Origin of the sequence: Chloracidobacterium sp., assembly GCA_016711345.1 — a bacterium.
In the GTDB taxonomy this organism is placed as follows: domain Bacteria; phylum Acidobacteriota; class Blastocatellia; order Pyrinomonadales; family Pyrinomonadaceae; genus OLB17.
The window spans coordinates 1,384,114-1,614,799 of sequence record JADJTD010000001.1 but is presented as its reverse complement, the minus strand read 5'-3'; the positions used below and the strand labels follow the sequence as shown (position 1 = coordinate 1,614,799).

186 protein-coding genes and 3 tRNA genes (2 of these 189 running past the window's edge) are annotated in these 230,686 nt (G+C 49.1%); 93 read left to right on the top strand and 96 right to left on the bottom strand.

Annotated features, from left to right (window positions below; all coding sequences use genetic code 11):
* The 4 genes in view from IPL32_06575 to IPL32_06560 are tightly spaced (at most 42 nt apart) and all read left to right on the top strand, a layout consistent with a single transcriptional unit that may run on beyond the window.
* On the top strand, positions 1 to 1,167 hold the 3' portion of the coding sequence (locus IPL32_06575; GenBank protein MBK8465479.1) for a glycosyltransferase family 4 protein. The gene continues 84 nt to the left of window position 1, outside the view; 1,167 of the gene's 1,251 nt are visible here — the last part of the coding sequence; the start codon falls outside the window, past its left edge; its stop codon occupies positions 1,165 to 1,167.
* Positions 1,168 to 1,209: 42 nt separating this feature from the next.
* The gene (locus IPL32_06570) at positions 1,210 to 3,015 is read left to right on the top strand and encodes a hypothetical protein (GenBank protein ID MBK8465478.1); all 1,806 of its coding nucleotides are present in this window, start codon (positions 1,210 to 1,212) and stop codon (positions 3,013 to 3,015) included.
* A 7-nt stretch (positions 3,016 to 3,022) separates the two neighbouring features.
* Positions 3,023 to 4,312, top strand: a complete 1,290-nt coding sequence (locus IPL32_06565) for a hypothetical protein (protein MBK8465477.1) — start codon at positions 3,023 to 3,025, stop codon at positions 4,310 to 4,312.
* 4 nt (positions 4,313 to 4,316) lie between these two features.
* The gene (locus IPL32_06560) at positions 4,317 to 5,744 is read left to right on the top strand and encodes an O-antigen ligase family protein (GenBank protein ID MBK8465476.1); all 1,428 of its coding nucleotides are present in this window, start codon (positions 4,317 to 4,319) and stop codon (positions 5,742 to 5,744) included.
* Here the strand turns inward: IPL32_06560 and IPL32_06555 are convergent.
* Positions 5,725 to 8,370 carry a hypothetical protein gene (locus IPL32_06555; GenBank protein ID MBK8465475.1) on the bottom strand — a complete coding sequence of 882 codons (2,646 nt, stop codon included), beginning with the start codon at positions 8,368 to 8,370 and terminating at the stop codon, positions 5,725 to 5,727. The two genes, IPL32_06560 and IPL32_06555, sit on opposite strands and share 20 nt — an antisense overlap.
* A gap of 71 nt (positions 8,371 to 8,441) precedes the next feature.
* Between IPL32_06555 and IPL32_06550 the strand changes: the two genes are divergently transcribed.
* The 3 genes from IPL32_06550 to IPL32_06540 all read left to right on the top strand — a co-directional run bounded on the left by IPL32_06550 (position 8,442) and on the right by IPL32_06540 (position 10,627).
* Entirely contained in the window at positions 8,442 to 8,960 is a 519-nt protein-coding gene (locus IPL32_06550; GenBank protein ID MBK8465474.1) for a hypothetical protein, read from the top strand.
* Positions 8,961 to 9,031: 71 nt separating this feature from the next.
* A complete protein-coding gene (locus IPL32_06545) occupies positions 9,032 to 9,763 on the top strand; it encodes a hypothetical protein (GenBank protein ID MBK8465473.1) in 732 nt (243 codons plus the stop codon).
* Positions 9,764 to 9,850: 87 nt separating this feature from the next.
* Positions 9,851 to 10,627 carry an energy transducer TonB gene (locus IPL32_06540; GenBank protein ID MBK8465472.1) on the top strand — a complete coding sequence of 259 codons (777 nt, stop codon included), beginning with the start codon at positions 9,851 to 9,853 and terminating at the stop codon, positions 10,625 to 10,627.
* A gap of 12 nt (positions 10,628 to 10,639) precedes the next feature.
* Here IPL32_06540 and IPL32_06535 read toward each other — a convergent pair whose 3' ends face one another.
* The 4 genes from IPL32_06535 to IPL32_06520 all read right to left on the bottom strand — a co-directional run bounded on the left by IPL32_06535 (position 10,640) and on the right by IPL32_06520 (position 13,722).
* A complete protein-coding gene (locus IPL32_06535; protein MBK8465471.1) occupies positions 10,640 to 12,454 on the bottom strand; it encodes a hypothetical protein in 1,815 nt (604 codons plus the stop codon).
* Between the two features lie 122 nt (positions 12,455 to 12,576).
* The gene (locus IPL32_06530) at positions 12,577 to 12,969 is read right to left on the bottom strand and encodes a hypothetical protein (protein MBK8465470.1); all 393 of its coding nucleotides are present in this window, start codon (positions 12,967 to 12,969) and stop codon (positions 12,577 to 12,579) included.
* A 134-nt stretch (positions 12,970 to 13,103) separates the two neighbouring features.
* Positions 13,104 to 13,517, bottom strand: a complete 414-nt coding sequence (locus IPL32_06525) for a PIN domain-containing protein (protein MBK8465469.1) — start codon at positions 13,515 to 13,517, stop codon at positions 13,104 to 13,106.
* Positions 13,507 to 13,722: a hypothetical protein gene (locus IPL32_06520; GenBank protein MBK8465468.1), complete on the bottom strand. Its 216-nt coding sequence runs from the start codon at positions 13,720 to 13,722 to the stop codon at positions 13,507 to 13,509. The genes IPL32_06525 and IPL32_06520 overlap by 11 nt, the downstream gene beginning before the upstream one ends.
* 211 nt (positions 13,723 to 13,933) lie before the next feature.
* Here IPL32_06520 and IPL32_06515 point away from each other — a divergent pair, with 211 nt between their 5' ends.
* On the top strand, positions 13,934 to 14,092 hold the full coding sequence (locus IPL32_06515) for a helix-turn-helix transcriptional regulator (protein ID MBK8465467.1): 159 nt from the start codon (positions 13,934 to 13,936) through the stop codon (positions 14,090 to 14,092).
* A 32-nt stretch (positions 14,093 to 14,124) separates the two neighbouring features.
* The gene (locus IPL32_06510) at positions 14,125 to 16,113 is read left to right on the top strand and encodes a DUF2075 domain-containing protein (GenBank protein ID MBK8465466.1); all 1,989 of its coding nucleotides are present in this window, start codon (positions 14,125 to 14,127) and stop codon (positions 16,111 to 16,113) included.
* Positions 16,114 to 16,142: 29 nt separating this feature from the next.
* Here IPL32_06510 and IPL32_06505 read toward each other — a convergent pair whose 3' ends face one another.
* On the bottom strand, positions 16,143 to 16,415 hold the full coding sequence (locus IPL32_06505) for a hypothetical protein (protein ID MBK8465465.1): 273 nt from the start codon (positions 16,413 to 16,415) through the stop codon (positions 16,143 to 16,145).
* Positions 16,416 to 16,595: 180 nt separating this feature from the next.
* Here IPL32_06505 and IPL32_06500 point away from each other — a divergent pair, with 180 nt between their 5' ends.
* Both IPL32_06500 and IPL32_06495 read left to right on the top strand, forming a co-directional pair.
* Positions 16,596 to 16,838 (top strand): hypothetical protein, encoded by a 243-nt coding sequence (locus tag IPL32_06500; GenBank protein ID MBK8465464.1) that lies wholly within the window; start codon positions 16,596 to 16,598, stop codon positions 16,836 to 16,838.
* A gap of 528 nt (positions 16,839 to 17,366) precedes the next feature.
* Complete coding sequence (locus tag IPL32_06495) at positions 17,367 to 21,068, top strand: peptidase (protein ID MBK8465463.1); 3,702 nt, start codon at positions 17,367 to 17,369, stop codon at positions 21,066 to 21,068.
* Between the two features lie 318 nt (positions 21,069 to 21,386).
* Here IPL32_06495 and IPL32_06490 read toward each other — a convergent pair whose 3' ends face one another.
* From IPL32_06490 to IPL32_06460, 7 genes are all read right to left on the bottom strand, one after another.
* Positions 21,387 to 25,235: a TonB-dependent receptor gene (locus tag IPL32_06490; protein ID MBK8465462.1), complete on the bottom strand. Its 3,849-nt coding sequence runs from the start codon at positions 25,233 to 25,235 to the stop codon at positions 21,387 to 21,389.
* 179 nt (positions 25,236 to 25,414) lie between these two features.
* The gene (locus tag IPL32_06485) at positions 25,415 to 26,131 is read right to left on the bottom strand and encodes an NADAR family protein (protein MBK8465461.1); all 717 of its coding nucleotides are present in this window, start codon (positions 26,129 to 26,131) and stop codon (positions 25,415 to 25,417) included.
* Positions 26,124 to 26,441, bottom strand: coding sequence for a helix-turn-helix domain-containing protein (locus IPL32_06480; GenBank protein ID MBK8465460.1), 318 nt, complete (start codon positions 26,439 to 26,441; stop codon positions 26,124 to 26,126). Before IPL32_06480 ends, IPL32_06485 begins: the two co-directional genes overlap by 8 nt.
* A gap of 1 nt (position 26,442) precedes the next feature.
* A complete protein-coding gene (locus IPL32_06475) occupies positions 26,443 to 26,907 on the bottom strand; it encodes a hypothetical protein (protein ID MBK8465459.1) in 465 nt (154 codons plus the stop codon).
* A complete protein-coding gene (locus IPL32_06470; protein ID MBK8465458.1) occupies positions 26,855 to 27,091 on the bottom strand; it encodes a hypothetical protein in 237 nt (78 codons plus the stop codon). The genes IPL32_06475 and IPL32_06470 overlap by 53 nt, the downstream gene beginning before the upstream one ends.
* Before the next feature lie 28 nt (positions 27,092 to 27,119).
* On the bottom strand, positions 27,120 to 27,923 hold the full coding sequence (locus IPL32_06465; GenBank protein MBK8465457.1) for a CbbQ/NirQ/NorQ/GpvN family protein: 804 nt from the start codon (positions 27,921 to 27,923) through the stop codon (positions 27,120 to 27,122).
* Positions 27,924 to 27,995: 72 nt separating this feature from the next.
* Positions 27,996 to 29,408 (bottom strand): DUF839 domain-containing protein, encoded by a 1,413-nt coding sequence (locus IPL32_06460; protein ID MBK8465456.1) that lies wholly within the window; start codon positions 29,406 to 29,408, stop codon positions 27,996 to 27,998.
* Between the two features lie 89 nt (positions 29,409 to 29,497).
* Here IPL32_06460 and IPL32_06455 point away from each other — a divergent pair, with 89 nt between their 5' ends.
* Entirely contained in the window at positions 29,498 to 29,965 is a 468-nt protein-coding gene (locus IPL32_06455; protein ID MBK8465455.1) for a GNAT family N-acetyltransferase, read from the top strand.
* Positions 29,966 to 29,968: 3 nt separating this feature from the next.
* Here IPL32_06455 and IPL32_06450 read toward each other — a convergent pair whose 3' ends face one another.
* The 11 genes from IPL32_06450 to IPL32_06400 form a co-directional block, all read right to left on the bottom strand.
* Entirely contained in the window at positions 29,969 to 30,760 is a 792-nt protein-coding gene (locus IPL32_06450; protein ID MBK8465454.1) for a hypothetical protein, read from the bottom strand.
* Between the two features lie 124 nt (positions 30,761 to 30,884).
* Positions 30,885 to 32,672: a M20/M25/M40 family metallo-hydrolase gene (locus tag IPL32_06445; protein ID MBK8465453.1), complete on the bottom strand. Its 1,788-nt coding sequence runs from the start codon at positions 32,670 to 32,672 to the stop codon at positions 30,885 to 30,887.
* Positions 32,673 to 32,818: 146 nt separating this feature from the next.
* Complete coding sequence (locus IPL32_06440) at positions 32,819 to 33,478, bottom strand: outer membrane beta-barrel protein (protein MBK8465452.1); 660 nt, start codon at positions 33,476 to 33,478, stop codon at positions 32,819 to 32,821.
* Positions 33,479 to 33,625: 147 nt separating this feature from the next.
* Complete coding sequence (locus IPL32_06435; GenBank protein ID MBK8465451.1) at positions 33,626 to 34,207, bottom strand: methyltransferase domain-containing protein; 582 nt, start codon at positions 34,205 to 34,207, stop codon at positions 33,626 to 33,628.
* A gap of 91 nt (positions 34,208 to 34,298) precedes the next feature.
* Positions 34,299 to 36,848 (bottom strand): type I DNA topoisomerase, encoded by a 2,550-nt coding sequence (gene topA, locus IPL32_06430; GenBank protein MBK8465450.1) that lies wholly within the window; start codon positions 36,846 to 36,848, stop codon positions 34,299 to 34,301.
* A 222-nt stretch (positions 36,849 to 37,070) separates the two neighbouring features.
* The gene (dprA, locus tag IPL32_06425) at positions 37,071 to 38,069 is read right to left on the bottom strand and encodes a DNA-protecting protein DprA (protein ID MBK8465449.1); all 999 of its coding nucleotides are present in this window, start codon (positions 38,067 to 38,069) and stop codon (positions 37,071 to 37,073) included.
* Positions 38,070 to 38,194: 125 nt separating this feature from the next.
* Positions 38,195 to 38,584 (bottom strand): four helix bundle protein, encoded by a 390-nt coding sequence (locus IPL32_06420; GenBank protein MBK8465448.1) that lies wholly within the window; start codon positions 38,582 to 38,584, stop codon positions 38,195 to 38,197.
* A 50-nt stretch (positions 38,585 to 38,634) separates the two neighbouring features.
* Positions 38,635 to 38,732 (bottom strand) — tRNA-Sec (locus IPL32_06415).
* A 49-nt stretch (positions 38,733 to 38,781) separates the two neighbouring features.
* Positions 38,782 to 39,324 (bottom strand): hypothetical protein, encoded by a 543-nt coding sequence (locus tag IPL32_06410; protein ID MBK8465447.1) that lies wholly within the window; start codon positions 39,322 to 39,324, stop codon positions 38,782 to 38,784.
* On the bottom strand, positions 39,321 to 40,454 hold the full coding sequence (locus IPL32_06405) for a M20 family metallopeptidase (GenBank protein ID MBK8465446.1): 1,134 nt from the start codon (positions 40,452 to 40,454) through the stop codon (positions 39,321 to 39,323). Before IPL32_06405 ends, IPL32_06410 begins: the two co-directional genes overlap by 4 nt.
* A 5-nt stretch (positions 40,455 to 40,459) precedes the next feature.
* Positions 40,460 to 41,458 (bottom strand): S1/P1 nuclease, encoded by a 999-nt coding sequence (locus IPL32_06400; protein ID MBK8465445.1) that lies wholly within the window; start codon positions 41,456 to 41,458, stop codon positions 40,460 to 40,462.
* Between the two features lie 491 nt (positions 41,459 to 41,949).
* Between IPL32_06400 and IPL32_06395 the strand changes: the two genes are divergently transcribed.
* The 3 genes from IPL32_06395 to IPL32_06385 are packed head-to-tail and all read left to right on the top strand — an operon-like array spanning position 41,950 to position 44,405.
* Complete coding sequence (locus tag IPL32_06395; GenBank protein MBK8465444.1) at positions 41,950 to 42,501, top strand: SRPBCC family protein; 552 nt, start codon at positions 41,950 to 41,952, stop codon at positions 42,499 to 42,501.
* 20 nt (positions 42,502 to 42,521) lie between these two features.
* Positions 42,522 to 42,890, top strand: a complete 369-nt coding sequence (locus IPL32_06390) for a DoxX family protein (protein MBK8465443.1) — start codon at positions 42,522 to 42,524, stop codon at positions 42,888 to 42,890.
* Positions 42,891 to 42,941: 51 nt separating this feature from the next.
* Positions 42,942 to 44,405 (top strand): MATE family efflux transporter, encoded by a 1,464-nt coding sequence (locus tag IPL32_06385; protein ID MBK8465442.1) that lies wholly within the window; start codon positions 42,942 to 42,944, stop codon positions 44,403 to 44,405.
* Between the two features lie 145 nt (positions 44,406 to 44,550).
* Here IPL32_06385 and IPL32_06380 read toward each other — a convergent pair whose 3' ends face one another.
* Together IPL32_06380 and IPL32_06375 are read right to left on the bottom strand one after the other, a co-directional pair.
* Positions 44,551 to 44,979, bottom strand: a complete 429-nt coding sequence (locus tag IPL32_06380; GenBank protein ID MBK8465441.1) for a hypothetical protein — start codon at positions 44,977 to 44,979, stop codon at positions 44,551 to 44,553.
* 352 nt (positions 44,980 to 45,331) lie between these two features.
* On the bottom strand, positions 45,332 to 47,245 hold the full coding sequence (locus IPL32_06375) for a tetratricopeptide repeat protein (protein MBK8465440.1): 1,914 nt from the start codon (positions 47,243 to 47,245) through the stop codon (positions 45,332 to 45,334).
* A 287-nt stretch (positions 47,246 to 47,532) separates the two neighbouring features.
* On the opposite strand from IPL32_06375, the gene IPL32_06370 reads away from it, so the two are divergent.
* Entirely contained in the window at positions 47,533 to 49,476 is a 1,944-nt protein-coding gene (locus IPL32_06370) for a hypothetical protein (GenBank protein MBK8465439.1), read from the top strand.
* An 82-nt stretch (positions 49,477 to 49,558) separates the two neighbouring features.
* On the opposite strand, the gene IPL32_06365 is transcribed toward IPL32_06370, so the two are convergent.
* A complete protein-coding gene (locus tag IPL32_06365; protein MBK8465438.1) occupies positions 49,559 to 49,960 on the bottom strand; it encodes a hypothetical protein in 402 nt (133 codons plus the stop codon).
* 598 nt (positions 49,961 to 50,558) lie between these two features.
* Here IPL32_06365 and IPL32_06360 point away from each other — a divergent pair.
* From IPL32_06360 to IPL32_06335, 6 genes are all read left to right on the top strand, one after another.
* Positions 50,559 to 53,825 carry a TonB-dependent receptor gene (locus IPL32_06360; protein MBK8465437.1) on the top strand — a complete coding sequence of 1,089 codons (3,267 nt, stop codon included), beginning with the start codon at positions 50,559 to 50,561 and terminating at the stop codon, positions 53,823 to 53,825.
* A gap of 84 nt (positions 53,826 to 53,909) precedes the next feature.
* Entirely contained in the window at positions 53,910 to 55,043 is a 1,134-nt protein-coding gene (locus IPL32_06355; protein MBK8465436.1) for a glycosyltransferase family 4 protein, read from the top strand.
* Between the two features lie 73 nt (positions 55,044 to 55,116).
* A complete protein-coding gene (locus tag IPL32_06350) occupies positions 55,117 to 56,382 on the top strand; it encodes a peptidase M14 (GenBank protein ID MBK8465435.1) in 1,266 nt (421 codons plus the stop codon).
* A 3-nt stretch (positions 56,383 to 56,385) separates the two neighbouring features.
* The gene (gene recN, locus IPL32_06345; GenBank protein ID MBK8465434.1) at positions 56,386 to 58,071 is read left to right on the top strand and encodes a DNA repair protein RecN; all 1,686 of its coding nucleotides are present in this window, start codon (positions 56,386 to 56,388) and stop codon (positions 58,069 to 58,071) included.
* An 11-nt stretch (positions 58,072 to 58,082) separates the two neighbouring features.
* A complete protein-coding gene (locus tag IPL32_06340) occupies positions 58,083 to 59,108 on the top strand; it encodes an asparaginase (GenBank protein MBK8465433.1) in 1,026 nt (341 codons plus the stop codon).
* The gene (locus IPL32_06335; protein ID MBK8465432.1) at positions 59,105 to 59,653 is read left to right on the top strand and encodes a hypothetical protein; all 549 of its coding nucleotides are present in this window, start codon (positions 59,105 to 59,107) and stop codon (positions 59,651 to 59,653) included. The genes IPL32_06340 and IPL32_06335 overlap by 4 nt, the downstream gene beginning before the upstream one ends.
* Positions 59,654 to 59,676: 23 nt before the next feature.
* Here the strand turns inward: IPL32_06335 and IPL32_06330 are convergent, their stop codons facing one another.
* On the bottom strand, positions 59,677 to 63,417 hold the full coding sequence (locus IPL32_06330) for an FAD-dependent oxidoreductase (GenBank protein MBK8465431.1): 3,741 nt from the start codon (positions 63,415 to 63,417) through the stop codon (positions 59,677 to 59,679).
* A gap of 223 nt (positions 63,418 to 63,640) precedes the next feature.
* Here IPL32_06330 and IPL32_06325 point away from each other — a divergent pair, with 223 nt between their 5' ends.
* Positions 63,641 to 66,154 (top strand): polysaccharide biosynthesis tyrosine autokinase, encoded by a 2,514-nt coding sequence (locus IPL32_06325; GenBank protein ID MBK8465430.1) that lies wholly within the window; start codon positions 63,641 to 63,643, stop codon positions 66,152 to 66,154.
* A gap of 49 nt (positions 66,155 to 66,203) precedes the next feature.
* Here IPL32_06325 and rfbB read toward each other — a convergent pair whose 3' ends face one another.
* From rfbB to IPL32_06310, 3 genes are all read right to left on the bottom strand, one after another.
* A complete protein-coding gene (gene rfbB / locus IPL32_06320; GenBank protein ID MBK8465429.1) occupies positions 66,204 to 67,229 on the bottom strand; it encodes a dTDP-glucose 4,6-dehydratase in 1,026 nt (341 codons plus the stop codon).
* A 111-nt stretch (positions 67,230 to 67,340) separates the two neighbouring features.
* The gene (locus tag IPL32_06315) at positions 67,341 to 67,964 is read right to left on the bottom strand and encodes a PH domain-containing protein (GenBank protein MBK8465428.1); all 624 of its coding nucleotides are present in this window, start codon (positions 67,962 to 67,964) and stop codon (positions 67,341 to 67,343) included.
* A 603-nt stretch (positions 67,965 to 68,567) separates the two neighbouring features.
* Positions 68,568 to 69,449, bottom strand: coding sequence for a lytic transglycosylase domain-containing protein (locus tag IPL32_06310; GenBank protein ID MBK8465427.1), 882 nt, complete (start codon positions 69,447 to 69,449; stop codon positions 68,568 to 68,570).
* A 229-nt stretch (positions 69,450 to 69,678) separates the two neighbouring features.
* Here IPL32_06310 and IPL32_06305 point away from each other — a divergent pair, with 229 nt between their 5' ends.
* Entirely contained in the window at positions 69,679 to 70,905 is a 1,227-nt protein-coding gene (locus IPL32_06305; protein ID MBK8465426.1) for a magnesium transporter, read from the top strand.
* A 2-nt stretch (positions 70,906 to 70,907) separates the two neighbouring features.
* Here the strand turns inward: IPL32_06305 and IPL32_06300 are convergent, their stop codons facing one another.
* A complete protein-coding gene (locus IPL32_06300) occupies positions 70,908 to 71,360 on the bottom strand; it encodes a DUF1569 domain-containing protein (GenBank protein MBK8465425.1) in 453 nt (150 codons plus the stop codon).
* A 234-nt stretch (positions 71,361 to 71,594) separates the two neighbouring features.
* Between IPL32_06300 and IPL32_06295 the strand changes: the two genes are divergently transcribed.
* The 5 genes from IPL32_06295 (at position 71,595) to hemW (ending at position 77,293) form a co-directional block, all read left to right on the top strand.
* Positions 71,595 to 72,173, top strand: coding sequence for a redoxin domain-containing protein (locus IPL32_06295; GenBank protein ID MBK8465424.1), 579 nt, complete (start codon positions 71,595 to 71,597; stop codon positions 72,171 to 72,173).
* Positions 72,166 to 73,104, top strand: coding sequence for a TlpA family protein disulfide reductase (locus IPL32_06290; GenBank protein MBK8465423.1), 939 nt, complete (start codon positions 72,166 to 72,168; stop codon positions 73,102 to 73,104). Before IPL32_06295 ends, IPL32_06290 begins: the two co-directional genes overlap by 8 nt.
* Positions 73,105 to 73,200: 96 nt before the next feature.
* Positions 73,201 to 73,701 (top strand): DinB family protein, encoded by a 501-nt coding sequence (locus IPL32_06285; GenBank protein MBK8465422.1) that lies wholly within the window; start codon positions 73,201 to 73,203, stop codon positions 73,699 to 73,701.
* 110 nt (positions 73,702 to 73,811) lie between these two features.
* A complete protein-coding gene (purL, locus tag IPL32_06280) occupies positions 73,812 to 76,094 on the top strand; it encodes a phosphoribosylformylglycinamidine synthase subunit PurL (GenBank protein MBK8465421.1) in 2,283 nt (760 codons plus the stop codon).
* A gap of 89 nt (positions 76,095 to 76,183) precedes the next feature.
* A complete protein-coding gene (gene hemW, locus IPL32_06275; GenBank protein MBK8465420.1) occupies positions 76,184 to 77,293 on the top strand; it encodes a radical SAM family heme chaperone HemW in 1,110 nt (369 codons plus the stop codon).
* A gap of 16 nt (positions 77,294 to 77,309) precedes the next feature.
* Here hemW and IPL32_06270 read toward each other — a convergent pair whose 3' ends face one another.
* Positions 77,310 to 78,113: a tryptophan 2,3-dioxygenase gene (locus tag IPL32_06270; GenBank protein ID MBK8465419.1), complete on the bottom strand. Its 804-nt coding sequence runs from the start codon at positions 78,111 to 78,113 to the stop codon at positions 77,310 to 77,312.
* A 341-nt stretch (positions 78,114 to 78,454) separates the two neighbouring features.
* On the opposite strand from IPL32_06270, the gene IPL32_06265 reads away from it, so the two are divergent.
* The 3 genes from IPL32_06265 (at position 78,455) to IPL32_06255 (ending at position 80,889) form a co-directional block, all read left to right on the top strand.
* A complete protein-coding gene (locus tag IPL32_06265) occupies positions 78,455 to 78,664 on the top strand; it encodes a cold shock domain-containing protein (GenBank protein ID MBK8465418.1) in 210 nt (69 codons plus the stop codon).
* 207 nt (positions 78,665 to 78,871) lie between these two features.
* Entirely contained in the window at positions 78,872 to 79,930 is a 1,059-nt protein-coding gene (locus IPL32_06260; GenBank protein ID MBK8465417.1) for a hypothetical protein, read from the top strand.
* A 20-nt stretch (positions 79,931 to 79,950) separates the two neighbouring features.
* The gene (locus tag IPL32_06255) at positions 79,951 to 80,889 is read left to right on the top strand and encodes a hypothetical protein (protein MBK8465416.1); all 939 of its coding nucleotides are present in this window, start codon (positions 79,951 to 79,953) and stop codon (positions 80,887 to 80,889) included.
* A 34-nt stretch (positions 80,890 to 80,923) separates the two neighbouring features.
* On the opposite strand, the gene IPL32_06250 is transcribed toward IPL32_06255, so the two are convergent.
* Together IPL32_06250 and IPL32_06245 are read right to left on the bottom strand one after the other, a co-directional pair.
* Positions 80,924 to 81,595, bottom strand: coding sequence for a YceI family protein (locus IPL32_06250; protein MBK8465415.1), 672 nt, complete (start codon positions 81,593 to 81,595; stop codon positions 80,924 to 80,926).
* Between the two features lie 28 nt (positions 81,596 to 81,623).
* Entirely contained in the window at positions 81,624 to 82,016 is a 393-nt protein-coding gene (locus IPL32_06245; protein MBK8465414.1) for a hypothetical protein, read from the bottom strand.
* Positions 82,017 to 82,070: 54 nt separating this feature from the next.
* Between IPL32_06245 and IPL32_06240 the strand changes: the two genes are divergently transcribed.
* Together IPL32_06240 and IPL32_06235 are read left to right on the top strand one after the other, a co-directional pair.
* Positions 82,071 to 82,583 carry a DinB family protein gene (locus tag IPL32_06240; GenBank protein ID MBK8465413.1) on the top strand — a complete coding sequence of 171 codons (513 nt, stop codon included), beginning with the start codon at positions 82,071 to 82,073 and terminating at the stop codon, positions 82,581 to 82,583.
* Complete coding sequence (locus IPL32_06235; protein ID MBK8465412.1) at positions 82,583 to 83,740, top strand: NAD(P)/FAD-dependent oxidoreductase; 1,158 nt, start codon at positions 82,583 to 82,585, stop codon at positions 83,738 to 83,740. The genes IPL32_06240 and IPL32_06235 overlap by 1 nt, the downstream gene beginning before the upstream one ends.
* A 185-nt stretch (positions 83,741 to 83,925) precedes the next feature.
* On the opposite strand, the gene IPL32_06230 is transcribed toward IPL32_06235, so the two are convergent.
* Together IPL32_06230 and bshB1 are read right to left on the bottom strand one after the other, a co-directional pair.
* Positions 83,926 to 84,741 (bottom strand): hypothetical protein, encoded by an 816-nt coding sequence (locus IPL32_06230; GenBank protein ID MBK8465411.1) that lies wholly within the window; start codon positions 84,739 to 84,741, stop codon positions 83,926 to 83,928.
* Between the two features lie 3 nt (positions 84,742 to 84,744).
* Positions 84,745 to 85,479 (bottom strand): bacillithiol biosynthesis deacetylase BshB1, encoded by a 735-nt coding sequence (gene bshB1, locus IPL32_06225; protein MBK8465410.1) that lies wholly within the window; start codon positions 85,477 to 85,479, stop codon positions 84,745 to 84,747.
* A 37-nt stretch (positions 85,480 to 85,516) separates the two neighbouring features.
* Here bshB1 and IPL32_06220 point away from each other — a divergent pair, with 37 nt between their 5' ends.
* Positions 85,517 to 86,281 (top strand): ribonuclease Z, encoded by a 765-nt coding sequence (locus IPL32_06220; protein ID MBK8465409.1) that lies wholly within the window; start codon positions 85,517 to 85,519, stop codon positions 86,279 to 86,281.
* An 884-nt stretch (positions 86,282 to 87,165) separates the two neighbouring features.
* Here IPL32_06220 and IPL32_06215 read toward each other — a convergent pair.
* Positions 87,166 to 87,597, bottom strand: a complete 432-nt coding sequence (locus tag IPL32_06215; protein MBK8465408.1) for a hypothetical protein — start codon at positions 87,595 to 87,597, stop codon at positions 87,166 to 87,168.
* Positions 87,598 to 87,660: 63 nt separating this feature from the next.
* Here IPL32_06215 and IPL32_06210 point away from each other — a divergent pair, with 63 nt between their 5' ends.
* The gene (locus tag IPL32_06210; protein ID MBK8465407.1) at positions 87,661 to 88,161 is read left to right on the top strand and encodes a PepSY domain-containing protein; all 501 of its coding nucleotides are present in this window, start codon (positions 87,661 to 87,663) and stop codon (positions 88,159 to 88,161) included.
* Positions 88,162 to 88,306: 145 nt separating this feature from the next.
* On the top strand, positions 88,307 to 89,011 hold the full coding sequence (locus IPL32_06205) for a redoxin domain-containing protein (GenBank protein ID MBK8465406.1): 705 nt from the start codon (positions 88,307 to 88,309) through the stop codon (positions 89,009 to 89,011).
* Positions 89,012 to 89,020: 9 nt separating this feature from the next.
* Here IPL32_06205 and IPL32_06200 read toward each other — a convergent pair whose 3' ends face one another.
* Positions 89,021 to 89,545 carry a hypothetical protein gene (locus IPL32_06200; GenBank protein MBK8465405.1) on the bottom strand — a complete coding sequence of 175 codons (525 nt, stop codon included), beginning with the start codon at positions 89,543 to 89,545 and terminating at the stop codon, positions 89,021 to 89,023.
* Positions 89,546 to 89,596: 51 nt separating this feature from the next.
* Here IPL32_06200 and lipB point away from each other — a divergent pair, with 51 nt between their 5' ends.
* Complete coding sequence (lipB, locus tag IPL32_06195; protein ID MBK8465404.1) at positions 89,597 to 90,319, top strand: lipoyl(octanoyl) transferase LipB; 723 nt, start codon at positions 89,597 to 89,599, stop codon at positions 90,317 to 90,319.
* Positions 90,320 to 90,360: 41 nt separating this feature from the next.
* Positions 90,361 to 91,098, top strand: coding sequence for an esterase family protein (locus IPL32_06190; GenBank protein MBK8465403.1), 738 nt, complete (start codon positions 90,361 to 90,363; stop codon positions 91,096 to 91,098).
* Positions 91,099 to 91,143: 45 nt separating this feature from the next.
* Here IPL32_06190 and IPL32_06185 read toward each other — a convergent pair whose 3' ends face one another.
* From IPL32_06185 to IPL32_06160, 6 genes are all read right to left on the bottom strand, one after another.
* Positions 91,144 to 93,699, bottom strand: a complete 2,556-nt coding sequence (locus IPL32_06185) for a PBP1A family penicillin-binding protein (protein MBK8465402.1) — start codon at positions 93,697 to 93,699, stop codon at positions 91,144 to 91,146.
* Positions 93,700 to 93,710: 11 nt separating this feature from the next.
* Positions 93,711 to 94,829: a rod shape-determining protein RodA gene (locus tag IPL32_06180; GenBank protein ID MBK8465401.1), complete on the bottom strand. Its 1,119-nt coding sequence runs from the start codon at positions 94,827 to 94,829 to the stop codon at positions 93,711 to 93,713.
* A gap of 2 nt (positions 94,830 to 94,831) precedes the next feature.
* On the bottom strand, positions 94,832 to 96,715 hold the full coding sequence (gene mrdA / locus IPL32_06175; protein ID MBK8465400.1) for a penicillin-binding protein 2: 1,884 nt from the start codon (positions 96,713 to 96,715) through the stop codon (positions 94,832 to 94,834).
* Positions 96,716 to 96,743: 28 nt separating this feature from the next.
* Complete coding sequence (mreD, locus tag IPL32_06170) at positions 96,744 to 97,289, bottom strand: rod shape-determining protein MreD (GenBank protein ID MBK8465399.1); 546 nt, start codon at positions 97,287 to 97,289, stop codon at positions 96,744 to 96,746.
* 29 nt (positions 97,290 to 97,318) lie between these two features.
* A complete protein-coding gene (gene mreC, locus IPL32_06165) occupies positions 97,319 to 98,212 on the bottom strand; it encodes a rod shape-determining protein MreC (GenBank protein MBK8465398.1) in 894 nt (297 codons plus the stop codon).
* Positions 98,213 to 98,299: 87 nt separating this feature from the next.
* The gene (locus IPL32_06160) at positions 98,300 to 99,346 is read right to left on the bottom strand and encodes a rod shape-determining protein (protein MBK8465397.1); all 1,047 of its coding nucleotides are present in this window, start codon (positions 99,344 to 99,346) and stop codon (positions 98,300 to 98,302) included.
* Positions 99,347 to 99,764: 418 nt separating this feature from the next.
* On the opposite strand from IPL32_06160, the gene IPL32_06155 reads away from it, so the two are divergent.
* Positions 99,765 to 99,840: transfer RNA gene (locus tag IPL32_06155), tRNA-Thr, on the top strand.
* A gap of 45 nt (positions 99,841 to 99,885) precedes the next feature.
* On the opposite strand, the gene IPL32_06150 is transcribed toward IPL32_06155, so the two are convergent.
* From IPL32_06150 to allB, 8 genes are all read right to left on the bottom strand, one after another.
* A complete protein-coding gene (locus tag IPL32_06150; GenBank protein ID MBK8465396.1) occupies positions 99,886 to 101,838 on the bottom strand; it encodes a glycogen debranching enzyme family protein in 1,953 nt (650 codons plus the stop codon).
* A gap of 116 nt (positions 101,839 to 101,954) precedes the next feature.
* Complete coding sequence (locus IPL32_06145) at positions 101,955 to 102,134, bottom strand: hypothetical protein (protein MBK8465395.1); 180 nt, start codon at positions 102,132 to 102,134, stop codon at positions 101,955 to 101,957.
* Positions 102,135 to 102,229: 95 nt separating this feature from the next.
* On the bottom strand, positions 102,230 to 103,567 hold the full coding sequence (locus IPL32_06140; GenBank protein ID MBK8465394.1) for a phosphoenolpyruvate kinase: 1,338 nt from the start codon (positions 103,565 to 103,567) through the stop codon (positions 102,230 to 102,232).
* Between the two features lie 9 nt (positions 103,568 to 103,576).
* The gene (pucL, locus tag IPL32_06135; GenBank protein ID MBK8465393.1) at positions 103,577 to 104,422 is read right to left on the bottom strand and encodes a urate oxidase; all 846 of its coding nucleotides are present in this window, start codon (positions 104,420 to 104,422) and stop codon (positions 103,577 to 103,579) included.
* 3 nt (positions 104,423 to 104,425) lie between these two features.
* A complete protein-coding gene (uraH, locus tag IPL32_06130; protein MBK8465392.1) occupies positions 104,426 to 104,770 on the bottom strand; it encodes a hydroxyisourate hydrolase in 345 nt (114 codons plus the stop codon).
* Positions 104,767 to 105,279: a 2-oxo-4-hydroxy-4-carboxy-5-ureidoimidazoline decarboxylase gene (gene uraD / locus IPL32_06125; GenBank protein MBK8465391.1), complete on the bottom strand. Its 513-nt coding sequence runs from the start codon at positions 105,277 to 105,279 to the stop codon at positions 104,767 to 104,769. The genes uraH and uraD overlap by 4 nt, the downstream gene beginning before the upstream one ends.
* 100 nt (positions 105,280 to 105,379) lie before the next feature.
* Positions 105,380 to 106,372, bottom strand: a complete 993-nt coding sequence (gene alc / locus IPL32_06120; GenBank protein ID MBK8465390.1) for an allantoicase — start codon at positions 106,370 to 106,372, stop codon at positions 105,380 to 105,382.
* A 5-nt stretch (positions 106,373 to 106,377) separates the two neighbouring features.
* The gene (gene allB / locus IPL32_06115) at positions 106,378 to 107,727 is read right to left on the bottom strand and encodes an allantoinase AllB (GenBank protein ID MBK8465389.1); all 1,350 of its coding nucleotides are present in this window, start codon (positions 107,725 to 107,727) and stop codon (positions 106,378 to 106,380) included.
* Positions 107,728 to 107,872: 145 nt separating this feature from the next.
* Between allB and IPL32_06110 the strand changes: the two genes are divergently transcribed.
* The 6 genes from IPL32_06110 to IPL32_06085 all read left to right on the top strand — a co-directional run bounded on the left by IPL32_06110 (position 107,873) and on the right by IPL32_06085 (position 114,249).
* Positions 107,873 to 108,691 (top strand): succinate dehydrogenase, encoded by an 819-nt coding sequence (locus IPL32_06110; protein MBK8465388.1) that lies wholly within the window; start codon positions 107,873 to 107,875, stop codon positions 108,689 to 108,691.
* A gap of 100 nt (positions 108,692 to 108,791) precedes the next feature.
* Positions 108,792 to 110,603, top strand: coding sequence for a fumarate reductase/succinate dehydrogenase flavoprotein subunit (locus IPL32_06105; protein ID MBK8465387.1), 1,812 nt, complete (start codon positions 108,792 to 108,794; stop codon positions 110,601 to 110,603).
* Positions 110,604 to 110,727: 124 nt separating this feature from the next.
* Positions 110,728 to 111,471: a succinate dehydrogenase/fumarate reductase iron-sulfur subunit gene (locus IPL32_06100; protein MBK8465386.1), complete on the top strand. Its 744-nt coding sequence runs from the start codon at positions 110,728 to 110,730 to the stop codon at positions 111,469 to 111,471.
* 52 nt (positions 111,472 to 111,523) lie between these two features.
* Positions 111,524 to 112,003: a hypothetical protein gene (locus IPL32_06095; protein ID MBK8465385.1), complete on the top strand. Its 480-nt coding sequence runs from the start codon at positions 111,524 to 111,526 to the stop codon at positions 112,001 to 112,003.
* Positions 112,004 to 112,242: 239 nt separating this feature from the next.
* A complete protein-coding gene (locus IPL32_06090; GenBank protein ID MBK8465384.1) occupies positions 112,243 to 113,010 on the top strand; it encodes a YegP family protein in 768 nt (255 codons plus the stop codon).
* 60 nt (positions 113,011 to 113,070) lie between these two features.
* On the top strand, positions 113,071 to 114,249 hold the full coding sequence (locus IPL32_06085; GenBank protein MBK8465383.1) for a DUF1343 domain-containing protein: 1,179 nt from the start codon (positions 113,071 to 113,073) through the stop codon (positions 114,247 to 114,249).
* 15 nt (positions 114,250 to 114,264) lie between these two features.
* Here the strand turns inward: IPL32_06085 and IPL32_06080 are convergent, their stop codons facing one another.
* The 7 genes from IPL32_06080 to IPL32_06050 all read right to left on the bottom strand — a co-directional run bounded on the left by IPL32_06080 (position 114,265) and on the right by IPL32_06050 (position 122,725).
* On the bottom strand, positions 114,265 to 115,875 hold the full coding sequence (locus tag IPL32_06080) for an amidase (GenBank protein MBK8465382.1): 1,611 nt from the start codon (positions 115,873 to 115,875) through the stop codon (positions 114,265 to 114,267).
* 64 nt (positions 115,876 to 115,939) lie between these two features.
* On the bottom strand, positions 115,940 to 116,218 hold the full coding sequence (locus IPL32_06075) for a MoaD/ThiS family protein (GenBank protein MBK8465381.1): 279 nt from the start codon (positions 116,216 to 116,218) through the stop codon (positions 115,940 to 115,942).
* Complete coding sequence (locus IPL32_06070; GenBank protein MBK8465380.1) at positions 116,218 to 117,288, bottom strand: exo-alpha-sialidase; 1,071 nt, start codon at positions 117,286 to 117,288, stop codon at positions 116,218 to 116,220. The genes IPL32_06075 and IPL32_06070 overlap by 1 nt, the downstream gene beginning before the upstream one ends.
* Positions 117,278 to 118,615, bottom strand: a complete 1,338-nt coding sequence (locus IPL32_06065; protein MBK8465379.1) for a dienelactone hydrolase family protein — start codon at positions 118,613 to 118,615, stop codon at positions 117,278 to 117,280. Before IPL32_06065 ends, IPL32_06070 begins: the two co-directional genes overlap by 11 nt.
* Before the next feature lie 40 nt (positions 118,616 to 118,655).
* Positions 118,656 to 120,158, bottom strand: a complete 1,503-nt coding sequence (locus tag IPL32_06060) for a DUF853 family protein (GenBank protein ID MBK8465378.1) — start codon at positions 120,156 to 120,158, stop codon at positions 118,656 to 118,658.
* Between the two features lie 108 nt (positions 120,159 to 120,266).
* Complete coding sequence (locus IPL32_06055; protein ID MBK8465377.1) at positions 120,267 to 120,875, bottom strand: YdeI/OmpD-associated family protein; 609 nt, start codon at positions 120,873 to 120,875, stop codon at positions 120,267 to 120,269.
* Positions 120,876 to 120,919: 44 nt separating this feature from the next.
* Positions 120,920 to 122,725, bottom strand: a complete 1,806-nt coding sequence (locus tag IPL32_06050; GenBank protein ID MBK8465376.1) for a hypothetical protein — start codon at positions 122,723 to 122,725, stop codon at positions 120,920 to 120,922.
* A gap of 279 nt (positions 122,726 to 123,004) precedes the next feature.
* Here IPL32_06050 and IPL32_06045 point away from each other — a divergent pair, with 279 nt between their 5' ends.
* The gene (locus tag IPL32_06045; protein ID MBK8465375.1) at positions 123,005 to 125,125 is read left to right on the top strand and encodes a sodium-translocating pyrophosphatase; all 2,121 of its coding nucleotides are present in this window, start codon (positions 123,005 to 123,007) and stop codon (positions 125,123 to 125,125) included.
* A gap of 48 nt (positions 125,126 to 125,173) precedes the next feature.
* On the opposite strand, the gene IPL32_06040 is transcribed toward IPL32_06045, so the two are convergent.
* From IPL32_06040 to lepB, 4 genes are all read right to left on the bottom strand, one after another.
* Complete coding sequence (locus IPL32_06040; protein ID MBK8465374.1) at positions 125,174 to 125,896, bottom strand: DUF4261 domain-containing protein; 723 nt, start codon at positions 125,894 to 125,896, stop codon at positions 125,174 to 125,176.
* A gap of 146 nt (positions 125,897 to 126,042) precedes the next feature.
* Complete coding sequence (locus tag IPL32_06035) at positions 126,043 to 127,158, bottom strand: beta-lactamase family protein (GenBank protein ID MBK8465373.1); 1,116 nt, start codon at positions 127,156 to 127,158, stop codon at positions 126,043 to 126,045.
* 176 nt (positions 127,159 to 127,334) lie between these two features.
* Positions 127,335 to 128,456 (bottom strand): glutamine-hydrolyzing carbamoyl-phosphate synthase small subunit, encoded by a 1,122-nt coding sequence (carA, locus tag IPL32_06030; GenBank protein MBK8465372.1) that lies wholly within the window; start codon positions 128,454 to 128,456, stop codon positions 127,335 to 127,337.
* A gap of 146 nt (positions 128,457 to 128,602) precedes the next feature.
* Positions 128,603 to 129,313, bottom strand: coding sequence for a signal peptidase I (lepB, locus tag IPL32_06025; GenBank protein ID MBK8465371.1), 711 nt, complete (start codon positions 129,311 to 129,313; stop codon positions 128,603 to 128,605).
* Between the two features lie 102 nt (positions 129,314 to 129,415).
* Here lepB and IPL32_06020 point away from each other — a divergent pair, with 102 nt between their 5' ends.
* Positions 129,416 to 130,543 carry an aminotransferase class V-fold PLP-dependent enzyme gene (locus IPL32_06020; protein ID MBK8465370.1) on the top strand — a complete coding sequence of 376 codons (1,128 nt, stop codon included), beginning with the start codon at positions 129,416 to 129,418 and terminating at the stop codon, positions 130,541 to 130,543.
* Here IPL32_06020 and IPL32_06015 read toward each other — a convergent pair.
* Positions 130,540 to 131,292, bottom strand: a complete 753-nt coding sequence (locus IPL32_06015) for a hypothetical protein (GenBank protein MBK8465369.1) — start codon at positions 131,290 to 131,292, stop codon at positions 130,540 to 130,542. The two genes, IPL32_06020 and IPL32_06015, sit on opposite strands and share 4 nt — an antisense overlap.
* 426 nt (positions 131,293 to 131,718) lie before the next feature.
* Between IPL32_06015 and IPL32_06010 the strand changes: the two genes are divergently transcribed.
* Both IPL32_06010 and IPL32_06005 read left to right on the top strand, forming a co-directional pair.
* Positions 131,719 to 132,261, top strand: a complete 543-nt coding sequence (locus IPL32_06010) for an RNA polymerase sigma factor (GenBank protein ID MBK8465368.1) — start codon at positions 131,719 to 131,721, stop codon at positions 132,259 to 132,261.
* A 115-nt stretch (positions 132,262 to 132,376) separates the two neighbouring features.
* Positions 132,377 to 133,360: a winged helix-turn-helix transcriptional regulator gene (locus IPL32_06005; GenBank protein MBK8465367.1), complete on the top strand. Its 984-nt coding sequence runs from the start codon at positions 132,377 to 132,379 to the stop codon at positions 133,358 to 133,360.
* A gap of 221 nt (positions 133,361 to 133,581) precedes the next feature.
* Here IPL32_06005 and IPL32_06000 read toward each other — a convergent pair whose 3' ends face one another.
* A complete protein-coding gene (locus IPL32_06000) occupies positions 133,582 to 133,863 on the bottom strand; it encodes a hypothetical protein (protein MBK8465366.1) in 282 nt (93 codons plus the stop codon).
* A gap of 389 nt (positions 133,864 to 134,252) precedes the next feature.
* Here IPL32_06000 and IPL32_05995 point away from each other — a divergent pair, with 389 nt between their 5' ends.
* The 3 genes from IPL32_05995 (at position 134,253) to IPL32_05985 (ending at position 137,042) form a co-directional block, all read left to right on the top strand.
* Positions 134,253 to 135,683 (top strand): hypothetical protein, encoded by a 1,431-nt coding sequence (locus tag IPL32_05995; GenBank protein MBK8465365.1) that lies wholly within the window; start codon positions 134,253 to 134,255, stop codon positions 135,681 to 135,683.
* Positions 135,632 to 136,168: a phage terminase large subunit gene (terL, locus tag IPL32_05990; protein MBK8465364.1), complete on the top strand. Its 537-nt coding sequence runs from the start codon at positions 135,632 to 135,634 to the stop codon at positions 136,166 to 136,168. The genes IPL32_05995 and terL overlap by 52 nt, the downstream gene beginning before the upstream one ends.
* Positions 136,169 to 136,364: 196 nt before the next feature.
* Entirely contained in the window at positions 136,365 to 137,042 is a 678-nt protein-coding gene (locus IPL32_05985; protein ID MBK8465363.1) for a hypothetical protein, read from the top strand.
* A gap of 139 nt (positions 137,043 to 137,181) precedes the next feature.
* On the opposite strand, the gene IPL32_05980 is transcribed toward IPL32_05985, so the two are convergent.
* Positions 137,182 to 138,381 carry a saccharopine dehydrogenase NADP-binding domain-containing protein gene (locus tag IPL32_05980; GenBank protein MBK8465362.1) on the bottom strand — a complete coding sequence of 400 codons (1,200 nt, stop codon included), beginning with the start codon at positions 138,379 to 138,381 and terminating at the stop codon, positions 137,182 to 137,184.
* An 11-nt stretch (positions 138,382 to 138,392) separates the two neighbouring features.
* A complete protein-coding gene (locus IPL32_05975; GenBank protein MBK8465361.1) occupies positions 138,393 to 138,770 on the bottom strand; it encodes a PilZ domain-containing protein in 378 nt (125 codons plus the stop codon).
* 328 nt (positions 138,771 to 139,098) lie between these two features.
* Here IPL32_05975 and IPL32_05970 point away from each other — a divergent pair, with 328 nt between their 5' ends.
* Complete coding sequence (locus IPL32_05970) at positions 139,099 to 139,602, top strand: 3D domain-containing protein (protein MBK8465360.1); 504 nt, start codon at positions 139,099 to 139,101, stop codon at positions 139,600 to 139,602.
* 76 nt (positions 139,603 to 139,678) lie between these two features.
* On the opposite strand, the gene IPL32_05965 is transcribed toward IPL32_05970, so the two are convergent.
* The 7 genes from IPL32_05965 to IPL32_05935 form a co-directional block, all read right to left on the bottom strand.
* Positions 139,679 to 140,521, bottom strand: a complete 843-nt coding sequence (locus IPL32_05965; GenBank protein ID MBK8465359.1) for an alpha/beta hydrolase — start codon at positions 140,519 to 140,521, stop codon at positions 139,679 to 139,681.
* 37 nt (positions 140,522 to 140,558) lie between these two features.
* The gene (locus tag IPL32_05960; protein ID MBK8465358.1) at positions 140,559 to 141,092 is read right to left on the bottom strand and encodes a hypothetical protein; all 534 of its coding nucleotides are present in this window, start codon (positions 141,090 to 141,092) and stop codon (positions 140,559 to 140,561) included.
* The gene (locus IPL32_05955; GenBank protein MBK8465357.1) at positions 141,089 to 142,588 is read right to left on the bottom strand and encodes a low temperature requirement protein A; all 1,500 of its coding nucleotides are present in this window, start codon (positions 142,586 to 142,588) and stop codon (positions 141,089 to 141,091) included. Before IPL32_05955 ends, IPL32_05960 begins: the two co-directional genes overlap by 4 nt.
* Before the next feature lie 15 nt (positions 142,589 to 142,603).
* Entirely contained in the window at positions 142,604 to 143,452 is an 849-nt protein-coding gene (locus IPL32_05950) for an alpha/beta hydrolase (GenBank protein ID MBK8465356.1), read from the bottom strand.
* A gap of 249 nt (positions 143,453 to 143,701) precedes the next feature.
* Positions 143,702 to 148,951 carry a hypothetical protein gene (locus tag IPL32_05945; protein MBK8465355.1) on the bottom strand — a complete coding sequence of 1,750 codons (5,250 nt, stop codon included), beginning with the start codon at positions 148,949 to 148,951 and terminating at the stop codon, positions 143,702 to 143,704.
* A 237-nt stretch (positions 148,952 to 149,188) separates the two neighbouring features.
* Positions 149,189 to 151,027 (bottom strand): ABC transporter ATP-binding protein, encoded by a 1,839-nt coding sequence (locus IPL32_05940; protein ID MBK8465354.1) that lies wholly within the window; start codon positions 151,025 to 151,027, stop codon positions 149,189 to 149,191.
* 91 nt (positions 151,028 to 151,118) lie between these two features.
* Complete coding sequence (locus IPL32_05935) at positions 151,119 to 151,544, bottom strand: PaaI family thioesterase (GenBank protein MBK8465353.1); 426 nt, start codon at positions 151,542 to 151,544, stop codon at positions 151,119 to 151,121.
* 102 nt (positions 151,545 to 151,646) lie between these two features.
* Here IPL32_05935 and IPL32_05930 point away from each other — a divergent pair, with 102 nt between their 5' ends.
* Together IPL32_05930 and IPL32_05925 are read left to right on the top strand one after the other, a co-directional pair.
* Entirely contained in the window at positions 151,647 to 152,411 is a 765-nt protein-coding gene (locus IPL32_05930) for an SGNH/GDSL hydrolase family protein (GenBank protein MBK8465352.1), read from the top strand.
* Positions 152,405 to 153,895, top strand: a complete 1,491-nt coding sequence (locus IPL32_05925) for a hypothetical protein (GenBank protein ID MBK8465351.1) — start codon at positions 152,405 to 152,407, stop codon at positions 153,893 to 153,895. The genes IPL32_05930 and IPL32_05925 overlap by 7 nt, the downstream gene beginning before the upstream one ends.
* On the opposite strand, the gene IPL32_05920 is transcribed toward IPL32_05925, so the two are convergent.
* The 3 genes from IPL32_05920 to IPL32_05910 form a co-directional block, all read right to left on the bottom strand.
* Entirely contained in the window at positions 153,862 to 154,572 is a 711-nt protein-coding gene (locus tag IPL32_05920) for a response regulator transcription factor (protein ID MBK8465350.1), read from the bottom strand. The genes IPL32_05925 and IPL32_05920 overlap by 34 nt on opposite strands.
* The gene (locus IPL32_05915; GenBank protein ID MBK8465349.1) at positions 154,569 to 155,453 is read right to left on the bottom strand and encodes a HAMP domain-containing histidine kinase; all 885 of its coding nucleotides are present in this window, start codon (positions 155,451 to 155,453) and stop codon (positions 154,569 to 154,571) included. Before IPL32_05915 ends, IPL32_05920 begins: the two co-directional genes overlap by 4 nt.
* 84 nt (positions 155,454 to 155,537) lie before the next feature.
* Entirely contained in the window at positions 155,538 to 156,410 is an 873-nt protein-coding gene (locus IPL32_05910; protein MBK8465348.1) for a fatty acid desaturase, read from the bottom strand.
* A gap of 178 nt (positions 156,411 to 156,588) precedes the next feature.
* On the opposite strand from IPL32_05910, the gene IPL32_05905 reads away from it, so the two are divergent.
* The gene (locus IPL32_05905; GenBank protein MBK8465347.1) at positions 156,589 to 157,500 is read left to right on the top strand and encodes a lysophospholipid acyltransferase family protein; all 912 of its coding nucleotides are present in this window, start codon (positions 156,589 to 156,591) and stop codon (positions 157,498 to 157,500) included.
* 148 nt (positions 157,501 to 157,648) lie between these two features.
* Here IPL32_05905 and IPL32_05900 read toward each other — a convergent pair whose 3' ends face one another.
* Both IPL32_05900 and pta read right to left on the bottom strand, forming a co-directional pair.
* Complete coding sequence (locus IPL32_05900; protein ID MBK8465346.1) at positions 157,649 to 158,917, bottom strand: Nramp family divalent metal transporter; 1,269 nt, start codon at positions 158,915 to 158,917, stop codon at positions 157,649 to 157,651.
* Positions 158,918 to 158,938: 21 nt separating this feature from the next.
* Positions 158,939 to 159,943 carry a phosphate acetyltransferase gene (pta, locus tag IPL32_05895; protein ID MBK8465345.1) on the bottom strand — a complete coding sequence of 335 codons (1,005 nt, stop codon included), beginning with the start codon at positions 159,941 to 159,943 and terminating at the stop codon, positions 158,939 to 158,941.
* Between the two features lie 97 nt (positions 159,944 to 160,040).
* Between pta and IPL32_05890 the strand changes: the two genes are divergently transcribed.
* From IPL32_05890 to IPL32_05835, 12 genes are all read left to right on the top strand, one after another.
* On the top strand, positions 160,041 to 160,559 hold the full coding sequence (locus IPL32_05890; protein ID MBK8465344.1) for a DUF1232 domain-containing protein: 519 nt from the start codon (positions 160,041 to 160,043) through the stop codon (positions 160,557 to 160,559).
* A 180-nt stretch (positions 160,560 to 160,739) separates the two neighbouring features.
* A complete protein-coding gene (locus tag IPL32_05885; GenBank protein ID MBK8465343.1) occupies positions 160,740 to 163,133 on the top strand; it encodes an ATP-dependent Clp protease ATP-binding subunit in 2,394 nt (797 codons plus the stop codon).
* A gap of 110 nt (positions 163,134 to 163,243) precedes the next feature.
* Entirely contained in the window at positions 163,244 to 163,957 is a 714-nt protein-coding gene (locus IPL32_05880) for a superoxide dismutase (GenBank protein ID MBK8465342.1), read from the top strand.
* 314 nt (positions 163,958 to 164,271) lie between these two features.
* Positions 164,272 to 167,358, top strand: a complete 3,087-nt coding sequence (gene bamA, locus IPL32_05875; protein MBK8465341.1) for an outer membrane protein assembly factor BamA — start codon at positions 164,272 to 164,274, stop codon at positions 167,356 to 167,358.
* Positions 167,359 to 167,500: 142 nt separating this feature from the next.
* Entirely contained in the window at positions 167,501 to 168,088 is a 588-nt protein-coding gene (locus tag IPL32_05870) for an OmpH family outer membrane protein (GenBank protein ID MBK8465340.1), read from the top strand.
* 94 nt (positions 168,089 to 168,182) lie between these two features.
* Entirely contained in the window at positions 168,183 to 168,629 is a 447-nt protein-coding gene (gene fabZ / locus IPL32_05865; protein MBK8465339.1) for a 3-hydroxyacyl-ACP dehydratase FabZ, read from the top strand.
* A gap of 10 nt (positions 168,630 to 168,639) precedes the next feature.
* A complete protein-coding gene (locus IPL32_05860) occupies positions 168,640 to 168,891 on the top strand; it encodes a hypothetical protein (protein MBK8465338.1) in 252 nt (83 codons plus the stop codon).
* A gap of 30 nt (positions 168,892 to 168,921) precedes the next feature.
* The gene (gene lpxA / locus IPL32_05855; protein MBK8465337.1) at positions 168,922 to 169,701 is read left to right on the top strand and encodes an acyl-ACP--UDP-N-acetylglucosamine O-acyltransferase; all 780 of its coding nucleotides are present in this window, start codon (positions 168,922 to 168,924) and stop codon (positions 169,699 to 169,701) included.
* Complete coding sequence (locus tag IPL32_05850; protein MBK8465336.1) at positions 169,702 to 169,920, top strand: hypothetical protein; 219 nt, start codon at positions 169,702 to 169,704, stop codon at positions 169,918 to 169,920. It abuts the gene before it with no gap.
* A gap of 39 nt (positions 169,921 to 169,959) precedes the next feature.
* Positions 169,960 to 173,055, top strand: a complete 3,096-nt coding sequence (locus IPL32_05845; GenBank protein MBK8465335.1) for a VWA domain-containing protein — start codon at positions 169,960 to 169,962, stop codon at positions 173,053 to 173,055.
* 563 nt (positions 173,056 to 173,618) lie between these two features.
* On the top strand, positions 173,619 to 175,535 hold the full coding sequence (locus IPL32_05840) for an ABC-F family ATP-binding cassette domain-containing protein (GenBank protein ID MBK8465334.1): 1,917 nt from the start codon (positions 173,619 to 173,621) through the stop codon (positions 175,533 to 175,535).
* Positions 175,536 to 176,060: 525 nt separating this feature from the next.
* Positions 176,061 to 178,664 (top strand): CHAT domain-containing protein, encoded by a 2,604-nt coding sequence (locus IPL32_05835; GenBank protein ID MBK8465333.1) that lies wholly within the window; start codon positions 176,061 to 176,063, stop codon positions 178,662 to 178,664.
* 1 nt (position 178,665) lies between these two features.
* On the opposite strand, the gene IPL32_05830 is transcribed toward IPL32_05835, so the two are convergent.
* From IPL32_05830 to IPL32_05820, 3 genes are all read right to left on the bottom strand, one after another.
* Positions 178,666 to 179,631, bottom strand: a complete 966-nt coding sequence (locus IPL32_05830) for a hypothetical protein (protein MBK8465332.1) — start codon at positions 179,629 to 179,631, stop codon at positions 178,666 to 178,668.
* A 103-nt stretch (positions 179,632 to 179,734) separates the two neighbouring features.
* Positions 179,735 to 180,370, bottom strand: coding sequence for a sigma-70 family RNA polymerase sigma factor (locus tag IPL32_05825; protein ID MBK8465331.1), 636 nt, complete (start codon positions 180,368 to 180,370; stop codon positions 179,735 to 179,737).
* Positions 180,371 to 180,429: 59 nt separating this feature from the next.
* Positions 180,430 to 183,465: a CHAT domain-containing protein gene (locus tag IPL32_05820; GenBank protein MBK8465330.1), complete on the bottom strand. Its 3,036-nt coding sequence runs from the start codon at positions 183,463 to 183,465 to the stop codon at positions 180,430 to 180,432.
* A gap of 207 nt (positions 183,466 to 183,672) precedes the next feature.
* Here IPL32_05820 and IPL32_05815 point away from each other — a divergent pair, with 207 nt between their 5' ends.
* From IPL32_05815 to IPL32_05795, 5 genes are all read left to right on the top strand, one after another.
* Entirely contained in the window at positions 183,673 to 184,620 is a 948-nt protein-coding gene (locus tag IPL32_05815) for a cellulase family glycosylhydrolase (GenBank protein ID MBK8465329.1), read from the top strand.
* Positions 184,621 to 184,679: 59 nt separating this feature from the next.
* Entirely contained in the window at positions 184,680 to 186,128 is a 1,449-nt protein-coding gene (locus tag IPL32_05810; protein ID MBK8465328.1) for a hypothetical protein, read from the top strand.
* A gap of 41 nt (positions 186,129 to 186,169) precedes the next feature.
* A complete protein-coding gene (locus IPL32_05805) occupies positions 186,170 to 188,197 on the top strand; it encodes a VCBS repeat-containing protein (protein ID MBK8465327.1) in 2,028 nt (675 codons plus the stop codon).
* Between the two features lie 174 nt (positions 188,198 to 188,371).
* A complete protein-coding gene (locus IPL32_05800; protein ID MBK8465326.1) occupies positions 188,372 to 190,843 on the top strand; it encodes a fibronectin type III domain-containing protein in 2,472 nt (823 codons plus the stop codon).
* Between the two features lie 520 nt (positions 190,844 to 191,363).
* The gene (locus tag IPL32_05795; protein MBK8465325.1) at positions 191,364 to 194,594 is read left to right on the top strand and encodes a hypothetical protein; all 3,231 of its coding nucleotides are present in this window, start codon (positions 191,364 to 191,366) and stop codon (positions 194,592 to 194,594) included.
* Positions 194,595 to 194,674: 80 nt separating this feature from the next.
* On the opposite strand, the gene IPL32_05790 is transcribed toward IPL32_05795, so the two are convergent.
* The 3 genes from IPL32_05790 to IPL32_05780 are packed head-to-tail and all read right to left on the bottom strand — an operon-like array spanning position 194,675 to position 200,714.
* Positions 194,675 to 198,058 carry a DEAD/DEAH box helicase family protein gene (locus tag IPL32_05790; GenBank protein ID MBK8465324.1) on the bottom strand — a complete coding sequence of 1,128 codons (3,384 nt, stop codon included), beginning with the start codon at positions 198,056 to 198,058 and terminating at the stop codon, positions 194,675 to 194,677.
* The gene (locus tag IPL32_05785) at positions 198,034 to 199,245 is read right to left on the bottom strand and encodes a restriction endonuclease subunit S (protein MBK8465323.1); all 1,212 of its coding nucleotides are present in this window, start codon (positions 199,243 to 199,245) and stop codon (positions 198,034 to 198,036) included. The genes IPL32_05790 and IPL32_05785 overlap by 25 nt, the downstream gene beginning before the upstream one ends.
* On the bottom strand, positions 199,242 to 200,714 hold the full coding sequence (locus tag IPL32_05780; GenBank protein MBK8465322.1) for an SAM-dependent DNA methyltransferase: 1,473 nt from the start codon (positions 200,712 to 200,714) through the stop codon (positions 199,242 to 199,244). The genes IPL32_05785 and IPL32_05780 overlap by 4 nt, the downstream gene beginning before the upstream one ends.
* 146 nt (positions 200,715 to 200,860) lie before the next feature.
* On the opposite strand from IPL32_05780, the gene IPL32_05775 reads away from it, so the two are divergent.
* From IPL32_05775 to IPL32_05755, 5 genes are all read left to right on the top strand, one after another.
* A complete protein-coding gene (locus IPL32_05775) occupies positions 200,861 to 201,889 on the top strand; it encodes a hypothetical protein (GenBank protein ID MBK8465321.1) in 1,029 nt (342 codons plus the stop codon).
* A gap of 169 nt (positions 201,890 to 202,058) precedes the next feature.
* Entirely contained in the window at positions 202,059 to 202,256 is a 198-nt protein-coding gene (locus IPL32_05770; protein ID MBK8465320.1) for a helix-turn-helix domain-containing protein, read from the top strand.
* Positions 202,246 to 204,417, top strand: coding sequence for an AAA family ATPase (locus IPL32_05765; GenBank protein MBK8465319.1), 2,172 nt, complete (start codon positions 202,246 to 202,248; stop codon positions 204,415 to 204,417). Before IPL32_05770 ends, IPL32_05765 begins: the two co-directional genes overlap by 11 nt.
* Before the next feature lie 42 nt (positions 204,418 to 204,459).
* Positions 204,460 to 204,846 (top strand): hypothetical protein, encoded by a 387-nt coding sequence (locus IPL32_05760; GenBank protein MBK8465318.1) that lies wholly within the window; start codon positions 204,460 to 204,462, stop codon positions 204,844 to 204,846.
* Positions 204,839 to 205,225 (top strand): hypothetical protein, encoded by a 387-nt coding sequence (locus IPL32_05755; GenBank protein MBK8465317.1) that lies wholly within the window; start codon positions 204,839 to 204,841, stop codon positions 205,223 to 205,225. Before IPL32_05760 ends, IPL32_05755 begins: the two co-directional genes overlap by 8 nt.
* 71 nt (positions 205,226 to 205,296) lie before the next feature.
* On the opposite strand, the gene IPL32_05750 is transcribed toward IPL32_05755, so the two are convergent.
* Positions 205,297 to 205,488, bottom strand: coding sequence for a helix-turn-helix domain-containing protein (locus IPL32_05750; GenBank protein MBK8465316.1), 192 nt, complete (start codon positions 205,486 to 205,488; stop codon positions 205,297 to 205,299).
* A 273-nt stretch (positions 205,489 to 205,761) separates the two neighbouring features.
* On the opposite strand from IPL32_05750, the gene IPL32_05745 reads away from it, so the two are divergent.
* Positions 205,762 to 206,805 (top strand): site-specific integrase, encoded by a 1,044-nt coding sequence (locus IPL32_05745; GenBank protein MBK8465315.1) that lies wholly within the window; start codon positions 205,762 to 205,764, stop codon positions 206,803 to 206,805.
* A 100-nt stretch (positions 206,806 to 206,905) separates the two neighbouring features.
* Here the strand turns inward: IPL32_05745 and IPL32_05740 are convergent.
* Positions 206,906 to 206,982 (bottom strand) — tRNA-Met (locus IPL32_05740).
* Between the two features lie 332 nt (positions 206,983 to 207,314).
* On the opposite strand from IPL32_05740, the gene IPL32_05735 reads away from it, so the two are divergent.
* The 6 genes from IPL32_05735 (at position 207,315) to IPL32_05710 (ending at position 217,101) form a co-directional block, all read left to right on the top strand.
* Entirely contained in the window at positions 207,315 to 208,253 is a 939-nt protein-coding gene (locus tag IPL32_05735; protein ID MBK8465314.1) for a tetratricopeptide repeat protein, read from the top strand.
* A 180-nt stretch (positions 208,254 to 208,433) separates the two neighbouring features.
* The gene (locus IPL32_05730; GenBank protein ID MBK8465313.1) at positions 208,434 to 211,607 is read left to right on the top strand and encodes a hypothetical protein; all 3,174 of its coding nucleotides are present in this window, start codon (positions 208,434 to 208,436) and stop codon (positions 211,605 to 211,607) included.
* Between the two features lie 255 nt (positions 211,608 to 211,862).
* Positions 211,863 to 213,716 carry a type IV-A pilus assembly ATPase PilB gene (gene pilB, locus IPL32_05725; protein MBK8465312.1) on the top strand — a complete coding sequence of 618 codons (1,854 nt, stop codon included), beginning with the start codon at positions 211,863 to 211,865 and terminating at the stop codon, positions 213,714 to 213,716.
* A gap of 11 nt (positions 213,717 to 213,727) precedes the next feature.
* Entirely contained in the window at positions 213,728 to 214,564 is an 837-nt protein-coding gene (locus IPL32_05720; GenBank protein MBK8465311.1) for a hypothetical protein, read from the top strand.
* A gap of 35 nt (positions 214,565 to 214,599) precedes the next feature.
* A complete protein-coding gene (locus IPL32_05715; protein MBK8465310.1) occupies positions 214,600 to 215,814 on the top strand; it encodes a type IV pilus twitching motility protein PilT in 1,215 nt (404 codons plus the stop codon).
* 54 nt (positions 215,815 to 215,868) lie between these two features.
* The gene (locus IPL32_05710; GenBank protein ID MBK8465309.1) at positions 215,869 to 217,101 is read left to right on the top strand and encodes a type II secretion system F family protein; all 1,233 of its coding nucleotides are present in this window, start codon (positions 215,869 to 215,871) and stop codon (positions 217,099 to 217,101) included.
* Positions 217,102 to 217,613: 512 nt separating this feature from the next.
* Here IPL32_05710 and IPL32_05705 read toward each other — a convergent pair.
* The 3 genes from IPL32_05705 to IPL32_05695 form a co-directional block, all read right to left on the bottom strand.
* Positions 217,614 to 218,021, bottom strand: a complete 408-nt coding sequence (locus tag IPL32_05705) for a hypothetical protein (GenBank protein MBK8465308.1) — start codon at positions 218,019 to 218,021, stop codon at positions 217,614 to 217,616.
* Positions 218,021 to 218,245: an AbrB/MazE/SpoVT family DNA-binding domain-containing protein gene (locus IPL32_05700; GenBank protein MBK8465307.1), complete on the bottom strand. Its 225-nt coding sequence runs from the start codon at positions 218,243 to 218,245 to the stop codon at positions 218,021 to 218,023. Before IPL32_05700 ends, IPL32_05705 begins: the two co-directional genes overlap by 1 nt.
* 285 nt (positions 218,246 to 218,530) lie before the next feature.
* Positions 218,531 to 222,739: a VCBS repeat-containing protein gene (locus IPL32_05695; GenBank protein MBK8465306.1), complete on the bottom strand. Its 4,209-nt coding sequence runs from the start codon at positions 222,737 to 222,739 to the stop codon at positions 218,531 to 218,533.
* A 346-nt stretch (positions 222,740 to 223,085) separates the two neighbouring features.
* Between IPL32_05695 and IPL32_05690 the strand changes: the two genes are divergently transcribed.
* Complete coding sequence (locus IPL32_05690) at positions 223,086 to 223,487, top strand: hypothetical protein (GenBank protein ID MBK8465305.1); 402 nt, start codon at positions 223,086 to 223,088, stop codon at positions 223,485 to 223,487.
* Between the two features lie 49 nt (positions 223,488 to 223,536).
* On the opposite strand, the gene IPL32_05685 is transcribed toward IPL32_05690, so the two are convergent.
* The 3 genes from IPL32_05685 to IPL32_05675 all read right to left on the bottom strand — a co-directional run bounded on the left by IPL32_05685 (position 223,537) and on the right by IPL32_05675 (position 225,612).
* Positions 223,537 to 224,139, bottom strand: coding sequence for a riboflavin synthase (locus IPL32_05685; GenBank protein MBK8465304.1), 603 nt, complete (start codon positions 224,137 to 224,139; stop codon positions 223,537 to 223,539).
* Positions 224,140 to 224,198: 59 nt separating this feature from the next.
* A complete protein-coding gene (locus IPL32_05680; GenBank protein MBK8465303.1) occupies positions 224,199 to 224,501 on the bottom strand; it encodes a TM2 domain-containing protein in 303 nt (100 codons plus the stop codon).
* Between the two features lie 130 nt (positions 224,502 to 224,631).
* Positions 224,632 to 225,612 (bottom strand): transporter, encoded by a 981-nt coding sequence (locus tag IPL32_05675; protein ID MBK8465302.1) that lies wholly within the window; start codon positions 225,610 to 225,612, stop codon positions 224,632 to 224,634.
* 125 nt (positions 225,613 to 225,737) lie between these two features.
* Between IPL32_05675 and IPL32_05670 the strand changes: the two genes are divergently transcribed.
* Positions 225,738 to 226,268 (top strand): hypothetical protein, encoded by a 531-nt coding sequence (locus tag IPL32_05670; GenBank protein ID MBK8465301.1) that lies wholly within the window; start codon positions 225,738 to 225,740, stop codon positions 226,266 to 226,268.
* Between the two features lie 3 nt (positions 226,269 to 226,271).
* On the opposite strand, the gene IPL32_05665 is transcribed toward IPL32_05670, so the two are convergent.
* The gene (locus IPL32_05665; GenBank protein ID MBK8465300.1) at positions 226,272 to 227,093 is read right to left on the bottom strand and encodes a zinc metallopeptidase; all 822 of its coding nucleotides are present in this window, start codon (positions 227,091 to 227,093) and stop codon (positions 226,272 to 226,274) included.
* A gap of 153 nt (positions 227,094 to 227,246) precedes the next feature.
* Here IPL32_05665 and IPL32_05660 point away from each other — a divergent pair, with 153 nt between their 5' ends.
* Complete coding sequence (locus IPL32_05660; protein MBK8465299.1) at positions 227,247 to 227,522, top strand: integration host factor subunit beta; 276 nt, start codon at positions 227,247 to 227,249, stop codon at positions 227,520 to 227,522.
* Between the two features lie 97 nt (positions 227,523 to 227,619).
* A complete protein-coding gene (locus IPL32_05655) occupies positions 227,620 to 228,648 on the top strand; it encodes a site-2 protease family protein (GenBank protein ID MBK8465298.1) in 1,029 nt (342 codons plus the stop codon).
* Here the strand turns inward: IPL32_05655 and IPL32_05650 are convergent.
* Positions 228,641 to 229,621, bottom strand: coding sequence for a hypothetical protein (locus IPL32_05650; protein ID MBK8465297.1), 981 nt, complete (start codon positions 229,619 to 229,621; stop codon positions 228,641 to 228,643). The two genes, IPL32_05655 and IPL32_05650, sit on opposite strands and share 8 nt — an antisense overlap.
* Positions 229,622 to 229,736: 115 nt before the next feature.
* Here IPL32_05650 and IPL32_05645 point away from each other — a divergent pair, with 115 nt between their 5' ends.
* The 3 genes in view from IPL32_05645 to IPL32_05635 are tightly spaced (at most 11 nt apart) and all read left to right on the top strand, a layout consistent with a single transcriptional unit that may run on beyond the window.
* On the top strand, positions 229,737 to 229,937 hold the full coding sequence (locus IPL32_05645) for a DNA gyrase inhibitor YacG (GenBank protein ID MBK8465296.1): 201 nt from the start codon (positions 229,737 to 229,739) through the stop codon (positions 229,935 to 229,937).
* Entirely contained in the window at positions 229,934 to 230,158 is a 225-nt protein-coding gene (locus IPL32_05640; GenBank protein ID MBK8465295.1) for a hypothetical protein, read from the top strand. Before IPL32_05645 ends, IPL32_05640 begins: the two co-directional genes overlap by 4 nt.
* A gap of 11 nt (positions 230,159 to 230,169) precedes the next feature.
* Positions 230,170 to 230,686: the beginning of an MFS transporter gene (locus IPL32_05635; protein MBK8465294.1), read on the top strand. The gene runs 710 nt beyond the window's last position; only the first 517 of its 1,227 coding nucleotides appear in the window; the start codon lies at positions 230,170 to 230,172; its stop codon lies beyond the right edge, outside the window.

The window sequence follows — 230,686 nt, the reverse complement described above, 5'->3', positions numbered from 1 at the left end:
GTCGGCGGGGCGCAAGAAAATACTCTTCTCTCCGTCGTCGGTCTCGACGCGATGCCTGAATATGAAGTAACACTTCTGAGCGGAATCGACAAAGGGCGTGAAGGCGAATTGCTTACACAAGCTCGCGAGACGACGCATCTGATCGTTCTTCCTGAAATGGGCCGCAGCATAAATCCGTTCTTCGATCTTGTTACATTCTGGAAACTGTTCAAACTAATAAAGGCTGGCCGCTACCACATCGTACACACGCATGCGTCAAAGGCGGGAGTTCTTGGCCGCCTTGCTGCATGGCTTGCCGGAACGCCGATAATTGTCCACACGCTGCACAGTCTTGTCTTTCATGATTACCAACCATGGATCGTCAATCGTACATGGTGGCTGGCGAAAAAAATATGCGCGCCTGTCACTGATTTCTTTATTAGCGTTTCGGATGTGATCTCGGAAAAGGCAATTGCCGCTGGTATCGCAAAGCCCGAAAAGTTTCGCACCATATATAGCGGGATGGAGTTGGACTGGTTTCTAAATGCGAAGTTCGATGAGGACAATGTGAAAAGGGAATTCGGAATACCGCTTGATGCTCCTGTTGTCGGCAAGATTGCCAGACTCTTTCCGCTCAAGGGTCACGATCAATTGATGGATGCAGCGCCAGAGATCGTAAAACGCATTCCAAATGTGAGATTTTTCCTAATAGGTGACGGTATTTTACTAGAACATTTACAGGAAAGAGCAAAAAAATACGGCATTCTCGACAACTTTGCTTTTGCAGGCCTGATCGATCGAACGCGGATCCCAGAAATGATCTCAGCGATGGATGTCGTTGTTCACACCAGCTTGCGCGAAGGCTTAGCCCGCGTTCTGCCGCAGGCGCTCGCAATGGGCAAGCCGTGTGTTTCGTTTGATATTGACGGAGCAAGAGAGGTAGTCATAAATGATAAGACAGGCTATCTTGTCGAAGCCTTTGATTCCGTTGGACTTGCTGAGGGAATCGGGCGGCTTCTTGAAAACCCGGAAATGAGGAAGCAATTTGGCGAGAATGGCAGACGCCATGTCGATCCGAATTTCCGTGCGGAAAAAATGGTCGCTGACATTGCCGAGGTTTATCAGATGCTGCTAACACAACACTCTGACCGGATAGCCACGTTTAACCGAAAAACTCGCGTTACATAAACATATCGATCGAATTTCTGCGATAATTGACCTGCATTCATTATGCCTGGTTTGACCTCAAACCCAATATTCGTTGGCGCAGCAGCAGCGATCGTCTCGATCCTCTGCACGCTTGGCGTGCGCTCTTTTGCAGTTCGGTACAACTTTGTCGCAAAGCCAAAGAGCGACCGTTGGCACAAGCGTCCGACCGCAATGTTTGGCGGGGTCGCGATATTTATCGCGACTGCGGTTGTTTACTTTTCGCTTGTTCAGCTTTCCGGAAAGTCACTTGTTGTTTTCAGCGCCGGCGCGTTTCTTTTCATCGTGGGACTGTTGGACGACATTCTAAACATACGGCCATATCAGAAATTGATTGGCCAGTTAATCGGTGCAGGTGCTTTGGTGCTGTCGGGCCTCAAATTGCCGCTGACTGGTTTTGAGATCATTGACATTTGGATCACTGTTTTCTGGGTCATCGGTATCACAAACGCCATTAATCTCCTCGACAATATGGATGGGCTCGCTGCCGGAATTTCGGCCATTGCAGCGTTTTCACTGGCAATGAATTTTGCGGCGAACGGACTCACCAACGAGCTGCTTATGACGAGCGCATTGATAGGTGCGTTGATCGGCTTTCTTGTCTTCAACTTCAACCCGGCGTCGATCTTTATGGGCGACTGCGGCTCGATGTTTATCGGGTTTTTGCTTTCGGGAGTCGTTTTACTTAATCAGGTCGGCGGCCGTTCACGTGGGATCGTGGCGATACTTGCTGTTCCTGTTTTGATTCTGTTTGTTCCGATCTTTGATACTACATTTGTGACTGTATTGAGAAAGCTCTGGGGCCGCAAAGCATCTCAGGGCGGTCGCGATCACACGTCTCATCGGCTCGTGGCCCTAGGTTTATCTGAGCGAACAGCGGTTTTAATGCTCTACGGTTTTGCGGTTGTCGCAGGGGTGCTGGCGCTGCTGGTTGGACAGATAGGGCCGACAAAAAGCTTTGGGTTGATCGGCCTGTTTATTGTGGTTCTGGTTATCATGGGCGTTTATTTGTCCAAAGTAAAAGTCTATGAGGGCGAGGACGAACAGCAAGCGGTGGAGGGAAGTGCCGTCTTTGCATTTCTCGTAAATGTCTCACACAAACGCCGCATCTTCGAAGTTTTTCTTGATGCTTTTTTGATCACACTCGCCTATTATTCAGCTTTCACGTTATTTCTGGGGACGTTTGAGGGTTCTACCGCCTGGCAGCTTTTTCTAAAAACATTGCCGCTTTTGATAGTCATCAAACTTGGCTCATTTCTTGCGGTCGGCGTGTATCGAGGACTGTGGCGATACACGAGCATAGGCGATATGATAACGATCGCAAAGGGCGTCTTCCTCGGCTCGTTGTTGAGCATTTTCGCAGTTCTGCTCGTATATCGTTTCGACGGATTTTCGAGAACTGTGTTCTTTCTCGACGGAGTTTTGCTGTTGCTTGCCGTTGTCGGGAGCCGAATGGCGTTTCGCATCATACGCCAAATGCTGCCCCTCCCGGTTTCGAGTGACGGTCGTAAAGTGCTGATCTACGGTGCAGGCGACGGAGGTGAAATGGTCCTTCGCGAATTGAATAACAATCCCGAATGGAACCTTAGATGCGTCGGTTTTATCGACGACGATCCGTTGAAAACAAATAAGGTCATTCATGGCCTAAAAGTGTTTGACGGCAACGGACAGATAGCAGAAGTTTGCCGGGAAAAAGATGTTGCTGAGATATTGATCTCAGCTCGCAATTTGCGGGCGGAACAGCTGAAGAAGATTCGCGAGGTTTGCCGCGACAATAATATCATTCTCAAACGTGCACAAATGAAGATCGAACCGGTCGATTTCGTTTAATAAGAGCTTGTCACTAAAGATCATCAAATTTGAACCTCGCCTTGGCCGTATCGTGTTGATAGCGGCAGCTCTATTGTGTGTTATTACCGCGTGGTTCTTTATCAAATGGAATTTTGCCAATGCTGTCTCGTCGCGTCTCGACACAAAACGAGCAGAGTTCAAACCGGTCGCCGATTGGCTGACACAAATGGCCCCGAGCGATCCGCAAACACATCTTACTGCTGCGCGCATCTATCAAAAAACCTTCGATCCTGGCGATCTGACTAGATCACTAAGCGAATATGAGTCGGCGGCCGCACTCTCGCCATACAACTATTTAGCGTGGATTGACCTCGGCAAGGCGCGCAGTCTCAATGGTGATACAGAAGGTGCACAGGCTGCATATGCGCGAGCTCTGCAGCTTGCCCCAAATTATGCGCCGGTCCAATGGGCTTGCGGCAATTCGCTGATCCGACAAGGAAAGAATGAGGAAGGATTTGCTCTAATAGCGAAAGCCGCCGCGGCAAATTCTGACTACGCCCAACCGGCTGTGACGACCGCGTTGCAGATCTTTGATAACGATCTAGGACAGGTTCAGCGAAGTCTGGGAGACAACGATGTTACCAATGCGGCACTAGCCGGCGCATTGGCAAATCAGTTGCAATTTGAAGCCGCTTTCACAGCATGGTCAAAGCTCTCCGAAGGTGACAGAGGTACAAAGTTCAAAAAGCTTGGTGACGATCTCATTGAAAAATTTGCGGCAGCTCGAAAATTTAGTTTAGCAGCCGGCGTGGCATCGGGAATGCGAACAAACGAAGGCGAAAAACCGACGGTAGGACAAGTATCAAACGGCGGATTTGAGGCCGGAGTGAAGATCAGGAACGCTGCATTGTTCGAGTGGCAGATAGCTGAGGGAGCACAACCACAGATAGCTCTGAGCGAAACCGAAACACATGGCGGCAAGTACAGTTTGTGGTTGATCTTCAACAGCTTTGAAACGGCTGCTTTTCGCTCGGTTTCACAGACGGTTGCGGTCGTTCCCGGTGCGGAATATGAATTTGAGGCCTTTTACAGATCGGATCTTAAGACCACGGCGAGCATAAAATGGGAGATCGTGAACGCACTGACGAATGCTCCTATTGCCGCTACGCTAGCTGCGGTGCCTGCACCGGATTGGATGCCGCTTCGTGTCAGATTCATGATGCCGGCTGACAGTGACGGCGTGATAGTCCGTCTTGTTCGAGAGGGCTGTAATGGGCCGTCATGCCCGACGAACGGGAGCATGGCGTTTGACGATATTTCACTGCGGCGTTTATGAAGACATGAACGATTCACACGAGAACAAAAGATCTATCTATGCCGAGAATGTGATCATTGGCAACAAGTCGTCGCGCGTCAGCTCGGCGATTTTTGTACTGCTTTGCATCGTTCCGATCTTTTCGACGATCCTCTTTGGTGCTGTCGATAAGGTGACGTGGGTTTTCATCACCATGTTTGGAGCTGTAATCGTTCTGCTATGGCTTGCAGAAGCGTGGAAAGGTAAAGGCTTTCTGCTCGCTCCGAGCGCAATGCAAATACCAATGATTGGTCTGCTGTTAATAGGGATCATTCAGCTTTTGCCGCTTGGCAGCGTTTCGGTTGAACTCGGCATTCCTGCATCGCGCGCGCTTTCACTCGACCCTTACGCCACTCGATTTTTCCTGCTTCATCTCGTCATTTATATCGTCTTTTTTGCGTCCTGTCTTACCTTCATTAATAACGAAAGCCGGTTAAAAAAGACGTTTCTGATGGTGATAATTTTTGGCGCAGCGATGGCATTTTTCGGCATCCTACAACGCCTCGCTAATCCTGACGGCATATACGGTCTTCGTGCAACGCCTCAAGCGATACCGTTTGGACCGTTCGTCAATCAGCATCATTTCGCTTCGTTCATGGAAATGACCGCCGGGCTTACCATCGGCCTGCTTTTCGGAAAGAGAACAGCGAAGGGCAAAAAAATACTGCTCGCGATCGCATTAGTCGTAATGTTATCCGCCATCGTATTGACAAGTTCGCGCGGCGGCGTGCTCGGCATTATTTCTGTTACGGCATTTGCTGTCTTGATAAATTTCTTTTCCGGTCGATGGTCAAAGGACAAACGTTCCACTTCGGAAGGAAGCTCCATTCAACAGAAAGTTGCCGTCGCTGCGGTTGCCATTGCTTTGATCTTTGTAGTATTTGGGCTTGTATTATTTCTCGGCGGCAACGATTCATTAGTTCGCGGGCTGGGCGTTACCAATATTCAGGACGGTGTTTCAAATGGCCGAAGCCACTTTTGGGCGATAGCAGTTCGCATCTTTTTCGAACATCCTATACTCGGCGCCGGCCTCGAAGCATTTGGAATGGCGTTTACAAAACACGATACATGGAGCGGCCAATTTCGCGTCGAACAGGCACATAACGAGTACCTGCAAATGCTGGCTGACGCAGGCATTGCCGGCTTTCTATGCGTTGCAACGTTTATCTACTTTCTGTTTAGACAAGGCCTTAAAACGATCTCAAATGCTCACGGCATGCGTCGAGATGTTGCGATCGGAGCGTTGGCAGGTTGTTTTGGAATCTTGATCCACAGTTTCTTTGATTTTCCGATGCGAACGCCGTCAAACGCTTTTTTCTTTTTGCTTCTCTGCGCTCTCGCCACGGTCTCTATTAAAACAAACCATTCTGAAACTTCCAGACGCCGCCGTTCCACTACTGCACTTTCACAGTGATCTCTTTTTTGCCGCACGGCATCTCGAAAGTGATCTTGTAATCACCGGTCTTTGAGCTAATAGAACGCACCACAAACAGAGCCTGCGTCGTCAAACCTTCGATCACCTCACGCTTGATGCTTAGATCTTCTGGATCATTAGATACGGCCTTTAATTCTACAAGCTCCTCATTTCCTTCGCCTTTAACGATCACTGCCGAAATACCTTCGTTGTTTTTGATAGGTACATTTTCTTTGTCAACGGTAAGCGTACATGGCTTGATCTCGGGCGTCGGAACCAATGCCACTGTTGGCGTTTGTTCGGCAGTCGCTTCAACTTTAGGGACGGTTTTAGAGTTTTCAGCCGCAGGGATCGTGATAACCACCGGAGGAAAAAGTTCCTTCGGTTTCGCAGTCGGCGTCGTTGTCGGTTTAGCAGCTTCGGTCGGAGCCATCTTAGGAGTTTCCAATGGCGTCTGCTGAACTACGCTCTCTGGCATCGCCTCGGTTGTGGCTGTCGATGTCAGCGACGATACCGTTGTGTTCTCTACCGTGGGCGAAGCAAAAGCAACTGCCTCTGTAGTTGGCGTCGTCGCGGCCATTACAGGAATAACCAGCGAAGCCACCGGCGTTGGTTCCGGCTTTTGTGCCACCGTTTCAGTCTTGGCAGGCAGCGAAGGATTGGGGCCAATGATCTCCTCCAATCCAAGCGTGCTTCCTTTCACGCGTTTATAGACTGCTTCGATCGTGCTGTAACGAATAATGTCAGGAGATGAGCTTTTATAACTCTTTATGTATGCCTCGAGTGCTTCCGCATCGTTTCCGCTGGCGGCAAGTGCGGTTCCCAAACGCCATGTGCTTGAACGCCACCATGCGCTGTTTGCAGGCAAAACACCGACCGCACGTTTCAAAGACAAGACTGCCTTAGCGTTGTCGTCCAACTGAAATGAGGCCCAACCGGCGATCTCCTCAATACGTCCTCGCAAAACTGAAGAGAGCGTCGACCGCGGTACACTTGGAACATTGATATACCGCCCGCTAGCCGCTGCGATCGCGCGATCTTCATAAAGTTCGGCTGCCATCACTGCGATAGACGGATCGGCGACATCCAAACCGGCGTCTAGGTTTGACGGTGCAGATCTCGTAATTTCAATTACTTTTGACAGTGCAATTTTTTTCTCCAAAAGCGCAGACGCCGCAAATATTTGCCTGTGCAATTTCATTTTGTCGTCGCCGCGAATGAGATCATCAGCGGCTGCTGCTGCAACATCAGCCTTAGGCTCTGGTGACTTTAGTTCTTGTTCAAATTCGAGCAATGCCTTTAGCTGATCGGCGTTGTCGGCATTGTCCGCAGCCGTCGGCGTAAAAAGGCTCGCCTTTCGTTCAGCCGCTAATAACTCCGTAAAGTTCTTTGCCTCGGAACGAGTGCGGCCGCCTAGATCAACGTGTATAGAGCCGTCTTTGATCGAGAAACTTTTTGATAGTTCCTCAGCCGCTTCACGATATAATCCGGCGGCAAGCCTCGCCGAAGCGATCTCATACTCCAAAGTAGGGAAGTTGCCGTATTTTCGTGCCGTAAGCAATAGCCGTTCGGCGGCAACTGGTTTGTTTTGGCTCAATAGCCCGCGAGCCATCGCAATGTGCGACCAGATAAAACGCGGATCAGTATCAAGCGCTTTTTGTGCCAATTCGATCGTGCGTGCTCCCTCATTTTGGGCCGCATACCAATACGCCGCACCGGCAAGCAGCATGACATTGTTCGGATTGGCTTCAAGCGATCTTGCCAATTCGACTTCCGCGTCAGCGCGTTTTCCGGCATCAAATAATGCGAGGATCAACCCCGTCCGAGCAGGAACATTTGCATCCTCTTTAGCCAGGATCTCACGGTAAAGCGAGACGGCGTCGTCCGCCAGTCCGAGCGAGCGTTTCATTTCGGCAAGGCCGCGTCGTGCCGACAGCGATTCCGGATCGAGTTCGAAAGCCTTTGCGTACGCGGCGGACGATTCCTCAAGCTTGAATTCAATGCGATTGGCGAGTCCGAGTGTCTGATACGCGGCAGATGAATTTGCATCTATCTTGATGATATTTTCAACGACACGTTTCGCTTCGGTGCCGTTCTCGATGCTGAGATAAAAGCCTGCGATGCTTAGCAATTGAACTGCGTTCGTTTCAGCCTTGCTTTCCAACAGCTTGGCGATCTCTAGTCCTTCGTTACGCAGGCCGCGAAAATATAGATTGGCCGGAAATTTGGAAAGCGCATCGGTAAACAACTGATCGGGAATAGGTGTTGGAGCGTCCTTTACAGCCGAGCGAATAAACTTCATTGCGGCTTCCGCATCGCCTCCGGCCAACTTCTCGTTCCCGAGGCCGGCTTCAGCTGTAGAGATCATCACAAACCCCTGTGCATTGTGTGTCGACTTGGGAAAAGCCGTAACGAATTTTCTCAGTACCCTGATGCGTTCACTAGCGTCGGTGACGGCGATGGCCTTGTCCCATTCCGCACTTTCGGTTAGCTTCTTTGCCGGAGTCGCCGAAGGTTTTGGCTTAACCGTCGTTGGTTTGAGAGTTGCAGGTTTGGGTTTAGTGGATTGGGAAAAAGCCGCTGTAAAAAGTAGGCTCAGCAAAAAAATGGCCGTCAAAAATCTCATAAAATATGTCGCCCGCTTCAAAATCTTAACACGAAATTGCCTTTTAACGAGATGCACCTTATCCTCGCCTTATGACTGAACTCGATCAGGTCTGGTCACAAATGCTTGGCGATGCTGCGGCAAAAGCGTTTGCTTCCGGCCAACGTGACATTGCCGATTATCTGCGGCTAAAGGCTGCAAATGACGCGGTTCGCAGTGCCGGTGTCGGCTGGTTGACCGATACCGTCGTCGAGATCGCGGGGCAAGAGCTTCGAGAACACAAAACGTTAGCCATCGAGCGCGAAGAGCCGCATGATTTTGCTCACGGCAATTCGAATATGATCGGTACGCTCCTCACGATTCGCTACGGAGTGAGATGTTTGACCGTCGAAGCGGGTTGGACGCGAACGCCCCGCGACGGCATTATGCTCAACGGAGCCTTGGCATACGCACGTTTCACGCATTTCGGCATGCCAAAGATGAGTGCCGAGCTGCGCCTCGTCCACGGCGAAACGTTGCCTAATTGGATAGACAACGGCGAGGCGGTTACCGACACTCACGCCCTAAAACGCCATCTCGACATTCTTCTCGACAAAAGGCCCATAGAGTGAGCAGACTTGGCGAACGGCCATCTATGAGATAATATGAAAGATTAGCTATTCTAAAAGGGGATTCAACAAAGGTGATCGCAGAACTTGATAAATTGATAGAACTTCAGAAGACGGATACTAATCTTCGAAGGTTAAAACAGTTGCTTGAGACAGCAGAAACGCGGCGTGCAGAGATTGAACAGGAGTTTGAACAGCACGCCTTTTCTATACGCGAAATTCAAACCCGCCGCGACGATCTCAATACAAAGCGGGCCGATCTCGAAAAGCAAATAGCCGAAAACAAGACCTATTTCGAACGTGCGGAACGCAACCTCAAACACGCGCAAAACTCAAAAGAGTACGAGACCGCAATGCGTGAGACCGATGCGCTTCAAAAACAGATCACGGCTTTTGAGACAACGGTCGTCGAGATAATGGAAACTCTCGAAGGCGTTGAAAAAGAACTCGAGGAACGTGCCGATGAGATCAACACGCTCGACAGCAAACGGGCTGCAGCCTTAAAAGAATTTGACAAGACAATTGCGGTAGATAAGGCTGAATTCGATAAGGAAACCGGCCATCGCAAGACGGCTTTCGACACGCTTCCTGCTCGTCTTGCCTCGGTTTACGACCGCCTCGCCCAACGCAGCCGCGACGGCATCGCCGTTGCCGAAGTTGTCAACGGTGCCTGCAGCGCGTGCTTTATACACCTTCGTCCGCAGGTCCAGGTGAACGTGAAAAAAGGCGACGAGATCATCGTCTGCGAAAACTGCTCACGAATAATGTACATGCCCAAACGCGGCGCCGAAGCCAGCGCGTCCTAGTCAGAACCGGGAGCGATAGCGACTGGGTTCTTGGATCCGCGGCGACACGGAATTTTTTGGCATACTTAAAAAGCTTGAGATGAAGCCATGAGATTGATCATACTCGCCAGCATCGCTGCACTCTCGGTCATAAATCTTTTCGCCCAAGAAAAGAGCATAACAGTCGAGCCTTATTTCCTCGGCGAGGCTCAGCCGACCAAGATCAAGTTACCATTGCCTGAGTACCCGAAAGATGCAAAAAAAGCAGGACTCGGCGGTCGCGTCTCTGTAATCGTAACAGTTGATGAAAATGGGCACGTGACGACTGGTGGCGCTGACGGCCCTTATCCAGTGTGCCAATCAGTCACCACACCAAGTGTTCTCGCTCTCAGGCTCGCTGCAACAAACGCCGCAAAAAAGGCTGAATTTAAACCGGCGTTGGTGAATGAAAAACCTGTCAGCGTCAATGGACGAATCAACTATCTCTTCACTACTCCGCCTACTAAACAGTCGAAAGAGGATTCTATGAAAGTTGCTTTTGCGGGCAGTGCTGAGCCAACTGAAAAGTTAACCGAAGGGCAGAATGGGGATCCATCCTTATCACCAAAAACCGTGGGGGGCGGTGTTCTAAACGGTAAGGCAATGTCTCTCGCCAAACCGCCCTACCCAGCTGCTGCAAAAGCTATTCGTGCAGGCGGCGCCGTATCTGTTCAAGTGGTGATACTTGAAGATGGGAGCATGTATTCTGCCGAAGCTTTTTCAGGCCATCCATTGCTTCGACGGTCGTCCGAGATTGCGGCTTGTAGCTCAAAATTTACGCCAACTCTTCTTTCAGGGCAACCAGTCAAAGTATCAGGAATAATTGTCTATAACTATGTTCCCTGATTGCTGACTACTTTACTTCGCCCACTCGTCCGCAATGTGAACATCAACCTTTACAGGCACTCGTGAAAGATATTGCTCCCCCGCGCGAAGCATAGCTGATTCTAGTTTCTTAGCGGTTTGTTCAGCATCTGCCGCATCGCATTCAACTACAATTTCATCGTGAACAATATTGACGAGCTTTGCCGAAGTCTCGCGGATGTCATCATGCAGCAGGCGTAAGGCGCGTTTTAGGATGTCTGCCGAAGTGCCTTGTATCGGCATATTTTTGGCGTAACGCTGCACGGCGCCGATCGAGCCGCGGTCGTTTTCGTCAAAGGTCATACGAGCCAGCCGCCCTGATCTTGTCCGGGCCGAACGCTCGGTCAGCACGTTCTTTGACTGATCGCGGAGCCATTTATCCATCATCGGATATGTCGCAAAATATCGCCGCAAGGTTTCTTCGGCCTGAGTTTGCGTTAAGCCGGTCATCATCGCAAACCGCGACGCACCCAGCCCGTAAACCACGCCAAAATTCAAACGCTTGGCAAACGATCGCTGATCTGGCGTAACATCTTCTGCCTTGATACCAAAGACCTGAGCCGCCGTCGCCGAGTGAAAATCCTGCCCGCTCGCAAAAGCCTCAATAAAATTTTTGTCTTCAGAAATGTCCGCCAAGATCCGCAGTTCGATCTGCGAATAGTCTGCGATCACAAGCATTCGTCCATCCGGCGCGCGAAAGCACCGTCGATATTCCGCTTCGTGCGGTATCTGCTGCAGGTTCGGGCTCGAACACGAAAATCGTCCGGTCGGAGCGCCTATCTGTCGAAAGTCTGCGTGAATTCGTCCCGTCGCAGGCTCGATAAATTCGAGTATGTTCTCACCAAAACTCGATGATGCCTTAGCGACGGTTCGGTATTCGAGCAGCTTTGCGACCGGCGGATATTTTTCCGCAAGCGGCTGCAGTTCCCAAGCCCGCGTCGTGTTCGGCATCGGAATCCCAAGCCCGACAAGTGCATCCGTTACCTGCGCCTGCGAATCAAGATTGATCTCAGCCCGCCCAAACAGCGAAGCCTGCGCGACGCCCGCCGACAACATATCTTGCAGCTCATCGGCAAACTTCGCCTGCGCCTTTTGCACAATGCCAAGCTGCTCGCGCCAGCGTTCCTGATCGAGATAAAAGCCGTTCAACTCCATCTTGGCGATCGGCATCACGCATTCGTTTTCAAGTTTTAGAACCTCTGCGAGGCCGTCGAGAGCAATTCGCTCGTCCAGCTTCTCACGCACCTCAGGCATGATCGCCGCGTCGCGTGCGGCATATTCGATCTGCGAATGCGTCAGTTCGTCTGCCGCCCAATTGCTGACCTGCTCGGTCTTATCGAGCGTTCGCCCAAGAAAAAATTGAACAACATCAGCGAGTCCATGCCGCCGCTCGCCTTCGCCCGCCTTGATCAAAACGCTCGCCAGATAAGTGTCGTAAATCGCCCCGACCTCAATACCCAAATGATGCCGCACCCACTTCGTATCAAACTTCGCATTATGCGCGATCTTGACCTGCTTCGTCGACGCAAGCAGCTCACGCAGCGGCGCCAGATCGGGATTTGCTCTAAGCCTTTTTATGGTTTCCGGCAATTGTCCATCGTTCGCCGCCCACCTTCCGCTACCAAAGTTCCTGAGGTCGATAACCTTCGTCTTCGTCCCGTCCGAAAGCTGCACCAGCCGCAGCTCGCCCTTATAAGGATCAAGCTCCGTCGTCTCGACATCAAAGCCGATGTACTTAGCTTCCTTCAGCTCGTCAACGGCCTTCTTAAGCGACTCAGCATCGCTTATTAATTGAAAATATATCTCCATCTGCCTCTATTATGCCGTGTTCGAACCGTGTGCGCGAAATCCAGTTGCGGAAGCCCGCACGTAGTAAGGGCATTTTTTTCGATTATCACGGACGCCCTTACTAAGTGCGGGCTTCTGCAATATCACTCCTTCTTCTTCCCGACCACGCGCATATTTTGTAGCGGCAGAACAAGCACGCCTTCCTCGTCGATCTCGGCCTTATTAAAAGCCATCGTCGCCGGCACAGTTATGCCGTGGGCCTTGCAAAAGCGGCTCGCGCGCAATATCCGATGCCGATGCTTCTCATTCTTCGGCGCCTGCAGCGGATACGCATTCTTCGCGACCGTGCTCGCTGGCGCAAGGCCGATAAACTTATGCTCCGGCTCATACAAAAGCACCGCCTGCCCCGGCCGCCCAAACCGCTCAAACGCCGCCGCCCCGATCACGATCTCACCCTTCGGATTCAACGTCACATGCAGCTCCGACGAAACATCCTTAGGCCCCACCTGAAACTCTTCCCATCGTTTTACTATCATATTGTCACCTCTTAAGCTAATTTTAAGGCCATAGTATATTACACAATGTATCGTGTATGCAACTGCCTGAAGCTACTCAAGAGGAGTTAGCACCTTGCTTTTATCAAAATCAGAATTATGCCTTTGGAACGAGTTTAATAGATCGAAGAAATATTTGGATATGCACGGTAGATCGGTTTGGTTGGTTTTTCGGCGGAAACAAGTTCCGCTCCCAATTGACCGGCCGCGCAGATGTGAAGGGCGTCCAATGCACCGAGTCCATACTGCGAAGCCAGCGCCAGAGCCGGAGAGATCAAAGCCGTGTCGTCAGCCCAATGCTCCACGCCCGCAAAATATGTTTCATAAAATTTAACTTCGCGTTTTCTGCCAAAAAATTTCGCTATCGGCAAAACTTCCAATCGCAAAAATTCACTGGCGACGAACTCTCGGTCAGGATCGTTAAAAACCTGCAAAGCCCGCATTCGGCGGGCAAAAGTCTGAGCACTCGGCCTGGTCGCGGCATAGATAAGAACCGAGGCATCTGGAAACGTCAAGATCTTATTCGCCATTTTTTACGTAGCCGCCGCGCCGTTTTTCCAGTTCTTTCTCGATTGCGGCTTCATCAAACAACGGTTCATCGGAGTTCTCGATTTCCTTTGCTATTTTCATTAGTCGTCTGCCAAGCGACGACATTTCCTTCTCGGTCAAGAACGGCTTGATCTGCGTTTGTTTAATGCGAAAAGCATCTTTTTGATCCTTGTTCGATTGCGGCATTTCTTAAATTCCCCTTTTTTTTAGTTTGCCTATACCTGATTATAACCTAAAGAATTCAGGGTTCGAAGTAGTTTTTCCGTTTCTTCCTTTGAAATATCTTCCGATTCATCGGTCTTTCGAGGTCACCTTCCGGCTCCTCCGCATTTCGCACTCGAATTGCTACTCATTGTATGTTGATCGCTGCATACAATACGTATAGTTTTGATCTCACATGACGGATCAACTCCTCATCAAGGAATTCGGCAAAAGGATCAGACAACTTCGAACCGAGCGTAAACTCTCACAAGAAGAACTCTCATTCCAAACCGGCTTCCACCGCACCTACATCGGCATGGTCGAACGCGGTTTAAATTTCACTTTTAGTAGGTAGTATGAGAACCTATCCGACAAAACTGTCACAAGATGAAGCGATTTTACTACTCAAATTCGTTTGCCGAATTCTTCCGTCAGTCAACGGATGAGATTCTCGGCATCATGGCTAGAAATAGCGACTTCGATGACGTCCAAGAGCAGAAGCAGTCTTGGATATATCAAATTGAATGCCTCCGAAATGTCTTGGAAGGTTTCGTAGGAAATCTGTATTTCGAGTATTCGATACCGAGAATGGGAAGTAGAGTTGATGCCATTCTCATCATTAAACACGTCGTTTTTGTACTTGAGTTCAAGGTAGGCGCTATCAAATTTGACGAGGTTTCTAAAGAGCAGGTCTGGGATTATGGCTTAGACCTAAAGAACTTTCATAAAACAAGTCATGAGGCGATTGTTGCCCCGATACTAATTGCAACGGAGGCAACTTCCGGTATCTTGTTAGATGAATGGAAACTTGATTCTGACAAGCTGATTTCGCCTCCGATTTGCACCAACATACTTAATCTACGTAATGCAATCGAAAAGGTCCTTCAATTGGAAGGACAAGAATCGATAAAGCCTGACGAGTGGGCCGACGGCCAGTATTCACCAACTCCAACAATAATTGAAGCAGCTACGTCCTTATATAGGGAACATTCCGTTGAAAACATTGCAAGAACTGACGCGTCCGCGCGCAATCTTCGCGATACAGGAAAAGCTATTTCTGAGATTATTGCTAAAGCCGAAAAAGATGGGGAAAAGATAATTTGTTTCGTAACAGGGGTTCCGGGGGCAGGGAAAACACTTGTCGGTCTGGATGTTGCAACCCGACAAATGCGTAAAGTTAGGCACGAGGTAAATGAGCCCAGTGTTTTTTTATCGGGTAATCAACCGTTGGTTTCAGTTCTAACGGAGGTGCTTGCGCAAGACAATGTCCAACGGGCCAAACAAAAGGGACAGGTTAGAAAAATCGGCAAGGCACGTGGGGAGATCAAAGCGTTTATTCAAAATGTTCATCATTATCGAGACGAATATCTTCGGGACACGGAAAAGGCTCCAGCAGACCATGTAGCAATTTTTGATGAAGCTCAACGCGCATGGAACCTAGCCCAGACAGCAAATTTCATGAAGCGTCGAAAACGCATTGACAACTTTAATCAATCTGAACCTGAATTCTTAATTTCTTGTTTAGACCGTCACAGGGACTGGGCAGTTATTGTCTGCTTAGTAGGTGGAGGTCAGGAGATAAATAGCGGAGAGGCCGGCATTAGTGAATGGATAGAATCACTTAATCGAAAATTTTCAAAATGGAAAATGTACTTATCAGAGCGGTTATATGATTCGGAATATGCCGCCGGACATGTAATCGATTTAATAAAAGACAAAGAGCACGTCCATTTTGATAACCGCTTGCATTTATCGGTTTCAATGCGTTCATTTCGAGCCGAAAAAGTATCGGACTTTGTAAAAGCAATTCTTGATTTAGAAACGGAAACAGCGACCGAAATATTCACGTCAATCAGAAAAAAATATCCACTTGTGCTTACTCGCGATTTACATAAAGCGAAGGAATGGCTCCGAGAAATGGCTCGCGGAACCGAGAGATATGGTCTTCTCGCGTCTTCAAGTGCCGAGCGACTCAAGGCAACGGGTGTCAACGTAAAGTCTCCTATGAATCCAGTCCATTGGTTTCTCAAAGGTAAGGATGACGTGCGATCTTCATACTTCTTGGAGGATCCGGCAACAGAATTTCAGGTTCAGGGCTTGGAGGTAGACTGGGCTTGTGTGAACTGGGATGCAGACTTTAGGTTTAAAACAGATGATTGGGGAATGTTCTGTTTTCGTGGGCACAAGTGGGACCGAGTGAAGAAATCAGAGAGGCGACAGTTTCTTAAAAACGCTTACAGAGTTCTTTTGACTCGTGCTCGTCAGGGAATGGTTATTTGTGTGCCTAATGGAAACCCGGACGATAAAACACGATTGCCTGCATTCTACAATGCGACTTATGACTATCTAAGGAAAATTGGAATTCCGGAGATCTAATTTAGCACCAGATGAGTCCCCGGATGGTATCATTCTAGCCACAGTTCAAGCGGCTCCCATTTTGTCCAGACGAACGCGAAGTCCTTGTCTTCAAGGACATCTTCATCAGTGAGGCCGTCCCAATCGCTATCATCGCCGTAGCCTTGAGAGCGGATGTCGAGCAGGTTCGGGCCATCGCCTGCGTAACCATCGAGAAATAGCATTGCCACTTCTCCGCGAGTCAGCGGAATTCCGCCGCCCGCTCCGGTTGCAGGTCGAGCAAGAATCGTTTTGACGACGTCGGTGTAGTTGCGAACTTTCATCTTTGGACTATTTGCCTCCGATTAGAACGTTACTCATCGGAGGCAAATAGTCCAAATTCGAATATTATCGGTTCTCGGGCTTTGAGTTCTTTGCACGGTTGGCGCTCATTACTCGCGAGACGGCTTCGCTCTTTGGTGTGGGTGATCTTTTGTCGCGGATGTAACTCATAGGCTTAGCCGATGAACTATTATAACCAACCTACGGACACTGAGTCGCTGACATTGGAAGAGGCACGCGGTGGCTTTTCTGTGGCCGGCGGTGGATGTCGAGGCGGCAGGTTTGCGGGCGAGGCGGCGAATATGGCGGAGCTAGCTGGTGGTCGACTAGTGGAAATCGCAAAAATCGACGTTTTTAAAGCTGAAATTGTCTTGAATATGAAATTTTCCCGATGGCTTTTTGGGGGGTCAGCGATGGCTTTTTGAGGGTCTGCGATGGCTTTTTGGGGTACAGAAACGGCGCATTTTCGGCCGTTTATAGGTAAGTCGTTGCAGATCATATATTTAGCTTGGAATTACGGCAGTTTTGACGTGAGTTGATGCTTCTTGTCGTCGATTCACACCGTCGTCGATGACATCCGGCATTATTGTCTTTATTTACATCAGTTCACACGTCCACTCTCACGATTCTGCCATCCGATCTCAAACCGGACATCTTAATTTGTTATTAACACGGGCCGCAATTTTGCTTTGACAAAAATTCGAAGTGGTTTATAATGATTGGACTTTATTAGCTTTTTATTAGCGTCCGATTAATAAGGGATGATGAGTCTCGGCCTCCTTTAAGCCACGTTTTTGGTTTTACCGCCTTTTCGAAGTTTTTCCTGAGGTTTCATCAAAATAACTTAGTAAAACAGCCCGTTTTTGGCATGGTTGCCGGTCGTGCTGTATTTTTGACTAGGTTTTGCGGACTAATATTAGTTGGACATAAAAGCAGCTTTTAAATATATGATTATGAAGACAACATGCAAATTTTTATTGGCGATCCTTATGATCGCCGGCGTATCTTTTAAGGTATCGGCACAGCAGCTCGTTTGGACCGCGAACGATGAGGACACGATAAATATCGTTAAAGACAAGGCGGTTGCCAGAGCGTCTTTTCCTGTCGATTTCAAATTGTTCAATTTAAACATTGAGCCTTTAAGACAGCAGTTGTTTTCTGTGATCGATGGCAGATCGCAGCAGTCTGCGATCATTTCCTTGCCCAATGCCGACGGCCAGATCGAAATGTTCGAGGTTTTTGAGGCGTCGAATTTCGAAGCTGACCTTCAGGCAAAGTTTCCCGAGATTCGGGCCTTTTCCGGCCGCGGCATTACTGATGAATATGCAACGTTGAAACTCAGCATTTCGCCGCAGGGAATCCAGACGATGGTCTTTAGGACTGAAAAGGAAAACGAGTATATCGAACCTTTTTCGCAAGACCGCACGGTTTACGCCGTGTTCCGCTCTAATCGAAATAAAGGCGATTCACCGTGGTTATGCTCCACCGAGGACAGAAAGTTAGCCGCAAGCCTCGATCAGCAGGTTCAGAACTCATTCGTACCGGAAAGCTCCACTGGCGAAGTAAAAACCATGCGTCTGGCGCAGTCCTGCAATGGTGAATACGCAAACTTCTTTGGAGCCACCAGCTCTGCACAGGTTGCTTTAGTTCTAGCCGCATTTAATGCGACGCTCACGCGTTCAAACGGAGTCTATGAAAAAGACCTCGGGCTGCACCTCAACCTTATAGCCAACACGACGGCCGTCATTTACTACAATCCGTCAACCGATCCATATACGACGCTTTCAAACTGGAATTCGCAGTTGCAATCAACCTTGACCGCAAACATCGGCGAAGCAAACTATGACATCGGCCATATGTTCGGCGCTTCGGGTGGCGGCGGAAACGCGGGCTGCATCGGCTGTGTTTGTACGAACGGCTCAAAAGGAAGCGGCATCACTTCGCCTGCTGACGGAATACCGCAGGGTGACAACTTTGATATCGATTATGTAGTTCACGAAGTCGGGCATCAATTGGGTGCGAATCATACATTTTCACACTCTCTCGAGGGCTCCGGCGTAAATAAGGAAGTTGGTTCGGGTATTACTATCATGGGTTATGCGGGCATCACGACACGTGACGTTGCACCACACTCCATTGATATTTTTCATCAGGCATCGATAGCACAGATACAGGCCAATTTGGCAACAAAAACCTGTCCGGTGACGACAACGATGACGGTAAATGGCCCGCCTACCGTTTCTGCGGGCAGTGATTACACGATCCCGATCTCGACGGCATTTGCTCTCACAGGCACGGCAACCGATCCGCAAGGCGACCCGATTACCTATAACTGGGAGCAAAACGACAACTCAACTGTCTCGGGAGCAAACAGCATTGCTTCTCCGACCAAAACCGGCGGCCCGAATTGGCTGTCCTTTGCCTCTTCGACATCGCCAACCAGATATATGCCGCGCCTTTCGACGGTTCAGGCAGGGTTATTTGTAACTCCTGTGCTGACTGGCGGTGATCCGGGAACGAACATCGAGGCATTGAGCTCGGTCAACAGGACATTGAATTTTCGTCTGACGGTCAGGGATAATCGCCCGTATGTTCCTGCTTCAACTATTGGCCAAACCCAATTTGACGATATGGTTGTGACTGTCAATAACACGGGCGGTGCGTTTAGTGTTACGTCGCCTAATACGGCTGTTTCATACGCAGGAAATTCGACCCAAACAGTTACGTGGAATGCGGGCAGCACGGCAAGCGCTCCCTTCAACAGCCCTAATGTCAAAATTTCTCTCTCGACCGACGGCGGCAACACTTTCCCGACGGTTCTTTTGGCAAGCACCGCAAACGACGGAAGTCAGAGTGTTACGATTCCAAACACACCCACAACGACGGCTCGGATCAAGGTAGAAGCGATCGGCAACATCTTTTACGATATGTCCAACGCAAACTTTACGATCACAAGTTCAGGCCCGACGCCGACCTTTACACCGACGAATACACCGACGGCAACTAATACGGCTACCAACACGCCTACGCCGACGAACACGGGTACGTTCACACCGACTGCGACATCAACCGGCACGTTTACGCCGACGAATACGCCGACACCAACCAACACGGCGACCAATACACCGACATTTACGCCGACGTTCACGCCATCGAATACATCAACGCCGACGTCGACAGCTACTTTCACGCCCACATTTACCCCGTCCAATACCGCGACGGCCACATTTACGCCGACAAACACGGCTACAAATACGGCAACGCCAACACCGACAGGTTCGCCGATCGGCGTAACGCTTCCCGCCATCACTTCGCCCCCGGGAGCAGAGATAACGGTACCGATAACGGTGGGCGATACTACGGGTTCGGAGATAATATCGTATGACCTGCAGGTTACTTTCGATCCGGCGGTCTTACAGCCGTCAGGTGCCTTATATGACACTGCAGGGACCTTGAGCAGCGCGATGTCGATCACGCCGAACGCCAACTATGCCGGACATCTTATAATTTCAGCGTTTCAGGGAGTGCCTTTGACAGGTTCGGGAACTCTGATCAATCTCAAATTCACTGCCGTCGGCTCGTCAGGGCAGTCAACAGAGTTGAATTTTGAGGATTACACCGATCCGGCCAGCATTTTTCACACCGGATTCCAGTTCAACGAAGGTATTCCGGCATGCGCGACAACCAATGGCAGCGTTACGGTCCTCGGCGTAGCGATCTCAGGAACTGTCACTTATGGCAATGCGATAGGAGCGCCCACCCCGCGTTACGTTTCAAATGTAACGATCTCCGGTGCAGGCTCGACCAATGTTTCGACGACAACTGCCGCTCCTGGTGTAAATGCAGGCCAATACGCTCTCAGCGGTTTTGGGGCAGGCGCTTACACCGTCACGCCGACCAAAGTAGGCGGAGTGAATAACATCACATCATTCGACGCCGGAAGGATCTCACAGCATGTATCGGGAACCAGCTTTTTGACAGGTAATCAATTGCTCGTGGCCGATGTCAGTAACAACGGCAGCGTTTCTTCATTCGATGCGGCCCAGATCGCAAGTTATGTAGTAACCGGCCTAAACGGAGGACTTACGGGAACTTGGAAATTCCTGCCTGCCAGCAGATCATACGGCACGGTCGGCAGCAGCATCGCAGGCGAAGATTACTCAGCATTGCTAATGGGCGAGGTCTCGGGCAACTGGACAAACACAGGTGCACGGCCTGCCGCAAGGACAGAAATTGACAGCCCTGCCGTCTGTGCCGGCCGTATAACTGCGATGCCGAACAGCGAGGTCCTTGTACCGGTCAGCGTCGAGGGCGTGGTGAATAAAGGCATCATCGCGTATGAGTTTGATCTGAGATATGATCCGACGGTGATACAGCCGATGAACAATCCGGTTGATGTCATCGGAACCGTCAGCCGCGGGCTTACAGCGGTAACGAAGACGGACGAACCAGGGCTGCTTAGAGTAGCAGTTTACGGCCCGATGGCGATAGACAGCAACGGCCTGCTCCTGAACCTCAGGTTTACGGTCGTCGGAACAGCCGGTTCAGCGTCGCCGCTTTCGTGGGAGAGCTTTATGTTTAACGAGGGCGATTCTGCAACGCTGACTGCCAACGGCCTGATCGAAATACGCGATCCTGCCAACATGATGCAATAGGTGCTAAACCTAACAAACTAAACAGAAAAAGGCTCGTTATGAGTCTTTTTTTGTGGCTCAAAAGTTGGTTTTTTACAGAAAATGCCACCTTTCGACCCCAAAAAGCCATCGGAGACCCCCAAAAAAGCCATATTTGAACCCCAAAAAGCCACCAAAAATCTCCACTTTTTCCAAACGAATGTCCAATCCCGGCGGCCTTGGCGGAATGGTCGGAATGGTCGGCACGCGCATCGCCTTATGCTTTGACCGAAATGCATGACAGGAAAAGAAAAAGGCTCAAAACGAGCCTTTTTCTTTTCCAATTGTTTGTCTGCGAAACTAAAACCGAAACTTAGCTCGGAACTGTCCAACTCGAGGTCCGCCGACGGTATTTGTTACCACGCCAAAATCTACTGAGTCCTGCAGATCGCTGTTCGGGTTGGCATAGTTTACCGTGTTAAAAACATTGAAGATATCGAAGCCAAGCTCAAAGCTCATTCGTTCGTTTATTCGGGTGTTCTTTACAAAACTAAGGTCGAAACGCTTTTGCACCGAGCCACGAAACGTATTGCGTCCGAGGTTGCCGAAGCCGCCCTGTGGGGAACTAAAGCAGCTTCGGTTGATCACCGTCAAATTGCCGGGGCTTGCGCTTGAAACCGCATCCGCAGCGGAGCAGGTAAGGTTTGGACGGCCAAAACCGAGGCGATAAATGCCGCCCGAACCGCGAGCGAGGTCGTTAAGCTGGCTTACGTTGCCGATCTCAGGCTCGGACGCGAAAACCGTGAACGGCGAACCCGATTGCGCCTGAACAAATCCCGAAACTGACCAGCCTTTTATAAAGCGGTTGTCAGAATCGCCCGTCGGTATCTCCCACGCAAAGTTCGTGCTAAAACGATGTGTGCGGTCAAAATCGGAAAGGGCACGGTTGCCTTCGAGATTTCTTGAATCGCCCTGAGCAATGAATCCGCTATTTGGAACGTCAGGTTTGCCGCTGCCTGCCGTGCTGCCCGGATCGCTCGACATAATATCGATCGACTTGGAAAAAGTGTACGCGACATTGAACTGCAGGCCCTTCGAAAGACGCTTGGTAAGACTGAACTGTCCGCCGTGATAATCCGAGTTTCCTTTCGACTGCAACAGCAGAGCTTCAGGAACGTTGAATCCAAGGATCGGAACGCGTGCTTCGAAGTTGATGTATGTTCCGTTTGCGGACGAAAGATTCAGATCGGTCGGATTGCCCGTTACGGTATTCAGGAATCCGAATGCTCGTCCCGTTCCTCGTTCCCGTGCTGTCGATCCAGCATTGAGAGCACCGTTAGGCGAACCAGCGGCAACGTATGCCTGATTGAATCGTTCATAGATATGATCCGGCGTATTGGGGTCGTTCAGGTCAAAGCCTTGATTCAACGCCTTCGCTATAAGCAGATTTTTGCCTTTTGTTCCGACATAGCGTGCTTCGAACATTAGATTTTTAGCAAGCTCATATTGAACACCAAAATTCCATTGATGGATGTAAGGTGTCTTTAGGTCACGGTCAACTGCGCGAAACTCAAATGTTTCGGCGATGTTGCCGCGTGTGCAGCCTACTCCCGTCGATGGAACACAAGAGGCTCCCTGAGGATTGCCACGCGAATCGACAAACACCGGCGTGTTGTCGCGAATTTGATAGGCTCCGTTCGCCCCGGAAGCTCTGACGATGCGGAAAGGCAGCCACTCGTTTAACGGTATGTTCGTGGGAACACCTGAAAAAGCGGTTGGGATCGAGACGTTGCCGCTTGGTACTGTGATCTCGACCTCTCGCAGGAACGGATAGTTTGAGAATACTGTATTGATAAACGCCGCTGACGGACGGTCGTAGAATATTCCCCAGCCGCCGCGAACTACCATTTTGTCGTTGACCGAATAAGCGAAGCCAAGCCGCGGTGCAAAGTTGTTCATGTCCTGGCCGTTCAGCGTGTGTTTATTAGAGGACCTTTGTGTCGTCGCGATCGCAGAATCAACGATGGAGATGCCAGTGTCGCGCACGTTATTGGGCACGATAAATCCAGCAGTCGGGTTGTCGCATAGGGCATTTGTACCACCCGTTTTATCAAAGCATGATAGAAAAGGTGCAAGATCAAAGTTTCCGATACGGCCATCTTTTTCCTCAGGCCACATAAACAGCTCATAGCGGAGGCCAAGATTTAAGCTCAGTTTCCGGCTGACCTTCCAACTGTCCGCAATATAGAATCCGTAGTCCCTAAACTGAAAACTCTTTTCCGTAATACCGTATTGCGTATCGGCTTCGGTTGCATTACCCGTAAGCAATTGTGTGAATGAATCAAATTTTTCAAACTCGGTGGCCTGCTCTTCAGGCAAGCTCGTTTGGTATTGGTGCCGTTTGTACTCGCCTCCAAATTTGATGTTGTGATTGCCTGTGATCCAGTTAACATTGTTGCCGATGCTGTAAGTCACTTGCTTTCGCTTGTTAAACGAATCGTTTGGACCGCCAAACGAGAAGTTGGCAAGATTGTTACGGCCGATGTAATGTCCTAAGCGCGTGGTTGAAATACTGTTATCGAATGTGGATGCTGGATTGTTTACGCCGACAAATTCGTTCGTAAAATCACCGGTCGAAAAATCTTCGGTGAGCGAACGTGTGTTGTCTAGCGAGAAATATCCAAAGCGAACCTCGTTGATCAAGTTCGGCGAGAATATATGTGTATCGCCTATAGATAAGGTTCGGTTGCGATCATCACGTCTAAGCGTCGTCGGCGAAGCAAGGCTGTTCGGGTCGGGAAATGAATCGAGCCCCGGAAAGTTGGCCCAGAAAAGTGTTCCGCTCAGAGTATTTTTTGCACTAAGTTGCGTATCGACGCGCCCGGTAAACTGGTGCTGTGTAAACAGCGAAGGTTCAACACTGATCACCTCAGCCAGCTGGTTGTTTCTTTGCAGCGTCCGCGTTGTTATCCCCGGAAAACTGCCGAATTGATAGCTGCCCGTTCCAGTCTGATCTACGATGCCGAGTGATCGGAAATTTGTGATGCTAGGCAAGTAGAAGCCGCCGGTAACAGGGTTTTGCAGGTTGAAAATGCGGAAAGCATGATCGCTGATGTCAGTCGGAAGCAGGCAGGTCGTGCCAACCGTGCAGCCGCTAAACTGATTGAATGCCGCAGCGATAGCCGCTTTTGAACGGTCATTTCCCAGCACGCTAAGTGCCATAGGAAGCACTGTTCGTGTCCTTGCCGTAGGAACCAAACCGGTATTTGCATCGGTGTACTGATATCCCGCAAAGAAGAAGGCTTTGTCCTTAACGATAGGGCCGCCGAGTGTAAATCCGGTTTCGACGCGGTCAGCTCTCGGCTTTTCGTTTCCGCTTTCTTTCAGGAAAAACTCGTTCGAGTTAAATTTGTTGTTTTGGAGATAATAATATGCCGAGCCGCTGAATTGGTTGCCGCCGGCCTTTGTTACAAGCTGGAAATTGCCGCCGCCGCTGCGGCCCGTCGATGCGTCGTAAAGCGATGTCTGCAGCTTTACCTCCTGCAGCGTTTCGGGTGCAGGCGAGATGTTATCGGCGAGCGAACCTTCGTTACTGGTAATGTTGGTCGCGTCCACGCCGTTGAAAGACAAACTTGTCGAAGTCGTGCGAGTTCCGTTTACGGATGGCGAAATATTACCGTTGCCGTTCACACCAACCGGCGAAAGTTCTGACGAAACGCCCGATTCCGACCCGAGCAATCCCGTAAAGCTTCGCGTCGAGGTCGGCAGCTTGGTCAACTGTTCACCCGTGATCTGACGCGATACTGCGGCCGATTCCGTTTGAACGAGCGGCTGATCGGCTGAAACATCAACATACACATCCGAAACGCCTATATCGAGATTCACATCAATCGATCTGGTAACAGATGCCTCGACATCGACACTCGCGTTGACCGCCTTTTTGAATCCGTCTTTTTCGTACGAAACGGAATATGTGCCGCTTGGTAAATTTGTCACCGTCCATCTGCCTTCGTCGTTCGTCACGGCGTTGCGTGTGAGGTTCGTGCCGCTGTTTTTTACAATAACGGAAGCTCCCTGTACAACAGCTCCGTTCGGATCTTTGACAACGCCGGTCAAGCCGCCCGCCACCTGCGCGTGTGAATCAATAAATAAACAAAATAAAAGTAGAAGAATAGCTGAGATCGTCTTTGCGAAATCGTGAATTTTCATCGTGACTCCTTTTTTGAAAACCTATAAAGACCGAAAGGACGTAGTGTCTAATGCAGCTATCGCCTGTTTCCAGTCTGTTTTTAGGAAAAATATATTTAAATTCTTGGCTTGCAAGAATCAGAATGAAGCCGCGATGTTAACGATTGATGAATTGGATGTTAAATGAGTGTTAATTCTGGCTAGAAGATTGAATAAGTATCCGATTGTGGCCGCAATTCGTTGCGCAACTGCATCCATATATCGCAGTAATACCATTCAGGCGGCGGAGCGGGTTCCCCGTAATGATCCGGTCTTAATCTCAAGTCTCCAGTGGCAAGAAGGATGCTTTTTACTTCGGGGTTTTGGTTGAGCTTGGCTCGCATTGCGGCGACGATAAGGGCGTAATGAGTGCCAGGCGTTGCCGAACGATAAGGAAATCTTCCTTTCCCGTCAATGTCGAATGTATCAATGCCATTCACGCTATAAGTACACCAGTCAATGCCGAGTTTTTTCATGTTCTCCTCGGCGAGCGTTCCGGCTTGCTTGGCTTCGAAGCCTGTCATCTGTGAGACCTGTTCGCGAGCGTATTTCCACTCCACACCTTCTTTAAGCCGCGGATCGATCGGACAATCAGGACACGGTTCAGTTTCGGGATAAAGCATCATCTGCCAAAAGCCCTCGACGCTAGCGTACCGCTTGCCGTCCAGCTCAAACGGCGTCGCCGCAAAGTTCGACAAGATGCCAAGCTCATTCCGTTTCGACAAAATAACCTCACCCCGCTTCGCCTCCTGCGGTAGTATTTCCCAGTCGGGCTTGTTTGGATCATTGACCGGCTCGAACCAGGCTTTGGGATAGGGTGGTTTACTACAAGAAATCAGCAAGGAGAACAAAACGGCAATGATTACAATCTTACTCATGTTCATCACCTAACTGCGCAAGCATCTCGCCCAGCTTTTCCAGCTTATCTGCCGGGATGTCGCGGAGGGCGAGGTGATTGTTTGATTTTTTTAGCGAGCGGAGGGCGTGGCCTTCGGGGATGACGGTTTTGTTGTCCTCGCGCCATTCGAAAAGGTCGTTTGGCGTGCAGTTGAGAGCCGTGCAGAGCGTTTCGATCTGAAAGGGCTTGATGCTGCCGATCTGATAATTGAGCCACGAATGCACGGTCTGCGGCACAAAAGATTCTGCACCGACACCTATAAGGCCGCTCGACTCTGCGTATACGTCCATATTACTTGCCGCTCTCACGTTCTTTTTGTGCCTGTCGAAGGTGTTCGAGATCTGCAAGATCGTGCGGCCGTCCGGTTCGCTCTTTGTTTTCCATCAGATCGGGCGCTGAAATGAATTCGACCGCTAGATCGCCAATCTGCCCGGTTTTGCGGCGATTCCAGCATTCGGCGAAATCCATTTCTTCGAGTTGAGTGATTATATCTATCCTGCTCGGAGGTAGGCCGATCTGGTAAAACGTGCCGGGAGAAGTTAGGTCATCTTTCGCCAACTCTCTGAGCGGCGCACCAAAACTGCGTAAGGCGGCAAGAACGCGGTCAGCGTTCTCTGCTGTTCGTTCGATCCAAACGTCCAGGTCTTTTGTATATCGAGGTTCGACATGCTCAGCAAAAGCATAGCCTCCGACAACGAGGTATCTAACATTTTCTTCGCTGAACGCTCTCAACAGATCTTTGAAGTCTGAGTTCATGCGGTTCTTTTCCCTTCATCTCCCAATAATCGACGACCATCTCCCAAACGGCATTCGCTCGCTCTTCCGAACTCAGCCCTTGCCAGAACTGTATATCAAATTCGCGATCAGGTCGCTCACCGAACTTTGAAAGCCGTGTTGTTATCGTTCGCCCGTCTTTGAAAATAGATGTAGTCTCTTGCATAACAACACTATTTTATCACTATTTAAGGTTAAATTATCGTTGTCACGATCTCGCGGATGCTGCGTTGGAGTTCGCGGTCGTCGGTTATTGGGTAGCAGATCGCGGTTTCGGCGGCGGCGATGGGGGAGATGCCTTGGGCGATCATTTGGGCGGCGTAGATGAGGAGGCGTGTCGAGACGCCTTCTTCGAGGCCGTGGCCGCGGAGGTTGCGGACCTTTTGGCCGATCTTGACGAGGTCGGTGGCGGTAGATTCGTCGATGCCGCCTTCTTTGGCGACGATCTCGGTCTCGGCGGCAGCGTCGGGGTAATCGAATTCCATCGCGACGAAACGCTGCCGCGTTGATTGTTTCAGGTCTTTGAGGATCGATTGGTAGCCCGGATTGTAAGAAACGACGAGCATGAATTCGTCAGGAGCCTCGATCACCGTGCCGCGTTTTTCTATTGGCAAACGCCGGCGGTCATCAGTTAGTGGATGAATGATAACGACCGTGTCTTTGCGGGCCTCGACGACCTCGTCGAGATAGCAGATCGCACCGTGGCGAACGGCGGTCGTCAGCGGGCCGTCGTGCCAGACTGTCTCTTCGCCCTCGAGCAGAAAGCGGCCGACCAGATCGGTCGACGAGAGGTCCTCGTGACAGGCGACGGTTATGAGCGGGCGGTTGAGCCGGTGCGCCATGTATTCGACAAAGCGCGTCTTGCCGCAACCGGTCGGGCCTTTGAGCATCGCGGGCAGTTTAGCTTTGTAGGCTGCTTCAAAAAGCTCGACTTCGTTTTTGAGCGGCAAATAATAAGGCTCGCTCGCTACTTTGTATTTCTCGACGGCTAGTTCCATTAGAATATATTCTCAACGCAAAGACGCAGAGACGCAAAGTTGCAAAGAATATTAAACCGCACCAAGGGAATATTATTTTAGGCTGAACTTTGAGAAATCGCCCCAGATCGCAAACGTAGCACCGACTTGTTGAATGTTGACGAAAAGAGTCTTGCCGTCCGGCGAGAATGTCGCACCGGCAAATTCACCTAGCGGCACGGTGGAAATATTCTGGGCAAAATCGGCGATGCGGCCGTCAGGAGTCAGGATGCGAACCATATTCTCAGGCGTGCCGCCGACACCGACGTAGCCGCTGTCTTCGCAAATAAAAAGCAATTTCGTTTTTGGCAGCAAACAGATATTATCGGGCATATCGAGGAGCGAACGGTCGGTTGATTCGAACAACAGTGTTAGACGGCCTGCGTCTTTTCCGGTCGGCGAATACATCCATATCTGGCCGCCTTTCGAATCGCCGCCATCCGTTGCCGAAAAGTAAATGCGGCCGTGTTTATCGGCACAGCAGCCTTCAAGCCGCGTAAAAGTCGCAGCACCTTTTGCAATGCCTTGTTTATAAACGGCAATTGTATCTTCGTCAGCTTCCGGCGGATCCGGTTGGTCGATAGTTACCCACGTTGCATCGAGCATTGCGTTTTGCTTTTGTCCGGTTCGCGTGTCGTATGCAGGTTTATCTTTTATTGCGAGCATTTGCAGAACGCCGCCCTCAGCAAGCCGCTTTTTCCGTTTCGGCAAAAAGCGGTAAAATCCACAGGTCTTATAGTCTTCGGTCATGTAAACGACGCCCGAGCGAGGATCAACGGCGACTGCCTCATGCTCGAATCTTCCCATCGCCTTTAGCGGGATCGCAGGAGCATTGGTATTCGCTGCGGCGAATACTTCGAAGCAATATCCGTGTGGCTTTAAGAAACCGCCATAATTTGTTCCTCTGCTATTTACTCTGATCGTCGGTCCGAGCGTAGTTTCTTCACACGAGATCCAGCTTCCCCAAGGAGTAGCTCCGCCTGAGCAGTTGATCAGCGTTCCGGAAAGACTTACAAAATCGCGGACGATCGTCCTGGTTTTCGGGTCAATTATTAAAGTTGTCGTGCCGCCGCCGGCGGTTTCGTCATAGTGATTTCCAGTGCCAATTGCCGAACCCGGACGAGGTTTTTGCCCGCCGTACACTTCGTGATTTCGAACAATTCGAAGCTCGCGGCCGATCTTGAACGTTGCCATTCCATCATGCAATGTCGGTGTCGGCCTGCCGTCGGCCAGCAACAAGCCTTGTTGACCGATCACGTTGTATTCAAAGCCCCTTGGCAACTTTAGAAAAGTTTCGCCCGTGTTACTAGCGGCCGTTGGAAATAGCTCGCCGTATCCGACAGCTTTTTGTTTTGATATTGCTGCTTCTTGAGCGAACAACATATCGCGGCGACCGAAACTTGTACAAGCTAGAGCGAGTCCTGCGGTACCGTATGCGAGATTGGAAATGAAAGACCGTCTGTCCATGCAATAACAATTCTATTACTTATTATGTTCGTGATGATAATCGCCGGATGTTAACATCGTGATAATTCTTGCACACTTCTTATATTTCTATGCTTAACATCATTCAGGCATCAACGAACGAACATATCGGCGAGGCCCGAATACTCTTTCGCGAATACGAAGCGTGGCTTGGCCTTGATCTTTGTTTTCAAGGTTTTGAAGCTGAGTTGGCACAATTACCCGGCAAATACGCATTGCCCGATGGAAGGCTGTTGTTGGCCTTTCAAGACGAAAAGCTAGCCGGCTGTATCGCTCTGCGAAAGTTGGAAGAAGGCATCTGTGAGATGAAACGGCTGTTTGTTCGTGATGAGTTTCGCGGGTACAAGATCGGTGTCGAACTTATCGAATGGCTCATCGCCGACGCTCGCGAGATCGGCTACGAGAAAATGCGGCTTGATACGTATCCCACAAAGATGGGAAAAGCCGTGAAACTTTATGAGTCTCACGGCTTTCAGGCCATCGAACCTTATTACGAAAATCCGCACGACGGCGTACTTTTTATGGAGATGACGCTCTAAAATTTACATTCCGGTTCCGAAATTGCCATAGGCACTCGGCGGAGGCGGCGCCATGTTAAAATTATTTTGTAAATTCGCCGGAAAGACCTGTCTGTAAGCAATGGCGTTTGCAACATACATTATCGGAACTGAAATAAGAAATACACCGATAAAGCACATCAGTACGCCGAGCAACCCGATCAGCACTTGAAAGATCAAGAGTAGGATCAGCCCGCCGATGTTGTTCATCGCTGCCTGGGCGCTAAGCTTTATGGCATCTATTGGTCCAAGATCATGTTCCATGGCAAGCGGTATTGCGAAAAAGAAAACGGCCCACCAGACCAACGTGAATATCATAAACACAAACGCCACAATAACCACGACAAAAACTAGGCCTCCCGCAATTGCCAGATCGGGATCAGATGCCTGAAAAAAATCATAATCACCGTGCGTAGAACCTATTCCGCCGAGTCCAAGTTCGCCTAACCTTAATCCGAACTGGAGAAACTGACCGATTATTCCGGGAATAGCCTGGATTAGCCCGACAACCATAAGCGGAACGAATTTTTCAAAGCCCTTGAACATCATTCCAAAATCAACCGGTTCCTGACGCATGTCGCGCAAGGCGATGTAAAATACGCCTCCTAAGATCGGGCCGATGAGAAAGATGTTTAGACAGGGAATACAACCAGTAAGAATTATCGCTACGACAGTCATGCCAAGATATAGGCCGTAATTTTGCTTGACCTGTTCCCATGCATTGCTAACACAGGCGCCAGCGTCGATGGCCCCGGATTGAAATTGAATATTTGTCATATGCGTGTTTGCGAGATTTTCAAAACGATATTAACCGATTACACAATTTTTGCAAACGAAAACCGCTCGATCCACAGACGAGGTTTGTAGATCGAGCGTTAGAAAAAACGGGAAGCAGGTGCAATTATCTCATCGGCTTTCGCGGCATTTTTTCGTCCATCATAGCCGTCTGGTAAACAAATGCAGCGACAATGATCGACATCTGTTTCATATCGTCAGCCTGAATACGGTCAAAGACGTCCATGTTTGAGTGGTGCGTACGGGTATCGTATTCGATGGTGTCCTGGATAAATTGAAAACCCGGCAATCCAACGGCGTCAAACGCCAGATGATCAGTTCCGCCAGTGTTTGCGATAGTAAGCGTGTTAGCGGCCATACTTGTGTCTTTTGCCGGGTCGAAATCGGCCTTCCACCATTTGGGGTCTTTGAAATGATTGAGCCAGGTTTTGAATACAGGCCTTACATTATTATTGCCCTGCATATAGACGCCGCGGATCTTGCCGGTGCCATTGTCGATGTTGAAGTATGCCGAGAGTTTGTCGTACTCAGGCAGTTTCGTCAGCGATTGTTGAGCAGCGTTCTGTCCACCGCCTCCTCCGCCGCCAAAGAGTGGTGCGTTTGGATCGCCACGATAGGCAAAGTGCTTTCTGACATACGCGCGAGAGCCAAGCAAGCCCTGTTCTTCGCCCGACCACAGCGCGATTCGAATAGTACGGCGCGGCTTTAATCCAAGTGTTTTAAGAATACGTACTGCTTCCATCATCACCGCGCAGCCGGCACCGTTGTCGGTCGCACCGGTTGCAGACTGCCATGAATCGAGATGGCCGCCAAGCATAACGATCTCGTCCTTGAGATCCGTGCCCGGAATCTCGGCGATCGTGTTATATGCCATCGGATCCTGATCTTGATACTCGACGGCGAGATCGACCGTCATAGTCACTTTTTCACCGGCATCGATCATTCGTGCAATGCGATTAAAATGTTCCACTGCTGCGCTGATCTGAATCGGGATATTGGTTCCTTTGTCATACAATCTTGCTGGCGAACCCGACGGCGTTCCATCAGTTGAAGGAAGCGGCTGAACGGCGGTCGCTTGCTGGACAAAGATCGTTCCGCCATCACCTCGGCCAGCATCAATGAGAATCGCGGCACCTTCATTAGCCAGAAATCTCATTCGAGTGTTACTAAATTGCATCTGTTGAGCAAAGTTGTTCTGTCCGGCGGGCTGCGGACGGGGAATCAAAGCCGGATCTTGAGCGTCAGCCAAGTCGAGAAGTTCCTTATCAGTTGAACGTTTTGCCTCAGGGGTAAAATGAGCTTTTGTTTCGCGGATCTGGCCGATAAGGACGATCTTTCCTTTTAACTTACCGCGATATTGCTCAAGATCCTCTTCTTTTGTGGCCGTAAACCTTACAACTTCAGCAGTATAAGCAGTGTTCGCCGGTGCTGTCTGAGGAGACAACTTTTGCCCTTTTTTAACACTTACGGTAGGAGCAGCTATCAATGTGTCCGTTCCGGGTGACCATGCTTTTGGATAAGCGATCAGTGGAAAAGCTGTCGGCCCATCGACCATCGCGTAAAACTTCTTTAGTGTCCAGCCTCGCCCAAACGGTCCCCACGGCTCGAGTTGAGCATTCTCAAGCCCCCATTTCGAAAGTGTGTCGCGTGTCCATTCATTCGCACGCTTTAACCCCGGTGAGCCTGTAAGCCGCGGGCCGATAACATCCGTCATATAGCTCAGCGTCTGCATAACCTGCGAACGATTGATGCCTTCGTCCTTGATCTTGTCGATATCTTCTTTTGGGGCGGAGTAAATACCGGCCACTTTGGCTGTCTCGCTTGCGGTCTGAGCAGCTATAGGGCTCAGGAGCAGGAATATCATTAGTATGACGGTCAGTTTTTGTTTGTACATAACTATAAAACCTCAGGATCTATTTTGTTTTCCAAAAATCAGTTATAGCACAACAGGGAACGAAAACCCGTTTTCATTCAAGTAGACAAAAATAAAAAAGGCCGGAGTGGATCCGGCCGAAAGTAAAAATATTGGCTGTTTTCTGCCTAGTGGATGACGATGCCTACGCCTATACGGAAATTGTTCTGTGTTCGGCCAGCAAGAGTAAAGTCATCAAAGTCCTGTTCGCGGAAAAAGATCGGGTTATAGTCAAATTGGATGATTCTTATATCAACTCTTTTGCTGACTTTCACGTCGATGCCGGCGCCAAAGACCATAGCAAAATTGTTGGTACTGGCGGAATCATCAAAGGTGGTGCTGCCGCCTTCGGGTATAATGTATGAACCACTCGCCGTTATTTTTTGGTTGGCAACGCCCGCAAGAACATGGGCAAATGGTTTGACGCGCTTGCCATCCACTTTATTGTCTTTGAACTGAAGTCCACCTAGGAACTGGTTGGTCCTGAACTTAATGGACGCAGTGTCAGTGCCGTCAGTGAACGATCGTGACTTGCTGTGGGTTGAAAAATCAGCCTTCAGCCCGACATAGCGATGAACATTGCCGGTCAATGAAGCATTGAAACCATGAGAATTGAAATTTGAATCGACATCCAAGTCTTCAAGGTCCTCATCCAATCCGGTGTCAGTTCGCAGATACGAATATCCGCCATAAAACTCAAACTTGTTCCGGTCGCTTTGGGCAGCGACTGACATAGCCGAAAAAACTAGTAAAACCGCTACCGTTACGAACTGTAACATTCGATTCATAGGAAATCTCCTTAGTGTATTATCTGGAAATAAGTGTTTAGATTCGACGGACATGAAGATCCGCGAGCTGTCAAGAAGCTCTTGAGTAGTGACAGCCAAACCAGACTATTACAGCACTTCGGACTTGTCAATACTTTTTTTCGCTGCTTAAACTGTTGACCAGGTCAATGTAAACGCGGGCGGAACATTTTTGAGAACAAGCGGGCTGCGTCGAGACTTTCCGTATCGGTTTTGCAAAATTTCGCGAAGCTTGATGGCGGGCGGAAGAAAATAGCCGTGTGCGTATTGAAAGAGCCGAAGCTCACAGCCTTCGTCCATAAATTTCTCGATCTCGGTCAGAACATTTTCGCTGATCTCTTTGGGAAGGACGGCAAAAGGCAAGCAGCAGACAACATAACGAACTTTGCCAAGTCCCGATTGTTTGTGGATCGAATACGCATCAGCAGCGCTACCGCATACAATATTCATATCCGGGAAATTTTGATTGAGCGTCGTGACAAGGTCGCTGTCCAACTCAATTCCCAAGTACGAATCTTTACTTGGAACCACGTCACGCAGAAATCTGGTAATTGCTCCGGTTCCGACACCCAATTCGAGTACGATGTTGTGATCGTCAGGTTGAATGCCATTCAGCATTTCATGGGCAAGATCCGGTGAACTAGGCGCGATCGCTCCCACCTTGAGAGGGTTTTTTAAGAAAGCTTGTAGAAATTGGAGATTCTCTTTCATGCGAAAGGCCGTTATTTGCGCTTACGTTACATCTTTGTTATCGACTGCCATTTTATAATCCCTTTCCTCGTTTTGGCAATAACGCACGTTTTCATTTTCCTTTCTTCTTCAAAGGTGTCTTCTTAGCAGTTCTCGTCTTCTTTGTAAACGCATCCGGAAGTTCTGCCTCGATCAGTTTTTTTACCTGTTCCAGCGTTAGAGCTGCTGCCTCGTCCGCCGTGGAGCGGCTGCCGTCGGCTTTTTTCGGAAGATAAATGATCTTTTTGCCGAATTTGATGATAGGGCCCCAACGAGCGTTCTCCACCGATATTTTTTCATCTTCCCAGCGTTGTATATAACGGTTTGCTTCTTTGCTGACCTTTGCTTCGATGAGTTCGTTCATCTCGGCTTGTGACAGACTGTCAAAGTCGTATCGGCGCGGCACATTGATGTACAGACCGTCCCATTTTATAAAAGGCCCGAAACGTCCCGTACCTTTTGTTATCGGTTTACTGTCATGCTCACCTACGGGCGCATCCGCGATCTGTTTAGCTTTTATAAATTCGATCGCTTTTTCCGTGTCCACCGTCGCGAGGTCGGTGCCGCGGGGTATAGAGACAAACTCATCACCCCATTTTACATAAGGCCCGAAGCGGCCAACGCCTGCTAGTAGGTCTTTGCCTTCGTATGTGCCGAGCGTGCCCTGCAATTTCGACAGGGCAAGCGCCTCCTCAAATGTAATGGTTTCAATGCTCTGACCCGGTTGAAGGTTTAGAAATCGAGGCTTTTCCTCATCACCGATACTGCCGATCTGGATAACCGGGCCGAAACGAGCGATGCGAGCGACTATTGGTTTTTCGGTTTCCGGATCAATACCAAGCAACCTTTCGCCTTTTGCACGCTCTGCATTTTCGAGGGTGTTATCGACGTCTTTCTTAAAGGGCCCGTAAAACTCCTCGAGCATGTCGTTCCACTGTAGTTTGCCGGCGGCAACCTCATCGAACTCTTCCTCGATCTTGGCTGTAAAACCATAATCCATAATGTCGTCGAAATGCTGTTTCAAAAAATCCGTCACGACGAGTCCTAGGTCCGTAGGGAAAAGTTTTGCTTTTTCTGCACCGGTAATTTCAAATTCTGTCCGTTTACTGATGGAGTTATCCTTTAATGACACTATCCTGTAAGCCCTTTGCTTACCTTCTTTATCTCTTTTTTCTACGTAACCTCTTTTCTGGATCGTAGAGATCGTTGGTGCATATGTGGACGGGCGGCCGATGCCGAGCTCTTCTAATTTTTTTACGAGTGAAGCTTCGGTGTATCTCGGTTGGGCACGGCTGAACCTTTCGGTTGCTCTCAGTTCAGACAACGGTAATGACTGCCCGACCGTCATTGGCGGCAACAGGCCTTCAGATGATTCTTCAGCGTCATCTTCATCTTTATCTTCTTGATAAACCTTCAGAAATCCGTCGAATTTCAAGACTTCTCCCGAAGCCGTTAATTCTTCCTTGTTCGTGGAGATCTCTATTTTGACCGTAGTTTTCTCTAACTCAGCATCGGCCATTTGCGAGGCCATAGTTCGCTTCCAGATCAGTTCGTACAACCGTTGCCATTCCGGGTCGTTAACGGTAGTCGTGTTTGTGTAGGTAGGGCGAATGGCTTCGTGAGCTTCCTGTGCGGATTCGTTCTTATTTTTGAACTTACGGAACTGTTGATATCTATCGCCGTAGAGGTTACTAACCGTTTGTGTAATATCGGCAAGTGCCGTATCGCTCAAGCTGACGCTGTCGGTACGCATATACGTAATATGCCCGTTCTCATATAGCTTCTGTGCGATCTGCATCGTTCGAGCAACGCCGTAGCCGAGTTTTCTTGATGCTTCCTGTTGAAGGGTTGATGTCGTGAACGGCGCGGCAGGGGTTCGTTTACCGGGTTTTACCCTGATATCGGTTACTTTATAATCGGCTCCGGTACATCCCTTCAAGAATGTTTCGGCATCATCAGCACTGGTCTGTTTTCTACCTTCGGCTTTAAATGTTACTTGCTTTCCGGTTATATCATCGGCAAAAAATAGCCCTTCGATCTTGAAATGACTTTCTTGTTCAAAGGCGTTGATCTCGCGTTCCCGGTCGGCGATAAGGCGTACTGCGACACTCTGCACTCGGCCCGCGCTCAAATTTTTACCGCTCGTACTGATCTTGCGCCATAGCACAGGGCTTAATTCAAACCCGACAATGCGATCCAGCACGCGACGTGCCTGTTGAGCCATCACGAGGTTCATGTTCACCGTACGAGGATTTTTTACAGCAGCTTCTATCGCAGGTTTGGTGATCTCATGAAACACGATCCGTTTGGTCGTTACGGGATCAAGGCCCAGCACCTCGCACAAATGCCAGCTGATGGCTTCTCCCTCACGGTCCTCGTCAGTTGCGAGCCATACTTCGTCCGACTTTTTTGCCAAAGACCTGAGTTCACTCACGACCTTCTTCTTGTCGTCAGAAACGATGTAACGGGGTTCAAAGTCATTTTCAATGTCAATACCCATGCCGGCCTTTTCCAGATCGCGGATGTGGCCAAAGCAACTATTTACCTGAAAGTCCTTTCCGAGGATCTTTTCAATGGTCTTTGCTTTAGCAGGGCTCTCAACTATTAATAGGTTCTTCGACATATAGTGAAAAAAATACGTCAGCCACATAATTCGTGCTGACGATTAAGACAAGTAACACCTCGCTCGCGACCTTGTCAATGAGAGGTCTGAGGATAGCCGAAATTTATCTTTTGTCAAAATCGGTCGATGATCAGTTGATCTTGTCTCTTCTTTTTGCAGTCCCTGCGACCCTGCGGGACATAATTTCCCGCAAAGCCGAAGAGACTCAGAGTAGAAAAAAAGCTAGATTCGCCGAGCATAGTTCTTGCCGGGCAAAACGCGGATACGATCGCGTATATCGAGGCCGACAAGAGCGTTGTTTAGATCGCCGAATGAGAGACCGCACATTTCGAGCAACACATCGATATGCGTTGGTTCGTCGGGCGTTAATATCTGCCATATCTTGCGTTCGTTTTCGCTCATATCGGCCGGAATAAGTTCGGGCTGGCGCGTCGCGATTTCAGCAGCAGCTTTCTCTATTTTTGGCGGCAGGATCGCAGCGGAGATCTCGCTTGGAAGCTCGGCGACGACGTCCTGCCATTGCTGGACGAGCTTGGCGCCGCTCTTAATAAGGTAATTCGTGCCAAAAGAGTTTCCGGATGTGATATTTCCCGGAACAGCCATTACTTCGCGGTTCTGTTCCATCGCAAGCCTGGCGGTTATGAGAGAGCCGCTTCTCTCCGACGCCTCGACGATCAAAACTCCTAAGCTTAGCCCGCTTATGATGCGATTGCGATATGGAAAGTTTTCTTTTATCGGCGGCGTGCCGAGCGGGAACTGCGAAACCAGACAGCCACCCGATGAAAGTATTTCTCTGACCATACCGTTATTTTCTTTCGGATAAACACTATCGATTCCAGTTCCCATAACGGCGATGGTTTTGCCCGACCCGCGCATTGCTCCGCGATGAGCAGCCGTGTCGATGCCGCGAGCCAAGCCGGAAACTATCGTAATGCCGCGCGAAGCCAAATCACGCGACAACATCTCTGACGCATTCTCACCATAAGTCGAGCACTTTCGCGAACCGATCACACCAACGCACGGCTGCTCAAAACAAGCTTGCCAATCGCCTTTTACATAAAGCACCGGCGGCGGATCATCGATTTCTCTTAATAAAGTCGGGTAGCTGCCATCATCAAGGATCAGAACGTCACCGCCAAGCTCTTTGACGCGATTAAGTTCTTTTTCAGCCTTTTCAAAAAATTCACGCTTGATGATGCTCTCGATCGTTTCAGGTTTCATCCGCAGCGATTCCAATTCCGTCCGCCGCGCATGAAAAATAGCATCCGCCGAACCAAACCTTTCTAAAAGTTTAGTCGCGGCTCTTGGACCAACGCCCGGTGTCATATTCAACGCTATCCAATCAATCATATCGATTTGTGATTTGGGAATTGTGATTTCGGAATTCTTTTAGATTTCGATGTTTTTATTGCAGAGACAATTATCGACACGATCTCGTCAAACTCAGACAAAAGATTCACCACCAAGTTTGCTTTTATCTGACCAGATTCAACCAACAATTCTAACCAATAGATTGATTCGTCCGCTTCTTCTTCAACGATTGCCAATTTATTGATAAAGTCAGCGGTCGATTTTGCTCGACAGGCTGCCCGATAATTTGCTCCGACTGATGTCGCACTTCGAAGTAGTTGTTTGCCGAGAATATCGGTCGTCCTGTTCTTAGGCAGACTTTCAACCAGTTTGATCACTCGAAGAGCCAACTGCTTTGTTCTGTTTAACAACTCTGATTTAGTCATAAACACCAAACTTCATTCCGCAATCCCAAATCACAATTCCCAAATCAAAATGGCGGAGGCGTGTGGGAGTCGAACCCACTTGAGTACGCTCTCGCGCCCTCACAACGGTTTTGAAGACCGCGCCCATCACCGGACAAGTTGCGCCTCCGATAGCTTAATAATAGATGAGAAAACCTAAGCGAAAAACGTAAACAAAACTACTCGGTTTTCAATCTAACGAGAATATGATAAAGCCACGCAACAAATATTGAAATGAGGCCACCTAAATACGCCGAATTGTGCATATATCCTGCACAAAGAAAACCTCTCAAGTCAACAACATTGGATGGTATGAACCAATTTTGGTAGTCGGCAATATGGATTGCTGAAGTTTGAATAAATCCGTAACCTAACCCGCAGAGTCCAAACACAAGAGTGAAAACAACCGCAATGCCCGTCGCCTGTAGGGAAATCAATAGCATTCGGTGGCTTCCTTTCTGAATAAAACCCAACAGGCCGATCAACATCCCAATCGGAAAACCCATCCACCAAGAAGCAAAGAAACCCACCATTGATGCGCGAACACGCTCAGGAAAATCCGAGTCGAGAAGTCCAAACTGTTCAAATTTGAATTTTGTAAAGTACTCAGGAGATACGGTGTAGCTGATTTGATTATGAATCGCCCCATACATACCAGCGACCACCATGCCAAAAATTACTAGAAGAAAAAGTACTATTAGTTTTTCTGTAAAACCCCTCATTGGCTAAGTAAGCATGAAACCAGAGTCGCTCTCTTTGCAACATCGCTCACCAAAATATGCTCATTTAAAGTATGAGCCCCGTCACCGGTAATTCCCAAACCATCTAATACCGGCACACCCAAAGCTCCAACAAAATTACCGTCCGACGCGCCGCCGACTTGTGTTTCCCCTAGATCGTAACCAAAGCTTGACGCTAACGAGCGCGCCTTTTCATAAAGATCGACAACCGCGTCGGTGCGTTCCATTGGCGGACGATTGATGCCGCCTGACAATTTGAGCGAGACGCGCCCGTCGAAGGCTTTCAAAGCCTTAAAAGCCGCGTCCACTCGCTCGGCCTCTGCCATTTTACTGAATCGAACATCGATCTCGCATTCTGCGTGTTCGGGGATGACGTTTGTTGTCGTGCCGCCGCTAATTGTCGTGACGTTGACCGTCGTTCCTTCGTCAGGATGAGCTAGTTTATTTATGTGCTCGATCTGTCGTGATATTTCGAGGATCGCGTTCGCGCCTTTTTCAGGTTCGAGACCTGCGTGTGCTGGGATGCCTTGAGCGTGAAGCTTGAAAATGCCTGTTCCTTTTCGTCCGGTTTTTACTTTACCGGCAGCCGATGGTTCAAAGACCAGGCAATGATCAGCGTTGGCTGCCTCACGTTCGACGAAGGTTCGGCCAGAATGGCTGCCTACCTCTTCATCACAAGATAAAAGTATCGTAATAGGACGCGGCGGTTTGATCTCGTTCACCCCAAAAAATCGCAACGCTTCGAGCATCAGTACGACGCCCGATTTCATATCAAAAATGCCGCAGCCGTAGAACCTGTCACCTTCGATCCGCGTCGGATTTTTGAGATTTGTGCCGATAGGATGAACGGTATCGGTATGACCGAGCAACAAGGTGTGTTTTTCATCACCCGGAAATGCGCTGATAACCAAATGGTCGCCATCCTCAACCGATATCCGTTCTATCGAAACGTCGACACCTGTTGAGTGCGCCTGTTTCTCCACCCAATCTGCGACGAGGCGGCTTTGTTCAGCGTTTTGTGAAGGTGACTCTATATCGACGATCTCGCGGATCAGATCAAGTATCGCGTCCTGCCGCAGCTGAAAATATTTGAGAATTTTGACCGCGTTCATTAGGTTTAATTTTGTTGTTTAGCCGGAGTCGATGCTGCATTCGGCGAGGCTGTCTGTGGTCCAAAAATGTCATTAAGAAGACTGCCAAGCCGATATCCGCCCAGAGCCAAACGTTCTTGTGCGATCTCAAACGCTTTCTTTGTATATTTGTCAGATGGCTTTTCACCAAATTTGACGTCTTTGTAAGCTTCGGTGGTCGCAATATTAAGGCTTTCTTGCTCCCAGATATTAAATTTCTCGGGATTCAGTCTTTCCTTCATCTTGCCGTAAGGATGAAGCTTCATAATGCTCTCTGCTATCGGTTCGTAATAGGCTCCCTCGCACATATCTTTATTAGGCAAATACCGATCAATTGCTCCATCCCAAAAGCTATGAAGATTATCCTGATCGGCCCTTTTCGTGCCCTTTGGCGTAAGGAAAAAAGCGTTGCCGCCGCGATCGCCTTTCGGATCGTATTCCGTAACTCGTGCAGATACGTGAAGCGGTTGATGGATGTCGCCGACAAGATGTTCGAGCCATGCGATGGCGATCGCTTTTTCGGAGTCATTTGCCGAACTGCGAAGGAGCTGGGTAAACTCGCCCAGCTTTTTAATTATCTGGCCAACTGGAGCCATTCCTTCGACCATTTGCGCCTTTCCGTCCTTCCAAGTCCAGAATTGGTTGATGTAATGCCAATCGCTTTGATCCTTAGCGTACTTATCAAATCGGGCCCGAAGCTTTTTGTCCTTGATCATGTCAGACCATGTAGCGATGATCACAAAAAAGTCACGTTCACGTGATTCGCGCGGACGCGAGCCGTATTCAATGTTGAACGCTCCGATCTGCGAATCTTCCGGAGCGTTGCGCAAGATTTTAATGACCTTGTCACGCACTTCGGGAGTCATTTGCTGCCACGCTATGTAAGCAGTTATTTTATGGCCTGTCTCGTCCCAAGCAAGGGCTGGAAACACGGAAGAAAGCAGGATCGCACTTAAGAAAACTGTACGCAGGACTATATTAGACATTTAGTTACTCCTTGATCTTTTGGATGATTCTAACGGATTAGGGGAATAAGCGAAAGCAGATCTTTGAGTTGAAAAATAAAGCAAACTTTTTTGATTGGCCATTCATCCTAAAGATGCGAAACCAAAAAACTGAGATTTAAAATAGTTTTGCAACAAATTTGACACTCGAACGTGATATTTGATACAAGAGAAGTTTTTCGCTCGAAGAAAAAATTGGAACTTTGAGTATGACAACAGCGTATAGGTTGTTTGATATGGAAATTTTTTAACACATTGGGGATCCTAATCTTATCCCCCCAATCGGTAGCCGTTCGACCGGAACTGAACGATTCATAAATACCCTTCAATTATACCTACCCAATTGAACCTACCGAGTGCGGCTTTACAAAAAAGGCCGCACTCTTTCTCTTTTAAATGTAGCCAATTTCATTCGGCATATTTTGGCGCGATGGGAAAAATCAGTTAAAGTTCTCTAAATCAGGAGAATCTTTATGGCAAAGAAAGTAATTCTTGGGGCCTTGGCGTTAATGGTGTTCGTCATAGTTGTTTTGAGTGTTGTTGTCGCGATGCAGCCTGCTGAGTTTAAGGTTACGCGTTCGCTCGACATCAATGCACCGACAGAAAGAATTTTCGAGCAGGTCAATGATTTCCGCAAGTGGGATGCGTGGTCGCCGTGGGCGAGACTCGATCCGAATATGAAAACCACATATTCAGGCCCTGACTCCGGTGTCGGAGCGTCGTATGCGTGGACCGGCAATGACGAGGTCGGCGACGGGAGAATGACGATCAAGAACACACATCCACCCAAATATCTCGCCATCGATCTAGAATTTATCAAGCCGTTTGAGGCCAAAAATCTGACCCAATTTGATTTCAAAGCAATGGGCGAGAAAACAAATGTTACCTGGACGATGGTCGGCAAAAAGGACTTTATGATGAAAGCCTTTTGCCTGGTAATGGATATGGACAAGGCGGTCGGCTCTGATTTTGAAAAAGGGCTTGCCCAATTGAAAACGGTGGCCGAAACTGCTCCGCCGCAGTAATTTAAGTTTGGAGAGTTGTCATGAACATATTTCTTTGGATCGTCCAAATATTACTTGGCCTGTTGTTTCTGTTTGCCGGGGTATCAAAATTTCTGATGCCCGCCGAGGAAATGGCGAAAAGTATGCCTGCATACCTTTCTATCGGCTTTATTTACTTCATTGGCGTTTGCGAAATACTCGGCGGCATCGGGCTTATCGTTCCGTGGGCGACGGGCATCATGCCAAAGCTCACTCCTCTCGCCGCCGTAGGCCTCGTGATCATTATGATCGGAGCAACAGTGATAACGGCCATGGGACCGATGGCTGCGACAGCCGCCATTCCGGCTATTTTTGCCATTCTCTGCGCAGTTGTCGCTTACGGCCGCAGACAACCTTCGACTGTAAGGTAAAATCCGTTTCCGGCGGAACCCCGCATTCCACGGCTCGTATATAATCGCCACATGACGGAAGAAACTGAACTAGCCGAATTGGAAGCGGCGGCCTCTGCCGAAGCTCAACCCGCCGAGCCAAAAAAGCGACATTACGACCGTTCTATCGTAGAAGGCCCGCTAACGAGTGCCGTTTGGAAGATCGCGTGGCCTGCTGTGCTGACGAACCTTGTGAGCGGCATTCAAGGTTGGGTCGATCAGATCATGGTCGGCAATCTGATCGGGTATCAAGCAAATGCTGCTATTGGTGTTGGTTTTCAGATATTCCTTGTCGTTATTGTATTTGTTTCCTCCGTTTTTATTGGAATGAGCGTCCTGGTTGCACGATTTGCCGGAGCCAACCAACGCGAAAAAGTTGACCGCACTGTCTATCAAGGCTTCCTGACGGCAATTTTTATGGCACTCGGCATTCTGGCTCCGATCGGGTATTTTGCTGCGCCATATTTACTTCGGATAGTAACAAGCGACCCCGATGTTTTGGCTGAAGCATTGCCCTTTCTGAGGATAATGTTCACTTGCAGCGTCGGTATGCTCATATATTTTATGATGAGCGGCTGTCTGAGATCGGCGGGAGACGCAAGAACTCCGATGGTGCTGGGCATCGTAATGACGGTGCTCAATCTTTTATTCAACATAATCCTCATCGGCGGCGTCGGGCCGATACCGGCTTTTGGAACGGCTGGTTCGGCGATGGGAACGTGCATTGCGTCGGGCCTGGTGGGCATATACTCGCTTTATAAGCTCTACAGCGGTACATGGGTCGTCTCATTCCCAAAAACAGGCTACGCACCTGATTTCAAGGTCATACGGCAGCTTTTTAAGTTTGGTTTGCCAGCGGGTATTCAAGGCATCGCGATGAATGTGGGCGGTGTCATAATGGCAGCATTTATGGGTGGTCTTGCCCAAGGCAAAGCAACACAGGCCGTTTACGCAGTGTGTTACAGCCAGCTTTTTCTGCTTGTGACTTGGTCGTCGAATGCCCTTATGGGAGCTTCTGCATCGGTTACGGGGCAAAATTTAGGGGCCGGAAAGCCTGAACGTTCGGTTTCCGCCGTTCGCACAGCAGCAGGCTTCGGTTTAGCAGGAGCGGTTATCGTCGGGCTGTTTTTCTTTTTTGTACCGCGACAATTGCTGGCAATTTTTGGAATGACCGATCCTGTGGTCGTTGAGATCGGTGTGGAATTGCTTCGTGTTTTGAGCGTTTCAGGCCTGTTTATCTCGATGGCGCTTGCTTATACGGGCGGTTTGCAGGGAACCGGCGACACGAAAAGCCCGCTTTACATCTCAATAATCTCGCAGGTACTCTTGCCGGTCGGGATCTGCTTTTTTATTCAACAAACAGGCAATCTCGAACCGATACATATCTGGATCGCTATTCTCGTAGGCCATTTTACGCGATTTTTGCTGAGCTTTTTACGATTTAATCAGCAGCGATGGCGTGCCATCAAGGTCGATATCGAGACCACTGCAGCCTAAAAGAATGTGGCCCCTGTCGAGCCGTATTGGATGTCAGAGATACGGCTTTTCAGGGACCACTTGAGCCGTCAAACTTCGGCGACTCGGGAGGTCTGATGACATCGCCCCTAGCCGGGTTTGCTTTTAAATTCAGTAAATAAAGGAGTTATGTATGCCAGCGTACATAAGGCGACTTTTGATGGTACAGCCCCTGATCGCGTGCGCGACAAGGGAAATAAAGCCGACAATGCCGAATGTCATTGACGAGGGTGTGAATTGAAGACGAGAAGTCATCACCACGCTTCAAAAAGCCATGATTCCCAGCTAAATGTATGATCTGCAATGGTTTATCGTCAAAGCGGCCAGAAAGCGCCATCTTGTTACCCCAAAAAGCCATCGGAGACCCCCTAAAAAGCCATCGGAGACACCCAAAAAGCCATCGGAAAAATTTCATTTTTAAGACAATTTGAGCTTTAAAAACGTCGTTTTTTGCATTTTCCCCTAGCCGTCCACCAGCCGGCTCCGCTGCCTCCGCCGCCTCGCCCGCAAAACAGCCGTCTCGACAACCACCGCCGGCCACCGCCGACCACCGCATGTGTTTGCTGCAATTCGGACTTTTAGGGAAAAAGATGTTTGAGCAAGCGTTTAGGAACCTGATACGCGAATTTTGCAGTCGCGTGACGCAAACCGAAAAAAGCTCTAGGCGTCTTGCCGAAATGATGGCGGAAAAGGCAAGGATACCACGGTTTTGAGCTGCTGATGGCATTGCACGCGATGGCCCATCTCAAGCTTGATCTGCTGCTGATCGAACGTTCGAAGAATTTACCACAGAGCACACAGAGCACACAGAGAGCACGGAGAATTTAAAAAACCTCTGTGCCCTCTGTGAACTCTGTGGTGAATAAAACGAGCAGTCGGCAATGTCTATCTCAACGACACGCAGTGAACTAGTTCCGTAGATCGCGGAATTTGGGGTCTAGTTGGGTTGCGATTTGGAAGTGTTTTTCGGCTATTGAGGTCATGCCGACGTTTTGGAGGCGGAGGGCGACCATCCAGTGGAAAAATGGGTCTTTGGGAGTGTGTTGCTCCGCTTGCTTTTCGTAGGCGGCTTTCGCATCGGCATCGCCAACGATCTCGGCGGCACCGGCGAGCATATAATTTGCGAGAACGATACCTTTGTTGCTTTCGACGGCATCCGTCCACGTCTTAACGGCTTCCTGCCGTTTGCCAAGCTGCCAAAGGGATACGCCGCGTTCCTCTAGGGCTGTGACGAGTTCAGGAGCTGTTGCAATTGCCTCGTCGAGGTTTGTGAGAGCGTCGTTGTAACGGCCAAGGCGGTTTAATATCGCTCCGCGATAATAGAGGCTCAGGGCCTTTGGACGGCCTTCCTGATGCTTTGCTGCGAGGGCAAGCAGCTTGATGCCCTGATCGGTGTTGCCTGAGAGGTATTCGAGCCACGCGAGCTTTGGCAGCAGCGTGTCATTTACCAAAAAGCCGTTGTCAAACGCCTTGTAAAAATAGCGTTTTCCGTATGCGATGTTCTTTTCGTCGTCGGCACTGAGCCACTGTTTTGGATTTGCCTGCGCGAGAGCAAGCTCGTCGGGGATATTAACGCTTTCATAGCCGCGAGTTCCTTCGCGTTCGTGGTAGCGAATCCAACCGCTGTGGGCATTAATGCCGATCCAAAGTGTCGAGAAGCCTAAAAATGCCCATCCTGCAAGCTTGATCGTTCCGGCCGATCTTAGGCTAGAACGATAAAATGTAAGGTCCTTGGACGTGAAGATCTTTAACGAGCGCACGGCGAGATAGGTTGTAACTGCTGCAATTCCGAGCGCCATCAGCATCGGTACGATCTGATACACATTCCATATGGCAAAGTAACTAGCGGCAAAGACAATAGCGGCAAATATCTCTTCGGGCCAAGTTAGCTGGTGGTTTTTCTTTGTCGAAGAGCCACCCTCGCTACCGCTCGGGTTTCTGCCGCCGGCGACCGCAGGTTGTCCGACGCCCAGATATAGGGCGTCGTTCGGGCAAACGCTGATGCAGTCCATGTGCTTCATACAGCCCGGATCGATTACCATTCCGTACTTTTTCACCTCTGCCGCCACGTTGACGTTCGAAGTGCAGGCGGCAGTGCAATGGCCGCATTCGTTGCAGTTGTCATTGACGCGAATCCTGACGGGAGCGACCTTGTCAGCCAATACAAAAATACCGCCGTAGGGACAGCCGTAGGTGCAGAAACCTTTTGATCCCAGGAAATACACGGTCATAAATCCGCAGATGAAAAGAAAAGGAACCGCGATCCAAAACGGGGGAAAAGTCGCCCAAAACTCGGTGGTAATGAGATGGTTCGTGAATTCCGGAATAAGCGGCTGGTTCTTAGGGCCGTAAAGAAATTTAGCCGCCGTTGGCCAGGCAAACATATACAGCGCCGCGATCAGCGGAACAAAAACCAATAACCGCGAACGAAAAGGCCTCGGTTTAAGCCCAAATTTATTCAGCAGCCAAGCGCAAAAATCCTGCAACGCAACGATATGACAGCCCCATCCGCAGACAAAACGGCCGAAAATAAGCGTAGCCAATATGGCGAGGGTAAAGAAGATAAATCCGGCATTAACGTATCCGTTTTGCAGCGTAAATGCCGCTTCGGAAGGCTCAATCGGAGAGATCGTCGTGCCCATGATGCTCCATTGAATGTAATGGACGATCATCAGCAGCGTGAGAACACTAAGCGAAACCGCACGCCAAATGCGGGTCTTCGAGTGTTTCATTCCGCCATTTGGAGAGCCTGTATTTGGCAGAACGGGCAGCTCGATTGACCTTTTAGCCGGTATTTCCTTGCTTTCGCAACCACTTCTCATAACTTAATGTCAGATTTCACTAATTTTGATTAAACCACACAAAATATGATTTTTTCCAATAATTGAGCGATTTCGAAGTATTTCGAGCGGAACGCAAATGGAATTAATAGTTTCTATAAATTAAGGTGTGTGAATGGCCGCTAGGCACGAGAATCTTTGGTTGACTTTATTTAGAATTCGGGCTACATTATTTTGTAACCTCCGACATAAAATTTGGTATTTTGATAGTTGTCATTTTAGCGGTGCTTTTGCCGCTTATTAAATCTACATCAGGAGTTAAAAGGAAGATGAATAAGAAATTGCAGGACGGCCGGTTTCGAATCGTTTCGTCGTTGTTGGCATTTTGTTTATTGATCGGTGTTGTATTCAGCGTTTCTTTACGCGCTTCTTCATTCGATCTTTTTGGGGCCGACACGGCCCGGAACGCAGATAGCGGAACACTCGAAAAGATGATCGTGGGTAACGGAAACGTCACGATGGAACTGGATCTGAATCGTCTGAACGGAACTGGAGACTCGGCTCGAATGGCCACTCTAAGTTTCGAAGCGGTTCAGGACACCTTCTTTGCGATCCTTGTTTTGAACGGTGAATTGCGCGGCCCGATCCCAAGTTCAATGGAGATCAACCCGCGAGGCAACGCAAACATTCCCGCTTCATTGAGAGCTTCATATCGCCAGCTCGTCATCGAGTACTTGGCATGGGGCGGAGACTATGAAATGGCCGTTCGCGATAAGAAGACAGGATTCACCTACTTCAATATCGAAGGGCAGGAGTGGAATTTCGATGCAAACCAGCGTGTTCTCGGCATTGAAAATGCGAGACTGCTGATCTCGCCGGAATTCGCGGCTCAGCTTGGCCGTCAGGCAGATGCCGGTGCAGTTGTCGGAACCCTCTCGGCCAATACGTCGATGAGAACGGTCGAAACAGTTTTGATGAATGACGGTGAGGCAACACAAACCAGCCTTCCGCCGATGAATCGTCCGGATGCCGGATCTGTTCCGGGACCGGATGTCGTCGTTGGCGACCTTTCAGGCTTGGCTCAGTTTGGAAGTAGTTCCAATGGACAGGTTGGACTTGCCGTTGGAACGGATTCCTGCAACTTCGGTACGATTCCTCTTAACTGGTTTGCTAATCCGTCCAATGACCACCCAGTCATTCCGCAGAATATTTACCGTATGAGCGGTGGTGCTTCAAACAACGAACGTTTCGAGCAGATCGGTCAGGGCAGCGTAAAACATGCATTTACGGCCTTGCAGCAGAATTTGTGCAACCTCGGTTGTAACTCAACCGGTGGCACTACGCTTGGTTCGGGTTGTTCGGATCCTTACAGCGCAAGCCTAAACTCTGGTCCGAGTCTCGGATCGAAAGCATGGATCAATCCGTTTACCGGTGCATATCCTCGAAATGATAGTATTACTCCAAATAACGATCATAGCGGCCACAGCCATACCGGCCCTTCGCATAGGATTCTCGTGAACATTTCGGACCTGAACACAACGCTGAATCCGGGAGCTACATATTTTGCTGAAGCACAGTATGTCACCCCGCATGAATATGTCTGGTGCCAGAACAATCCGGGCCAGTGCAATATGAACAACAACGCTTCATATCGTCAGTACAATGTTTCGGGTACCACTAGCTTTAGCTTCTCAGCGGCCGGATCAACTGTACGTATGCAGCCTGCAATTCAGGCATGGCCTGGAGCGACGCATGTTACGGTTGAGCCGGAACGCGGAATAGATGGTTTCGCCCGAGTCTCCTATAAGGTTACGCAAACGGCACCGAACGTATGGCATTACGAATATGCTATCTACAACCAGAACCTCGATCGCGGTATACAATCCTTCAGGGTTCCTATCGGTACCGGCGTTAACATTACTAATGTTGGCTTCTACGCTCCGCCTCAGCACCCGGGATGGTCAGGTGATGGTACGGCCGGAAGTGCGGGCTTTGCGTCAACTCCATGGACGACTACTCAGACTCCAGGAAAGATCGAATGGGCCACGCAAACAGCACTCGTAAATGCAAACGCAAATGCGATCCGCTGGGGCACGATGTACAATTTCCGTTTTGATGCCGATAAACCGCCTGCAACTATGTATGGAACGGTGGGCTTTTTCAAGACAGGAGCTCCGGGTAACGTGCTTATACAGGGACCGCGATCGTCAACGCCTTCGCCGTGTGCACGCGTGATCTCGACCAGCTCGAATCCTTGTGCGTCAGCTAACTAAGGCCTAAGAGCAATTTGGAAATAAAAGAGCGGGAAACCTATGTAGGTTTCCCGCTCTTTCTATTGTTACAAAGGAAGCTTTATTAATTAGCCCATTCTTCCTCGTAGTTAAGTTGCCAATGCCTCGTCACCCACTTCTGCGCAGCAGTTAAAGCCGTTGATTTCCATTTCTTCATGTTTTCCAAAACGGAAAGAGCGGCCATCGGTTTACTTGGGTCGCGTTCGACCCGGATGACCTGAGTTGTCACTTCAATTATCGATTTACCCTCTTCCATTATTTTTAATCGGACTTGGGAACCGACGGGCGGTAAGGTCTCGAGATTTACCAGAGCGCTGGTTTCCCCAACATTCTCCGTTAAACCTTCCACACGTACTCGCTGACCCGTTTCTGCGTCAACCCAACTTGCCTGAACCGGCATGCTCGCTGTAATGCGATGCTGCAATGGCGATTTGTATGTTGCTGTAGAATATCCTATGTCTGCCATTATTTCCCCCTTATTCTTAGTATAAATGCACCTTTTCACGATCTCTAAACTTTCCTGACAAAAATGCTTGAACAATTTAGATCAGTTTTACAAAAAAGTCAAGTATTCAAATTTTCCTCTGCAAAAATCAGTTCTGAATTAGTAAAAACATTCGCCTTTATCGGAAAAGTCACTAACTTAAACGCCGTTTGATCAATAAAGGTTGCATTCAAAGCCCATGTTTAAGTTGTCGGTCCCAGTTCAAATATTACAGAGTTCACATAAATGTAATGCGACAAGGATAATCTGAAATATGAAGCCAAATTGCGGAACTCAATTTGCCTAATTATCTTTACAAGCAGCGTCCGGTATTTTGTTCCGAGGGCAATATAGTGATTCGAATTGAGCTGCATTTTGGAACGACCAGTAAATAAAGCGGTTTCACAGCGACAAACCGTTGTGACGAGGCTTGCGTTTTGGGAAAAGAAAGAATATCTTGTTACCGTAAAAATCCAAAAAGTAAAATAAAAATCCAAAAACTAAAAGATTAAGCACTAAATAAAGGTGCAATGAGAGCAGGAATGCTAAAAATTCAACCATAATTATGAGGTCAAAAAGAATGACTAAGAATATTTTTGCTAGGTTTCTATCGATAATGCTGGTCTCGATCCTGGCGTGCGTCGGCGGTGCTTTTGCACAGTCAGGCGGCACGGGGAGCATCAGCGTAACGGTCACCGATTCAACGGGGGCCATTGTCAAAGGTGCAGCACTTACGCTAACCAATAAAGCAACAAATCAATCGCAATCGGCGACTACCGGCGATGACGGGCTGCATACGTTTGTCTTATTGCGGCCGGGTTCATATACGCTCAAGACCACGGCATCGTCATTCGGCGACAGCACTCTCGAGATCGAGGTGCAGGTTGGACGAACGACTGACGCCAACGTTTCGCTCGCCGTCGGCAATGTTTCTGCTGTGGTTCAGGTCACTGCTGAAGGCATACAGACCACCACCAGCAATTTTGACGCCGTTCAGGACAGCGACGCGATCCAAAATCTTCCGATCAATGGACGCCGTTTCCAGGATCTCGTCGCCGGAACACCGAGTGCGCTGGTTTCGGATACGACCCGTGGACAGATCTCGCTTGCCGGACAGCGCGGCATTAACTCAAATGTGAACGTGGATGGTGTTGATTTTAACCAACCGTTCTTCGGCGGAATCCGCGGCGGCGAACGGTCGAATTCCGCATTTACGCTTCCCCAGGAATCGATCCAAGAGTTTCAGGTCGTGGCCTCAGGTTACTCAGCAGAATATGGCCGCAGCTCAGGCGGTATCGTAAATGCGGTTACTAAGTCTGGCGGAAACGACTTTAGAGGATCGGCATTTCTTCTTTGGAGGCCTGAAGACTTAGCTCTGGGCAACGAATTTACTGATGCACTAAGGGAGCAGAAACTCAATGCACTCAATATCCCATTGATCATTGCTCCTACCCAAACGCAGTTCGGCGGTTCGGTCGGCGGTCCGATCGTAAAGGAAAAATTGTTCTTTTTTACGGCTTACGAACAGCAGGAACTTTCAGTACGCCGAGCAGTCGCTCAGACAACGCTTGTTAATTTTGTACCTACCGTAGCTCAGACGGAACCATTCAACACATATAAAGCAGAGCAAACCGGTTACGATCAAACAAATGACGCAAGAGCTTTTCTGGGAAAGGTCGATTGGGACATCAATGGTGCAAATCGTTTTAACGTCCGCTACAACTACAGCAAAAACGAAGCCTTGAACGGTGTTTCGACCGGTGATACATCCCTCGATCCCACAACAAACCGTTCACTGGGAACCAATGGTATCGAGAACGATAAGAACAATGTCATCGTCGCACAGCTTATAAGCAGCTTTTCTTCAAGACTGATAAATGAAGCTCGCTTCCAATGGGCAAAAGAAGAACGTCCGCGTCTTGCAAACGTCCAGCAGGTTAGTGTTGTATCAAACATCGGTGAACTGGGTACCCGCACGTTCCTGCCTACGGTCCAAGATGATAAGCGTTATCAGATAATGGACAGTATGACATTTACGACCGGAAGTCATACGCTCAAGTTCGGCGGTGAGTATAGCAAGATCAAGGTTACTCAGGCTTTTGGATTCAATCAGTTTGGCAATTACACATTCTCCGGCCTTAGCGGAACGGGAGACATATTGAATGCTCTTTCCGCTACTCCAGGAACGACAGCCGGCAAGCTTGGCCGCTTTGACGTTTCACAAGCAAGGTTCAATCAGCAGATCGGAAACCTACAGGCAGCATTTGATGTTCAGGAACTGTCATTTTTCGGTCAGGACTCTTGGAAAGCGACTCAGCGGCTGACGATCAATTTCGGCCTGCGATATGAGAAGCAGTTTAATCCGAGTGCTGAAGCAAACAATACTCCGGTGATCGACGCAATTAAAGCGGCTTCCTTTCCGTTGCTGGGAGGGCGCTCGGTTGACCCGACTCAAATTCCGGACAGCAAGCATCAATGGGGACCGAGGTTGGGCTTTGCCTACGATCTCACCGGTGACGGCAAAACGGTGATCCGTGCATATAGCGGAATTTACTACGCAAGGACGCCGGCCATTGTTCTGGCTGCGCCTTACAACAATTTCCGCAATCCTGCCGGTGATCTCTCAGTCCAACTTGGACCGGGTGCATTCAACTCATCCACCTTTAGTCAGGCGAACTTCGATGCCGCAAACCCGCAGTATGTCGCGATCGTTGGTTCCGGCCAGGCTCCGAATACTGTTTACCGTCAGATGGCAATTCTGGGAATCAACCTGAATACGCTGTCGTTGAGTAATCTTCCATCGCTTTCGCCCACACAATTGCAAACGATCGCGGATCGCATACAGGCTGCCCGTACAGGCCCTGCATCTGCACTTGGGTTCTTTCAGAACACGAATGTCATTGGTATTTCCCCGGATTTCCAAAATCCGGTCTCTTACCAGTTAGGAACCGGTTTTGAGCGCGAACTCTGGAGCGACTTTATTTTTGGAATGGACTTTGCGTGGGTCAAGACGGTACATCTGCAAAGGAATGTAGACATCAACCTTCCGGCACCATCGAGTTTCGATCTTGTCGGTCGCCCTATTTATAATCGTGCTAATCGTCCGGTATCAACTTTAGGAACGATCCAGCTTCGTGACTCGACGGCAAACTCCCTTTACCGTGCGGTTACCTGGCGAGCACGCATCAATAAAAAATGGGGTCAGATCAATGCATTCTATACCTGGTCGAAGAATGAGTCGGATGACGATAACGAGCGTGACTCTGGCGGCGTCCTTTATGACGATCCGTTCAGCAGAAGAGGCGAGTATTATGCCTCGAGATTAGATCGCACGCATGTTTTCACCGCGACCCCGTCATTCTATCTGCCAGGAGGCTTTACCGTTTCGAGTGGTATTCGCCTGCGTTCTGGAAGTCCGCTAAATGCGGTTATTGGAGCGTCATCGGACCTTAACGGAGATAATAACGGAAGCAACGAGCGACCGTACTTTGCTCCGGGAGTTGAGATGCCAAGAAACTACCTTCGCAACCGTTCGATCTATGAGGTCGATCTTCGTGCTCAGAAGTCTATCGGACTTGGTGAAACGACGAAGCTGATCTTCTCAGGCGAGATTTTCAATGTATTTGCTCTGTCAAATCTGCAGCTTGCACAGTCCACGTCATCGGGTTCACCTACGCTTTACTGTGCTGTGGCGAACAACCGCTGCGGTCTGGACGGAGCTACTAATGTGAATTTCCTTCAGACTCGTGACCAAAGGCCAGGAGCAAATTTTGGCAAAGTTAACCTATTGAACACTCCGGGCAGCCAGCCTTTCCAGGTGCAGATCGGAGCACGTTTAACTTTCTAGTTTTCGCTTTTGGCGAAAATCTCAGGCACGCTTCTCAAAGGAGCGTGCCTTTTTTTGTCTGCGTGTTCGTTATACACTTTCCAAGTGCGGATACTATACGTTTCATCAGCAAAGACCTTTGGCGGCGGCGAGCGGCATCTTGTCGATCTCAGCCGTGAGATGGCCTCGCGCGGCCACGAAATATTTGTTGCCCTGCGTCCGACCAATCAATGGCAAAGCCGACTAGACTTTCTCCCGCCGGAAAACTTTTTGCATGTGTCGATCCGAAACTCGTTCGGTATGTTCAGCGCTAAGCGGATCGCACGATTTATTGAGAAGAACAAGATCGAGATTCTTCATGCCCATGTCGCCCGCGATTATCTGGCGGCCAGTATTGCCTGCCGAGTTGTGGGCAACGCAAAGCTTGTGTTGACGCGGCATGTGATGTTTCCGTTAAAGCCGTTTCACAGATTTGCGCTGAGGAATGTCGATGCGGCGATAGGTGTTTCTTCGGCAGTGAAGGTTCAGCTCGAAAGGGTCTTTCCCGCTGAGAAAGTGATGCTGATCCCAAACGGCATAAATGCCGTAAAAAAAAACGCTGAAGAAAAAAAAATTCAGGCAGAAGAGTTTCGCAGGTTTCATTCGATCCCTGCTGAGTCGCCGCTGGTCGTGACGATTGGCGAGCTATTGGTGTTAAAAGGACAGCGCGATTTTATTTTGGCGGCTAACGAAATAGTAAAACGGCATCCCGAATGCCGGTTCGTTATTGCGGGTAAGGACAATTCCATCGATCAAAAATTCCGGCGTGAACTCAAACGCCTCGTTAAGGTCTTGGGCCACGAAGACAGATTTATATGGCTCGATTGGCTGGATGACATTTCGCCGCTGTTAAATGCTGCTGATATTTTTGTTTCGCCCTCTCATTCGGAAAGCTTTGGCCTCGCCATTCTTGACGCGATGGCCGCCGGAATACCGGTCGTTGCAACAGCAACCGACGGTGCAAAAGAACTCCTAAGAGAAACTGATGCACTGACGCCGGTCAAAGATCCGCTTGCTCTGGCTAACAAGATAAGCGAGTTTTTGGATGATGCAGATATTCGTAGTTCTTTAGGGGCTCACTTATATAAGCTGGCGATCGAAAATTACGGCCTCGCCGCGATGGCCGATGCGACGGAGGCGGTCTATAAAAAGGTCTGCCCCGCAAAGGCTGTAACAGCCGACATGAACGCCTTGCCGTAACCCTCTGAAACGGTTTATCTTATTGTCTATGCGGCTTTTTTGTCTTATCTTCCTGATAGGTTTCGTTTATTTGATGAACGCCAAATCGCAAACACCTGAACAGTTCGCCGCCGACTGGGAAAAAGACCATGTCTCCAAGCTTTTCCCGTCGGACGTTCGTCACTCTGACCTGAAAAAATACCTTGAACAATTGAAAAAACTCGGCCTCGCCGTAAACGAGGTTGGCCGCAGCAATGCAAATCGCGAGATCTACCAAGTCGAATGGGGCACAGGGCCGCTGAAGGTTTTTATGTGGTCGCAAATGCATGGCGACGAACCAACGGCAACATCCGCACTTATTGATATGTTCGCGTTCCTTCAAAAAAATCGCGGCAGGGAACACATAAAGAAGATCGGCGAAATGATGACGCTCCGCGCCGTTCCAATGCTAAATCCGGACGGAGCAGATGCGTTTCAGAGACGAAATATGCAGGGCATTGACATCAATCGTGATGCGCTCGATCTAAAAACTCCGGAAGCAAGACTTTTGAAACAGCTTCGGGACGATTGGATGCCCGCCATTGGTTTCAATCTGCATAATCAAGGACGGCTAACGACTGTCGGACGTTCGACCAATCAGGCAGCGATCTCGTTTCTCGTCGTATATGGCGACGCGGCAAAGACGACGAATTTCGGTCAAGAGCGAAACCAGCGCCTTGCATCTGCGATGGTCGCCGAATTGCGAAAATTTATTCCGGGACACATCGCCCGTTATAGTGACGAATGGACACCGAACGCTTTCGGCGACAATTTTTCGGCGTGGGGAACTCCGACGATCTTGATAGAAACCGGCGGCCTTTATGGCAAGGACGAACTGCATCTCGTTAAGATGAACTTCGTAGCTTTTATGACCGCACTCGCTGCTTTAGCGACCGGGAGCGAGAGCAGACAGGATCCCTCGATCTATTCGTCGCTGCCCGACAATACATCCGGCAGTCTGTACGATTTTATTTTCCGTCGGGCAAATATTGTCGACCGCAGCAGCGAGCAGATCACGCCATTTACAGATATTGCCGTAAATACCGAACGCCGACGAGCCAGCTTTGCCGCACCAAATTTTATACGAATTATAGGTAAGCTCTCGACGTTGCGCGGTTTAGAAGAATACGATGCGAGTGGTTTCAATGTGGTTCAAAGATTGGGTAATTTAAAAGTTGGCGAACTCGGTGAGTTTTTCTTCTATCGGAAAGATCGTGTCGTTGATTGGACAGTTGCCGATCTTGAAAAACAATTTCCGCCGGACGCCATCTTCTCAGGTGGCAAATGGATAAAAGGCGAAATTGCCGTTTCAAAAAGATAACCCATGTTAACGCTGCTCAAGATCAAGAACATTGCCCTGATAGACGAGCTTGCCATCGAATTTGGCGGCGGGCTAAATCTCTTGACGGGCGAAACCGGTTCAGGAAAATCCATAATAGTTGACAGCCTCGGTGCACTCGCCGGTGAACGTCTGTCGAGCGATCTCATTAAAGAAGGCAGCGCCTCGGCTGCTATCGAAGGGTTGTTTTTCGTCAACGTGGGCGATGCCTTATGGTCAATTTTAGAAGACAGCGGCATCGAAGTAGAGAGATCATCTGAAGCTGAACTGATCGTCCGACGCGAACTTTCATTAACCGGAAAGAATCGCATTTTTATTAACGGCCAGCTTGTCACGCAAACTCTACTCAAGAAGGTAGGCATTTTCCTCGCCGATATTCACGGTCAAGGCGAGCAGGCGTCAGTCTATGATGTCGAGACGCATATCGACATGCTTGATGAATTTGCTGCGGCCAGCGAGTTAAAAGCGAAAGTCGAAAAGGCGTTTCGCGGAATGGCTGCGGTTCGATCTGAGCTGTCCACATTAGAAAAAGATTCTGCTGAGAAACTGCAGCTTATCGATATTCTGAGTTTTCAGGTAAACGAGATAGGCTCCGCAAATTTGCAGGCTGGCGAAGACATCGAACTCGAAGAAGAAAAGCTTCGACTGAACAATGTTGAAAAACTAACGACGCTCAGCGGCGAGGCATTTTCTTTACTTTATGACAATGCCGAATCGACTGCCGCAACACTCGAAAAGGCAGAGCGAAAGATCAAAGAGCTCGCTGAATTCGAATCAAAACTCGGAGAATATTCTGACGGCATTTCGTCGGCCCGTGCGGTCGTCGATGACCTTGCTGCTTTTGTCCGCGACTTTCGTGATCGACTAGAATTTTCGCCGGAACGATTGGATGAAATTGAAAACCGCCTTGCCGAAATAACTCGGCTAAAGCGAAAATACGGTGAGTCGATCGATGCGGTACTCGATCATTTGCGCGTCAGCCACGAGCGGCTGCAAAATATCGAGACTGCGGAATTTCGTGAAGAAGAATTGAAAAAGAAACTGTCAGAATTGCGATCTGAATATCTGAGGTTTGCGGGTAAACTGCATGACGCGAGAGTAAAAGCCGCTAAGCGTTTTGAAAAGCAAGTTGAGGAAAATCTAAATGCCGTCGCGCTCGAAAAGGCGCGTTTTGAAGTTCAGATCAAGGCTTTCGAAGCAGACGATACTGCGTTTTCAGCAAATGGTTTTGACTGCGTCGAGTTCTATTTTTCGGCAAATCCCGGCGAATCTCCTAAGCCTCTTGCAAAGGTTGCATCAGGCGGCGAGGCGTCACGTGTGATGCTGATCCTCAAGACAACAGCGAAAAGTGACATGCATCAGAAGACAGCTGTTTTTGACGAGATCGATGTTGGTATTGGAGGACGAGTTGCGGAAGCTGTTGGCCGAAAACTTAAGGACCTCGCCGCAACTCAACAAGTATTGTGCGTAACGCACCAGCCGCAGATAGCGTCTCTGGCGGATCGGCATTTTATTGTCGAAAAGGAAGTTGTCAGCGGCAGAACACTCGTAAAAACGCGCGAACTAAATTCCGCAGAACAGATCGAGGAGATCGCGCGAATGCTGGCAGGCGAACAGGTCACTGATGCGGCTCGCGACAACGCCCGTGCAATGCTAGCCGCGTCTAGTTAAACTGAGAATTTATGAATGCTCAAGTCTTAGCAAACGTCATTCGCGGTGAAACGGTCGAGTCCGTTTACTGTGGTCATCTCTCGATCGTTGACGGTGAAGGGAATACTGTAGCGTCGCTCGGCGAACCATCGACGGTGACATATTTTCGGTCGTCGGCAAAAGCATTTCAGGCGATACCGTTTCTTACGAGCGGAGCGGCCGAGGCGTTTGGTTTTACTGAAGATGAAGTTGCTCTCGCTGTAGCTTCGCATTCTGGCGAGCCAATGCATGTCGAGATCGCAGCTCGAATGCTCGCAAAGGCAGGTTTTTTAGAATCAGATCTGCAGTGCGGAGTACATCTGCCTTTTAGTGAAGCCGAATCACATCGAATGCTCGCTGACGGAGAACGTCCGACACAGCTTCACAACAATTGCTCCGGCAAACACGCTGCAATGCTAGCGTTTGCAAAACACATCGGTGCCGACACGACGACATATCTTTCGCCGGACAGTCGAATTCAAAAACGAATCTTAAGATGCGTCGCCGATTTTGCAGAAATGCCCGAGCAAGCCATTGCCGTCGGCATTGACGGATGTTGTGCTCCGATTTTTGCTTTGCCTGTTGCGGCGATGGCAAAGTGCTTTATCAATCTTATTGCTCCGGCAAAATTTCCCGACGTGACACAAAAAGCCTGCCGCCGAATTGTCGATTCAATGATGACCTTTCCCGAACTCATCGGCGGCTCGACACGCCTCGACACAATGCTGATGAACGCCGCACCCGCAAGGATAATCTCAAAGGTCGGCGCCGACGGCGTCTGGCTTTGCGGCGTCCTACCCTGCGAAAAATGGCCCACCGGACTTGGCATCGCGTTAAAGGTTGCCGACGGCGATGATTATCGCGCACGACCCGTTGTTGCGATCGAGATATTGCGCCAACTCGATGTTTTATCGAAGAACGACCTTGCAGACATGTCGCCGATGTCAGTAAAGAATCGGCGTGGTGGTGTGGTAGGATACGTGAAAACTACCTTTGAGCTAAGGAGTGAGGAAATATGAAAGCCTTAATGTCGCCGTTAGTTCTGGTTCTCTTTGCATTTGTTGTATCAGGAAATGCACAGAAAAAACCACTTAAAAATGACTATGTGAAAGTGGCAGTTCAAGATGGCAGCGCCACTTCAGAGCTTTTGACGATGCCGATGGCAATGAGCCCCAATCTATCGGACGCTGAGATCGGAATAATGTACTTTGGTCCGCAAAGAGATAGTGACATTTCGGTGCTTCTTATTCTTAAAGGAACGAAAAATCGTTATTCGAAGGGAGCCTCATTCGGAGCCAGGTTTTTTGCTGACGACATACCCTTAAAGACTAATAAGCTCCGAATAGTTTCAAAAGTGGATAAGAATAAGAATGACGAAACTCTACATCTTTATCTCACCACGGAAGAATTAGCATGGCTGGCTACGGGTGACTCGGCCAAAATTGAACTCTATGACTCAGAGTTGGAAACAAAATATGACACCGTTACCTTCACCAAAAATGGCTTTAATGAGTTTAAGAGGTTTGCGAAAAGTGTCTTATTGATAAAAAGTCATTTGGATTAAGATTTGAAGCGCTTTGATCCGGACTACGAGGTTCCAAATTGAACCTTGAATTCTTCGTTCCCAAATGCTCTGTCCAGCCACAAATTTGTCAGCTTCTCCTGAACGCTATTCGCCTTAAGCCGCTCGTTTAGATTTTTGAAATCGACAAAATCAAGATGCTGGTCCTGGTTGAAGCATGAGAAGACGAAAAATTCCTCGCCGGTGTGGGGGTTGACGTGTCTTTGCAAACACTGGGCGCAGACTTCTTTCATCATGCATTGCATTGGGCTGTTGATCGAGCCGATGGCGACGTGATTTTCGTTGAGGAAAGGTTTTAGTGTTGTGTGACGAGCTTCGCGAACGCCGTTCATCATTCGGTCTGAGCCGATGGCGATAATACGGTCAACGTTTTTGAGATCTACGCGTTGCTCGCCTAGACGCCCTTCAGCGTAGGCGATCATCGCCTGAACGATATTGCCGCGAAAGTGAGCGTCCTGCGGACGTTGGGGCAAGATCTCATCACCAAAATCTGTTGCCCAGATAACTTCGTCGGTAGCGTTCTCAATTTCCTCGCGTTTGAAAAGATCGGAGCCGTTTTTGTAGCCTGCAAAGTAAACGACCTTGTTGTTATTCTCCTTTAACGCTCGAGCTATAGAGAACAAAACTGCGTTGCCGAGTCCGCCGCCGGCGAGCATGACCGTTTCATTTTCAGTGATCTCGGTTGGCGTTCCGGTCGGGCCCATTACGAGAACTTCCTCACCTTCTTTTAGCAAAGAGCAAAGTCGCGACGACGTTCCCATTTCGAGAACTATCATCGACAGCAGCCCTTTTTCTTCATCGACCCAAGCACCTGTCAGGGCGAGCCCTTCCATCATCAATCGCGTGCCGTCGATCATCGGAGCTGAAGTTTCAAAGTTTTGCAATCGATAAAATTGTCCGGGCTCAAACTTTCGCGCCTGCAGCGGAGCCTTTACGATCACATCGACGATCGTCGGCGTTAGGCGGTCAACTTTTACGACATAAGCGCGAAGTTGCTCATCGAGCGTTGCCTCGAGCTTGTCAAAAATGGAATCGCGTTCTGACTGCGGCAGTGTTCCGCGGGTTGCTAATTCTTCTGCAAATAGGTCGACAACTTTTGCATAACCGTCTTTCGCCGAGGCCATTGCTTTTACGACGTTTCCGGCGTATTTCGGATGATTGTCGCCGTAATAAGAAATGAATTTGCCTTCGTTTTCGTAAGAAGTGAAAAATCCGGTCTCGCCCTTTGCAGCTTCGACAGCGTGAAGTTTTCCATCGCCGTTTCGTTCTACCTTGAACGGCTGGAAAAACTGACGCCACTCGTCCATTACAAATGTGCCCGGCTTTTCCTTTTCATAGATGACGTTTGGCGAAGTGCCCGCTGCAACGCAAACTGTGTGTGCGGGAAACTCATGCATGTCGCCGGTGTTTTCAAATTTACCGGTTTCTGCGACGTAATCGAGTCGCTCGAAAATCAATGCTTTGACGGCGTTGTATTCGTCGGGCACGGCTTCGGTAGGACTCATGCATTCGATGAAGTCGATGCCTTCTTCGAGAGCTTTTTGCACCTCTTCATGATTCAAACGATACGCCGGTGAATCCTGCAAACGTTTTCGATAGATCAGCGATACTCCGCCCCAGCCTCTAACCAGCGGGATAAAGTTAGGCTCTTCGCCAGCCGATGCGGCGCGGCTACGTTCGGCTCTGATCTCTCGCCCGTGTTCAAGAAATTCCTGCAAGACGCGGATCTCTTCTTCGTCAAAATGCTCGACGATCTTTTCCTCGCCAAATTCCGCAACGACCTGCTCGTATTTCGCGAGCGTCTTCTCGACCTGCACCGGATAATAGGCAAAAAGTTCAGTCGCAGTGTCGATGCCGGTCAAGCCTCCGCCGATGACAACGGCAGGCAAGCGAACCTGCAAATTCGACAGCGTATCCTTCTTGAATGCACCGGTTAGCTGCAACGCCATTAGAAAATCAGAGGCCTGGCGAATGCCTCGGATGAGGTTGTTCTTCATCGGCACAATTGTCGGTCGTCCGGCACCGGTCGCGATCGCGATGTGATCAAAACCAAAATCCCATGCGTCCTCGATCGTAACGGTTCCGCCAAATCTGATGCCGCCGTAACCGCGAAAACGCTTACGCCGTGTCAACATCAACTGCACCATCGTCAGAAAATTCTTGTCCCATCGAACGGTAATGCCGTATTCTGAAACTCCGCCGAAGCCTGACAGAATACGTTCGTCGAGTTCTTCGGTGATCTCGTTAATATCCTTGATAGGTTTTGGGCAGTCGCGGCCCAGCTTGCCTGTCCAATCCGACGGTAGCGGCTCGATCTTCAAACCATCGATGCCGACGACACCAAAGCCTTCGTTCAACAAATAGTGTGCGAGCGTATAACCGGCGGGCCCGAGGCCGACGACCATCACGTTTTTGCCGTTGTAGGGCAATGTGTAAGGCCGCTTTGCGTTGAGCGGATTCCAGCGCGTGAGCAGACTATAAATTTCAAAGCCGTAGGGCAGTTTGAGTACGTCCGTCAGCGAAGCAGTTTCAGCAAGCGGAATATTCACCGGCTCTTGCTTCTGGAAAATGCAGCCCTTCATGCAGTCGTTGCAAATGCGGTGACCTGTGCCGGCGCACATCGGATTGTCGATCGTCACCAACGCCAGCGACCCGATCGCGTCACCCTGCTTTTTGAGCATGTGCATTTCCGAGATCTTTTCATCCAGCGGACAACCTTCAAGCTTGATGCCTAGCGGATTGCGTTTTGCTGTGCCGTCAGGTTCGTGGAGACCGGTCGAACACGAATCTTTTTCACGCTCATGGCAGATCAGGCAATAATCGATCTCAAACAGAGCGTCGCGCATCGTGCCGCGATCATCGGTTAACTTAAAACCGTCGCGCCTACGCAGTTCTTCATCCGCTCCACGCTTTATGTTGTGCAGTTCCGGTTCGGGATGGATCAGATGAACGAGATTTTGATAATCGAGAGGGTGCGGCGTTTTAAAGCTGTACCATTTTTTCGATTTGTTAAAGAAAGCGACGGCTGACCAAGCTTCGACGATCCGCAGCGCTGCTCGGATAGCCAGCAGATCGCCAGTCGATTCCTCCTCGACAATATACTTCTTAAACAGCTTTCCGAAGACTGAATCCTTTAGTTTTTCGTATGCCGAATTGATTCGTTGGGCGGTTGACGAAGCGTTGTCGAGATCGTGCGAAACCTCTTCACCGTCGCTCGCCGTCCCTGTAAGGGCCTCCTCAGCCTCGACGAGCCTCTGCGTCATTGTCGCGATCGATAATTCTTCGTCGAAGATTAACGTTTCGTCAAAAGCCGCATTTCGAAGCTCGGTGAGAGCGCGCCAAAGCTCCGCTTCGTTCATTTCTGCGACCTGATCGGCCTTATATTTCTTGATCGCACGCCGCTGGACAAAGAATTTGAATTTCCAGACAGGATTTTGAACCAGAACATCTCGCTCAAGCTCAGACCTCTCGCGGTTGATCTTGAACAGTCGAGCGATAAATTCTGAGAGGTAGGGAGCTGAGTCGGTCAATATCTTTGACTCGACCTTGCGCTCATAGCCGACTCCACGCGAGGCGATGTATTTTGTTAGTGCCGAATGCAGCACTGCGTCGTCTTTCTCAATACCGGCGTAAAACCGCTCAGCCAATTCCTTGAGTTTTACTGCGTCAAATAGATCCGAGAATTGAAAGCCCTCTACACCAAGTTCAAAGTCGTTTTGCCCGCCGTTTTCGTCAAATTTCGTCATACCAGCCTCTATTGCCCGATATATTAAGCATAGGGCAAACATTCAATATACCACTGCGTGACTACCTCTATCAAAGACGGCTTGGCTGCAACAAATGGGCGCAACTCTCGTGAGAACGTGGTAGAATCGAGGTTACAAAGACTATTTTGGTGAAAAACGCGGCTGAATATGGTATAAAGCAAGTTCGCGTCGAGTGGCCAGTTAGGACTTAGATTTTGGCAGTATGGAAAACGACCAGCGGTTGACACCGCTACCGATAACAAAAGATCTTCAGCCGGTAAACATTGAGTATCCCGGTAATTATTCGTCTTCTTACGACAATGCTCTCGACAGCAGGCGCTCGATCAGACAGTATTTCAATATCGTTTACAAACGGCTGCCGATCATTTTGGCGATCACGATATTGACGACCGCGGCGGCAGCGTTTTATTCGTTTCGCCAGCCGTCTATCTATGAGGCTCAAGCCTCGATGATCATTGAGCCGCGCAAGGTGCCGCAGACTCAAAAAGACGCGATCAACATCAATTTCGGCGATAATCAGCAATATTACAATACTCAGCTTGAGCTACTTAAGAATCCCGATCTGATGAGGCGAGTCGTCATTTCGCTCGGCCTGCATCGCGATCCCAATCTTTTTGGCGAACAGAATCGCGGTATTTTGGCTAGTGTTCGCTCATTGTTCTCAGGCGGCCAAAAAACCGAAAGCACTGATAATTCATTACCAATAGTTAGCGATACTTCGCCGGATACTGCCAAAAACGGTCAGATCCAGCTTACACCGGAAGAAAATACGCGTGCCGAATTTTACGCGGCTGTCCTTGTAAGCGGTTTAAGGGTTGTGCCTTTAGACAGGACAAATATTGTAAACATCAGCCTCCAAAGCACTAATCCGTCTGTTGCTGCTAAAGCAGCCGACCGCGTTGCAGAACTCTTTATCAAAGAAGACGCCGACCGCGAAACATCAGGTGCGCAAAAGGCATACGAAGATCTCGGAGCGTCGATCGAAGAACTGAAAGGCACGATCGCCCAACAAGAAAACGACATGATCGCCGAGATGAAATCCGGTAATCTGCCCCTCGTCGAAGGCGGCAACGCCCTCAGGGCAGACAATCTTAAGATTCTGCAGGCTCAGCGGAATGATGCTCAACTCGAAGTCGATAGGCTTCAGGCTATGTATAACGCTGCTGTCCAAGCCGGTGAAAATGGCGATATTCTCTCGATCGTAGGCGACAACCAGGCTATAATCGCTGCCCGCAAGCTAAATGATTCGCGAAAGATCGATCTTGAAAAACGCATCGAGGACCTCGACAGGCGCATCGACGAAAGGCAGCAAAAACGCGAAGAGCTGTTGGTAAAATACACCACGGAACATAAAAGCGTAAAGCAGATCGATGCCGAGATCGTGACGCTCAACAGCCAGAGAGAACGTGTTGGCCGCGAGGGATTACAAAAAATCACGATCGAAGGTTCGAATTTTGAAAAGAATGCCGTGCGAGAGGTTCTTGCAAGTCTGCGGTCGCAGTTGGCAGCATCGCAGCAGCGGCTATCCGGAGCCATAGCGAAATTTGATCAACAAGCCGCAAAAGCTAATATCGAGGGCCAGGTTGAAACCAAACTCACAACTCTTCGCGATGGCCTGAAAAATAACCGCGACCTTTTGAACACTTACACGCAGCGTCAAAAGGAACAGGAATTAGCGTTGTCGAGCGGTCGGCCGGACAATATTACCGTCCAAAATAAAGCGATGACACCTGGCTCGCCGATCGGGCCGCAGCGTGGACGAAATATTCTTGTAGCACTTCTTTTGTCATTTGCGGCAGGCATCGGCCTCGCGTTTTTGCTTGATTATCTTGACGACTCTGTGCGAACGTCTGACGACATCAGCCGTCATCTCGGACTGCCGACACTCGCTCTTATTCCGCATTACCTCAATACTGAAAAACGAAAGCTGCTCACGGCCGTAAATGGAAATGGAGCCGCGGCACCATCTGCTCTCATAACGATGGACGACCGCCATTCGCCGATGGCCGAGGCATATCGCCATTTGCGAACTTCGCTTCTGTTCTCGTCCGCCGGCAAACCGCCGCAAACGATCCTTGTCACATCGTCGCAACCGTCCGAAGGCAAAACAACAACTGCGATCAATACCGCGATCACACTTGCGCAGTCCGATGCAGATGTTGTGATCATCGACTGCGATCTTCGCCGTCCGCGTCTGCACAGTCATTTTGGATTTGAGAATACAAAGGGCCTGACGAATTATCTTTCGGGCGATAAAGACACCGAAAATCTCATCCGCACTTATGCAGATCTGCCGCGTCTGAAGATCATCACGAGCGGCCCGATTCCGCCAAACCCGGCTGAGCTGCTCAGTTCGAATGAGATGCGCAATTTGCTGGAATTCTTGAGCGGCAAATTCAAGCACGTCATCATCGATTCGCCGCCTGCGATCTCGTTCACTGACGCGTCGATACTCTCGACGCTTGTCGATGGCGTTATCCTCGTGGCGATGGCGAATAAGAGTTCGATCCATCTGATGCGCCAGTTCAAACAACGCGTCAGCGCTATCGGAGCCCGCATCTACGGCGTTGTCCTAAACGGCATCAAGGCAGGCTCGATGGAATACGATTACTACGGATCGGGTTATTACAAATACTACTCACAAAGCGACGATGACGAATCAACGCCGTATTTAGAAGACCAGGAAAGAGCGAACGCCGAAGCGGCAGGAAAGTAAGAAACTGAATACTCATAACTAAAAACTATTAGTTATCAGTTATCAGTTATTAGTTTCCAGTCAGTCTTGCTCCATACATCTCGCGGTAATATTCACGATACTCACCGCTGCGAACGTGATCGACCCAATCCTGATTTGATCTGTACCAATCGATAGTTTGAGCCAAGCCGGTTTCCCAGGTGGTCGCGGGTTTCCAGCCAAGTTCGTTCTCAGTTTTGGTTGCATCGATCGCGTAACGGCGGTCGTGTCCAAGACGGTCGGTGACAAATTTGATCAGGCTGTGCGGCTTACCCAAAGCATCAAGGATCGCTGTAACGACATCAATATTCTCACGTTCATTACGAGCACCAATGTTGTAAGCCTCGCCCGAAACGCCTTTCTCATATGCGAGCCAGATCGCGGCGCAATGGTCCTCGACAAATATCCAATCACGCACATTTCGCCCGTCACCGTAAACGGGAAGCGGTTCGTCTGCCATCGCGTTGGCGATCATCAGCGGGATCAGTTTTTCCGGAAATTGACGCGGCCCGTAATTGTTTCCGCAGCGCGTGATGACGGCATCGACGCCAAAAGTTTCGCGAGCCGCTCTGACCATCAACTCCGCCGAAGCCTTCGACGCGGCATAAGGTGAATTTGGTGCAAGCGCGGTGTCCTCCGTAAAAAGCTCATCCGAACCGTCCGTCAAACTTCCCATCACTTCATCGGTCGAAACCTGCACAAAACGCCGAACACTTTTTTCACGCGCAGCGTCGAGCAAAACCTGTGTGCCAATGATGTTCGTGCGCAAGAATTCGCCTGCCGAAGTGATACTCCGATCAACGTGCGACTCTGCAGCAAAATTAAATATCGCGTCACACCCATCAGGCAGCGCCGATAGAACAACCTCCGCGTCGCAAATATCGCCCTTAACAAACTCGTGACGACTCTCATCCAAACCGTTCAGGTTCTCAAGATTTCCCGCATAGGTCAGCGCGTCAAAATTCACGATGCGCACATCGTCAGTTCGCTCCAAAACCTGACGCACAAACGCCGACCCAATAAAACCCGCACCACCCGTTACAAATATCGTCTTCATAAAATTATTAACCACAAAGACACAAAGTTCACGAAGGAAAAAATAACTTCAACAATTATATCTGCCTTAAATTCTTTGTGTTCTTCGTGTCTTTGTGGTGAATCTTACCGCTTATCTCTCCAACCGCCGCATCTGTTCGAGCAACTCGTCGGCATAACGTTTTGGCGTGTCGATGTTTTTGAGCATGGTCTTGCCGCCGTCGTCGCTGGCGTTGTCGATGACGAGATCGCCTATTCCCAACAGCCTCTGCCAAGGCGTCGCCGAAACGGTCACATCCTGTACCCTTCGAAGCGGCACATTACGCGTATTACGAGAAATAAAGCCCGAATCGATCTCTAATTTCGTTTCCGTCAGCGTATAACGCAAAAATTTTTGTTTGAGATGATAAAAGCCCGGCACCAAAAATAGCAGCAGCCCCAAGATAACCGCAACCCATATTGGCACATAGCTCGAAAGAAGCGCACTGACAATACCAACCAACAAAATTGCAGCAACAGCGGCACCAATATAGCCCGCCTTCACAAACTTCATCGTCGGAGCGATCGCAAAGACCTCTCTTTCAATCGCACTCGAATTTTGGACATTGGACATCGGACTTTGGACCCGGCTTTGAGGTACATCAGCCATTGCACTTCGCGCAGCCACACGCGTCTCCATCTCCGCCATCGCCACGCCGCATTTCCTGCAAAACACCGCCGTCTCCGAATTGTCCGCTCCGCATTTTTCGCAATACATCAAGCAAAATGATAACTCACTAATGCCACGCGGTCGATAGGTGAGGCAAAGCCTCACCGCTCTGCAAATAAAATCTAGATTCCTAATTGCCATGCGGAAAGGCTGTGCCTTTCCGATAGCCTTTAAAAAACCTAGGCTATGCCTCCGCCAATCGCCATTGACAGAGGCAAACCTGTGGCGTGTTGAGACAAAAAATGGTAAACGATGGTCGCTAAATCGGCTGGTTTGCGGGAGAGGCGGCGAATATGGCGGAGCTAGCCGGTGGTCGACTAGTGGAAATCCCCAAAAACGATGTTTTTAAAGCTGAAATTGTCGTAAATATGAAATTTTTCCGATGGCTTTTTGGGTGTCTCCGATGGCTTTTTGGGGTGCGCCGATGGCTTTTTGAGCCTTAACCAACGCTGCAAGTGGCGTAAACGACTGAATTTTAAGTAGTTATATATGTTTTCCAGTAAAAACAGGCCAAAAATTCCGCCGCAACCTCCTGATCCGCCTGTCCCGACGCTCCCTGCGTCAAAAGCCAATAAAATGCTGACTAAAACGAAAAAAAGCGGCCAACGCCTGTTGGCCGCAAGTCTTTTCGACTAGTTGGAGAAGCTTTAGTTATTGATTAACGAGTCGCATCCGGCCGTCGGCTAGGCGGATGGCTAGTGCGTTTGGCTCGTAGATGCTGAGCGGGCGAGCGTCTTTTTGTTCGAGTTTTGCGGCGGTTGGGGCGTTTACTCTTCGCACTGTTCGGGCATAGCTGCCGTCAGATATCGAGCCGTAGCGAGCCGAGATCCGGCGTACGTATTCGCGGGTTTCGTTGTATGGCGGTATCTGGCGGCCGTATTTCATCACGGCACCTTCACCGGCGTTATATCCTGCTAATGCAAGGTTTACGTCCTGGCCGAACATATCCAGCAGCATTCGCATGTATTTGACGCCGCCTTCGATATTCTGTCGCGGGTCGTAGATATTGGTCACGCCCAAACGTCTCGCGGTCGCCGGCATGAGCTGCATCAGGCCGCTCGCACCCTTATAAGATAAGGCTTTGAGCTTAAATGACGATTCCTGGTGCATCTGAGCGTAGATCAGCAGAGGATCAATGCCGTAACGGCGGCTCGAATCGACAATAAACGAATCGATCATTGCATCACCGGTCGTAAACCCTTTCATTTGAGTGTTTGAGCCGAGCGAGAGCTTGTTGTAGCTGCTGTACTGCGGCTGCATCATTTCTCGGTCCGCAAGGCCCTCAGTGACGCTCATACGCGTCGGAACGACAGGGCGGACTTGTGCCGTCTTTTGCACGAGACTCTTGCTGTTAGCGGCTTTTGAGCCTAATTTTGCCTTTGTTTTGGCGAAAACAGGAATGGATTCCGTCCGGCGAACCTGAACGCCGTTTGCGATCGCAAAATTGTCCAAAACACGTGGACCAGTCTGTGAAAAGGCGGGAACTACTGCAATTAAAGAGATAAATAGGGCTTTGGTGAGTGATGATTTCATTGTGTGGTGTAGTCGGAAGGGGTTTTGACAAATCGAAAACCGTGCACGGCTTTCGCTTGGTCTATTAGTATAGAAATGCGCAACGGGAATAGGTTTCCACAAAATATAAATATTTTAAACAACATTTATTTTACATATATTTACTCGTGTTTATCGTGTTCTCAGTAAATTTCGGTGATAGAATCTATTTTTATTCCGGTTAACGACCATGCTGTACGTGTCACAAATCTTGAATCGCCCTGTTTTTGACGCCCGCAACGAAAAGATCGCGGTCATCAAAGACGTTCTCGTCAGATACGGTGAAGAAGAGCATCCGCCCGTGATCGGCCTTGTAGCTCGCTATCGGCGGCGTAATTTCTTTATGCCGAGCCGCGATTTTACCAACCTCGGCCTACACGGAGCCAAAATGACCTCCGCGATCCTTGACCTGACGCCGTTCATCCGCCGCGAAGGTGAGGTTTTGTTGGGCAAAGATGTGCTCGACAATCAGCTCATCGACGTCGACGGTAAACGCGTCGTCCGCGTTAATGATGTCCAACTCATCGAAGCCGGCGGCATTTGGCGCGTTTCAGGAGCCGATGTGAGCCTGCAAGGCTTCGTCCGCCGCCTTATGCCAAAAGGCTTCTACGGCAGCGACCGTCCGGTCGAAGTTATAGACTGGGCAGACGTAGGCTATCTTGCCACAGACACAGCAACAGTAACAGTGCAGCTAAAGTCCTCAAAAGACAAGCTTTCCCGTCTTCATCCAGTCGAGATCGCCCAACTCGCCGAGTCACTCTCACCTATCCATCGTACCGAGGTAGTAGAAAGCCTCGATGACGAAATTGCGGCCGACACATTAGAAGAAATGTCTACCGAAACTCAGGCCCAAATTTTGGAGGATTTAAATGAGGAACGTGCTGCCGACATTCTAGAGGAAATGTCACCCGACGATGCAGCGGACGTTCTCGATCAGCTTCCTGATCAAAAGTCCGAGCAGCTTTTTGCCTTGATGGAAGATGAGGAAAAGGCCCATGTGGCCGAGTTGATGGCGTTTGACAATGACACGGCGGGCGGCTTGATGACGACCGAGTTCGTCGTATTTCCTAGAGACTTGACTGTTGGCGAGACGATACGTTCGCTTCGCGAAATGGCCGAGACGCCGAACATGATCTATTACCTTTACGTTGTTGAGGAAAAAGATTCTTGGAAGATTTGCGGTCTTATCTCATTGCGTTCATTGATCTTATCCGACCCGACAAAAAAACTCGAAGAAGTAATGCGATCCGAATTCCGTTTTGTCCATCCATCGGAATCGGCAGACGCGGTCGCCCAGACCATCTCCGAATATAACCTTCTCGCCTTACCTGTCATTGATGATGACGGAGACATTGCGGGTATCGTTACCGTCGATGACGCGATGGAAATACTCCTTCCAAAAAATTTGCAGCGTCGTCTTCCGCGTCTTTTCGGATAACGTTAAACCCCAAATTGTTTTAGATGATGGTCTATGTGCTTGTAAGCGATCACAGCCCATTCTTTTGCGTTCATCTTTCCAAAAAATGGATGGTATTTGCAATCGTGATCGACCGGCAAATCGCCTAATCTGTTGATAAGGTCGATGACCAGGCCTTTATCCACATCGAATTCCAGTGGTTTTCGTCCGCTCTCCTGCTGATTCATTTCGGGCGAGGTTTTTACCTCTTTTGGCATCGGCAGAACATACAATATTAGCGGTTTAATGAAGGTTCTTGAAAAAAAGGTACTCTTATCCGAAAGGCTCGCTGAGAAAGGCAGATCGCCTGCCTGAACCAGATGGGACACCATTTGGTTGACGTTCATCTTGCCCCAAGCCGCCTTTTCCTCGCCCGTAAGCTTGTTTAGCCGTTCTATCAGCTTTGTTCTTTCAGTTTGATTTCTAATTGTTGGCATAAAATTATTCGCTGTAGTTTATTCGACAAATTCAATCTAGCGGATGCGGACGAACATTTTCACCGTTAACGAAATGATTCTAGTCCTTGGCGGCTATTTTTGCATCAAAATGGTTACTGATTCTCGGTTCTAACATATCTATTATTGTGACGTTGCTTGTACAGTCTTGAAAACTTGTTTGATATTTCTGCGTATTGATAGACTGAAAGGCAAATACTTCCTTGGAGGGAACTTATGAAAAAAGCAGCATTCTTATTTAGTATATTTTTTGCATTTGCCGTGGCTGCAAGTGCACAAGGTTTAGCCATCGGCGCTGCGATGGAAAACTTTTCTTTGGCAGACACGAGCGGCAAAATGCAGACCCTGAACGAAATGAAGGGCACAAAGGGCGCCGTTATCATCTTTGTTTCTGCAAAATGCCCGGTTGTCTATATGTATAACGAGCGGATGAATCAGATCGCTTCCGATTATAAAGCGAAGGGCATCAATGTCATTGGCATAAATTCGAACGTCACGGAAAACGGCGAACAGATCAAGGCACACGCGTCTTTGACCTTTAATTTCCCGGTATTGATCGATAAGAACAGCCTCCTTGCTGACAAACTTGGAGCTACGCGAACGCCGGAAGTTTACTTTGTCGATGCCAAAAATACACTTCTTTATCACGGAGCGATCGACAACGACCGAACCGGCAACAAAATAACCGACAAGTACCTGAGAACGGCCTTTGACTCGTCTCTGGCCGGAAAGAAGATCGAAAAGACATCAACCGCTGCCTTTGGATGCACGATCAAGCGGGCGGGCGATGAATAATTTAATGATCTTTAGGGGGCGTCTGAGTTCAGCGTTTGTTGCGGCGCTAGTCATTTCTCTATGTGGGATTTGCGCTGCACAAACTGCGCCCAAAGGCAGTAATACGAAAAGCACAAAAGCAGCGGTCTCATCATTTCCGAAGGTAAAGCAGATAGATGTCGAGGGCCTTAAACGACTACTCAAGCCGAACGGCAAGCCGCTGTTGATCAATTTTTGGGCGACCTGGTGTGACCCTTGCCGCGAAGAATTTCCCGATCTGGTCAAGATCGATAGTGAGTTTAGCGGGAAGATAGATCTTCTTACCGTATCTCTTGACGATCTTGCTGAGATAAACGGTGATGTTCCCCGTTTTCTAAAAGAAATGAACTCGAAGATACCGGCGTATCTCCTTTACACGCCGGACGAAAGCGCGGCCATTACTATGGTCTCTAAAGATTGGTCAGGAAATCTGCCTCTGACTATCCTTTTCGCTGCCGACGGAAGCATCGCTTATCAGCGCATGGGACGACTCAAGCATGCTGCCGCAACTGCTGAGATCGAAAAATTATTGGCAGTGCGCAAGCAAGATGCAAGTGTTTACGTCGTGATGGATTTTGTGAAGATCAAAGACGGCCGTCGCGACGAAACCATCTTTTACTACGAGAACAACTGGAAACTCTATCGCGACGAAGCCCTGAAACGCGGTGTTATTCACTCGTACGAGCTCATAGATGCAAAATCAGAAACTAAAACCGAATTTGATCTGATATTGATAACGCGTTACAGCGGCGAGGAACAGTTTAAGAATAGTGAAAAGAATTTTGAGCTGATACTAAAGATTCTCAGGCCGAACGGCCCAATACTCAAGAGTGATTTAAAGCCTGACGAATTTCGGCAAAATGTCTTTTTGTATAACGGAAAAACTGCATTTGCGTCGGTAAGATATGAGTAACAATTTTACGTCCTCATTTGTCCATTATGCAGGAATCTGATAGTCTTATGAGTGCAACATTATTGCGCATACAATATCACATTAAGGAGAAATCTGATGTTTAGAAAGATCGAAGATTTTCAAAAAGCGTGGGCATATGAGGTTGAGATGACCACTAAGGCCCTAACTAACCTGACTGATGCTTCGCTGTCACAGAAAGTTACGGAAGACGGGCGGACACTCGGTTTTATAGGCTGGCATTTGGCGATAACCACCGGAGAAATGCTTGGCCTTGTCGGCCTCACCGTTGACGCTCCGGCGGTTGACAGCGATTGCCCAGGCAGCGCAGCAGAGATCGTCGCAGCCTATGAACGCGGAGGAAAATCCGCTGGCGAAGAGGTCGGCAAGCACTGGACGGACGAAACTTTGCTGATCGAAGACGAGATGTACGGCGAAACCTGGTCGCGCGGTATGACCTTGTTTTACCTGATCGCTCATCAGGCCCATCATCGCGGCCAGATGACCGTGCTGATGCGTCAGGCGGGCATTCCGGTTCCTGGGGTTTACGGCCCTTCGAAAGAAGAATGGGCCGCGTTGGGAGCCCCGGCAATGCCGTAAATAATTAAATTCATGAACTATTTACAGAGAGTTTATGCGTGCCGGTTTGATAAAAATACTCGGAACGCATAAACTCATTTGTTTATTTTAAGAGTCATTTTTTTTGTCAGATGATCGCCACCCAAACCACCGCCATTACCTCCGAAGTCGTCGAACAGCACAACCTTACTCCCGGCGAGTACGACCGTATAGTTGAAGTCCTCGGGCGTGAGCCAAATATCACTGAACTCGGCGTATTCAGCGTAATGTGGTCGGAGCATTGTTCTTATAAATCTTCACGAGTTCATTTGAAACGATTGCCAATAACTGGACCGCGTGTCATCGTGCCGCCCGGCGAGAATGCAGGTGTCATAGACATTGGCGATGACTGGTGCGTTGCCTTTAAGGTTGAATCGCACAATCATCCTAGTTTTATCGAGCCTTTTCAGGGCGCCGCGACAGGTGTCGGCGGCATCTTGCGAGATGTTTTTACAATGGGAGCGCGTCCGGTCGCGGCGATGAATAGCTTGCGTTTTGGGCCGCTTGACGATCCAAAGCACGGCAATCGTAATAGATCTATTCTAAAAGGCTGCGTTGCGGGCATAGGCCACTACGGCAACTGCTTTGGCGTGCCGACCATCGGCGGCGAAGTTGTATTTGACGAATCTTACAGCCTCAATCCGCTGGTCAATGCCTTCGCTCTCGGCCTAGTCAGAAAAGATCAGATCTTTTTTGGCAAAGCAACCGGAGTTGGCAATCCGGTTCTTTATGCAGGCGCAAAAACAGGCCGCGATGGCATTCACGGAGCGACAATGGCTTCGGCTGAGTTTGACGATCAGGCGCTCGAAAAACGTCCGACTGTTCAGGTCGGCGATCCGTTCCTCGAAAAACTTCTGCTTGAAGCATGTCTCGAAGCAATGCGCAGCGGAGCTATCGAAGGCATTCAGGATATGGGCGCAGCAGGCCTGACATCATCGTCTGTCGAAATGGCAGCTCGTGCCGGAACCGGACTTGAGATCGATCTGACGCTTGTTCCGCAACGCGAAACGGGAATGACTGCCTATGAAATGCTGCTGTCGGAATCTCAGGAGCGCATGCTGATCGTTGCCCGTAAAGGCCGCGAAAAAGAGGTCGTCGAGATCTTTAACAAATGGGATCTCGATGCAGTGGTTATAGGCAAGGTAGTCGAGGGCGACCGCCTTAAGATCATCCATAACGGCATCGTCGAAGCTGATCTGCCTGTCCAAGCCTTAACTGATGAGGCGCCGAAGTATGAGCGCCCAATGGCAGAAACGAGTTCAAAGTTCAAAGTTCCAATTTCAAAGTTTGAAGAAAAACGCAGTTCTAACTTTGAACTTGGAACTTTGAACCTTGAACAAGTGCTGAAAGCACTTTTGGCTTCTCCAAATATATGCTCTAAGCGTTGGGTTTACGAGCAATACGACACGATGGTTCGGACAAATACGGTGTTGATGCCGGGTTCAGATGCTGCTGTTATTCGTATCAAGGAAACTCGACGGGCAATAGCGATGTGTCTGGACGGCAATGGTAAATTTGTTGCCATCGATGCCCATAACGGAGCAAAACTCGCCGTTGCCGAAGCCGCCCGAAATGTCGTTTGCGTTGGAGCAAAGCCCATTGCCGTCACAAACTGTCTTAACTTCGCTTCGCCCGAACGCCCGGAAGTAATGCGAAGCTTTTCCGACGTGATCGACGGTATGGCTGAGGCCTGTAAAGTGTTTGAAACGCCGGTCGTGTCGGGCAACGTATCGTTTTACAACGAAACCGACGGCAGCGGAATTTTGCCGACACCGACGATCGGCATGGTTGGCTTGATCGAAGATTCGCGAAAGATAATCATGCCTGGCTTTAAGCGTGAGGGCGACATCATCGCCGTTCTTGGTGAAACGCGAGACGATCTTGCCGCAAGCGAATACGCTCAAACAGTTCTTGGTCTTTCCACTAAACAGATCATCGAAAACGGGATAGCTCCGATCATTGACCTCGCACAGGAAAAACTCATTCAGGAAACGCTGCTAAAGCTAAACGACCAATGTTCGATCTCTTCAGCACACGATTGTTCCGACGGCGGCCTTGCCGTTGCGATAGTTGAATGTTGTTTCTCGTCGCTCGGCCGCAAAGCGATTGGTGCAGAGATAAATATTGAAAGTAAAGACTCGTCTAATGATTCGTTACTCTTTGGCGAAACACCGTCGCGTATAATCATAAGCTTTGCTCCGGAAAAACTTGAAAATATAAAAAACGCTATCGGGGAATGTCCATTTGAGGTTATAGGGCGAGTTGGCGGTGACAAATTAAGCGTTTCGGTAAACAGTGAGACGTTAGTTGCATCAATGCTCGGCGATCTGGAAACCGTTTGGAGCAATTCGTTACAAAGCCGTTTAGAGAACTAGATCTTACAAAAATATCTGCCTCAAACTTTACCATCCGCTCCTAAATTCGGCCTTGTTTAATATCATCTGAACCGCAGCAAATAGTTTTAATGGCCGCTGGCATCTATCTTCACATCCCATTTTGTAAGTCGCGATGCTCATACTGCGATTTTGCGACCGACGTTTATCGCAGCAATGATGCTGTCGAGCGGTACGTTACTGCATTGTGCGCAGAGATCAAAAGCTTTGCCTCCAACATCGACACTATCTATTTCGGCGGCGGCACGCCTTCGCTGCTTTCCGCGAAACAGGTTGAAAAGATAATTGAGACCATAGATTCCAAATTTGATCTTTCAAATGTCAAAGAGATCACGATGGAGATGAATCCCGCGACCGTAACGCCGGAAACTCTGCGTGATTATCGAGCACTCGGCGTCAATCGTGCCAGCTTCGGCGTGCAGACGTTTGATGATCGTGCTTTAAAACTGCTTGCTCGCGGACATGATGCAAATGATGCGCGGGCAACATTCAAAATGCTGCGTGATGCCGGTTTTGAAAACATCAGCTTTGATCTGATCGCAGGTTTGCCGGGACAGCCGCTTGAAGATTGGGAAAATAACCTCAATGAAGCGTTATCGATGTCTCCTGAGCATCTTTCGTTATACATACTCGAAATTCACCAGAGTACACCGCTCGCAGAACAGCTTCGCAGCGGACGCCAGCCGCAGCCCGACGATCAACTCGCCGCCGAGATGTACGAATTGATGCTCGATAAACTCGCCGGTGCCGGCTATGAGCAATACGAGATCTCAAACTTCTCACGGACGGGTTTCGAGTCCAAACACAACACAAAATACTGGACGCTCGATCCTGTCTTTGGCTTTGGCGTGTCGGCACATTCTTTAGATGGGAAGCAACGATATGCGAACGAACGCGACACAGCAAAATATGTCGAAATGATAGAGAATAACTGCTCTGCTGAGGTAATGCGGGAAACGATCGATCTCGCTTCCGAATTTGTTTTTCTTGGATTGCGTATGGAATCGGGCATCGAGTTGCCGAGTTTTGCCGCACGTTTCGGTTTTGATTTGATAAACAAATTCGAAGCGGAGATCGAGAGATTGATTGACGCCGAGCTTGTCGAAACGACAGAGAGTAGTTTGCGACTTACACGAAAAGGAAAACTGTTTTCAAATGAGGTTTTCTCGGTTTTTGTTTAGCATCAAAAAGGCGCAATCACGCAGCCGCAGGTGGTTCTGACAGTTTCAGGTGCGTTCGGGCTTCCCATATCTCTGGGAAGAATTTTTTCATCAGCGTGGTCATAAGATAGCCGACGCCTTCTGATCCGCCGGTGCCGGGCTTCATTCCTAACATTCGCTCGACCATAAGGACGTGATGATAACGCCAGAGTGATATCTGAGCGTCGTGCTCGGTGAGTAGATCTTGCATTACAAAAAGATCGCCGTGTTTCTCGGGATGTGCAAGTATCTCGACGATCGCCTCGACCTTTTCGTCATGATCTCCGACCGCAAAACCATTGCGTTCTAACAATGCCCAAAACGCATCGCCGAGACTCGGCGCTGCATAGCGTTCACTCAAACGCTTGTATGCAAATTCGTCTTTGCTAAAACTCTCCAGTATCTTTTCGTTCTTTTGTCCTGAAACAAATTCGATCTCGCGAAACTGCATCGACTGAAATCCGCTTGCCGGATTAAGCTTGTCGCGAAATTCGAGAAAGCCGATCTGCGCCATTGTTTCAAGGACGTGTATTTGGGAGACGAGCACCTTTTCGATCGTTACAATGGCGCGCAGGCTGTGATTAACGCGAAAAGTGCGGCCTTCGTCCAGCCATTTTAACGCGGCGTCGAGTTCGTGAAGGATCTGCTTGAACCAAAGCTCGTACGTTTGGTGAATGACTATAAAGAGCAGTTCATCATGGCTTTGCGGTTCTGAAAGCGGCTGCTGGAGATCTATAAGCTCCGCGACCTTGAGATATTTATTGTATGAAAGTGGTGCGTCTTTGCCGTATTCGTATGTCATCGTTTAGCAGAAAATAGACCTAAAAACTATGCTCAATGTTCTGTTATATGGCCGTTTATGTCAATTTTCACCACATAAAGGATCGAAAATTGAGAAATATCTTGACAGAACGTTAAATTTTGGTTAAATTTGCGTTCGACTACACAAACACAAGCGAATTAAATTCCGGCGATCTTGCAGTTTAAGGTTGTAACTTTATTTGCAGATAGTGGGTCCGACACAATTTTTTCCGCAGCCCAGATGCGCCTAGTGCATTGCCGGTTGTGGTTTTATGTTTTGCTGCAAATTCTCTCAACAGATACGCAGCAAGATCTTTGAAGTAAGCAGGAGGAACTAGAGTTATGGCAAAGGCTATAGGAAAGGTCAAATGGTTTAACAACGCAAAAGGTTACGGGTTTATCGAGCAGCCCGGCGAACAGGATATTTTCGTCCATTACAGCGCTATCAGCGGCGACGGCTTTAAGACGCTTATTCAGGGTCAAGACGTCGAATTTGAGGTGAGCGATGGGCCAAAAGGGCCTCAGGCCGAAAACGTAATGATGGTTGCGTGAGCAAGGGGTTAAATTATCTGACCGGTTATCTCCGGCAGAGACATTAAAAGAGAGGCTGTTGGATGCTTGATCCAACAGCCTCTTTTATGACGCATCGTGATCAAATGCGTCGCATGCGGTCATAATGCCGCGGTGTTGCACATACATACAAAGAAAGGCTGAATTGGTAAACCAACGTATAATGCTCACAGGGCATCAGTAAAAGAGATGAAAAAGTTTGTATTTGCATTTATTATTTTGTGTTTCGTGCAGGTAGCATTCGCTCAGGAAAAGCCTCTTACACAGGCTGAGTACGTCAAGATGCTCTATTCGCTTCAAAAAGATCCGGGCGGGAAGTCGGGCATTATCGAGGCGTTGAGAAAGCGTGGAATCAATTTTGTAGTCACTGACGGCCTGCGCGGCCTGACACGTTCAAAAGGAGCGAATGACGAAGAGCTGAAACGTGCGCTTGAGGAAGCAGACCGCCGCCGTCAAGATCCGGTTGGCACAAAACTGCCTTCGGCAGCCGAGGTCAGCGGGATTCTTGATAAAACTCGTGCAAATACTCAAAATGCGGTAGAAGAAATGCCTGATTTCGTCGTCAAACAGGTTATAACGAGGTCAGAGGCATTTGCCGGAACGGGAAATTGGCGGGCGTACGACAATTTGGTGATCGGCGTGAGTTACAGCTCGGAAAAAGGCGAGCAGTATCGAGTTCTTGCAAAGAACGGCGTTACAGTCACTGATTCCGTGACCGCAAACAGCTACAGTGGCCTCGATGGAGCAACGTCAGGAGGCGAATTTGTTGAGGACCTGCAAAAGATCTTTAAGTCAGAAAGCAAGACGAAATTTAACCTTTTAACGACCGACGTCATTCGCGGAAGGCGAACGGTTGTGTATGAGTACGAGATCGCGATCGAGAATAACAAAGGCGGCGGCGTTGGGCTGAAACCCTCAGCCGGCTATTCGCCGGCCGGTGAGAAAGGCAAGATGTGGATAGACCGCGACTCGTTTCGCGTTCTGCGGATCGAATATGTGCTTACCGACATTGAACCTTCGTTTGCGGTAAAGGCAGTTTCAAAAACAATAGATTACGACATGATCGAGATCGCCGGTGAAAAATACCTTATGCCGACGATCTCAGATTTCCGCGGCACTGTCGAAAGCTCGGGAAAAAGATTTGAAAGCCGAAACTTGATCAGGTTTAAGAACTATCAGAAGTACGGAACAGATGTGAAGATTCTGGATGACGACATTAAGCCAGAAACAGAGCTAAAGAATCCTTGAAAAGAGCGGGCAGAAGCTTGATGCGAAAAATTGGTTCACTATTTACCGTCGCGGCGTTATGTCTTATTCTTTTTTCTTATGCGTTTGCGCAAAATGCGGCGCCGAAGGAAGAAAATAAACACGAGGCCGATTTGATAGAACTCATTAAGCTCGATAAAACCATAAAGCTCGATATTCGGTATGCGACTGCCAATAATTTTGTTGGTCGCACGGTCTATCCCGAAGCACGTGCATTCTTACAGCGTCCTGCGGCAGAAGGAGTTGTTCGCGTCCATAAACAACTAAAGAAACAAGGGCTCGGGCTCGTTATCTATGACGGTTACAGGCCTTGGGCGATCACAAAATTGTTTTGGGATGTTGTGACTCTCGACCAGCGTAAATATGTCGCAGACCCCGCAACCGGCTCTAAACATAATCGCGGTTGTGCCGTAGATCTTGGCATTTACGATCTGAAAACTGGTAATGCGATCCCGATGCCGTCGGGCTTTGACGAATTTACCGAGCGGGCTTCGCCCGATTACAAAGGCGGTACAGTAGAGGAACGCGCCAACCGCGACATACTGCGTCGATTGATGGAAGCGGAAAATTTTACAGTCAACCCAAGCGAATGGTGGCATTTTGATTATAACGATTGGGGCTTGTACGCGATTTACGACATTCCATTTACTTCCATCCGGAATCTCAACGATTTGGAAGGATTGGTCGTTAGGAGAGTTGAGTTTGCAGGAAATATATATTTAAGAGACAGATATTTGCGCAAGCGTGTGTTTCTCAAAGCGGGTGATATCTTCGACCCTGAGAATATAAGAAAATCTATTGAGAGTATGAACAAGCTCGGGGAACTTGAAATGATGACGGATCAGGACATCTCTTGGTACATTGATCGAGCTAATGGAGACGTTGATTTCATCTTTTACTTTCGAGAAAAGAGCATAAAAAAGCAAAGATCGAACTTATGAAATTCGACCTTTGCAGTATGTGTTTTATGCGTATCTAGTTGGTCTTCGGTTCGTCTTTCTTTTTACCAGCCTCGATCTGGAGAACGACTTTAATGTTGTCCGAAAGTGCCTGAACGCCGTTTGGCAAGTTGCTGCCGTAATTGACTCCGTAGTCACGGCGATTGATAGTGGTTTCAGCCACGATACCCATTTTGGGTCCAGATTTGTCGCTGCCGGCCAGCCATCCTGCGATCTCGAATGGGAATGTTATCGATTTCGTTACGCCTTTCATCGTAAAATCGCCGGTCAAAAGAAGGCCCTTGCCTTTCTTTTCGACCTTTGTGCTTTTGAACGTAATGTCGGCAAATTTTTCGACTTCGAAAAAGTCCTTTGAGCGCAGATGATTGTCGCGTGGTGCCACACCGGTATCAACGCTGGTTGCTTTTGCGTTGAACTCGACAGTCGATCTTGTAACGTCTTTTGCTTCATAGTTTACGGTTCCGGTGAAATCGCGGAAAAATCCCGGAATCTCAACCAGGCCCATGTGTTTTACCTTAAATCCGATGGCGCTGTGGGCCTTATCGAAAGAATAAGCGCCGGATTCGCCTGTCGCAGGGCCGCCGGCGAAGCGTTCAGTGAAAGTTTGATTCAACGCACTTGTTCCGTTTTGTGACAAAACAATAAACGCGATAAATGCGATTCCAAGTAGTAAAGAAGCTCGTTTCATAATGATTGATTCCTCCAGAATATTAACGCTATTTGATGCTCAGAGTAATTGAAAAGCTTGCAGTCCGCGGGGACTTGACCCGTTTTTTGCGGATAAAGAGATTGTAATCGCCGGTTTCCGGGATCACGAATGTGTAGGTCGGCGAACTGTCGAAATCACCTTCGGAAAAATTCTCTTCGCTGAATACCTTAAAATCAAAAAGACTTGTTTTCGTATTTTTTATCGTAACCGTTTGGCCTTTACTCGCACCAAACACATATTCCATTTGCTGATCATTAGACAAGGATCGAGTGAGAACAGCACTGGTCCTGCCTTTAGCAAATTCAATACGAAGCGGCTCGGCCTTGCCGCCGTTCTGGGCAAATGATAGGTCAGCCTCTAACGCAAAGAAAATGAGTAGAAAAAACAAAAAAAATCTCATAACAGTATCCGTCACAAAAGAGGTTTTTCAATTACTTTGATACTATACCGCATTATGAACAGACCAGAAACAAACGAATTCGACCCGTATTATAACAACTACATTTCGCTCATTGAAGGCAATGATGTGCTGCAGATTTTGGATGCCCAGCCAAGCGAGCTCCGAGAGATATTTGCCGGCATGCCGGAGGAAAAAGGGACGTTTGCTTACGCTGAAGGCAAATGGACGATCAAGGAATTGCTTAGTCATCTGATCGACGGTGAGCGGATGTTTGCCTATCGCACACTGCGTGTTTCGCGTGGGGACAAGACGCCTATCGAGGGCTTTGAGCAAGACGGCTATATCGAAAATTCAAACGCAAATAATCGCTCATTCGCCGAACTGCTTGAGGAATTCGACCTGCAGCGGCGGTCTAATATGCTCTTGTTCAACAACCTTTCAGATGAAGACTCAAAACGCATGGGCACCGCCAACGAAAAAGAAATTTCAACCCGTGCCCTCATTTACACCATGGCCGGGCACATCAGGCATCACATCCAGATCCTTAACGAGCGCTACCTAGCCTAATGAAATATGACGCCATTATAATCGGCGGCGGTGCTGCCGGGCTGTTCTGTGCGATAGAGGCGGGGAAGCGAGGCCGCAAAGTTGTTGTCTTAGAGCATAACGCCGAGGTGGGACGGAAGATCTTGATCTCCGGCGGCGGGCGATGTAACTTCACAAATATAAACGTCGAGAGCGAGAATTTTATCTCGCAGAACCCGCATTTCTGTAAATCTGCGTTGTCGAGATACACGCCGCAAGATTTTATTGATCTGGTCCGAAAACATAAGATCGCCTATTACGAGAAAAAGCTCGGGCAATTGTTTTGCAGCGAGAGTTCGCGGCAGATAGTCGATATGCTTCTGCGCGAATGCCGCAATGCTCGCGTTGAGATCAAGACCGGATGCTCGATTACAAATGTCACGAAAAGCGAGAGTTTTGTTGCGGAAACAAGTCAGGGAATATTTGAGGCAACAAATCTGATCGTTGCCTGCGGCGGGCTTTCTTTCACAAAGATCGGCGCCAGTGGCCTGGGCTTTAGTATCGCCCGGCAATTTGGCCTGAAGGTAGTCGAAACCAGGCCGTCTCTGGTCGCTCTCGTTCTAAAAGGTGAAAATTACAAACAACTGTCAGGCCTTTCCATAGATACGGTTGTTTCTACGGGTAAACACAGTTTTCGTGAAAATATTCTCTTTACGCATCGCGGGCTTTCAGGCCCCGCGATCCTGCAAATATCGAATTACTGGAAACCCGATGAGCCTGTTTCATTTCACCTCACACCTGAAACCGATGTGATGAAACAGCTAATGGAAAACAGACAAAGCCGGCAAAATTTGGGAAATTTGCTTGGCAGGTTTTTGCCGCAACGCTTTGCGGATGAGTTTGCAAGCCGTGAATTTGAAAACAAACCTTTATATCAGTTGAACGAAAGAGAGATAGAATCTATTGGAGAAAAGCTAAGCAATTGGCAATTAAATTTTCGCGAAACCGAAGGTTATGACCGTGCGGAGGTGACTCTCGGCGGCGTTTCTACAGATGAACTCTCATCACAAACGATGGAATCGAAAAAGGTTTCAGGCCTGTATTTTATCGGAGAGGTCGTAGATGTAACCGGATGGCTCGGCGGGTACAATTTCCAGTGGGCGTGGGCATCGGGATTTGCCGCAGGCAATGCGATCTAAAAATAAAGCGGGGGAGCCGTCTCCCACACCGTCTCCCCCTATTTTCGCAACCGCATACAGGGCGTATGCTGCTACGAAAAGTGATTCATAAAACCTCATTTCCCAGTTAAGGTCGGATGGAAACTATGAATATAAAATTACACAAACTGAGAAGCGTGTCAAGAAAACATCGAGGGCAATTTTTGCTATCTGAAGGTTGAAATGTCCATGCCATACTTGTCCCTGACGTGCTCTTCGGCAGCCTTATTGACGATTTTGAGGTTTTCGAGACGGCGCGTAGATTTGCTTATCTGGACGGCAGTGCGAGCCGCCATTTGTTTTATCATGTCACGGCCTTCGGCAGCCTCAGCCTGCATCTTTTCCCGCAGAGTATATAACTCTGACTGCTGTGCAGTAAACTTCTCTTCTACAAGTTCGTTGAGCCGTTTTTTGACTTGCGATATCTGGCGTATCGACCGGACGAGCTCGTCGCCTATGGAGTCGCCTTTGACGAGATCTGGGCTGTTGCGAAAATCCTCAACTAGCTTATTCAGTTTTGTTTGATCGCCAGCAGAGTATGCTTCGTTAAGCTGTGCCATCAGGCCGTGGCGTTTTTCCTTTTCAGTAGGATCAAGAGCGAGGTCTGGATGAATGGTGCGAGCAAGGTTATGGTATGCCTTTTTGGCCGCTGCGGTAGGCTGCCATTTTTCTGAGGCATGTGCGGCAGCATCTTCAACTCGTTTGGCCGACTCCTCAGCGCGCCGACGAAGTTCCTCGACTTTTTTCTTGACCTCCTCATCGTCAGGTACGAGTTTGAATTCTTCCTCAGCTATCTGGGCCTCGATATCATCGAGATTGGAATATAAACGCCCTACCTCCATCGTGTATTGAGCCTCAAACTGCTCAAGCTCCGCTCGAAGGTCCGCCATTTCTTCCTCGCGGTCGGCAAGACGATCCTTTAGGCGTTCAAGTACGGCTCGTTTCTTATTGAGTTCAATTTCTTCGGGTGCAAGAGAATTCATAGATCACGAGTAGAGATTCATCGGCCGCGTGAGTAAGGCGATCGGGTCATCGATGTTCAAGACCTCGCGGACGTAGAAAGGCTCGCCTGCCGCGACTCCGATAAGCGAACCAAAATAACGTGAGCGGCCTTCCAGTTCATCGAGATAATTTTTGGCAGTTAGACGAGTTTCCGGTTCGGTCGAGTTTGGGTCATGAAATTGGGATTTGTGGGCCCGAATCGCTGCCATTTTATCGTCGAGAAAATCTGAGATATCAACAACAAACGACGGCTCAACCCGCTGTGAAAAGATGTTGTGAGCTACTATCGGCACGGCGAATCTGTCATCGCCGGTTTCTTCGTCGTAACGCCGCATGCTGACCAATCGAGCCGATTCGCGGACCAACTGAGCGATGTGATCGTGGTCGGGGTGTGAATCGCCGATCTGATGCGTTAGGATCACTTTTGGCTTCAGACGCCGTAATGCTCGCACCATTTTTGTTCGTTCGACGTCGGTTACAAACATATGGCCATCAGGAAGGCCTAAGTTTTCGCGAAGGTCGATCTTTAAGATCTTAGCGGCATCGTCTGCTTCGATCGCGCGGCCTTGAACAGTGCCGCGCGTACCCATTTCACCGGCAGTTACGTCGAGAGCACCTGTCCGATAGCCGAGATGCTTCATCTTTAGCAGTGTGCCGCCGACGGTCAACTCTGCGTCGTCTGGATGGGCGAATATCGCTAGAATATCAACCTGGCTCATCCGTTTAATTTACCACAAGGTTTGATAGTATTCAGTTATGAAGTTGGTAGTTCTAGGTTCCGGATCAACTGTGCCTCATGCAAAACGTGCGAGTTCCGGCTATTGGCTGGAGGCTAGCGGAGGCACATTATTGCTCGATTGTTCGGCGTCTATAGGTTCACGAATGGCGGCGAACAGCCTCGATTGGCCAAATCTTGATGCCATCTGGATATCGCATTTTCACCTCGATCATTGTGGAGGTTTGGCTCCATTGCTTGCGGGAACAAAGCACTCAGCCGAGATGAAACAGCGAACGAAACCTATAAAGATCTTTGGCCCTACGGGATTGAAAGGCCTGATCGATCGCTCTAGTGCTGTAAATAACTATCGCCTGCTCGAACAGCCGTTCCCGGTCGAGGTGATCGAGATCGAGGAACAGGAATCGTTTGAAATACTGTCGGGAGTTGAGGCAGTTGCGCTGAAAACGCCGCACACTGATGAGAGCCATGCGATCCACATTCGAGACGCGGAAACGACGCTGGTTTATTCGGCTGATACGGGTTTTAGTGAGGTAATTGCTGCATTTGCGAATCGTGTCGATATGTTCATTTTAGAATGTACATTTGTCCGCGATAAGCCAATAAAAAAGCACCTCGAACTCGCCGAGGCGATGTTTCTGATACGAAAGGCGCAGCCCAAACGAGCGATGCTGACGCATTTTTATCCAGAATGGGACGAAATTGATTTCGAAACAGAGATCGCGAAATTTGATCCGCCTTGCGAGGTGATCGAAGCAAAGGACGGCTTGCGGATAAGCATTTAGACCACTACGCCAATGAAAATAAAGCCGACAATGCTGGATGTCATAGACGACGGTGTGAATTGAAGACGAGAAACATCACCACGCGTCAAAAATCCCTGATTCCAAGCTAAATGTATGATTTGCAATGGTTTAACGTCAAAGCAGAAAAAAGGCGCCATCTTGCGACCCCAAAAAGCCATCGCTGACCCCCTAAAAAGCCATCGGAGACACCCCAAAAAGCCATCGGGAAAATTTTATATTTAAGACAATTTGAGCTTTAAAAACGTCGTTTTTTGCATTTTCCACTAGTCGTCCACTAGTCAGCTCCGCTGCCTCCGCCACCTCGCCCGCAAAACAGCCACCTCGACAACCACCGCCAGCCACCGTCGCTCAATTGCCAAAGTTTTCGTTCGACGATCCGGCGGCGTAGCCGCGAATCTTAAAAATACGTCTCCAGAAAGGCATAGCCTTTCCGCTTGGCGACTGGGCGAAGCCCGAAAGATTCGGCCCTAATAAGAACAGGCGGCTTTAGCCGTCTTTCCCGAAGGGCAGATAGCCACGCTCGTTTACGGCGTGGTGAAGATCGCCCGAATTGATCGGAAGGGCGTTTTAACGTCCCTGCTCGGATGGGCTTAAGCCGCCGGAATCAAAGGACATTAAAACGCCGTGATGTTAATTTTCACAAACTTGACCACGCCCTAAAGGAGCGTGGCTATGTGCCGCGAAGACGCGGTACGGCGGCGGAGCCGCAGATCCTAAATTACATCTCGCCGGAAAGGCATAGCCTTTCCGCTTGGCGATTGGTTCAATGAAGTGAGTGTTAAGCCCTTGCTGACGAGCGGGCTTCTGCAATTGGCTTCGAAACGTTGAGTGTTAAGCCCTTGCTGACGCGCGGGCTTCTGCAATTAGGTTGTTTTTACGTTTTGTTTTGCCATGGCCATTAGGTCGGCGGGGAGCCATTTTTCGAGGACCTTTTCTTCGGCTTCGCCGATGCCTTTGGTGCGGTTACGCCATTCTTTTGATGGATCATCTTCGCGGCCGGATTGTTTTGGGTAATTTTCGACCTGTTCGAGGCTGATGATGATGCCGTGGGCGATGTCGCTCCAGTCTTCGTTCTGGATGCCACGCAGCACAACGGGCAGGCCGGCCGTCCAGTCTTCTTCGGGTGTGATATTGTCGTATTCTGGAATGGTCAGTTTGTCGGTGGATGGAAAACCTTTGCCGCTGAATTCGCTAACGATCTGGCTGGTAACGTCCTTGTATGAGGCATTTGGATTTGCCTTTCGCATCTCCAGAGCACGACGGAAAATATCTGATACTGTAGGATTTTCGCTCATAATTTGAACTCAGAATACCACAAACATGCGGCTAATGTCCTAGCCTATTGAAGGCAATAGAATATGAAAAGATTTATTTATCAGCTCCATGTATTGCTCGGGGTTATGGTTTCGATCCCTGTTCTTGCGTGGTCGTTGAGTGGGCTCTTGTATGCTTTGCCCAATATGGTCGAGGGCGGAACTGTAGAGAAGATCGACTCGGTTCGCGTCAAAGTGTCGCCCGCCGAAGCTATCGCGAGTGCAAACCTGCTGGCTGGCAAACAGTTGCCGACGACCGCATTGACCTTGTTAATGAAAGACGGCCGTCCGCAGTATCAGTCTATCGGCGGATTAGGCGCAGATTCGATCTTTATCGATGCTGAAACGGGTGCGGCGCAAATGTCTGCGCCGCCGTCGTTCAAGACCCGTTTTTTTCGTGAGGCTCATTTCTATTTCTTTGCAGGCGAATGGCAGGTAACTCTGCTAATAATTTTTTCGGCTTTGACGGCACTTTCGGCGATGACAGGCATTTATCTGAACATTGTTTACTGGTCACGCAGATTTTGGCGAGCGGAAGAAAATTAACCACAGAGACACAGAGGGCACTGAGAATGGACAAAATAGAATTTCTCTATGTCCTCTGTGTTCTCTGTGGCTAATATACTGCCAACTTTTTTCTTGATAATCGGCATCTGAAAAGATAGTCTTCATTACACGAGGGTTTTAATATATGAAATCGTTTTTTGCACCGTTTTTTGCACTGGGCATCATACTTTTTATGTTTCTTTTTGCATTTGGGCAGAATGAGCAGTCTCCGATCGTTGAAAAGGTGATCGACTATAAGGACTGGACATACAAAGATATCCGAACAGACAAAGAGGTCAATCTGCGTGATTTCACAAAAGACAAAAAGCTGACCATCGTTGTATATTTTGCTCCGTGGTGCGGGAATTGGAATTATGACGCGCCTATCCTTGAAAGACTGTATGCAAAATATAAGGACAAAGGGCTGGGGCTAATTGCGGTCGGAGAATACGGGCCAATTGTGTCGATGAGGTCAGTTTTTGATCGGTTCAAGCTCACATTTCCAGGAGTTTACGAATCGGAAAACCGCGACAAAAGGCAATATACGCTGCACTACGCTTACCGGCAGTCGACGGGCGATACGCGCGGTTGGGGTTCGCCTTGGTACATCTTGCTACCGCCGTCAGTGATAGAGAAAAAAGGAGATACGCTTACCAAAAAGACCTTTGTCATCAACGGTGAAATGATCGCGGACGAGGGCGAGCAATTTATACGCAAGCATCTAGGATTGCCGGCGGTTGAACAAAAAACTGCGTCACTGAGTGCAGACAAAACCGAGACGGCTAAGATCGAGGTTTGTGAAGATAAGAAACCTGCCGAACTTGTACTTTCTAAAGAGAGAAAAGAGTAGCGGTTGATTTTAACGCGGCATGACCGCGAGAGTGTCTGACAGCTTCTTTGCCGTTTGTCTCAGAGGATCTTTTGAACCTACGAACTTGCCAGCGATGGCAAGGTCTTCAGATTCGGCCATAAGGTCTGAGATGCCCTCAATGCTCGGCAGATACTTCTTTAAGGTTGTTTTGGTTCGAAATTCTGTTTCGAGATCGGCTAATCCCTCTTTGAAATTACGGATCGCGGTTACCACTTTCTGCTTGCTTGCCTCGTTCTGGTCAAGCGTTGCTTTTGAAAGGCGCTTCGTCTTTGCCGACGCGTCAAGCGTCTCAATGTCCTGTGCGACAGGCCCCAGAACATCGATAAATCTGTTCATGTTATCGAGCTGATTCGATACCTTTTCGCGGGCGGTTCTGACATCTAATGGCGGAATGGTTTTCGCCGCCGTAGGTTTCTTAGCGGTATTTTTCTTAGTTGACTTTTTCTGTGCATCGACGCCGGTGACAAATAACGCTAAAACGATCAGGGGTAGGATAAATCTAAGTTTTTTCATTAATATTTTGTCCTGTGCTAGGCTAAGTATTACAATTTTATCATAAACGCGATGCATCATCGGTATTTAGAGGTTCGCAGGATCGGGCGCGTTGGCTACGCAAAGGCGCTGGAACTTCAAAAGGAGCTTGAGGGCGAAGTTATTGCCCGGCGAGAGAGCGATTATCTATTGCTGCTCGAACATCCGCATACCTTTACGCTTGGACGCAGATCGAAAAATGACGGCGTGCTTGCTACAGCCGAGATGCTGCGAAATCTAGGCGTCGAGGTTTTTGAAACAAACCGCGGCGGACGCGTGACCTATCACGGCATCGGCCAGATCGTGGGCTATCCGATAATTAGCCTCTCGCCCGATCGCGAAGATGTACATAAATATGTCCGCGATCTTGAAGAAGTGCTTATTCGTACAATGGCTGATTTTGAGATCAACGCCTTTCGGATCGAAGGCTTGACGGGCGTTCACACAGTCGAAGGTAAGATAGCAGCTATCGGCGTTCACATAAAACGCTGGGTCACAACACACGGTTTTGCATTGAACGTCAACACCGATCTCAGCTACTACAATTGGATCATCGCCTGCGAAGGCGAACCTGTGACCTCGATGGACCGCCTGCTTGGCCGCGAAGTTGATATGGTCGAGGTTGAAAATCGGCTAGAAGAGAATTTTTACGACGTGTTCGAATACGGTAAATTGCCACTAGCTTTAACTAGTGGTTTTGGTACTAAACAAGACAAGGCTTTAGCCCAACATTTGGCTAAAGCCGAATTTCCTTAAATACTCACCTCCACCTAAAGGTGGAGGCAATTGAATAACTTATGAGACGTGATACAACATCGTGGTACAGCCACAATTTGGGAATGGATATGCCGTTGGTGGCATATGGACATGCGGGTTATCCGCTGTTGATGTTTCCGACGGCGGCGGCGGATTATTTGGAATACGAGCGGTTTTATCTGGTCGATTCGATAAAAGAATTTATCGAGGCGGGATTGATAAGAGCTTACTCGATCAACTCGGTCAATAAATACAGCCTCTTGAACAAAGAGTCTCATCCGGGCTGGAAAGTTGAGATGTTGTCGCGTTACGACAATTACGTTATGGACGAGGTCTTGCCGTTGATCCGCAGCGAGTGCGGCGCGGATGCAAAACCTCTCACGACGGGAGCATCGTTGGGCGCGTTACTGGCCGCCAATACTTACTTTAAGCACTCAGACAATTTTCGCGGCACGATCGCTATGAGCGGTAGCTACGATATTTACAATTATCTGGAAAGCTATTACGACGATAATGTCTATTTCAACAACCCGATGATGTATCTCAAGAATCTAAATGACGATTACCATCTGCCACGTCTTAGACAGTCAGATTCAATAGTGATCGTTACGGGCCAAGGCTCATACGAGGCCCCGGACCGCAGTAGGGAATTCTCAGGACTCCTTCACTCCAAAGGCATTCCGCATAAACTCGACGTTTGGGGCAACGACGTCAACCACGACTGGGTCTGGTGGCGGAGAATGCTGCCGTATTATCTTGGCGAGTTCACTAAGGGATGAAGGATGAAGGATTGAATTTTTCATCCTTCATCCCTCATCCTTTCACTAGCCGTCTCCTTTTTTACCTTTTCGCTTAGAGCCGTCTTGCTTTTCAGGCGGCGGTTCATTTTTTGGTGTGTTCTGAACGACCGGCGGTTTTATCACGATCGGTTTGTCTGGAGCGGGTTCGACCGGCTTTGTTGTCGCCGGTTTATCTCCATCTGAAGAATCGCCGGGTAGCGGTGCGTTAGGATCTATCTTCGCCCCGGGTGTCACGACAATGCCGGTCTTAGGTGCATTGGCATCAGCCTCCTGCAAGGTTTCGAGTTCCTCGCGCCTACGTAATTCGGCCTCGCGTTTGATGTCCGCGGGCATTGGCGGCGCCTCGGGGAATTTCTCGATCGGCTTGCCTTTCATGAAAGGGATCATAAAAGCATTGAAATACGGCAGTGCACCGTGGCCGCCGGTCATGCTATTGCCAAGATTTTCCTTGCGAAGCGGATTGCCCATCCAAACACCGGTCGTATACGTCGGCGTGTAGCCGATGAACCACACATCGGTATGATCATTGACGGTCCCGGTCTTACCGCCGATCGGGTTGCCGCCTGCGCTAGCTCCTGCTGCGGTTCCGCCGCCGCTGCATACTGCCCGCATTAACTCAACCATAGTTAATGCAGTGTATTCACTAGTTACTTTCGAACTGGCACCATCGTATTCTTCCAACAGGCTGCCGTCACGGTTATATACTTTGCGGATCAAGTGGGGCGTCATTCGAATACCCTTGTTTGGAAATGACGAGTAGGCCGCCGTCATTTCCAGCAGCGAAGCCTCGCTTGCTCCGAGTGCTGACGGAAGGCTCGGAGCCATGGGGTTAGTGATGCCAAAACGCCTTACCATTTGAGCCCCCGCCTGAATCCCAACCTGCTCAAGCAAGTGTACCGCCGCAATGTTGTAAGACTTTGCGAGAGCGATCTTCATAGGCGTATTGCCATGGCTGAGACTTCCATCATAATTGTGCGGCTGCCAACCGCCGCGTTTGATCGGAGCTCCGCTGACAACAGATTCAGGTGTCATTCCGGATTCGACCGCTGCGGTATAGATGAACGGTTTATATGCCGAACCGGTCTGCCGAAGGCCCTGAGTAGCGTTATTAAATTTGTTTGTGTGGAAGTCGTACCCGCCGACCATAGTGACGATCTCGCCCGTCTTAGCGTCTATGGTTACAATAGAAGCCTGAACATCTGGAACCTGCGAAAGTTCTACTTCCAGTGTTTGGTTATCTGTATCTACGCTCTTTACCAGAAATTCAGCCAGATAACCGGGCTTAAGTTCGTCTTTTGGCCGCTTATCGCTTCGACCCATATTGCCTGCGCGAACTACGGCCTTAAATCTTCCAAACCGAACTCCGACCTCATCCGCAGCCACATTGACCTTCATTACGAGACCCTTGATGTACTCGCCCTCATGATAATCGTCGCCATACCAGTCAGCATGTTTGAAAGTTTCGAGCGTCTTGGTTATCTCTTTTTCGTCAGTCACCGGCTGGTCGTTGTCGTCAACAAGAAGATTTTGATAATCCGAACGCCATTTTCGTCCTTTATCAAACGCACGCAGACGTTCGCGTATCACGCGGGTAGCGATCTTTTGACCTTCTACATTAATGCTTGTATAAACCTTCAAGCCGCCTTGAGCGACACGCGTGGTGTATTTTTCTTCGAGATACCTGCGGATCTCCTCGACCGGATAATCCCAAGCGGTCGATTTTGGCTGAGATTGGTAATACGCCGTGTCGGCGAGTTGGATCTGGGTCGCCTTTGCTGTCTCGGCCTGGGCTTCGGTAACGTAAGCGTATTTCGCCATCTGATCCAAAACCAGATTGCGTCGCATTTTAGCCTTATCCAGATTTCGAGTTGGCGAATACTCAGACGGAGATTTTGGAATAGCCGCCAATAATGCAGCTTCTTCCAGATTGAGTTCCTTTAACGGTTTTCCAAAATACGTTCTTGACCCTGCCTCAAAACCGTATGCTCCGGCTCCGAGAAAAACATAGTTCATATACATTTCAAGGATCTGGTCTTTTGTATAAAGGCGCTCGATCTGCAATGCGACGGCCCACTCGTTTACTTTTCTCGTGTAAGTTTTGTCTTTGTAAAGAAAGAGATTTTTTGCAAGTTGTTGGGTGATCGTTGAGGCACCTTGCCCCTGAAGATCGCCGGTTGTAAGGTTCTTGAAAACGGCACCGATGATCCTATAAGGATCAATGCCTATGTGATCACGAAAACGATAATCTTCGACCGCCATCAGAGCGTCTTTTACAACGTCTGGCACATCCTGGATCTTGATCGGAATACGCTTTTCGATCGCAAATTCGGCCAGCACTGTTTCGCCGTCATCTGCATAGATCGTTGTAACCTGCGGCGGGCGATAAGTAGCAAGAGCGGAAACCTCGACGGAATATCGGGAATTATTTAAGTAATAGGACGCAAGAACACCGGTCAGAGAACCTGCGGACAAGGCCAATACGAGAGCCGTTGTCAGTAACATCAGGGTGGAAAAGCCGCCTTTTTTATTTCCGTTGGAAACAGCCTCGGCTGTTTTTAATTTCTTTACTTCTACTGCCACCTAATTATCTCCTAGTTGACGAACCGTCGCAGTTTTACGCTTATTACAAATCCGATCGCGACAAATGTCGATAAAATTGCTGAGAGCCCGGCGCTCATCAACGGTAGCGGAACCCCGATCACAGGCAGAACGCCCAGAGCCATCCCGACATTCATAAAGATCTGAAAGACCATTCCGCATACAATTGCCATTATAACAAGCATACCCGCGCGGTCAGAAGCCTCGCGAGCACCCGCGATCATCCGCGACAAAAGCAGTGCGTAAGCCAGAAGAAGCGAAACGCACCCGATAAAGCCTGTGTTTTCAGCAGTTACTGCAAAAATAAAATCTGTATGCGGCTCGGGCAGAAACTTTAGCACGCTTTGCGAGGTTTCGGTTTCGCCTTTTATTCCGGTAAGACCGCCTTTGCCAACCGTGATAGTGGATTGGATCGTGTGATAACCATATCCACGCGGATCGACACTGTCGGGATCAGTGATCGCCAGAATTCGTTCCTGTTGATATCGCTTTATGGCGCCGCTTTTAACACCAAAATGCCATGCGGCCGGAATAAAGATCGCAGCCGCGACAACTGCAAGAACAACATAACGAACCTTTATTCCTGACAGAAAAAACATTGCCGCAAGGATCGGAAAATATGTTATCGCTTGGCCAGCGTCCGGTTCGAGTATGATGAGGCTGACCGGGCCTGCAAAAATAGCTCCGCCGATCAGCATCTCGCGAAGGCTGAGGGACTTTGCTTTCCTGGCGCCGAAGTACTTTGCCAGCATCAGGACAGTCGGGATCTTTACAAATTCAGACGGTTGGAATTGTCCGACAACGGGTAGCTTGAGCCAGGCTTTTTGACCGTTGACCTGTACGCCGAGAGGCGTTAGAACGAGAAATAGCATCACCAACCCAGCAATATAAAATACAGGAGCGGCATCGATTATCCGTCGGTAATCATTGAACGCAACGACCAGAAAGGCGACCAACGCGATCCCTATCCCAAGGATCTGCTTTGACCAATAGCTCTCAGTTGGCAAGGCGTTGTGGATCTGCCAGACGCCAAACGCGGAGATAGTTAACGCCAACAAAGCGGTAGGCCAATCAAAATCCCGGAGATCTCGTTTTTCGATGATCGCAACCATGTTTATTTAGCCACACGCTCCTCAGATGCACGTGGATGTTTTTGAAGATATGCCTGATAGACCCCTCGTGCCGCGGGGCCTGCGTTTGATGCACCGAATCCTGAGTTTTCAATCAGCGCTATGACTGAGATCTCTGGCTTGTAAGCCGGAGCAAAGCTCACAAACCACGAGTGGTCTTTGTTTGCTCCGACGTCTTTACCGACCTCGGCAACCTGAGCCGTGCCGGTCTTTCCGGCGATCTCCAGATCAGCCATTTTTATCGACCCGGCAGTTCCGCCGCCGTTTACCACGCCCCACATTCCCTTAATGACCAAGTCCCATTGATCCGGAGCGAGTTCGATGAGTTTGGGTTCAGGGTGCTGATAGGCAAATCCTGCACGGGCTGGTATGTAATTAATATCGCCTTCTTGTCCCACGGCGCTGACCGGCTTAAATTGCTTTAGAAAATGTGGAATAAACTCTTTACCTCGCATTCCGACGCTTGCGACTGCTCGCAACATTGATATGGGTGTAACAACGACCGTATCCTGTCCGATCGAGGCATACACTGTTCGAATATCGCTCCATTTGCCTTCGTTCTTTAGTATGTAAGGCATCCACGATTTTGGTGTTTGCGGTACTTTTTCATTAGGTAGATCTATGCCCGAACGTCGATCAAAACCAAACGTTTCGATCATTTTTATGAGGCCTTCGACACCCATTTTCAAGCCAAGGCGGTAATAATATCCATCACACGATTTGGTGATTGCGTAAGGCAAAGCCGGCGAACCGTGGCTTCCCATACATCGGGTAAATTTGCTGCCGACCTTGATGCCGCCGCCGCAGGCAAGGTTTGAATGAACGACTGTGATAGCTCCCTGTTGGAGAGCGGCAGCGGATTCGGGAATCTTCCAGGTCGAGCCCGGCGGATAGCGTCCTTGTATCGCGCGGTTGTAAAGCGGCCGTTTCTCGTCCTGCCAATAGGCTGCGATCTGCCTTCGGCCGTCGGGTGAAGAGCTTCCGCGAACAAAGATGTTCGGGTCGAATGACGGTGCTGACGCCATCGCGAGCATCTCGCCGTTATTCGGATCCATCGCGATAACTGTTCCGCGCTTCGTTACTGAAGTTGCGAGTTGGTGTTCTGCTTCAAGCTGCAGATCAAGGTCGATCGTGGTCACAAGATCCTGACCAGATTGCGGCGCTACGACCTCAAGCTCGGTCTGAACACGTCCACGGCTATCAACCAGTACTTTTCGGTAGCCCGGTTTTCCACGAAGAAATTCATCGTAGTATTGTTCGAGTCCGCCTTTGCCAATGATATCGCCGGGACGAAAACCCCTAGACTTAAATGTCTCTTCCTCAAGCTGCTTAGGGCTGATCTCGCCAACATAACCTAGTACATGTGCGAGTGTTGTGCCTAGCGGATAAAATCGCTGCGGTTGTAGTTCGACACGAAGCTCAGGAAACTCCAGCGAATGCGACTCGACCCATGCAATGTCCTGCATGGCGACATTTTCCTTAAGAACCATCGTCTCGAAATCATTCTGCTTTTTTATCAGATTCAGACGTTCGACGACGAATTGGCGGTCAAGATTAAGGCCGTGGGAATAATCGTCAACGCGATCAATGACGTTGATGGATTTGAGCGGTTCGTTCGAGAGAACCACATTATAAGTGGGGCGGGAATCAACCAACAGTTTGCCGTTGCGGTCGAATATAGCCCCACGCGGAGCAGGAATTGGAATAAGGCGAACTCGCTGGTTTTCTGCCCGCTCGCTGAAATACTCGCCTCTAACTATCTGGAGATAATAGAGCCGTGCACCAAGTACAGCCAACAGAACAAAAGCGATGACCTGTATCGCACCGACCCGCATTCCCAAATTTTGTATCTGATCGCCGATCTTCATTGCGATAATAAACGAACAAAATGACTTGCTACTTATTCAAACGAATAGGATTTCGCCGCCGCGTCTGGCGTCGCGGCGTAAACATGTCTCGTTTTTTGATCCTAACCTTGTCTGTCGCAAAGTTCTGCATGAACAAGTAAACGAGAGTTCCGATCGTCGTTGTTCCAATGAGCAAATATGCTCCGCTGACTACCACGTCTCCCGATGGCGTCTGCCCCAACAAACGATGCAGACCGTAGTAAACGAGATAATTTAACCCACACGCTCCAGCTAAGACGGGAATCCTTAGAATTAGGTTGTCCATGTAGACTCGTCTAGCGACCTCCGAAACGATGTAAGCAACAAGAGTTTTTGCGAAGCCATTTGCACCCAGAAGTCCTCCGCTCAATGCGTCCGTCACGATGCCTGCGATTGTGCCAAAAAGGAGAGCTTTAATTGAGTTTCTTTGCAGCGCGGCGTAAACGACAATTATCAGTGGAAAATCAATAAAGGCGAGCGGTTCCCATACGTTGCGCAGTGTCACCTGCAATATGATCGCGATGATAAAGGAAATTGTTAGCTTTAAGCCTTCCATGGATACGTCTAAGGTTCCCCGATCGTAAACTACTTGCTCTTCACCGCATTTGGCAATTTTTGTTCAAATTCTGTTCGAGCCGGCGGCTCGTAAAGTAGTATGCCGACTTCCTGCATCGAACTAAGTTTTGCCGCAGGCCTGATCAGTATTTGATGCGGAGTCGTCGCCGAGCCTTGAACGACACTCACAATATCGCCTACTTTCAAACCGGACGGAAAGATGCCATCCTGGCCTGTTGTAAAAACTGACTGGCCCGCCTTAACATCGATGTTTCCCGGAACATACTTCATTTCAAGCAGGTCTTTTTTGCTTGTCCCGTTAACCACGCCGAGTGCGTTTGATTCTCCGATTTGGCCTATGACTGCGCCTAGTCCCGATTTGTCGCGAGTGATCAGGTCAACTTGCGAGGTCAAAGGACTCACTGCGGTCACACGTCCGACGAGGCCGCCGTCTGTCACTACCGGCATATTGACAGCGACACCGTCTAGGCTGCCGCGATTGACGATTGACGAATCAAACCAAACGGACGGGTCACGACCGATTATCTGGGCGGTCAGAACTTTGTATTTACTTTGCTCTTTTAACTGAAGAAAGGCTTTCAAACGGCTATTTTCCGAAGCCAGTTCTTCTTTTTGTTTCAACTCTACTTCGAGTTCCTGTACGCGCTGTTTGAGAATATCGTTTTCACTTGCGGCAGAGCGTAGGTTTGAGATCGAACTGAAGTAGTTTGAGATCAACGAGCTGATGGTTGTGACCGGGGACTGAACAAAATCGGTGGCAGTTTGAACCCAAACACGAAGTACCCGCTGACCCGAATTGATCTCACGTGCGTGAAGTGCCATCAGGACAAAATTCACCAATAGAAGGACGATCATCAGCCACGGCGTCAACCGCCAAACATCTTTTTGACTGCGTTCTACCATCCGTTCAATGGATGAGGGGTGAGGGATGAGGGATGAAGCCAAGCATCATGACCAATTCATCCTTCATCTTTCATCCTTCATCCTTTGTTAGTTTCCTGTCATTAGAGAATTATCCCACTTAACACGTTTGAGAAGTTCGAAATCTGAGAGCATTTTGCCTGTGCCGAGCACGACTGAGGAGAGAGGGTCGTCTGCGATCACAACCGGCAGGCCGGTCTCGATCATCAATCGTTTGTCGAGATTTTTGAGCAGAGCGCCGCCGCCAGTGAGAACGATTCCGCGTTCCACAATATCGGCAGAGAGTTCCGGCGGAGTGCGTTCGAGGGCGACACGTACAGCATTGATAATGGTGGAAACCGAGTCGGAGAGGGCCTCGCGGATCTCTTCGTCCGTCATTGTGATCGTCTTCGGTATGCCTTCGATCAAATTACGGCCTCTAACGTCCATTGAGAGAGGTTCTTCAAGCGGAAAGGCACTGCCGAGAGCGATCTTAATGGCTTCTGACGTGCGTTCGCCGATAAGCAGGTTGTACTTGCGTTTGATGTATTGCGTGATCGCTTCGTCCATCTCATTACCGGCCACGCGAACCGCGCGCGAGTAAACGATGCCCGAAAGAGAAATAACGGCAATGTCAGTGGTGCCGCCGCCGATGTCAACGACCATGTTGCCGTGCGGTTCCGTGATGGGCAAACCGGCGCCGATCGCAGCGGCCATAGCTTCTTCGACAAGATAAACCTCAGACGCCTTTGCCCGATATGCCGAATCTTCCACGGCGCGGCGTTCTACCTGCGTGATCTCCGACGGAATGCCGATGACGACGCGCGGACGAACCCATGATTTTCCGTTATGAGCTTTACGGATAAAATGCTGAAGCATCTTTTCCGTAACTTCAAAATTCGCGATCACGCCATCTTTCATCGGACGGATGGCAACTATATTGCCCGGCGTACGGCCAAGCATCTCTTTTGCGTCGCGGCCAACGGCTTCAACCTGATTTGTAACTTTGTTAATAGCGACTATCGATGGTTCTGAAACGACGATGCCTCGGCCCTTTGCATAAACGAGCGTATTGGCAGTTCCGAGATCGATCGCCAGATCGCTTGAAAATAAACTGAATAGAGACTTAAATGCCATGTTTTGAACAACTTCCGTTAATTAAGAGACTGGTTTAGAGATCGTGTTTATTGTGTGCGGCTGGCATACTGACGGACGCCTGAAACGGGACACCGTAACCAAAATGTCTAACCTAATAGCATACACCTTACTCTCAGCATTTTTCTAATGAAATAAATAGTTTTTTTCTACATTAATAATGGGAAAATTGATGTTTGCGAGGTTCGATGGAAAATATGAGCATCTGGTCGCACGCACAAATTTGATCTATCCGAATTTTGGGGTTGGGGGCCGCGTGATAAATCTATTTCGTTTCCTGGTTTTGACTTGACATCCGATGAACCGGAAACGTATATTCTGAATTTCGGCTTGTCGGGAAGTAACAAGCATCGGAACTCTCCCCGCCGTCCCCGACAGTGCCCAAATTTCGTCTTAATCAGCCGCCCTAGCTCAGTTGGTAGAGCGTTCGATTCGTAATCGAAAGGTCGTCGGTTCGACTCCGATGGGCGGCTCCATTATATTCCCGTTCATAGCTCAATTTTCCTAAGAAAACCGTCAAATTATTCCTTATTTCCAATACGAAGGAGTTCGGCAACGCTCCAGGCTTGAGCGGCAGCACCGCGTGGATAGTGGGGTTGTTGGGCGTCGAAGATCTCTGAGATCTGGCCGAGCATTGTATCGGAAATGTGTTGTTTAAATCCGGAGAGCATCTGTGTGATCTGTATTTGTGCCTTCGCATCCTGTGAATGCGTCTTTCGATATGCTTCAATAAACGGGCCGATCAGCCAGGCCCAAACTGTTCCCTGATGATATGCGCCGTCGCGCTGCCTCGGCAAGCCTTTGTAGATAGCAACAAATCGCGGATCATTTGGGGTGAGAGAACGTAGGCCAACTTCGGTAAGAAGTTCGGCTTGAACTTTTTTAACAACGGCCCGAGCACGTTCTTCATCAAGCATGGTGTGTTGCAAACTGACGGCAAAGATCTGATTTGGCCTGACGGATGCATCCTTATTGGCGCCGTCGACAACGTCGTATAGACAGTTTTCTTCGTCATTCCAAAATTGGCCGTTAAAACTCGCCTTTGCCGCCGCCGCCATTTCACGATAGCGATTTTCGTTTTTGTCGCCGAATCGTTTTGCAAGATCGGCGACGAAACACAATGTGTTGAACCAAAGGGCTTGTATCTCGACCGGCTTACCTGTTCGCGGAGTGACAACCCAATCGCCTATCTTTGCGTCCATCCAGGTTAGCTGGCTGCTCGGCCCGCCAGCATACAGCAATCCATCGGTATCGACTCGTATGTTGTAACGTGTGCCGCGCATGTGCCAGTCGATAATGTCGATCAGTTTTGCGTAAAGCTGGTCACGAACAAATTTATAATCTTCAGTTTTTTCTGCGTATGCCCTAATCGCTTCAAAAAACCACAAGGTTGCATCGACAGTATTGTACTCGGGTGTTTCACCTTCGTCCGGAAAACGGTTGGGAATCATCCCCTCGGAAATGTGCTTGGCAAACTCGGCGAGGATGCTCTTTGCGATCTCAGGCCTGCCTGTTGCGAGTGTCAGGCCGGGCAAAGCGATCATCGTGTCGCGTCCCCAATCTGAGAACCAATGATAACCGGCGATGATCGTATGTCCTTCGCCACGTTTGACGATGAACTGATCGGCAGCGAGGACGAGTTGCGTGGAAAAGTCGTCGTTAAGCCCCGATCTATGAACCAATCTAGCTCGACGTTCTATCTCCGTTGCTTCAAGTGAGTCTGCGTGAGAGATCTCTTGTAATTCCGTTGAAGCAATGACTGTGGCCGGCTCGCTTAGGTCAAACGAAAATACACATGATTGAAAAAGGTCTTCAGTAAAGTCGAATCCACGTTCCTGCTCGATAGTGTATTCAAAATTGCGGTACCAGTCGTTGGAACGCTCCAGCGAGACCGCATTATGGGTTAGGTAGAGCGTTGTATCTTCGATCGAAGATTTAAAAGACACATAGCCATCGCCGCTGTCGATATGCAAACTAAAGGCTTCATCTTCGCGCCGTAAATGGTGATGGTCACGAAATGCGAATAGCGGTCGCAACTCGAGCATGACTTGTCGTTTGTCATATCGTTTTCGCTTTTTGACTGTCCACGAGGCAATAGTCGTATTACTCCCGTGAGACATAAAGATTTTTTTCTCGATCTCGATGCCGTCAACTTTAAAAGTCCAGATCGGAAATGGTTCAAGACGAAAGCCGGTAAAAAGACGATAGCCTTGAGGGTGAACCATTCCAGGATATTGATTTGTTGAGAGGTCAAACCGATTACCGTCAATGACGAGCGTTTCTTCAAATTTGGAGAGCAGAACCATCCGTCCAAGCGGAGGCTTCGTCGCCGCCACAAGCAGGCCATGATAACGCCGCGTATGTGCTCCAGAAACAGTGCCGGATGCGTAGCCCCCGATGCCGTTCGTTTCGATCCACTCGCGGGACGTCGAGGTTTCAAGATCGTTCAAAACCTTCTTGCTCAGATTGATCATTTACTTTCGATTTTAGGCAGAAACAGTGGGAATTACTTAGTGTACACAGCAATTAAATTTGGTAATTGAAGAAATATTGTCGTCAATGATAAGGAGTGATAGAAAATCAGGCGATCTTAAGATATTTCGGTAAGTTTTTCGACGCTGTCGCCCGCACTTCCATCGAAAGGTTTAGGGTCTTGCCTGACGTCTTCTGAGGAGAGACTCTCGTTGAGAAAGTCGATTAAATCAAGTTTTTCCACTGGCGTGAGTTTGTCGCATCTTTGTTTGATAATGTCCAACTCGATCGTAGCCATAGCATCACCTCGTTTTATGAATTATATCATTGAAAATGATTAGCAAAATAAAAGGAGAATATCCACCCACAGTTAAAATTGTATTCCGATCTATTTTAAGCTTGTCGATTTTTAAGAATTTTGACGAACGACCCGGATCGAAGTTCATCCAAGGTGATGCTTGTGAGATCGAGAGCTTCTTGTTCAGTAACGGCTCCGCAGTTGATCGCTCGCAGAAAATAATTTAATAAACCTTGACCCGTCGCGGCGTCGTCAAAAACATCACCGACAAGAGTTGCTTGTGCCGCTTTTTCGACAAAGTTTCGTAGGCGTTCTGAAGCGGCGTCGAGGCCTTCGAGGAAGAAAGTGAATACGGCAGCATATCGCGTCGGCAATTGTCCGGGATGAAGATCCCAGCCTTGGTAAAAGGCATTCGCCAACGAGTGTCGGCATTGATCGTAATGCAGCTTCCAAGCGCGATGTACGACCGCACGATTTTCGTCGATCTGTTCCGCAGTGAGATTATCACCGCGATGCGGTGCGACGGGCATGATGTTTGTCGCTCCGTCGGAAAGCCACACGCCAGTTCCTCCAAACGACACTTGCATCATGCTCCGCGCAAAATCGCAGGCCGGATGAAGCATTCCCTGATACGCCGCGGTTATCGAGCAGCTTGCCGTGTAATCGTATACGCCGAAATGTGCCGCGGTGCAGCGTCCACGAGCGGCCTCGAGCATTCGGGGCATACCAATTTCACCGTCCGACGCGATGATGGATTGCGTGGTCTCGATCATCATTTCCATCTTCAGACTACCAGCGGTAAGGCCGAGTTTTGGTTCGATCTCATCAAAAATATCGGCGAGCACGGCTACCTGTTCGGGTGTTACGATCTTTGGCAATGTGACGACAAAGTTATTTGGCAATTTACCGCCTGAGGTAGCGACGAGCGTCGTCAGAAAAAGATCGAGCGTGCGGATGCTGCGTGACATTAACTCCTCTGAAAAAGTTTTGATACGGATGCCGATAAATGGCGAAAGTGTGCCTGCGGCCATTCCTTTTGCGACTTCCTCTGCGGCGGAAATGGTATGGCCGTCTTCTTCGGCATCAGGCCGCGTACCGTAACCGTCTTCAAAATCGATGCGGAAATCTTCGACCGCTTCGCGGGCAAGTTTTTCACCGACACGGGCAAAGATCGTTTCCGCCAATTTCGGCGGCAGATCGAGAGCGTGGGAAAAGGTCGCGGCGTCCGGCGCAAAGGCCTCAAACGAACGCACGGCAAGCTGGCCGAGTTTTGCAGTAGTGTCCGATTTAAACAAATGAGCACCGCCGTAAACCGTATGCACCGGTTGGCGACGGCCCGATTCGCCGGGATAACGCTTGGCAAACTCCGTCATCGGCGTGCGAAGCCGCGCGGTGATCTTTTCGAATGATTCGGCGGTAAGGGATGTGTTCATAATGGCTAATTACCTTGTGAGACGTGCCTCGATCAGGCCGTGCGGCTCGTCGGTCGGGACAAAAATTCGATTGTCGTTCGCCTGTCCAAACTTTGTCATATCGATTGGCAGACAATGTATATTGGGCAATGAAAATGCGATCTCTTCGACCTCCGAAAACTCGTCAAGGATAGTTTCGCCGATAGCATAGAGCGTGTGCTGGACGGAAAGACTGTTGTGTTCGGCAAAGACTTTTAGGATAGTCTGCCTGATCGCCTGAAACGTCTCATCGATCGCATCGCCCGGTTTTGCATACCGCCAAGTTGCTTTTATAGCAGTCGAAAATATACGGTCTGTCGTCTCTGGTAAAGTCGTATAAGGATCTTTTATAAAGCCAACAAAACCGGAGTCTGTTGTTTTTAAAACAATCAGATCCTCAACGCCGGACTCGACAGTTTCGCCGTCGCGTGATGCCGTGATCTTCGCCGTGCGTTTTTCGCCGCTGCCTTTTACGAATGAATGGTTATGCTCATTGGTATTAAATTTCATCCGCCTCCATGCGGTTTCAAATATGTCGATAATGACCCGTGAGATCTGCGGATTATTCACAAGAAAATGCGCCGTGAGCCGCTTACCAAAGGACTCGATCTCTTCGATTTCCTGCGTCTGTCCAGCGAGTGCATACACAGTGTTTTTCATCGTGTCGGTTGGCAGACAAAGGCTGTTGTCACCGACTCTGTGAATGGTGTCGAAATCTCCCTCGAGAGCTATGTTGACGGTAAGGTTTTGCAGTTCGTGGCGATCGCCGGAACGCGCGACCTTCATTAGCCGCACACGCGACTTACCGTAATTGTCCTGAAGGATCTTAACGGACATATACTAACTTCCGCGGTAAGTTGAATAGCCGAACGGGCTTAACAATAGCGGCACATGGTAGTTCTGAACAGGATCTTTCACCACAAATCCAATCGTGATTAGCGGAAAAAAACACTCAATGCTTCGCATAATAAAATAGGCACCCGTGTCGAAGATCAAACGATAATGACCAGGCAAGAATGCTTCGGTTGGAGACAATAGATCCTTCAACCGCCCGTCAATATCGGTTATGCCTTCGGCAATGGCTTGCCAACCGGATGAGTGAGTTTTACGTTCCAGCACTACCGGAATTCCGGCACCAGGAAGCCCAGTAGTTGTATCAAGTATGTGTGTTGTTATGGCACTCATTTTTCAAAAAGCTTGTTAAGTCTTATTTCGGTAATCTTTCGCTGCTCTTCGGCCGCGATATGTAGTTCGGTTGCGGCGGAATTGCCAAGACGGGCTTTGCATATTGCAAGCATCTCGTCAGCGGATTTGCCTGTCGCACAGACAATAAATATAAACCCGAATTTATCGAGATACAAGCGGTTAGCCTCAGCAAGTTCGTTTCTAACGCTTTCGTCCGCCTCATCCATTCCGGATTGTTCACCTGATGACCATTCTGCAGACTTTGCCTGCTGTGTAGCAGCCGCTTTTTTTGATCCTATCTTTGGGTGAGATGCGAAGGCCTCAAGGTGCTCAATAGTCGAAAGTGAAAACCAGATTTCGTCCGCACTTTTGAACAAGTTTTCAAGCATCGCAAAAGGCCGCGCGGCCGACATTCGCCGAGCCCATTCGCTCGACCCGCAACAATCGCGAAAGACCGACTCGGCTTCGTCAGTAGGCAATTCGTTTAACCAATTAAGATTTTTGTAGATATGGAACTGTTGCAAATTGCGATCTCACTATCTTTGCGGTCTTTGCGTCTTTGCGGGAAATTTCCTTCCGCTAAGTCGCAAAGACCGCAAAGGAAAACAATTAATCAATGCGGCCATAGAGCCGCAAACGGCTAACCCCGCCGTCGGGGAAAATATTAAACCGCACATGAGTAGTGCTGCCAAGATCGGTTAACTCGTCCACTAATGTGTGTCGTGTATGTGCCTGTAATTTCGACATCGGTAAAAGCTCTCGCCACTCGATCGCGTTCAGATCATTGCCATCTGAAACGCCACCTTCAAGAGAACAGCTTTCGGGATAGTTGCCTTTAAAGTGCGATGTGTCTATCTCAACTCGCGTGATCGTGCCTTTTGTGCCGAGTTTGACTATGCACCAATCGTGGCCCGGGCCGCGTCGCCGCTGTGATTCCCAACCGTCGCTCATATCCTGTGCGAGCCCAGGCATAATGAGATTATGCCGGTGGCCAAAAAACATATCGCTTGCCAGCGGCACATCGCCGCCATTTTCGGCTGCGGCGAGATCGACCTCGCTGTTTCGGTTTTTTAGAGCATCCCAGTCGGGCACTACATTGCCGTGGACACGCAATCTTGCAACACCGCCATCGGGGAAGATCTTGAATCGCAAATATGTAACACGGCCCGCATGATCGATTTCAAATTTATTCTGCGAATCGCCCTTGAGCGGCGAGAGCGGCAATATCTCGTTCCACTGCGTTTCCGCGCCTAGCAATTGCGCAATATCAGGCCGGCCGTCAACCGTACAGGCCTCAAGCGAGCAATGCGACGGATAATTGCCGCGAAAAAATGCCGTGTCAACCACAACACCTTTTATCTCGCCGGGCATACCCAAACGGATCACGCACCAGTCAGACGTCTCATCGAGCCGGGGCGAACGCCGCCGCCGCGTTTCCCATCCATCCATCCATTTGCCGAGATTGGTATATACACCTTCTTTCCAAACTGCTGCCGCCGGCTTCAGGAGATTTTCCTTTTGTGCAAAAAAATCGTCATTTGCATAAAGCACGGCTCCGCCAAGCTTTTCGGATGCGAGATCGATCAATTCTGTAAAATCCATATCTATTAAGTAAGAAGTTTACCAAACTTCTGCTCGGTGAACTGAGCATCTTCAAACACTTTGTTGCCGCCGACATAAGACGTTTCTATCTTGCCGATTAATTCCATCCCAGAATACGGCGTCAGTTTGTGCCGGTGCTCTATGATCTCTGGCACAACCTTGAACTCAGCTTCGGGGTTCCAAATAACTATGTCGGCGTCGTAACCGGCGGCGAGTTTACCCTTTCGTTGGTCCAATCCGGCAAGTTTTGCCGGTTGTGCAGACATCAGTCGTGTAAGATCGGCCAGGCCAAATCCGCGTGCCTTGAGGTTTGTCCACATTACCGGTAAACCAAATTGTAAAGCCGCGATGCCGCCCCAGGCGTCCATAAAATCTCCTGATTCCTGTAATTTCAACGCCGGCGTGCACGGGCTGTGATCGGAGACGACCATATCTATCGTGCCGTCGGCCACGGCTTCCCAAAGTTTCTCACGATTTTCGAGTTCACGCACAGGCGGGCAGCATTTGAAATGCGTCGCTCTGTCGGCGATCTCTTCGGCCGCAAATGTCAGGTAATGCGGGCAAGTTTCGACCGTCAGCGGCAAGCCTTCGGCACGTGCAGCACGCAGCATCGGCAAAGCGTCGGACGACGAGTGATGGACAATATGAATTCGGCATCCGGTCTCGCGGCAGAGGCGGATCATCAATGCTATCGCTTCATTTTCCGCTTCACGTGGACGCGAACGGAGAAAAGTGTCGTATTGTCGCGGATCAAGTCCAGCGAGGGAAGCGGCAGCCGCATCTATCGGCCCGGCAACCTCGGCGTGGATGAGCAATACCGAATCTAAACGAGCCAGTTCAGGCATTGCAATTCGCAGGTCGTTCTCAACGACGTGCGGGAATTCGTCAACGCCCGAATGGATCAAAAAGCACTTAAATCCGCGAACGCCGCGCTCGATCAGCGGTGCAAGTTCCGATGTGTTGCCCGGAACAACGCCGCCCCAAAAGGCAACGTCAACTGTGCATTTTCCTTCGGCCGCCGCGAGCTTTTCCTCAAAACCGGCTAACGTCGTGGTCGGCGGGATACTATTGAGGGGCATATCGACAATTGTTGTCACCCCGCCTGCGGCAGCTGCGCGAGTTGCTGTCTCGTAGCCCTCCCATTCGGTGCGGCCCGGCTCATTAACATGAACGTGGGCATCGACATTCCCGGGCATCACCACCGAATTACCTGCATCTGTGAGAGGAGTTCCGGCTGGTACATCGTCCCACTCGCCTATGCGCGCGATCTTGCCGTCTGCGATATGCACCGTCGCCGGTCCTATAATAAGCGGCGTTACGACGCGGCGGCTTCTGATAATTTGATCCATAGTTATCGCGGATACCCACGCAGATTATAGTTGCGTTAACGTTAGTCCACAAGATGCATTCGCCGAGGTTTTGACTTGGCTGGCGATTTCGCGTAAAACATTATCTGTTTCATTAAATAAATTACTTTTTTTTGGCGGCAAAACTCCGATTATGGCCTCAAATCTTGTTTCTATTCAGCGACGCGGTTTTGGACAGACGATGCGAAAGGACAATTGGTGGGTTGCGCCGCTGCTCACATTTCTTGGCCTCGGAGCGTTTGTTGGCTATTCAACGTGGGCGGCGTTTCAAGGAGATCATTACTGGGTGAACGGGACAGGCTATCTATCTCCGTTCTATTCACCGGTTTTGTTTGACGGAGTTGGACAGGTTTCGGGACACGCTTTGCTTGGTGCTAAGCCGGATTGGATACCGTCGTGGCTGCCGTTTTCGCCGGCACTATTAATATTGTGGGCGCCGGGCGGATTCCGATTTACTTGCTATTACTATCGAGGAGCCTATTACAAAGCAATGTGGGCCGATCCGATCGCCTGTGCCGTCGGCGAACCTCGCAAAGGCTATCGCGGCGAGAATTGGTTCCCTCTGATCATTCAAAACATACACCGGTACTTTCTGTACCTCGCGATCGTTTTTATTTTCTTTCTTGCATACGATGCCTGGAGCGCGATGTGGTTTCAGGCCTCTGACGGCACATGGAAATTCGGCATCGGTATCGGCACGATCGTTTTAACTGCGAATGTCATTTGCCTTGGGCTCTATACATTTAGCTGTCACTCGCTGCGGCATCTGATCGGCGGTGCGTGGAACATTTTGTCGAATAAACCAAAACAGAAAAAAGCCTATGACTGCGTAAGCAAACTAAACACACGGCACATGCTGTTCGCGTGGATAAGTTTGTTTGTCGTTGGATTCAGCGATATCTATGTGCGCCTCGTTTCGATGGGTGTTTGGACTGACTTTAGATTTTTTTAAGAAGGATTCACCACGGAGGCACAGAGGACACAGAGTGACTTTAAGTGGTGAATGCAAATTTTTCTCTGTGTTCTCTGTGTCTCTGTGGTGAGTAGATTTAATGACTGATTACACAACATACGAACACGACGTTCTCGTCATCGGTGCCGGTGGGGCGGGGCTTCGCGCAGCTATTGAAGCTTCGGCAGCAGGGGTTTCTGTTGGGCTTGTTTGCAAATCGCTGCTTGGCAAAGCTCATACCGTTATGGCCGAGGGCGGAATGGCAGCGGCGATGGGACATAACGACGATCGTGACAACTGGAAAGTTCATTTTTCCGACACGATGCGGGGCGGACAGTATATCAACAACTGGCGGATGGCAGAGCTGCACGCCAAAGAGGCACCGGATCGTGTTCGCGAGCTTGAGGGATGGGGAGCGGTGTTCGACCGAACGAAGGATGGCCGCATCAACCAGCGAAACTTTGGCGGTCATCGCTATCCGCGTCTCGCACACGTCGGCGACCGCACAGGATTAGAACTCATCCGCACGCTGCAGGATCACGGAATCCATCAGGGCATCGAGGTCTATATGGAAGTCACGGTTCTTTCTTTGCTGAAAGACGGTGACCGCGTTGTTGGTTGTCTGGCGTACGAACGTGAGCATGGCCGCTTTCGCATCTTTAAAGCAAAGGCTGTCGTTCTAGCGACCGGCGGCATTGGTCGAGCTTACAAGATCACTAGCAACAGTTGGGAAGGCACGGGCGACGGACACGCGCTTGCATATGACGCAGGAGCGGAACTGATCGACATGGAATTTATTCAATTCCATCCGACGGGAATGGTCTGGCCGCCGAGCGTTCGCGGCATTCTTGTTACCGAAGGCGTTCGCGGCGAAGGCGGTGTTCTGAAAAACAGCGAAGGCCGCCGGTTTATGTTCGACGACATTCCTGACAACTATAAAGATCAGACCGCGAGCGACCCCGAGGAAGGGTGGCGATATACGCAGGGCGACAAATCGGCAAATCGTCCACCTGAGCTTTTGACTCGCGATCACGTTGCCCGTTGCATCAATCGTGAAGTAAAAGCCGGTCGCGGTTCGCCGCACGGAGGTGTCTTTCTCGACATCGCATGGATCAAAGAAAAATTGCCGGACGCTGCCGAACATATTAAGAAGAAGCTTCCGTCGATGTATCACCAGTTCAAGCAGCTTGCCAATCTCGACATCACGACGACGCCGATGGAAGTCGGCCCGACGACGCATTATGTAATGGGCGGCATTCGCGTTAATGCAGATACGCAGGAATCAACAGTGCCGGGATTGTTTGCCGCGGGCGAATGTGCTGCGGGCATCAATGGTGCAAATCGTTTAGGAGGCAACTCGCTTTCAGATCTGATCGTTTTTGGAAAACGTGCGGGCGAATATGCGGCGATCTTTGCAAAAGAAAATGGCCACGGCACGATCAATAAAAAGGATCTCGACCGCGTAACCAAAACCGCCCTCGAACCCTTCGGACGCGAAGGCGGCGAAAATCCATACACGATCCAGCAAGACCTGCAGGAAATGATGCAGGCAAATGTCGGCATCGTTCGAACGCATGACGAGATCATCGAGGCACTGAACGGGCTCGATATTTTGCGCAATCGATCGGCACGAACATTTGTTCCCGGCAACATCGATTTCAATCCGGGTTGGCACACGGCTCTCGATCTGCATAATCTTTTGATCGTAAGCGAAGCGATAGCCCGTGCTGCCCTCGAACGACAGGAAAGCCGAGGCGGACACTTTCGTGACGATTTTCCTGCGAAGGATCCTGAGTTTGCAAAATTCAACTATTCGGTCAAAAAGGACACCGATGGAGCGATGATAATCAACAAAATTCCAATTCAGGAAATGCCTGATTACCTAAAACAAGTGATCGAGGAGATGGGATAGATGATTTTTCAACGCAAAGACGCAAAGAAGCAAAGACGCGAAGGGAAGAAATTTAACTTTGCTGCATTCTATTTGCTGTGTTCGTTGCGTCTTAGCGACTTTGCGACCTTGCGTTAAATATCTTATGCAAAAAGCGACATTTAGTATTAGACGCGGCGGACGCGAGACTGCGGAAATGGTTGACTATCAGACCGAGGTTACGGAAGGAATGGTCGTGCTTGATGCGGTGCATCAGATACAGGCGGAGTCGGCGCCTGATCTGGCTTGCCGTTGGAATTGCAAAGCGGGCAAGTGCGGTTCGTGTTCGGCAGAGATCAATGGTATGCCGAAACTGATGTGCATGACGCGGCTCGATACAATTCCTCTTGACCAACCTGTGACCATCGAGCCGATGCGCGCATTTCCTCCGGTGAAAGATCTCATCGCTGATGTGTCGTGGAATTACGAAGTAAAAAAACGCATCAAAAAATTCACTCCGCGAAAGCCCGATGCGGAAGATGGAACGTGGAGAATGTTGCAGGAAGACATCGACCGCGTGCAGGAATTTCGTAAGTGCATCGAGTGCTTTTTGTGTCAGGATGTCTGTCATGTGCTTCGCGATCACGAAAAACATCAAGAATTTATCGGACCGAGATTTTTAGTTTATACCGCCGCTCTCGAAATGCATCCGCTCGATACAGAAGATCGAACGGAAGATCTGAAGGATCTTTTCGGCATCGGATATTGCAACATTACAAAATGCTGCACAAAGGTTTGTCCGGAAAATATTACTATCACGGATAATGCTATTATTCCTCTAAAGGAGCGCGTTGTTGACGAGCATTACGATCCGGTGATGAAGTTAGTTAAGCTGTTTAGAAAGAAGTAAAGGTTACGTTTGAGGCGTGAATCTTCGCGGCTGAAGCCGCAACTCTTAGCTTATGTTTGAACTAAAACCACTACACTTCGAAGCCATTCCCGCCGCCCTTGAAAAGGCTAATCGCTATCGCCTTTTGAATGAGCCCGGAGCCGCAGAAAGCATCTATCTCGACATCCTAAAGATCGACCCTGAAAACCAGGAAGCCCTTATAAACATTGTACTTGCGATGAGCGACAGGTTTGGAAAGGACTATGCGATCGGCGATGCTCGAATCACTGAATACCTGACGCGCATCAGGGGCGATTACGAACGCACATACTACACAGGCATCATGTATGAGCGTCGCGGAAAAGCTGTGCTTGCAAAAGAAGGTGTCGGTGCTTACGAACTTTTTCGACAGGCGATGGATTGTTTTGAAACAGCCGAAGCGATGCGACCTGTTGGCAACGATGATGCGATCCTTAGATGGAACGGATGTGCGCGCATTATCACTCGAAATAATTTAAGTGCACGTGATATGGGAAATGATTTTTTAGAATAATTATTTTTTATTTCCGACAAAATAAAAATTTCTTCACAAGATTTTTTTAAAATAACTTACCCGCCTCAATTTTCAAATTCACGTCTAAAAAAATATTTTTTCATAATATGAAAAAATACTTGCGCCATTTGTCTTCGTGTGTGATATTTTATTCGTTGTTAGTTACTTCCTCGAAATTCCATTTTTAAATTTAGTTTTAGTTAGTTAAGAAAATCAGTTTAGTTTGTAAGGAGAAAATAATGGCAGGAAAATTTGAGATCAAGTCGGGCAAGACTGGAAAGTTTCGCTTCAACTTGAAAGCAAGTAACGGGCAGATCATCTTGTCGAGCGAAGCGTACGATACGCGGAGCGCGGCAACAAAGGGAATCACGTCCGTTAAGAAAAACGCGCTGAACGATAAACGTTTTGAGCGTAAGACCGCCAAAGACGGATCTTCTTACTTTGTCCTAAAGGCAGCCAACGGCGAACCGATAGGAAAGAGTGAGATGTATAAAACTACCAAGGCAATGGAGAATGGCATTGCTTCGGTAGGCAAGAACGCACCGGATGCGCCTGTGGTAGACGGTGATATTAAACCAATGGCTAAATCAGCATCAGTATCAACAGGAGGATCTATATCAAAAATGGCAACTAAAGCAAAAAAACCGGCTGCAAAAAAGGCAGTCGCTAAAAAACCGGCAGCAAAAAAGGCTGCGGCTAAAAAGAAACCGGCAATGAAAAGGGCTGCGGCCAAAAAGCCTGCAGCTAAAAAAGCAGTCGCAAAGAAGCCAGTAGCTAAGAAAGCAGCCGCGAAACCGGCAGCAAAGAAAGCTGTGGCTAAGAAGCCGGCCGCTAAGAAACCGGCAGCAAAGAAACCTGCGGCTAAGCCTGCAGCGAAAAAGACTGTGGCTAAGAAACCGGCAGCAAAGAAAGCTCCGGCAAAGAAAGTAGTTGCAAAAAAACCAGCCGCAAAGAAACCAGCCGCAAAGAAGCCGGCCGCTAAGAAGCCAGCTGCAAAAAAGAAATAGACTTAAAAATCTATTAACTAGAAATAGCCCGGACGTAAAGTTCGGGCTATTATTTTAAATATGCAAAAAAGAGTTCGACTTGGTATTGAGCGCATTTTGGATGACCGCCTCGATGCGGTCCGTGGACAGAAAATTGGTTTGGTTTGTAATCAAGCATCTGTGCTGCCCGAAAGTTTTGCTCACGCGGCAGATGTTTTTGCCGCTTGCGATGAGTTTAAATTGACGACACTCTTTGGCCCGCAGCACGGCATTCGCGGCGACGTTCAATACAACATGATCGAAACGCCGCACGTTCGCGACGAGCGAACGGGCATTATGGTTTACTCTCTCTACAGCGAAGTGCGCGAACCAACCGAAGAAATGCTGAGCGACGTTGAGACGATCGTTGTCGATCTGCAGGATGTCGGCTGCCGCATCTACACATTTATTTACACGATGGCGAACTGTATGCGCGCCGCTGCAAAATTTGGCAAACGCGTCGTCGTTTGTGATAGGCCAAATCCGATCAACGGGATCGCGGTCGAAGGCAACATTACCGAGCATGAATTTAAATCGTTCGTCGGACAATTTGAATTGCCGACGCGGCATGGTATGACGATAGGTGAGCTTGCGAAGATGTTCAACGAGCATTTTGGCATTGGCTGCAATCTTGAGGTCATTGAGATGGACGGATGGACGCGCGAAATGTGGGGCGACGAAACCGGTTTGCCGTGGATACTTCCGTCGCCGAATATTCCGACCGTCGATACATGCATCGTCTTTCCTGCGACCGTTCACATCGAAGGAACCGAACTAAGCGAAGGCCGCGGAACGACTCTGCCGTTTCATCTTAACGGCGCCCCGTTCATCGACAGCTACGCGTGGGCCGCTGAATTGAGTAAATTCGGATTTGAAGGAGTTGCGTTCCGTCCGGCATATTTCCGCCCAACGTTTTGCGAATTCGCCGGCGAAACCTGCGGCGGTGTGCAGATACACGTCACTGACAGAAATGCGTTCACACCCGTAATCGTTGGTATCGCAATGGTCAAAACCATTTACGAAATGTATTCCGACAATTTCAAATGGCGGCAAAATGACTACGAATATGAATTCGACAAAAATCCGTTTGATGTCGTCTGCGGCACGGATAACATTAGAAAGAAGATCGAAACCGGCTTGGTTTTACAAGAGATCGAAGCGAGCTGGGAGAAAGGCTTGGTCGGGTTCGCCGATGCAAGAGGACCTTTTCTGCTCTATTGAACGCCTCTCTCGGCTCTATCTCGGTTGAGGCCTCACAAATCCGTCATGCAGCGGTTCGATGAGTTTTGCGAAAGCAATAAGTTGCTTTTCAGAGTACATTGGCCCAACAACCTGAACTCCTACCGGCAAACCCTCACGGTTGAGCCCAAGCGGTATCGTTAATGCGGGATGGCCCGTTGCATTGAAGACCACCGGATATAAGAAATTGTCCCAGTAATCTACGTCGGTCCCATCAACCGATATGGGATTGTGTTCTGGGTTATGTTTAATCGCAGCAGTTGTCGAGACCGGCAGTATCAGGAAATCGTATTTAATGAAGAAAGATTCCATCTGATCTCTTAGAGCATCATGACGTTTTAGAATATCGTCGTACTTTGCCGGGTCGATGTCGGACATTCGGTCATAGACCTCTGACAAATCTATGCGATGATTATCGGCACTTTTGAAATCGCGGATGACGAGCTGGCGAAATAACCAAGGCACTTTTTCAAACATCGTATAGATCGCCAGCATTCGATGCATCGCTACCATCTTGTCGTAATCGGCCGGCTGGTCATTGGTTACGGAAACCGTCTTAGAACTAAGCGTATCCGTGAAACTCTTCAGCTTGTCCTTGATATCTTCGCTGACGAGGACCTTATCATTGCCAAATTTCCATTCGTCGAGATAGGCGATCTTATAGTCCTTCAGATCGGCCTTGGGCTCGAGCATCATGGCTTTTTGCTCAGGCCATTTGTTCATCATCGCGTTCCACGCAATATCAATATCGTCCACGGTGCGAGCGATCGGGCCGGCTACCATCATTCGGCGATACTTCGCGTTGCCTGGTTCACCCGGAAACGACCCATGGCCGGGCATGCTGCCGTCGGTCGTTTTGAGCCCGTAGAGGCCACAGAAAGCAGCCGGAATGCGGATACTTCCGCCAAAATCACCGCCCACAGTTATGGGAGAAGATCCTGTAGCCACCGATGCCGCACCACCGCCGGTGCTGCCGGCCGGTGTTCGCTCAAGGTCGTAGGGGTTGTTAGCGGTCGGATATATCTCGCCAAATGTTTGCACATCAAAGAGCATCCTAGGAACATTAGTCGTACCCAAGATGATGGCGCCCTCGCCGAGCATTGCATCAACCACGCCAGCGTTTTTCGACGCAACAAAGCCTTGAAACATCTCGGCATTGACCGTATGCGGCTTGCCTTTGATGGCAAATTCTTCCTTAATACTTACTGGGACGCCGTGAAGTAATCCAAGTTGCTCTCCGAGCGCAACCTTTTCATCTGCTTTCCTTGCCGCGTCAAGGGCTTCTTGTTCGAACAACCACACAAACGCATTTGTCTGGTAGTTCTTGTTCTTGATGTAGTTGATGTGTTCCTGGACGATCTCGAGCGACGTCGCCTGTTTGTTCTTGATCATTGCCGCAAGCTCAGTTGCAGACTTGTAGATAAACTTACCGGCCACCGGAAGGTCAGTTTCCGGCTTATTGAATAGCTCCGATTGAAGAGGAGGTTTTTCTCCGATCGGCTTTGGGATCAAACTACACACATAAATGCCGATGCCGACGCCAATGAGGATAAGAACACCTAGAACTAACCCCGCCCACTGTAAGATCTTCTTTACTGTTTTTGACATTCTCCTATTCCTCCTTTTCACGCGAACACAACAGAAATAATTCCCGCAAGAGAAAAAGCGTTTTCTATCCTCCGCTCACCGCATTAAAGATATGTAAATCGTTTGTTTTGATCGAGGTTTGCAAACCTTTCAGTCGCTTTATGTCTTCGCTGCCAACAAAAATATTTACATGCTGACGAATTTCGCCTTGCTCGTTGAGAACGCGGTCACGGAGAGCGATGTGCTGTTTCCAAAGTGAATCGAGCGCGTCACCGACAGTTGTAAATTCGCCAGGCAGGTTTACCTCCACCTTTCCGTCAGAGAACGGTTTCAGATGGCCGCTGAGATGGACGGTGACGGACATTAGATCGTATAGGCCTTGACGCAGCAGATCTCGGGCAGTGAGCCTTCGATCATCTTCCATGAATCGCCGTCGTTTGACGAGGCGAAAAGTTTGCCGTTTTTTGTGCCGAAGAAAATGTTGTCGCCGACGGATGTGACCGCGTCGCGCAGGATCACTTCGTAGGCATTCTTTTGCGGCAGCCCTTTCGTCAATGGTTGCCACGAATTTCCCTCGTCACGAGTGCGATAAACGCGGAGCTTGCCGTCACAAGTAAAACGCTCGGCGTCCTTTTGCAGAGGCACAATAAACGCCGATCCTGCTTCGCTCACCGTCAGACCAAAGCCAAAGTTTGACGGCAAACCTGTTTCGATTTCTTCCCACGTTGTTGCTCCGTCGCGACTGCGGTAAACGCCGTGGTGATTCTGCAAAAAGAACGTTTTCTTTTTCCGCGGATGACGAGCGATCTTGTGGACGCACTGGCCGAATTCGGGATACTTGTCCGGCATAAAGTATGCACTAACTCCGGTGTTGGTCGATTTCCACGACTTGCCGCCGTCAGCCGATTGATAAACGCCGCCGGTTGAGACCGCGATCTTGATGTCATTTGGATTTTTTGGATCTGTGACGATCGTGTGCAAACAAAGGCCGCCAAATCCGGGATTCCATTTCTTGCGATGAGGATGATTCCAGAGGCCTTTGTTCAACGCCCAAGTTTTGCCTGCATCATGCGATTCAAACAACGCACCAGGCGCCGCTCCGACATAAAGCGTGTCGTTGTTCGAACCCGGCGCGATCTGCCAGATATTTTCGAGAGATTTCTTTGTGTTGGCGGGCATTTTGATACGGCGTTTTGCAGGTTGGTCCCACGTTTTGCCCATATCAGTGCTTTTGCACAATTCCGCGCCGAAATGCCAGCTTGCCGGTGCCGCCCACATTTCATTTCGGCCGTTACGCTGATCCAAAAAGGCGGCATAAACGGCGAGACCAGGGAAATGTGGCCCATCCAATTTCCATTGACCATTAACGCTGCGGCACAAAATGAACAGCCCTTTCGCCGTTCCGACCAAGAGCACTATACTCTTACTTGTCATAACATTTTGATCCTCTATTCCTTAGTAATATCTGCGACGCAGTTTGCCTCTTCACACAGTTCTCATCCGAATATCTCTTTGCTGTTTCAGGAGTTACTTGCTGCAGTGTCACGTTTACAAAACTCCTAGTAAGTCCGTCCGAAACCTTTCGCGTCGATATCAACAGCATAGTGTTCAACTGAGGGCTGTATCGCAACCGGCGCGGAACGAATGTAATTGTTTTTGACTGATTGGGTTGGAGCAAGATCGTTTGCTCCGGATTGATGTCTAAGTCCCAAACCCGCTGTTGGTCAACGAGGATAAGATAGCTTTCGGGTACACTTCCGCGATTCGTAATGCTGATGGAAAATGCAGTCTCAGCGCCGTTCAAGACGGCAACGGTCTGCGACGTCGGAGACATTTCAATTCCTGAATTCGACTGAGAACTGACCAAGCTGTTTTGCAATTCGGAACCCCAAACCTGCTTCCAGTTTATTTCAGTTCGCACCAGATACAGATTAAAAAACGCCGTAAGTAAACGTCGCGACTCTCTGAGCTGATGCTCTCGAGGTATAGTTCCTGAATCACAGCCGAACCCATTCGCATCCTGAAATCCGCAATGCCAGCCGCCTTGAATTATCGGCAATATCTTCGCGGTACCTGCAGCGTTATACATCAACTGCCCGTTTGAAGAAACCGGGACGATCGTATCGGCACCGCCCGAGATAAGCATCAAAGGGGCAGCAATGGCGGGCATTGCAGCAGTTGCTGAAGGGTTAGTTTCGGCTGCTGCGAGATTCGCAAGAGCCTTGATCCTCGTGTCTTGCGATGCTGCCAATATGCTCGCTCCGCCACCCATAGAGTGACCACTCGCACCAAACCTATTAATTGCGACCTGATTGAATAGGGCAGATGTGGAACTAGAGTTTTCCAGCGTCAAATAGTCTAGACAAGTTCGCAGATCATTAGCGAAATTCTGATGGCTTGGAAAAAGTCCGCTTTCCGAATTTGAAGCAATTACAAAATAACCGTGAGTCGCTAAATGTTCAAGCGTGGATTGATAAGTAGAAACAGCTTGGAAAAAGCCGTGTCCAAAAGTTATAGCCGGATATGGAGCTCCACTGCCGTCGTATGTCGTATTCTGGCCCGAGGTTGTTGCCGGATAATATAGCCGCGCCGTAAACGTGGTCGCATTTGAGCGGGTGACGGTTACACTGCGATACCCAGCCTTGTGCCTTCCGGGTTGAGATAGACTGTCACCTTGGGCAGACACTAAAACCGAAGAACAGAACACCAGACAGAGAATCAGGCTCGCACGAAAGATCTCTTTATAACTAAACGTGTTCATTCTCTTGCAAAGGTAATCCAGCCAACTGAAATTAGATGAATCAAAACCAACTCTTCTTACCACCCAGCAAACCGCCCAGAACTCCGCGTACGAGTTTTGTCCCGACGGAACGAGCAACACTTGTCGTTGCCGCACGAACGGCGCTCTTACCGATCGATTCCCACATCGAGTCTGGAGCTTTAGCGGCGGCTTTCTCGGCTTTGGCTTCGACGGCAGCTTGTTTGGCTGCGGCTTCTTGTTCAGCGGCAGCTTGCTGCTCCGCGACCTTTGCCTCGTGTTTTACTTTTAGCATCTCGAATGCAGATTCGCGGTCGATGCCGTTCTCATAAATACCGGCGACGAGTGAATTTGCTAAAAGCTGTTGTCGCTGCTCCGCCGTGATCGGGCCAATGTGGCCGACTGGCGGCACGACAAATGCACGGTCAACGATGGTGGGCACACCTTTTTCGTCGAGTGTCGAGATCAGTACTTCACCAACGCCGAGTTCCGTTATGACTTTTTCGGTATCAAGCTTGGGATTGACGCGGAACGATGTAGCAGCGGCCTTGACGCCCTTTTGTTCCTGCGGCGTGTAGGCTCGCAGAGCATGCTGAACGCGATTGCCAAGCTGTGCAAGCACTTTTTCAGGAATATCCGCCGGATTTTGCGTGACGAAATAAACACCGACACCTTTTGAGCGAATCAGACGCACGACTTGTTCGACCTTTTCGACCAATGACTGGGGAGCATCGTTAAATAGTAAATGTGCTTCATCAAAGAAGAACACGAGCTTTGGTTTCTCAAGGTCGCCGGCCTCGGGCAGTTCTTCAAACAATTCCGAAAGCAGCCAAAGTAAAAAGGTCGAATACAGTTTCGGTGCCTGAACGAGTTGATCGGCAGCAAGCAGATTGAGCACACCTTTACCACCTGATGTTTGCATAAAATCATCAAGCTTTACTGCCGGTTCGCCAAAGAAAAGATCGCCGCCCTGCTCGTCTATCTGCAAAAGCCCGCGTTGTATGGCACCGACAGACGCCGACGAAACGTTGCCGTATTGCAAGGTCAATTGATCGGCAATTTCGCCGACATGCTGCATCAGCGATTGCAGGTCCTTGAGGTCGATCAGCATCATGCCGTTGTCGTCGGCGTATTTGAACGCAATGGCGAGTACGCCTTCCTGCGTTTCATTTAGCTGCAAAAGCCGTGCGATGAGAAGCGGCCCCATCTCGCTGACGGTCGCACGCAGCGGATGTCCCTGTTTGCCAAACACATCCCAAACAGTTGCCGGAAACTGCTCGAACGTCGGCGTGATCCCCAGTTGTTCGTTTCGGGCGTCGATCTTCGCGTTGCCGCCACCGATCTGTGTCACGCCTGTCAGGTCGCCCTTGATGTCGGCCATAAAGACCGGCACACCACGCTGGCTAAAGCCCTCGGCAAGACGTTGTAAGGTCACAGTCTTGCCCGTTCCGGTCGCACCTGTGATAACGCCGTGACGGTTAGACATCTGCGGCAACAGATGGAATTCACTAGCGTCTTTTTTTGCTACGAGTATTGGTTCTGTCATATTTTTTTTTTGGAACGCAGGCTGTCCGCCTGCGAATATTTTAGAGTTTCTATTAGTCAAACATTCTGAAAAGCCAAACACACAGGCTAGCAGGCGTGCGTTCCGGCACTAGCATTTTTCATATTTCCAATTTCGACGCTTGCCTTCGCTCAGCCATTCGATAGTGGTCGCAAGCCGCTTATCACGCGTCGCGTCGGTTTTTGCCTCGGTTATCCATTCGATATATTCCTTCTTACAACTGTAAGGAAAATTATCAAAGGTTTCCGCAGCAAGAGCATTTGTCTTAAGTGCCGCTTTTAGAATTGCCGGTACTACGAGGTCTTTACGCTCGCCCGCAGGTTTCGATTTAGCGACCTTTATCCCGGCGTCATTCAGCTTCATCGCGTCGTGGATGAGCTTTTTGAAAGTTCTGTCATTTGGAAGATCTTTGAGCGACTTAATTCGCCCAAAGCTGCCCATTGCGGTCTTTTCCTCTGGAAAGGCGGACTCATCCAGAAGCGATTGCTTCCAAAAGTTAAATGCGCAATGTTCCTTAAATGCCGCCATCGAACACATCATTTCGCCCTTATAATCAAAATGCGGAAAGCTCCATTTCTTCGTTTCGACGACATCTGGACAAGCGGCGTGAACGAGCTTCCTAATATGATTCAGAATGGGCTTGGCAAAATCCTTTGACTTTTCGATGTATGCATCGACAAATGGATCGGTCGTCGGCATAAAAGCTCCTTACAATCAATGTATACATAGCATTATATACGATTTTAATCACAGCGCCATTGGCCGTTTATACGCTTGGCGAAAGCGCCATCGCTGCCTGCGACACCTTGCGTACAAATGCCGGAACTGCTTTTACGGCAATCTTTACAGTAAAGAAACGCTCCGTCCTCGGCCTTGGGGCGTGTGCCGCTGCCGGTCGCCCATGCCTGTATATCTTTGAACGTAATATTCGGATCGAACTGCAGGAGTCCATCGCCGATGCGGACGTTGTAGCCAAAGAAATTAGGCCTGCCTTCGATGCGGTCCGGACCTGTGTCCTCACCGACACTGCCGGTCTCGAACATTCTGCGGCCTCCGACGATGCCCGGATTTGCTAATTTACGTCCGCTTTCGTCAACACATCGTCCTTTGAGCACCATTGAGTCGTAACAATATCGATCGCCGACCGATGTGATACTGACCGACGGTTCGGCGTCGATCGTCTTTGCGCCGTAGAAATTTCCCGACGAGATAAAATTAAGCCTGCCGTTGAGATCGATCTTGTCGTCAAAAACGCTTCCGGCCACGTTCAGCATCATCGACGAGATCGCGCCCAGCGGATTTGTATAGATGCTTCGCTGGCTGCGTTCTGCTTCGGACGAGATGACGCTTACCGACACGGCGGTGTCGATATTCAAAAACGTACCGCCGATCTGCGGGCCATAGTTATAACCTCCTCCAAAAGATTGTTCGATCAATATGACGCCGCCTTTTTTAATACGTATGCCGTCGCCAGGTGCATTTGACGCAACGAAGCCAAAGAATGAGTTGCTTATTTTCCATTCAGTATTGTAAGAGTCGATCCAAATGCCTGTTTTATTGTTCAGGAATATTCCGTGATCGACCGCGACGTAATCAAACTGCCAAGCGTCGCAATACTGTGTGAGCGAATCGCAGTTAGCGTCATTTGCATTGTGAAGATAAAATCCCTTGTCGAGATTTTGAAATGTGACGTTCTCGACCTTGATGCCGTAGCTTGAATTTGGTGCTTCGGGTTTTAGCGCCCATTTGCCCATGGCTTCGATGCCGTAATTACCGGTCGAATCGCGGCTCGCCTCGCCGGCGAGTGCGGAATTACCGAGCAGCTCGATCTGGCGAACGACGATCTGGTTTGTGCAGCCGCCGATGCGAAAGATCGTCTGGTTACTGTTGCGAAGCTTTATGCGCGAAGCACTTTTCTTTATCGGATGATTAGCTGTTGGAACGGAAAAGTTAGAACTTGCTCCCTCGATAACGATTCCCGACGGCAGCGTGATGGCTTCGTACTTTGGATCTCGCCGGTTGCCGTCGAGAGTGCCGACAACATAATCGCCATCTGGAAAACGAAGAGTGCCGCCTTGCCGAGCTGCGATAAAGGCAATTGCGTTGCGGATAGTACTTGTCCAATCGAGCGGGTCGGTAAACGAGTATTGCCCGTTGTTTCGTGTTACCGGACGAAAGTCCTTCACATTATAAAACCCGATGTCACCGGTCACCGGATACCACAAGTACACGGCGCCGTTGCGAAACTTTACATCATAAAACGCCTCAGGCCCATTAAAGCACCATTCACCGTTTCCGTTCGGAACCACATTATTGCCGTTCCTGACGCTGCTGCCATCGCATGCCGTTACAGTAGCTGTTGTTTGCTGGTTTGTTCCCGCTAGAAATACCTCGATCGCATTTCCGTTATTCACCGAGGGCAGATACGACACCGGACACGCTCCGCCGCTGTTTGCTTCGACGACGACTGAATATCCTTCAAATTTGTTCTGTCCGTAAACCCCACCTATCAACATTACGAGAAGGAAAAATAGAGGCAGTAATCTCATTTTAACTATCATATGTATGGACCATCTCTCACGAAAACTTTAGTTTTATCTATAATCTATCATCTGCTATCTGTAATCTATTCCGGAATCGATAATAGACACGTCGGTTGCTTTTTAGTGTTATGAAGCTATTTGCCCTCCGTTTTTGGTAAATTGGCATAAGTGTCTTATAATCATTAGTTTTTGACGGCCATACAGGCCCTTAGAACAGCAATGCATTTTTTTATAGGAATGATGGTAGGTGCGACCGCTGCGGCGGAACCTACTCTGAAACAAGATATGAACAGTTACTTGATCTATTTGGCGCCTGCTTTAGGTGTGTTGGGATTGGTGGTGATGGCATTCAAATCGGCCTGGGTCAGCAAGCAGGATGCCGGTGATGCGAAAATGCAGGAACTTGCCGGCTATATAGCCGACGGAGCGATGGCGTTTCTCAAAGCGGAATGGAAAGTCTTAAGTATTTTCGCCGTTTTTACTGCCGCACTATTGGCATATTCGGGAACGATCCACGAGGTAAACGGCAAGCAGATCCATTCGAGTTGGGTGATCAGTATCGCCTTCATCGTGGGAGCTGTGTTTTCGGCAACTGCCGGATATATCGGCATGAAGGTCGCGACGAAGGCGAATGTTCGCACGACACAAGCGGCCCGAACCAGTTTGAAACAGGCTCTGAAAGTCTCATTCACCGGCGGAACGGTGATGGGCCTTGGCGTTGCCGGACTTGCGGTTTTAGGTTTAGGCGGCCTGTTCATTATTTTTCTTTATATGTTTGCCGGCCTCGGTGCCAATCAGATCTCAACTTCGATCGAGGTGCTGACCGGTTTCTCTTTGGGAGCAGAATCCATCGCGTTGTTTTCGCGTGTTGGCGGCGGAATTTATACAAAAGCTGCTGACGTTGGAGCTGACCTCGTTGGAAAAGTAGAAGCGGGAATTCCGGAAGATGACGTTCGTAATCCGGCAACCATTGCCGATAACGTCGGAGACAACGTTGGCGATGTCGCTGGAATGGGCGCCGATCTTTTTGGTTCATATGTAGCTACGATCCTCGCCACAATGGTGCTCGGACAAGAGATCAAGGTGACGGATGCCTTTGGCGGTATGTCGCCGATTCTGTTGCCGATGGTGATTTGCGGGCTTGGTATAGTTTTCTCAATCGTTGGATTTTGGTTCGTTAAGATCAAAGACGACAAGTCGAGTGTGCAGAACGCCTTAAATACAGGGAACTGGACCTCGATGCTGTTGACGGTGATCGCATCGTTCTTTGCCGTAATGTGGATACTGCCCGATGGCCAGATCACGCTTCGCTCGGTGACATTCACTAAATGGGACGTGTTTTTTGCGATCATTGTCGGAACGGTTGTCGGAGCGATAATGAGTATCGTTACCGAATACTACACGGCGATGGGCAAAAAGCCTGTGCTGTCGATAGTTCAGCAATCGTCAACCGGCCACGCGACAAACATCATCGGCGGTTTGTCTGTCGGCATGAAATCGACAGTTATACCTATCTTGACACTTGCTGCGGGTATTATGTTCTCGTACCACTTTGCCGGATTGTACGGCGTGGCTATCGCCGCCGCCGGAATGATGGCGACGACTGCGATGCAGTTGGCAATCGACGCATTCGGGCCTATTGCAGATAACGCCGGCGGCATCGCAGAGATGAGCCAGCTTCCACCCGAAGTTCGCGAGCGTACTGATAATCTCGATGCGGTCGGCAACACGACGGCGGCAACCGGAAAAGGTTTTGCTATCGCCTCGGCAGCACTTACAGCATTGGCGTTGTTTGCGGCGTTTGTCGGGATCGCCGACATTAATGCCATCGATATCTACAAGGCGAACGTCTTGGCTGGTCTTTTCGTAGGCGGAATGATCCCGTTCATTTTCTCGGCGTTGTGTATTCAAGCTGTCGGCAAAGCCGCAATGGATATGGTTGAGGAAGTTCGCCGCCAGTTCCGCGAAATTCCGGGCATTATGGAATATAAGGCAAAACCGGAATACGACAAATGCGTTGCGATCTCGACAAAAGCTTCCTTGCGCGAAATGCTCATGCCGGGAGCGATCGCTCTGATCACGCCCGTGATAGTCGGCTTCACATTCGGCCCTGAAGTCCTAGGCGGGTTGCTCGCAGGTGTAACCGTCTCAGGCGTGCTGATGGGAATCTTCCAGTCGAACGCTGGCGGCGCGTGGGACAATGCCAAAAAATCCTTCGAAAAAGGCGTCCTCATCAACGGAGAAATGGTCTTTAAAGGCTCCGAAGCCCACAAAGCATCAGTCACAGGCGACACCGTAGGCGACCCCTTCAAAGACACATCAGGCCCGTCGATGAACATCCTCATCAAGCTGATGTCGATCGTTTCGCTCGTGATCGCACCTTATATTGCCGGGATCGGTCGTTAAGATACAACGACGAAATCAACGGCATTGTAAGTATTGTGCTACGAACGGTTAGACGCGCTGTAACTCCCACAGACCGTTTGGGTTATAAAACAAATCACCTTCGGAATGTCGCTTGTCCTTCGACAACTCTAACCGAAAATGCGGACTGTCCGCCGTCAAGCTAAATGTATGCCCGGCTTTCAAAATTGGTTTGTCGACAAGTTGCCAGAAACTAAATTTGTTCAATAGGTCTGCGGCTTCCGGCGCGTCAAAGCTGTTTGAAATTTGCACGTCCGCCAAACCGAAGTTGTGCATTCCACACGAATAATAAAAATCTTCATCGACGACAAGCACGACGGTGGCGCAATAAGTACCGAAAAGGTTGTCAGAATTGAGCAACTCAAACCATCGTTTCCATTCGTGCGCGACGCCGGAAGTTTCAAGCTTGACGGCAATGCCGCCGCATTTGGAAAGAACTTCGGTAAATTTCAAAAGCCGTGCTTTCTGCTCAAGAATACCAAAAGGAAAATGCAAATAAACGACGCTTTGATGTTGCGAGATTTGGTCTAAAGTTGCGTCCGACAATTTGCCTTGCCCACCGTAAGCAAAGCCTTCCGCAATTTGTTCGTCAGCATCGTAGAATTCTAACTCAGCGTGGTCGTTACCTTTCGGGTGAGCGAGAATCATTCCGGCAAACATAAAGTCGCCGCTTGTTGAAACAATAACAGACTCAATCAATTTTGTGCGGCTTTCCCAAGTTCCGGGAATACAAACAATAATTTCGTTTTCCATACGAATCGCTGAGATTTTACCACGAAGCGTCTAACGGCTGAGATGACGTAGGGCGAAACCGCCACCACGCAACTTAAGGGAAACAAAACAACGCGATAAGAAGTCACTGTTTCGCCCTCACGTTCATTGAATCGTTCGGCTCTTCGTTATTTACCCGAATCGGCAATAAAAATACTCTCCAAAACTCGAGCATATTCTTTTCGGAAAGGCGAAATCCGCGAATTAGTTGCGACGATGTAAACTACCTTCTCTTCAATATAGCGACGAAAATCCGCATAAAAGAACCCGTTGCCGCCATCATGCCAAATCAATGTCGTACCGCGTGGCGTTTTCTCATTTACCCAACCGTAACCGTAAAACGAAACGGCTTCGGGCTGTTCGGCAATATGCGGCGCGAAGTATTTTTCCTTTGCCTCTTTCGAGAGAATTTTTTCGCCTTCGAGCGCAAGATGCCACTTGTATAAATCGCCGACCGTCGAAAGAATTCCGCCGTTAGCGCGTAAATTCCAGTATGGTCCATCCTTGTCCCATAAATGGTCAAGCGGCGTTCCCCAACGATTGCCGTCTTGTTGATAACCGACCGCCAATCTGTCGCGTTTCCATTTAGGCATCACGTAGCCGGTTTTGGTCATTCCGGCTGGTTTGAATAAATTATCGCGCAAAAAGCGTTCGTAAGATCCTTTCGTGATGATTTCGATAATGGCTCCGAGAAGGCTGTAGTCGACATTTGAATAGTCGTGTTTCGCGCCCGGAACATATTGCAGTTTTGAGGCTAAGGCTTTTTTGATGACTTCATCACGCGTCAATTTTTCGTAATCGCCGCCGACAGCGTGAACGAATCCGGCGGAATGCGTCAGCAGTTGATGAAGCGTAATATCGGCTTTATCCAGCGGCACATCTTTGAAATATTTCGTGATTTTGTCGCTCGCCCGAAGTTTTCCCTGCATCTCCAATTTGAGGATCGCCGCGCCGGTGAACTGCTTGGTAATCGAGCCCACGGTAAAAACGGTTTCGGCGGTATAAGGCGTTTTGTTTTCCCTATTTGCCAAACCATAACCTTTCTCAACCACGATTTGCCCGTCTTCGGCCACAAACAACACGCCGGAAAAACCTTTTTGAGTAAGTTGCTGCATCAGCCCGTCAAGTTTTACGCCAAGATTGCTTTGGACAATACCGGTTGATTTATTTTGCTGTGCTACGCCGACGCTATAAATAGAAAACAACAAACATACCGAGAAAGCTAACTTCTTCAAATTTTTCATATTCATTCAGGATAGATCCCTTTTATATGGTCAATAACTAGACGCTGCAGCCATCAATTTGGTGACAGAACTTTCATCGCGCTGAAAAAGAATGTACGGCCTTCGTGTATTAGATCAGGTTTGCGCAGGTTGCAAAATTCGGCATCTCATTCAGCGGACTTAGGTCGCGTATCAGATTAGTTCTTCATCATTTCTATAAAACGCTCAAATAAATACTCTGAATCATGCGGGCCGGGAGCGGATTCAGGATGGTATTGAACCGAGAAAACAGGCAGCGTCTTATGGCGAAGTCCGGCGACGGTTTGGTCGTTCAGATTGATATGCGTTACCACTACATCTGAAGGTAGGCTGTCGGCGTCAACGGCAAAGCCGTGATTGTGCGAGGTGATCTCGATCTTGCCTGTCGTGAGGTCTTTGATCGGTTGATTGCCGCCGCGATGGCCGAATTTTAGTTTGTAGGTTTTTGCACCGAATGCCTCGCCGAGAAGTTGGTGTCCGAGACAGATGCCGAACATCGGCGTTTTGCTTGCAGCAAGTTTCTTTATTTCTTCAATTACCGAGGTCATTGACGACGGATCGCCGGGACCGTTTGATAAGAAAATGCCATCCGGTTTTAAGGCCATTGCATCGTCTGCTGATGTATCTGACGGAACAACCGTAACGCGACAGCCGAATTTTGCGAACTCACGCAAGCTGTTCGTTTTGACGCCAAAATCGAACGCGACGATGTGATAATCTTCGATTTTAGATTTTAGATTTTGGATTTTGGATTCTTTGTGGCTACCTGTAGAAGAGTAGTGATAGCTCTTATCGGTAGTTACTTCGCTCGCGAGTTCGCGGTTTGCCATTTCGGGTGACGCTAAAACTCTTTCAAACAGTACTTTCGAATCGAGTTCAATGGTTGAAATGCCGCAACGCATTGCACCTTTGTCGCGAATGTGACGAACCAACGCCCTCGTGTCTATATGCTCGAGCCCGATAATGTTGTTGTCTTTCAGATAATCCTGCAAACTCGCGGTCGAACGAAAATTCGAAGCGATACGGTTGGCTTCGCGGACGACAAAGCCCTCGACCCATGGACGCCGCGATTCAATATCTTCTTGGTTTGTTCCGTAATTGCCGATCAGCGGATACGTCATACAGACGACCTGTCCGGCATAGCTTGGGTCTGTCAAGATTTCCTGATAGCCGGACATTGACGTATTGAAAACCATTTCGCCAAATGATTCTCCATCAGCGCCAAAAGACGCACCCTTAAAAGTGCGTCCATCTTCGAGAACAAGAATTGCTTGTGTCATTACTAGGAGATTTTAACGCAAAGACGCCAAGGTGCAAAGACGCAAAGATAATGCACCTATTGGAAACCAATAAAGTCGAAACAAATAGTTAGATTTTTTGGATACTCTTCGCGACTTTGCGTTTTTGCGACTTTGCGTTGAAAATTTTATCTATCCTCGTGCGCGCGTAGATCGTTTTTATCTGCGGGCTTAACAGGGATGGACTTGTCATATTCGCCATGTTCCAGAAAGCCGACGCTGGACGGTTTCCAATAGCGAAAGAAAGCCTTACCGTAAATATATTTTTCCGGCACGAGCCCCCAATATCGGGAATCTGAAGAGTTGTCGCGATTATCGCCCATTACAAAATAATGGTGATCGTCCACTTTCTTCGCCGGCCAGCTTGGCAGCGATTGGTTGTGTTCGACGTCAAGATAATCTTCCTCAAGCTGTTTGCCGTCAACAAAAACCTTGCCGCTTCGCACCTCGACCATTTCGCCCGGCAATCCGATAACGCGTTTCACATAACTTTTATCAGGATCGTTTGGATACCAAAAAACGACAATGTCGCCGCGTTCGATATGTCCCCAACTGACGCTTTGTATCTTGTAATAAACCAGCTTGTTCACCAAAAGCCGCTCGCCGTCATGAAGCTGCGGCAGCATCGAAGTGCCTTCTACAACTACCGGCTGAACAAAAAAGACGCCGAACAAAATAAAAACTACGATGATAAGAAAAATGTCGCGACACAGTTTAAATGCCTCGGACCATAAGCCTTGACGCGATTCGCGTCTTAGTTTTGTGACTTGAATGTCGCGGTCATCGCTGGCTGAGACGAATCCAAGATCCGATTGGTTTTTATTTTGAAAATCGAACATAATCAAGGCATTTAGACGTGTTCACGCCGACTCCGGTTGGCCAGAGCGCCAAACAGTTTAATAATCAGCTTTGGCCGCGTCTTTGTCAAAAGAAATTTTTTTATGAATGAAGCCATCCGTTCGCTTTTTCCGGCCCTCGAAAACCTTACATATTTGAACAGCGCGGCCGTTTCGCCTATACCGACGATGGCCATCGAAGCCATAAATGTTCAGTTGAACGATGTTGCCACACATGGCTCGGCGCATTATACGGACTGGATCGATACAAAAAGCAGAGCACGAGCATTGATCGCCGAAATGCTGTGCGTCCGGCCCGAGCAGATCGCCTTCATGCGTAATACTTCGGACGGATTTGCGTCTATCGCGAACGGTTTGAACTGGACAAATGGCGACAACATCGTGAGCTTTGCAAATGAGTTTCCGTCAAATTTCTATCCGTGGCGGCGTATTCGCGATGAATTCGGCGTTGAGCTGCGGCTGTGTCCTGAACGTGACGGACGCATCGATCTCGACGAGTTTATTTCGCTAATTGATGCAAACACAAAGGTTGTCGCGATCAGTTCCGTCCAGTATGCATCAGGTTACAGGGCCGATCTCGAACGCATGGGCCGAGCGGCGCGTGCCGTTGATGCACTTTTTTGTGTCGATATTATCCAAGGATTTGGAGCGTTGCCATACGATCTTCCGGCACAGTTTGTCGATGTTGCGTGCGGAGCCGGCCATAAGTGGCTGTGTGCGCCGGAAGGCTGCGGGATCATCTATCTTTCTGATCGGGCACATGAAAGAGTAAAACCAACATTCATCGGCTGGATCAGCGTCGAAACGCCATGGGATTTTGTGGATCGCGAACAGCCGTTCAAACCAAATGCTCTCGCATGGGAAAGCGGAACCGGAACATCATCGCTTTTTTACGGCCTTGAACAGAGCTTAAAACTCCTTCACGAAACCGGTGCAAAAAAGATCGACGATCATTTGATGGCTCTGACCGATCATCTCTGCGACGGGTTGGTTGGAAAAGATTATGAGATCGTCAGTTCGAGAGCGACGGGCGAGAAGTCGCAAATTGTTTGTATAAAACACCGCGGCGGCATGACCTCAAATCAAATCGCGGCTCACCTTGAAAGCGAAAAGATAATAGTCAGTCCGCGCGGCGACCGAGTGCGTATCGCACCGCATTTTTATAACAACATTGATGATATAGAAAGGCTGTTAGAAGTGCTGCCTGCTTAATCTTTTAACAAACGGTCGGGTACAATGTCCGTCGTAAGTCCGTCCAGATTCAGCCGCGTGATGCCGCCGGCATCGCTAAAGGTCGGCGTGCTGGCTCGTTTGTATTCACGAATTGAGAAGAAAGCGTAACCTGAAACTATCCCAAAAAGAATAGCGAAACCAATTCCCATCACAATAATGAGAACGGTCGAGACAAAAAGGTCGGCGGTCTGAAGCACAAACGCCCGTTCTGGGCTGATAATGTAGGGATTTGCGCCGAGCCACTGGACCAATTTTTCGTATTTTATCTCGTCTAACAAGGCATTTGCCGCCGCCTGATCTGCGGCATCAAAGACAAACACGTTATAGTTGCCGATCCTCCGATAAACGGTGCCGTCGCGGCCTAGTTTGGCCGTAATTTTGGCATCGGCTTCGACCGAAGCTTGAGGTGTCGCATATTCCACGATAAGCAGTTTACCTGCGTCGTATTGTGCCGTCACAGCCTCTGTTCCGCCCGGAAACTCTATTATGTCGAGTATAGATCGTTCACCCAGCACCGCCTTTAGTTCGCTCGCACTGGCGGCAATCGTCGCTCGATCCCGCACACTTTCCCATTGAGGCAAATGCTTGATCAACACAGGCGTGCCGTCATCTGCCACGTCCTGACTTGTGTACGGTAGCGAACCAACGGCTTGGCCCATTGCAGATAGACTACAGATAACCGTCAGAAGTAAGGCGGCAATAGGCAATTTTAGAAATCTCGTGAACATCGTGAATAAAACACCGTCAAAAACGCATACTAAAGATGTTTTGTGCAGTAAATCTTAACATTCTTTCCGGCGCAAAGCCTTATACTCTAAGGTTTTTGAATATACCAAAACGTGTATTATTTGACGCACTCGATGCACTGTAAAGTATAAACATCCGTATTTGGATGAGCGTCGAATACAAATATATGCCCGAAAAAACTGAACATAAGGCACTTTTAAGCGTGGAATGCATACATTGACCGAAAAGAGAGCAGTTTGGCACGGCAATTGAAATGTACAGACGAGGAGGGTAATGAAATGACAACCGAAACACTTAGTTTTCCTGTTTTTCATAGCGACCAAGGGGTCAAAGTTGATGAGGTGAGCTTTCTAAAAGCAACCCCCATCGAGGACGTAACAACCGCAAAGGACATCGCGTTGACCAAAATGGCAACCGGCGGCGACATGGCGGCCTTTGAGGAGATCTACAAGCGTCATCACAGACGCGTTTACTCGATCTGCCTGCGAATGCTGCAAAATACGTCCGAGGCAGAAGACCTCACACAAGACGTCTTTATACAGCTCTATCGTAAGATCGGCAGCTTTCGTGGCGAATCGGCCTTTACGACTTGGCTTCATCGAATGACGGTCAATCAGGTCCTGATGCATTTCCGCAAACGCACGGTCAAATATGAAAAAACGACCGAAGAAGGCGAAACGCCCGTGCAGATCGTATCGGGAACATCAAATCCTGAAAAGATGCGCATCGTCGATAAGATCGCTCTCGAAAACGCCATTGAGCAGTTGCCAAATGGTTACAAGAACGTCTTCGTCCTGCACGATGTCGAAGGCTTCGAACACGAAGAAGTAGCCCGAATACTAGGCTGCAGCGTCGGCACATCAAAATCGCAGCTACATAAGGCTCGCCTTAAACTGCAAAAGCTTCTGAGAAAGAAAGCAAACCCGCGTCTCATCGGACTCAACGCATAATATTTTCGAAATAATAAATATCAATAGGCTGTCTGAATTCTCAGACAGCTTTTTTCATTGTTATCGTCGTTCTTGTTTATGTGTATGATTTATAGTTTATGATAAACTATAAACTATGAAAACGGACACCAGATCCAAAATAATTTCCTACCTTATAGAACATCACAAAGCCTCTCCGAAGCAGCTTGTGGATTTTCTAAAAATTACACCTCAAGCTATTCACAGACAATTGTTAAGACTCACTGAAGATGGGCAAATTGAGAAAAGAGGCGCTGGTCCAAAGGTTATTTATCTTCTGAAAACTGTCAGAGCTCGAAAAAGCAACGTCTCTCTTCCGGTTGAATATAGTTCGGTCATAGAAAAAAGTTTTACTTTTTTTCTGCCTGCGGGTGAAAGAGAAGATGGAGTAGAAGGATTTATTTCATTTTTGGAAAGCACGGGTCAGGATAAAAATGTCCTTGATCGCGCAAAAGAATTTTGCGAAATTCAGGAAACGGCCGAAAAATTTCGAGACGCATACGGGCTGATTGATGGTACGCAGAAAATCATCAATACGTTTGAGGAAACCTGTATTGAAAAAGTTTATTATTCCGATTTTTATAGTCTTCCTAAATACGGCAAGAGCAGACTGGGCCAACTGCTGCTTCACGGCAAAAGCGGACAAGAAAAAAGCATGATTGCTGAGATCTTCGACATTACCAAAGGTGACGTACTTAATATAATCAAAAGGCACGATATTGATGCAGTTGTTTTTATTCCGCATTCGATACCGCGAAAAATTCCCTTTCTGAAGGAATATCAAAAATTACTAAAATTGCCGTTGCCTGAGGTAAAGCTAATTAAAGCTTACGCGGGCAAAGTTCCCATCGCGCAAAAATCACTGAGCAAACTCTCAGAACGAATAACAAACGCCAGAGAAACCATCTTTGTCGGAGACAATGATATTCCTTACAAGAGAGTCTTGCTGATCGATGACGCTTTAGGAAGCGGAGCCACTATGAATGAAACCGCTCGAAAACTCCTCAGCCAAGACGTAGAGGTCATCGGTTATGTGATCGTAGGTTCCTATAAAGGGTTTGAGGTGATCAAAGAGGTATAAAGAATTGTTCGCGGTGTCTGACACCATCTTCATCTTCTTCCAATAGGCTGTCTGAGTTTTTCAGACAGCCTTTTTTACTTGCGGGCAGAAACGCGACTGTAAAGGAGCGTGCGTCCAACCGAGAACTCTCGTCCCCAAGTGCACGCTCATTAACACTCGCGTTTCCGCCCGTATCGAAAAAGGAATTGTCGTCAAAACTGGCGTTGATAGAACTTAGTCAATTAGCGCTGATCGTAGTCTACTTCTCTGATCGTCCGTACGCCGTTAATCTCCACCGCGACTAAAGCAGTATCTTTAATCGGAAGGTACCAAGAATGGCGCACGTCGGTTCCGTCTTTCCCGAACTCTTTTCCAATCTGAGTCGCGACATCTAGTGCGCCCATGCCATAACCTTGATTCCGACCAAACTCGTACTTCGACTCCTGCTCCAATTTAAGCAAAGGATGGAATGCGCAGGACGAGATCAATACTCCGAGAAATAAACCCCAATAAAAACGCTTCATTGCATGATGCCTCCGATGTTCAATTAGACCTTTGACGTGGTGCCAACGTCGTTGATAATACACCAATTTCGGTATTATCAAACACGTTTTTTTGCAGAAGTCCGCACGGAGTAAGGGCGTTCTTTAGCGGCGACGGACGCCCTTACTTCGTGCGGGCTTCTGCAACAGGTTAGCGGTGTTAAACAATGTAACTCTGCCTGGAAAGTTAAGCCATATCGTGTAAATCACGCCATATCGTGAAAATTGAGCTTTTTCGTGTAAATCACACCATATCGAGAAAGTTAAGCCGTTTCGAGAAAGTTAAGCCATATCGTGGAAATTGGTATATCAATTTTCAAAAAACCGCGCTAGCGTGAAGATCGAACGGAAGTATCCGTTCGGTTATCACTATGAACAACAGAGAAGAATTTATTCAAAAGCTACATGATTGCCGTGATCTGTATTTGAAACACGACGGGCAGAATCACGAACTTATCGAGAAGGAAATGCGCGAGATGGGGTATCGGGACTTTCACAGAAGAAGTCTCTACCGTCGCTTCGAACGAGGCACATGCACGCCCGGATGGATCGAGACCTACGGATTTGAATGGCTGCTGAAGCAACAAAGAGAACAGCAAAAGGCTGCGGCGAAAAAAGCCAAGGCTGCCGCTTCGGCAGACGGGGTTGTTCTCTCCAACGAGCCGCAGGCAGAGAGCTACGTCCAGACTACCGCCTTACCCGTCGTTAATAAGGAGGCGAGTTCTTTGCCGGACTTCGAAGAGTTCAAGGATTGGCTAAAACGAACGTGGCCGAAGATGACCTGGGAATGGAAGCATCAGGTCTATATTTACAAGCACCTCAAACGCATTACGGACGGCGACAGCAAACGGCTGATGATATTCATGCCGCCGCGACACGGAAAATCGGAACTCGTCACGGTCCGTTACCCTGCCTACATGCTCAAGAAAGACCCGAAAATGAAGATCATCATCGGCAGCTACAACCAAGGCCTCGCAAACCGCTTCTCGCGAATGATACGAAACGCACTCTTGGAAGATCGAGCCGTGTCAGAACCACCAGCGGCAGCTGGTGGTTTAACAAGCGATCCCACTCAAGTTCGTAAGCGATTACCGGCCAATGCTTCGACACGCTGTAGTTTCTCGCCGAATGCGCAGCTTCAACCACCCGCTGCCGCAGGCGGTTCTGACTGGTTCGTCCACACGCGTGCAAAAAACTCCGAAGCCGAATGGGAAACGAGCGAAGGCGGCGGTGTCCGTGCGGTCGGAAGAGGTGCAGGCGTGACGGGTTACGGTGCTCAGCTTATCATCATTGACGATCCTGTGAAGTCCAGAGCCGAAGCCGAAAGTGAGACCTTTCGTGAAAATGTTTGGAACTGGTTCAACGACGACATCTACACACGCCTCGCTCCCGACGGCAAGATCATCCTCATCCAAACCCGCTGGCACGAAGACGACCTCGCCGGACGTTTACTAAGAGAAGCCGCCGAAGAAGGCGGCGAGCAATGGGACGTCATCTCGCTCCCTGCGGTCGCTGAAGTGCGGAATTCGGAATGCGGAATGCGGAATGAAGAAAAAACGGCTCCCTTTCAGAAATTCCGCATTCCGCATTCCACACTCCGCATTCGACAGATGCGCTGGGACGCGCTCCCGGCGAGGCTCTCTGCCCAAAGTGGTTTGATGAAGAAGCTCTCGACCGTCTTCAACGCAAACTCGGCACTTATTCGTTTGCCGCACTCTATCAGCAAAGGCCGACACCGGCCGAAGGCGGTTTGTTTAAACGTGCATGGTTTCGCAAAGTCGATGCGGCTCCGCCAAACCTGAAATGGAAACGAGGCTATGATCTCGGAATTTCAAAGAATGCGACGGCGGATTACACAGCGAGCCTTAAAGTCGCGTATGACAGTGCAGGCAATATGTACATCGACGGCGGTTTTCGACGCCGTATCGAATATCCCGAACAACGTCGTTACATTCTGGGACGCATTCAGGCCGAAAGCAACACCGAACACGGCATCGAGCTTTCGGCAAACGGAAATGCAGTGATCCAGGACCTAAGAACCGACCCCGCAACTCGGGGACGCGCTCTGAGAGGCATAAAAGTAAATGGCGACAAAGTAACGCAGGCACTCCCGTGGATCGCCCTCGCCGAAGAAGGCAAGGTCTTCCTCGTTCGCGGACCTTGGAACACAGAATTCATCGACGAAGCCGCCGCCTTCCCCTCAGGGACGCACGACGACCAAATCGACGCCACCTCCATCGCCGTCCGCATGCACCGCGAACCCAGCTACGGGTTTTACATATTTTGATCACAAAAAAGTCGTTGATAATACTGAAATTGGTGTATTATCAACGACGTAACTAAAGGAGGTTCTAGTGTACAGAACATATTTGTTAACACTCTTGCTGTTCTTGCTTTTTACTTTCAATGCGGAAAGTTCGTCGGCCTGTACGTATTCAAGTTCCCCTGTTGACTATTACTACGCAAGCTCGGATGTGATCGTAGTGGGAAAAATTGAAACTGTGAAACTTTCAAAACAGGACCACCAAACCGTAACCGTAAATATCGAAAAAACATTCAAAGGCTACGAGTTGAAGCAAATGGTCTTGAATCAACCGCAGTTAGAAGGGTGCGGCGTTTGGGATTTTTCGGATGATGTCGGAAAAACAATGCTCTTATATGTAGGTCTTCACAGAAAAACAAAACGATATGTCGCCCTTTCTTATAGAGGCGGACCAGTTGAAAGAATGAGCGAGGAGTTGTATTGGTTAAATGGTCTTCCGATGTCGCTTAAGCGCACAAGGATTGCCGGGACTATTGAGCTCTATACAGAAAGTGTTGCGAATTATGTAAAGTATCCTTTCGAGTTCATCAAGAATATTGCTGGAATAAAAGTAAAGGTTTTTAGCGATAAAAACTCCTACGAACTCGTTACGGATAAAAACGGAGTTTACGAAATTTGGGATATTCCTGTCGGGAAGTATAAAGTCGAGGCTGTTCTGCCACCTGATCTTATACCTCACTTAGAGATGGAAAAAGGCCCGATAGATGGGTCTCACCGTAGAAGTTTATACGATTCGCTGGGATTTCTTAAGGAGAATACCAAATACTCTGTTTTATTTGATATTCAACCAAATAGATGCGCCGGCATTGATTTCATAGTGAATCAAAAAACTAAATGAAGTGCCGAACTATTTTAACCGCTCGTCTTTTTCGATGCGGCCGTCGCGGATGGTGATGACGCGGTGGGCGGGTTCGACGATGAACACTTGCGATTGCAATTTGAGCCTAGGCTTTTGCAACCCTTTAGATCTTTGACAACTAGCTGATAGAAATATGTATTTTTCGGCGCTCTAACTCGGCGACGAATTTGTCTGGGTCGATGGCTTTTTCCTGTGGGGTTGCTCCTCGCGACAGGACTTCGCCGCGTGCCATCATTTGGGCGATGATCGAGGCAGGGAAAGCCGTGGTTCGCATCATGGCGCTCATGCCGGTTGATTCGTCTTGTTTATCGACAATGTCGTAGCGGAGGCGTTGAGTGATGTTTGTGTCGTGTGTTTCGCCCTTACTAACGTGCGGGCTTTTGCATCCTTTGCCGACGAAGTCTAGCCGGACGAGGACATAATCGGGGCCGTCGGCGGGCAGATGTTGTTGGAGCAGTTCGCCAAAGACCTTGCGTGGAGTAACGCTGAACCCAGTCGCTACGGCTCCCGGTTCTGACAAGGCGATCTCTTCGCTGGAGCAAAGTCCGAGGTCGATCATCGTTTTGAATTTTTCGCAATGCCCGGCGTAGCGGATCGTTTTGTAATCAAGCTCTTTGATCTTTCCTAGAAAGCTGTCAGGCAGCGTCGATGTTCCGCCTGACGTTTGAAACGCTTCTAGCGGAGGGAAGTTTTCAAACGACAGATCTTCGATCTCGGTCATTGAATCGACAGTCGTGATCTTGCCGTCGCGGATAACGCGGGCGACCTCGATGTATTCGTTTATTAGGCCTTCGACACTGAAAACGAGTTGATAGTTTAATGGCGGTTCTGGATTTTGCGGCAAGCCGCCGACGCGAATGTGGATTTCCTCGATCTCGTCAAATGTCGCCGCTCCGTGCATCGCCAATATCGAGACCATGCCCGGAGCAAGGCCGCAATCGGGAATGATATTGATGCCAGCGGCCTTTGCTTCGGTGTCGAGTGCGAGCTGTTCGTCAACGATGTAGTTATTGCCGCCGAGATCGCAGAAATTGGCGCCGGTTTCGATCGCGGCTTTGGAAAGCGAGACGTTGTACCAGTAATTGACGCACGAGATCACGGAATCGTGTCCGCGCATTAGGTCAAGAACATCGGAATAGTTACCTGCGTCGATCTGTCGGGCAATAACGCGCTCTGTGCCGACCGCTGCGGCGACTGCTTCTGCCTTTTTCAGGTCAAAATCGGCAACTGTGACGGTTTCGACGTCGGGCGAATTGTGAATAAGATCAAAAACGGCGCCGTGTCCCATACGTCCGGCGCCGAGAACGAGAATTTTCATAGTTTAGAAGTTTACCATTCGTCGAACTCTTCCGGTTCCTGAGCGGCGATGGTCGCTCGGGCCGATTCCCAGACCTTTTTCTTCCAAAGGCGAATTGAGTCGGTCAACTGGAGAGCAGCCTGCGGATGTGAGGCATTTCGTTCAAGTCTAATGACCTCAGCAGTTACGGACACTTCGTCTTTTGGATTTTCGGTTACGGTGAGGCTGACCTTGCCGCCGACCTTTGGCAGGAAGCGCGGTAAATAGACAAGGGCTCCTTGCGGGCCGACGTTGTCGGTAAGGCCTTCTTCCTCGACAAACTTGCCGGTTTCGTCTTTCCAACGGACACGGATCGGAAATGAGATAACATACCGCTCACCGTGTCGTCTGTCTTGTATGGAATTTTTCATTGAGATCTGCCCCGAAAAAATCACATCGGGTCGTATGAATATACACAAAAACACTTATGAAAGTCCATAAAAAAATAAAAAAATCGCAGCCTTAAGTCCCTTAAAAACCAGCAATTGCATATAAAATAAGGGCTTGCGGGTTTTGGACGGGTGGACAGATATGCCCAAAAGCGCTATTATCATAATATGTTCCGGCCATTGCGGTACGGAAACAGGTAGAAATAAGTCTGCCGAAACAGTCTTCGTTTTATACGTGTAGTGGCTGATGACCCAAATCTCAGACACTATTTTTGCGTTTAAACGGGGTACGAATAATCGGAGAAGAATAATGAAAAATCTCGTTAGAGGAGCCGCGATCCTGTCACTGTTGAGCCTTTGCGTAATGTTTATTTACGCTCAGACCCAGACAGAATCCACTCTCGTTATAGCGAATGATTCGCAACCTACAATTGAAAATAATATTGATACTACTTTAAGTAATACTCAGACAAATATTGATACAAAAGATAAGAAAAAGCTGGTTAAAACGACTGCATCTGTCCGATCGACAGCCGCAGGTGCCAGCCGCGGAGCATTTTCCGCAACGGCATATTGCTTATCAGGAAAGACCGCAATGGGACACAGTGTCCGACGCGGCCTGATCGCAGCCGATCCGAGAGTTTTGAAGCTCGGTTCGACAGTTTACGTTGATGCCGGGCCTTGGAGCGGAACATATCTTGTTTCCGATACAGGCGGTGCTATCAAAGGCAAAAAGATCGACATCTGGGTCCCGGGCTGCTCGGAAGCACGGAAATTCGGACGCCGAAACGTGCAGATCTTTTCAATTCAGTAAATATAAAACTCGATAATAAAAAAAATAAAAAACGCCTCGGGAAACCGGGGCGTTTTTTTTCCATTGTTCCTCCATTTTAAACAGTCAGTGCTTTGGAGGAAGAAAAGAATTCAAGCAGGTCTGCGTTTATGATCTCATGATGCGTTGAGCACATCCCGTGTGGCAGGCCGGGATAGATCTTGAGCGTGGCGTTCGGTACAAGCTGGGCTGAAAGCCGCGCCGAATCGTCAATCGGAACAACCTGATCGTCGTCACCGTGCATGATTAGCGTCGGCACGTCGAACTTTTTGAGGTCCTCGGTAAAGTCGGTTTCGGAAAAAGCCTTGATGCAGTCGTAGGTCGCTTTGACGCCGGCCATCATTCCTTGTCGCCACCATTTATTGATCAAACCTTGTGATACTTTTGCTCCCGGACGATTGAAACCGTAGAAAGGGCCGCTGGGAACGTCGATGAAAAACTGTGCTCGGTCGGCTATATGAGCTTCTCGAAGGCCGTCGAAAACTTCGATCGGCAAGCCGCCGGGATTTGCCTCAGTCTTGAGCATTAACGGCGGAACGGCGCCGATAAGCACCGCCTTTGCCACGCGCGAAGTGCCGTGACGGCCGATGTAGCGAGCGACCTCGCCGCCTCCGGTCGAATGGCCAACGTGAATCGCGTCCTTAAGATCTAGCGCCGCAGTCAAGTCAGCGAGATCATCTGCGTAGGTATCCATTTCGTTGCCTTCCCAAGTCTGGGTCGAACGCCCGTGCCCACGGCGGTCGTGCGCAATGCACCTGAAACCGCGCGACGCAAAATAAAATATCTGATCGTCCCAATCGTCAGAACTCAACGGCCAGCCGTGACTGAAAACTATCGGTTGTCCGCTGCCTTGATCTTTGTAAAATATATCTATTCCATCTCTTGTTTTTATAGTAGCCATCTTAACCTCCTTAATTTTAGCTGCGTTTTGTGCGGCCTCACCATTTCAAAACCGGCACAGGCCGCAAAGGGTGCCTGCATATCCATCCGGCGGCTAGCCGGACAAGGTATTTGTGAAAGCCTGCGTTTGGAAAACGAGCTTTTACTTCGCTGATGTAAGATCGCGGAATACCGTTCGTTACGATGCCGAGCGAGAAATCAGCGAGGTCGCCGCGTCGAAATATCTCGGTTAGACGATCTCCCTCGAAATGCCGCAGTTTGTGATGTTCGCCGATCATTCGCTCGATCTGCGGAGCCAGTGAACTATCTCCGCTTTGGTTTAGATACTCAATCGCAAGTGCTTTCGACGGCGGAATGTAATCAAATGTTCCAGCCGTCCAGATGCCAAGATCGTGAAAACATCCGGCGATCACGATCATCTGTTTTTCGTCATCGCTCAATTCGGTCTGAGCGAAACAAAAATTGACCATACGATAAACGTGATTGCGATACGCCGCAAGTTCACCGCCAAGACTGCCGGAAAACTTCGACAGAATTTCGTCTAGCAAGGGGATGTCATTTTCTATCGTCACGGTTTACCCCACGCTTCGACCTCGACTCCGCCAGGACCCGGAACGAATCTTTCGTCGATATAGCACCATGCCCACTCTTCACCCTTTTCAAGAGAAGCAACTATTGGATGCCCTTCTGTATGGAAGTGTTTAGTTGCGTGTTTATGGATCGAGGTATCGCAACATCCGACATGTCCGCAGGCCAGGCACAATCGCAAATGCACCCATTTGTAATTATTTTTTCTGCATTCCTCACAACCGTTGTCGCTTCTAGGGGTAGATATGAGAATCTCAGACGCATGTTCACACGGCATAAGGTGCGGAGCTTCACTTTCCTCAATTTCAGACTCTTCTGAGAGGCGGTCTTCTATAAGTATATTCAAAAGCAGCACCACAAAAAGCCCTGCGACAAGAGCGACTGCCGGTAGAAAATTGCCAAAGTAGAGCAGCAGAAGTGTAACCGCGATCGCGACGGCTCTGACCTTAACAAGACTGCAAATTCCGGTGATCAGTCGTATGATCGTTATCATTGCCAAAAAGCAGACGGTTCCTCCGGTCAACAGAACGATCGTGGAAAGGTGCAGGTGATCGCTGGAAGTTTCCTTTATGGCATGCTCGACGCCGATGCCCATTATCACGATGCTGGCAACGATGAAAAAGTGTGCGTAAAGATAAGCAAAGCGCCGAATAATAGAATTTGACCTGACGGCATTATCCTCAACAAAATCAAAATTGATCCACCAAACAGATACAGCCATCGCAAACCCGAGGGACGCCGTGATTATTGTCGCCGCATTCCATTCGACAGCTCCGACTCCGTTTGCTGTAGCGATCACTGCTTCGCCAAGAACGATGATAGTGAATAGCCCAAGGCGTTCGGGAATATGTGAGCGGTCAATGGGTATTAGGCGTGTTGCCCTGATGTTAAAAAAAGGAATCCCAAGTTCGAGGAGCAGTGAAACGCCCCACATCACATAACGAACCGGCGGCTCAAAAAGCAGCGATGTCAAAAGAATTAAGATCGACGCTGCAATACCGAAAACAAACTGCAGGCAATACGGTCGAGCCAGCGGAACATAGTACGCCGCCCTTGCGTAGTGGATGACAAGGATCAAAAGAACCAGTACATAACAGGCGATAAACGCACCGTCGCCGTCCGGTGTGAACGCTCCATCCAGCGTTTGCGAAAGCCCGATGAAGGCGAGCATTCCGGCAAACATTAATATGCGGTAAGTTGGTTCTTCGGTTTCAAAACGGTCGGCGTAAAACGTGTACCCGATCCACGCATACCAGATGGGAAAGAACAAAGCTGCGAATTTCAGAAACCCGATCCAGTCGGTGTGACCTGTCAAAATATGGGCGGTCTTTGCAACCGCGAGCACAAAAACAAGGTCAAAAAACAACTCGAGCCAACTGGCATGACGTTCGCCTTCAGTTGGCTCAAGAGTGCGCAGTCGCGGCCTGTTTTTCGCCCGACGCGATTCAGGTGCCGTTTCTTTCTCTTCTGCTAAGATCATCGTGTGGCCGATATTTTATGCAGCGGAAGCGGAGCTTTCCGCCGGTATCCGCTCATCAAGCCAATCCTGAATATTCGTCATCACGATCTCCTTGTCCGTATCGGCCAAAAGGTCGTGGTAGTGGCCTTCGTAGAGTTTTAGCGTTTTGTCCGTCGAGCCTGCATTATCGTAAAAATACTGGCTTCCTGCCGGACGCGTTGCCTTGTCCTCGGTTCCGTGAATGATAAAGACCGGAACTTTAAAACTCGGCATGTTTTCTTTTAGTCTATCCGCCGCTAGCAGCATAACGCGTGCGGTTTCAGCCGGTTGAGATTCCTTGTGGATCAGCGGATCGTTGTTCATTCGCTCAACATGGGCAGCGTCGCGTGAGAAATCTGCGTTATTGAGTGAAAAGACGTGAACGTGCGGCAACAATTTTCCTATGCCTTCAAGCGCGAGTTGAACAAGATGCGGCAGCCCGACATCGAACGCAAAACTGTGGCAGATCAATCCGGCGATCTCGTCCTGATGCTCAAAAACATACGAGGTCCCGATGACACCGCCCGCGCTGTGGCCGAGAACAAATATCGGAAGGCCGGGATTTTCGTCTCTGGCAATGTTAACGAGCTTATCGACGTCGCCAAGATAATCGGAAAACTCCTCGACATAAAACCGCTCGCCTTCGGAATTGCCGCGTCCTCTGAGATCGAGCGCGTATGCCGCAAGGCCGTTAGCCACGAACTGCTCAGCGGGCCAAGTCATATAACCGCTATGAGCATTAAATCCGTGTATAAGGATCATTACCGCACGCGGTTGCCCTTCAGGCTGCCATGAGCGCATAGATATATTAAGGCCGCCGACGCCTTCGAAAGTTGATTCGTTCATAGTTCCTCCTAAATTGAAAAGATGTAAAATTATGGAATGTTTATTGACACTTTGCAAGAACCTTTGCGGCAAATTTTAATACAGTTGTAACGATCCAACCGTTCGCTGTGTAAATTCGAATTCCTTTTCGAGGCACCGGAGTTTCTTCAGATGAATGCCTCTCTGCAACTATTGCGAGAAAAAAAGAGACTGCCTTTTCAGACAGCCTCTTTAATGTCACAGGCGCAAACGGCTCAAAGGCACAGCTTCTTAGAAGAGTTCGACCTGGCCGTCGAGCGTGGTTACACGCGGTTCGCCTTCGTTGAAGATGATGCGTTCCCAAGTTAATGGTGACATCGAGCCGGGTTTTCCTACCGCTGTGAATCTAAGATTCAGGAGTACACCATTCTCATCGATCGGCATCGGGCCGTACACCACTACTCTCAACAGGCCGGGCTCGAACGCATTTACGATGACTGAAAGGCCGCGGCTGACAGTTCCCGTCGAATCTACAGCTTCGGCCAAAGGCTGAATCACTGATGGATCATACCTGAGATCGAATTCATAAGCGATAACACCCTTATTGGCTATGCCGTTGACGGTCACGGGCACAATTACCTCTTTGCCCAAAGGCGCCGACAGATTTGGCAGCTCGACAGCGCCACTTCTTTCGGGGCCGCCTTCATTTAGAGGCCTTGCACCGGTGTTTATCCAGTTGCCCGTCACCTCGCCGATCAGTAAGCCGACGTAGTCGTCACCCGATATATTGGATGAGAGCGATGGGTATAATCTGCTTGTTGGATAGGCTCCAACCGGGAATGGCGGTCCCGGCGGCACGAAAAATCTCCATTTTCCGGCAAGGCCTAACGGTTCCCCAAGCCCTGTAACGTAACGGCCAACCAATGCAGCATCATTTGACGTAATGTTGCCATTGCCGCTCGCATCAGCAACGACTTTTTGAATATCAGTGGTAAATAGATTTATACCGGTTACATGCTGCGTGATCCTGGCTGCGTCCAGTGAAGTTACAAATCCATTCTGGCCACCCACTTTAGATGGTGTAACCGTGTAAGGCCCGGAACTGAAAACGGTCAGAGCATACGCTCCGTTGGGGAAATCCGTAACCGTAGAAGCCGGAGGTGCACCCGCACCGTTGATCTGCACGTTTGACACAAACCTTGTTCCCGAATTCGAATTACCATATGTCACCACACCGGAGATCACATACGCGATCGTCGGCGTCGGTGTCGGCGTATTCGTATTTGTCGCGGTAGCCGTTGCCGAAGGTGTAAACGTACTCGTCGCAGTTGGCGTTGGCGTGAAGGTATTCGTAGCCGTAGCCGTCGGAGTAAATGTATTCGTCGCGGTTGCTGTCGGTGTGAATGTTACCGTCGCGGTTGCTGTCGGAGTAAACGTCTCAGTTGCCGTAGCTGTCGGCGTAAACGTTTCCGTAGCTGTCGCCGTCGGCGTAAACGTTTCCGTAGCTGTCGCCGTTGGTGTAAACGTTTCCGTTGCGGTTGCAGTCGGCGTAAATGTTTCCGTAGCTGTTGCCGTTGGTGTAAATGTCTCCGTAGCTGTCGCCGTTGGTGTAAACGTCTCAGTAGCAGTAGCTGTCGGCGTAAACGTTTCCGTAGCTGTCGCCGTTGGTGTAAACGTTTCCGTTGCGGTTGCAGTCGGCGTAAATGTTTCCGTGGCTGTTGCCGTCGGGGTGAATGTCTCAGTAGCTGTTGCTGTTGGTGTAAACGTCTCAGTTGCAGTAGCTGTCGGCGTAAATGTCTCAGTTGCAGTTGCCGTCGGAGTAAACGTCTCCGTTGCAGTAGCAGTCGGTGTAAACGTTTCCGTCGCGGTTGCTGTTGGAGTGAACGTCTCAGTTGCCGTAGCCGTTGGAGTAAACGTTTCCGTAGCCGTAGCCGTCGGAGTAAACGTTTCAGTTGCAGTAGCTGTCGGCGTGAATGTCTCCGTCGCGGTTGCGGTCGGAGTAAATGTTTCCGTCGCGGTTGCTGTCGGCGTGAACGTTTCAGTAGCTGTCGCCGTTGGAGTAAATGTCTCCGTAGCTGTTGCTGTTGGTGTAAACGTCTCAGTAGCTGTTGCTGTTGGAGTAAATGTCTCCGTAGCTGTTGCTGTTGGTGTAAACGTCTCAGTTGCCGTAGCCGTTGGAGTAAACGTTTCCGTAGCCGTTGCCGTCGGAGTGAACGTTTCCGTCGCAGTAGCTGTCGGAGTAAATGTCTCAGTTGCCGTCGCCGTTGGAGTAAATGTCTCTGTAGCTGTCGCCGTTGGTGTAAATGTTTCCGTTGCGGTTGCGGTCGGCGTGAATGTTTCCGTCGCAGTTGCTGTCGGAGTGAATGTCTCAGTTGCCGTCGCCGTTGGAGTAAATGTCTCCGTAGCTGTTGCTGTTGGTGTAAACGTCTCAGTTGCCGTAGCCGTTGGGGTAAACGTTTCCGTAGCTGTCGCCGTTGGAGTGAACGTTTCCGTAGCCGTTGCCGTCGGAGTGAACGTTTCCGTCGCAGTAGCTGTCGGAGTGAATGTTTCAGTAGCCGTTGGCGTCGGAGTAAAAGTCTCCGTTGCGGTAGGGGTAAATGTATTCGTTGCTGTTGCCGTTGGAGTAAACGTATTAGTCGCAGTCGGCGTTGGGGTAAACGTGTTCGTTGCCGTTGCCGTTGGAGTAAACGTATTAGTCGCAGTCGGCGTTGGGGTAAACGTATTCGTTGCCGTTGGAGTAAACGTATTAGTCGCAGTCGGCGTTGGGGTAAATGTATTCGTTGCTGTAGCTGTCGCCGTTGCCGTATTCGTCGGTGTATTTGTCGGCGTGTTTGAAGGCGTCGGCGTAAAAGTCGCTGTTGCAGTAGGCGTCGGAGCCGAGCGGAAACCTGCTTCGAATGTATGGTCGTTTGCCCCAGGATTACCGGTTGTAAGGCTGATCACAGGAAATGTTCCACTTGGAGAGCCTGCGGGATTTGTTACGTTCGATGCGTCTGAGTCGGATGCATCGTCGTTGCCAAGCTGCGACGTTTGGTTCGCGGTTGTTAATATCAGGCCAGACAGAGCGCCGGAAGAATAGTCTGACGACTTATCTAAACGAATTTGATACGACGTGTTGTAAAGTATCCCGCCGTTGACTTGCCCAATATTATCGTTCGTGTTGGAATCTGCAACAGTGCTTGAAACGAAATAATATTCGCCGTTGGTATCCGTTACAGCTGTTCCGACGAGTGTTGAGCCTTGATACAAACGAACTGTGACCTTGTCAATTCCGCTTTCATTCGGATCCTGCACACCATTATTGTTAAGGTCGCGCCAGACTCGGTTGCCGAGTTCGATCGGTGCAGGGTCTGAGAGAATAACAAGGCTGCCGCCGGTGCCGCCTGCCTTTCCAAATATATTGCCGTCGTCGCCCAGTCCGTTAAAAAGTCTATATCCTTTAGTATAATTTCCGGTCGAATTGCTCAACCACCGTAAACCGCCGTCGTGAATGACATTAGCAATGTTCCCGATGGGGTTGATGCTTGAAATTATTACGTCCGGTGCTCCGGGAAGCTGCTCGACACCGCCGTTGCCGATGTCATCGTGGTTGCTGCCTTTTCCTGAGATAGTAACCGACGGCGATACGAAACTTTCTGCCAGATCATAAGAATCACCGTAATAGAATTCACCGCCGCCAGGCCCTTCCATAACATTCTGCGGGGCAGAGCCGCTTGAACTACAGCGGCCGTTGCTTTCGAGCGTCCACGAATTTGGTGTGCCGCAAGCACGGATCACATCGCCCGCTGCTCTTGGCTGGTACTTATCGGTGCTGGCATCGCTAGGGTTTGATTGAGTACCGTTACCGACCTGATCGCTAAGCCTATCGCGGAATCCAAGGATCATGTTGCCGTTATCAAAGGCGATGTCGGTCAGCATCGGCTGTGAGTAGACGACCCGTAATCCCAAGATCGCATTTCGATAAGTGCTCGACCAAGGGCGCCATGCACCCATAGCACCGGTTGTATGTGTGGTAAGGCCTCGTCGATAGTTAAGAGCCATTTGAAATACAGGCGATGCGCTGAAAGCAAGTGTTGTTGGATTTACCGTATAAACATAGGCACGAAGCCCGCGAGCATCGCCGCGATTATAGATACCGTTGCCGTCGGTGTCGGTATAGGTTTCCGGTGCCGTGTATGAACCGTTTCCGTCCAGATCGAAGTATGATTCGCCGCTGTTACGAGTGCCGTTCTGATTTGTATCGATAAAGTAGTCGCCTGCGTCCCAAACACCGTTGCTGTTGGAATCTGTAAAAGAATCAACGTTCGAGGTCGAAGCCGCATTGCAGATCATACCGGCATAAAGCTGGCCGCGATAAACCGTCAACGCAAATGGCCTGGCATCAGCCGCCGCACAAGTTCCCGACGGAAGAGGTAGGCTTGTCGGAGCTGCCTGGCTCGCAATCTGAACGCCCGTTGTTGCGTTCAACGAATAAAGAGTGCGGTTTGTGAGATTGAACGCATAGAGAGTCGATTCATCCTCCGACAGAGCAACGCCTCCAACTCCGGTTGTGCCAACGCCATTCCAGCCAGTATTCCCGTTGTCGCGAGTGTAGTTTGCCGTGTCGTGAGCATTTGTCGCGGTTCCGGGCACCGTGAAGAAGCCTGTAACGGAACCGGAGCCGGTGCGGCTGATCCGATAGATCGCATTTGGACCCTGCGGACCGTAGCCGGCGTGACGCTTGAAGTATGCAGCGGCGTAAATAGTGCGCGTCTTTCGCGCATAGGCCATGCCAAATGTGGCACCGACTTGGTTAGCGGGAACGTCCAACGGATTAACCGTAGGCATATCAAAAAGCGATTCCGTCGCACCGGTTGTGGCGTCTGAGCTTCCGGCCGAATATGGAAAACTAAGCATTTCTGACTGGCCGTTGTTTGGCCCGGTGATCGCGTCGCCGGATTCATACATTGCCGCTAAAACCTGCGGGTTGTTTTGTGAGTAATCGGCCGGATAGTTGACCGCAAGATTGACGTTTGTTGCAGGTGACGAAACAAACTGCACTGTCGAACCAGAGTTCGTCGCAGAGCCGCCGCTTACCGAATCTGCGCTACGGACAGATGCCAGATAACCCGCCGGTAAATTTGTAAATTCAACTCTGTACGGACCGGAGCCAACGTCATTTGTTGTTATTGTGTAATTACCGCTCGCATCAGTTATTACTACTCCTCCGGTCGTCACATTTGTTCCCGATGCGTTGTAGGAACGCACCTCGACATTAGCAACACCACGGTCTATAGCTAAACCGATTGTTCCAAATCCGTCATTGGCGACTGTAGACGTAGTGTCAAACGTCCCGTTTCCGTTAAAGTCCTGAAACACCTTGCCGGAAATATTGCCGGCGAATACAAAACTGCCGCTGGAATTCTCTGTTTCATAACTTGCATAGAAGTCCTTTGAATAGGAGATCGCGAGCGGCATGGATGCGGCGAAGACAATAATAAAACCGATAAACAGGGAATTTCGAAGAATATTCGAACGAGATAGACGCTGTCGGCTGCCCATAACTAACGGTCCTCCGGCCTGAATCAATCAGGTGTGTATCAAAATCATGCAATAGCCCTTGCTTTTACTAGCAACGGAAGCTTTTACAGACAGGGTTTTTAACTTGGTGAAATGACTATAGACATAGTTACCCTAAATGTCAATATGTAAAAACAGCACGATTAAATCTCCCGGAAAACAAAAAAGAGGCAAAAGAGCCCTTTTTTCATCTTTTCGTTAGGTAGTTAGCTGCGGGATCTATTCTGTAGCGTCAAGTTCTTCTTCAAGAAGTTGACGTTCGTACAGGTCGGCGTATTCGCCGTCTAGGGCGAGGAGTTCGTCGTGGGTGCCGCGTTCGATTATGCGGCCTTCGGAGAGGACGCAGATGAGGTCGGCGTCGCGGATCGTGGACACGCGGTGCGAGACGATGAGCGTTGTGCGGTTTTCGCGCACGTCGCGGAGGTTGTGGAGGATCGTTTCTTCGGTGTAGGTATCGACCGCGCTTAGTGAATCGTCAAGGATAAGAATGCGCGGGTCGCGCATGACTGCTCGGGCAATTGCGGTTCGCTGCTTTTGGCCGCCGGAGAGCGTGATGCCGCGTTCGCCGACGAGCTGTTCGTAGCCGCCGGGGAAACCGTCGACGTCATCGGCGAGACCGGCGATGCGGGCCGCATCTTCGATGTTTAATTGAGAAATGAGAATTGAGAATTGAGAATTAGAATCCGATCCTCCATTTTCAATTTTCCATTTTCCATTATCAATTCCAAACGCGATGTTATTTGCCAGCGTGTCGCTGAACAGGAAAGTTTCCTGCGGGACGAAGCCTATAGCTTTTCTTAGCTGAGCGATCGGGTATTCACACAGTGGCAGATCGTCAACCAGAACATTGCCGTCGGGAGCGTCGAGCAGGCGAGGGATGAGGCTCACCAGCGTCGATTTGCCGCTGCCGGTTTTGCCTACGAGGGCGACGGTTTTGCCTTGTTCGATCACTAGATTGATGTCTTGCAGAACTGGCTTAGCGATCTTGTCAGTACCACCCACTACCGCAGGTGGTTCCGACTTCTCGTAAGAAAAGTTCAAGTTGCGAAATTCTATCTTGCCTTTTATCGGCGACTGTTCGCGTGTTTCGTTGGCGTCTTTGATCGCCGGTTCGGCGTCGAGAATGGCGTTGAATCGTTTGAGCGAAGCGGTGCCGCGTTGGTAGAGATTGACGACGTAGCCGAGAGCGATGAGGTACCAGATCATTCGCTGAAGATATAGAATGAACGCCGTAAAATCGCCGGCAGTTATCTCACCGCGAACTGCCATCGGAACGCCGACTGCGACGATAATTACAAAGCCGAGGCCGATGAAAAAGAACAACAGCGGTCGCATCGCGGCGGCGTATTTTACGAGTCGCAGATTTTGCGCGGCGTATTCGCGATTGAGAACTTGGAACTGCTCGATCTCGGCGTCTTCTTGCGCGTAGGCTCGGATGACGCGGACGCCGGTGAGATTTTCCTGTGTTCTAGCACTGATGTCGGAGAAAAATTCCTGGATCTTTTCGAAGCGGCGGTGAATTTGTTCGCCGAGAAACTTAACGGTCAGCGTGACGAGCGGCATCGGGATGAGCAGCAGCAGCGTAAGCGTGACCGAAATGTTGAGCATTATCGGCAGCGAAATGCACAACGCAAAAATGGCTTGAAAGCTGTAAAGGATCATCGGCCCGACGATCTGACGGATCGCGGCGAGATCGTTCGTCGCACGCGCCATAAGGTCGCCGACGCGTGTGTTTTGAAAATATTCGAGCGGCTGATCGACCAGCGAAGCGTAAAAATCACGCCGCATATCAAACTCAATATGCCGCGAAGTGTTTATCAGCAAACGCCGCTGCAGAAACAAAAATATGCCGCTCGCCAAATTGATCGCGAGTATGACGATCGGATAATAGATCACCTTTTCGCGCGTGATGCCTTTGCCAAGATCGTCGATTGCCTGACCCACCATGTACGGAACGAAAAGCCCAAACGACATCGACACCAAAATACACAAGATCCCGAGCAGAATCGTGCCCTTGTAGGGTTTGAAGTAGCGTGCGAATTTCTTGAGCTGTTCCATTGAAATAGTTTTGCGAGTTCCGGAGTTCGCAGAGTTCCAAAGTTTTCAAAGCTACTTCTTTACTCTGGAACTTTTCAACTCGGCAAACTCGCTAAACTCGTGTGTATGTCGAAAGTCCTGTCGCGAGCAATTTACCTTTCTCATTTACCACGTCTGCCGAGACGGTAAAGATCCGTTTGCCTGCGCGGACGATCTTAGCGGTGCAAATAAATGTGCCTGTTATGTGCGACCGCAGATAGTGAACTGTCAGATCGATGGTCGCGGTTGCTTCGTCGATCGGCAGCCGTGTCCGCACTGCAAACGCCATTGCTGTGTCGATCAGCGTTGCCGTCACGCCGCCGTGAAGGACGCCGCTGGGCTGCCGCAGGTCATCGCGCATCTCGATGCTGATTACGGCTTCGTCGGGGTGCAGAGCGACGAGCTTCATACCGATCAGTTTTGCGAACGGCAGGCTGTGCAGTGCGTTCTCGGCGAAGGCATATTGCTCGGGCGTGATTTGGGCTATTTGTTCAGTCATTTTTTAACGGAAATAACGTTATGCAAGAACGAATAATGAGTAAAAATCGACGCGGAGTTGACAAAAACATTCGAGTCTTTAAATTCTAACATAACGATTTAGATGGACAACAACGGCAATAATTTGCGTGCCTGGCAATGGCGTTTCAAACTTGGCGGCGCAGCGATAATGCCGATCTCACCGTTTTTGCTTATACAAGGCCAGATCGTTCGTTGGAAGGTCGGAGTTTTGCCGGATGCTGCGGGTGATAGATCCGGAAAATATGGCGAAGGTAATGACGCGGCAAAGCTATTTGTGATCGGCGAATCAACGGTTGCCGGACTCGGCGCTCGTACACACGAACTTGCACTCGCCGGGCAATTTGCCAAGCAATTGAGCCAGCATCTCGGCCGCAGCGTTGAATGGAAAGTGCTCGGTAAAAACGGCGTTACGGCCCGGCGAACCATCGACGAATTGCTTCCGCAAATGCCGGATGAACGATTCGACTACATTCTTGTCGGCCTCGGCGGCAACGATGTGATGAAGTTATCAAGCCCAGTCAAATGGCGGTGCGATATGATCGAATTGCTCGGCCTGCTGCGCACCAGGAATCCGGAGACGGTCATTTTTATTACGAATTGTCCGATGATAGTTCTTTCACCGATAATGCCGTTTCCGATCAAGACGATATTATGGAAACTGTCGCGAATGCATAACGACAATATCCGTGAATTTACGCGTGATATGGAGCGCGTTTTCTACTATCCGCAGCCGGTCGATGTGCGGGTCGAGGGATTTTTTGCCGACGGCATTCATCCTTCGGAGCAAGGGTATTCTGATTGGGCGGCGGCGATGATGAAATACTTTGCAGCTAACTATAAATGGTAAATGCAGACGAGTTACGCGAGATAGTTGCCAGCCATCACGAATGGCTGCTGGTTCGCGATCTCGGTAAAACCTTTCCCTTGGAAAAACACGAGATCGAGATCGCTGAGGACGGCGAGAAAACACATTTTGGCTTTCTCGACGACAAAGGTTTTCACTCGTGGCGGCTGAATGGTTTCGCCCACGAAGGCGGCGAGATCACTATCGATGTTGCCGGAGCTTTTGCGAAGAAACAAGAGATAATGCGGCTTATCCCACGTGTCACAGCGGCGGACCTTGCAGCCGAGGTTGAATTCGCACGGCTTGAGAAAGCGAATGAGATCGCTGCTTTCATTACCGATAATTATCCCGGCATAAAACTTGGCCGCGTCGCTCTCAACACAGAAAACGGACGACTCGCGCAGATCAATTTTGATATGGCTGAAAAGATACCGATGGCCGCAATCGCTGACGTGACATCCACGCTTACAGTCGAAACTGTCTTTACGGCGGCAATACTTTGGGTCGAAAAGCTAGGACTGAGAAAGAAAAAGCCTGTTCTCGATATCTGGATCATTTGCGAAAAGCGGCAAGCGAAAAACGCGCAAAAACTGCACGCTTTGTTAACTAACCGTTGGAAAGAAAGGATCACGGTCGTCGAGATAAATCGCAAACCGGATCGACCGCGTCTCATCCAAATGCCCAAAAGGAAAATTCGTGAGCTTTGGCGTGAGAAGGCGAAAAAACTCGCGCTTCCCAAACGCCCTGAGCCGAGCATAACCGCGCAAAAAATCATCGAGCTTTCGCCGGACAGAATTGATGTTGTTTATTCAAAGCAGGGCGAGACGCTTCGGTTTATGGGCTTACCGTTTGCCCGTGTGCGGACGATGCTTGGAGCGGAAAAGGCTTGGTTTGGTGTTGGCCGCGAACGGCGGATATTGTCGGACGAAAGCTGGAATGAGTTAGAAGAATTGGTCGAACTCCTTGAGATCAATCGAGCGGCTGAGTCTCCGAATAAGCGCCACGAATACTATCGAACCGCTCCCGAGGCATGGCTCGAATCCATTCTACGCCGCAATATCAAACTGCTCGACGATAATCTGATCCTATCGCCCATCTACAATCAGTTTCGTTCGTCCAACGACAAGATCGACTTGCTTGCTCTTCGCAAAGACGGACGTCTGGTCATAATTGAGCTAAAGACTCAGCCTGACAGGGAAGTGATCTTTCAGGCCGCCGATTATTGGCGAAAGGTCGAGCTTCAGCGTCGGCGTGGATTATTGGACGCCGCAAATCTATTCGACGGCCGCGAAATTCTCGACAAACCGGCTCTCATTTATCTTGCGGCTCCAGCCTGGAGTTTTCATCGTGATTTTGAGTTTTTTGCAATGACAGTTTCGTCCGAAATAGAACTTTGGCGATTCGAATTGCATGAAAATTGGCGAGCCGCGGTAAAGGTGTTGGCGAGAATGGACTACGCTGATCCGTTCGCTTTTACAAACCGATAGCCGACGCCGCGAACGGTCTGTAGAATCTTTGGATTATTGGGCTCGTCTTCGAGATGCTTGCGAAGGCGAACAATGAAGTTATCGATCGCACGCGTGTCGGTGTCTTCCTGCAGTTGCCAGACTTCTTCGAGAATGGCCTTTCGCGAGACGGCGCGGCCTTCGTTTTCGATGAGGTATTGCAGCAACTTTGTTTCCATCAGCGTGAGGTGGACGATCTCTTCGCCATTTCTTAGTTCGAGGTTTTCAAAGTCAATATGGCGGCCATTTATCTCCGCTCCGGCGAGTGCATTGGGCGTTTTTGATTCGTTACGGATCCATTGCCGCCGCCGCAAAAGGCCGTTGAGCCGAGCAAGAAAAATTTCGAGATCGAACGGCTTTGCAAGATAATCGTCAGTCCCCGCTTCAAAGCCCAAAAGCACATCTTCCGGACGGCCGCGTGCCGTGAGCATCAGGATCGGCGTGTAGTCCTCACGTTCTCGCATCTGTTTTGCTACGTCGAATCCATTGACTTTGGGCAGCATCACGTCGAGCACGACTGCGTCAAAGGCCCCTTCGTTCAATCTTGTAAGTGCGACATCGCCGTCTGCCGCGATCTCGGCTTCGTAGCCTTCGGCCTCAAGATTAAATCGCAGGCCGTCGGCCAGATGCTGTTCGTCTTCGACAATTAGAATTTTCATGCTCGCGGCAATTGTATAAAAAATGTCGTCCCTTTTCCCTCACCTTTGCTCTCGGCTTTTACGCGTCCACCGTGTTTTTCGACTATCGAGCGGACAATCGCGAGTCCGAGGCCGGTGCCTTTTGCGGCAGTATCTGCTGCGTTCGGGACGCGGTAAAATCTTTTGAAAACGCGCTTTAGATTACCGCGACTGATGCCAATTCCATTATCCTTAATATAAATTTCAGCAGTTTTTGCACCCGAAGATTTTAACCTAACAGAGATCTTTGGTTGTCCGTCGGAATATTTGATCGCGTTGTCGAGCAGGTTAGTAATTGCGGTCCGCAATTCGTCGCGATCGCCGAGCACCTTTATGCTCTCAGAGGTAACGGGAAATCTGATCGTCGATTCGTCGAGATGCCGCTGTTCGCGAACAGTTCTTATGGTATCGCTTATCAGATCGCTCAGGTCGATCTCGACAAGATTCATCAGCCGCTGTTTTTCGCGCGTGCGGCTTGCCTGCAAGACCTGCTCCACCGTGTCAAGCAGTCGCTGGTTGTCAGAGAGCATGATGTCGTAGAATTCGTTACGTTTGTCTTTATCGAGGTCGCGCGCCTTTAGTGTTTCGAGATACAGCTTGATCGATGCGATGGGGGTTTTTAGTTCGTGGGTGACGGCATTCATAAAAGCGTCGTGCTGTTCGTTGCGTTGGATCTCGCGAAACAAAAAGATAGTGTTGAGGATCAGCCCCGTAATTATCAAGATAAAAAAGACAACGCCAAAAACGAGCAAGGCTACTTCGCGGACACTCAATATGATCCAACCAACGTTGAGAGCGACCGCCAGCACCGAGAGGCTGATGCCAAATATCAGGAAGAAGACTGCTGTTTTACGCCGACGCATTGATTCAATGGTAAATGCAAAATGGTGAATGGCAAATGTCGATCAGACATTCACCACTCACCATTCACCTTTATACATCAAAACCTAAGCCGCTATTCTGAGTTCTTTGGGAGTTTCTGACTCAGTCTCAAGATCGTAAGCATAAACATTACTGATCAGGCCAAGTTTTTCCATGATCTGTAATTGATACCAGTTAATGTCGAATTCTTTCCAGTTCAGGCCGTGTTTTGCGCTGCGGGGAAATGCGTGGTGGTTATTGTGCCAGCCTTCGCCAAATGTGACGGCGGCGACCAATGCATTGTTTCGCGAATCGTCACGGATCTCAAAACGTCTGTAGCCCCACAGATGCGTTGCTGAATTTACAAGCCAGGTAAAATGCCAGCTAACCGTCACACGCGCTACGATTGCCCAAAGGACCATGGTCCAACCGCCGATCGCGAATAAAACTCCGGCAAGTATCAAAGTTGTGACGTAATAATATTCGTCCAAGAACCGCAGATATGGGTCCTTCATCAGGTCGGGCGAATATCGCTGTCTTGTCGCCTCCGACTGATTCTGAGCAGTACCCTTAAATATCCAGCCCATATGCGACCACCAAAAACCTTTTTCACGCGGGCTGTGCGGATCTTTCTCCTGATCGGTAAATGCGTGATGCAGACGATGGGTTGTAACCCATGTGATTGGGCCGGACTGCAGTCCGAGCGTGCCGCACGTTGCGAGAAAACGCATCATCCATTTCGATGTTGTAAATCCGCGGTGCGTTAAAAGCCTGTGATAAGCGATGCCGACGCCCCAACTCGCGGCGACCCACCAGCATAAAAACGCGGCCAGCAAATTTTGCCAGCTAAAAGTGAACAGCGCTGCAACAGCCGCTAAATGAAATGCCGATACGAAAATTATCGTGTTCCAATTTAGTTTCTCTGCTCGTGAGGGTGAGAATTCGATGATATTTTGCATGTTATGTTAAACCTTAGTGATGGCTTAATGAGATAGGACACTTGATCGTCCGCATTTAACAGTAACAGGTTTGAACGGCAGTAATTGTAAGAGTTTTGTAAGAGTTAAACGAACATTGAATTACGCCGGTTTTGCCCCTAAAGTAACAGTTGGTCACCGCATGGCAAAGAAGAGTTCAATGCAAATATGGGTAGAATACGCTGTTGCTCGCAGCGTGCTCGGATTTCTGCGCATTTTGCCAAACGACGCTGCGAATCGGGTTGGTATATCGGCCGGGCGGCTCACATTTCATTTATTAAGAAAATTAAGAAATACCGGTCTGCGAAACCTCGAACTTGCGTTTCCTGAAAAGCACGAGGCCGAACGACAAAAGATCCTAAAAGCGGCTTTTCAAAATCTCGGACGTGTGATGGCGACGGTCAGCAAATTTGGCGAACTGACTGCTGAAAATATAACCGACATGATCGAGTACGATCTCGATCCTGAATTTGCCGCACAGTACGAAAAAACAAAAACCGAAGGCCGTGGCCGCATAATACTTGGCGGCCATTTAGGTAATTGGGAATTACAGGCCTTCTCGTATCCTGTATTTTTCGAGCCCCTCAGCTTTCTGGCGAGACGAATGGACAATCCACGTATTGAGGAAATGATCCTCGCCATCCGAACACGGCTTGGGAACAAGCAGATCGACAAGACGAATTCAGCAGCAGTGATCTTACGCAGCCTGCGCGGCGGCGGCACGATCGGTATTTTGGCGGATGTAAACTCACATCCGAAAGAGGGAGTCTTCGTTCCATTTTTCGGCATTCCGGCTTGTACGGCAAGCGGCATCGCAATGCTCGCCCTGCGAACAAATGCCGTGATCGTGCCCGCGTTCGCGATCTGGAGCGAGGAAAAAGGCAAATACTTTATCGTCCACGACAAGATCATTGAACCGGTAAACACTGGTGATCGAAGACACGACATCGTAGAAACAACAGCTCTTTGCGTAGCCGCCACCGAACGAGTTATCAGAGCTTATCCCGAGCAATGGATCTGGATTCATCGACGCTGGAAAACAAGGCCGCCGGGTGAGAGCGAATTATACTGATACGCCGACGATACAGATCGTGCCAGCAGCAAAGTAGGCATGGTGCGAATCGTGACCGAAGCCGAACATGCTATTGACCAGGAGCTAACAGCATTTCCCATTTCGCAATAAGTTTATCCGTGCTTTCTCGCCTGGGATTGAACCGCAGTTAACCGCCCCACGTCAGGAACATGCCGACAGCCGCCGCAAACATAAGAGCGGCGGCAAGCCAGCCGACGATGTTTGTGAATGTACCATTCGTCCGCGGTCCCATTACTTGTTTGTTGTTGGCGACGAGCATGACAACAACGAGCAATGGCGGAGCCACGAGGCCGTTTATTACTGCTGTCCAGAAAAGAGCGCTGATCGGGTTAATACCTGCAAAGTCGATAAGGACGCCAACCAGCGTCGATATGGCAATGACCGCATAGAATCTTTTTGCGTGGCGTGGTTTTTCGTCGAGCCCGGCAGGCCAGTCAAATGTTTCTGCTACCGCATAAGCTGCCGACCCCGTCAGCACTGGAATGGCAAGCAGTCCTGCACCGATCAGTCCTATAGCAAAAAGAACGGTTGCGAGATTTCCGGCAAGCGGTTTTAGAGCCTCTGCTGCCTCGGTCGCAGACTGGATATTTGTTTGTCCTGACGCGTGCAGAGTCGCTCCGGCCGCAAGTATCACGAAGTAAAAAACTACGTTGCAAAAAAGCATTCCGATTATCGTATCGATCTTTTCCTTTTTGATCTCTTTGTTGGTCGCACCCTCTCGCTCCGGCAATGTTGTTCGGCCCTCGCTTTTTTCTACCTCGACTTCTTCTCCTGCTTCCCAAAAGAAAAGGTACGGCGAGATGGTTGTGCCTAGTATTGCAACTACGGTCGTGATGTATTCTGCGGTAAATGAGATCTGTGGAATGACTGTCGCTCTCGCCACGGCAAACCAGTCAGGCTTTGCAAGAAACGCTGCAATAACGTATGCAAATAGCGACAGCGACAGCCATTTGAATATCTTGAGTATCAAACTATAGGATCCCCAGATCTGTAAGACTACGATCGCCAAGGCTATCGGTAATACCATCACCGAGATCGGTATGGGGATGAACATATTGATTGCCGCTGAGATCGCTGCGATGTCCGCGCCTGCATTAATTGTGTTAGCAATAACAAGGCCCGCTACAGCAGGATATAGCAGCCAGCGCGAATAGTGCGTTTTCAACACTCCCGCAAGCCCGCGGCCGCTGCACATCCCGATCTTTGCGCAGATGTGCTGCACAACGATCATCAACGGAAGCGTCACAACCGCCGTCCACAGCGTCGCATACCCAAGCGCGGCTCCGGCTTGCGTATATGTTCCAATACCTGAAGGATCATCATCTGACGCACCCGTGATCAAACCCGGGCCAAGACGGTCGAGAAAGCGTTTGATCGGATTATTTTTGCGGTCCATTTTAAAAACGGAATGAGAGCACTAGGTTAGCTTTCGTGCTTGCGATTGTACTGCAGTGATCGCGACCGCGTCGACGATGTCTTCGGCTTTGCAGCCGCGGGAGAGGTCGTTGCAGGGGCGGTCTAGGCCTTGGAGGATGGGGCCGATGGCGGTGCCGCCGGTCAAGCGTTCGGTTAGTTTGTAGGCGATGTTGCCGGCGTTGAGATCTGGGAAGATCAGGACGTTTGCTCGGCCTGCTACCTGAGAGCCGGGAGCTTTTGAATCACCGACAGATTGTACGAGAGCAGCGTCTGCCTGGAGTTCGCCATCGATGGCGAGTTCGGGCATACGGGCACGGACGGTCTTTGTTGCTTCGACAACTTTTTCAATTAGCTTGTGTTTTGCGCTGCCTTTTGTTGAGAACGAGAGCATCGCAACACGCGGCTCTGCCTGCAAAAGAGCGCGGCACGAATCGGCTGACGCAATAGCGATCTCGGCAAGTTCACCGACATCCGGGTCGATCACGACTCCGCAATCGGCGTAGATCATTGCTCCTTTTTCGCCAAAACTCTTATCTGGCACGACCATCAGGAAAAAACTCGAAACGGTTTTCATACCTTGCCGCACGCCGATGCATCGCAGAGCCGCAGCGACCGTGTGAGCTGTTGTATTCGTTGCACCGGCGACAGAGCCGTCAGCCTTCCCCTCACGGACCATTAGGTTGCCAAAATACAGAGGATCCTTTACTGTTTGCTCGGCTTCTTCGAGAGTGACACCTTTAGCGTGCCGCATCTGATGATAAAGCGTCGCGAGTTTGCCAAAATCTTGCGACTTTCGATGGTCGAGAATCTCGACGCCGTTAAGATTCGCTCCGGCTTCGGAAGCAAGCGACCTGATCTTTTCCTCATTGCCCAAAAGCGTGATCTTCGCTATGTGTTCGTTAGCGCAAATAGCCGCTGCAACGACGGTGCGAACGTCTTCGCCCTCGGGCAAAATAATGCGTTGTATATCGGCGGCGGCTCGCTCGCGGATCTTTTGCAGGATCATCTTTAGCTGTCATTGAATTTACCATACAACCGATCTACACCAAACTTGCACAAACCACAGGTTGTTTTTAGACTGAAAGAACAGGTGAAATAAAAACATGAGCAAACAAAACAAGTTAAAACGGCAAGAGAAGAATGAGCTAAAAGGCCGCATGCGCAGTTTTTTGATGTTTTTGCCGAATATGGTGATGCTTTTGGGACGTTTGCTCAAAGATGCGCGTGTGCCGACCGCCGAAAAAGCTCTGTTTGTCGCCGCGATCGCCTATGTTATTTCACCGCTCGATTTTATTCCGGACGTTTTTCCCTTTATCGGCCAGGTTGACGATCTTTATGTGGTTGCTTTGGTCCTTTTGCGACTGGTCAATCGCAGTGATGAATCTGTTGTTCGTGAGCATTGGTCGGGCGGCGGCGATATTGTTGGATTAGCCGATTCGATAGCGAATATTGCTCCAAAATTCCTTCCGCGCAGAGTTGCGCGGGTAATTACTTCTCGAGTTGAATTGGCTCCGGCAGGCAAGATCCTCCGCAGTATTACTAATAAAGACGAAGCCATCGTTCGCGAGTTAACGATGGACGAAAACGTGAAGATCGATGCCCATTCAAAGATGGCAAATTAGCCGGTGAAAATTTTTTCGGGTTTTTGCGCTAAATAATTGAATTTATTGTGGATTTCCCTCGCTTTTGCAACTGTATTCTTCCGAAGCTCGTAAGATCTGATACTTTGAAATAGTTCTTGTTGTCCGCTCACTTTTCGTTATAATGTTGTCCGTTAACGAAAGTGCTGCGAATAGAATCCTATGTTTGAACGCTACACGGAGCGGTCCCGTCGGGTTATCTTTTTTGCCCGATACGAAGCTCTCCAATACGGTTCCCAGGTGATTGCGCCCGAGCATGTTTTGCTCGGCCTTATGCGTGAGGACAAGACGCTCTCGGCTCGCTTTTTTCCGTTCAGACACCCGCTTACAGTTGACAGTATCCGACGCGATCTGGAAGAAAGGATCGTTGTCCGCGACAGGATTCCGCAATCATCAGAGCTTCATCTCTCAAACTCGACCAAGCAGATCCTTTTCTATGCAAACGACGAAAGCCGTCAGTTAAAGAACCGTCACATCGGCCCGGAGCATCTCCTTTTGGGCATTATCCGTGAGGAGAAGAGCATTGCGGCTGAGATACTTTTTGGTTACGGCCTTCGTCAGAATGATATTCGCGACGAGATGTCGCGACAGAGCTGCATACCCGGCGTGCTTGCGGCAACCAAGGAAAATTCAAAAACTCCGGGTTTACAGGAATTCACTCGCGATCTTACTGTTGATGCAGCCGAAGGCCGCCTCGATCCGCTTGTCGGACGTGCGGATGAGATGGTACGCATCATCGAGATCTTGTGCCGTCGAACAAAAAACAATCCTGTACTAATAGGTGAATCGGGCGTTGGCAAAACTGCGATCGTCGAGGGTTTGGCACAGCGGATAGTTGACAAGGACGTCCCGACATTTCTTGAGAACAAACGCGTATTGTCGCTCGATCTTTCGCTAGTCGTTGCAGGCACAAAATATCGCGGCCAGTTTGAGGAGCGCCTCAAAAAAATAATGGCCGAGTTGAAAGAGAGCAGTGAGAATATCGTTTTCATCGATGAACTGCATACGCTTGTCGGGGCAGGCTCAGCCGAAGGAACGCTTGACGCCGCCAATATCTTAAAACCCGCGCTTTCTCGAGGTGATATTCAATGTATAGGTGCGACAACGCCTAGTGAATATCGAAAGACCATCGAAAAGGACCGAGCCCTCGAACGCCGTTTTCAGGCCGTAAAGATCGAGCCGCCGACCGAGGCTGAAGCACTGGTGATCATACGGGGAGTTGTAGAGCGATATGAGGCGTTTCACCAGCTTCGCTATACCAAAGAAGCTCTTTCGGCAGCCGTTACACAGTCGAACCGTTACATTGCCGACCGTTTTTTACCCGATAAAGCCATTGATGTTCTCGACGAAGCCGGTGCCCGTGCAAAATTGCGGTATCAACACGAAAATCGCGGCGAGCCGTCGTGGAAGGAAACCGTCGAAAACTGGAAACGAGCCGCTGCTAACGAAGATCAGTTGATCTCTTACGAGCTGCGTTCGCTGGAAGAAACATTTTTTGCGGTCGAGGTTACGAAGGACGACGTTGACGACGTGATCGCACGCTGGACCGGCGTTCCGGTTTCGTCAGTCAAACAGCAGGAAGCTGAAAAATTATTGACGATCGAATTAGCCCTGCATGAGCGCATCGTTTCTCAGCGTCCTGCGATCTCAGCACTTGCTCGAGCGATACGCCGTTCGCGGGCCGGCCTCAAAAATCCAAACCGTCCAGTTGGTTCATTTCTCTTTCTCGGGCCGACTGGCGTCGGCAAAACTGAGGTTGCAAGATCTATCGCGGAATATCTATTCGGCTCGGAGCGTTCGCTCATTCGCTTTGATATGAGCGAATTTATGGAGAAACACTCGGTCTCGAAATTTATCGGCTCGCCTCCCGGATATGTCGGCCACGAAGAAGGAGGTCAGCTTACCGAAAAACTCCGACGCTCGCCATATGCGGTCGTTTTGTTTGACGAGGTTGAAAAGGCACACCCTGATCTTTTCAATGTTCTGCTGCAAGTTTTTGAGGATGGTGTGCTTACTGATGCGCTCGGACAGACGGTCGATTGTAAACACGCGATCTTTATAATGACCTCAAATCTCGGTGCGCGCGTCATTCAAAAACGCGCCTCGCTCGGTTTTCAGTCAAACTCCGATACGGGCCGCGAACGGGTGGAAGAAGAAGTTATGTCTCAGGTCAAGCAGACCTTTGCTCCGGAATTTATCAACCGCCTCGACGAAATTATTATCTTTGACGAACTTACAGAAGACGACCTTCTGCACATCATTGACCTACAGGTCGCCAAGCTGAACAAGATCGTCGAAAACCGTGAGCTAAAGATCGTCCTCACAGATTCTGCCCGCAAATGGCTTATTGACAAAACCTGCTCCGACCGCAAATACGGCGCAAGGCCGCTTAAACGAGCTCTCCAAAAATACGTCGAAGACGAACTCTCAGAAGGCCTAATCCAAGGCCAGATCAACGACGCCAGCACAATCGAGATATCAGCAGTAGACGACAAACTCGCCTTCCACGAGGTCGGCACCAAAAAGAAAGAGAAGGAACTTATCCAAAAAGCATAGCCCCTCGCCCAAATGTGTGTTTCCACAGGTTTCCATCGCTTGAGATGAAACGAAACAACGCGTTGATGCATTTCTAACTCTAATACTTAGTCGTTATAATCGAGGCTATTATGAAGAATATTTCACGCAGGGAAGCGATTTCGGGTGTTTTGGCGGTTGGCGCTGGTGTTCTGACGCTTAGTAATTCTGTTGAGGCTCAGACTCAGGAGGCTTTGCCGATGGCCTTTGCAGGCAAGCATACTCCTAAGCCTTTGCCGTTTGACGCGGCCAAGGTTAGCGGCATTTCCGAAAAACTGATCCGTTCGCATCACGAAAACAACTACACCGGGGCGGTTAAAGCTCTAAATTTGGTCGAACAGCGGCTTGTTACACTTGCAAAAGAGAAGGATTTGCCGGCTTACATCTACGGCGATCTGAAGAGACAGGAGCTTATACGCACAGGCTCGATCGTGCTGCATGAAAACTACTTTGCAAATCTTGGCGGCAATGGAAAAGCCGACGGAAAGGCGAAAAAGCTGATCGAAAAGTGGTTTGGCAGCTACGAAGCGTGGGAATCGGAATTCAAACGCACCGGAAATGCTCTATCTGGCGGTTCCGGCTGGACGGTGCTTGGGTACAATCAGCACACTAAAGAAGTTCACAATTACATTTCGCTCGACCATACGACAAATCCACCATTCACCATTCCGCTGCTCGTGCTTGATATGTATGAGCACGCATATCAGATGGATTACGGTGCAGCTGCGGGAAAATACGTCGATGCCTTTATGGCAAATGTTAACTGGGAAGAGGTGAATCGGCGTGTTGACGGCCTGCCGAAATGATCTTGCACGAGTCCGCACGTCAGTAATGGCGCTTGGTCCCATATGAGAGGTTCGCACTCGTTTGCCTGCGGGCTTGAGCAACATAATACCCATCCGCTTTTTTAATTTCCGTTCCTTACACTGTATAATTTGAAGATTGATCGACAGCCCAAAGAGGCAACGTTTGAGAGGCCGCGCGAATCTTAAAGGCAAGTAAAATCAACCATTCGAATGCATTTGGTGATTTGGCTTTTTTTCATGTCCGTTAAGTCCGTCGGGCAACGCGACCACGATCGATAGTTAATTTGCGCTCAGCAGGAAATTTGGCATTGTTTATGTTTATCTCACGATCACTCGGATTTGTTGTCCTTGTTTCGGCGATCTTGGCTTTTCCGGCTATGGCCAAGGCCAACAATTACCGTTCCGTTCGACGGGTAGTCGCGGCCGTATCGTCACAGCAGGTTGTCGAAAGTGTTGATATTCAGGGCAATCGCCGTCTTCGTGACGAAGACCTGCTTTACTACATAAAAACCCGTGCCGGCGATGTTTATGATCCCGCCGCTTTGGAACGTGACCTTAAGGAACTGCTCTCGCTCAATTTTTTCGATAAGACTGCGACTCGCGTGCTGACCGAAGATGGGATTCAGGGCGGCGTCAATGTGATCTTTGAGGTCCGTGAACTGCCGATCATCCGAGATCTGCAATTCAAAGGGACAAAAGCTCTTACCGAATCGGACATCCTCAAGGAATTTCGTGAAAAACGTGTCGGTATTTCGAAGGAAGCAGTTTACGATCCGGTTAAAACTCGAGCCGCCATACGCACGCTGCGTGAAATGCTCGCAGCGAAAGGCTATCCGAATGCAAAGGTCACGGTTAAAGATGAGGATATCTCTGCGACATCCGTTGCTGTAATTTTCGATATAGATCAGGGCAACCGTTCGCGCATCGTTCAGATAGATTTTGAAGGAAACCAGCATTTTAAGGATGGCGAACTTCGAAACGCTCTCGTACTAGTAAAAGAGACCGGCCTGATCTCGCGGATCAAGGGCATGGACATTCTCGACCTGAGAAAGCTGCAATACGATCTGCAAAAGAATGTCCGTTCGTATATGTTTTCGAAAGGTTATTTCCAGGCACGTATCGGCGAGCCGGAAGTCGAAGGCTTAGGTTTCAAACGGACCGGTCCGCCGCTGATCGGCAGCTTTCCTTTGCCGCTTATTACCTCGAAGGACGATACCTTAAAAATAAAAGTGCCTGTGACGGAAGGAAAGATTTTTCGTGTAGGTGAGCTAAAGGTCGAGGGGAATTCGATCTTCTCGGAGCAGCAGATACTTTCCTATGTCGGTTTGAAAAAAGGCGAGATTGCCAACGGCAAGCGTTTGCAGGATGCTGTCTACGAGGATCTTAAAAAGGTTTACGGTTCGCAGGGATTCGTTCAGTACAATGCCGAATTTGAGCCGACCTTTAAGGACAGTCCGACAAACGCTAATGAGGGCATTGCTGACATAACGATCACCATCGACGAGGGCAAACAGTTCACGCTTCGACGCTTGGAGTTCAGCGGAAACACCTTTACGCGAGATAAGGTGCTGCGCCGTGAGTTCCTGCTGAACGAGGGCGATATTTACAATCAGAATTATCTTGAGATATCGATAGCGCGCCTTAATCAAACACAATATTTTGACCCGCTCGATAAGGATCAGGATGTAGAGTTTCGCACAGACGAAGAAAAAGGCGACGTCGATCTAGTAGTAAAAGTTAAAGAAAAGGGCCGACAGCAGATATCATTCAACGGCGGGGTCTCGGGTGTGGGCGGCAGTTTTTTTGGTCTCGAATATTCGACAAATAATCTCGCCGGCCGAGGTGAAACATTGTCTTTCAATGCGGGCGCTGGAAACCGCCAACAGAGCTTGGCGTTTAGCTATCAAGAGCCTTATTTTCGCGATCGTCCGATTTCGGTTGGTTTCTCGATATTTGCCAGCCGGTATAAATTTTTTGGCGAAGGCACATATTTAACTCAAAATCAGGATGTGTTGAACGCTATATATGATCCGTCCGGGACTGTAACCACTGACGAGGCCAACCTGTTTACGCAAAACACGTGGGGCGGCACCGTATTCGCGACAGCACCACTTTCGGAAATTTACTTTAAGAAGCGCAAATTTACGCAGTTTTCGCGAATCGGCCTTACATACCTGCTTTCAACTACAAGTATTGAAGACCCGGAAGTAAATTCCTTGGGTGACCCGTCGGCCGCAATCCCGGTCATATATGCGCAGCCGGGTATCATTACCAGCCAAATCACAGGGTCCTTTGTTTACGATACGCGTCAACCGGGCAGAAACGGCATCGATACCGTCGGCGGCAAGCAACTTTCGATCTCGCTGGGTTTTGCGGGAATCGGAGGCGATGTGCGTACATACCAGCCAAACATCCAATATTCCCAATTCATTCCCGTCAGGAATAAAAAATCCAAAGACCCACAAGTATTTGCATTTCGAATTCAAGCCGGAACGATAGGATCGTGGTCAATAACCGACAAGGTCAGAAATGCGAATTCGATCGCATATATTGGTGGCGTACCCGCCTATACTCGATATTTTCTCGGCAGCGAAAATGATATTCGCGGGTACGAAGGGCGTTCGATCAGTCCGGTTGTACCATTTAATACCTACGTTACCAGCCGAAATGTCGTCGTCGCAACAAATGCTTCAGGAACACCGAACACGGACACTGGCCTCGATCCCAGAACTCAAAATGAAATCGCCACAATTGGCCAGGTAACTGGCTATGACGGTGCTAATCCCGCGTTATACTCGCGAAATTTCAGATTTATCGGCGGTGATACCCAAATACTTGGTAATTTTGAATATCGAATACCGATCTTTGGGCCAGTCACCATGGCGCTTTATACTGATATTGGAACGGTCTTCAACTTGCGAAAAACAGGTACTCAGGTCATTAACAGTGAATTTTTAGAGGACGATAAGTTCCTCGGACCTGGACGATTAACTGCTTTGGGCCTTATAAACACACCTGTACTGGAAAGCAGTTTCGGCAGCATTTTGTATTATCGCGGACGCGTGATGACAAAAACCGATTTCATCAATGAATTTTGCCGCGGCAACCGGTTTGGCTGTCCTACGAGTTTGTCACCGCAGGTGCAGGAGTTGTATTTACGGGGCGAGGTTCAGCAAAATTCACTTTTGCTAGTTGATGACGCAAAGTTTGGCGAATTTACGAACTTCAAATCGAGCGTCGGAGCCGAATTGCGGGTACAGGTTCCTATTGTAAACGTGCCATTTCGGCTCTATTATTATTACAACCCGAATTCAAAGGTTGGATTTACCGAGGAATTGCCCGGAATATATTTACCTGGCCAACGTTCCGGATTTAGATTCACAATCGGACGGACGTTCTGATGATTGACTTTGGATTGTCTTTTATTTAACATTGCTATTCTTTTTGGAAAGAACAAGCAACAATTTTGACAAAAGTAGTTTCAAACAGTTGTACTGAAAATTTTCAGTATAGGATAGTAGGTTTTAAGGAGTTTTCGAAATAATGAAGAGAATTGGGTTTTTCGTGGCGAGTTTTGTTTTTTTGTTTGTAATGGCCTCGGTTTCTTTTGCTCAGGCTGTTCCGGCTACCAAGATCGGTTGGATCGTTACCTCAGATTTTGGGGATGAAAAGGCGGGCATTACAAAATATCTGAACGCAACAAGGGCGGTTGAAACCGAAATGAGGCCGCGCGCAGTAGAACTGCAAACATTACAGACAAAGATCAATACGATCGCCGATGATCTTACAAAAATGACGACAAACTCTGCGGTTCCGGTAGACCCCAAGGCGGCTGCGGCCAAGCAGGAAGAAGGCCAGCGGCTTCGACGGGAATACGAGTTCAAGCAGAAAGAAGCTCAAGCTGCATACGAAAAACGTCGTGCTGAGGTCATCGGGCCGATAACCAATAATATTCTTCAGGCTTTGCAAGAGTATGCAAAATTGAAGGGATATGCAGTCGTTCTCGATGTGACAGCTATGGGAGCGGAAAATCAGCCAAGTCCGGTCCTCGTTTTTGATCCTACTGCTGATATCACTAAGGATTTCATTACTTATTACAACGCTCGTCCGGCTACTACGGCTACTAAATAGTCTATAAGCGATTTTCATTGCGAAACATTCCATCAGCCGGTGAATTGTGATTTACCGGCTTTTGGTTTATATAATGTCTATTCGCTCAGGTGTTATGACTATACTAGACTCGATCCAGATACAAGAGATTTTGCCGCACAGGCATCCGTTTTTGCTCGTCGATAAGATCGTCGAGCTGGAACCGCGTGTAAGGATAGTTGGTATCAAACAAGTCACGATCAACGAGCCTTTCTTTGCCGGCCATTTTCCCGGTGTTCCGGTTATGCCCGGCGTTTTGCAGATAGAAGCATTGGCACAGGTCGGAGCGATTCTCGCACTTCGCGAATTCGAAGACCGCGACAGTAAAATTCCATTTTTCACCGGTATCGAAAACGCAAGGTTTCGCCGCCCTGTTGTACCGGGAGATACGCTGATGCTCGAGGTCATTGCACTTCGCATCGGCTCAAAAGTCCAAAAAATGCGAGGCATTGCCACCGTAGATGGAAAGGTAACAGCCGAGGCAGAAATATTGAGCATCATTGCCGATCGAAACGACAGATAGGAGTAAATTAATGGACCCAAGTAACATTACAATGACGCAATGGATTTTGATTGGAGGGGGCCTGGGATTACTGACCGGGCTCGTTCCGCTCATCCTTGGTTTTGTTAAAAAGAACCTGAAGGTTGGCCTTCTTGGATTTTTCGGCTCGATCATCGGCGGCGCTGTTCTCGGACTTTTGCTTGCGATCCCGGTCGCGGGAATTTTCACTTGGCTGATATTAAGAAGCTCGGTCAAGAGTGCTGAAACAGAAAACGCAGCATAATTCAATCGATCCTAAACTCCTGAGTATTTAATGGGTTCATTTATACACGAAACTTCGATTGTCAGTCCGAATGCGAAGATCGGCGATGAATGCCGGATAGGGCCGTTCTGCTCTATTGGTGACGACGTAACGCTTGGCGACCGCGTTCGTCTCGATTCGCACGTAGTAGTTGATGGCATAACTTCGATCGGCGACGACACACGAGTGTTTCCGTTTGTTTCGATCGGCCTTGCGCCGCAAGACCTGAAATATGGCGGCGAACCAACGCGTACCGAGATCGGCAAAGGCAATCAGATCCGCGAATTTGTAACGATACATCGCGGAACGGAAGGCGGCGGCGGCCTGACAAGGATTGGCGATGACAATCTGCTGATGGCACAGGCTCACGTTGCTCACGATTGCAAACTCGGCAGCGAGATCATAATGGCAAATGCGGCGACGCTAGCCGGCCACGTCGAGATCGCGGACAAGGCGAGCGTCGGAGCATATTCCGGCGTTCATCAATTTTGTCGCGTTGGCTACGAAGCCTTCATCGGCGGCTATTCCGTCGTGGTCAAAGACGCACTGCCATTTGCGATCATTCAAGGCAACCACGCCAAATGCTACGGCCTTAATCGCCTGGGAGTAAAACGTCGCGGCTATTCGAAAGAAATAATCGAAAGACTAAACCACGCCTTTTACTTGTTGCTCTCATCCAAACTGAACACGACACAAGCGGTCGAAAAAATCCGCGAAGAAATAGCTGATTGCAAAGAAGTCGATCTGCTCACTGCCTTTATTGAAAGCTCAAAACGAGGAGTCGTAAAATAGATGGAATCAGAAGAGCACGTTCTCGAAGGATTTGGCAAACGCATCCAGCGCTGCTATGGGTGTTTTATCGCATATCATCTCAAAGATATGTACCTCGGCGAGGATGTCACATTCTTTTGCGAACACTGTAAGGACGAGACAATGTTCCATTTTGACGATTTCACAAAACTGCTCGACATCAGCAAGCTTAACGAGGTCACCGGCGAGCATCATCATTGATCTTTTCCACCTTTCACCTTTTTCCTTTAAAATCGATTTGTGGCCGAAAATAATAAAGCGAGCAAGCCGTCTTTAACCGGTCTGGCACGCCGTCTAGGAAAGTTACCGGCAGATAAAAAGCGCGCTGCTTTGGAAATAAGCGCGGCTCTGGCAGGCGTGTCTTTGCGCGTCAGCCGTGAGTTTGTTGCGGCTGTTCCGAAAGCTGCAAAGATATTATCTGCCGACGATCTGCGAAATTGGGGCGAATTTGGCCGGCGTCTAGCGATGGGCAACGCAGACACAGGCTCAAAGTTTTTTGCCGATGGTGTCACTAGCATAAAGCGTGTGCCTGATGCCTCTCGTGCTGCGGTATTTCAGATCTGTATGCGGCAACTTGTATTGTCGAGTTCGATCGCTCTCGATACGTTTCGGCTTGTTCCCAGTATTGCCACTCAGATCCAAGATGAAACCCTTCTGGCTGACGTACTGAATCTCGCAGTAGAGATCGCTCAGCGTTCGGCAAAGCACAGCGCGGAATTTCTCGAACACACGCCTGCGGTTGCGGCCGCACTTGGCCGCTTTGACGACGAAAAGTCAGCGGTTTCCGATTCGGTGCTTTCGCTTGCTTTACAATTTGCCAATCGAACCGGCGGCATGACTGCTGAACTGTGGGCAGATCTGCCCGCATCGCTTACAAAATTGACCGCTCAAAACGCTATCTTGTTAATGCTTCGTGCAGGCGAATTTCTCGAATTTGGCGGTAGCGTCACGCTTCATTTTGTGTCGTCCGGCAGCGATGTATTGACCGCAACCGAAGCGGCGTTTGAAGACTGGTGCAAGCTGGCCCGCATAATAGCCAGCCACGGCAACGCCGTTCTGATATCATTTCTGCGGGCAACGCCTAAATTTTTTGGTTCTTTCAGCAAAAAGAAAAAAGCAACACCCGACGACATTCGCCGCGTGCTGCAATTGACCGCAAAGATCGCTGATAACGATGCAGAAAGCGCACTTGCTGCTTTTAAGTCGAGCGCAGGGGCATTGAAAACAGTTTCTATCGAGCAGTTTGAAGAATGGGTCGAAACCGGCATTAACGAACGCGAGGCCGATTCGGCAAAGGCACGACGCAGTTACTTTGCGCTAGAGACACGAGCGTCTAACGAACGCCTTCAGGAAACGCGGCTTGGCTTGCCGTTGGAAAAAATACAATCCGTTTTGCGGATGTATGTCGAGGCACTGACCGGCAAAGAGATCGAGATCGCACCGCTCACGGCAATGCCGCAGGAATCGCGGATCGGCGATGGGAAAACGATCTATCTTCCTGCGTCGGTCGCCGAATTTGACGACGACGAGATGGATTTTCGTCTCTACAAAGTGCTGGCCGCGCACGGTGCCGGGCAGATTGAATTCGGCACTTTCGAACGCGACACCAAAGACCTCAAGGCGGCGTTTGCAGAGCTCTCCGAATTCTATTCGGCTACCGCAGATGAGCTTGATGCGTTCTCGCTCGGCGGATATATCGAGGATGTACAGAAAGGCGAAAAGGCATTGAGCGATGAACAAATTCAGGTTGAGATCAAAAAACGCCGCAAGAGATTTCCTAAAAATTCCGATCACAAAGTCGTTCTCACCGCATTTCCCGAACCGCGTCTTGCTCGAAAGATATTCGGTACGATGGAAAATGCGCGTATCGATGCACGTCTCAGACAGACCTATCGCGGACTTGTAAAAGATCTCGATCTGATGCAGTCATTCTTGAGATCAAATCGCCCTTATATCTTTGATCTGCCGATGCATCAGGTGCCGTTTGAGTTGTTGTTTCAGATCACACTCTGCGGCGGTGCGACGGATGATGCGCGGCAATTCTATGGCACGGTTGTGTCGGAGATCGAAACAGTGATCGAATCGTATCTGACGCTGCAAGGTGCGACCGTTGCCGATTCGCTGATGGCGACGAGCCGCGTGTATAACCTGTTTCAGAATATTTCGCCGGAACAGACACTGGAAACTGAATCGGAAAACACCGAGGAAAAGAGCGATTTTGTTTACGACGACAAAAATGCCGCTGAGGCCGTGACCGAGGAGCAGATCAAACGCGAACAGCAAAAAGAAACTCAGGACATTCGCGATCTCTTCAATGCCTGGAACAGCCTCGACGACGAAGGCGAACCTGACGACCTGCAGGGCTCCGAGGCATGGTCGCAGAACGAGATGCCCGAACAGGCGCTCGAAGCCGACGATGTCGCGTTCGCCTACGACGAATGGGACCGCGAGTTGAACGATTACCGTGTCGGCTGGAGCCGTGTGATCGAGAAAAAGGTAAAGCAGGGCGACCGCAACTTTGTCGAATTGGCGCGTTCGCGGTATCGCGGCGTGATCTCATCGATCAGGCATCAGTTCCAGTTGATGAAACCCGAAAATCTGACCCGCATCAATCGCGAAATCGACGGCGAGGATTACGACCTAAACGCGCTCGTCGATTTTGTCATCGATCGTCGTGCCGACGGCCGTCAATCGGAAAATATTTACACAAAACGATTGCGAAAACAGCGGGACGTTGCGGTTTCGATATTGCTCGATCAATCGTCATCGACCGCCCGCACGATCACGCGAAATCCGCTTCAGCCTTACACACATCCGGGTCGGCGGATAATCGAGATCGAAAAAGAAGGCCTCGTGCTGATGAGCGAAGCTCTTGAGGCCGTCGGCGATGTATATTCAATCAACGGCTTTACGAGCGAAGGCCGACGCAACGTGAAATTTTATGTCGTAAAGGATTTTGAAGAGAAATATTCCGACGAGATCGAAAAGCGGATCGGCGGAATAACGTTTCAAAACAATACGCGTCTCGGAGCCGCGATCCGTCATGCGTCTGCCAAATTGCTAAAACAAGAGGCTCGCACAAAACTGCTGATAATCCTGACCGACGGCCGGCCGTACGATCACGATTACGGCGACGCACGCTATGCCCGCGAAGACGTTCGCGAGGCACTGACCGAATCTAAAACGTCCGGTGTCACGCCATTTTGCATCACCATCGACCGCGAATCGGAAGCAGAATTGAAGGATCTTTACGGTGACGTCGGCTACACTATCATCGACGACGTGCTCAGTTTACCCGAACGAATGCCGAATATTTATCGGCGGTTAACAAGTTGAAATGGATGGATGTCTGAGATAATTTTTGCTCTGAGAAAACCTTGTGTCCAAAAGAATGTCATATTGGGTCTATTACAATATTTTTAGATTTGAATCCTTAATTAAGTCTATTTTCTTTTATCCAGCATATGTATTTTTTCATAGACCGCTTATTACTGACATTTCGGATATGCGGGACCAAGATGATATTTTTCGAGAAAAACTATCAATCGAATTAAAACAAGGGAAGGGAACTACAGCCCCGAGAATCGTCACGGTAACAGCGATGTTTCTTTTTGCTACTCCTTGGAACCTTTTCTGTGGATTATTTCATGTTAATAATCTAACAATTTGGATTACCGGTTGGGTTATCACGTCTACAGTGGCTTTACTTGTTGTCTTAAAGGCTGATTGTCCTAGTAAGTACCTTAAAGATTTCAAGAAACGAGAACTTAATGCGAAAAAAAATCACCAGGGCAGCTCTAGGTGCCTTTCTAATATTGATAGGAATCTGGCTGGTGTTTTTTCTTAGCTCTATCTACTTTCTTAACAATTCAAGAATTTGATTCTCCTTAACAACAAGAATGAATATCGTCTCGCTCGAAAATATCTCAAAGAATTACGGGTTTGGAACTCTTTTTGAGAATGTGACCATCGGCCTCGAAGACACTGACAAGATCGGAATAATCGGTGCGAACGGCTCCGGAAAAACAACGCTCTTACGGATCATTGCGGGACAGGAAGTGTCCGACACCGGCCGCGTAACTCGCGCGAAAGGCAAAACGCTTGCGTACCTTTCACAAAATCCAGCATATGACGAAAACCTGACCGTGCTTGAGACGATCTTTGCATCGAGCAAAGGCGTGATGCAGACGATCCGTGATTATGAGGCCGCGTGTCATGATGTTGCCGGCGGAATTCACGACGCCGCTTTGCTCGAACGTATGTCCGAACTCCAGCATGAGCTTGAGATAAATGGTGGTTGGGAGATCGAGGCCAATGCCCGTGCGGTGCTTACAAAACTTGATATTACAGACACCTCGGCAAAAATGGGCGAGCTTTCCGGCGGTCAGCGAAAGCGCGTCGCTCTTGCCCACGAACTCATTTTCAAGCCAGACATCCTGATTCTTGACGAACCGACCAACCACCTCGACGCCGACACGATCGAATGGCTCGAATCGTATCTCGCACGCTACACCGGAATGCTGCTGCTGGTGACGCACGACCGGTATTTTCTCGACCGCGTGACGGACCGCATCTTTGAGGTCGATCGCGGTACGGTGCAGAATTTTAGCGGCAATTATGCCTATTATCTCGAAAGAAAGGCCGAGCAGGACGAACTTCGAGCGGTCGAGGGCCACAAGCGGGATCAATTAATTAGAAAGGAACTCGCCTGGCTCCGACGCGGTGCAAAGGCGCGGACGCGAAAATCCAAACATCGAGTTGAGGCGGCCTATTCGCTGATGGCGACGCCAAAAGAAGCGGTAAAGGGCGAGGTCGATATTGCTATCGGCTCAAAACGGCTTGGTTCAAAGATCATCGAGATCAACAGTGTGTCCAAATCATACGGCACAAACACACTCATTAGTGATCTCACCTATCTGCTAAAACGCGACGACCGCATCGGCATCATTGGTGCAAACGGATCGGGCAAAACGACGCTGCTCGAAATGATAACCGGCCGCGTTGCTCCGGACAGCGGCGAGATCGAAACGGGAACGACCGTGCATACCGGCTATTACGATCAGGAAAGCCGTGCCCTGAATGACGATGAGCGCGTAATCGATTACATACGCAACGTCGCGGAATACGTGACGACCAACGAAGGCGTTCAGATAACAGCGGGCAAGATGCTTGAGCGATTTCTCTTTACGCCCGCCGCTCAATACGCTGTCATCGGCAACCTCTCCGGCGGAGAACGGCGGCGTCTGTATCTGCTGCGGATCTTGATGAGTTCGCCAAATGTCCTGCTGCTCGACGAACCGACAAACGACCTCGACATTCCGACCTTGATCGCCCTCGAAGAATACCTCGACGATTTCGCCGGTGCTCTCATCGTCGTCAGCCATGATCGCTACTTCCTCGACCGCACGGTCGAGAACGTCTTCCGCATCGAACCTGGCGGCAAAGTGCGAGAATATCCCGGCGACTATTCAGCCTATCTGGAAGCCCGTGAAAGGGAAGGTGCCGAAGGGAAAACGGAGGATATTCCCAAAACAAAAGTCGTTGCGTCACCATCGATAGCTGCTGATAAGCGAAAGCCAAAAAAACTAAGTTTCAAAGAAACCCGCGAACTTGAGGCATTAGAAATTAGTATTGCAGCAGCTGAAGCAAGATTTCCCGAGATCGAAAAGGCGCTTACACTCGCCGCAAGCGACGCCGGAAAGGTTCACGAACTTTTTACCGAACAGCAAAAATTGAACGAAGAACTTGAGATCGATATGATACGCTGGGCCGAACTCGCGGAGAGAGCTGAAGAGTTGAGCAATACAGCCGTCTAAAAAGAAAACGGCCAAGTGGCCGTTTTCTCTTTTCATAAAAAATGGTGGCTGGAGAGGGACTTGAACACTCGACCTCGGGGTTATGAATCTTGTTGTGGCGTTTCGGCTTGCTTGGATAAGTTCACAACTCTTTTGCCTGGTTGTACTTAGTATTTGTGTCAGTTTGTCCTAGTTTGTTCAGACGAGAGGTGTTTTGAACATTTGGCACACCTTTCGCACACAGTTCGGGCACTGATTAAAACACTCCAGAGGCGTCTTTTTTAAGTTTATTTAGATTATAGTGAAAAACATACCCTACCTAAAACGGTTTCAGTTTGGAAGGATGGATATGTCCGTTCATTGGCTGTCTAGCGGTCTTCGGTCGGGCCAGCTCAGCAATTCCAAGACAAACTTCTCGAGGAATTGCCGCCACTTCATTCTGGACCCTTCTTCTGCTATCCTGCCTACAATAATCAATTTTTATAAGTAGAAATTCAAGTTATGGTTACTTTCAGGTTATCCGGTGTTAGGTATTCTGTGAATGATATGACAGTCAGAAAAAAGGTTACCGTCGCGGCTATCTTGAGTTTTTACTTTTTTTTACTTTGCACGCTGGCGGTTAAGGCTCAATCTCCTCCATCAACAGAACAGAAACTCATTTTAGCCGAAAAGACATTTAATGAAGCAAATGTTATTTATCAGCAAGGTACACCGGAATCCCTGAGGTTGGCACTGGAAAAGTTTGAGAGTGCAGTCAAACTTTTTAGGGATCTTGAGGATAAGAAAAATGAAGCTAAAGCGCTATTGACCATCGGCGAAATTTATATCGATTTAGGTGAGCGAGCAAAGGCGTTGGATTATCTCGGTCAGACACTGGCCGTAGTGAAGCAAGATAATGACACACAGACAGAAGCTCCCCTTTTAAACAGTATTGGCGAGGTTTATGATGGGCTTGGCGAATATAACAAAGCAATTGAAAATTACGAGAAAGCCTTAGTAGTAACAAGACAAATCGTTAACGAAGACCTTGAAGCCATCATACTAAGCAATATCGGTTTAGTTTATATATATTTAGGTGAAAGACAGAAAGCTCTCGATACCCTTCATCAATCCCTGGAAATCAAGCGCAAGATCGGTAATAGAGGCGGGCAAGCCGTCACGCTTGGCACAATTGGCGGGGTTTATTATACGTCCGGCGAGAATCAGGAAGCATTAAAATATTTCACCCAATCCTTAGTGCTTATTCGTCAAGCGGGAAATAAGACGCCAGAAAAAAAACAAGAAGCGCGCAGTCTAAAAAATATTGGTGCGATCTATATAAGACTAGGAGAATATTCAAAGGCATTCGAATATCTAACACAGTCTTTATTGCTCAGAAGACAAATCAATGACAAAGATGGCGAAGCCACGACCTTGCGCAACCTAATGAATACTTGTGTGGGCCTAAAACTTCCGCGCTATGCTGCTTATTTCGGAAAGCAGTCCGTCAATGTTTATCAACAACTCCGCGCAAATATTCAAAGCCTTGACAAGGAAACTCAACGCTCTTACCTTAATTCGGTGGAAGATTCCTATCGGTCTCTCGCTGAAAATCTGATTGCCGAAAACCGGCTTGCAGAAGCCGAGCAAACGATCAATTCATTCAAGGATCAGCAGTTTTTTGATCTAGATTCAGTGTCTTCAAAAAAGCCTGTACGACTGACTCTCACGCCTCGTGAAGCTGACTACGCTGCTCGATACGAAATAGAGAGTAAAGCCGTAACCGAAATTGATACCCAACTCGAAAGCCTCAAGAATGAGATCGGAGAACGGCAGCCAAATACAGAAGAATCTGCACAAATCAAAACACTCGAAAATGATCTAAAAAATGCAAAGGAAACATGGCTGAAGAGTATCAATAACGGCCTAGTCGAATTTGCGACTCCCCCTGACGACAAAGATAGAGTTCCGGTTATTGCTGATCTTGTGGAAATGCAAGCTGCGCTGACCGAGCTCTCGCAGCAAACAGGACAAAAAACGGTTGCTGTTTATCAGTTTGTTGGAACGGAAAAATATAGATCATTGCTGATCACACCTGATTCGATCGATGGTATTTCATACCCAGTAAAAGGGATGGACCTGAATCAGAAAGCCTTGCAATTGTGGAGGTTGCTGCAAACGCCAGACTATGATCCACAGCCAATTGCGGCCGAACTCTACAAAATGGTATTCGAGCCTCTGGCCGCTAAATTACCTAAGGACACGAAAACGATTCTTTGGTCGATGGACGGCAATCTCCGTTATGTGCCGATGGCGACTTTGCACGACGGCAAGGGCTATCTTGTTGAACGCTTTAATAATGCCATTTTCACCCGCGCTGATAAAGAACGATTGACCCGATCCGTTTCAGGCAGTTGGACCGGGACAGGATTGGGCAGCAGCAAGGAGCACAAAGTTGAAATTCTCGGTAAGAAGTTTACTTTTGAACCGCTTTTTGGTGTCAAAAATGAAATGACACGAATTTTCGGAAGGAATAATCCGAATGGAATTTTTCCAGGCGAGGTTTTGCTGGATGCTGAGTTTACCAAAGCCGCCATGCTTTCATCTTTGAGAAAACATCGGCCGCTGGTGCATATCGCCTCGCATTTCAAATTTGAGGCAGGAGACGATTCTCGTTCATTTTTGATACTAGGTGATGGTTCGACGTTCACTCTGGATGAAATGAAAAACGAAAAAGGGTTGTTTGGCGGTGTCGAACTCCTCACTTTGTCGGCGTGCCAAACTGCCGCACAACGTCCAGACGCTACAGGAAAAGAGGTTGACGGCTTTGCTGAATTGGCACAAAGATTGGGCGCTGGATCAATAATGGCTTCGTTGTGGGAATTGTCGGATGATTCGACAGCTGAACTAATGACAAGGTTTTATCGGACCTACAATAACGAAAAAACAAGTAAAACTGAAGCACTTAGAAAAGCCCAACTATCGTTGCTCAAAGGGTATTATAAAGATAATCCCACTACACGGCGTCGAAAAGCTTTTGGTGAAGTGATTGACGTTTCTAACATTAAGATAGAAATAGCAAAATTACACGCCCATAAACCCGGGAAAAATGCTCCGTTTGACCATCCGTTTTACTGGGCGCCATTCATTATCATTGGGAATTTCAAGTAGCTCACGGTTTCAAAATTCTGAATGTCCGTTCCCAGAGTTGGTCATTTTGAGAACTTGATGTTTCGCCGAAAATGACCAGCTTGTATTCACCGGGGACTAAGCCTCGCTTTGGCACGGTAACCGACACCTTCCCTCCGGTTTTTATTTTTGAGAGATCTTGAAGACGCTGCTGACCGAAAACGAGTCCGCTGTCGGCCGACACAATTTTCACGCTGTATTTGTTATATGAGTCTAGTATATTCGGCTTTTGAAAAACGATTCGCAAATTCCTGACACCCTTGGGAATAGACTTTTCCGGCATCACGCCTTGGCTGCGTAGGACAGGTCCCAAGACCAAAGCAACATAGCTATCCTGTTTTCTGTCTTGATTTCGAGTCTTTGGATAAACAGTTGCTGGCGGAGGCTGTTTTTTGTTGCTTGGCTGCTCCGGTTGAGGCGGTTCCACATAAACGCTCGAATCTTCGTTTGTGACACGAACATCTTGGTTGGTATCTGGCAGTTGCACAATTGCCAATTTAGGTAAGTTAATCGTGAGTGATCGCCAAACTACGCCCCCCCCGATCAATAAAACAGTGATTATTGCCCCAAACGCCGCGGCTGGAACGCCTCCAGATACGAATTGACGAAAGACTGATGTTACTTGAGCAACCCATCCTATTTTCGTCGCTAGTCTGTTTGTATCAGTTTCATCTCCAGAAACTGCTAAAACTCGACTTATTGCCGCTGACAACGTAACCTCCTGAACAAGGTCCAATTGTCCAAGCAAATTCGTCTGAAAACCCATGAGTTCATCGTTATCGAGCTCGCCGGCAAGGTAGTCTTGGATCAGGTCGTCACGAACGGCAGCAAGCAATTCAGATTCTTCGTCGTTATCGAACCACGCCGCTTCAAATGCACACCTATCTCCTTCGGTCAAAAACCCAAGCCAATACCTGCGCATCTGATCTATTTTTTCTTCTTCGTTCAATGTTACCTACTTAGACAAAAATAATATTTCACGATTAACAAAACCAAACTCACATTCTTGCGAATGTCCATTTCCATTAATAAATGGTCGAAACCTGAAAACACTACAAGGTTTCCAGAGCAAAATCAGGCCCGAGTTTTGATCGAACACAATCTTTGATCTTGGTTCGGATCCGCGAGACTGCAACAATTAGTGTGCTTTTCGTCTTGCCAAGCTTTTCCGCCAGGGCGTTTCGCCGGTCTATTTTTTCTCGCCCTCTTCCTTCATCATAGATAGCGAGAATTTCCCTTTCCTGGCCTGATAGTCGGTCTCTGCATTTGACGACGGCATCAAGACCAATTTCACGTTTGATGCGATCATACATATCTTCAACTACTGATTCGGTTGTGTTAGCTAACTCCGTGGGGTTATCAGGATCATCAATCGATACAAACCGCCGGGACCGGCGAATATTTTCCAACAAAACAAGCCTAGCAACGGCGAAGAAATAAGCCCTCGAACCTCTGAGTTCAAGGGCTTTACCTTCCGCAAGTTGCTTTGCGACGCGGTCAAGTGTCTCGTCGGCAAGCATATCCGCATCTACCGCTGTTCCATTTGTCTCGAAGTATCGAACAAGCGAGCTTCGGGTGCGGATATATTCGGAAGTGGCATCCAGTCCATCTTTTTGAATAGCACCAATAAGCAAATCAAGGGCATCCGCAGTCAATGTCCATCTTGCTTTGTTCTGTGTATCTCGCATTTCTCCGAATCAAATTTTGGATGAGTTTTGGAAAGATTACACTTTGTATTAAGTAAAAACTACTTATAATTACCAAAAATAACAAATGGCGCCCAATAGAACGGATGAGCAAGTGGAGCGCTAGCTTTCGTTTTGTATGGTATTTTGTATGCGTTGTCTATTTTGATCTCAGCGTAAAAGTTTTCCGAATCTTTCGCCCTACGTTTATTATTTAACGGTGTGCGTTTGATCTGGCCGTTTAGTAACGAAAGCTGCGCCTGCTGTAATGCCTGAGCCTTGGTTGCTCCGGTTGATTTTCGATCTTTACGGTAAGCACCATAGAAGTTACTCATCAAATCCGCAGTGGAAATGTCATCGACGTCCCAAAGCGAGGCCATGACCGCTCCAGCGCCCAATCGTTGTGCCAATTCAGCCAGTGCATCGACTTCACGTCCATTTGCGTCAGTCAGCTGCGATGCTGTTTGACATGCAGAAAGCGTCAATAGCTCGACGCCTTTGAACAGATCGCGTTCGCGTTTCATTTCATTCAGAGTAAAGACATCTCCATCGCCCAGCAAAAGAAATGAGCGGGCTTCATTCCCGGGTTCAAATCTAAAGTGTGATGAGATGTGAACAAATGAACGAGGCGTTTTTAGCTCGGCTAGCATTGAGGATTTTGTGAATTTGTCGTCCAACAAGACGTCCCCATCATATAAGCCCTTTGAGTCAGCCTGCTTAAAAATGCGACCCATCTCAAAGGTTACCTGGCCTAGCGCATCAAAGGCGAAACGTTTGCCCTGTAATTCAACCGTATGGGCCTTTGTGGTTCCAAATCCTGCTCCTGTCCAGTGAGTCGATACCTGACGAGTAAGTCTCTCTTTGTCGGCACGAGTAAATAGCACATTTTGATACTTTTCGACCAGATAATTCCTTCCGTCATACAATGCTGCAACCGGGACGTAGCGCAGACTGCCGTCCAGAGACCAGAGAATCGTTCTCGTATCTTTTGGCAGTTTTGGCGCCAGCGGCGCAAAAACTATTTTATAAAGATCTGCGGCAAGTGGACGCGGATCACTCTCCGGTGACTGTAACAGCTTCCACAACTGCAAGGCTTTCCGGTTGAGTTCCGCACCTTTTATCGGGTAAGAAGCCACTTCAATCGAGTCGGATGTAATCAACAGCGAACTGTATTTTTCATCGCCAACGAATTGATAAACAGCAGCCGTTTTTTGTCCGGTCTGCTGCGAAAGCTCGCGCATAGCGGTTTGCATTTCTTTCAGGTCGGCAATTTCCGGGATTTTATCCTTCTCGTCGGATGGCGCGGCAAATTCGATTTCGGCTTGTTTGATAAAATTGTTTAATTCGTCCTTCGCGGTTTTGAGCTGCAATTCGAGTTGCTGTAATTGTTTGGCTTCATCCTCATTCGGCGGACGATTTCCTACTATGCGCCGGAGTTCCGAAATCTTGCCGCGGGTTGCGCCAATTTCATTGAATATCCGATCAAAACGTGAAACCATTTCAGCTTCACGGGGCGTGAACGACAGCGGATTTAATTGTTGTTTTTGTTCAAAATCAAAAAATTGTTGATCTTTGAAAACATTAAGAGCTTGTTGAGCTTCAGCCAGGCGACCTTGTGAAATCAACAAGTCGATTAGTTCTCGATAACTGCGTCCAATTTTTCGCAGAAAACTTTTTTGAGTTTGATAATCTAAATTCTGCTGCGATTGTCGAAGGTTTTGTAGATTATTTACGGAAAGCTTTCCGTAACATCCGGCCAGCTTTGACATGCCGAAAGATTTATAAGCAATCATCAGATTTAATAAACCTTCGGCTTCCAATTGTTTATTGCCGACTTCCCGGCTGATTATCAGCGAGTTTAAATAATGCTCAATCCCGCTCAGTTTTTCGCCCAAATCAAAAAGAATCACACCAATATTTTGCAAGGTATGGGCTTCACCGTTTTTGTCACCGATAATTTTCTGAATTGACAATGCCTGCTCGAAAAATTTAATTGCTTTTAGTTTTTCCGTCTTGCTATCGGAATTTTTATAAACGGAGGCGATACCGGACAGAACGTTTGATTCGCCGTGTTTGTCATTCAGATGTTTAAAAATAGGCAGAGCTAAATTGTAATGTTCAACGGCTTTTTGGTTCTGACCAATTTCAAGAAACAATCCGCCGAGATTTCTTAATACTTGGGCTTCGATTTTTTTGTTATTAGGTAAAAAAGTTCTGGCTATAATTAAAGCCTCTTGATAATGAGTCAACCCTTTCTCGGATTCGCCCAAACTTGAGTAATTTTTGGCAATCCCGTTTAGGGCATTCGCTTCGCCCAACTTATTGTCGAGCTTTTTCCATATATCCAAAGATCTATAGAGGTATTCGAGCGATTTTCCGTATTCGCCAAGCGTGTAATATAAAAGGGAAGTATTGTGGAGTGTCGCTCCCTCATCAGGATAATTCTCGACGGCATGAAAAAGCGGAACTGCTTTTAGACTGTATTCGAGCGCCTTCCGAATTTCTCCAAGCGAATAGTATTGAACGGCAATGGTGTTCAGTGCGTCCGCTTCGCGGTTGGTTTCTCCAATACTGCGAAATATCGTCAGGGTTTTTTCATAATATTGGATAGCTTGCCGTAATGATTGTGCGGTACCGACTGATTCAATTTGACGGCCTTGCGTAAATATTTGTTCGGCGGCAACGCGACTTTTGTCTTTTTCAGTTGAAATTCTCAGTTCTTTAATTTCTATCTCATATTTGGCGGGTGTCGCCGTTTTTTCAAGCGACCGCACTTCCAGACGGTAGTTTCCTGAGATTTCGGCAATTATTGAAACCGCTTCAGGTCCATCCGCTCCGTTCGGGCCGTCAACTTCCCACGATTTTTTGCCGTTCGGGTCAAACAGAGTCACGACCACATCAATCCCTTTTTGTTCAACGACGAGATTGAGAAAATGCCCGGCGGTCAGCTCGAGGTTATACGAATGGACGTCGTCGCCTTTTAGCTCGCGTTCGAGTGACTTCCCAGAAATTAAGAGTGGATGCTGGGTTTCTTGTCCGCGAACATGCGGCAAAACACAGACTAGCAAAACCACTAACACCCCTCCAATTGCTGGCATCCGCATAATATTGATCTCCGATTGTTCAAGGATTATCGATTAATTGATGAGATTTTTCAAGCTCCTTATTCTTAGCCACGTCCAGGTTTCCATCCATTTCCATTGTTTCACTTCACCGCAAACCAGTTTTTAAAAAAATGTAGTGTTTTTTTCTTCGAGTCATTCCTTAATAGATATTGAGATCAATTTCGAAAAGGAGAAAAAAGAATGAATCACTTAACTACTAAATTATTGCTAACCATAGCATTCATATTCTGTATTTCAGGAAGTTCCGCGGCTCTTCCGAGACGGGGATTTATGCTGGATACGCTCTCGATAAACGTGGCAAAAGCTCAGCATGATGTGAATCTGATCGCTGACGACGGTGGAAATCTTGTTCGGTTTCCGATCTACTTCAGTACTTCATACTGTGATGTTGGTTGCTGGTTAAGCTTTGCAGAGCAAGTACAGGCAGTAGCAAATTCGCGTGGAATTGTTACGGTTTTGGATTTTCATCACCCCGGCCCCTGTCCTCCCGGATCAGCGAATTGCTCAACAATTACTGATGAAAATAATTTCGTCGCCAAATGGGGATTGTTTGCTCAGCGTTTCGCGAATAAGTCGCGGGTTTGGTACGACCTGTTGAATGAACCGGCGAATTCAGATTGGAGCCGAATTGCACTCCGCGCTGCGCAGACAATTCGAGCGCATGATTCACACAACGCGATCGTTTACGCTGCCCGCGGATCAACAACGAGTCAAGCATCAAGCTCTACTTTTCGCCCATTGCCCGGCATTTCAAATCAAATTGTCGAATTTCATTTTTGGGATTGGTGGCCAACTGTTCAATTCTACGACCCAAGCGTTTCCAGTCGTTATCGGTACGTTGGAAGTGCTGGTAGTGCTAGCAGCACGGCCTATACCCTTGCTCAGTTACAGGCAAAACTTGAAAACGTGCGCCGATTCGGGGCTACTCATGGAGTTCCAGTTTATATCGGCGAAGTCGGGATAAACCGGAGCCACCGAGACGCAGCAAGATTCCTGCGTGATTTTACCACCGAGTGCAAAACGAAAGGAATCCACCTGACTGTCCATGCATTCAGAGAGGCTGATGTTTGGAATTATGAATTAAACCAAGACGCTTGGCGGATCCTAACTAGCTGGCTCCGAGGTTAGGGCTGTTCAGTATCCCTTAGAGATACACGTTCTTTGAACTTTTTCGATTTGGAGGAAATATGAAAACACACAGGTTTAGCAACGTAATACGTCTCGTTCTAGTCGTTTGTTGTTTGGCATCGGTTACTACAGCTCGGGCCCAATCGGGAGGTAACGGAAAAGTAACAATCGCGGTGACATCATTTGGAACTAGTGAGTACTACTATCCATCATTGAGACAGAATCTGGGTGCTGCACTTGTCAACGAACTTGTAAACAACGGCAGATTTACAGTCGTGGATCGAGCACGGGTAAACGCTGCCATCGAGGAACAAGGATTTGGACTTACCGGTTTTGTCGATGGCCCCACCGCGGCGAAAACCGGACGACTATTGGGTGCACAATTTCTGATAACTTTAACCCCAATAAATTTCAGTGAAAAGTCTGGCCGAGTTTGTTCGTTTTGTCCGCGGATACCAGGTATAGACAGGTATGCATCCAGTTACTCAGCCAAAGTGAAGTTCAATCTTCAGATAATCGATTCAACATCAGGAGTAATCGTTTTTTCAAAACAGTTCAATGCGGATCAAACCGCCTTTGGGATGAATTCTTATGGCAGCGGAGGCTGGCTCGATATTGACGGCTTTCGAAGCAATGCAATGCCAAACGCAGTTGAAAAAGGCATGAAGAACGCCGTTTTGGAGATTATCCAGAAAATCGGCTCCGTTAAGCCTGTAATAGTCGCAACCCCAGTACCTCCCGAAACTACCGCAAAAGAATGCGCGATCCCTCTAAGTGCAAAAAACAAGCGAATCATGGTCGTGATTCCCGAGACACATATCTCGCAGAGAATTCCAGACCCCGCGGGAGAGACCGAAATTATCAAGCGATTAGTGGCACAGGGATTTAATGTTATTGATCAGTCGCAAATTGCGGCTATCCGCAACCGTGAAAAGGTACTTACAGCCATCAATAATCCTCAGGCTGCTGCGGCTCTGGGAGTTGAATTTAGAGCAGATATTATCATTATCGGCGAGGCTTTCAGCGAATTTTCTAGTCGCCAGGGTCGTTTTGTTTCCACTCGAGCCCGCGTCGAGGCCAGAGCGATTCAAACCGACACAGCCAGGATCCTCGCAACCGACGGCAAATTCGGAACGGGTTTGGACGTCGCCGAATTTGTATCGGCCAAGGGGGCTCTCAGAAATGCGGGCGGAGAATGGGCTGATTATTTCATCGGTCAAATGTGCGAATCATCCTCAGGCTCCGCCTCCTCGACCTCCGGTGTTGAGATACTGATCTCAAATATCAGTTGGGACCAACTAAGTCAGTTTGCCAGAAATGTCGAACGGATCGCTGGAGTTCGCAAGGTAAGTAAAAGTATGACGCTAAATGTTGCCCGTCTGGACATACAATTCGATGGTTCGACTGAGAAAGTGGCCGACGCGATCTCGTCCGCAAGATTTGGCCAGCCGCGAGTCAATATCATCGGGGTATCAGGTAACAAGATCGAGATCGAAATAGCGAAATAATATCGGAAATTTCCGGCTTGAACGAATATTGAGGAGTAAATATGAAAAAGAAATCCGTATATGTGATGTCCCTTTTATTGGTGTTTTGTTTTGCCAAAGTGGCGAAATCAGTTTGTCTGACGCCGACATTTGATACTTTGCCGGCATTGACGGTCAATCGTCCGCTGGCATTAGCGCCGGGAGATTTTAACCGCGACGGAAAACCGGATCTGGCGATTTTGCGAGACAGTTTGTCCCCCAACGGTGGTTTGGTACAAATCTGGCTAGGCAACAGCGCTGGCAGTTTTGCCTGGACGGGCGTTGACTACTCCGCAGTGGAGTCAAATGTTGTAGGAATTACCGTGGCAGAACTGAATCAGGATGGCTTGCTCGACCTTGCGGTTGTCGGCGGTCCAAGTTCAAATTATGTTGTTGCCGTATTATTCGGCAACGGCAACGGCGGTTTTAGCACCCCGACTTCATTTCCAATTGGAAGTGATCCAGAAGATATAGCGACAGCGGATTTTAATAATGATGGCAAGATAGATATTGTAACTGCTGATTTTAACGGCAGAGTTGCGGCTATTTTACCGAACAACGGCAACGGCAATTTTGGGACGGCTATCACAATACCTACCGGAATTACTGGCGGCTCAAATCCCGCGCCGATTGCCATAGTCACGGGCAGTTTCAACGGGGATAACAACCCGGACTTTCTGACCGTTAACAATAACGATACAGTTTCAGTTAAACTTGGGAACGGAAACTTCACTTTTAGCAACCCGCCGACCGTCCCGTCCAACCTAGCCGGGAGCCAACAGGATATTGAAATTGGAGATTTCAACCGCGATGGTGTCATGGATCTTGCAACTGCAAGTTACTCCGCCAGTGCACCTGGAAGTGTAGTGAATATTAGATTAGGTGCCGGAAGCGGCCTATTTTCCGTTCCAACACCTAACACCTTTCCGGTTACAACCTCAGCCAATCATCTCGCTGTAGCTGATCTTAACGCCGATGGCAAGCCCGATATTGCATCGGCAAATAATGGCTCATCAGGCAGCAATAATCTTACGATACTTCTGAACGCAGATGCCGGAAATTTTAGCGGAGCGTATAATTTCACTGCTGAAGTTGGGAGATCGGAAAAGGTCTATGCGGTTGATTTCGACCATAACCGAAGCCCCGATCTATTAGTCTTAAAAGAAGTAGGTGACAACAAAATAGTTCGATTGAAGAACACCTGCACATTTCCCAAACGCTCAACCTTTGATTATGAGGGCGACGGAAAGAGCGACATTTCAGTTTTCAGGCCATCAACGGGAGCATGGTACTTGCAGCAATCCCAGAACGGTTTCTTTGGGAACCAGTTTGGCCTCTCGACAGACAGAATCGTGCCGGCGGATTATGATGGTGACGGCAAGACGGACATTGCGGTTTATCGGCCCTCGAACGGTTTCTGGTATATCACAAACAGCTCCAATGGTGCCTTCTCATATTTCGCATTCGGACTGGCCGAAGATCTCCCGACGCCGGCCGATTACGACGGCGACGGAAAAGCTGACCTTTCTGTGTTTCGCCCTTCGACGGGCACATGGTATCGGCAAAATAGCTCAGATGGAGTTTTCGTTTCAATTCAATTCGGTTTGAATGGAGACAAGCCGACGGTTGGTGATTTTGACGATGACGGAAAGTCTGACATTGCTGTATTTCGACCGTCGAATGGCTCATGGTACAGGCTCAACAGTTCAAACGGCTCATTTTTTGGCGTTCAATTTGGCATATCTACTGATCTAACGGTTCCCGGCGACTACGATGGAGATAACAAGACGGACATTGCCGTCTATCGCCCATCGAACGGCTTCTGGTATGTGCTGAGCAGCTTGAACGGAGCGGTGACGTATTTCAACTTCGGGCTTTCTTTCGACATTCCGGCACAGGACGATTTTGACGGCGACGGAAAAGTAGATATCTGTGTTTTCCGTCCATCAGACGGCAAATGGTACCGGCAAAACAGCTCAGATGGCTCCTTTGTCGCTTTCCAATTCGGTTCAAATGGCGATAGGCCGACCCAAGCCGCTTTTCGATACTAATAAAATTGGACTTTCGTGAAAATTAGACGGGTGAGACTTTTCTTGCCCGTCTTTTTCGTTTAAATGGGCTTGTGATCAAATCCGAGCCACGAAAAAAATCGTGTAGTGTTTTCGCTCTTCCGTCATTTCTTATTAGATACGGAAAATTTCAATTCTAAAAAACGGAGAGGAACCATGAAAAAGAACATTAACACCAGAGCATTTTGTTTCAACGTAAGAGGATATTACGCGGCCGCAGCTCTTGCTGTGATATTGACGATCAGCGGAATCGGCATGAGCCAAACCGGAGGTAGCGTGAGTATCTTTGGCTTGCCCGCAAGCGACACGCTCGGTCTCGGTTACCCATTCGGAGTCGCAGAGGCTACGACTGCGATCCTATACGACCAGACGAGCGGTAATAGCGGTCAGAAAACGGATTCAACTGACTTTTCTCTCATAAGTGGTCCCCCAACTTGGAATCTGTATCGCGAAGTAGCTGACGATTTCGTTGTTCCTTCGGGGACCGTATGGAATATCACGCAGGTAAATGTCGTGGGCAGTTGGTATGTCAATTCCTCCTCAGCTCCAATCGGCTTAAATGTCAGGTTTTATACAAATTCGATCCAGAATTTACCTGGAAATGTGGTTTGTAGTCCCGGAGGAACTGTTATAGCAGGTGCAGCCACTGGTAGCTTCAACATTCAATTGTCCAATGGATGTTCGCTCTCGGCAGGCAAATACTGGCTTTCGGTGCAAGTGGTAGGAAAGACCAACTCCTCTAATAATGTGTCGAGAGAGTGGGGATGGAACGACAGAACTCAGCAAAGCAATTCCGCCGCCGCATTTGTCCAAAGAAACGGCAATCAGACTTGTCAACAAGGTTGGCATGTGAAAATGACATCGAATTGTTGGGGGCCCTCCAACCGACCGGACAATATTTTTCAGCTGCTCGGAACGGCAACCACCGCACCCACGGCGAATCAGGCAACAAATATCACTACCAATAGTTTTACCGCAAACTGGAGTTCAAGTCCGGGGGCGACCGGTTACCGTCTTGACGTCTCGACAAACGGCAATTTCAGTTCCTTTGTGGGCGGTTACAACAATCTCAATGTCGGTAATGCAATCAACGAGAGTGTTACCGGACTGAGTCCAAATACAACGTATTTCTACCGCGTACGTGCCTACAATGTTGCCGGCACAACTGGCAACTCAAATACTATCTCTGTGATTACATCATCGTCCTCACCGACGGTAACAAATACGCCAACTAGAACCTCGACTGGCACTCCTTCCAATACACCCACGTATACACCAACGAGCACGGCCACACCTACAAGAACGGCCACAAAAACACCCACAAACACAGCAACGGCGAGTCCCAGCCCCCACATGCCACCGGCTTCGCCCCTTGCCTATCCGGCAACAAACATTACGAGGTATAGCTTCACAGCGAACTGGCGGATGACTGGCGGTTCGGACGGCTATCTGCTAGACGTATCAACAAACTCAAGTTTCACCGCATTTGTTCCCGGTTACAATAGCCTTGATGTTGGCAATAGTCCCGGCATGCTGCTGAGTCGGGAAGTTTCGGGCTTGAACTCGAACACGACCTATTATTACCGCGTCCGGGGCTACAATTATCTCGGCATTGGCAGCAACTCAAACGGGGTATCGTTACAAACCACTGCCAACACACCAACCAGCACTCCGACGGCCACACCGCCAATATGCGTCTCGATGCCCTCAAGACTGATCTCGTTTTGGCGGGGTGAGGGAAACGCGAATGATCATTTTGGTCGGAGCCATGGCACACCGATGAACGGAGCCTCTATCTCCGCAGGCAAGGTCGGACAGGCCTTTAGTTTTGACGGGATCGATGATTTTGTTAACGTGCCTGATGCAAGCACGTTAAATCCTAATCGCTTGACGATCGAGGCATGGGTAAACCTGAGTAGTTACAAATCAGGCGGAAGCATAATTGTCGCAAAAGACGATAACACAAATGGGCTGCGTGATTACCTATTCCAGGTTGTCGGCGACGAATTAAGATTTACATTATTTTTTACTGACGGGACGCGGGTAACCGCTGTTGGGCAGGGGTTGGCCCTTAACACATGGCATCACGTTGCCGGCACCTACGATGGCAGCACCGCAAAGATCTATATTGACGGTTCTTTAGTGGGTTCTGCGGCTGGAGTGGGGAATCCTAATAATACATCGACACCATTTAGGATCGGAAGCACCAACCAGACGGGTCAACCGCGGTTCTTCGCAGGAAAAATAGATGACCTATCGTTCTATGATCGTGCGCTTTCCGCCGCTGAGATACTGTCGTTGTACAACGCCGGTTCGGCTGGCAAGTGTGTTTCAGCAGCCCGGCCCGACAGCGGCGTGACTGACGAAGCATCTGAACTGCCGGAGATCACGGGTAGGTTAGTGAACTCGATGGGACAGGGCATTCCCAACGTACAAGTGACGCTTACCGACACGACTGGCAGGAGTTTCTTTGCGGTCACGAACGGGTTTGGATTTTACCGGCTCGGCGATCTTGAACTCGGACAGACCTATACGATCAGCGCGGCATCGGGAAACTATAGTTTCATACCTTTGACGGTCAGTATCACAGATCAATCAATTGATGTTGATATGATCGCGGAGCAATAGAGAATTGGCTTGAGGTCTCCCACTACGAGCCACATTTTTGCTTGTATTTGAATGTGTTTAGGTTTATATTACCTTCTAATTTACTTTTTCACACAATCTTTCTTGCTGTATAAGACGCAACCGCGAGGTTGTTCTGATGAGCGTGAATTGTGTTGTTTTCAACAAAACACAAAGAGGAGATGGGTTTATGCCGCGCAGATTTTCATTCCATCGTTCCAATTTTTCAGATCGATTTTTTTCATTCGCGTTGATGGCCGGTTTACTTTTTATACCTGCCGTAATCTGTGATGCGTACGCCCTAATTGCTTCAGATAATTTAAGACCGTCTTTTGGTGGTGAGCGTTCGGCTATTGGTCTACAGAAGCCTTGGAAGCCTAATTTTGGTTTATCGCGACTAAACGGGCCGAACCTGGACCGGAGGGTGGGAAGCCCGACTTCCTTTGGATTGGACGGTTATACTGGGGCACCGAATTTAAATGGCCAATCTCAAAACAGTATTCCCCTCGGCGGTGATCCCTGTTTGACTGCAACCGCGTTCGCGGTTCCAGCAACATTTCCTGGCCCGCCTGCTCGGCTCTCAAGTACCGACTGTCGTCTCAGTGACAACACGCTTGTCGATTACTATACATTCAACGGAACGGCGGGTCAGCAAATATACATGAGTATGACTTCAGACGGACGGTTCATTCCACAATTGCGTCTGCGACAAGGGGGGATTGGCGGAACCGTAATAGCAGAAGACCGGCCTACTAGCGGTACCTCTGCACAAATTCCACGTGTCGGCGGGTACATTATATTGCCTACTACCGGACAGTATACGATTGACGCTCGGGAACATGAACCTGACGTTGGGTATTACACCTTAGTAATATCAACGCCGACTGGAACAGCAACGGCAACATCTACACCTAATCCATCGACCACGGCGACCCCCTGCGCGGCTGGGAGCCTTGACACTTCATTTAACGGCAATGGAATTGTGGTAACACCCGTTAGCGGCCTCGACAGTAGAGCCAATGGAGTTGCGATCCAATCCGACGGAAAGATAGTTGCGGCAGGTTACAGCCTTAACGGCTCGAATTATGAGTTTGCGGTTGTCCGCTATAACACCAACGGAATGCTCGACACTACATTTAATGGTACCGGCAAGGTAACGACACCGATAGGGGGTAACGATTCTGCCTTTTCGGTTGCCATCCAGCCGGACGGCAAAATAGTTGCGGCAGGTTACAGCCTTATCGGCGCGAATTATGAGTTTGCGGTTGTTCGCTACAACACTAACGGAACGCTCGACACTACATTTAATGGCACCGGCAAGGTGACGACACCGATAGGGATCGAAGACTATGCCCTCTCGGTTGCCATCCAGTCGGACGGCAAGATAGTTATGGCAGGGGGCAGTTTTAACGGCTCGGATTATGACTTTGCGGTTGTTCGCTACAACACTAACGGAACACTCGACACTACATTTAATGGCACCGGCAAGGTAACGACGGGGATCGCGATCGACGACGATGCCTGGGCGGTTGCCATCCAGCAGGACGGCAAGATAGTTGCAGTGGGTTCCGGCATTGATGGGTCAAGGAGCTATTTTGCGCTCGCCAGATACAACACAAACGGCACATTGGACACTTCATTTAACGGTACCGGCAAGATTCTAACTCCCGTCAGCAGCTTTGACGACTATGGCTATTCGGTTGCAATTCAATCCGACGGCAAGATAGTTGCCGCGGGCGATTCGGATTTTAACCTTGCTGTTGTTCGTTACAACACGAACGGCGCCCTCGACGCTTCATTCAACGGCACAGGCACGGTGGTAACGTCCATCGGCAACGCGGCCAACGCTAACTCTGTCGCAATTCAATCCGATGGCAGGCTAGTTGCGGCAGGTTATAGTCTTAACGACTTGGATTATGACTTTGCGATTGTGCGCTACAACACCAACGGAACGCTCGACACTTCATTCAACGGCACTGGAATGGTGACGACGCCTATCGGGTTCGATGACGGCAGCACTTCGGTCGCAATTCAATCTGACGGTAGGATAGTTGCGGCAGGTGTTAGCTCTACCGAAGCGGAATTCAACTTTTTTGTCTTGGCGCGGTATCATGGGACGGCATCAACATGCGCCAATGAGGTGATTGCCCTGCACAGCGGCAATGGAACAGTTAACACGACAGATAACCTGATCAAAATGCTTGTTGGACCGCTCGATAGTCCTTTTCCGGCGCCATTTACAACCGGGCCGGGCGGTCAGTTTGAGCAAGCGCTCAACGGACTACCCGCTCCGATAATTGTACCTAACGGTGCTTGGGTGTCATCTCTTGGCTTTGATCCCGCTGCAAAGTACATATCTGATAACTTTAATGGGGCTACTGAAGGCGCTAGCGTTCTTTATGCCGTTCCCTTTGTAGTTAATTCAGCCGTAGGTGCGGCCCAACTTGATCTACATTTTGTTGTGGACAATCGTGTGGGAGCAGCAGGTCAAGCCGGTAGTACAGACCCGCTGCCTGGTATTTACATAAATGAGCAGGCGGTGGGTTGCCCATCCACCGGTCTCGGTAACATCCTGACACAATATGCATTCCGTTGCGACGTGACGGCACTTGTAATAGGAGGCGGGAGTACGAATACTCTTTACATCAACTCGAATGACTTGGGTGGCCCGGCCGGGCTAATGTTCAGCGCCATTATTACGGTGATACCCGCACCTCCTATGATCAGCGGAACCATCAGTTATGGCAATGCGATCGGAAATCCGGCCCCGCCGCGTTATGTTAAGGACGTTTCCTTAAGCAGCACGGCGGGTGCTCCCGCGGTCGGACCTGTTATTACGGGAACGCCGGGAACGTATATGCTCACAGGATTTGGAGCGGGTTCGTACACGATAAAACCAACGAAGCCGGGCGGCCCGAATGTGGCAATAACTTCAAATGACGCTGCAAGGGTAGCGCAAGGGGTGAGCGGGGCGGTGCCATTTGTGAGCCAGAATCAGAGGTTTGCGGCGGATGCTAGTGGCAACGGAGTGGTTACATCAAATGACGCGGCTTTGATCGCAAGGTTTGCGGTAGGCCTTTCTGGTTCGGGAAACTCCGGCCAGTGGAAGTTTTTCGTTACTGGAGCACCGTCACCGCTGCCTACGCCGCCTCAGGTTTATGATGACAGTCGAGCATATGCATCCGTCACAAGCAGCCTAACGGGCGAGGATTATGTCGGCATCCTGGTCGGCGAGGTCAGCGGAAACTGGAATCCGGCGACTCATCTAAGACCGTCTGACAGTAAGCTGTCAGCGATGAGCAGTAAGCAGAAAGGAGGAATCGGTGGGCCTGAAAGCAACATCGTGGTTGAGCTGCCCCAAATAACGGCTTCGACGGACGAAGAGATTATTATACCGGTCTACGTTCAGGGAGTGGCTGATAAAGGAATCGTATCCTATGAGTTCAATCTCAGATACGACACGTCGGTGATAATGCCGCAGGCTGTTGCAGTCGATCTAACCGGAACCGCTAGTCGCGGGCTTTCGGTTGTGACGAATGCGACCAAACCCGGATTACTGAGAGTTGTCGTTTACGGAGCGATACCGATGGCCGAGAACGGTGTGCTGTTGAACCTCAGATTTACGGCAGTCGGTGGCTTCGGTTCAATCTCACCGATCTCGTTCGAGCGGATAATGTTTAACGAAGGCGAGCCAGTGGCCGTGGCGACCGATGGACTGATAGCAATTACTGAAATAATAGGAAGGCCGAATTAAGATAATCATTGATTTGGCTTAATAAATCATACTGGCAAGCTACAGGCCAACATTGTGAAAAGGTATGCGGAAAGAGGAAGTTACGCCGCGGCCCTGTGGTTTACGTCCTCTAGGATCTCCACTATTTTCCCGGCCTCGCCATCGGAAAATACTCCGTTGATACCGTTCGGGTTGTAATCTGTGTATGGTGATTCGTAAAGGATCGCCGGGTCCATAGCTCCGTTCTTGGTTAAGCAGTCGATGATGAGATTTACAAATTCGATCTGATTTGAGTTGTATCTCTGCCTGTCAAGAAAGTCCGCGAAAACAAGTTTTGCCTCGTGACGGTCGAGGCCGATGAGGCTACGGATGAATAGGCCGAGCTTTTCTTGCTTGCCGAAGGCGTTCTCGAAATCCTCGCGAGTTCCTATTTCTCCCGATTCAAAGAATATGCGTTCGAGTTCCTTTATGTCGGACGGCGTTATCTGTTTGTTTCGTTTTAGCTTTTGCAGAACGATGTTGTCTTCCTCGTTTCCGAGGAAGTGCATCACCTTGGTCTTATATCGAGTCAGAGCGGTCGCGGACGGACCGTAATCGACCTCGATCGGTGTCCCTAGCTCGTCAGTGAAATCTGTGTGAATGATCGTCCTCTGCGACGGGTCCATAAACTTGACCAGATCTCGAATGCGTTTTCTGACGTTCTCAAGAGTGGGCACTGTCACATCCTTCCAATACTCATCCCTTTGCAATTCCTGTATTAATTCGATCTGAGCCTGTACCATCGGAAGATTGTCTTTTTCTTCTAATCGCTTCGCAATCTCAATAACCTGATCACGCAACTTTTCATAGTCGCGGTGTGGGCTCAGGATCGTAAGCATTAGCTTGAACATCAAAAGGTCAAACCGTTTCGCTGTTTCGTCTTCTGACTGCTGTTCTGTCGGCAGGGCAGCGACGATCTTTGTCAGCTCATAGTATTTTTCGGCGTCGAGTTGCTCCCACGCCTTTTGATCACGAAACTTTTCGACTTCCCGTCGATGCGGCCTGACGACGAAGTTGTCCAGATTGATCGCTTCCACGGTTAGCTGTAAATAAGTTGTCAATGATTCATCGAGTTTGGCAAGTTCTTCGGGCTTCTCGCCGATCTGACGAATCGTATCGATCAATTCGACACGTTTGCCAAATAGTTTTGCACCCAACGATTCCTGTGATGAGGGATCGACCTCGTTGACCTTTTGATTGAAATACTCAAAGTTCTGGCAGTAGTCAAATATGTAGAAAAATGCCTTGTCTTGTCCCGGCCCGAACAGGTCCGGGCGCAGACGCGTGCCGCGTCCTATCATCTGCGTAAATTTCGTTTTCGATTTTACCGCCTTGAAAAAGACGAGATTTACGATCTCAGGAATGTCTATGCCGGTGTCGAGCATATCTATCGACACGGCGATCTGCGGGAGTTTATTTTCCGTTGAGAAGTCATCGAGCAGCTTTCCTGCGTATGTTGTTTTGTAGTCGATGGTCGCGGCAAACTGGCCTTTCAAATGCGGATAGTTGGCATCAAAACGCTGCACGATCAACGCGGCGTGATGCCTGTTTTTGGCAAAGATAATCGTCTTGCCAAGTTTGTCGCCGCCTTCCACCTTTTGCCCGGCTTCCATTAAGAAACGCAGAACTTTGTCGATAGTGTCCTGGTTATAAAGCCAGCTATTGAGGGCAGCCGGATCGACATAGTCCGGTACGTCACCGTCTTCGTTCCATTCGATCTCGTCCCACTGGGTTTTCTCGTCCTCGGAGAGTGATTCGTAATCAATGCCCTCACGGATAAACTTTGTCGGAACGCTGATGTTTACAGACGGAACCAGGAAGCCGTCTTTGACCGCTTCATCCAGATCATAAGCATCGGTGGGAACGCCAGTTTGCAGGCCAAACATTTGATAGGTGTTCTTATCAACCTCGCCTTTGGGGGTTGCGGTCAGGCCGACCAAGAGCGAATCAAAATAATCGAATATCGCCTTATACTTTTGATAGATCGAGCGGTGAGCCTCGTCTATGACTATCAGGTCAAAATAGCCGACACCAAATCTTCTCTCGTCGCCCTCCATCTCATTGATGAGATTCATCATTGTCGGATAGGTGCTCAGGAATACGCGGCTGCCGGTCGCTCCGCGATCATTGAGGAGATTTACCGGATTTGAGTCTGGAAGATGTGCTTTGAAAGCATTTGCAGCTTGTTTGACTAGAGCAACCCGGTCCGCGAGGAACAAAACTCTCTTTACCCAACCCGCACGTTGGAGCAGATCGCAAAGGGCAATGACAGTTCGTGTCTTGCCCGCTCCCGTAGCCATCACAAGCAGCCCTTTTCGCTGTTTGTTTGTAAAATTCTCCGCCATTCGCGTTATTGCGCGTGTTTGGTAGTGGCGTTCAACGATCGAAGTGTCTATGTCATTTTCATTGAGCGGCAGACGTGTTTCGCGACGCTGGATCATCAGTGCCAATTCGTCCGGCGTGTAAAAGCCCTGCACCAATCGCGGCGGATAATCATTGTCGTCCCAAAGATGTATTTCATAACCGTTTGTGTAAAAGATAACGGGCCTGACACCGTATTTTGCTTCGACACAGTCGGCGTAAAGCTTTGCCTGTTGTTTACCGACATGTGCATCAACCGCCGTTTTCTTGGCTTCGACAACCGCGAGCGGCGCGGCATCAGCGCCAAAGAGGACGTAATCAACAAAACCGATACCCTCATCGTTCGGCATTCCCGCGACTTCGAGTTCGACGGTCACGTTTTGGCCGATGGTCCAGCCGGCTTCGGTCAGGAGCAAATCGATAATATGTTTGCGTGTGTCGGCCTCGGAGTAGTTGTGCGAATCGGGATATTGTTCGTTTCGCCGTTTGGCAGCCGCCACTTGTCTACGCAACCGTTCGAGTTCGGTGTCGATGGTCGGTTCAACCACGGCAAGCTGTTTTTGCCTCTCTTCTTCCTCGGCCTTTTTTGCTTTGGTTTCTTCGTAGATCGCCTTTAGCTGTTTGTACGTATTCGCGGACATCGAAACTTGTTTCGGCGGGATACTGGCTTCGACAAATTGCAGGCCGTCAAACTGCTTTGCGTCGCCCTGTGTGTAGCTTCGGGCCATCCAGTAGAGAACGTGAAAAAGCTCGCGAACGGTCTGAACGGCTTCGACGGTCGAGATAACTTTGTTTGAATGGACAGCCTTGTTTCCGATGCGGCGGATAAAGTCGATCTTTGTAAACACGCCTGGAGGAGTGTTGTCCTTGAAACCGTTGTCGAGGATTTTGGTGCTTAGTTGGTTGTCGTATGGCAGCGTCAATTCTTCGTCAAACCTGTAGATCCAATTGACCGCGAGTTCAAGCGTCCGGCGGGCGTGAAAGCATGCAGTGCCGGGATCGGTATTTGCCAGACTTTCGGCTTTGACGGCAGTGGTATAGATCTCCTGCCACTCATCTTTTAAGAATGCGAAGTTTGTTGGCATGCGGTATGTCCAGTTCCTTGTGAAAACAGTTCACCAGAGAACGCCTTCACCTGTATGCTTTGAAAAAGAACTTCCAATTCGTCCAGTGATCTAGCACCAAGCACTCGATGCCGTTCTATTGCACACTGACGAGCGGCAAATTCATTCTGTAATTCAATCGGGGGCACGCAGATCATTAAATCTCTCAGTTGCCCTAGAAGTAAATTCTTCTGAGACGAGCCTGACGCTTGTCTGGAAAGTCTGGATACACAAAAATCTAGCGACGATTTAAGGTAATTCGGTTCTAGGTTTTCACGAATTGGTTTTACGATAGCCACGCTTTTTTGAAAAGTCGTTCGGCTCGTTTCAGGCGAGGATTGGGCGACCGCAGTCTTGCCGATAGTGCCACTATTCGTAATAAGTACATCACCTGCCTCAAGTTTCGTTCGACGGTTAACTTCCAAAAAATCTTCTCGCTCGATCTGGCGGGCGTTGCGGTACTCGATTCGACCATTTTTGATGTCTTTTACACTGACGAAGTAATATCCAGAGTCTTCAGCGGGGCGGCAATCTCCATGTTTTCCATCCGTAATGTTGGTCGTAAGATCTTCAAGTCGTTTCATTTCAAACTCACGAAGATTTGTTTCTGGATCGCCGAACATTTCGAGGAAGACGGATTGGAGGAGCGTGTCGAGTTTTTGGAGGGCGAGGCGGCGTTTTTGACGGAGAGCGTCCGCTTTATTCAAAACCCCCGCGATCCGCTTCTGCTCGTCCAACGGCGGCAACGGAATCTCCAAATTCTCTACCATTGGCTTCGTGACGTGTTGTAACCCAACTCCGCCGTGAGCCTGGTCTATCAGTTTAATCAGCCTGTAATTAACTGCACTAACGGCCCACGCTTTGGAAATACGGGACGGGTCAAGTTCGACCAAAAAGATATGTTGATTAAGTACGGCGATAGGTCCGTTCCATAGATGAGCGCCAAACGATGTCCCAGGAGTTCCTGACCATGCAAGAAGAACGTCACCATTCTCTACATGCACCTGTCTGTCGAGTGGTCCATTCCAATAGTTGAAGCCCTTCGCAGGATCATTGAGATTTTGAATACGAATAATCGGTAAGCCATTATCGCTCCAGTCGCTTGGTTTAAATGCCTTACCGTTGATTAAGCGACATACTTCACCAAATTTGACAGTCTTCCAAGTCATCTAATCATCGTACCTAAAGCTTTTAGATCGGCCTGTATTTCGTTTTCTAGGTTTTCTAGCTCGCTTAAAATTTCTTGTGGTGACCCATGTTCAACCTCGTCATAAACAACTTCCTTATAACGGTTAATACTCAGATCATAATTGTTCGCCGCGATTTCCGATTTTGGGACGAGGAACGATTGATCCGTCCGCGAGCGTTCCGCTTCAGCGACCCGATTGTGCCAACGAGCGAGAATGTCCGGCAGATTATTGTTCGCGTGCTTTGTGGTGTCAAGCTCGGTGCGTTTGTCATCGAGCGAAAGGCCGTCGGCCTTCATATTGTAAAACCAGACGCTGTCGGTGCCGCCGGAATTGGTTTTTGTAAAAAGCAGAACGGCGGTCGAAACACCTGCATAGGGTTTGAAAACACCAGACGGCATCGAGATAATGCCATCCAGTTTTTGTTCCTCGACCAGCATTTGCCGCAGCGATTTGTGAGCGTTCGATGAGCCGAACAAAACGCCGTCCGGCACGATTACCGCCGCACGTCCACCGGTTTTCAGCAGCTTTAGAAACAACGCGAGAAAGAGCAGCTCAGTCTTTTTTGTCTTGACGACCTTTTGCAGATCTTTTGCCGTAATGTCGGCATCGAGCGATCCGGCGAACGGCGGATTTGCAAGGATAAGCGAATATCGCGATTCGTCGCCGGAATGTTCCTCGGCGAGCGAATCTTTGTAACGGATATTCGGGTTGTCGATGCCGTGGAGCATCATATTCATACTGCCGATCCGCAGCATCGTATTGTCAAAATCGAAACCGTTGAACAGCTTGTTGTAGAAATGCTGCGTAAGGGATTTGTCCTGAAATATTTCTTTATGGTGGTCGCGTAGGTATTCGTTAACAGCAACCAAAAAACCGCCCGTGCCGCAAGCCGGATCACACACGAGGTCGGTCGGCTTAGGAGCGACCATCTCGACCATCATCTTAATAATGTGCCGCGGCGTGCGAAACTGTCCGTTGCGTCCAGCCGAGGCGATCTTGCCGAGCATGTACTCGTAAACATCGCCCTTGGTGTCGCGGTCCTCCATCGGGATCTGATCGATCAGATCGACAACCTTTGTCAGCAGCCCGGCTGTTGGTATCGATAACCGTGCCTCTTTCATAAACGCCGCATAGGTAGTCTCGTCGCCTGAAAAGGTCTTAATAAACGGAAACACTCCATCAGCAACCGTCGCGAACATCTTCCCGGCCTCCAGATTCTTAAATCTCGACCAGCGAAAGTCTTGCTGATCAGGTCCAAAGATCGGATCCTCAACCTCACGCTTCAGCGTATTAGCTTTCTTTTCTTTTACAGTTTGCAGATCATCCAGCCGCTTGATAAACAACAGATAAGTAACCTGCTCAATTACCTCAAGCGGATTAGCGATCCCGCCATTAGCAAAAGCATTCCAGACCGCATCTACCTGAGATTTGAGTTCGCCAGTGATCATATTTTGAGAGTTTGAGTTTAGTTAATTAAGTTTAATGTAAGGGCGGGGAAAGTCAACGAAAGAGTTTGGATTAGATTATCAAAGATTGTATTAAATGTGATACGATATTGCCGCTATGGTATTATTTGAACAGTCGGAGACTCGTCATGGAAACACAAGAATTCGTTGATGTAATAGCTAATCAAATCCCGGAAAAGGATGCGTACTTAATACTTAAGATCGCCAAAAAAACGATTGAAGTAATGAATTTGCAGCCAGTAATATCGGATGAAGACTTTGCTAAATTGTCACAAGAAGAACGATTTGCAGAAATGATGACCTGGCGAATTGGTTCTTATCAGTTTACCGAGGAAGTGAGCTGTGTATTTATCAGATTTGTAGGTGACGAAACGCCGTTGGCTAATGTTCTGTTTTTTCCAATAGAAGCCATTTGGTCCTTTCTTCAAACGGCGAGGCAGTACTTCAGTGGACCGGGGATAACTCTGACCGAGGAGGAGATAGAAAAACACTGTTTTAATAAGTCTGTTGATATGTTATGCATAATGCTCAGAAATATCTATCCGCGCATAATGGCAACGATGCAGGCCATAACTGACGAGACGATAAACGAATGGTATCGACAAGAATTTGAATATCTGAGGGAATACAACTCCCGGCAAGGGATATTCACCCCTGATATGGATCCGCAAGTAAAAAAAGTGAGGCAGGGAATACTTCAGGACTACAAGAAAGAAGTCGGAAATGTTTGGCGAGGCGAGAAACAGAGATATGAGGACTTCCAAAAAATGCGTTTGGCTGAGGAATACGAAAAATTGTACAAGCACTGGGATACCATTTCACTTCTCTATAGATCAAAAAAGGACTGGGAAGGATATGCAAGGATACCCGGGTTCGAAGATACCCCTGACGACATTCTCGATGGTTTGAAAGGCTCACATCATCGGGGAATGAGTCTAAAGGCTCTGGAACATGCGGCTCGTCGCGTGGGCCTCATCAACCTAGATTGTACGGATTCAAATGTTTTAAAAAATCGGAAAGCGGGAATTCAAGCGTCCGGTTATTCAGACGCCGCATTGTACAAATATTTAGACGAGGGAAAGAAAGTGCTTGAAAGGGCAAGAAAGCAAAAAGCGATTGATACCACTCCGCAGGAATCCAAACAACTCGCGGAGTAAATTTCCCGTTCTACTCCATAGATTGTGCAACTATTCATAGAGCAATTATTGGTGTCCGCTCCGCGATAAAAATCGGCAAAAAAATAAATTAGACAGTTAGTTTTGAGTATCTTTATTCTTGTCTCGATGAACCTAATTCATCGAGTTTTTTGTTTTGGAGCAGAAAAAAATGGATACAAAGATTTTAGTTGCAGACGAGGTGGCTGAGTTATTACGAGTTGATAAGCAGCGGGTGTATGAGCTTGTAAGAACAAAACAGATCCCATTTATCAAATTGGGCGAACGGCAATATCGGTTTGGGGCGACGGCAATCGAGAGATGGCTTGCAGACGGCGGTTCTCAAAAGCGGGAGGATCATGATGTCTAATAGCGCCGCAGCAGTCTCACCGATCGACTGCTATGCACGGGTAGTTCGTGAGCCCGTTTTTCGTCCTTACCCTAATCCTTCGTTTGAGTGGGCTGCGGAACACATAAGCCGTGGCAGGGTCGTAGTGCCCATCCCTTTCAAAAAGAAACTGCCAATCATCAAAGGATGGCAAAACCTGGAAATCTCGGCCGGAAACTTAGCGGATCACTTTAACAGTCAACAGCAAAATATCGGCGTCATTTTGGGTGACCGATCCGGTTGGCTTGTTGACGTGGATCTAGACTCACCGGATGCGGTGAAGATGGCGGATTTCTTCCTGCCACAAACCGCGTCAAAATTTGGTCGCCGGAGTAAGCCGTCCAGTCATCGCCTGTACGTGTGCAAAGATGGCGTCTATAGAAAGTTCAATAATCCGTTGACGCTGGCCTCAAAAGATGAAGGGGATCGTAAAAACGCCTGTATCGTTGAGATCCGCACAGGCAAGGGTAAGCAAACGGTTTTTCCGGGATCGATTCACGCGAGCGGAGAATCAATTGAATGGGTTACGGACGGCGAGCCTTTACAAATAACATTTGTAGAGCTCGGAACATCCGTGAACCGACTCGCGGCGGCTACACTACTCGTCAAATATTGGAAAGAAGGAATTCGGCATGAACTTTCGCTTGCAGTTGCTGGGACGCTGCTTAGGCATGGCTTTAGTGAACGTGACGCAAAACAGTTCATCAGGGCCATTTGTTTTGCTGCAAGTGATGACGAATCGAGTGACCGGATGAGAGTGGTCGAGGATACTGCAGTCGCGAAAGGAATGGACGGTAGGACATACGGACTCCCAAAATTAGTTGAGCTTACCGATCAAAAGATCGTCGATGCATTCTGCACCTGGCTTGGAATCGGAAAGGAAAATTTATCCGCGAAAACAACGGCTTCATCGGAAGAGCGTTTTAAGGTTGTATGCATGCAGGATGTTATGGCCGAGAAGATTGAATGGCTGTGGGAGCCATTCATACCCATCGGTGAATTTACAATCATGGAAGGAATCGAGGGTATCGGCAAGTCGTGGATCGGATGTGCACTAGCGTGTGCACTCGCATCGGGTGCCAAGTTACCGTTTCATAACGGTGACCCTCACCAGCAAGCGAGAGTGTTGCTGCTTTCAGCGGAGGACAGTCTTTCGCACACAATAAGACCTCGATTGGAGTCGATGAGTGCAGATCTAGAGAAGATTTTCGCGATTGATGAGGTCTTTTCGCTGAATGACACCTTGGACGTGATCTGGTTTGAAGGGGTACTTGCAGAATATCAGCCTAAACTTGTCCTTATCGATCCAATGTTCAGTTATACCGCTGGTAAGGACTTAAATGCTGAGAGTTCAAGCAGACCCATTGCGAGAAAACTGATCACGTTAGCCCAGAAATACAATTGCGCCATCGTTGGGGTCCGTCACGTCGGTAAAAGCAAGGGTCTGGGAGACCCCAGAAATGCCGGACTGGGAAGCATCTCGTGGCGTGCTTCGGCTCGATCGGTATTGTTGGTGGGACAAGATGCAGATACCGGCGAGAGGGCGATCTGTCAGACCAAAAACAACCTGGCTGAACAATCAACACTTTCTATAGGTTTTGACATTATTGACGGCAAGTTTCTATTCAACGGAAAGCCCAGTGTACTTACGAAAGAGAGAATGCTCGCCCAAGCCAAAGATCCAGACGCAAAAGCGGAGCAATCGGAGGCAGTGGATTTTTTGCACGAAATTCTCCGAACTGGGGATAAAGCCTCAAAAGAGGTGGAAAGGGAGGCCAAGGAGGTGGGTATTACTTCCTACGCGCTGCGTAAAGCTAAACACATTTTGGGAGTTGAGTCATTCAAAAAAGGCGGCACGTTTGGGGGTGACAAGAGCTGGCACATGAGGGTGCCAGGGCCGGCTGAAGTTGTCGATATAAGAGAATTTCAACATCTTCAGGAAAACCGTAGAGATAAAAAGAGTTACGACAATGATTTAGTTGAAGATGTCGAAAAGTCGGCAAGTCAACAAGTTCAGCAAGACATTTCAACATCTTCAGTTGACGTGCCGGATTGGTCTAACGCGACTTGCTTGTGCGGTGAGGTGGGCAAGGTAGGTCACAGTTGCCGGAACTGCGGTGAGATCGTTCTCGACCAATCTTAGTCGTCGGATTCGATTACGCAAAATGAAAGGAAAAAGAAAGAAATGAAAAGATCTGGGGAAATTTCGACAAAGCAGCAAAAGTTGATCGCACTGTTGTTGACCGAGCGGACCATCGACGAAGCCTGTAAAAAGGCGAACGTTGCGGTCACAACATATTGGCGATGGATGCAAGACCAGAGATTTCTGGCTCAATATAGAACTGCGCGCCGCGGGATCTTAGAGAATACGATTGCAAAACTGCAGAGTATCGTCTTTGCGGCGATTGAAACGCTAGAACGTAATCTTAATTGTGAAAACCCGGCGGTTGAAATACGGTGTGCCGCAATAATACTCGAACAATCAATCAAGGGCGTGGAGATGCTGGAAATTGAGGGACGATTGGAAATGCTGGAATCACTGGTGGCTTATAAGAAGGAGAAAGATGAGTAAATTCGACCGTCGGGTAAAGTCAGTGATTCGGAAAACGCACTCCTTTGTGTCGCACGACGATCTTTCTTTGATTCGTGATTACTTTCAGGACAGATTTGAAGAGGAAGCGAAGCCCGATAATTTTGATGAAATGATTGGCGAACTCGAATCGCTGCGGGCACAACTCCGCCAAAATGAGGATCCAGTTTTTGTCGCTCGCTTTGAAGAACTTCTTAGCAAGGGACCTGCAATATGGCTAAAATTTATGATTCCAGCATTTGTGCGATATTCCGAAAAGCATCCACAGGGAGTGTGGCTTAGCAATTACGTGGGGGTTGCAACCCAAAGGTATGTTAAAGACGCGAAGAAGTACTACGAAGCTCGAAAACGAAAAGTCTGACGCGGGTTTGTCTGCGAATTCGTTAAATCTAGCCGAGACAAAGTGCGAAAATCACGGGTAATGGCGGATAGCTATTTTTTAACCGTCTTGCCGGGCGGCCGACCGGGTTTGCGTTCTGCGACGAGAGTAAGGTCAGCTTCTTTGATTACATATTGGGAGCCAATTTTTTGGGCCGGGAGTCTGCCGGCTCGGATCAATTGATGAATGCGCCACACACTGACACCTAGCTGCTGGGCGGCGTCCTTTGTCGCTATCAATTTCATAGCACCAGCCTAGCAAAAAATGGCTCGTAAATCTACAGACGCTGAGATAGTAAGGCTTGTAGAACTATCCCAGATATAGTATAGTTAAGTCTACTGAAATTTTTAGTTAAGAAGGGGCAAACAAATGGAGACAAAACACGCCGAACCGGCCAGATTATCAAGCGAGGCGAAAACAACTTTACAGTCAGAATATATCTCGGTCGAGATACAGAAGGTAAGAGAAAGTACTTTAACCACACAATAAAAGGTCCTAAAAAAGTTGCGGACAACTACATGATCAAGAAACTTCAGGAAAAGAACCTGGGTGAGTTTCTTGAGCCCGCGGCGATGTCATTGAACGCTTTTCTTGAGAAGTGGCTCGAAGATGTAGTTCGCATAAAGGTGAGATCTGCCACCTACGATGGGTATGAATCAAAGATCAATACCCATATCCGTGAATCGATCGGGAAGAAGCGCCTTTGCGATCTCGAAGGATTTGATATTCAAAAGCTCTATAATGACATGACAAAGCGAGGGCTTTCCTCTAAAACTGTCCGCCACGTTCACAATGTTCTGAACCCAGCTTTGAAACAGGCTGTTAGGTGGAGGCTGATCAGGCAAAACCCATGCGATTTGTGTGAACTGCCGAAGCTCGTCAAAAAGGAGATGCGGTATTTCACGCCAGAGGAGACGTCGATTTTTCTAACCCATGCCAAGGGTGATCGTTATTACGCAGCTTTTGTTCTAGCCATTGAATGCGGGATGAGGCCCGAAGAGTTTCTCGGATTGCGGTGGAAGGATATTGATTTTGAACATTCGAGAGTGTATGTTCGCCGGGCGCTTGTGGCAAAGAAAGGCGGCGGGTTTGAATTTTGCGAACCCAAAACTGCAAAAAGCCGACGAAGCATACCTTTATCGATCTCGGCCGTCGCGACGCTAAAAATTCACCGACGTTCTCAACTAGAAGCCAAGATGAAGGTTATTGACATTTTTGCGGACAGCGATCTGGTCTTTCCTACCGAGATCGGTACACCTATGCGTTACGGAAATCTGGACAGGCGACATTTCAAACAGATTATCCGTCGGGCAAATGAGGCGATCAAAAAAGATAACCTGGAAAACAACACTAACAATCATGGGATTCCGGTTATTCGCCTGTATGATTTGCGGCATACGATGGCCACATTACTCCTACTCAAAGGCGTTAACCCGAAAGTCGTTAGCGAGAGGCTCGGTCATTCAACGATCTCGCTGACTCTTGACACCTATTCACACGTCTTGCCAACCATGCAGGAAGCCGCCACCGACCATATGGAAAAACTGATGTTCGGAACGTGAGTTTTAGGTTTGGCACACTATTGGCACACAGCGTAGAAAAAGGCGGACATTTAATCCGCCTTTTTTTGTACCTAAATACTGAAATATAATAGGTTAATGATGGTGGCTGGAGAGGGACTTGAACACTCGACCTCGGGGTTATGAATCCCGCGCTCTAACCAGCTGAGCTACCCAGCCACGAATAATTGATTATAGGCACGGGGACAGAAAAATCAAGGTGTAATCGACTTCTAGGGTTCTCGCAGATGCATTATTCGCTGATAAAATAGGAAAAATCACGATTCTGTTGAAGTGATCGGCCGGCAGTTTTCGCGGCTCATTCTTCATTGCGATTGCGACTGTAGTTATCACACCGCCGTTCGCCAACTTATTTTTTGACAAGGACCGCGATAACGACGGCGTTCCTGACGAATAGATCGCGAAATGTTCGAGACGTTTTTTCGCGTATAGGCTGACTATTGGACACAACGAATTACACCTTATGTTCGTCAAATCTTAGAACTAATAAAATGACTTTGCAAAAGTACAAAATACTGACTCTTTCGGCAATAGTTTTGATTTTTCTCCCTCAACTTATTTTTTGTCAGACTAGATCAGTTTTCCGTTCGATAACAGTAGTTAGCGAGCCTAGTGCTGTTGTGTGGCTTGACGGAGTGCGCTTCGGAAAAACCGGTAAGGACGGACGGCTTTCGATCACAACGGTTCCGGCAGGAATACACTCGATCCGCGTCCGTGCCGACGGCTTCAAAGAAAAGTCGCAGTCTTTGACGGCAGCTCAAAAAGGCGAGGTCAAGATCGTTTTAGTAAAGACCACGGACGAGGCCGAACTCTCATTTCAAGAGGCCGAACGCCTAACCTCGGTTGATCGCGAAAAATCTGCCGCCGCTTATCGAAAGGCTATCAAAGCACGACCAAACTACCCTGAAGCATATCTTGGCCTGGCGCGAGTGCTTCTCGATTCGGGCGATACCGAAGGAGCAGCGAAAGCCATCAATTCTGCTCGCAAACTGCGAACCGCTTACGCTGAGGCTTCGGCGGTCGAGGGCCGTATTCAAAAGGAAAGCGGCGAAGAAGATAAGGCGATCGCGGCTTTCAAACGCGCGATCAGTGAAGGCAAAGGATTTCAGCCTGAGGCTTATGCGGGCTTGGGTTTACTGTATAAGGAAAAGGCGGAGACCGCAGGCGGCGCTGGTGATTTTGAAGACGAAAACACCAACCACACCGAAGCCGCCAAAAATCTCAAGGCCGCATTGAAACAACTCTCAGGAGCTCCCGACGCGATGGTTATTTACCAACTGCTCGGGCTGATCTACGAACGGCAAAAAAGATATGCAGAAGCAATTGCTCTCTACGAGGAGTTCTTGCGAATCTTTCCTGATGCTACAGAATCAACCGCTGTCCGATCATTCATAATCCAACTCAAAAAAGACATGGCGTCGCCTGAATAGAATTTTCAGATTGGCACGTTATGGTGTTGTAGAATATTTTTCTTGTAGAGGATACCTATTCAGGTATATAGTTTTAGTATTGGTTTTTTCTCAGCCAATCTTCTTCTATTTCAAGCCTTGCTGCCTAAGAATTCTGTGGCTAGCGTCTATTGTATCTAACGTTTCACCAAAACAATCTGCATGAAAAATATCAATATCCGTCTCAAACGCTTATTTAATATCATTGGTATCGCGGCAGTAATTAATCGCCCGATCTTACTTGTTTCGACAAGTATTTTTCTTTTTATTGCCGGCATCGTTTTTCTGCAGCCTTCAAAAGCTCAGAATAGGCAGCAAGATCCGCAGTCACAGAACGAGCAAGATCGCCTGATGGCTGAGACAATTCGCAGACTCACCAACCAGTCGTCCGAGGGTTTGGTCGAAGAAATTCGTTCTGATGGCAGCGTGATGTTGGATCTGAAAGATAGGTTTCAGGCTGTTCCGCTTGCGATGTTTGACGCGAATGGCGGCATTGCCGTGAGGTGTGTGACCAGTCTTGCAGAAGCAAACAATTTTTTTGGCAGAGATCTCGAAACCGGCCAGTACCTTCATCCTCCGCAGACACTTCGTGAGAACGATGACCTTTCTGAACGTGCAGCAAGGCATCAGATGTCGCCAGAAGAATACCAGTTTTACGCAGACTTGATCGACAAAGCAGTAAAACGCGGCCAGGGAAGCCGGCCTGACGCTTCAACCATATCAATCGCAAATGGCGACGGAGCCGGAGAGGGTTTTAACGACGCTACTGCAAAGGCCGCGGAAGGCGGAAATAACGGAGCGACGTTGGGCGCACAGAGGGTCAATCTGTTTAATTTTGCGGCTGATATCTGGGAAGCAAATCTGGATAGCAGTGTTACGATCAGTATTAATGCACAGTTCAATCCCTTGACACCTTGCTCGTCTTCAGGCGGTGTTTTGGGATCGGCGGGTGCAAGTTTTATCAACCGCGATTTTCCGAATGTTCCCTTTGCCGGCACATGGTATTCAGGAGCTCTTGCAAACAAGATAAACGGTGTCGATCAAAATGGTGGTTCTGCTGAGATCAATGCTACGTTCAATTCAAGCGTTGATACCGGATGTTTAGGTGCTGGTACGAGATTTTATTACGGATTTACTGACACGGCTCCTAACAACATGATCAATCTCCTCGTGGTCCTGCTCCACGAGATGGGACACGGCTTGGGATTTCAGACGTTCACTAACGGATCAACAGGAGCCTTTAACAGCGGTTTCCCGTCCGTCTATGATCGTTTTGCGTTCGACAGGGATGTTAACTTGCATTGGCATGAGATGACTCAGGCACAGCGCGCCACATCGGCTCTGAATGCCGGAGATCTGTTGTGGGATGGCGCTAATGTGCGAGTTGCGTCTAGCTTTTTAACTGCCGGACGTGACGCGACTAACGGCAATGTCCAATTATTCGCGCCAAATCCGTTTCAGTCCGGTTCGTCAGTATCGCACTTTGATTCTGCGGTTGCGCCGAATATTCTTATGGAACCTGCTGTTACGTTTGGCGTTTTTGGTATCCCTCTCGACCTTGATCTCACGCGTCAGCAAATGCGCGATATAGGTTGGTATAGAGATACGACCAGCGACTTGACGCCCGACACCATCACCAATGTTGCTCCCAGCGGAAACACTGTTATCGTCGGGTCTAATGTAAATATAACATGGACAAACAATGGTGGTTTTAACCGGAACGTGACCATCGAACTCTCGACCAACGGAGGCACGACATATCCGACAACCATTGCATCGAATGTCGCCAACACGGGATCGAGGTCGTGGACGATTCCAAATTCGCCGACGGGAACGGCTCGAATTCGAGTGCGGGAACATAACTTTGTAGCACCTCTGGGAGCGTCAACGGCTAACTTTACGATCTCAACGACCGCGACGCCTACAGCGACGAATACGTTTACTCCGACACCCACCAATACCGCGACTGCAACGTCAACGGCTACATTTACACCGACCCGTACGGCGACATTCACACCAACCCCAACATTTACGCCGACATTTACACCAACGGCAACCGCGACGAACACATTTACTCCGACACCAACAGCGACGAATACATTCACACCGACTGCAACAGCGACGAGTACATTCACGCCGACTGCTACGGCAACAAATACGTTTACTTCGACTCCGACAGCGACAAATACGTTCACGCCGACACCAACGGCGACGAATACGTTTACGCCAACGCCAACGGCAACCGCGACAGAGACATTTACTCCAACACCAACCGCAACGAACACGTTTACGCCGACTGCGACCGCAACGGAAACATTTACTCCGACGGCAACCGAAACGGCAACCAGTACGCCAACCAACACCGCAACTGATACTCCAACCAACACGCCAACGCCTACCACGCCGCCGGTGATATCTGGAACGATAACTTACGGCAATCCGATAGGAGCGCCGGCGACTCGGTTTGTTTCTAACGTTGCGGTGAATGGTGCTGGATCTCCACCGGTTTCTGCTTTGACAGACAGTCTCGGCACGTATTCGCTGACAGGGTTTGGCCTAGGTTCTTACACGGTAACACCTTCGAAATCTGGGGGAGTTAATAGTGCGATCAGTTCGTTCGACGCTGCCAGGGTCTCGCAGTTCGTGACTGGTTCGTTCACTCTGAATCCAACACAACAAATAGTCGCAGATGTCAGCGGCAATGGCAGCATCTCATCATTCGACGCCGCGTTGGTCGCTGCGTTTTCGGTCGGAAATCCGGGCGGTTCATCAGGCAACTGGAGATTTGTTCCGATAAATAGAACTTATGCATCAGTCATTAGCGACATTAGCGGTGAAGACTATTCAGCTCTGTTAATGGGCGAGGTTACTGGCAACTGGCTAAATTCAGGCGGACGAATTGCAAACGGTAATGGGCCGGAAACGGCGGTTGCCGTAAGTGTTTCGCATCAGGCAGCACAAGCGGGCAAAGAGATCCTAATACCCGTCAGCATTGACGGTGCCGCAGGCAAAAACATAATTTCCTACGAGTTCGATCTCAGATACGATCCCTTAGTGATCACGCCGCTTACGAATCCGGTAGAACTTACAGGAACTGTCAGCCGCGGGCTTACTGCTGTTACCAATATTTCAGAGCCGGGACTTCTGAGGGTAGTGGTCTATGGGCCGATGCCGATCGACAGCAACGGCTTGCTGCTGAATCTCCGCTTTGAGGCCGTCGGCACATCCGGATCGGTTTCGTCATTGAAGTGGGAACGAATAATATTCAATGATGGTGCGCCCCAAGCGACCGCGGTCGACGGGCGGATCGATATTTTTTCAGCCATATTGGATTAGAGAAGTGTTTACTTTTGATAAGGGCGGCACATGTTAAAAGTGCCGCCCGCTTTCCTGCCTTTTTGGTCATTCTGACCGATTTGTTAATCTCCCAAAAGAATTGTTGACACTTAGAAGTTTAACAATGTATTATTAAGTGTCAACGATGTTAATCATCGTTATCAAATTACCTCTCAGTCATATTGACCTGCTAAAAACATTCAAAACTTCGTTCCTGAAGGCCGAAGCTTTTAGTTAAGGAACACACCACACCAAATGTCAGCAAAACTTGGGGAAATTCTTGTCCGCGAAAACTTGATCACTTCGCAGCAGCTGCGTGAGACTCTGGAATATCAGCGCGCAAACGGCGGGCGATTGGGATCCAATCTCGTTAAGCTCGGTCACGTTTCTGATGACGTGGTTACGGCTGTTCTGTCCCGACAATACGGCGTGCCGTCGATTAACCTCGATCTTTTTCAGATCGAAAAGGACGTGATCAAACTTATATCAGAAGACGTTGCCCTCAAATATGTGGTCCTGCCGATATCTAAGGTCGGAGCTACGCTGACCATGGCAATGGCCGATCCGACAAACGTCTTTGCAATGGACGACATTAAGTTCATGACCGGGCTTAACGTCGAACCGGTGATCGCATCAGAAACATCGATCCAACTGGCGATCGCAAAATATTACAGCGGATCAAGCGAGATCGACATATTCGATGCAGCCTTTGCGGTTGAGGCAGACAAGATCTCAGCGAGTAACGGCAAGAACGGCAACAATGGCAGAGGTAAGAAAAGCTCAAATGGTTTCGCCGCAGTAGGCGAGCGTCTTAATGATTCTGATCTGGATGTTTCGCTCGATCGGTTTGAATTCGGCAGCCATGAAGGCGAAGAGTTTGAGGTCGTTGAAGACAACGACGAGATCGATCTTGCAGCGCTAGCCCGTGCGAGCGAAGATGCTCCGGTCGTCCGTCTTGTAAATGTGCTGATGGTCGATTCACTTCGTCGCGGTGCCTCGGATATTCACGTTGAGCCTTATGAAAGAGATTTCCGTATCCGTTTTCGTATTGATGGTGTTCTCTATGATGTGATGCATCCGCCGATGAAGATCCGTGACCCGCTCATATCGCGTCTCAAGATCATGGCGAAACTCGACATTTCCGAGAAACGCCTGCCTCAGGATGGCCGCATCAAGATCAAGGTCAAGATCGATAACCGTTCACGAGAGCTCGATTTTCGCGTCTCGACCCTGCCGACTTTGTTTGGTGAGAAGGTCGTGCTTCGTCTGCTTGATAAAGACAAGTTGATGCTCGACATGACAAAGCTCGGCTTTGAGCAGGAGAGCCTCGACAAATTTAAGCGCGCGATCGCAAATCCTTACGGCATGGTGCTCGTGACCGGCCCAACCGGTTCCGGAAAAACGAACACGCTATATTCTGCCCTTCAGGCTCTGAACACATCAGAGACGAACATCATGACCGCCGAAGATCCGGTCGAGTTCAATCTACAGGGCATCAATCAGGTGCAGATGAAGGAACAGATCGGCTTGAACTTCGCTGCTGCACTTCGTTCATTCCTGCGTCAGGACCCGAACATCGTTCTCGTGGGTGAAATTCGTGACTTCGAAACGGCTGAGATCGCCATCAAGGCTGCGTTGACAGGTCACCTTGTGCTTTCGACACTGCACACCAACGACGCGCCATCGACGATCTCGCGACTTGTCAACATGGGTATCGAGCCTTTCCTCGTCGCAACGAGCGTCAACATTATTCAGGCGCAAAGACTTATTCGTCGAGTTTGCGTCAACTGCAAGGAAGAGGTGCATTTGCCGCCAGAGGGTTTGGTCGAGGTCGGTTTTTCAAAGGAAGAAGCCGCGACTCTTAAAGTTTATAAGGGTAAGGGATGTGCAACATGCAATAACACCGGTTATAAGGGCCGTGTTGGATTGTACGAGGTGATGGAAGTAACGGATGAACTCCGCGAACTTATCATCATCGGAGCGAGTGCGATGGAGCTAAGGAAAAAAGCTATCGACTTGGGAATGATCACTCTTCGTGAATCAGGCCTCTATAAGATACGCGAGGGCATCACTACCATCGAGGAAGTTGTTAAGGAAACGGTAATTTAATTGGAGGGAATATGTTTGTTAGGGCAATTGCATTATTTTTGGCAGTGTTGATCGGGATCGGAACTATCATCCCGCTTGCCACACAACAGGTTCAGGCTGAGTCGGCTCCGAAGCATAGACGATACGCCAAAAAGTATAAGAAGTATTCTAAAAAGTGGTGGCGCCAATATCGTGCCCGCATGAAGCGCAAAAAATCAATGCAGGCAGCGAAACGAGCACTACGCCTTCGTCAAATGCGTCTTGCCCAAGAGCGCAACAACGAAAATAATGTGGTAACACCAGATAAACCCGTTCCAACACCAGGAGTGCGGATATCTAAGACCACGAAGACCACGAAAAAGACGGATACTTCTAAACCGGCAGTGCTGCCCTCAGGCGATCCAGCCCCGGTAGGATGGAAACCGGCCCAATCGACGGCAAGCGAACTTCAATTTCGTGTAGATAATTCATCCGGCGATCAGATTGGGTCAGCATCGATCTCAGTCGTTGGCCCCTCGTCGATGCGTGTAGAAAGCGGCCACGCTAAGAGTGTTGGCGGTGTGCCAACTACACAGCTTCGCCGCGATGTGATCGATCGTATGGTCAAAGAGAACGGCTGGGTCGTTAATGACTATCAGAAAGAGATCGCAGGCCAAAAAGTCTATGTAGTTGCCGCTCAATCACAGTCGAAGAATGGCGGCGTTCAGTCACGCATGTTCTATTTCACAGAAGTCGACGGATTGGTTTACAGCGTAATGACCAACTCGCCGGTTCAGGAATCCGAACGGCTAGCCGAGGAATCAGAAAAGGTCATTAATTCGCTGAAAAATCGCGTGCGTCCGACACAGCGGGCCGCAGTCCAACCTTAGTAACTTTAACGTTAAATATCTCCCACCAATAAATTATGAGCTACGAACAACCAACAACCGTAGAATCGGCTATCACGCTGCCCGATCTTCTTAGAAAGATGACCGACCTGGGCGGATCGGACCTCCACCTTTCCACTCATTCGGCACCTCAAGTGCGTGTCCACGGACATCTTGCTCCGCTGCCGGGTTTTGGCCCGCTGTCACCTTCAGATACTAAACGGCTCGCTTATTCGGTTCTTACGGACGCGCAAAAGCATCGCTTCGAAGAAAATCTCGAACTCGACTTTTCGTTCGGCTTAAAAGGAATGTCGCGATTTCGTGCCAATCTCTTTAACCAGAAAGGTGCAGTCGGAGCAGTTTTCCGTTCGATACCTTATGAGATCAAATCGTTCGACGCACTTGGCCTGCCGCCGATCATTGCGGACATGTGCAAAAAACCGCGTGGGCTAATCCTCGTAACCGGACCCACCGGTTCAGGTAAATCTACGACCCTTGCGGCGATGGTGGACAAGATCAACGTTGAGCGCCATGAACATATTCTGACAATTGAAGACCCTATCGAATTTCTACACAACCATAAGAGCTGTGTCGTCAATCAACGTGAGGTTGCCGCCGATACACACTCATTTGGAGCTGCTCTCAGGACCGCTCTTCGTCAGGATCCTGATGTGGTTTTGGTCGGCGAAATGCGAGATCTCGAAACGATCGAGATGGCGCTCAGAATTGCAGAAACGGGTCACTTGACCTTTGCAACACTGCACACGAACTCGGCCTATTCGACCATCAATCGTATCATCGATGTGTTTCCCGCCGGTCAGCAGGCTCAGATCAGAACCCAGCTTTCACTTGTTCTCGAAGGGATTCTTTGTCAGGCTCTGCTGCCGAAAGCATCGGGTGACGGCCGCGTAATGGCACTCGAAGTGCTGGTGCCAAATGCCGCTATCCGTAACCTGATCCGTGAAGACAAAATTCACCAGATTTATTCAATGATGCAGACAGGGCAAGATAAATTTGGAATGCAAACATTCAATCAGTCGCTTGCAACGCTCCACCACAAACGTCAGATTTCGTTGGAAGTTGCAATGCAGCGGTCGTCGAATGCTGACGAACTTAAGGAATTGATCGAACGTGGTTCTGGGCTTAATGACGCATATGGCGCGGGTCAACAGCGTCCGCTGAAACGTCCGCCGACGGCGAACGGAAGTCCGTATGCACAAGGCCGTCCTGTCGGTGAAAGGCCGCGAACCTAAAAAAAATATAACAAGGTCTCATAAGTCCACACGACTTATTTCAAGGAGAAAGAAATGCCAACATACGCCTTTAAGGGAAGAAATCGACTGAATGAACTGGTCTCCGGCGAACGCGAAGCCGCAACGCAGGATGAGCTGCGTGCGTTGCTCAGACGCGAGCAGATCGTGATGACGCAAGCGTCGGAAAAGGGTAACGAGATCTCGATACCTAAGATCGGCCGTCGGAAGAAGGTCAAGGCTAAGGAACTCGCCGTGTTCACACGTCAGTTTTCAGTCATGATCGATGCCGGTTTGCCGTTGGTCCAGTGTATAGACATCCTGGGCGAGCAGCAGCAGAACGCGTTTTTCAAGGATGTGCTTCGTCAGGTGCGTCAGAGTGTCGAAGAAGGTACGACGCTTCACGCGGCTTTGCAGCAGCATCCTAAAGTGTTCGACGGCCTCTACACCCACATGGTGGAAGCCGGTGAAACGGGCGGTGTGCTCGATCTGATTTTGCAGCGGTTGGCTACGTTGATCGAAAAGGTCGTCAAACTGAAACGCAGCATCGTTTCGGCGTCGATCTACCCGGCAGCTGTTATTTTGGTGGCTATCGGTGCGATCGCGATCATTATGATCGTAGTAATTCCGCAGTTTCAGCAGATCTTTCTCGGCTTGCTCGGCCCCGGCGAAGTTCTTCCTTTGCCAACGCGAATCGTGATGGCAATCAGTAGTTTCCTCGCTGGTTGGGGCGGCCTCGCAATGCTTGTCACGCTTATCGCAAGCGGCGTCGGAATAAGTTTCTACTATAAAACGCCGAAAGGCCGCTGGCAGATAGACACCTTAATGCTGAAAATGCCGATCATCGGCAGCATCCTGCGAAAGGTCGCCGTTGCCAGATTTGCCCGTATTCTTTCGACTCTGCTGTCGTCGGGTGTTCCTATTCTGCAATCGCTCGATATCACGTCCAAGACCGCCGGTAACGTCGTTATCGAAGACGCCATTCTCAAGGTTCGTTCCGGCGTCGAACGCGGTGAAAATTTTGTCGATCCGCTCAGGGCGACAAATGTTTTCCCCCACATGGTCAGCCAGATGATCGGCGTGGGCGAACAGACCGGAGCGATGGACGCCATGCTCGCCAAGATCGCAGACTTTTACGAGGAAGAGGTCGATACCGCCATCGCCGACCTGCTCGGTTTGATGGAGCCTGTACTGATCGCGTTCCTCGGTGTAACCATCGGTTCGATCGTTATCTCGATGTATCTGCCGCTCTTCACACTGATCGGAAAACTCTCCGGCGGAGCGAAATAGCAGCATAGATCTTTCACAAGGGCAGAACCGGAATCTCTCGATTTCGGACATGAAAAAAGGGTGCTTGGCGGCACCCTTTTTTCCGTTTTTACCGCGAAAATGTCCCTTTGAGAACCTCAAAAAAACCACTTTTCCAGACACAAATAAAGCTGATAATGCTTGATGTCATTGACGACAGCGTGAATATAAGACGAGAAACGTCGGCTAAGATCAATAATGTCTCAATGACAAGCTAAATATATGATCCGCAAGGATTTATCCGCAAACTCGTAAAAAAAGCCATCGCTAGACCTCAAAAAGCCATCGGAGACCCCCCAAAAAGCCATCTTACAACCCCAAAAAGCCATCGGAAAAATCGACTTTTTAGCACAGTGTTTCCATCACGGCCATCCAAAATACTCAGGCCAATATCTGCCGAACATGGACACGCAAAAGCCAACACGATCCGCAGCCGCTAGCGTCGGTAGCTTGCGCGTCAGTAAGGGCATTTTTCAATTTGCCATCACTCTCGCCTATCGCTTTGGAAGTTTAAGATAGTTTGCCAGATGCTCAGGAGTTCCGATTTTGATGCCGAGATTATTTCGGTTCATAAATTTGCCGAAATCTTTTATGTCGCTGGTTAAAAGATAGTCACATTGGCAGCCGAGCGCTCCGCGCAGTATAGGTTGATCTTTTTCGTCCAGTCCGCTGATGATGTCAGCGCTTAACTTGTTGCAGAAGGTAACGTTTTTTAAGAGCAGGGCAAGGGCTTTTTCGGTGGAAAATGCTTTTGCAAGGAGGTTCCTGCCTGCCTCTTCAGCAGCGTGTTGGTTGGTAATTAAGTGATGTTTTTTACTGACCAGAAAATCGAGGAAAACTCTTAGTATCGAGCCGTCCCGTGAGGCAGAAAAAAGAATGTTAGCGTCGAGAAATATCTTCACTAAAATTTGAACTTTTTGAGTTTTGCCTCTTCGCTTGCAAACTGCTTTAGTTTTTCGTCAGTGTATGTCTCGACTGGAAAAGTTACGACCGGCGTTACCAGTAACCCTTCGTCGGTAACCGTTATCTGCACCTGCCCGCCTTTAGTAATGCCTATCTGCTTTCGAGAGGCCAAAGGAAGGGTAACGACCCCTCTTTCATTAACTGTAGCAATTACCTTATCCATAAGATCATTATATCCGATTTCCTGTAAATCAGTAAATCATTTTTTTAATGCATTACTCAATCCGCGTCGCGTCAGCGACGGGTGAAGGTGTTGCCCCGCAGGGCAGATAGCCACGTCCTTTAGGGCGAGGTTAGGTCGGTAATTTTTCAAAAGGGCATTTTAATGTCCCTAATTCCGGCGGCTTAAGCCAAAGAAAAAAGGACGTTAAAACGCCCTTTATTAGTTTCCGCTATTTACCACGTGCTAAAGCACGTGGCTATTTGCCCTTCGGGTAAGAGTCCGAGCCTAAAACAGTTCGACCCGCCCGATCGAAACGCTAACTCGCGGCTCGCCTTCGTTGAACATTATCCGCTCAAAGGTTAGCGGGGAAACCGAACCAGCCGCTCCGACAGGTGTGAATCGCAGATTCAAAAGCACGCCGTTCTCGTCTATGGGTATCGCTCCGTAGACAGCGACTCGTAAAAGTCCCGGCTCGACCGCATTCGTCACAACAGACAGCCCGCGGCTGATCGTGCCATTTACATCCGCCGCATCGACTATCGGTTGAACAACTGACGGGTCATACCTGAGATCAAACTCATAGGCGAATACGCCTTTGTCTGCAATGCCCTTAGCATTGACCGGAATAATGATCTCTTTGTCGCCCGGCTGCAATAAATTCGGCAACTCAACCGCAACAGATCTCTCGGGACCAACTGCCGGACGACCGCCGTTTTCAGTCCAATCGCCAGAAACGTCACCCATTAGATATGCAGAATAATCTTCGCCTGTGAGTATCCCGATCGGCGGCGAATATACTCGGTTTTCGGGGCTGAAAGTCCAGTTCCCCGTTGCTCCAGATCCGGGCAGAAACAACACATAACGAATTATCAGTGCGGCATCAAATGAATTGATCAACCCGTTCCCGCTTACATCCCCAGCCGTCGCTTGAGTTGCGCCAAGTAGGTTTGTACCTAAAACGTGCTGCGCGATCCTCGCCGCGTCAAATGACGTTATGCCGTTACGGAAAACATCCTCCTTACTAAGTGTGACCGTATAGGAACCGGCTCCAAAACCAGAAAGTATATAGCTTCCGTCACCCCCGGTCGAAGAAAAAACGTCGGGCGATCCGTCACCCGTAACAAATACATCCGACACAGGTATCGGACCGCCAATAGCGTTAGGATAAGTTACAACTCCGCTGATCTCTGGCAGTGGCGTTGGTGTAAACGTCGCAGTTGCCGTATTAGTCGCCGTAGATGTTGCGGTCGGTGTTGGTGTATTTGTCGCCGTCGCCGTGTTTGTTGGTGTACTTGTGGCGATAGTACACGGTTCGCCGAGAGTGTTGTAGATGATTCCGCGAGATATGTATTTGTTCGTGTAGCCGATATCGGGGTTGCCATCGCCGTTATGATCCGAGACTACAAGGGCTGATCCTGAAGTTTGGCCAAAGCCCCCAACGGAGTGATAAGCGGAAGTAAACGTATTCGATGACTGAGACGAGAGTATCAGCATGTTTCCGAGATTGCTTAAGACGATCAAGGCGAGGTCGTCTCGGCCATCAGTGTTAAAATCTCCCGCAACCGGCGAATAAGCTTGGCCGTCAAGGGCTTGTTCAGTTGGAGCTGAAAAACCTCCGATTCCATTTCCGTAAAAGACAAAAAGCTTTCTAGGCGGAAAACTTCTGACGCAGACATAATCCAAATGGCTGTCGCCATTGAAATCGCCAACAGTGTTGCCTTCGAGAAACTCCACAAATATCGGAGCTCCGGCCGCCGTAAAAGTACCGTCGCCGTTACTAAGCAAAACAACGGATCCGGGGCCGCTGACAACTATTAGATCTTGATTACCATCTTCGTTAAAATCGCCTCGCTGCGGCCGGAAGGAACTTATCGCAGCAACAGAAAAACCAGGCACAAGTGAAAAACTTCCATTTCCAAGACTTATTAACGTGTAACCCTGCCCGTTGCTGTCAATGAAAAACAGATCATCCTTACCATCAACATTGAAATCACCTGACTCTATATTTTCGATCCCGGTGACCCAGGTAAAAGGGAACGGTGCGCTGAGGTTACCCGCTCCGTCGCCGAGATAGGCCGCTAATTTAGTGCTGTCGTTGCTGTCGTGGACCGAAACGATGTCGGTATTTCCGTCTCCGTTAAAATCTCCTGCTGCAATCGCATTTAGCCCCTTCGGTGTCGTAAAGTTGCGGTCGGCCTGCAAGCCGGTACCTATATTGTTTAGTGCAATAACAACTTCAGACTCATAGGGAAAATCGGTATCCCATGCCGTAACATTGTCGTCCAAGTTGTCGTTATTCATATCCGCGCGAACTATGTCCGTGCCACCGTAAAGGATCGGTCTGGGCGCCTTAAACTCGGCGTTGCCAAGGTTGAACAAAACAGATAGCGTGTTATACGAAGCAAAATTGGTCTGACCGACGACCAAGTCGATGGTGCCGTCCGCATTGACATCATTGGGTGTAATGTAGGTTGCGCCCTCCGGTATAGTCCAGTATTTAAGGTCACTGAAGGTGCCGTTGCCATTTCCACGGAGGCGAAAAACAAACACACCGTCGCTAAAAGCGGACCCAATTGTGGCAGCAATGTCGTTCTTTCCATCGTTATCGTAATCGGCAACAGCAATGTCGCTTGGCGGAAACGAATATGTCAGATCAATGATGGTGCCAGCTGTGTACCCGCTTCCATTGCGCAACCAAGGCCGAATATAGTGCGAAGTCGGCGTCGTGGAGTCATAAAATCCAATGACCAGGTCGAGGAGCTCGTCACTGTTAATGTGAGCAACATTTATCGCTGAAGCAGTCTCAAGAACCGAAAATCCAAACGTCAATGAATAACTTGCTGAAATATTACCGTAGATGAACGAGATATAATGCCCGTTACCCGTGGTTCCTCCGGACACGACCAGATCTGATATGCCATCGCCATTCAGGTCCGCGACCTCGGCAATAGTGTCGTTGCCGCTAACGTTTACCGCAGTTGTTGCGGTGAGATTTCCTAGTCCGTCTCCCAAAAAGATCCGAACTTGTTTTCCCGTCTGACGCTGGACAGCGGCGATGTCTGTCTTTCCATCGCCGTTAAAGTCTGCAGCTTCCAACTCGTAGAATTCCCCTTGACTAGGTGCGGGTGGCGTGTAGGTAACAGGAGCCAAAAATCCACCGCTCCCGTTGTTCAAAAGTATCGCTAGCCTGTTTTCGGAAAACGATCCGGCGACAAGGTCAGGCTTTCCATCACTATTTAGATCACCTGCGGCCAAGCTGTAGGGATTGTAGGGACTGTAGGTACTTAACGTGGTCGGGTAGGTTCTCGGCGGTCCAAATCCTCCGGCGTCGTCGCCAAATGCTACGGAAACGGTTCTGAGGTCAGAGTTTACCGCCGCAAAATCAATCTTTCCATCTACGTTAAAATCACTTTTGGCATACGCAAATGTATTCGCACCAATGGGAAATGACGGTGCTAGATCGAAGTCAGAAGGCTGACACCCCGTTGGCGTTGGCGTTGGGGTATTTGTTGATGTCGCAGTTGATGTTGCCGTTGATGTGCTCGTATGTGTCGCCGTCGCCGTCGCTGTATTTGTTGGTGTTGTGGTCGATGTCGCCGTTCCGGTATTCGTAGGGGTTGGTGATGCCGTCGCAGTCGCAGTCGGCGTGCCAGTTGTTACGGCACCGGCAAAGAGTGCATCGGCAGCGGCCTGCGTTGTTGCAAACGGCATTAGATAAACCGAAGTGACAGTTTGGCCGGGAGCCAGGTTACCGAAATTAAATGCGATCCCGATCGCGGAATCAGCTGAGCTGCCGTTGGGATCGACCGGACTATTTATGATTGAGAACGGGTTGCTTATCGGCCAAGTGGCCTCAACCGATACAACAGAGCGTGGGTCGCTGCTGCCGTACCCGACTGTGTAACCATTCGTAGCCCCCGTAGCGCGCACAAAATTCGCACCATTCAGCAGCACGATGTCATTACTCGTCAAGGTATTGGAACTGTCCTGATCCGGATCTGCAACATCCATAAACGCAACATTGTTTATATCGGTACCCGTTGTGTTTGTGATCTCTATCGAGCAAGTCACTAAACTGTTAGCCGTGTCGAAAGACAAGTCACGAATAAGCTGCAGCCCGCCAGCCGTTCCGACGAATCGAGCCGACAGGGTTGAGCCTGAACTCGTGTCTGATGACACGCCCGGAATCTGCGTCACATTACCCTTGGCCCAGTTTTGAAACACGCTACCATTACCGGTAAATGAGACCTGATGAAAAGGGGTACCCGGGAAAAAGAATTCTCTGCCTGCAAACGTCGCCATCAGCGTTCCGTTTCCAAACGATCCGTTTGTACTGATACCTAATGTAAGGCCGGCGCTTCCGACTAGATTAAATGGTGTTGGAAGCGGAGTAGGTGTATTCGTCGCCGTAGCTGTGTTTGTTGGCGTAACAGTTTCCGTCGCTGTCGGCGTGACGGTTTCTGTTGGCGTTGGTCCCGCGTTCTCAGCAACCACATGGCTATTTTTTGTGTCGGCATGAATGCCGAGAAACTCTTTTGCGGTGTGAAAAAAAAAGTCTCCGAAGCCCACAGAGGGACTGCTTCTTAATGTTAAGGCGAGTCCCACAAGTATAGCGAAACAAAGGAATCTGAACGTTGTAGGACGAGAAAATATTCGATTCGGCATAGAGAACTCTTATTGATCCGAGAATTTTAATGTTGCGGAGCATTATATGCCTTTTTGGTTGGATGTCAATGATTATTCGCTAGCGGGCAATTGACAAATATGCAAAGATGTTTTATCTATGAAATATGAGTCATGAAATTACACTAAATATAAAAGGAGCACGAGAGAGAGACTTATGGCACTAGAGAGAGATTTTGAGAAGTTTAATGGTGGGCCGGTTTTGTCGACGCGGGATAGGATGCATGTGACGCTGAGCGAGCTTGGGGTTATTTATTTGAATGCGAATGCTTACCGGTTGTTTGGCAATCCGGCGGCGGTCTCGTTTTATTACAGCCGCGAGCGCGACACGATAGCTATCGAGCCTGCGAACCCGAGGTTTGAAAAGAATTTTCCGGTAAAGCAATGCCAGAACGGCTTTCGAATTTTAGCAGGGCCCGTTGTTGGGAATTTTAATATTAGGACGGAAAACACGATCCGTTTTGCCAACCCGGATATAGACAAAAACGGCATCCTGATGCTCAACCTGCGCGATACGGTAAATGTCACGCCGCGGCGGAAAAAGAAGGCGAAAAAGTGATGAGTGACGAGTGACGAGTGACGTGTGACGAGTGAAAAGAACCCAGTCGCTACCGCTCCCGGTTCTGACACTGCATCATTCGTTCGACGTATTTGGCGATGATGTCGGCTTCGAGGTTTACTTGGTCGTTAGGTTTTAGAGATGAGAGGTTTGTCATTTCCCAGGTTTTGGGGATGACGGCGATTTCGAAATTGTCTTCGGCGAGAGCGGCGATCGTGAGCGAGATGCCTTCGACGGTGACGGAGCCTTTGTGGACGAAGTAGCGGGCGAGTTCTGGTGGGAAACCAATTTTTACCGTCCAGAAATCGCCTTGCGGTTCGGCGGAGATGAATGTGCCGCGTCCATCGACGTGGCCTTGGACGATGTGGCCGCCGAGTCGAGCAGTTGGCCGCATCGCACGTTCGAGATTGACGGGCGAACCTGCGTTTAGGTTTCCAAGAGTTGTGCGGTCGAGCGTCTCGGGCGAAACATCCGCAGCGAACGAAGTCGGCGATACATCGAGCGCCGTCAGGCAGACTCCGTTGACCGCGATCGAATCACCGTTATTGATGTCAGCAGTTACGAGTTGTGCGGAAACGGTGAGCCGAGCACCGTCTGCGTGAGCCTCGCTACTTTCGATTTTGCCGAGTTCTTCTATTAAACCTGTGAACAATCTGCTTCCTTATCGAGGTAGTAATTACAAAACATTTGAAATTTGAAATTTGAAAGTTCTTAGAACCACAGCTTTTTATTGATGATGTAGGTCTGAACAAATTCTTCGTCGGATTTTGTGAGATACATTATGCCTTCGACAAGGCCGATGATCGATGGGACCATGACCAGCGGAGTTCCGATGCCGCAGGTTATGATCGCGATGATCCACGCGACAAGCGTCACCGAGAGCATAATTATGCCTTCCTGTTGATAGCCCAAAATAAATTTATGAACACCGAAGGCTCCAAGGAAAATTCCGCAGATACCGGCTACAACTTTTTTATCTGCTCCTGCAGGCTTTTGAGCATATACCGGCTGCATCGGCGCCGGTGGAGCGAAGGGCAACATTGTGCCGCAGTTTGTGCAGCGTCCGGCCGGGCTAAGGTTTTGCGTGTGACAATTGGGGCAGGTAACGTATTGGGTCGCCATTTATTATTTCTCCAAATCAAGTTTAGCTGATCGGTGCCGGTTCTATCGCAGACAGTTTTCGAACGTTTATCGATATCGGTTCGCCGTCGTCAACTTCGTTGTAGATGTTAGCGAATTTGTAACCGACATGCACTTCCTCAGGTTTATATGACGAGCGCGTATGGACAACGGCGGCGAAGGTTTCGTCGGTCGCGTTGAGCAGCACGAGTATTTCCGCGTCGGTGCGCTCGACCTCTTCGCGCGTGATGCCGTAGAGCGGCGAGTCCGGCGTGATCGGATGTACGATCGTCCACGCAAGGGGTAAGAACGAAACTTTGTCACGTTCGAGTTCGAGCGAGTCGAAGCGTCGAACAGTCTTTCCATGTTCCTCGACAAAGCGGGCATAGATCATCGTCGCCCTGACCTCGATCAGCTGATTGCTGCGCCCATTGACGAGCCGCACCATCAAACCCGAAATGCCGCGATACGGCGCAACCACAGCTACTTCGCTGAAAATTACTCTTGCAGTCGGACGAGCAAAACGAGCGAATACGAGGCCAGTGATCAGAGCGTTGGCGAGCAGACTGTAATAAGATTCGATTGTGACGAGAAGATTCGGGAAAAGTCCGTTAGGATGGATCGTGCCGTAACCAATTGTCGCGAACGTCTGCACGCTGAAGAAAAATCCGCGAAGGAAAATACTCGACATCGGTTCTGATGAAGTATCAACGATCGCTTCGGGGCCGTTGATGGCATAAAGCGCACCGAAGAGTATATTGCTCAGGAAATAAAGCACCAGCACAAGAAACAGAAACATTCGCCACGACATTGCGAGCAGCGTGTGGTAAAGGTTGAGCGATGTGAAAAGCGAAAGGCCTGTGCGGCGGACGTTAAATGAGCCGTCCTGATTGAGCAAACGCTGGCGGCTGCCGCGCGTCACGACCGAGCCGAAGCCCAGATCGCGCTTTTCCTCTTCGGAAAGTTCGCCTACTTCCAAGGTGCTGTTTAGTATTTCTTCGGCCACGATATTGACTGATTATAACTAGTCTCGGGCAGAAACGCGACCGTTAGGGAGCGTGCCGATAGTGTTGTGCACGCTCGTTTACACTCGCGTTTCTGTCCTTGAGTGGTAATATAAAAAATTCACTTATGGCCGAAGCAAAATCACAGGAAAATGAACCGCCAAAATTACGTCGCGCGGAAAGTGGCGAAATCGATACGAACTCACTCGCAGATCTGCTCGAATGGTTTCTGATGTACGACGAGCGCACGGCGCGAATGCGTCATGCGAATACTGAAGAGCTTTTTCAGTGGAAGCAGATCGACGACGCTCAGCAGGGAATCGCGACCTATCCGTTTGAAAATGCGGAGGCGAGATTTGCTGTCGGCTCGTTTCAGGCGCTGGCTGAAAATAACACGGAGCCGCTTCTTAAACTCTGGATCAGCGATTTACTTGCGGCCTTAGATGAATCTCACAAAACAAAGACCGAGATCGCTGAATCGTATGATCTGGACTCCGATATCGAGGCGTTTTCGCTCAAGAAAGCTGAAAAATTAACGACAAATTCTGAAAAGCGGCTCTACCTGACAAGCTGCTGGCTAGAGGCTCTGTGCACTGCGGAAGCACGGTTTCTTGGTTGGGTCTATCAGGAAATATACGGAAGGCCTTTTGCGGCTTAATTCCTACCTTAGCGTCTGACATTGCTTCATGTCGCCGGTTTGCATTCCTTTGGCGAAATACTGCATTCGCTGCTGTGCTGAGCCGTGGGTAAATGAGTCGGGAACGACATAGCCTTGTGTGCGTTTTTGGATCATATCGTCGCCGACCGCCGCCGCCGCACGGATCGCTTCTTCGGCATCGCCCGCTTCGACGCGGCCTTGTTTTGCCGCAAAATTAGCCCAGATGCCCGCATAGCAATCTGCTTGCAGTTCGAGAGCGACCGAAAGGCGGTTGTTCTCACCGGCACTCTGAACCTTGCCCATCATGCCCGTCAGATTTTGAATGTGATGCCCATATTCGTGGGCGATCACATAGGCTTGCGCAAAGTCGCCGGGAGCTTTGAATTCACGTTGAAGCTCGTCAAAAAATGCGAAATCGAGATAGAGTTTACGATCGCCGGAACAATAGAACGGGCCCGATGCCGAACTCGCGTAGCCGCAGGCCGACGCGATCTGGCCAGTAAACAAAACTAGTTTTGGAGCCTGAAACTGGACGCGAGACTGAGCGGGAAGTATCTGTTTCCACGCATCCTCAAGATTGCCCATGATGGCTCTTGCAAATTGAGCATTGTCGTCTTGTGAAACAACCTTATTGGCCGCCGGGCCGGGCGCTTGGGTCTGCGTCGGGATATTTTGAAGCAGTTGAGTCGGGTCGCCGCCGCATAGGTAAATCGCGATCGCGAGAATAACTATACCGATACCGCCGCCGCCTACGGCCATTCCTCGGCCGCCTAGACCGCGACGGTCCTCTACATTGTCGCTCTGTCTCTGGTCTCTCCAACGCATGGGCTGATTCTAACACTATCCGATGAGCCGGACAAAAATAAACACTACAAACCCTCGCAAACTCTTGACAGATGTAGGTTTAGAGGATTATGATTCAAAAACGTTTTAGTTTAGGTTTTTCTCTCCACGTTTCCGATTCGATAGGAGGAGATAATGATAAAACTGGATATTGTTAATTTAGTAGCCGACCGAACCGGCGTTCCGAAGCAAAAGGCCGAGCAGGTGGTCGATTCGCTGTTTGAAGCGATGAAGGAAGCTCTCGCTGCGGGCAAGCGTATCGAGCTTCGCGGGTTCGGCGTGTTTGTCGTCAAACCGCGAAAGCGCGGCGTCGGCCGCAATCCACGCACCGGCAAGGAAGTTCCAATTCCGGCGGGCAAGACGATTAGATTTAAGCCGGGCAAAGAGCTGTCAGCAAAAGCCGTAGAATAAGAAATTTTTTAGTATCATTGAGGTTATCGATCGCAGATCGTGAGGACACGCAAGATGTGGCTTCGAGCGAACTGCGATCTTTTTATTAGCCTACGAAATGACTGAACCGGATTCTATCGAACAACCAATATATTACGGCCGGCCGGTGATGAAGCCGACGGTCGGCACATGGATCAAGCATCTATTGCTGCTTGGCGTGACATTCTGCACGGCGACGATCGCCGGTACGCTGTTCCCGTTCGGCCGTCTGGATTACCTCCCCCAAGCTGATCCGCAATCGTTTTACGAATTTCTTCAACTGTTAGCGACACTGCCGACGAACTATGCCGCTATGATCGGCGATATTGTTCATAAGCTTTTTACAAATACGACTCATCTGATCTACGGCCTCCAATTTTCGATCTCTTTGCTGTTCATCTTGATCTGTCACGAAATGGGGCATTACATTGCGTGCCGCATTTACAGGGTTGATGCTACGTTGCCATTCTTTCTGCCGACGCCGCCGATGATCGGACCGGCGGGAACGTTTGGGGCGTTCATCAAGATTCTTTCACCGATGCCGACACGTCGAGCGGTATTCGACATCGGTGTTGCAGGGCCGATCGCCGGGTTCATTGCACTTTTGCCAATTGCAATGGTAGGCCTTTTAACGATGCAGTTTGTCACACCTGAGCAGTTAGGGAATACACAGGGCACGCTGACATTTACTGACCCCCTGCTTATCCGGCTGTTCGCGACCGCTTTAGGTGTCGATCTGAAATTTGGTATCGGGAATGCTTTTTATTTTGCGGCGTGGGTCGGGCTTTTGGTGACCGCGTTGAACCTTATTCCGTCAGGCCAACTCGACGGCGGGCATGCGATCTATGCGGTATTTGGCGAGAAGGTACATTACTGGACGGGTCGAATAGCATTTGCAATTATGGCTACACTGTCGGTTTTAGGCATGTATTTTTATGGCAGTCCCAGCGGATTCTTGATCGCGATAATCCTGGCTATTATGATGAAAGTCCGCCACCCGACTCCTTGGGACACCACGCCGCTTGATAAAAATCGCAAGGTTATTGCATTTCTGACTTTAGTTATTTTTATTTTGTGTTTTGTACCGTTTCCGATTCAGATCAATTAGCCGCGGCGGGAAGCATACCTTTTATCTCTTTGACCATTTTTTCGACGTCTTCCTGTCCGTCGAGTGCGATCATAAAGAAATCGTAGCTTGTCTTGAAACAGACCATACCGTTGCCGAAGAACCATACGCCTTCGAGCAGTGGGTTGCCGCCGATGATCGTGCCGATGGGAAAGCCTGTGATGTTTTTGGGATCGAATATATTGGTCATCATCACCGCGCCGGATGCGAAGGAAAATGCACCAAGCAACGGTGCGCCGATGCTGGTTGCGATGTCGCGTTCGAATTTTATGCGTTCGGCGTCGGCGTCGCTAAGCTGACCTTTTTCGATAAGCTCTTCGCGGCGTTTTAGGTAGCCGTCAAAATTTTCGGCAAGTTTTTTTACCGACCAAGTCGGAATTGCAGAATTGAGCAGCCAGTGCGAACTAATGCCGGTAAAAACTACGCCCAAACCTGCTCCGATAGCCATCGAAACACCTGTCGTTGCGGCTTTGACCGGATCTGAATGTGCCCAATCTGCGGCTTTCTTTGCCGACGTGATCGCCGAATCGAGCATTGATGCGAGGCTTGAGCCAAAACCGACGACTTGGGAAACTCGCTTAGCGCCTGTGCCAACCGTTTGAGCAGCATCGTCGATAAATTCGCCTGCTTTGGCGGCTGCGTCGATTGCGGCTTCGCCGGCTTTTGAACCAGCATCGACGGCGACGTCACGGACCGGTTCGCTGACGTTCCATGCAGATTTCGCGGTGTCTGTTGCGGCATTTACGACGCCTTCGGTAACCTTGACGGCTGACCTGCCGATGTCACTCTTTTCGGCTTCGGTTTTTATGTAATCAGCACCTTTTTGAGCGGTTTCCGCAACAGCGCGAGCTCCGGTCTCGATCTTATCTTTTAATCCAAGCTGCGCGTCGATCTCACCAAGCTTATCGGTCGCCTTTTTCTGCCAGCGGTCAAATTTTTCTTTGTAATCGTTCATAACAAATCTCTCAGTGAAAAAGTCCCAACAACATTATAATACGTCATTAGTTAATCGTATGTTCGAATCAATGCACATTGGATTCAAGAGAAATCTGATATGCTAAATTGTCATTATGCCGATAGTTAAATGCCCGCATTGCGGCAAGGAAACAGAATTTACCGGTAACGAATTTCGTCCGTTTTGCTCGGAGCGGTGCAAGCTTCTCGATTTCGGAGCTTGGGCGGATGGAGATTACAACATACCGAGCGAAACCGCGTCGCTCACCGAAGAAGACATAGACGCTATCGAACGCGCAACGGAGAATAAAGAATGAGTGAAAGCATTGGCGTTATTGCGGCTGTCGTATTTTTTCTTGTTTTCGCGGGAGTTGCATATATTGTATTTCGACTGCTCCGAAAGACCGTGAAAATGGCATTTCGAATGGTGATCGTCGCCGTTATCCTGCTCATCGCGGTCGCCGGCAGCATTTCCTTTTGGTGGCTTGGAAGCAGCAGCAAACCTGCTCCCAGATCACGGTCCACGCAAAATAAATAAATCAATCTTTTATGGCGGCATTGGAAGCACGGACAGGATTTTGGAAACGATACACAACCCTGCCGCGAAACGTGCTTGCCTTGAGTTTCGTCGCTCTACTCAACGACACTTCGAGCGAAATAATTTACCCGCTGCTTCCCGCATTTCTCGCGCTCAGCCTTGGAGCTTCACCGTTCGCAATTGGACTTATCGAAGGTTTTGCAGAATCCGTTGCGAGCCTCTTAAAACTGTTTTCAGGCTATCTGAGCGACCGTTTTGGAAAACGAAAACTTCCGGTTCTGCTCGGCTATTCTCTGGCGGCGATCACTAGGCCGTTTCTGGGATTTGTGACAAGCTGGCCGCAGGTGCTAGTTGTACGAATGACGGATCGCGTCGGCAAGGGAATTCGCGGCGCACCGCGTGACGCTCTGATCGCTGATAGTGTTCCGGTAAATGAACGCGGATTTGCGTTCGGATTTAATCGTGCGGCCGATCATCTTGGAGCCGTTTTTGGGCCGGTTGCTGCATTTATTCTTCTTTCGATCTTCG

Coding starts and splice junctions, on each gene's coding strand:
- IPL32_06375 (MBK8465440.1), bottom strand. CDS start 47,245: ATGAGAAGTGGTTGCGAAAGCAAGGAAATACCGGCTAAAAGGTCAATC.
- fabZ (MBK8465339.1), top strand. CDS start 168,183: ATGACTATACTAGACTCGATCCAGATACAAGAGATTTTGCCGCACAGG.
- IPL32_05860 (MBK8465338.1), top strand. CDS start 168,640: ATGGACCCAAGTAACATTACAATGACGCAATGGATTTTGATTGGAGGG.
- IPL32_06360 (MBK8465437.1), top strand. CDS start 50,559: ATGACTAAGAATATTTTTGCTAGGTTTCTATCGATAATGCTGGTCTCG.
- IPL32_06075 (MBK8465381.1), bottom strand. CDS start 116,218: ATGTCCGTCACCGTCCATCTCAGCGGCCATCTGAAACCGTTCTCTGAC.
- IPL32_05995 (MBK8465365.1), top strand. CDS start 134,253: ATGAACAACAGAGAAGAATTTATTCAAAAGCTACATGATTGCCGTGAT.
- IPL32_06000 (MBK8465366.1), bottom strand. CDS start 133,863: ATGAAGCGTTTTTATTGGGGTTTATTTCTCGGAGTATTGATCTCGTCC.
- IPL32_06445 (MBK8465453.1), bottom strand. CDS start 32,672: ATGTACAAACAAAAACTGACCGTCATACTAATGATATTCCTGCTCCTG.
- lepB (MBK8465371.1), bottom strand. CDS start 129,313: ATGTTCGATTTTCAAAATAAAAACCAATCGGATCTTGGATTCGTCTCA.
- IPL32_05910 (MBK8465348.1), bottom strand. CDS start 156,410: ATGCAAAATATCATCGAATTCTCACCCTCACGAGCAGAGAAACTAAAT.
- IPL32_06350 (MBK8465435.1), top strand. CDS start 55,117: ATGAACGCCAAATCGCAAACACCTGAACAGTTCGCCGCCGACTGGGAA.
- IPL32_06525 (MBK8465469.1), bottom strand. CDS start 13,517: ATGGCGAATAAGATCTTGACGTTTCCAGATGCCTCGGTTCTTATCTAT.
- IPL32_06540 (MBK8465472.1), top strand. CDS start 9,851: ATGAGATTGATCATACTCGCCAGCATCGCTGCACTCTCGGTCATAAAT.
- IPL32_05935 (MBK8465353.1), bottom strand. CDS start 151,544: ATGACTGAACAAATAGCCCAAATCACGCCCGAGCAATATGCCTTCGCC.
- IPL32_05790 (MBK8465324.1), bottom strand. CDS start 198,058: ATGCCAACAAACTTCGCATTCTTAAAAGATGAGTGGCAGGAGATCTAT.
- IPL32_06370 (MBK8465439.1), top strand. CDS start 47,533: ATGAATAAGAAATTGCAGGACGGCCGGTTTCGAATCGTTTCGTCGTTG.
- pta (MBK8465345.1), bottom strand. CDS start 159,943: ATGATCCTGCAAAAGATCCGCGAGCGAGCCGCCGCCGATATACAACGC.
- IPL32_05940 (MBK8465354.1), bottom strand. CDS start 151,027: ATGGAACAGCTCAAGAAATTCGCACGCTACTTCAAACCCTACAAGGGC.
- IPL32_06465 (MBK8465457.1), bottom strand. CDS start 27,923: ATGGAACTAGCCGTCGAGAAATACAAAGTAGCGAGCGAGCCTTATTAT.
- IPL32_05890 (MBK8465344.1), top strand. CDS start 160,041: ATGAGCAAACAAAACAAGTTAAAACGGCAAGAGAAGAATGAGCTAAAA.
- IPL32_06515 (MBK8465467.1), top strand. CDS start 13,934: ATGACGGATCAACTCCTCATCAAGGAATTCGGCAAAAGGATCAGACAA.
- IPL32_06105 (MBK8465387.1), top strand. CDS start 108,792: ATGACTGATTACACAACATACGAACACGACGTTCTCGTCATCGGTGCC.
- IPL32_06530 (MBK8465470.1), bottom strand. CDS start 12,969: ATGATAGTAAAACGATGGGAAGAGTTTCAGGTGGGGCCTAAGGATGTT.
- IPL32_06270 (MBK8465419.1), bottom strand. CDS start 78,113: ATGACATACGAATACGGCAAAGACGCACCACTTTCATACAATAAATAT.
- mreC (MBK8465398.1), bottom strand. CDS start 98,212: ATGGTAGAACGCAGTCAAAAAGATGTTTGGCGGTTGACGCCGTGGCTG.
- IPL32_06440 (MBK8465452.1), bottom strand. CDS start 33,478: ATGAATCGAATGTTACAGTTCGTAACGGTAGCGGTTTTACTAGTTTTT.
- IPL32_06095 (MBK8465385.1), top strand. CDS start 111,524: ATGTTTGAACTAAAACCACTACACTTCGAAGCCATTCCCGCCGCCCTT.
- IPL32_05920 (MBK8465350.1), bottom strand. CDS start 154,572: ATGAAAATTCTAATTGTCGAAGACGAACAGCATCTGGCCGACGGCCTG.
- IPL32_05735 (MBK8465314.1), top strand. CDS start 207,315: ATGACTTTGCAAAAGTACAAAATACTGACTCTTTCGGCAATAGTTTTG.
- IPL32_06385 (MBK8465442.1), top strand. CDS start 42,942: ATGACGGAAGAAACTGAACTAGCCGAATTGGAAGCGGCGGCCTCTGCC.
- hemW (MBK8465420.1), top strand. CDS start 76,184: ATGGCCGCTGGCATCTATCTTCACATCCCATTTTGTAAGTCGCGATGC.
- IPL32_06450 (MBK8465454.1), bottom strand. CDS start 30,760: ATGACAAATATTCAATTTCAATCCGGGGCCATCGACGCTGGCGCCTGT.
- IPL32_05755 (MBK8465317.1), top strand. CDS start 204,839: ATGAGTAAATTCGACCGTCGGGTAAAGTCAGTGATTCGGAAAACGCAC.
- IPL32_06290 (MBK8465423.1), top strand. CDS start 72,166: ATGAATAATTTAATGATCTTTAGGGGGCGTCTGAGTTCAGCGTTTGTT.
- IPL32_06395 (MBK8465444.1), top strand. CDS start 41,950: ATGGCAAAGAAAGTAATTCTTGGGGCCTTGGCGTTAATGGTGTTCGTC.
- IPL32_05770 (MBK8465320.1), top strand. CDS start 202,059: ATGGATACAAAGATTTTAGTTGCAGACGAGGTGGCTGAGTTATTACGA.
- IPL32_05670 (MBK8465301.1), top strand. CDS start 225,738: ATGGCCGAAGCAAAATCACAGGAAAATGAACCGCCAAAATTACGTCGC.
- lpxA (MBK8465337.1), top strand. CDS start 168,922: ATGGGTTCATTTATACACGAAACTTCGATTGTCAGTCCGAATGCGAAG.
- IPL32_06265 (MBK8465418.1), top strand. CDS start 78,455: ATGGCAAAGGCTATAGGAAAGGTCAAATGGTTTAACAACGCAAAAGGT.
- IPL32_06065 (MBK8465379.1), bottom strand. CDS start 118,615: ATGAACACGTTTAGTTATAAAGAGATCTTTCGTGCGAGCCTGATTCTC.
- alc (MBK8465390.1), bottom strand. CDS start 106,372: ATGGATTTTACAGAATTGATCGATCTCGCATCCGAAAAGCTTGGCGGA.
- IPL32_05840 (MBK8465334.1), top strand. CDS start 173,619: ATGAATATCGTCTCGCTCGAAAATATCTCAAAGAATTACGGGTTTGGA.
- IPL32_06180 (MBK8465401.1), bottom strand. CDS start 94,829: ATGGTTGCGATCATCGAAAAACGAGATCTCCGGGATTTTGATTGGCCT.
- IPL32_06485 (MBK8465461.1), bottom strand. CDS start 26,131: ATGAGTAAGATTGTAATCATTGCCGTTTTGTTCTCCTTGCTGATTTCT.
- IPL32_06100 (MBK8465386.1), top strand. CDS start 110,728: ATGCAAAAAGCGACATTTAGTATTAGACGCGGCGGACGCGAGACTGCG.
- IPL32_06310 (MBK8465427.1), bottom strand. CDS start 69,449: ATGAAATCATCACTCACCAAAGCCCTATTTATCTCTTTAATTGCAGTA.
- IPL32_05655 (MBK8465298.1), top strand. CDS start 227,620: ATGACTGAACCGGATTCTATCGAACAACCAATATATTACGGCCGGCCG.
- IPL32_06555 (MBK8465475.1), bottom strand. CDS start 8,370: ATGAGATTTTTGACGGCCATTTTTTTGCTGAGCCTACTTTTTACAGCG.
- IPL32_06220 (MBK8465409.1), top strand. CDS start 85,517: ATGAAGTTGGTAGTTCTAGGTTCCGGATCAACTGTGCCTCATGCAAAA.
- pilB (MBK8465312.1), top strand. CDS start 211,863: ATGTCAGCAAAACTTGGGGAAATTCTTGTCCGCGAAAACTTGATCACT.
- IPL32_05885 (MBK8465343.1), top strand. CDS start 160,740: ATGTTTGAACGCTACACGGAGCGGTCCCGTCGGGTTATCTTTTTTGCC.
- IPL32_05745 (MBK8465315.1), top strand. CDS start 205,762: ATGATCAAGAAACTTCAGGAAAAGAACCTGGGTGAGTTTCTTGAGCCC.
- IPL32_06365 (MBK8465438.1), bottom strand. CDS start 49,960: ATGGCAGACATAGGATATTCTACAGCAACATACAAATCGCCATTGCAG.
- IPL32_06335 (MBK8465432.1), top strand. CDS start 59,105: ATGAAAGCCTTAATGTCGCCGTTAGTTCTGGTTCTCTTTGCATTTGTT.
- IPL32_06390 (MBK8465443.1), top strand. CDS start 42,522: ATGAACATATTTCTTTGGATCGTCCAAATATTACTTGGCCTGTTGTTT.
- IPL32_05870 (MBK8465340.1), top strand. CDS start 167,501: ATGAAGAGAATTGGGTTTTTCGTGGCGAGTTTTGTTTTTTTGTTTGTA.
- IPL32_06055 (MBK8465377.1), bottom strand. CDS start 120,875: ATGCCGACGACCGATCCATTTGTCGATGCATACATCGAAAAGTCAAAG.
- IPL32_05930 (MBK8465352.1), top strand. CDS start 151,647: ATGGACAACAACGGCAATAATTTGCGTGCCTGGCAATGGCGTTTCAAA.
- IPL32_05980 (MBK8465362.1), bottom strand. CDS start 138,381: ATGAAAATTCTCGTTCTCGGCGCCGGACGTATGGGACACGGCGCCGTT.
- IPL32_06110 (MBK8465388.1), top strand. CDS start 107,873: ATGGCCTCAAATCTTGTTTCTATTCAGCGACGCGGTTTTGGACAGACG.
- IPL32_05945 (MBK8465355.1), bottom strand. CDS start 148,951: ATGGGCAGCCGACAGCGTCTATCTCGTTCGAATATTCTTCGAAATTCC.
- IPL32_06500 (MBK8465464.1), top strand. CDS start 16,596: ATGAACTATTATAACCAACCTACGGACACTGAGTCGCTGACATTGGAA.
- IPL32_05915 (MBK8465349.1), bottom strand. CDS start 155,453: ATGCGTCGGCGTAAAACAGCAGTCTTCTTCCTGATATTTGGCATCAGC.
- IPL32_05665 (MBK8465300.1), bottom strand. CDS start 227,093: ATGCGTTGGAGAGACCAGAGACAGAGCGACAATGTAGAGGACCGTCGC.
- IPL32_06435 (MBK8465451.1), bottom strand. CDS start 34,207: ATGAAAGAGAATCTCCAATTTCTACAAGCTTTCTTAAAAAACCCTCTC.
- IPL32_05650 (MBK8465297.1), bottom strand. CDS start 229,621: ATGAACGATTACAAAGAAAAATTTGACCGCTGGCAGAAAAAGGCGACC.
- IPL32_05765 (MBK8465319.1), top strand. CDS start 202,246: ATGATGTCTAATAGCGCCGCAGCAGTCTCACCGATCGACTGCTATGCA.
- IPL32_05805 (MBK8465327.1), top strand. CDS start 186,170: ATGAAAAAGAAATCCGTATATGTGATGTCCCTTTTATTGGTGTTTTGT.
- IPL32_05950 (MBK8465356.1), bottom strand. CDS start 143,452: ATGAACGAATCAACTTTCGAAGGCGTCGGCGGCCTTAATATATCTATG.
- IPL32_05850 (MBK8465336.1), top strand. CDS start 169,702: ATGGAATCAGAAGAGCACGTTCTCGAAGGATTTGGCAAACGCATCCAG.
- IPL32_05900 (MBK8465346.1), bottom strand. CDS start 158,917: ATGGACCGCAAAAATAATCCGATCAAACGCTTTCTCGACCGTCTTGGC.
- IPL32_05690 (MBK8465305.1), top strand. CDS start 223,086: ATGGCACTAGAGAGAGATTTTGAGAAGTTTAATGGTGGGCCGGTTTTG.
- IPL32_06460 (MBK8465456.1), bottom strand. CDS start 29,408: ATGGACAGACGGTCTTTCATTTCCAATCTCGCATACGGTACCGCAGGA.
- IPL32_05785 (MBK8465323.1), bottom strand. CDS start 199,245: ATGACTTGGAAGACTGTCAAATTTGGTGAAGTATGTCGCTTAATCAAC.
- IPL32_06325 (MBK8465430.1), top strand. CDS start 63,641: ATGGAAAACGACCAGCGGTTGACACCGCTACCGATAACAAAAGATCTT.
- IPL32_06060 (MBK8465378.1), bottom strand. CDS start 120,158: ATGACAGAACCAATACTCGTAGCAAAAAAAGACGCTAGTGAATTCCAT.
- IPL32_06215 (MBK8465408.1), bottom strand. CDS start 87,597: ATGAGCGAAAATCCTACAGTATCAGATATTTTCCGTCGTGCTCTGGAG.
- IPL32_06145 (MBK8465395.1), bottom strand. CDS start 102,134: ATGGCTACGATCGAGTTGGACATTATCAAACAAAGATGCGACAAACTC.
- IPL32_06020 (MBK8465370.1), top strand. CDS start 129,416: ATGAATGAAGCCATCCGTTCGCTTTTTCCGGCCCTCGAAAACCTTACA.
- IPL32_05775 (MBK8465321.1), top strand. CDS start 200,861: ATGGAAACACAAGAATTCGTTGATGTAATAGCTAATCAAATCCCGGAA.
- IPL32_06240 (MBK8465413.1), top strand. CDS start 82,071: ATGAACAGACCAGAAACAAACGAATTCGACCCGTATTATAACAACTAC.
- IPL32_05965 (MBK8465359.1), bottom strand. CDS start 140,521: ATGGCTACTATAAAAACAAGAGATGGAATAGATATATTTTACAAAGAT.
- IPL32_06475 (MBK8465459.1), bottom strand. CDS start 26,907: ATGAACTCAGACTTCAAAGATCTGTTGAGAGCGTTCAGCGAAGAAAAT.
- IPL32_06140 (MBK8465394.1), bottom strand. CDS start 103,567: ATGAACACATCCCTTACCGCCGAATCATTCGAAAAGATCACCGCGCGG.
- IPL32_06495 (MBK8465463.1), top strand. CDS start 17,367: ATGAAGACAACATGCAAATTTTTATTGGCGATCCTTATGATCGCCGGC.
- IPL32_06455 (MBK8465455.1), top strand. CDS start 29,498: ATGCTTAACATCATTCAGGCATCAACGAACGAACATATCGGCGAGGCC.
- IPL32_05955 (MBK8465357.1), bottom strand. CDS start 142,588: ATGATCTTAGCAGAAGAGAAAGAAACGGCACCTGAATCGCGTCGGGCG.
- bamA (MBK8465341.1), top strand. CDS start 164,272: ATGTTTATCTCACGATCACTCGGATTTGTTGTCCTTGTTTCGGCGATC.
- IPL32_06205 (MBK8465406.1), top strand. CDS start 88,307: ATGAAATCGTTTTTTGCACCGTTTTTTGCACTGGGCATCATACTTTTT.
- bshB1 (MBK8465410.1), bottom strand. CDS start 85,479: ATGAGCCAGGTTGATATTCTAGCGATATTCGCCCATCCAGACGACGCA.
- IPL32_06420 (MBK8465448.1), bottom strand. CDS start 38,584: ATGACTAAATCAGAGTTGTTAAACAGAACAAAGCAGTTGGCTCTTCGA.
- IPL32_06400 (MBK8465445.1), bottom strand. CDS start 41,458: ATGTCTAATATAGTCCTGCGTACAGTTTTCTTAAGTGCGATCCTGCTT.
- IPL32_06045 (MBK8465375.1), top strand. CDS start 123,005: ATGAACAGTTACTTGATCTATTTGGCGCCTGCTTTAGGTGTGTTGGGA.
- IPL32_05720 (MBK8465311.1), top strand. CDS start 213,728: ATGTTTGTTAGGGCAATTGCATTATTTTTGGCAGTGTTGATCGGGATC.
- IPL32_05700 (MBK8465307.1), bottom strand. CDS start 218,245: ATGGATAAGGTAATTGCTACAGTTAATGAAAGAGGGGTCGTTACCCTT.
- IPL32_06295 (MBK8465424.1), top strand. CDS start 71,595: ATGAAAAAAGCAGCATTCTTATTTAGTATATTTTTTGCATTTGCCGTG.
- IPL32_06285 (MBK8465422.1), top strand. CDS start 73,201: ATGTTTAGAAAGATCGAAGATTTTCAAAAAGCGTGGGCATATGAGGTT.
- IPL32_06090 (MBK8465384.1), top strand. CDS start 112,243: ATGGCAGGAAAATTTGAGATCAAGTCGGGCAAGACTGGAAAGTTTCGC.
- mreD (MBK8465399.1), bottom strand. CDS start 97,289: ATGGAAGGCTTAAAGCTAACAATTTCCTTTATCATCGCGATCATATTG.
- IPL32_06010 (MBK8465368.1), top strand. CDS start 131,719: ATGGCAACCGGCGGCGACATGGCGGCCTTTGAGGAGATCTACAAGCGT.
- IPL32_05710 (MBK8465309.1), top strand. CDS start 215,869: ATGCCAACATACGCCTTTAAGGGAAGAAATCGACTGAATGAACTGGTC.
- IPL32_06470 (MBK8465458.1), bottom strand. CDS start 27,091: ATGCAAGAGACTACATCTATTTTCAAAGACGGGCGAACGATAACAACA.
- dprA (MBK8465449.1), bottom strand. CDS start 38,069: ATGAAACCTGAAACGATCGAGAGCATCATCAAGCGTGAATTTTTTGAA.
- IPL32_06235 (MBK8465412.1), top strand. CDS start 82,583: ATGAAATATGACGCCATTATAATCGGCGGCGGTGCTGCCGGGCTGTTC.
- IPL32_05975 (MBK8465361.1), bottom strand. CDS start 138,770: ATGAAAAATTCCATACAAGACAGACGACACGGTGAGCGGTATGTTATC.
- IPL32_06040 (MBK8465374.1), bottom strand. CDS start 125,896: ATGGAAAACGAAATTATTGTTTGTATTCCCGGAACTTGGGAAAGCCGC.
- IPL32_06480 (MBK8465460.1), bottom strand. CDS start 26,441: ATGGACGTATACGCAGAGTCGAGCGGCCTTATAGGTGTCGGTGCAGAA.
- IPL32_06315 (MBK8465428.1), bottom strand. CDS start 67,964: ATGTATTGCGAAAAATGCGGAGCGGACAATTCGGAGACGGCGGTGTTT.
- IPL32_06550 (MBK8465474.1), top strand. CDS start 8,442: ATGACTGAACTCGATCAGGTCTGGTCACAAATGCTTGGCGATGCTGCG.
- IPL32_06255 (MBK8465416.1), top strand. CDS start 79,951: ATGCGAAAAATTGGTTCACTATTTACCGTCGCGGCGTTATGTCTTATT.
- recN (MBK8465434.1), top strand. CDS start 56,386: ATGTTAACGCTGCTCAAGATCAAGAACATTGCCCTGATAGACGAGCTT.
- IPL32_06520 (MBK8465468.1), bottom strand. CDS start 13,722: ATGCCGCAATCGAACAAGGATCAAAAAGATGCTTTTCGCATTAAACAA.
- IPL32_06050 (MBK8465376.1), bottom strand. CDS start 122,725: ATGAGATTACTGCCTCTATTTTTCCTTCTCGTAATGTTGATAGGTGGG.
- IPL32_06160 (MBK8465397.1), bottom strand. CDS start 99,346: ATGGCATTTAAGTCTCTATTCAGTTTATTTTCAAGCGATCTGGCGATC.
- IPL32_05835 (MBK8465333.1), top strand. CDS start 176,061: ATGACAGTCAGAAAAAAGGTTACCGTCGCGGCTATCTTGAGTTTTTAC.
- mrdA (MBK8465400.1), bottom strand. CDS start 96,715: ATGAAGATCGGCGATCAGATACAAAATTTGGGAATGCGGGTCGGTGCG.
- IPL32_05660 (MBK8465299.1), top strand. CDS start 227,247: ATGATAAAACTGGATATTGTTAATTTAGTAGCCGACCGAACCGGCGTT.
- IPL32_05820 (MBK8465330.1), bottom strand. CDS start 183,465: ATGCCAGCAATTGGAGGGGTGTTAGTGGTTTTGCTAGTCTGTGTTTTG.
- IPL32_06535 (MBK8465471.1), bottom strand. CDS start 12,454: ATGGAGATATATTTTCAATTAATAAGCGATGCTGAGTCGCTTAAGAAG.
- IPL32_05760 (MBK8465318.1), top strand. CDS start 204,460: ATGAAAAGATCTGGGGAAATTTCGACAAAGCAGCAAAAGTTGATCGCA.
- IPL32_05970 (MBK8465360.1), top strand. CDS start 139,099: ATGAAAAATCTCGTTAGAGGAGCCGCGATCCTGTCACTGTTGAGCCTT.
- lipB (MBK8465404.1), top strand. CDS start 89,597: ATGCATCATCGGTATTTAGAGGTTCGCAGGATCGGGCGCGTTGGCTAC.
- IPL32_05750 (MBK8465316.1), bottom strand. CDS start 205,488: ATGAAATTGATAGCGACAAAGGACGCCGCCCAGCAGCTAGGTGTCAGT.
- IPL32_05800 (MBK8465326.1), top strand. CDS start 188,372: ATGAAAAAGAACATTAACACCAGAGCATTTTGTTTCAACGTAAGAGGA.
- IPL32_05880 (MBK8465342.1), top strand. CDS start 163,244: ATGAAGAATATTTCACGCAGGGAAGCGATTTCGGGTGTTTTGGCGGTT.
- IPL32_06200 (MBK8465405.1), bottom strand. CDS start 89,545: ATGAAAAAACTTAGATTTATCCTACCCCTGATCGTTTTAGCGTTATTT.
- IPL32_06410 (MBK8465447.1), bottom strand. CDS start 39,324: ATGAGGGGTTTTACAGAAAAACTAATAGTACTTTTTCTTCTAGTAATT.
- IPL32_06005 (MBK8465367.1), top strand. CDS start 132,377: ATGAAAACGGACACCAGATCCAAAATAATTTCCTACCTTATAGAACAT.
- IPL32_06015 (MBK8465369.1), bottom strand. CDS start 131,292: ATGTTCACGAGATTTCTAAAATTGCCTATTGCCGCCTTACTTCTGACG.
- IPL32_06560 (MBK8465476.1), top strand. CDS start 4,317: ATGAACGATTCACACGAGAACAAAAGATCTATCTATGCCGAGAATGTG.
- carA (MBK8465372.1), bottom strand. CDS start 128,456: ATGACACAAGCAATTCTTGTTCTCGAAGATGGACGCACTTTTAAGGGT.
- uraH (MBK8465392.1), bottom strand. CDS start 104,770: ATGAGTGCCATAACAACACACATACTTGATACAACTACTGGGCTTCCT.
- IPL32_06150 (MBK8465396.1), bottom strand. CDS start 101,838: ATGATCAATCTGAGCAAGAAGGTTTTGAACGATCTTGAAACCTCGACG.
- IPL32_05905 (MBK8465347.1), top strand. CDS start 156,589: ATGCAAATATGGGTAGAATACGCTGTTGCTCGCAGCGTGCTCGGATTT.
- IPL32_06245 (MBK8465414.1), bottom strand. CDS start 82,016: ATGAGATTTTTTTTGTTTTTTCTACTCATTTTCTTTGCGTTAGAGGCT.
- IPL32_05810 (MBK8465328.1), top strand. CDS start 184,680: ATGAAAACACACAGGTTTAGCAACGTAATACGTCTCGTTCTAGTCGTT.
- IPL32_06570 (MBK8465478.1), top strand. CDS start 1,210: ATGCCTGGTTTGACCTCAAACCCAATATTCGTTGGCGCAGCAGCAGCG.
- IPL32_06250 (MBK8465415.1), bottom strand. CDS start 81,595: ATGAAACGAGCTTCTTTACTACTTGGAATCGCATTTATCGCGTTTATT.
- IPL32_06330 (MBK8465431.1), bottom strand. CDS start 63,417: ATGACGAAATTTGACGAAAACGGCGGGCAAAACGACTTTGAACTTGGT.
- IPL32_05645 (MBK8465296.1), top strand. CDS start 229,737: ATGCCGATAGTTAAATGCCCGCATTGCGGCAAGGAAACAGAATTTACC.
- IPL32_06085 (MBK8465383.1), top strand. CDS start 113,071: ATGCAAAAAAGAGTTCGACTTGGTATTGAGCGCATTTTGGATGACCGC.
- IPL32_05715 (MBK8465310.1), top strand. CDS start 214,600: ATGAGCTACGAACAACCAACAACCGTAGAATCGGCTATCACGCTGCCC.
- IPL32_06405 (MBK8465446.1), bottom strand. CDS start 40,454: ATGAACGCGGTCAAAATTCTCAAATATTTTCAGCTGCGGCAGGACGCG.
- IPL32_06080 (MBK8465382.1), bottom strand. CDS start 115,875: ATGTCAAAAACAGTAAAGAAGATCTTACAGTGGGCGGGGTTAGTTCTA.
- IPL32_06340 (MBK8465433.1), top strand. CDS start 58,083: ATGAATGCTCAAGTCTTAGCAAACGTCATTCGCGGTGAAACGGTCGAG.
- rfbB (MBK8465429.1), bottom strand. CDS start 67,229: ATGAAGACGATATTTGTAACGGGTGGTGCGGGTTTTATTGGGTCGGCG.
- IPL32_05815 (MBK8465329.1), top strand. CDS start 183,673: ATGAATCACTTAACTACTAAATTATTGCTAACCATAGCATTCATATTC.
- IPL32_06380 (MBK8465441.1), bottom strand. CDS start 44,979: ATGCGGTGGTCGGCGGTGGCCGGCGGTGGTTGTCGAGACGGCTGTTTT.
- IPL32_06070 (MBK8465380.1), bottom strand. CDS start 117,288: ATGACAAGTAAGAGTATAGTGCTCTTGGTCGGAACGGCGAAAGGGCTG.
- IPL32_06035 (MBK8465373.1), bottom strand. CDS start 127,158: ATGAAAAATTTGAAGAAGTTAGCTTTCTCGGTATGTTTGTTGTTTTCT.
- IPL32_06490 (MBK8465462.1), bottom strand. CDS start 25,235: ATGAAAATTCACGATTTCGCAAAGACGATCTCAGCTATTCTTCTACTT.
- IPL32_06300 (MBK8465425.1), bottom strand. CDS start 71,360: ATGCCAACAATTAGAAATCAAACTGAAAGAACAAAGCTGATAGAACGG.
- IPL32_06210 (MBK8465407.1), top strand. CDS start 87,661: ATGAAAAGATTTATTTATCAGCTCCATGTATTGCTCGGGGTTATGGTT.
- IPL32_06505 (MBK8465465.1), bottom strand. CDS start 16,415: ATGAAAGTTCGCAACTACACCGACGTCGTCAAAACGATTCTTGCTCGA.
- IPL32_05825 (MBK8465331.1), bottom strand. CDS start 180,370: ATGCGAGATACACAGAACAAAGCAAGATGGACATTGACTGCGGATGCC.
- IPL32_05925 (MBK8465351.1), top strand. CDS start 152,405: ATGGTAAATGCAGACGAGTTACGCGAGATAGTTGCCAGCCATCACGAA.
- IPL32_06190 (MBK8465403.1), top strand. CDS start 90,361: ATGAGACGTGATACAACATCGTGGTACAGCCACAATTTGGGAATGGAT.
- IPL32_06510 (MBK8465466.1), top strand. CDS start 14,125: ATGAAGCGATTTTACTACTCAAATTCGTTTGCCGAATTCTTCCGTCAG.
- IPL32_05780 (MBK8465322.1), bottom strand. CDS start 200,714: ATGATCACTGGCGAACTCAAATCTCAGGTAGATGCGGTCTGGAATGCT.
- purL (MBK8465421.1), top strand. CDS start 73,812: ATGATCGCCACCCAAACCACCGCCATTACCTCCGAAGTCGTCGAACAG.
- IPL32_05730 (MBK8465313.1), top strand. CDS start 208,434: ATGAAAAATATCAATATCCGTCTCAAACGCTTATTTAATATCATTGGT.
- pucL (MBK8465393.1), bottom strand. CDS start 104,422: ATGTCCGTTAAGATCCTTCAGGACAATTACGGTAAGTCGCGTGTGCGG.
- IPL32_06230 (MBK8465411.1), bottom strand. CDS start 84,741: ATGAATTCTCTTGCACCCGAAGAAATTGAACTCAATAAGAAACGAGCC.
- IPL32_05640 (MBK8465295.1), top strand. CDS start 229,934: ATGAGTGAAAGCATTGGCGTTATTGCGGCTGTCGTATTTTTTCTTGTT.
- topA (MBK8465450.1), bottom strand. CDS start 36,848: ATGTCGAAGAACCTATTAATAGTTGAGAGCCCTGCTAAAGCAAAGACC.
- IPL32_05680 (MBK8465303.1), bottom strand. CDS start 224,501: ATGCAGCCGGTATATGCTCAAAAGCCTGCAGGAGCAGATAAAAAAGTT.
- IPL32_06260 (MBK8465417.1), top strand. CDS start 78,872: ATGAAAAAGTTTGTATTTGCATTTATTATTTTGTGTTTCGTGCAGGTA.